Source organism: Polaribacter sp. Q13 (assembly GCF_016858305.2).
Taxonomy (GTDB): Bacteria; Bacteroidota; Bacteroidia; order Flavobacteriales; family Flavobacteriaceae; genus Polaribacter.
Genome location: NZ_CP074436.1, coordinates 1461790 through 1692475, shown reverse-complemented (window position 1 = coordinate 1692475; position 230686 = coordinate 1461790). Strand labels below are relative to the sequence as shown.

194 protein-coding genes and 2 tRNA genes (2 of these 196 running past the window's edge) are annotated in these 230686 nt (G+C 29.8%); 74 read left to right on the top strand and 122 right to left on the bottom strand.

The window, feature by feature from the left end; all coding sequences use genetic code 11:
• From JOP69_RS07050 to JOP69_RS07035, 4 genes are all read left to right on the top strand, one after another.
• On the top strand, positions 1-3988 hold the 3' portion of the coding sequence (locus JOP69_RS07050) for a translocation/assembly module TamB (protein ID WP_203395179.1). Its footprint begins 416 nt before the window's first position; 3988 of the gene's 4404 nt are visible here — the last part of the coding sequence; its start codon lies off the left edge, out of view; its stop codon occupies positions 3986-3988.
• A gap of 225 nt (positions 3989-4213) precedes the next feature.
• Positions 4214-5197, top strand: coding sequence for a 6-phosphofructokinase (gene pfkA / locus JOP69_RS07045; RefSeq protein ID WP_203395180.1), 984 nt, complete (start codon positions 4214-4216; stop codon positions 5195-5197).
• 24 nt (positions 5198-5221) lie between these two features.
• Entirely contained in the window at positions 5222-6223 is a 1002-nt protein-coding gene (gene gap / locus JOP69_RS07040; RefSeq protein WP_203395181.1) for a type I glyceraldehyde-3-phosphate dehydrogenase, read from the top strand.
• Between the two features lie 95 nt (positions 6224-6318).
• A complete protein-coding gene (locus tag JOP69_RS07035; RefSeq protein WP_203395182.1) occupies positions 6319-6681 on the top strand; it encodes a methylglyoxal synthase in 363 nt (120 codons plus the stop codon).
• On the opposite strand, the gene JOP69_RS07030 is transcribed toward JOP69_RS07035, so the two are convergent.
• Together JOP69_RS07030 and JOP69_RS07025 are read right to left on the bottom strand one after the other, a co-directional pair.
• On the bottom strand, positions 6674-7054 hold the full coding sequence (locus JOP69_RS07030; protein ID WP_203395183.1) for a RidA family protein: 381 nt from the start codon (positions 7052-7054) through the stop codon (positions 6674-6676). The two genes, JOP69_RS07035 and JOP69_RS07030, sit on opposite strands and share 8 nt — an antisense overlap.
• Before the next feature lie 248 nt (positions 7055-7302).
• Positions 7303-9963 (bottom strand): putative LPS assembly protein LptD, encoded by a 2661-nt coding sequence (locus tag JOP69_RS07025; protein ID WP_203394548.1) that lies wholly within the window; start codon positions 9961-9963, stop codon positions 7303-7305.
• Positions 9964-10134: 171 nt separating this feature from the next.
• On the opposite strand from JOP69_RS07025, the gene JOP69_RS07020 reads away from it, so the two are divergent.
• The 11 genes from JOP69_RS07020 to JOP69_RS06970 all read left to right on the top strand — a co-directional run bounded on the left by JOP69_RS07020 (position 10135) and on the right by JOP69_RS06970 (position 20654).
• Positions 10135-11148, top strand: coding sequence for an N-acetylmuramoyl-L-alanine amidase (locus tag JOP69_RS07020; protein WP_252191204.1), 1014 nt, complete (start codon positions 10135-10137; stop codon positions 11146-11148).
• Between the two features lie 54 nt (positions 11149-11202).
• Positions 11203-12174 (top strand): MlaD family protein, encoded by a 972-nt coding sequence (locus JOP69_RS07015; RefSeq protein ID WP_203394550.1) that lies wholly within the window; start codon positions 11203-11205, stop codon positions 12172-12174.
• 17 nt (positions 12175-12191) lie between these two features.
• Positions 12192-13508 (top strand): (Fe-S)-binding protein, encoded by a 1317-nt coding sequence (locus JOP69_RS07010; protein ID WP_203394551.1) that lies wholly within the window; start codon positions 12192-12194, stop codon positions 13506-13508.
• Between the two features lie 74 nt (positions 13509-13582).
• A complete protein-coding gene (locus tag JOP69_RS07005; protein WP_203394552.1) occupies positions 13583-14362 on the top strand; it encodes a (Fe-S)-binding protein in 780 nt (259 codons plus the stop codon).
• Positions 14363-14446: 84 nt separating this feature from the next.
• Complete coding sequence (gene menA, locus JOP69_RS07000; protein WP_203394553.1) at positions 14447-15355, top strand: 1,4-dihydroxy-2-naphthoate octaprenyltransferase; 909 nt, start codon at positions 14447-14449, stop codon at positions 15353-15355.
• 27 nt (positions 15356-15382) lie between these two features.
• Positions 15383-16060: a metal-dependent hydrolase gene (locus JOP69_RS06995; RefSeq protein ID WP_203394554.1), complete on the top strand. Its 678-nt coding sequence runs from the start codon at positions 15383-15385 to the stop codon at positions 16058-16060.
• A 1-nt stretch (position 16061) separates the two neighbouring features.
• A complete protein-coding gene (locus JOP69_RS06990) occupies positions 16062-16577 on the top strand; it encodes an SRPBCC family protein (protein WP_203394555.1) in 516 nt (171 codons plus the stop codon).
• A gap of 9 nt (positions 16578-16586) precedes the next feature.
• A complete protein-coding gene (locus JOP69_RS06985) occupies positions 16587-17624 on the top strand; it encodes an o-succinylbenzoate synthase (protein WP_203394556.1) in 1038 nt (345 codons plus the stop codon).
• A 2-nt stretch (positions 17625-17626) separates the two neighbouring features.
• Positions 17627-18592: a CPBP family intramembrane glutamic endopeptidase gene (locus JOP69_RS06980; RefSeq protein ID WP_203394557.1), complete on the top strand. Its 966-nt coding sequence runs from the start codon at positions 17627-17629 to the stop codon at positions 18590-18592.
• On the top strand, positions 18589-19683 hold the full coding sequence (locus JOP69_RS06975) for an AMP-binding protein (protein WP_252191203.1): 1095 nt from the start codon (positions 18589-18591) through the stop codon (positions 19681-19683). The genes JOP69_RS06980 and JOP69_RS06975 overlap by 4 nt, the downstream gene beginning before the upstream one ends.
• 482 nt (positions 19684-20165) lie before the next feature.
• A complete protein-coding gene (locus JOP69_RS06970) occupies positions 20166-20654 on the top strand; it encodes a thioredoxin family protein (protein WP_203394558.1) in 489 nt (162 codons plus the stop codon).
• A 433-nt stretch (positions 20655-21087) separates the two neighbouring features.
• On the opposite strand, the gene JOP69_RS06965 is transcribed toward JOP69_RS06970, so the two are convergent.
• The 6 genes from JOP69_RS06965 to JOP69_RS06940 form a co-directional block, all read right to left on the bottom strand.
• Positions 21088-22188 (bottom strand): OmpA family protein, encoded by a 1101-nt coding sequence (locus JOP69_RS06965; protein WP_203394559.1) that lies wholly within the window; start codon positions 22186-22188, stop codon positions 21088-21090.
• 121 nt (positions 22189-22309) lie between these two features.
• A complete protein-coding gene (locus tag JOP69_RS06960) occupies positions 22310-23206 on the bottom strand; it encodes a Ppx/GppA phosphatase family protein (RefSeq protein ID WP_203394560.1) in 897 nt (298 codons plus the stop codon).
• A 6-nt stretch (positions 23207-23212) separates the two neighbouring features.
• Complete coding sequence (locus tag JOP69_RS06955) at positions 23213-23701, bottom strand: histidine phosphatase family protein (RefSeq protein ID WP_203394561.1); 489 nt, start codon at positions 23699-23701, stop codon at positions 23213-23215.
• Between the two features lie 34 nt (positions 23702-23735).
• Positions 23736-24383 (bottom strand): pyridoxamine 5'-phosphate oxidase, encoded by a 648-nt coding sequence (gene pdxH, locus JOP69_RS06950; RefSeq protein WP_203394562.1) that lies wholly within the window; start codon positions 24381-24383, stop codon positions 23736-23738.
• A 68-nt stretch (positions 24384-24451) separates the two neighbouring features.
• Positions 24452-25639 carry an NAD(P)-dependent oxidoreductase gene (locus JOP69_RS06945; protein WP_203394563.1) on the bottom strand — a complete coding sequence of 396 codons (1188 nt, stop codon included), beginning with the start codon at positions 25637-25639 and terminating at the stop codon, positions 24452-24454.
• Between the two features lie 152 nt (positions 25640-25791).
• Positions 25792-27222 (bottom strand): sodium:solute symporter, encoded by a 1431-nt coding sequence (locus JOP69_RS06940; protein ID WP_203394564.1) that lies wholly within the window; start codon positions 27220-27222, stop codon positions 25792-25794.
• Between the two features lie 106 nt (positions 27223-27328).
• Between JOP69_RS06940 and recR the strand changes: the two genes are divergently transcribed.
• Complete coding sequence (gene recR, locus JOP69_RS06935; RefSeq protein ID WP_203394565.1) at positions 27329-27946, top strand: recombination mediator RecR; 618 nt, start codon at positions 27329-27331, stop codon at positions 27944-27946.
• Between the two features lie 66 nt (positions 27947-28012).
• Here the strand turns inward: recR and JOP69_RS06930 are convergent, their stop codons facing one another.
• The 5 genes from JOP69_RS06930 to JOP69_RS06910 all read right to left on the bottom strand — a co-directional run bounded on the left by JOP69_RS06930 (position 28013) and on the right by JOP69_RS06910 (position 31860).
• Positions 28013-28591: a CopD family protein gene (locus JOP69_RS06930; protein ID WP_203394566.1), complete on the bottom strand. Its 579-nt coding sequence runs from the start codon at positions 28589-28591 to the stop codon at positions 28013-28015.
• 173 nt (positions 28592-28764) lie between these two features.
• Positions 28765-29781, bottom strand: coding sequence for a ferrochelatase (hemH, locus tag JOP69_RS06925; RefSeq protein WP_203394567.1), 1017 nt, complete (start codon positions 29779-29781; stop codon positions 28765-28767).
• A 103-nt stretch (positions 29782-29884) separates the two neighbouring features.
• Positions 29885-30280: a VOC family protein gene (locus JOP69_RS06920; RefSeq protein WP_203394568.1), complete on the bottom strand. Its 396-nt coding sequence runs from the start codon at positions 30278-30280 to the stop codon at positions 29885-29887.
• 15 nt (positions 30281-30295) lie between these two features.
• Complete coding sequence (locus JOP69_RS06915) at positions 30296-30811, bottom strand: TrmH family RNA methyltransferase (protein ID WP_203394569.1); 516 nt, start codon at positions 30809-30811, stop codon at positions 30296-30298.
• Between the two features lie 161 nt (positions 30812-30972).
• Positions 30973-31860, bottom strand: coding sequence for a helix-turn-helix transcriptional regulator (locus JOP69_RS06910; RefSeq protein WP_203394570.1), 888 nt, complete (start codon positions 31858-31860; stop codon positions 30973-30975).
• Between the two features lie 204 nt (positions 31861-32064).
• Here JOP69_RS06910 and hemA point away from each other — a divergent pair, with 204 nt between their 5' ends.
• The 9 genes from hemA (at position 32065) to JOP69_RS06865 (ending at position 43103) form a co-directional block, all read left to right on the top strand.
• A complete protein-coding gene (gene hemA, locus JOP69_RS06905; protein WP_203394571.1) occupies positions 32065-33300 on the top strand; it encodes a glutamyl-tRNA reductase in 1236 nt (411 codons plus the stop codon).
• An 11-nt stretch (positions 33301-33311) separates the two neighbouring features.
• The gene (gene hemC, locus JOP69_RS06900) at positions 33312-34904 is read left to right on the top strand and encodes a hydroxymethylbilane synthase (RefSeq protein ID WP_203394572.1); all 1593 of its coding nucleotides are present in this window, start codon (positions 33312-33314) and stop codon (positions 34902-34904) included.
• A gap of 164 nt (positions 34905-35068) precedes the next feature.
• Positions 35069-36034 (top strand): porphobilinogen synthase, encoded by a 966-nt coding sequence (hemB, locus tag JOP69_RS06895; protein ID WP_203394573.1) that lies wholly within the window; start codon positions 35069-35071, stop codon positions 36032-36034.
• A gap of 86 nt (positions 36035-36120) precedes the next feature.
• A complete protein-coding gene (gene hemL, locus JOP69_RS06890; RefSeq protein ID WP_203394574.1) occupies positions 36121-37413 on the top strand; it encodes a glutamate-1-semialdehyde 2,1-aminomutase in 1293 nt (430 codons plus the stop codon).
• A gap of 156 nt (positions 37414-37569) precedes the next feature.
• Positions 37570-38598 carry a uroporphyrinogen decarboxylase gene (hemE, locus tag JOP69_RS06885; RefSeq protein ID WP_203394575.1) on the top strand — a complete coding sequence of 343 codons (1029 nt, stop codon included), beginning with the start codon at positions 37570-37572 and terminating at the stop codon, positions 38596-38598.
• A gap of 135 nt (positions 38599-38733) precedes the next feature.
• Positions 38734-39480 (top strand): EI24 domain-containing protein, encoded by a 747-nt coding sequence (locus JOP69_RS06880; protein ID WP_203394576.1) that lies wholly within the window; start codon positions 38734-38736, stop codon positions 39478-39480.
• Between the two features lie 47 nt (positions 39481-39527).
• Complete coding sequence (locus tag JOP69_RS06875; RefSeq protein WP_203394577.1) at positions 39528-40106, top strand: hypothetical protein; 579 nt, start codon at positions 39528-39530, stop codon at positions 40104-40106.
• Positions 40103-41005, top strand: a complete 903-nt coding sequence (gene hemF / locus JOP69_RS06870; protein ID WP_203394578.1) for an oxygen-dependent coproporphyrinogen oxidase — start codon at positions 40103-40105, stop codon at positions 41003-41005. Before JOP69_RS06875 ends, hemF begins: the two co-directional genes overlap by 4 nt.
• Positions 41006-41468: 463 nt before the next feature.
• Entirely contained in the window at positions 41469-43103 is a 1635-nt protein-coding gene (locus tag JOP69_RS06865) for a LuxR family transcriptional regulator (protein ID WP_203394579.1), read from the top strand.
• 535 nt (positions 43104-43638) lie between these two features.
• Here the strand turns inward: JOP69_RS06865 and JOP69_RS06860 are convergent.
• The 4 genes from JOP69_RS06860 to JOP69_RS06845 all read right to left on the bottom strand — a co-directional run bounded on the left by JOP69_RS06860 (position 43639) and on the right by JOP69_RS06845 (position 47386).
• Complete coding sequence (locus JOP69_RS06860; RefSeq protein WP_203394580.1) at positions 43639-46254, bottom strand: AsmA family protein; 2616 nt, start codon at positions 46252-46254, stop codon at positions 43639-43641.
• Between the two features lie 160 nt (positions 46255-46414).
• Positions 46415-46747 (bottom strand): CCC motif membrane protein, encoded by a 333-nt coding sequence (locus JOP69_RS06855; RefSeq protein ID WP_203394581.1) that lies wholly within the window; start codon positions 46745-46747, stop codon positions 46415-46417.
• A 10-nt stretch (positions 46748-46757) separates the two neighbouring features.
• Positions 46758-47057 (bottom strand): DUF2752 domain-containing protein, encoded by a 300-nt coding sequence (locus JOP69_RS06850; RefSeq protein WP_203394582.1) that lies wholly within the window; start codon positions 47055-47057, stop codon positions 46758-46760.
• A gap of 5 nt (positions 47058-47062) precedes the next feature.
• The gene (locus JOP69_RS06845) at positions 47063-47386 is read right to left on the bottom strand and encodes a YbaB/EbfC family nucleoid-associated protein (protein WP_203394583.1); all 324 of its coding nucleotides are present in this window, start codon (positions 47384-47386) and stop codon (positions 47063-47065) included.
• 139 nt (positions 47387-47525) lie between these two features.
• On the opposite strand from JOP69_RS06845, the gene JOP69_RS06840 reads away from it, so the two are divergent.
• The 3 genes from JOP69_RS06840 (at position 47526) to JOP69_RS06830 (ending at position 52123) form a co-directional block, all read left to right on the top strand.
• The gene (locus tag JOP69_RS06840; RefSeq protein WP_203394645.1) at positions 47526-49634 is read left to right on the top strand and encodes a S9 family peptidase; all 2109 of its coding nucleotides are present in this window, start codon (positions 47526-47528) and stop codon (positions 49632-49634) included.
• Positions 49635-49798: 164 nt separating this feature from the next.
• Positions 49799-50794, top strand: a complete 996-nt coding sequence (locus tag JOP69_RS06835; RefSeq protein WP_203394646.1) for a PLP-dependent cysteine synthase family protein — start codon at positions 49799-49801, stop codon at positions 50792-50794.
• A gap of 81 nt (positions 50795-50875) precedes the next feature.
• Positions 50876-52123, top strand: a complete 1248-nt coding sequence (locus tag JOP69_RS06830; protein ID WP_203394584.1) for an aminotransferase class I/II-fold pyridoxal phosphate-dependent enzyme — start codon at positions 50876-50878, stop codon at positions 52121-52123.
• Positions 52124-52350: 227 nt separating this feature from the next.
• Here JOP69_RS06830 and JOP69_RS06825 read toward each other — a convergent pair whose 3' ends face one another.
• The 3 genes from JOP69_RS06825 to JOP69_RS06815 form a co-directional block, all read right to left on the bottom strand.
• Positions 52351-53145: a carbonic anhydrase gene (locus tag JOP69_RS06825; RefSeq protein WP_203394585.1), complete on the bottom strand. Its 795-nt coding sequence runs from the start codon at positions 53143-53145 to the stop codon at positions 52351-52353.
• A 222-nt stretch (positions 53146-53367) separates the two neighbouring features.
• Positions 53368-55170 carry a DEAD/DEAH box helicase gene (locus JOP69_RS06820; protein WP_203394586.1) on the bottom strand — a complete coding sequence of 601 codons (1803 nt, stop codon included), beginning with the start codon at positions 55168-55170 and terminating at the stop codon, positions 53368-53370.
• Positions 55171-55299: 129 nt separating this feature from the next.
• Positions 55300-56694, bottom strand: coding sequence for a hypothetical protein (locus tag JOP69_RS06815; protein WP_203394587.1), 1395 nt, complete (start codon positions 56692-56694; stop codon positions 55300-55302).
• A 177-nt stretch (positions 56695-56871) separates the two neighbouring features.
• Here JOP69_RS06815 and JOP69_RS06810 point away from each other — a divergent pair, with 177 nt between their 5' ends.
• Positions 56872-58491, top strand: coding sequence for an ABC-F family ATP-binding cassette domain-containing protein (locus JOP69_RS06810; RefSeq protein WP_203394588.1), 1620 nt, complete (start codon positions 56872-56874; stop codon positions 58489-58491).
• A gap of 182 nt (positions 58492-58673) precedes the next feature.
• Here JOP69_RS06810 and JOP69_RS06805 read toward each other — a convergent pair whose 3' ends face one another.
• Positions 58674-59615, bottom strand: a complete 942-nt coding sequence (locus JOP69_RS06805) for a hydrogen peroxide-inducible genes activator (protein ID WP_203394589.1) — start codon at positions 59613-59615, stop codon at positions 58674-58676.
• A gap of 105 nt (positions 59616-59720) precedes the next feature.
• On the opposite strand from JOP69_RS06805, the gene JOP69_RS06800 reads away from it, so the two are divergent.
• Positions 59721-60194 carry a Dps family protein gene (locus JOP69_RS06800; RefSeq protein ID WP_203394590.1) on the top strand — a complete coding sequence of 158 codons (474 nt, stop codon included), beginning with the start codon at positions 59721-59723 and terminating at the stop codon, positions 60192-60194.
• Positions 60195-60320: 126 nt separating this feature from the next.
• Here JOP69_RS06800 and JOP69_RS18660 read toward each other — a convergent pair whose 3' ends face one another.
• The 3 genes from JOP69_RS18660 to JOP69_RS06785 all read right to left on the bottom strand — a co-directional run bounded on the left by JOP69_RS18660 (position 60321) and on the right by JOP69_RS06785 (position 63125).
• Positions 60321-60965, bottom strand: coding sequence for an acyloxyacyl hydrolase (locus JOP69_RS18660; RefSeq protein ID WP_252191202.1), 645 nt, complete (start codon positions 60963-60965; stop codon positions 60321-60323).
• A 35-nt stretch (positions 60966-61000) separates the two neighbouring features.
• Positions 61001-61888, bottom strand: a complete 888-nt coding sequence (locus JOP69_RS06790; RefSeq protein ID WP_203394591.1) for a 3-hydroxybutyryl-CoA dehydrogenase — start codon at positions 61886-61888, stop codon at positions 61001-61003.
• 277 nt (positions 61889-62165) lie between these two features.
• Positions 62166-63125 (bottom strand): Gfo/Idh/MocA family protein, encoded by a 960-nt coding sequence (locus JOP69_RS06785; protein ID WP_203394592.1) that lies wholly within the window; start codon positions 63123-63125, stop codon positions 62166-62168.
• Between the two features lie 211 nt (positions 63126-63336).
• On the opposite strand from JOP69_RS06785, the gene JOP69_RS06780 reads away from it, so the two are divergent.
• Positions 63337-63978, top strand: coding sequence for a protein-L-isoaspartate(D-aspartate) O-methyltransferase (locus JOP69_RS06780; RefSeq protein WP_203394593.1), 642 nt, complete (start codon positions 63337-63339; stop codon positions 63976-63978).
• A gap of 44 nt (positions 63979-64022) precedes the next feature.
• On the opposite strand, the gene JOP69_RS06775 is transcribed toward JOP69_RS06780, so the two are convergent.
• From JOP69_RS06775 to JOP69_RS06760, 4 genes are all read right to left on the bottom strand, one after another.
• On the bottom strand, positions 64023-65255 hold the full coding sequence (locus tag JOP69_RS06775) for an ATP-binding cassette domain-containing protein (protein ID WP_203394594.1): 1233 nt from the start codon (positions 65253-65255) through the stop codon (positions 64023-64025).
• 97 nt (positions 65256-65352) lie between these two features.
• Complete coding sequence (locus JOP69_RS06770; protein ID WP_203394595.1) at positions 65353-65781, bottom strand: DUF2147 domain-containing protein; 429 nt, start codon at positions 65779-65781, stop codon at positions 65353-65355.
• A 93-nt stretch (positions 65782-65874) separates the two neighbouring features.
• Positions 65875-66402 carry an HAD family hydrolase gene (locus tag JOP69_RS06765; RefSeq protein WP_203394596.1) on the bottom strand — a complete coding sequence of 176 codons (528 nt, stop codon included), beginning with the start codon at positions 66400-66402 and terminating at the stop codon, positions 65875-65877.
• 61 nt (positions 66403-66463) lie between these two features.
• Positions 66464-67162, bottom strand: a complete 699-nt coding sequence (locus tag JOP69_RS06760; RefSeq protein WP_203394597.1) for a Rossmann-like and DUF2520 domain-containing protein — start codon at positions 67160-67162, stop codon at positions 66464-66466.
• A gap of 72 nt (positions 67163-67234) precedes the next feature.
• On the opposite strand from JOP69_RS06760, the gene JOP69_RS06755 reads away from it, so the two are divergent.
• Positions 67235-68392: a PLP-dependent aspartate aminotransferase family protein gene (locus JOP69_RS06755; protein ID WP_203394598.1), complete on the top strand. Its 1158-nt coding sequence runs from the start codon at positions 67235-67237 to the stop codon at positions 68390-68392.
• A gap of 36 nt (positions 68393-68428) precedes the next feature.
• On the opposite strand, the gene pckA is transcribed toward JOP69_RS06755, so the two are convergent.
• Complete coding sequence (gene pckA / locus JOP69_RS06750; RefSeq protein WP_203394599.1) at positions 68429-70039, bottom strand: phosphoenolpyruvate carboxykinase (ATP); 1611 nt, start codon at positions 70037-70039, stop codon at positions 68429-68431.
• Between the two features lie 384 nt (positions 70040-70423).
• On the opposite strand from pckA, the gene bshB1 reads away from it, so the two are divergent.
• Complete coding sequence (bshB1, locus tag JOP69_RS06745; RefSeq protein WP_203394600.1) at positions 70424-71140, top strand: bacillithiol biosynthesis deacetylase BshB1; 717 nt, start codon at positions 70424-70426, stop codon at positions 71138-71140.
• A gap of 54 nt (positions 71141-71194) precedes the next feature.
• Positions 71195-71270, top strand: a tRNA-His gene (locus JOP69_RS06740).
• 663 nt (positions 71271-71933) lie between these two features.
• Here JOP69_RS06740 and JOP69_RS06735 read toward each other — a convergent pair.
• The 10 genes from JOP69_RS06735 to JOP69_RS06690 all read right to left on the bottom strand — a co-directional run bounded on the left by JOP69_RS06735 (position 71934) and on the right by JOP69_RS06690 (position 81656).
• A tRNA-Gly gene (locus tag JOP69_RS06735) sits at positions 71934-72006 on the bottom strand.
• A gap of 66 nt (positions 72007-72072) precedes the next feature.
• Entirely contained in the window at positions 72073-72519 is a 447-nt protein-coding gene (locus JOP69_RS06730) for a GNAT family N-acetyltransferase (protein WP_203394601.1), read from the bottom strand.
• A 200-nt stretch (positions 72520-72719) separates the two neighbouring features.
• Positions 72720-73361: an alpha/beta hydrolase gene (locus tag JOP69_RS06725; protein ID WP_203394602.1), complete on the bottom strand. Its 642-nt coding sequence runs from the start codon at positions 73359-73361 to the stop codon at positions 72720-72722.
• A 23-nt stretch (positions 73362-73384) separates the two neighbouring features.
• The gene (locus JOP69_RS06720; RefSeq protein WP_203394603.1) at positions 73385-73708 is read right to left on the bottom strand and encodes a hypothetical protein; all 324 of its coding nucleotides are present in this window, start codon (positions 73706-73708) and stop codon (positions 73385-73387) included.
• 2 nt (positions 73709-73710) lie between these two features.
• Positions 73711-74967, bottom strand: a complete 1257-nt coding sequence (locus tag JOP69_RS06715; RefSeq protein WP_203394604.1) for a dihydroorotase family protein — start codon at positions 74965-74967, stop codon at positions 73711-73713.
• Positions 74964-76913, bottom strand: a complete 1950-nt coding sequence (locus JOP69_RS06710) for a BatA domain-containing protein (protein WP_203394605.1) — start codon at positions 76911-76913, stop codon at positions 74964-74966. The genes JOP69_RS06715 and JOP69_RS06710 overlap by 4 nt, the downstream gene beginning before the upstream one ends.
• Before the next feature lie 119 nt (positions 76914-77032).
• The gene (locus JOP69_RS06705) at positions 77033-77797 is read right to left on the bottom strand and encodes a TIGR02757 family protein (protein ID WP_203394606.1); all 765 of its coding nucleotides are present in this window, start codon (positions 77795-77797) and stop codon (positions 77033-77035) included.
• Positions 77798-77799: 2 nt separating this feature from the next.
• Positions 77800-78345 carry a CPBP family intramembrane glutamic endopeptidase gene (locus JOP69_RS06700; RefSeq protein ID WP_203394607.1) on the bottom strand — a complete coding sequence of 182 codons (546 nt, stop codon included), beginning with the start codon at positions 78343-78345 and terminating at the stop codon, positions 77800-77802.
• A gap of 45 nt (positions 78346-78390) precedes the next feature.
• Entirely contained in the window at positions 78391-79053 is a 663-nt protein-coding gene (locus JOP69_RS06695; protein ID WP_203394608.1) for an ABC transporter ATP-binding protein, read from the bottom strand.
• A gap of 179 nt (positions 79054-79232) precedes the next feature.
• The gene (locus JOP69_RS06690) at positions 79233-81656 is read right to left on the bottom strand and encodes a DUF5916 domain-containing protein (RefSeq protein WP_203394609.1); all 2424 of its coding nucleotides are present in this window, start codon (positions 81654-81656) and stop codon (positions 79233-79235) included.
• 234 nt (positions 81657-81890) lie between these two features.
• On the opposite strand from JOP69_RS06690, the gene sucC reads away from it, so the two are divergent.
• Positions 81891-83093 carry an ADP-forming succinate--CoA ligase subunit beta gene (gene sucC / locus JOP69_RS06685; RefSeq protein ID WP_203394610.1) on the top strand — a complete coding sequence of 401 codons (1203 nt, stop codon included), beginning with the start codon at positions 81891-81893 and terminating at the stop codon, positions 83091-83093.
• Positions 83094-83185: 92 nt separating this feature from the next.
• Here the strand turns inward: sucC and arsB are convergent, their stop codons facing one another.
• The 4 genes from arsB to JOP69_RS06665 form a co-directional block, all read right to left on the bottom strand.
• Positions 83186-84232, bottom strand: a complete 1047-nt coding sequence (gene arsB / locus JOP69_RS06680; RefSeq protein ID WP_203394611.1) for an ACR3 family arsenite efflux transporter — start codon at positions 84230-84232, stop codon at positions 83186-83188.
• A gap of 2 nt (positions 84233-84234) precedes the next feature.
• Positions 84235-84867 (bottom strand): low molecular weight phosphatase family protein, encoded by a 633-nt coding sequence (locus JOP69_RS06675; RefSeq protein ID WP_203394612.1) that lies wholly within the window; start codon positions 84865-84867, stop codon positions 84235-84237.
• Positions 84868-85068: 201 nt separating this feature from the next.
• Complete coding sequence (locus tag JOP69_RS06670) at positions 85069-85536, bottom strand: DUF6428 family protein (protein WP_203394613.1); 468 nt, start codon at positions 85534-85536, stop codon at positions 85069-85071.
• 50 nt (positions 85537-85586) lie between these two features.
• On the bottom strand, positions 85587-85919 hold the full coding sequence (locus tag JOP69_RS06665; protein WP_203394614.1) for a helix-turn-helix transcriptional regulator: 333 nt from the start codon (positions 85917-85919) through the stop codon (positions 85587-85589).
• A gap of 192 nt (positions 85920-86111) precedes the next feature.
• Here JOP69_RS06665 and JOP69_RS06660 point away from each other — a divergent pair, with 192 nt between their 5' ends.
• Entirely contained in the window at positions 86112-86975 is an 864-nt protein-coding gene (locus JOP69_RS06660; RefSeq protein ID WP_203394615.1) for a hypothetical protein, read from the top strand.
• Between the two features lie 142 nt (positions 86976-87117).
• Here the strand turns inward: JOP69_RS06660 and JOP69_RS06655 are convergent, their stop codons facing one another.
• On the bottom strand, positions 87118-88116 hold the full coding sequence (locus tag JOP69_RS06655) for a YhdH/YhfP family quinone oxidoreductase (protein WP_203394616.1): 999 nt from the start codon (positions 88114-88116) through the stop codon (positions 87118-87120).
• Positions 88117-88256: 140 nt separating this feature from the next.
• Between JOP69_RS06655 and JOP69_RS06650 the strand changes: the two genes are divergently transcribed.
• Both JOP69_RS06650 and JOP69_RS06645 read left to right on the top strand, forming a co-directional pair.
• Positions 88257-88571, top strand: a complete 315-nt coding sequence (locus JOP69_RS06650) for a helix-turn-helix domain-containing protein (RefSeq protein WP_203394617.1) — start codon at positions 88257-88259, stop codon at positions 88569-88571.
• Positions 88572-88619: 48 nt separating this feature from the next.
• Positions 88620-89519: an EamA family transporter gene (locus JOP69_RS06645; protein WP_203394618.1), complete on the top strand. Its 900-nt coding sequence runs from the start codon at positions 88620-88622 to the stop codon at positions 89517-89519.
• A 49-nt stretch (positions 89520-89568) separates the two neighbouring features.
• Here JOP69_RS06645 and JOP69_RS06640 read toward each other — a convergent pair whose 3' ends face one another.
• From JOP69_RS06640 to JOP69_RS06625, 4 genes are all read right to left on the bottom strand, one after another.
• Complete coding sequence (locus JOP69_RS06640; protein WP_203394619.1) at positions 89569-90126, bottom strand: peptide-methionine (S)-S-oxide reductase; 558 nt, start codon at positions 90124-90126, stop codon at positions 89569-89571.
• Positions 90127-90238: 112 nt separating this feature from the next.
• Positions 90239-90721: a hypothetical protein gene (locus tag JOP69_RS06635; RefSeq protein WP_203394620.1), complete on the bottom strand. Its 483-nt coding sequence runs from the start codon at positions 90719-90721 to the stop codon at positions 90239-90241.
• Between the two features lie 21 nt (positions 90722-90742).
• Positions 90743-91240, bottom strand: coding sequence for a nuclear transport factor 2 family protein (locus JOP69_RS06630; protein ID WP_203394621.1), 498 nt, complete (start codon positions 91238-91240; stop codon positions 90743-90745).
• 73 nt (positions 91241-91313) lie between these two features.
• On the bottom strand, positions 91314-91892 hold the full coding sequence (locus JOP69_RS06625; RefSeq protein ID WP_203394622.1) for a Crp/Fnr family transcriptional regulator: 579 nt from the start codon (positions 91890-91892) through the stop codon (positions 91314-91316).
• Between the two features lie 500 nt (positions 91893-92392).
• On the opposite strand from JOP69_RS06625, the gene JOP69_RS06620 reads away from it, so the two are divergent.
• Both JOP69_RS06620 and JOP69_RS06615 read left to right on the top strand, forming a co-directional pair.
• Positions 92393-92758 carry a CidA/LrgA family protein gene (locus JOP69_RS06620; protein WP_203394623.1) on the top strand — a complete coding sequence of 122 codons (366 nt, stop codon included), beginning with the start codon at positions 92393-92395 and terminating at the stop codon, positions 92756-92758.
• The gene (locus tag JOP69_RS06615) at positions 92755-93450 is read left to right on the top strand and encodes an LrgB family protein (RefSeq protein WP_203394624.1); all 696 of its coding nucleotides are present in this window, start codon (positions 92755-92757) and stop codon (positions 93448-93450) included. The genes JOP69_RS06620 and JOP69_RS06615 overlap by 4 nt, the downstream gene beginning before the upstream one ends.
• Before the next feature lie 285 nt (positions 93451-93735).
• Here the strand turns inward: JOP69_RS06615 and JOP69_RS06610 are convergent, their stop codons facing one another.
• From JOP69_RS06610 to uvrB, 3 genes are read right to left on the bottom strand one after another with little or no spacing between them, the layout of a single operon-like run.
• Entirely contained in the window at positions 93736-94965 is a 1230-nt protein-coding gene (locus JOP69_RS06610) for a DUF5018 domain-containing protein (RefSeq protein WP_203394625.1), read from the bottom strand.
• 18 nt (positions 94966-94983) lie between these two features.
• Positions 94984-96345, bottom strand: coding sequence for a PQQ-binding-like beta-propeller repeat protein (locus JOP69_RS06605; protein WP_203394626.1), 1362 nt, complete (start codon positions 96343-96345; stop codon positions 94984-94986).
• Positions 96346-96376: 31 nt separating this feature from the next.
• Positions 96377-98365, bottom strand: a complete 1989-nt coding sequence (gene uvrB, locus JOP69_RS06600) for an excinuclease ABC subunit UvrB (RefSeq protein WP_203394627.1) — start codon at positions 98363-98365, stop codon at positions 96377-96379.
• A 276-nt stretch (positions 98366-98641) separates the two neighbouring features.
• On the opposite strand from uvrB, the gene JOP69_RS06595 reads away from it, so the two are divergent.
• The 16 genes from JOP69_RS06595 to JOP69_RS06520 all read left to right on the top strand — a co-directional run bounded on the left by JOP69_RS06595 (position 98642) and on the right by JOP69_RS06520 (position 115259).
• Positions 98642-99982 (top strand): microtubule-binding protein, encoded by a 1341-nt coding sequence (locus tag JOP69_RS06595; protein ID WP_203394628.1) that lies wholly within the window; start codon positions 98642-98644, stop codon positions 99980-99982.
• Positions 99983-100256: 274 nt separating this feature from the next.
• Positions 100257-101297: a hypothetical protein gene (locus JOP69_RS06590; protein ID WP_203394629.1), complete on the top strand. Its 1041-nt coding sequence runs from the start codon at positions 100257-100259 to the stop codon at positions 101295-101297.
• 147 nt (positions 101298-101444) lie between these two features.
• Positions 101445-103403: an AAA family ATPase gene (locus JOP69_RS06585; RefSeq protein WP_203394630.1), complete on the top strand. Its 1959-nt coding sequence runs from the start codon at positions 101445-101447 to the stop codon at positions 103401-103403.
• Positions 103396-103980: an NUDIX domain-containing protein gene (locus JOP69_RS06580; RefSeq protein WP_203394631.1), complete on the top strand. Its 585-nt coding sequence runs from the start codon at positions 103396-103398 to the stop codon at positions 103978-103980. Before JOP69_RS06585 ends, JOP69_RS06580 begins: the two co-directional genes overlap by 8 nt.
• A gap of 73 nt (positions 103981-104053) precedes the next feature.
• Positions 104054-105289: a DUF6638 family protein gene (locus JOP69_RS06575; RefSeq protein WP_203394632.1), complete on the top strand. Its 1236-nt coding sequence runs from the start codon at positions 104054-104056 to the stop codon at positions 105287-105289.
• A 91-nt stretch (positions 105290-105380) separates the two neighbouring features.
• A complete protein-coding gene (locus JOP69_RS06570; RefSeq protein ID WP_203394633.1) occupies positions 105381-105734 on the top strand; it encodes a four helix bundle protein in 354 nt (117 codons plus the stop codon).
• 83 nt (positions 105735-105817) lie between these two features.
• A complete protein-coding gene (locus tag JOP69_RS06565) occupies positions 105818-106330 on the top strand; it encodes a hypothetical protein (protein ID WP_203394634.1) in 513 nt (170 codons plus the stop codon).
• Positions 106331-106512: 182 nt separating this feature from the next.
• Positions 106513-108252: a hypothetical protein gene (locus tag JOP69_RS06560; protein WP_203394635.1), complete on the top strand. Its 1740-nt coding sequence runs from the start codon at positions 106513-106515 to the stop codon at positions 108250-108252.
• Positions 108253-108668: 416 nt separating this feature from the next.
• Positions 108669-109667: a lipoate--protein ligase gene (locus JOP69_RS06555; protein ID WP_203394636.1), complete on the top strand. Its 999-nt coding sequence runs from the start codon at positions 108669-108671 to the stop codon at positions 109665-109667.
• A gap of 125 nt (positions 109668-109792) precedes the next feature.
• Positions 109793-110158 (top strand): DoxX family protein, encoded by a 366-nt coding sequence (locus JOP69_RS06550; protein WP_203394637.1) that lies wholly within the window; start codon positions 109793-109795, stop codon positions 110156-110158.
• On the top strand, positions 110145-110540 hold the full coding sequence (locus JOP69_RS06545) for an OsmC family protein (RefSeq protein WP_203394638.1): 396 nt from the start codon (positions 110145-110147) through the stop codon (positions 110538-110540). The genes JOP69_RS06550 and JOP69_RS06545 overlap by 14 nt, the downstream gene beginning before the upstream one ends.
• Positions 110541-110552: 12 nt before the next feature.
• Complete coding sequence (locus JOP69_RS06540; protein ID WP_203394639.1) at positions 110553-111086, top strand: NADPH-dependent FMN reductase; 534 nt, start codon at positions 110553-110555, stop codon at positions 111084-111086.
• A gap of 3 nt (positions 111087-111089) precedes the next feature.
• Positions 111090-111338 carry a glutaredoxin domain-containing protein gene (locus tag JOP69_RS06535; RefSeq protein WP_203394640.1) on the top strand — a complete coding sequence of 83 codons (249 nt, stop codon included), beginning with the start codon at positions 111090-111092 and terminating at the stop codon, positions 111336-111338.
• A 348-nt stretch (positions 111339-111686) separates the two neighbouring features.
• Complete coding sequence (locus JOP69_RS06530; protein ID WP_203394641.1) at positions 111687-112124, top strand: MarR family winged helix-turn-helix transcriptional regulator; 438 nt, start codon at positions 111687-111689, stop codon at positions 112122-112124.
• 173 nt (positions 112125-112297) lie between these two features.
• Positions 112298-113005 (top strand): pirin family protein, encoded by a 708-nt coding sequence (locus tag JOP69_RS06525; protein WP_203394642.1) that lies wholly within the window; start codon positions 112298-112300, stop codon positions 113003-113005.
• Positions 113006-113591: 586 nt separating this feature from the next.
• Entirely contained in the window at positions 113592-115259 is a 1668-nt protein-coding gene (locus tag JOP69_RS06520; protein WP_203394643.1) for a hypothetical protein, read from the top strand.
• A 55-nt stretch (positions 115260-115314) separates the two neighbouring features.
• Here the strand turns inward: JOP69_RS06520 and JOP69_RS06515 are convergent, their stop codons facing one another.
• The 7 genes from JOP69_RS06515 to JOP69_RS06485 all read right to left on the bottom strand — a co-directional run bounded on the left by JOP69_RS06515 (position 115315) and on the right by JOP69_RS06485 (position 130533).
• Positions 115315-116511, bottom strand: a complete 1197-nt coding sequence (locus tag JOP69_RS06515; protein WP_215602636.1) for an IS256 family transposase — start codon at positions 116509-116511, stop codon at positions 115315-115317.
• A 190-nt stretch (positions 116512-116701) separates the two neighbouring features.
• Positions 116702-120070, bottom strand: a complete 3369-nt coding sequence (locus JOP69_RS06510; RefSeq protein ID WP_203395002.1) for a VCBS repeat-containing protein — start codon at positions 120068-120070, stop codon at positions 116702-116704.
• A 145-nt stretch (positions 120071-120215) separates the two neighbouring features.
• Entirely contained in the window at positions 120216-121727 is a 1512-nt protein-coding gene (locus JOP69_RS06505) for a RagB/SusD family nutrient uptake outer membrane protein (protein ID WP_203395003.1), read from the bottom strand.
• A gap of 21 nt (positions 121728-121748) precedes the next feature.
• On the bottom strand, positions 121749-124697 hold the full coding sequence (locus JOP69_RS06500; RefSeq protein ID WP_203395004.1) for a TonB-dependent receptor: 2949 nt from the start codon (positions 124695-124697) through the stop codon (positions 121749-121751).
• 608 nt (positions 124698-125305) lie between these two features.
• Positions 125306-126163, bottom strand: a complete 858-nt coding sequence (locus tag JOP69_RS06495; protein ID WP_203395005.1) for a DUF1080 domain-containing protein — start codon at positions 126161-126163, stop codon at positions 125306-125308.
• Positions 126164-126172: 9 nt separating this feature from the next.
• A complete protein-coding gene (locus tag JOP69_RS06490) occupies positions 126173-127129 on the bottom strand; it encodes a ThuA domain-containing protein (protein WP_203395006.1) in 957 nt (318 codons plus the stop codon).
• A gap of 179 nt (positions 127130-127308) precedes the next feature.
• Positions 127309-130533, bottom strand: a complete 3225-nt coding sequence (locus JOP69_RS06485) for a glycoside hydrolase family 2 TIM barrel-domain containing protein (RefSeq protein ID WP_203395007.1) — start codon at positions 130531-130533, stop codon at positions 127309-127311.
• Between the two features lie 592 nt (positions 130534-131125).
• Between JOP69_RS06485 and JOP69_RS06480 the strand changes: the two genes are divergently transcribed.
• From JOP69_RS06480 to JOP69_RS06470, 3 genes are read left to right on the top strand one after another with little or no spacing between them, the layout of a single operon-like run.
• Positions 131126-133669, top strand: a complete 2544-nt coding sequence (locus JOP69_RS06480; protein WP_203395008.1) for a glycoside hydrolase family 2 TIM barrel-domain containing protein — start codon at positions 131126-131128, stop codon at positions 133667-133669.
• Between the two features lie 2 nt (positions 133670-133671).
• The gene (locus JOP69_RS06475; protein WP_203395009.1) at positions 133672-134604 is read left to right on the top strand and encodes a family 16 glycosylhydrolase; all 933 of its coding nucleotides are present in this window, start codon (positions 133672-133674) and stop codon (positions 134602-134604) included.
• 47 nt (positions 134605-134651) lie between these two features.
• Positions 134652-135812 carry a glycosyl hydrolase gene (locus tag JOP69_RS06470; RefSeq protein ID WP_249989413.1) on the top strand — a complete coding sequence of 387 codons (1161 nt, stop codon included), beginning with the start codon at positions 134652-134654 and terminating at the stop codon, positions 135810-135812.
• Between the two features lie 1074 nt (positions 135813-136886).
• Here JOP69_RS06470 and JOP69_RS06465 read toward each other — a convergent pair.
• The 3 genes from JOP69_RS06465 to JOP69_RS06455 are packed head-to-tail and all read right to left on the bottom strand — an operon-like array spanning position 136887 to position 143556.
• On the bottom strand, positions 136887-138539 hold the full coding sequence (locus JOP69_RS06465; protein WP_203395011.1) for a hypothetical protein: 1653 nt from the start codon (positions 138537-138539) through the stop codon (positions 136887-136889).
• A gap of 52 nt (positions 138540-138591) precedes the next feature.
• Entirely contained in the window at positions 138592-140406 is a 1815-nt protein-coding gene (locus JOP69_RS06460; RefSeq protein ID WP_203395012.1) for a RagB/SusD family nutrient uptake outer membrane protein, read from the bottom strand.
• Positions 140407-140421: 15 nt separating this feature from the next.
• Entirely contained in the window at positions 140422-143556 is a 3135-nt protein-coding gene (locus tag JOP69_RS06455; RefSeq protein WP_203395013.1) for a TonB-dependent receptor, read from the bottom strand.
• Positions 143557-144333: 777 nt separating this feature from the next.
• On the opposite strand from JOP69_RS06455, the gene JOP69_RS06450 reads away from it, so the two are divergent.
• A complete protein-coding gene (locus JOP69_RS06450) occupies positions 144334-145857 on the top strand; it encodes an alpha-L-fucosidase (protein WP_203395014.1) in 1524 nt (507 codons plus the stop codon).
• A 440-nt stretch (positions 145858-146297) separates the two neighbouring features.
• On the opposite strand, the gene JOP69_RS06445 is transcribed toward JOP69_RS06450, so the two are convergent.
• Positions 146298-150518: a hybrid sensor histidine kinase/response regulator transcription factor gene (locus tag JOP69_RS06445; RefSeq protein WP_203395015.1), complete on the bottom strand. Its 4221-nt coding sequence runs from the start codon at positions 150516-150518 to the stop codon at positions 146298-146300.
• Between the two features lie 309 nt (positions 150519-150827).
• Between JOP69_RS06445 and JOP69_RS06440 the strand changes: the two genes are divergently transcribed.
• Positions 150828-153062, top strand: a complete 2235-nt coding sequence (locus JOP69_RS06440) for a c-type cytochrome (RefSeq protein WP_203395016.1) — start codon at positions 150828-150830, stop codon at positions 153060-153062.
• 292 nt (positions 153063-153354) lie between these two features.
• On the opposite strand, the gene JOP69_RS06435 is transcribed toward JOP69_RS06440, so the two are convergent.
• The 31 genes from JOP69_RS06435 to JOP69_RS06285 all read right to left on the bottom strand — a co-directional run bounded on the left by JOP69_RS06435 (position 153355) and on the right by JOP69_RS06285 (position 181040).
• Positions 153355-154203, bottom strand: a complete 849-nt coding sequence (locus JOP69_RS06435) for an IS3 family transposase (protein ID WP_252191227.1) — start codon at positions 154201-154203, stop codon at positions 153355-153357.
• Positions 154167-154607, bottom strand: a complete 441-nt coding sequence (locus tag JOP69_RS06430) for a helix-turn-helix domain-containing protein (protein ID WP_203395017.1) — start codon at positions 154605-154607, stop codon at positions 154167-154169. The genes JOP69_RS06435 and JOP69_RS06430 overlap by 37 nt, the downstream gene beginning before the upstream one ends.
• A gap of 221 nt (positions 154608-154828) precedes the next feature.
• Complete coding sequence (locus tag JOP69_RS06425; RefSeq protein ID WP_215602665.1) at positions 154829-155137, bottom strand: hypothetical protein; 309 nt, start codon at positions 155135-155137, stop codon at positions 154829-154831.
• A 260-nt stretch (positions 155138-155397) separates the two neighbouring features.
• Positions 155398-155997, bottom strand: a complete 600-nt coding sequence (locus JOP69_RS06420) for a hypothetical protein (RefSeq protein ID WP_203395240.1) — start codon at positions 155995-155997, stop codon at positions 155398-155400.
• Positions 155998-156166: 169 nt separating this feature from the next.
• Positions 156167-156763 carry a hypothetical protein gene (locus JOP69_RS06415; protein ID WP_203395241.1) on the bottom strand — a complete coding sequence of 199 codons (597 nt, stop codon included), beginning with the start codon at positions 156761-156763 and terminating at the stop codon, positions 156167-156169.
• Positions 156764-157151: 388 nt separating this feature from the next.
• The gene (locus JOP69_RS06410; protein ID WP_203395242.1) at positions 157152-157493 is read right to left on the bottom strand and encodes a hypothetical protein; all 342 of its coding nucleotides are present in this window, start codon (positions 157491-157493) and stop codon (positions 157152-157154) included.
• A 789-nt stretch (positions 157494-158282) separates the two neighbouring features.
• On the bottom strand, positions 158283-158777 hold the full coding sequence (locus JOP69_RS06405) for a hypothetical protein (protein WP_203395243.1): 495 nt from the start codon (positions 158775-158777) through the stop codon (positions 158283-158285).
• Positions 158778-159097: 320 nt separating this feature from the next.
• A complete protein-coding gene (locus JOP69_RS06400) occupies positions 159098-159586 on the bottom strand; it encodes a hypothetical protein (RefSeq protein ID WP_203395244.1) in 489 nt (162 codons plus the stop codon).
• Between the two features lie 704 nt (positions 159587-160290).
• Positions 160291-161493, bottom strand: coding sequence for a hypothetical protein (locus JOP69_RS06395; protein ID WP_203395245.1), 1203 nt, complete (start codon positions 161491-161493; stop codon positions 160291-160293).
• Between the two features lie 640 nt (positions 161494-162133).
• Entirely contained in the window at positions 162134-163141 is a 1008-nt protein-coding gene (locus JOP69_RS06390) for a hypothetical protein (protein WP_203395215.1), read from the bottom strand.
• A 152-nt stretch (positions 163142-163293) separates the two neighbouring features.
• Complete coding sequence (locus JOP69_RS06385; RefSeq protein ID WP_203395216.1) at positions 163294-163899, bottom strand: hypothetical protein; 606 nt, start codon at positions 163897-163899, stop codon at positions 163294-163296.
• A gap of 127 nt (positions 163900-164026) precedes the next feature.
• Positions 164027-165610, bottom strand: a complete 1584-nt coding sequence (locus JOP69_RS06380; RefSeq protein ID WP_203395217.1) for a hypothetical protein — start codon at positions 165608-165610, stop codon at positions 164027-164029.
• A gap of 150 nt (positions 165611-165760) precedes the next feature.
• Positions 165761-166504 (bottom strand): toxin-antitoxin system YwqK family antitoxin, encoded by a 744-nt coding sequence (locus JOP69_RS06375; protein WP_203395218.1) that lies wholly within the window; start codon positions 166502-166504, stop codon positions 165761-165763.
• Positions 166471-166719 carry a hypothetical protein gene (locus JOP69_RS06370; protein ID WP_203395219.1) on the bottom strand — a complete coding sequence of 83 codons (249 nt, stop codon included), beginning with the start codon at positions 166717-166719 and terminating at the stop codon, positions 166471-166473. Before JOP69_RS06370 ends, JOP69_RS06375 begins: the two co-directional genes overlap by 34 nt.
• 157 nt (positions 166720-166876) lie before the next feature.
• The gene (locus JOP69_RS06365; RefSeq protein ID WP_203395220.1) at positions 166877-167587 is read right to left on the bottom strand and encodes a hypothetical protein; all 711 of its coding nucleotides are present in this window, start codon (positions 167585-167587) and stop codon (positions 166877-166879) included.
• A 240-nt stretch (positions 167588-167827) separates the two neighbouring features.
• Positions 167828-168226: a hypothetical protein gene (locus tag JOP69_RS06360; RefSeq protein ID WP_203395221.1), complete on the bottom strand. Its 399-nt coding sequence runs from the start codon at positions 168224-168226 to the stop codon at positions 167828-167830.
• Between the two features lie 241 nt (positions 168227-168467).
• Entirely contained in the window at positions 168468-168671 is a 204-nt protein-coding gene (locus JOP69_RS06355; protein ID WP_203395222.1) for a hypothetical protein, read from the bottom strand.
• A gap of 32 nt (positions 168672-168703) precedes the next feature.
• Positions 168704-169285 carry a hypothetical protein gene (locus tag JOP69_RS06350; RefSeq protein WP_203395223.1) on the bottom strand — a complete coding sequence of 194 codons (582 nt, stop codon included), beginning with the start codon at positions 169283-169285 and terminating at the stop codon, positions 168704-168706.
• 395 nt (positions 169286-169680) lie between these two features.
• Positions 169681-170085: a hypothetical protein gene (locus tag JOP69_RS06345; RefSeq protein WP_203395224.1), complete on the bottom strand. Its 405-nt coding sequence runs from the start codon at positions 170083-170085 to the stop codon at positions 169681-169683.
• Positions 170075-170392 (bottom strand): hypothetical protein, encoded by a 318-nt coding sequence (locus tag JOP69_RS06340; protein WP_203395225.1) that lies wholly within the window; start codon positions 170390-170392, stop codon positions 170075-170077. The genes JOP69_RS06345 and JOP69_RS06340 overlap by 11 nt, the downstream gene beginning before the upstream one ends.
• Positions 170393-171255: 863 nt before the next feature.
• The gene (locus JOP69_RS06335; RefSeq protein WP_203395328.1) at positions 171256-171858 is read right to left on the bottom strand and encodes an outer membrane protein; all 603 of its coding nucleotides are present in this window, start codon (positions 171856-171858) and stop codon (positions 171256-171258) included.
• Between the two features lie 316 nt (positions 171859-172174).
• Positions 172175-172819, bottom strand: a complete 645-nt coding sequence (locus JOP69_RS06330) for a hypothetical protein (protein WP_215602673.1) — start codon at positions 172817-172819, stop codon at positions 172175-172177.
• A gap of 804 nt (positions 172820-173623) precedes the next feature.
• A complete protein-coding gene (locus JOP69_RS06325) occupies positions 173624-174502 on the bottom strand; it encodes a toxin-antitoxin system YwqK family antitoxin (RefSeq protein WP_203395304.1) in 879 nt (292 codons plus the stop codon).
• A 165-nt stretch (positions 174503-174667) separates the two neighbouring features.
• Positions 174668-175351, bottom strand: a complete 684-nt coding sequence (locus JOP69_RS06320) for a hypothetical protein (RefSeq protein WP_166386492.1) — start codon at positions 175349-175351, stop codon at positions 174668-174670.
• 147 nt (positions 175352-175498) lie between these two features.
• Positions 175499-176143 carry a hypothetical protein gene (locus JOP69_RS06315; RefSeq protein ID WP_215602671.1) on the bottom strand — a complete coding sequence of 215 codons (645 nt, stop codon included), beginning with the start codon at positions 176141-176143 and terminating at the stop codon, positions 175499-175501.
• Between the two features lie 142 nt (positions 176144-176285).
• Positions 176286-177362 (bottom strand): Fic family protein, encoded by a 1077-nt coding sequence (locus tag JOP69_RS06310; protein WP_203395259.1) that lies wholly within the window; start codon positions 177360-177362, stop codon positions 176286-176288.
• A 257-nt stretch (positions 177363-177619) separates the two neighbouring features.
• Complete coding sequence (locus JOP69_RS06305) at positions 177620-178258, bottom strand: hypothetical protein (protein WP_203395258.1); 639 nt, start codon at positions 178256-178258, stop codon at positions 177620-177622.
• Positions 178259-178406: 148 nt separating this feature from the next.
• On the bottom strand, positions 178407-179174 hold the full coding sequence (locus tag JOP69_RS06300) for a tetratricopeptide repeat protein (RefSeq protein ID WP_203395257.1): 768 nt from the start codon (positions 179172-179174) through the stop codon (positions 178407-178409).
• Positions 179158-179580 carry a hypothetical protein gene (locus tag JOP69_RS06295; protein ID WP_203395256.1) on the bottom strand — a complete coding sequence of 141 codons (423 nt, stop codon included), beginning with the start codon at positions 179578-179580 and terminating at the stop codon, positions 179158-179160. Before JOP69_RS06295 ends, JOP69_RS06300 begins: the two co-directional genes overlap by 17 nt.
• A gap of 150 nt (positions 179581-179730) precedes the next feature.
• Positions 179731-180219, bottom strand: a complete 489-nt coding sequence (locus JOP69_RS06290; RefSeq protein ID WP_203395255.1) for a hypothetical protein — start codon at positions 180217-180219, stop codon at positions 179731-179733.
• 146 nt (positions 180220-180365) lie between these two features.
• Positions 180366-181040 carry a leucine-rich repeat domain-containing protein gene (locus JOP69_RS06285; protein WP_215602669.1) on the bottom strand — a complete coding sequence of 225 codons (675 nt, stop codon included), beginning with the start codon at positions 181038-181040 and terminating at the stop codon, positions 180366-180368.
• Positions 181041-181200: 160 nt separating this feature from the next.
• Between JOP69_RS06285 and JOP69_RS06280 the strand changes: the two genes are divergently transcribed.
• Positions 181201-182363, top strand: a protein-coding gene (locus JOP69_RS06280; protein WP_203395325.1) for an IS3 family transposase whose coding sequence is annotated in 2 segments (ribosomal slippage) — positions 181201-181438 and positions 181438-182363 — 1164 coding nt in all. Because the reading frame shifts where the segments join, the coding sequence is not laid out codon by codon here.
• 23 nt (positions 182364-182386) lie between these two features.
• Here JOP69_RS06280 and JOP69_RS06275 read toward each other — a convergent pair.
• Positions 182387-184174, bottom strand: coding sequence for a hypothetical protein (locus JOP69_RS06275; RefSeq protein ID WP_203395300.1), 1788 nt, complete (start codon positions 184172-184174; stop codon positions 182387-182389).
• A 699-nt stretch (positions 184175-184873) separates the two neighbouring features.
• On the opposite strand from JOP69_RS06275, the gene JOP69_RS06270 reads away from it, so the two are divergent.
• Positions 184874-186036 (top strand): IS3 family transposase gene (locus JOP69_RS06270; RefSeq protein ID WP_203395325.1). Its coding sequence is split into 2 segments (ribosomal slippage): positions 184874-185111 and positions 185111-186036, totalling 1164 coding nucleotides; the frame shifts between segments, so codons are not numbered across the junction.
• On the opposite strand, the gene JOP69_RS06265 is transcribed toward JOP69_RS06270, so the two are convergent.
• From JOP69_RS06265 to JOP69_RS06220, 10 genes are all read right to left on the bottom strand, one after another.
• Complete coding sequence (locus JOP69_RS06265; RefSeq protein WP_203395090.1) at positions 185989-186540, bottom strand: hypothetical protein; 552 nt, start codon at positions 186538-186540, stop codon at positions 185989-185991. The two genes, JOP69_RS06270 and JOP69_RS06265, sit on opposite strands and share 48 nt — an antisense overlap.
• Positions 186533-186979 (bottom strand): hypothetical protein, encoded by a 447-nt coding sequence (locus JOP69_RS06260; protein ID WP_203395091.1) that lies wholly within the window; start codon positions 186977-186979, stop codon positions 186533-186535. Before JOP69_RS06260 ends, JOP69_RS06265 begins: the two co-directional genes overlap by 8 nt.
• A 7-nt stretch (positions 186980-186986) precedes the next feature.
• Positions 186987-187892 carry a DUF5655 domain-containing protein gene (locus tag JOP69_RS06255; RefSeq protein ID WP_203395092.1) on the bottom strand — a complete coding sequence of 302 codons (906 nt, stop codon included), beginning with the start codon at positions 187890-187892 and terminating at the stop codon, positions 186987-186989.
• A 78-nt stretch (positions 187893-187970) separates the two neighbouring features.
• Positions 187971-188504: a hypothetical protein gene (locus JOP69_RS06250; protein ID WP_203395093.1), complete on the bottom strand. Its 534-nt coding sequence runs from the start codon at positions 188502-188504 to the stop codon at positions 187971-187973.
• Positions 188505-188506: 2 nt separating this feature from the next.
• The gene (locus tag JOP69_RS06245) at positions 188507-189610 is read right to left on the bottom strand and encodes a hypothetical protein (RefSeq protein ID WP_203395094.1); all 1104 of its coding nucleotides are present in this window, start codon (positions 189608-189610) and stop codon (positions 188507-188509) included.
• Positions 189611-189620: 10 nt separating this feature from the next.
• A complete protein-coding gene (locus JOP69_RS06240; RefSeq protein ID WP_203395095.1) occupies positions 189621-190817 on the bottom strand; it encodes a GIY-YIG nuclease family protein in 1197 nt (398 codons plus the stop codon).
• Positions 190810-192753 carry a DEAD/DEAH box helicase gene (locus JOP69_RS06235; protein WP_203395096.1) on the bottom strand — a complete coding sequence of 648 codons (1944 nt, stop codon included), beginning with the start codon at positions 192751-192753 and terminating at the stop codon, positions 190810-190812. The genes JOP69_RS06240 and JOP69_RS06235 overlap by 8 nt, the downstream gene beginning before the upstream one ends.
• 1 nt (position 192754) lies before the next feature.
• The gene (locus tag JOP69_RS06230; RefSeq protein ID WP_203395097.1) at positions 192755-193753 is read right to left on the bottom strand and encodes a virulence RhuM family protein; all 999 of its coding nucleotides are present in this window, start codon (positions 193751-193753) and stop codon (positions 192755-192757) included.
• The gene (locus tag JOP69_RS06225; RefSeq protein ID WP_203395098.1) at positions 193753-196428 is read right to left on the bottom strand and encodes a DNA methyltransferase; all 2676 of its coding nucleotides are present in this window, start codon (positions 196426-196428) and stop codon (positions 193753-193755) included. The genes JOP69_RS06230 and JOP69_RS06225 overlap by 1 nt, the downstream gene beginning before the upstream one ends.
• Before the next feature lie 209 nt (positions 196429-196637).
• Positions 196638-196937 carry a helix-turn-helix domain-containing protein gene (locus JOP69_RS06220; RefSeq protein WP_203395099.1) on the bottom strand — a complete coding sequence of 100 codons (300 nt, stop codon included), beginning with the start codon at positions 196935-196937 and terminating at the stop codon, positions 196638-196640.
• 704 nt (positions 196938-197641) lie between these two features.
• Between JOP69_RS06220 and JOP69_RS06215 the strand changes: the two genes are divergently transcribed.
• The 10 genes from JOP69_RS06215 to JOP69_RS06170 all read left to right on the top strand — a co-directional run bounded on the left by JOP69_RS06215 (position 197642) and on the right by JOP69_RS06170 (position 212978).
• Positions 197642-198187 (top strand): RNA polymerase sigma factor, encoded by a 546-nt coding sequence (locus JOP69_RS06215; protein ID WP_203395100.1) that lies wholly within the window; start codon positions 197642-197644, stop codon positions 198185-198187.
• A gap of 147 nt (positions 198188-198334) precedes the next feature.
• The gene (locus JOP69_RS06210; RefSeq protein WP_203395101.1) at positions 198335-199453 is read left to right on the top strand and encodes a FecR family protein; all 1119 of its coding nucleotides are present in this window, start codon (positions 198335-198337) and stop codon (positions 199451-199453) included.
• Between the two features lie 36 nt (positions 199454-199489).
• Positions 199490-202858: a SusC/RagA family TonB-linked outer membrane protein gene (locus JOP69_RS06205; protein WP_203395102.1), complete on the top strand. Its 3369-nt coding sequence runs from the start codon at positions 199490-199492 to the stop codon at positions 202856-202858.
• An 11-nt stretch (positions 202859-202869) separates the two neighbouring features.
• Entirely contained in the window at positions 202870-204276 is a 1407-nt protein-coding gene (locus tag JOP69_RS06200) for a RagB/SusD family nutrient uptake outer membrane protein (protein WP_203395103.1), read from the top strand.
• A gap of 39 nt (positions 204277-204315) precedes the next feature.
• Positions 204316-204777: a hypothetical protein gene (locus JOP69_RS06195; protein WP_203395104.1), complete on the top strand. Its 462-nt coding sequence runs from the start codon at positions 204316-204318 to the stop codon at positions 204775-204777.
• Positions 204778-204780: 3 nt separating this feature from the next.
• Positions 204781-207570, top strand: coding sequence for a pitrilysin family protein (locus JOP69_RS06190; RefSeq protein ID WP_203395105.1), 2790 nt, complete (start codon positions 204781-204783; stop codon positions 207568-207570).
• Between the two features lie 26 nt (positions 207571-207596).
• Positions 207597-209057 (top strand): hypothetical protein, encoded by a 1461-nt coding sequence (locus tag JOP69_RS06185; RefSeq protein WP_203395106.1) that lies wholly within the window; start codon positions 207597-207599, stop codon positions 209055-209057.
• A 79-nt stretch (positions 209058-209136) separates the two neighbouring features.
• Positions 209137-210606 carry a calcineurin-like phosphoesterase C-terminal domain-containing protein gene (locus JOP69_RS06180; protein WP_203395107.1) on the top strand — a complete coding sequence of 490 codons (1470 nt, stop codon included), beginning with the start codon at positions 209137-209139 and terminating at the stop codon, positions 210604-210606.
• A 415-nt stretch (positions 210607-211021) separates the two neighbouring features.
• Positions 211022-211939 (top strand): helix-turn-helix transcriptional regulator, encoded by a 918-nt coding sequence (locus JOP69_RS06175; RefSeq protein ID WP_203395108.1) that lies wholly within the window; start codon positions 211022-211024, stop codon positions 211937-211939.
• Positions 211940-212147: 208 nt separating this feature from the next.
• Positions 212148-212978, top strand: a complete 831-nt coding sequence (locus JOP69_RS06170; RefSeq protein WP_203395109.1) for an RteC domain-containing protein — start codon at positions 212148-212150, stop codon at positions 212976-212978.
• Positions 212979-213288: 310 nt separating this feature from the next.
• On the opposite strand, the gene JOP69_RS06165 is transcribed toward JOP69_RS06170, so the two are convergent.
• The 3 genes from JOP69_RS06165 to JOP69_RS06155 form a co-directional block, all read right to left on the bottom strand.
• A protein-coding gene (locus JOP69_RS06165) for an IS3 family transposase (protein WP_203395325.1) occupies positions 213289-214451 on the bottom strand; the annotation gives its coding sequence in 2 pieces (ribosomal slippage) (positions 213289-214214 and positions 214214-214451; 1164 coding nt in all).
• 214 nt (positions 214452-214665) lie between these two features.
• On the bottom strand, positions 214666-215352 hold the full coding sequence (locus JOP69_RS06160; RefSeq protein ID WP_203395310.1) for a hypothetical protein: 687 nt from the start codon (positions 215350-215352) through the stop codon (positions 214666-214668).
• Positions 215353-215516: 164 nt separating this feature from the next.
• Entirely contained in the window at positions 215517-215900 is a 384-nt protein-coding gene (locus JOP69_RS06155) for a hypothetical protein (RefSeq protein ID WP_203395311.1), read from the bottom strand.
• 310 nt (positions 215901-216210) lie between these two features.
• On the opposite strand from JOP69_RS06155, the gene JOP69_RS06150 reads away from it, so the two are divergent.
• A protein-coding gene (locus tag JOP69_RS06150) for an IS3 family transposase (RefSeq protein WP_203395325.1) occupies positions 216211-217373 on the top strand; the annotation gives its coding sequence in 2 pieces (ribosomal slippage) (positions 216211-216448 and positions 216448-217373; 1164 coding nt in all).
• A 23-nt stretch (positions 217374-217396) separates the two neighbouring features.
• On the opposite strand, the gene JOP69_RS06145 is transcribed toward JOP69_RS06150, so the two are convergent.
• The 15 genes from JOP69_RS06145 to JOP69_RS06075 all read right to left on the bottom strand — a co-directional run.
• Positions 217397-217729: a hypothetical protein gene (locus tag JOP69_RS06145; protein WP_203395286.1), complete on the bottom strand. Its 333-nt coding sequence runs from the start codon at positions 217727-217729 to the stop codon at positions 217397-217399.
• A gap of 231 nt (positions 217730-217960) precedes the next feature.
• The gene (locus JOP69_RS06140; protein ID WP_203395287.1) at positions 217961-218623 is read right to left on the bottom strand and encodes a CPBP family intramembrane glutamic endopeptidase; all 663 of its coding nucleotides are present in this window, start codon (positions 218621-218623) and stop codon (positions 217961-217963) included.
• A 125-nt stretch (positions 218624-218748) separates the two neighbouring features.
• Complete coding sequence (locus JOP69_RS06135) at positions 218749-219585, bottom strand: LytTR family DNA-binding domain-containing protein (protein ID WP_203395288.1); 837 nt, start codon at positions 219583-219585, stop codon at positions 218749-218751.
• A gap of 796 nt (positions 219586-220381) precedes the next feature.
• Positions 220382-220813, bottom strand: coding sequence for a hypothetical protein (locus JOP69_RS06130; RefSeq protein WP_203395289.1), 432 nt, complete (start codon positions 220811-220813; stop codon positions 220382-220384).
• 228 nt (positions 220814-221041) lie between these two features.
• Positions 221042-221644: a Yip1 family protein gene (locus JOP69_RS06125; RefSeq protein WP_215602667.1), complete on the bottom strand. Its 603-nt coding sequence runs from the start codon at positions 221642-221644 to the stop codon at positions 221042-221044.
• 150 nt (positions 221645-221794) lie between these two features.
• Positions 221795-222313, bottom strand: coding sequence for a hypothetical protein (locus JOP69_RS06120; protein WP_203395329.1), 519 nt, complete (start codon positions 222311-222313; stop codon positions 221795-221797).
• Positions 222314-222505: 192 nt separating this feature from the next.
• Complete coding sequence (locus JOP69_RS06115; RefSeq protein ID WP_215602665.1) at positions 222506-222814, bottom strand: hypothetical protein; 309 nt, start codon at positions 222812-222814, stop codon at positions 222506-222508.
• A gap of 188 nt (positions 222815-223002) precedes the next feature.
• Entirely contained in the window at positions 223003-223584 is a 582-nt protein-coding gene (locus tag JOP69_RS06110; RefSeq protein ID WP_215602663.1) for a hypothetical protein, read from the bottom strand.
• A gap of 680 nt (positions 223585-224264) precedes the next feature.
• Positions 224265-224864, bottom strand: coding sequence for a hypothetical protein (locus tag JOP69_RS06105; protein ID WP_203395334.1), 600 nt, complete (start codon positions 224862-224864; stop codon positions 224265-224267).
• 244 nt (positions 224865-225108) lie between these two features.
• On the bottom strand, positions 225109-225768 hold the full coding sequence (locus tag JOP69_RS06100) for an ATP-binding cassette domain-containing protein (protein ID WP_203395321.1): 660 nt from the start codon (positions 225766-225768) through the stop codon (positions 225109-225111).
• Positions 225769-226895: 1127 nt separating this feature from the next.
• Entirely contained in the window at positions 226896-227339 is a 444-nt protein-coding gene (locus JOP69_RS06095) for a hypothetical protein (protein ID WP_203395281.1), read from the bottom strand.
• Positions 227340-227380: 41 nt separating this feature from the next.
• On the bottom strand, positions 227381-227842 hold the full coding sequence (locus JOP69_RS06090) for a putative phage abortive infection protein (RefSeq protein WP_203395280.1): 462 nt from the start codon (positions 227840-227842) through the stop codon (positions 227381-227383).
• Positions 227843-228206: 364 nt separating this feature from the next.
• A complete protein-coding gene (locus JOP69_RS06085; protein WP_203395279.1) occupies positions 228207-229373 on the bottom strand; it encodes a helix-turn-helix domain-containing protein in 1167 nt (388 codons plus the stop codon).
• A 182-nt stretch (positions 229374-229555) separates the two neighbouring features.
• On the bottom strand, positions 229556-230332 hold the full coding sequence (locus JOP69_RS06080) for a T9SS type A sorting domain-containing protein (protein ID WP_203395278.1): 777 nt from the start codon (positions 230330-230332) through the stop codon (positions 229556-229558).
• 177 nt (positions 230333-230509) lie between these two features.
• Positions 230510-230686 carry the 3' end of a hypothetical protein gene (locus JOP69_RS06075; protein WP_203395333.1) on the bottom strand. The gene runs 516 nt beyond the window's last position, so the window shows 177 of its 693 coding nt (coding positions 517-693); its start codon lies beyond the right edge, outside the window; it ends in the stop codon at positions 230510-230512.

Sequence of the window (230686 nt, the reverse complement as noted above, 5' to 3'; positions counted from 1 at the left end):
AAATTATAAATTAATCAACGAAAATAGTAACAATCCTATTTTATTTTCCGCAAGTAATGGAGGAGGGAATTTACAAGATTTATTGGTTTATGGGCCTGATTTTTCTTCAAAATTAAGAGGACTCTATTTTGTTGATAATAGAGATTTAGAGGTTACTAATTTAACAACAGATTTTTCGTATTCTAAAACCGCAATGCATTTTGTAAATACAACATTGCAAACTAGAAAATCCGATATTAATGCCAATATAGATTTTACGTATAAAAGAGAAGATTTAGTAGATTTTAATAATAAAGTAAATATAACTGCAACCTTTGCCAAGAGCAATATAGCTATACCCGATTTAAAAAAATATTATAATGAATTAAATGGCAATGATGACATTTCCTTTACAGGAGATTTTAAAGGGAAATTAAATAATTTTGCTTTAAACAAACTTCGATTAACCTCTAGAAAAGGAATTAGAGTAATTGGAAATTTAGGTTTTGTAAATGCCGTTAATTTTGAAAAGGGATTTATATTTAGAGGTGATTTAAGCGACTTAACGGCAACTTACAGCGAGTTAAAAAGTGTTTTACCTAATGTTTTAGGAAAAACATTGCCATCTGAATTTGCAAAATTTGGAAAATTTACAATAAAAGGAAAAATTAATGTAACCCGTAAAGAAATTAAAGCCAATCTAGATTTAAAATCTGAAATAGGAGGCGCTATAACAGACCTACAAATTTCTAATATAGATGATATCGATTATGCTGCCTATAGTGGAAAAGTAGCGTTACAGAAATTTAATATTGGTGAGTTATTCAATGATCCTTTATTTGGTGAGGTTTCTTTGAAAGGAGATGTAAAAGGTAGTGGTTTTAAATTAGAAAACATAAATACTTCTTTTGTTGGTACTATATCAGGACTTAACTTTAAAGGGTATAATTACAAAAATATTGAAGCTAATGGTCAATATCAAAATAATAAATTTGATGGAGATTTAAAAATTGATGATGCTAATTTTAAAATGAATTTTAATGGGTTGGCAGATTTATCAACCGAGATAAATAAGTTCGATTTTAAATCTAATATAGAGTATTTAAATTTAAAAGAAACAAATCTTTTTACAAGAGATAGCATTGCTATTTTAAAAGGAAATATTGAGTTAGATGTAGAAGGAAATACCTTTGATGATATTACGGGTAAAGCAACTTTTAAAAATATTTTATATACAAACCAAAAAGAAGAATTTAATTTTAAAGAATTTAATGTAACCTCCTCATTAAAGGATAGTATTAAAACAATAGAAGTAGCTTCTAAAGATATTGCAGAAGGATATCTATCAGGTAAATTTTCTTTTTCTGAATTGTTACCCGTTGCGCAAAATGCCTTAGGTAGTATTTATACAAACTATACACCTTATGCTGTAAAGCCTAATCAGTTTTTAGATTTTAATTTTACTATTTATAATCAAATTGTTACTGTTTTTTTTCCTGACATTTCTATTGATGACAATACCAAGATAAAAGGTAAAATTAAAGCGGATAAAAATCAATTAAGGTTAACGTTTTCTTCACCTAAAATTGAAGGCTATGGCAATGAAATTAAAGATATTTTATTAAGGACAGATAATCAAAACCCACTTTATAATTCGCATTTAACGGCATCAGAAGTAAATACAAAATATTATAATATATCAAAATTAAACCTGTTAAGTTTAAATCAAAATGACACCTTATATTTTAAATCTGTTTTTAAAGGAGGAGATTTAAAAAATGAAGACTTTAATCTCGATTTCTTCTACACATTTAATCCAGAGGGGAAATCTGTAGTTGGGTTTGAAAAATCTTCCTTTATTTTTAAAGAAAACACATGGAATATAGACCCGAACGAGCAGAATAAAAATAAAGTTACTTTTAATATAAAAGAAAATGATTTTGATTTTAGTCAGTTTAAATTAACATCAGGAGAGCAAGAAATTGAGTTTTCAGGTAGTTTAAAAGGAGAATCAGAAAAAATACTTTTAGCCGATTTTACCAAAGTAAAATTACAAAGTTTTTTACCTAAAATAGATAGTCTTGCTTTAAAAGGAGAGCTTTCTGGTCATCTAGATTTTGTGCAAAATAAAGGAATTTATAGTCCGGAAGCGTTACTTTCTATTCATGATTTTGAAGTAAATAATTTTAAGCAAGGAGATTTATCTTTAAATGTTAAAGGAGATAATTCATATAAAAAATATAACGTAGATTTATCTATAAAGAATAAAAAGGTAAAAAGCATTGCTGCTACAGGCTCTTTAGATTTTTCAGAAAAAAGACCTTTAATAGATTTAGATGTCTATTTAGAAGAATTTGGGTTGGATGCTTTTAGTCCACTTGGGCAAGATGTTTTATCCTCTATAAGAGGAACTGCAAATGGAGATTTTTCTCTACGAGGTTTTTTAGGGAACCCAGAAATGGAAGGTACTTTAACTCTTAAAAATGCAGGTTTAAAATTTCCGTATCTAAATGTAGATTATGATTTTGAAGGAGAGTCTATTATTAGTTTGCAAGATCAATCCTTTATTTTTGAAGGTATCTCTTTAATAGATACCAAACATAAAAGTAGCGGAAGATTGATTGGAGATATTACTCATTTAAATTTTAAAAAGTGGTTTTTAAATATAGAAATAGAAAGTGATAACTTATTAGTCTTAGATACCAAAAACACAGATGAAGCTTTATATTATGGTACGGCCTTTATAGATGGTACCGCTAATATTACAGGTTTAACAGATCAATTAACCATAGATATAAATGCTAAAACAATGCCCGGAACCGCTTTTGTTGTTCCTCTTAAAGATGTAGAAACGGTAGATAGTTATCGTTTAATTCATTTTAAATCGAAAGAAATAGCCGTTAAAGAAAAGCAAAAGGAAGTTGCTCTAGAGGCTATAAAAGGTTTGTCTTTAAATATAGATTTAGACGTAACAAAAGATGCAACTGCTCAGGTAGTTATAGATGAGGTAAATGGGAGCCAGTTAACAGGAAAAGGGAAAGGAAACCTTAGAATTGAGATAAATACTAGAGGGAAATTTAACATGTTTGGCGATTATATGATTGATAGTGGAGTTTACGATTTTAAATATGGGGGTATAGTAAATAAACCATTCTTAATTCAAAAAGGAGGTACGGTTTCTTGGAATGGAAATCCTTATGAAGCAAATTTAGATGTTACTGCAATTTATAAAGCAAAAGCAAACCCTGCTGTTTTGTTAGATAATTTTAACTCTAATAGAAAGATAGAGGTAGATTTAGTTACTAGAATTACAGGAGGATTATTTAGCTCTAAACAAGAGTTAGATATTCAATTATCAAATGTAGACCCTTCAATAGCTAGTGAGTTAGAATTTATATTAAATGATAACAATGTAAATGAGAAAACAACACAGTTTATATCCTTACTTGCGTTTGGTAGTTTTGCAAATCCAGATAAAGTAGATTTTAATGCAGGAGAAACCATTTCTAATACAGCTTCTAGTGCTGTAGCTGCAGCTTTTTCTAGTTTATTAAACAACCCTGATGGTAAATTTCAATTAGGAGTAGATTACCAGCAAGGAAATAGTGGAAGTGATATAGAGAGTCTAAATACAGATAACCAAGTAGATGTTTCGGTAAGTACACAATTAGGAGATAAAGTTATTATTAATGGAAAAGTAGGGGTGCCAGTTGGTACTCAAACTCAATCTAGCGTTGTTGGCGAAGTAAAAGTAGAAGTATTATTAAATAAAGAAGGCAACTTTAGAGGAGTAATTTTTAATAGACAAAACGAAATACAATATTCTACAGAAGAAGAAGGATATACACAAGGAGTAGGGCTTTCTTATCAAGTAAACTTTAATTCGCTTTCTGGCTTGTTAAGGAAAATTAGGGGTAAGAAGAGTGTAATAAGAAGAACACAGGCTCAAGTTAAGAAAGATTCAATATTTAAATTAAAGGATAATTTAATTAATTTTGAAGGAAATTAATAAATGTAGTATTTATCACTAAAAATGATTTTTATCATTTAATTTTCTTGTATGTGTTATTACTTTTGCAGCTTAAAAAAAAATAACAATATAATAATGTATTCCATTAAATTTAATCAAAAAAAATAGCTATTTTTCACCTATAATAACGAAAAATAGCCTAAAACGATTTCGTAGTTTTATTATTTTAAATGGTTATAAAGCAGTAAATTTACATCAGAATATATGAAGAAAATAAAAAAAATAGCCGTTATGACTTCTGGGGGAGATGCTCCTGGAATGAACGCCGCAATTAGAGCAGTAGTTAGGACTTGTGCCTATTATAGTTTAGGTTGTGTAGGAATATATAGAGGGTATGAAGGTTTAATTGAAGATGATCTTGTAGAATTAAATGCAAGAAGTGTTCATAATATAATAAACAAAGGAGGAACAATCTTAAAATCTGCAAGGTCTAAAGGATTTAGAACTAAAGAAGGAAGACAGAAAGCTTACGAGAATTTAGTAGAACGTGAGGTAGATGCATTGGTTGTAATTGGTGGTGATGGTTCTTTTACAGGAGCAGTATTATTTAATGAAGAATTTGATTTTCCTGTAATTGGTATTCCTGGTACTATTGATAATGATATTTTTGGTACATCACATACTTTAGGTTACGACACCGCTTTAAACACAGCTGTAGAAGCAATTGATAAAATTAGAGATACAGCATCTTCACATAACAGACTTTTCTTTGTTGAGGTTATGGGACGTGATGCAGGTTTTATTGCATTAAATGCAGGTGTTGGAGCAGGAGCAGAAGAAATCTTAATTCCTGAAGAAGATTTAGGATTAGATAGATTACTAGAGTCTTTAGAAAGAAGTAGAAGAGCAGGTAAATCATCTAGTATTGTTGTAGTAGCAGAAGGTGATAAATCAGGAAGAAACGTTTACGAATTAGCTAAATATGTAGAAGAAAATTTACCAGAATATGACGTTAGAGTTTCTATTCTTGGGCATATGCAAAGAGGTGGTTCTCCATCTTGCTTCGATAGAGTTTTAGCAAGTAGATTAGGTGTAAAAGCCGTAGAGTTACTATTAGACGGTAAAACAAATTTAATGGTAGGTTTAAAAGATAATAAAGTGATTAGTACCGATATTAGAGAAGCAATTTCTGGCGGTCACTCCATAAACTATGAGTTACTTAGAATTTCAGATATTATAACAACATAAAATAATTAATTAAAAACGATTAAAATGATTAAAATAGGAATTAACGGATTTGGAAGAATTGGAAGATTAGCATTCCGATCTACAGTAAATAGAAAAGACGTACAAGTAGTAGGTATTAATGATTTATTAGACGTAGATTATTTAGCTTACATGTTAAAATACGATTCTGTTCACGGAGCATTTGATGGAACTGTTGATGTAAAAGACGGTAAATTAATTGTAAACGGAAACGAAATTAGAATTACAGCAGAAAGAAACCCAGCAGATTTAAAATGGGATGAAATTGGAGCTGAATATGTAATTGAATCTACAGGATTTTTCTTAACAGAAGAAACTGCAGGAAAACACTTAGAAGCTGGAGCTAAAAAAGTAGTTTTATCTGCGCCATCTAAAGATCATACACCAATGTTTGTAATGGGTGTTAACAATACAGAATTAAAAGCAGATCAAAAGATTTTTTCTAATGCATCTTGTACTACAAACTGTTTGTCTCCTATTGCAAAAGTATTAAACGATAACTGGGGAATCTCAGAAGGTTTAATGACAACTGTACATGCTGCAACTGCAACTCAAAAAACTGTTGATGGTCCTTCTATGAAAGACTGGAGAGGTGGACGTTCTGCTATTGGTAACGTAATTCCTTCTTCAACTGGAGCTGCAAAAGCTGTTGGAAAAGTAATTCCTGCATTAAACGGAAAATTAACTGGTATGGCTTTTAGAGTTCCTACTATGGATGTTTCTGTTGTAGATTTAACTGTGAAGTTAGAAAAACCAGCTACATACGCAGAAATTTGTGCTGCAATGAAAGCTGCTTCAGAAAGTGATACAATGAAAGGTGTTTTAGGATACACTGAAGATATGGTAGTTTCTCAAGACTTTGTTGGAGATACTCGTACTTCTATCTTTGATGCTAAAGCTGGTATCGCATTAAACGATAACTTTGTAAAAGTTGTTTCTTGGTATGATAACGAAATGGGTTATTCAACTAAGATTGTAGACTTAATCGAATACGCTGCTTCTTTATAATATAAAGTAGTTTATACATAAATAAAAACCTGATAGAATTAATTTTCTATCAGGTTTTTTTATCTTTAGAAGATAATAAATTTAATACATATTTTATGGAAATAGCAATCATTGCTCATGATGGTATGAAAGCAGAAATGGTTCAATTTTTAAATGAACATAAAGAAGCTTTACTTCAAAAGAAAATTAATCTAGTTTCTACAGGAACAACTGGTACTAAAGCAGAGAAAGCTGGGTTTAAAGTAACTAAGTTTTTATCTGGGCCAATTGGAGGAGATGCTCAAATTGCTGCTAGAGTTGCAGAAGGTAAATGTAATATGGTGTTGTTTTTTAGAGATCCTCATGCAAAACATCCTCATGAACCAGATATTATGATGTTACTTAGAATTTGCGATGTACACAATGTGCCTTTAGCAACTAATCCTGCTACTGCAGATTTATTAATTAAAGCTATTTAATGGCAATTGCACTAATTTCTACATTTACAAATTTTGGTAAATTTGCTACTTCAACTGTTTCTCTTGCAGGAGCAGTTTCTTCATTAAAATAGTTTCCGTAAATAGCATTTATTTCTCCGAAATTATTCATGTCAGAAATAAAAATAGACGTTTTAATTACGTTTTCGAAAGTCATATCAGCGGCAGCTAAAACTTCTTTTAGATTTTCCATAACCTGCGTTGTTTCTTCTTTTATGGAAGATAAAACCAATTCTCCGTTTTCTGGATTGATGGCAATTTGACCAGAAGTATATAATGTGTTGCCACTTAATACAGCTTGATTATAAGGTCCTATTGGAGCTGGTGCTTTTGAAGTAGTTATTATTTTTTTCATGGTATTGTAATTTTTAAGTTTTTTTGAATTGTAATGTAACAAAGTTAATAAGTTTTAACGATTCTTATAACTTGACAGTTAAGATTTTTTAGTTTTGAATACTGAATACTGAATACTGAATACTGAATACTGAATACTGAATACTGAATACTGAATACTGAATACTGAATACTGAATACTGAATACTGAATACTGAATACTGAATACTGAATACTGAATACTGAATACTGAATACTGAATACTGAATACTAAAACAACCTTCTATCCGCTGGTTTAGTTTTATCCCATTTAAGATCAGATAGAACAGAAGATTTTACACCAATAAAAAACGTGTAAGAAGAATTTGTACCAAAAGGAACCCAATTAAAATTGAACTGCCAGCTATCTAAATCTCTAGTGAAATTAAATCTAGAAAACGTAAAAGCACCTCCTTTAACATCATAACCAGAAGAGTACCCCATTTTCCATTTTGGAGATAGTTCTAAATTACCACTAAACATAATACTGTGTACACCAATACTTCCGCCATCTATACCGTTATTAGTATAATTAGTAGAGTATGCTAAATTTATAGACCATGGTATATCTGCTCTATATAACTTAGCTTCTTTATTTTTATCTTCTTCATCTGTATTAATCGCATTTTTTTGTCCAAATCTATCTGTTGGGTTTATGTCTGCACCAATAACATCTACATTATTTTGCCCTCCGTTACCGTCTTGTTTCGATTTATCTTTTTTATCCTTATCAAAATCTGCACTAGAAATGGAATAATTTGCGGTTAAATTAGCGTTTGTTAACCTTAAAATATTTGCATTATATTCATTGATTCTTACTCCTGCGCTATTTACTTTATAAGGATCCATAGAACCACTTAAATTAACAGATAATTTATCTTTAAATAATCGTGTTCCTGCAGAAAAACTAACAGGAGACCATCGCAAGCTATCCGCAGCAATATTATAAGAACTACTAAAATTTAAATTATTTAAAATGGTAATTTTTTCATCTTCCTCGTCACTATCTGGGTCTTTTGGGGCTACTTTAGCTTCTAAAACATTATTCAAAGAAATTCCTATAGAATTACTTAAACCAGAAGAAGGAGCACCGTAAATGCCTTGATCATAAACTGTGTAGTCTAATAAATCTGTTGCATCTGCACTTTGTTGTACTTGTTTTATGTATTTGTCTTTAAAATCTGGTCTATAAGAATAAGAAATAGAAGGTCTAAAAGTGTGTCTAATTGTTTTTAATCTTCCTTTTTTAAAGTTAAAAGTACCGTAAATATTAGTAGATAAGCTAATACCAGCATTGTATTCTCTATAACTTTTAAAACCTCTAAGTGTATCGGTTACCACAACATTGTCTGTAACATCATAATCTTTTTGAATATAATCAAACTGCCAAGTTTCTTCATAATTTGCACTTGGTGATAATGTAAAATATTTAAACGCTTTTATATTTGTACTAGTACCTGTTTTATGTTGCATTCCAGATCTTGCGGTTTCAAACATTTTACTAGTAAAAAATTCATCATCTGTAGTATTAATTAAATACTGACCTTGCATGGTGTAAGTAAAACCCATTTTCTGAATAGGTGTTTTTTGAATACCTCCTTTGCCTGCAAATGGATAGATTCTACTCATATTTACAGTTAATGACGGTAAAGTCATTGTAATTGCTTCTGTATTTGTGTTTTGTTGATGACTGGCAGTAAGGTTCATGTTAAACGGTGTGCCAACAAATGTTTTACTGTAATTTATAGAAGAGTTAAAGGTGTTTGTTAAGGTCTGAGAAACGTTATATTGATTTTGAGATTCTCTAAAGAATTTACTACTTCCTAGGTTTACAGATGCAGAGAATCTAGAGTTAGGACTCGCTTTTGAATCTTGACTATGAGACCATCTAATATTAAAGTTGTTAGATTTACTATAATCATCAAAACCTCTAATGCCATCAATGTTATTTTCAAAATTTAAACTAAAAGAACCATTAAAACGGTATCTCTTTCTATAGTTAGACGATATTCTAGATCCCCAACTTCCGTTAGAATAGGCATCACCCAAAACCGTTAAATCCATATAATCGTTAATGGCAAAATAGTAACCACCATTTTGAAACCCAATACCTCTGTCACTACTACCTGTATCAAAAGACGGAATTAAAAACCCAGATACACTAGTTTCAGTGATTGGAAAATAGGCAAAAGGTAAAAAGATAGGCGTAGGTATGTCTGCCAAAACCAGGTTACTTGTACCCACAATAATTTTTTTTCCAGGCACTAATTTTGCTTTGTCTGTGGCAATATAATAATCTGGATTTTCTTTTTCTGAAGTAGTAAAACGTATGTTTCTTACATAAATAGTAGAATCATTTACCCGTTTGGTTTTTTCACCATAGGTAAACATTTCTCCTTGTTTGGTTTTTAAACCATAGATTAAAGCTCTTTTACTTTTAAAATTATAAATCATAGAATCTTGTTCAGACTCTTGAGATCCTTGTTTAAAAACTGGGCGTTGTACATAACCGGTACTATCTATAATTCCTTTTGCAAATAGTGTATTTTTTTTATAGTCTACAACAATGATACCCGCTTTTAAATCGATATCTGTATACGTAATGTTTGCTTCATTATAAAGAGTAACCGTTTTGTCTTTTGCATTTTGTATGGTGTAGTCTTTAGCAACATGTACAATAATATCTTCTATGGTTTCTTTTGGCTTCAAAGAATCTAAAGCTATAGTGTCTATTTTTTTTAAAAGTAAAGAATCTTTTTTACTCTTAAATAGAGAATCTTTCTTAACGTCAGTAATTTCTGTTTTATCTACAGAGGTTAGGTCTTGAGAAAAGCCTGTTTCTATAAAAAAAATACAGCAAAATAAAAGTATGTATGATAGGTTTGTTTGCAATGCTTTAAATGCTATTTTTGTATAAAGGTAAAAGTATGGCTCAATATTTGGAACACCAAATTTAAGGAAGCCAAAAATAGTTAAATTTTATTGATGCAAATTAAAGAAAATCACAAAATTAAGATGAAAGTAAGAAAACTTCTCTTTTTTCTCTTTGCGTTCTCATTATTGATGAATTCATCATTAATGTTTGCACAAAAAAAATATGTTATAGTTATAGATGCAGGTCATGGAGGTAAAGATCCTGGAAACCTAGGTAATGGGTACAAAGAGAAAAATATAGCTTTAAAAGTTGTTCTAAAAGTAGGCGCAAAGCTATCTGAAAAGAAAGATATAAAAGTACTTTATACTAGAAATAAGGATGTTTTTATAGATTTATGGAAAAGAGGAGATATAGCCAATCATGCAAAAGCAGACTTATTTATATCGATACATTGCGATTCTCATACATCAAATGCTTATGGAGCAGGTACTTTTGTTTTGGGGTTACGAGGTAATAAAAAGAATTTAGAAATTGCAAAGAGAGAAAATGCAGCTATATTTTTAGAAGATAATTATAAAGATAAGTATGTAGGTTTTGATTCAAATTCAGCAGAGTCTGTAATTGGATTATCTCTTTTACAAGAAGAAAACTTAGATAGAAGTTTGGCTATGGCCAGTTTAATTCAGTATAATTTGGCCTCAAAATTAAAAAGACATGATAGAAAAGTAAAGCAAGATAATTTTCAGGTTTTAAGAGAAACCATCATGCCAAGTGTATTGGTAGAATTAGGTTTTTTAACCAATAAAACAGAAGGAAGATTTTTAAATTCTAAAAGAGGGCAAGCACAAATGGGGAATTCTATTGCTGATGCTGTTTTAAATTACATTAATAATTTAAAAATAAACACAGTTGTTAATAATGTAGTAGATAAAAAGGATGTAGAAAATATTTTATTTAAAGTTCAAATTGCTTCCGGAAGAAATAAAATAGCAACCAAGTCATATAACTTTAAGGGCTTAAAAGATGTAGAGAGAATCTCTGTGGGGAGTTATTATAAATATTATTATGGAAATTCTTCTAACTATTCCAAAGTAAAAAAATCTTTAAAGCTTGCAAAATCTAAAGGGTATACATCTGCATTTATCGTTGCTTTTAAGAATGGAGAAAAGGTATCTGTACAAGATGCAGTTAAAATGCAATAGTTTTGGTGGTCTCAACCAAAAATTATTAGTAGTTTTGTTATTAAATTTTTATGGATGTCTAAAGAATTAAAAACAGGAATTGTAGCGGTTATTATTATATTCATATTTATTTGGGGATATAATTTTTTAAAAGGACAAAACTTGTTTGATGGAAATACCCGTTACTTTAAAGTAGAATACTCAAATATTGGAGGTTTAACAGAATCTAGTTTAGTAACTATTAATGGGTTAAAAGTGGGTAAAGTTGTTGATATTGCCTTTAATAAAGCAGCAGATAAGAAAGGGGAATTAATAGTTCGTTTTTCTATTGATAAAGATTTTCAGTTTTCTAAAAATAGTGTTGTAAAAATATATTCTCCAAGCCCATTAGGTGGGTCTAACTTGGCAATAATACCTCATTATGAAGGAGAAGATGCCGTCTCCGGAGATTATCTTAAAGGACAAATTGAATCTAGTTTATTTACTTCTATAGGAGAACGTTTAGATCCTATTCAAGCAAAATTAGAAGACGTAATGGTTAGCGCCGATTCTTTATTTAGAAATGTAAATAAAGTTTTAGATACAAACACACAACAGAGTTTAAAAAATTCTGTAACCAGTTTAGAAACTACTTTAAAAGAAGTTAAAAAAATGATGGTTTCTGTTAATGGGATGATAAACGCTACCTCTTCTGATTTAAAAGAAAGTGTAAAAAACACAAAAACAATTACGGCAAATTTTGCAAAAGTTTCTGATACTTTAGCAAAGGTAAATATTGGTGAAATAATGAAAAAAGCGGAAGTATCGCTTAATTCTGTAAATAAAATGTTAGAAGGTATTAATACCGGAAAAGGCACCATTGGTAAGTTAATAACCGATGAAACCATGTATACAAATTTAGAAAACGCTTCTAAAGAATTAGAAGAATTACTTAGAGAAATGAAGTTACATCCAAAAAGATTTGTACATTTTTCATTATTTGGTAAAAAAGCAAAAGCCTACACACCTAATAAAGACACCGAATTAGAAAAAGAAGCTAATAACTAATTTTATAAAAACTTAATATGCAATACTTGCCAAATATAATTTTTGCGTTAGCGTTAGCTTTCGGACTTGGTTTTTTTGTGATGAATATTCGCAAATTAATAAGAAATATCAACTTAGGTAAAGATGTTAATAGAAAAGATAAAAAACCAGAACGTTTAAAAAATATGATTAAGATTGCACTAGGGCAATCTAAAATGGTAAAAAGACCTCTTTCCGGATTTCTTCATATCATTGTTTATGTTGGTTTTATAATTATAAATATAGAAGTTTTAGAAATTATTATTGATGGATTATTTGGGTCACATAGAATTTTTCAAGAAGTTTTAGGTGATGGTTTTTACGCATTTTTAATTGGTTTTTTCGAAATTTTAGCGGCGCTAGTTTTTGTAGCAGTTGTAATTTTTTGGTTACGTAGAAATGTATCTAACATAAAACGTTTCTTAAGTAAAGAAATGAAAGGTTGGCCTAAAAAAGATGGAAATAACATTCTTTATTTTGAAATGGTGTTAATGACCTTGTTTTTGGTGATGAATGCCACTGATGTTCATTTTCAGCAAGCAGGTATAGGAAATCCAATAAGCCAATTTATTACACCATTATTTGATGGTTTTTCTGCAGAAGGATTGCATACCATAGAAAGAACTTGTTGGTGGATTCACATTTTAGGAATCTTAGTATTCTTAAACTACTTATATTATTCTAAGCATTTACATATACTATTAGCATTTCCTAATACGTATTTTGCAAATTTAAATGCAAAAGGACAGTTTACAAATTTAGATTCTGTTACTACTGAAGTAAAATTAATGATGGATCCGGATGCAGACCCTTATGCAGCACCACCAGAAGGAGAAGAAGAAGCTATTCCAGAAAAATTTGGAGCATCTGATGTTGCAGATTTAAGTTGGGTTCAGTTAATGAATGCTTATACATGTACCGAATGTGGTAGATGTACATCTGTTTGTCCTGCAAATCTTACAGGAAAAGAATTATCACCAAGAAAAATCATGATGGATACTCGTGATCGTTTAGAAGAAGTTGGTAGAAATATCGATGCTAATAAAGGTGTTTTTGTTGATGATGGTAAACAATTATTAAACGATTATATTTCTCCAGAAGAACTTTGGGCATGTACCAGTTGTAATGCTTGTGTAGAGGAATGTCCTGTAAATATCGATCCATTATCTATTATTATGGATATGAGACGATATTTAGTAATGGAAGAAAGTGCAGCGCCACAAGAGTTAAATATGATGATGACAAACATCGAAAATAACGGTGCGCCTTGGCAATACAATCAACAAGACAGATTAAACTGGGCAAACGAGGAGTAAAATAATTTTTCAATTAACAATTATCAATTACGAATTGTACTAATTCATAATTCATAATTTAAAATTTATAATTTATGATGGTACCAACAATGGCAGATATGATGGCTCAAGGTAAGCAACCAGAAGTGTTGTTTTGGGTTGGAGCAGCAGGAAGTTATGATGATAGAGCAAAAAAAATATCAAGAGCATTTGTAAAAATATTACATCAAGCTAAAGTAGATTTTGCAGTTTTAGGAACCGAAGAATCTTCTACTGGAGATGCAGCAAAAAGAGCAGGAAATGAATTCTTGTTTCAAATGCAAGCAATGATGAATATTGAAGTGTTAAATGGGTACGAAGTGAAAAAAATAGTCACTTGTGATCCGCATTCGTTTAATACATTAAAAAACGAATATCCTGGTTTAGGAGGTAAATATGAAGTTTTTCATCACACACAATTTATACAAAATTTAATTAAAGAAGGGCGTTTAAAGATTGACGACACTACTTTAAAAGGAAAAAGAGTAACCTTTCACGATCCTTGTTATTTAGGGAGAGCCAATGACGTTTATGAATCTCCTAGAGAATTAATAAAAAGATTAGGGGTTAATTTAACCGAAATGAAACGCAATAAATCTACCGCTTTATGTTGTGGTGCAGGAGGTGCACAAATGTTTAAAGACGCAGAAAAAGGGGACAAGGAGATTAATGTTTTAAGAACAGAAGATGCTTTAGAAACCAAACCAAATATTATAGCAACAGGTTGCCCATATTGCAATACCATGATGACAGATGGAATTAAATTTAAAGAAAAAGAAGCAGAAGTGGTTGTTAAAGATATTGCAGAGTTAATAGCAGAAGCTAATAAATTATAAAATAACCAACGTTTAAAAATATATTTATTATTCCCGCTTATGCGGGAATATCATTTTAAATAAGTCAGAATTTTTGTTCTAAAGATGATTAAAAACTACGTAAAAGCTGCTCGTTTAAGAACTTTACCTTTATCCGTTTCAGGAATTATTGTTGGAAGTTTTTTAGGAATTGATCAATTGAATAATCATATTTCAATTTTTGAATCTCCTATTTTTTGGTTGGCAATTTTAACAACAATTGGTTTTCAGGTATTATCAAACTTTGCAAACGATTATGGAGATGGCATAAAAGGTTCTGATAAAAATAGAACAGGAGAAGCACGTATGGTTTCATCAGGAGCAATTACGCCGAAACAAATGAAATTGGCTATGATAGTTACCACAATTATCACCTTAATAATAGCTTTATTATTGATTTATGTTTCTTTTGGAAAAGAAAATTTTTGGTATTCAATTTTATTTTTTGTTTTAGGTATTGCTTCAATTGCGGCAGCTATAAAATATACAGTAGGTAATTCAGCCTATGGTTATAGTGGTTTTGGAGATGTTTTTGTTTTTTTGTTTTTTGGTTTATTAAGCGTTGTGGGCAGTTATTTCTTGTATATAAAACAAATTGATTACGCTATTTTCTTGCCTGCAATTTCCGTTGGTTTGTTAAGTACAGCTGTTTTAAATCTAAATAATTTACGAGATAGGGAAGAGGATAAAAAGAATAATAAAAATACATTAGTAGTTAAATTAGGTAATGAAACGGCAAAAAAATACCATTATTTTTTAATTTTTGGAGCTTTAGCGATTGCTTGTTTCTATGTTTTTTTCGACTTTAAAACAATCTATCAATTTCTTTTTTTGGTGGCTTTCGTTCCATTAATTAAAAACGTAAAAACAGTAGCAAAAAATAAAATTCCTGCAGAATTAGACAGTGAACTTAAAAAAGTAGCATTAAGTACTTTTATGTTTGCCATACTTTTTGGAGTTGGTCAAATTTTGTAAATTAGAATTCAAATATAATTGTAAGATATGAAGATTAAATTTTTAGGACATTCTTGTTTTTCAATAGAAATAAACGGAATTAACATTTTAATAGATCCTTTTATTTCTGGAAACTCATTGGCATCTCAAATAGATATTTCTAGCTTAAAAGTAGATTTTATTTTGTTAACACATGCGCATCAAGATCATGTTTTAGATACGGAAGTAATTGCAGAAAGAACAAATGCAGTTATTGTTTCTAATTATGAAATAGCGATGTATTATGCAGCAAAAGATTTACAAGTACATGCATTAAATCACGGAGGAACTTTTATTACAGAAAACTTTTCGGCGAAATATGTAAATGCAATTCATACTTCTTCTTTTGCAGACGGCACTTATGGTGGTGTACCAGGAGGTTTTGTGATTACATCTAAAGATAAAAATTTATACGTTGCCGGAGATACAGCTGTAACTATGGATATGAAATTGATACCGATGTTTACCAAGCTAGATGCTGCTATTTTGCCAGTTGGAGATACCTTTACAATGGGAGTTGAAGATGCAATTATTGCAAGTGATTTAGTAGAATGTAATAAAGTAATTGCCTGTCATTTTAATACATTTCCACCAATAGAAATAGATGCTAACGATGCTAAGTCTAAATTTGCATCAAAAGGAAAAGAGTTAATCGTTTTAGAAATAGGAGAAAATATACATATATAAAATGAAAACAATTAAAATTATTTTAGGAATCATTTCTACGATTGTAGTCGCTTTTCTATTAACGGGTTTGTTTGTAAAAGAAACAACTTATACGGCTACAATTTCTGTAAATAAATCTGTTGAAGAGGTATTTAAAATTTTCAACAATTCAGAAGATATAAAAAATTGGATTCCAGAAGTACAGTCTTTCGAGGTAATGAATGACAACCCTGGAAAAACAGGAAGTATTTATAAAATTGTTGTTCTAAATCAAGGTCAAGAAATAACCATGACCGAAAAAGTAATGGCATACGTACCAAATGAAAAGGTAACCTTGTTTTTTGATGCAGAAGGAATGCTTAAAAAAGATGATTATACTTTTACTGAAGAAAACGGAGTTACAACCATAACTTTAAATGTGAGTTGCCAAAGTGAAACATATTTAATGGCATGTGTTTTTCCTTTTTTTAAAGGTACTTTTATAGAACAAGATCAATCGTATTTAAATAACTTTAAAGCGTTTGCAGAAAAACAATAATTCTTTCTTTTGATAAAAGCTAAATATAATAAATACATACTCAATTTTAAAAATCCAAGTGGAACATCTCGAGGGATTTTAAGAACCAAAGAAACTTGGTTTATCATTTTAGAAGAAAATGGTAAAACGGGTATTGGAGAAACAGGTTTGTTTAGAGGTTTAAGTATTGATGATGTTCCTAATTATAAAGAAAAACTTATTTGGGTTTGTAATAATATAGATAAAGGGCTTGAGTGGCTACTTTATGAACTCTTAGAATTTCCATCGATTCAATTTGGTTTAGAACAAGCTTTTTTATCGCTTAAAAGCGAGCATAAGTTTGAGCTATTTCCATCAGAATTTACCAAAGGAAAAGAAGCGATTTCTATAAATGGCTTAATTTGGATGGGAGAAAAAGAATTCATGAAAAAGCAAATTAAAGAAAAATTAGAAACTGGTTTTTCATGTATCAAGATGAAAATTGGTGCTATTGATTTTGATGCTGAAATTGAGTTGTTAAAATCCATTCGAAAAGAATTTTCTTCGAAAGAAATAGAATTACGAGTAGATGCAAACGGCGCTTTTAATCCTAAGAATGCTTTAGAAAAACTAAAACGTTTATCCGAATTAGAAATTCATTCTATAGAACAACCTATTAAGCAAGGTCAAATAGAAGAAATGGCTGCTTTATGTGAACAAACACCTTTACCAATTGCATTGGATGAAGAATTAATTGGGATGTTTTCATCCGAAGAAAAAAAACAATTGTTGCAGACAATAAAACCACAATACATTATCTTAAAACCAAGTCTAATTGGTGGTTTTGCAGGGAGTTTAGATTGGATTAAATTTGCTCAAGAAATAAATAGCGATTGGTGGATTACATCTGCCTTAGAAAGTAATATTGGGTTAAATGCGATTGCGCAATTTACACATACCTTAAAAAGTGATTTGCCACAAGGTTTGGGAACTGGTTGTTTATTTACAAATAATTTTACAAGTCCGTTAGTAGTTAAAAACGGAACATTACAATACAATCCAGCTCAAAACTGGAATTTTAATTTATAAACATGAATTACATACAACAAGCATATAAAGGTCGAAATGAGTGGTTTTATTGGGTATTAACCATCATGTTAGTATTTGCAGGATGGCAAATTATTGGCGTATTGCCTTTAATGGCATTAGCGATTATGCATTCTGCAAACATGGCGGAGTTTACAAAAGCAGCTCAAGATAATTTTATGACCTTAGGAATTGATAAAAATCTCTTCTTATTTTTTATGATTTTAATGTTCTTTTTTGGTTTAGTTAGCTTAATTGTTGGAGTTAAATATATCCATAAAAGAACGGTTACATCATTGGTTACCAGTAGAAAAAAAATAGATTGGAAACGTTTTTGGTTTAGTTTTATTTCTTGGGGAATTATCTCTACAGTAGTAATTATGGCTGGTATTTTTTTATCACCAGAAAACTATGTTTGGAATTTTAAACCTGTTCCGTTTTTTACATTATTAGCAGTTTCTTTTTTGTTTTTACCTTTTCAAACTTCGTTTGAAGAATTATTATTTAGAGGTTATTTTATGCAAGGTTTGGGTATTTTGGCTAAAAACAGATGGTTGCCTTTGGTATTAACATCTGTTTGTTTTGGTTTATTACATGGAGCAAATCCGGAGGTTGAAAAACTAGGTTATATTTCTATGGTTTTTTATATTGGTACAGGTTTCTTTTACGGAATTACCACTTTAATGGATGAAGGAACCGAATTATCGCTTGGTTTACATGCCATTAATAATATTGTAGCTGCATTTTTTGTAACCACCAATTGGACTGTTTTTCAAACGGATGCCTTATATGTAGATACTTCTGAGCCTTCTGTGGGTTGGGAAATGTTTTTCCCTGTTTTAGTTTTATATCCACTACTTTTATTTGTTTTTTCTAAAAAATATGGATGGAAAAATTGGATAGAGAAACTAACAGGAAAGATTAAAGAACCTGTAAATTTAAAAGAAAACTATAGAATTTTAGAAGATTGAAATTAGATAGATTTCATACAAGTTTTCAATTAAATGGAATTTCATTTGCTTCTGTAGAGGAAATGCTAACGTATACTGCTGGTTTTTCGGATGATATCCATCAATTTTTAGAAAATTGGTTTTCTAAGGATACTTTTATTATTGTTAAAACCTCCGGTTCTACAGGAGTTCCAAAAGAGATAAAGTTGCAAAAAAGTCAGATGATTAATTCTGCTTTAGCTACCGGAATGTTTTTTGATTTAAAAGAAAATACCATCGCTTTATTGTGTTTGCCAACAGAATATATAGCTGGTAAAATGATGTTGATAAGAGCCTTAGTTTTAGGTTGGCAATTAGATGTAGTAGCTCCAAATTCTTTTCCACTACGTGGGATAAAAAAGCAGTATGATTTTACAGCTATGGTTCCGTTACAGTTAGAAAATTCTTTAGCTGAGCTACCTCAAATTAAAAAATTAATTGTTGGTGGCGGTGTTGTTTCTAACCAATTACAAGCAAAAATTCAGACTTCTAGTTGTGCTGTTTTTGCTACTTATGGTATGACAGAAACCATAACGCATATTGCTGTTAAAAGGTTGAATAATCCTTTGTCAATTCAAGTAGATAGTGAACAGAAATCTTTTCAAAAAGAATTTTATCAAACATTACCCAATGTAGAAATCTATAAAGACGTTAGAAACTGTTTGGTAATTAAAGCTCCAAATGTTTCAAATGAAGTTATTTTTACAAATGATAGTATTGATTTAGTTTCTGATCATCAATTTGAGTGGTTAGGTCGTTTAGATAACGTAATAAATTCTGGAGGTGTAAAATTGCATCCGGAAATAATTGAAGAAAAATTATCGAAGATTATTTCAAATCGGTTTTTTGTTACAGGAATTACTGATGAGCAACTAGGGGAGAAGCTTGTTTTAGTTGTGGAGCAACCTTTCGCTTCAGTGGAATTTAAAAAGTCTCTAAAATTAGAAATAGCACAATTAAAATTACTTAAAAAATTTGAAGTTCCAAAAGATATTTATTTTGTGAATGAATTTATAGAAACGGATACCAAAAAAGTACAACGTAAAAAAACACTAGATTTATTAAAATATTAATCGATGTTTAGGCGGTAATCTTTATTTTCTTTTTTTGTTGTTTTATAGGGTGTTTATTGGATTTTATTTATTTTTTTATAAAAAAAATATATGTTTTAAGTTATCTATTTATTAGAATATAGTCAATAATGTTTATTATGTTAGTTTTTTAAGATAAGGTAAAGGCAGCCTTAATAATTAGTTAATGTTTTAGTTTAGTGGAGTTTATTCTTTAATATGTATTTAAACTATTGTATATTTGTTCTTATTCTGAAGATAATATGTAATAATTAAATTGGGGGATTGAATTTATTATATCCTAGGAATAACTATAGTCGTAATTTTTTAATTACGGCTTTTTGTTTTTGTAACCTTAATCTTTTGGATTTAGTTTTAGGTCTTAATAATTGAAAAGGTAGCGGGTTTCATTTAATTTATCTCAAGTTTTCTATAGAATTTTTTTTTTGGTATTATTTTTGATATTTTTGATGAAATTACCATTCATGAAAAATGTTATATTGGGTTTATCTATTTGTTTCTTTTCTGTAGCTAACATTGTTGCACAAGAACAAATTATAGAAGAACATAAAATTGAATTAGAAGAAACAATTTCTTTAAATTGGCAACCTACTTTTAAGGATGCTTTAAAGAAATCTAAAAACGAAAAGAAACCAGTACTTATTTATTTTACGGGTTCCGATTGGTGTGGACCTTGTAAGATATTAGATAAGAAACTTTTTCATACTCAAAAATTTAAGGATATAGCAGACAAAGATTTAATTTTATATGAAGCAGATAGTCCTAGAAATTTAGATTTAATTTCTTCTGATAAAATAGAAATAAATAATGATTTAAAAAGGAAGTTTCAAATAAGAACATTTCCAACATTAGTTTTTGTAAACCATAAAGGAAAAATAATTGGTTATAAAAAAGGATTAATTTTAACAGATTACTATTATCCTTTTATTCAATCAGTAATAGAAAATTATTAAATTAAACAACCGAGGCTAATAGCTTCGGTTTTTTTTGATTTAGGACTTTGTTCATCCCTAGTTTTATTCCATTTTCTTAGTGTGTATGTTGCTACAATTAAAATAGTGAAGATTGCATTGGAGTAATACAGTTATTCTATGTTTTTTTCTTATTGTTGGCAATTCTTCATTATTAATTAGAGAGCGTCTTAAAACTTGTATTTTACCTCTCTAATGCGCTATCATAAGTTACTTTGTTCTTTCTTGATCTATATAAAATTTTAGAAAGAGAAACTTGTGCTTATTTTTTTAAATAAGAAGTGTTTTTAAATTGTAGAGATGTTGTTTTATTAATGAATATTAAATAAACTAAAATAGCAGCAGTATTAAATAAAAAAAACCGAAGCTAATAGCTTCGGTTTTATATTAATGCTCTAATTACTTAGAGGTATAATTATTTTTCATTTACTACTCTAAAAGTAGTTCTTCTGTTAGCTCTGTGTTGTGCTTCTGTACAAGAAACTCCATCAGAACATCTGTTAGTTAATTTAGACTCTCCAAAACCGTTACCAGTTAATTTACTTGGGTTTACACCTTTAGAAATTAAATAGTTTGTAACCGCTTGAGCTCTTCTTTCAGATAAATTTTGGTTGCTTTCTTTTGTTCCTCTTGAATCTGTATGAGACTCTAAAGCTACAGATACACCAGTTTTTAATACAGGTAATAATCTAGTATCAATAATTCCTTTAGCAGCTGAAGTTAAAGTAGCGCTTCCTAAATTCCAGTTAATAGGTAAAATAGTGTTGTTAACTAATGAACATTCAACTACTTTCCAAGTTGTTAATCCACCTTTGTTAACTAAGATTTCTTTTGTTACAGTTTTGTATTTAGCAGCAACAGTAACTTCTTCTTGCCATGCATCTTTAACTAAAACTGTTTTATTGATACTTCCATAAACTGCAGGAATTTCAATAGATGAAGTTGTAGGTCCTTTAACCATTACTTTAGTAGTATATGTTTTATCATATCCAGGAACTTTATCAGATACTGTACTTGCGTCTCTGTCTAATGTAGTTAAAGGAATAGTAACATATTGTGCAGGAACTGGTTTATAACACCAGTATCTACAATCGTTAGGATCGCTAGATTCACAATCAGGAGCTTTTTCACTCATTTCCCAGTTAGCAGAAGCTGCTTTAGTCTCTATTGTTTGAGAATCTGGATTAAATGTTGCATTAATTACTCTTAATTTATTTGCATCTTCTTTAGCTCTATAGCTAACAGTTTTGTCTTCCCATACTGCAGGAACAATAGCTAAACGTTTTCCAGCTTCTTTAATTAAAACTCTTTCGGTTACTGTATTGTATTCTGCAGGATGCGTTACAATTTTTTTGTAAGCCGGAGCTATTTCAATAGTTACATCTTCGTTTTTCCATACTTCTGGAGTTTTACAACGTACGTAACATTTTCCTGGTTCTGGATTTGTTGGTAAGTCTTGAGCAAAAGCTGTTGCTCCAAACATTAATAGCGTAGCACTTAGTAAAATTTTTTTCATAATAAACTTGTTTTGATTTTTTAGTTCTCTTGTATGACCCCTGTTTTTTTAGTAAGTCACATAATTTGATAACAAAAATACAAAATATGTTAAAGAAATCTTAAAATAATATAAAAACTATTTATATTTTATTGTAAAAGAGGCTTTTAATAATACCATCTGATAGTCCAATTTTTGGAACATAAATTTTTCTTGCACCACTCCACTTCATAGCAGACAAGTAAATTTTGGTTGCTGGTATAATAACATCAGCTCTATCTGGGTTTAAACTTAACTCAGAAATACGTTCATCATAAGTCATTTGTTTTAAAAATTGATATTGAGCATTTAAATAAATATAAGAAATAGGTTTTCCTTCTGTACGTCCAGACATTTTAAATAACTTATTAATGTTACCTCCAGAACCAATTAAGGATACCTTTTTTAAATCTTTAGTATTTTTCTTTATCCATTTTTCTACATTGGCAAAAATCTCCTTGTTTACAGCTTTTTTGTTGCTTAGCAAACGTACTGTACCCATTTTAAAAGATTTTGAAGTAATAATTTTACCTTCAGAAAATATGGTAAATTCTGTACTACCACCACCAACATCAACATATACGTAAGAATTGCTTCCTTCTATTAATTGATTCAGATCTGTAGATGAAATAATAGCGGCTTCTTCTTTACCTCCAATAATATCAATTTTTACTCCTGTTTCTTTAAAAATTTTATCAACAACTTCTTTACCGTTTTCTGCTTCTCTCATAGCAGATGTTGCACAGGCTTTATATCTTTCTACACCATTTACATCCATTAATAATTTAAATGCTTCCATAGCATTTATCATTCTGGTTGTGTTTTTCTCACTGATAATTCCACCAACAAAAGCATCTGCACCTAAACGAATTGGCACACGTACTAAAGAAGATTTTTTAAACTGAGGCTCTTTGTCTTCAGATACTATAACATTGGATATTAACAATCTAATTGCATTTGAACCAATATCTATAGCACCATATTTTTTTATTTCTAACAAACTATTTTATTTATGGTTTTTAGGGAACTCTATCATAAACGTTTTCCCTTTTTTTAAGTTTTTCCAATGTTTATCTTCAAATTGAATGCCGACAACTCCACAAGTTGATACGTGAGAAATAGGTTTGTTACCAAACTTATTTACAAAGGTATTAATACCATGATCATGACTAAAAATAATAGCAGAATTAAAACCATCATCTAAAGCATTGACTGTTTTTACCAAATAACCATCACTAAAGCTATATAGCTGCCTTTTTACTTGTAGGTTAGATAAAGGAAATTCGAAATTTTCGCAAAAAATAATAGCTGTATGTAAGGCTCTGTTAGCACTACTAGATACAAAAACGTCTGGTCTTTTTATTTCTTTTGCTAAGAATTTAGACATTAAATGTGCGTCTTTTATTCCGCGTTTTTTTAGAGGCCTGTCAATATCTTCTATTCCTGAGTATTCCCAAGAAGATTTTGCATGTCTAACAATGTATAAAGTTTTCATTCAATTTTAATTGTTGAGTTGTAAATATAAAAATTTATGGCGCTAATCTTTCTTTTTTCCAAGAAAAATCTTCTTCTAACGTATATCTTATTCTATCGTGCATTCTATTGGGTCTCCCTTGCCAAAATTCTATAGAAATAGGTTTCACTAAATAGCCACCCCAATGCTTTGGTCTAACAATTTCTTCTCCCTCAAACTTTTTTTCAAAAGTTTTTAAAAGTGTATCTAATTCTTCTCTAGAAGAAACAATCTCACTTTGGTTAGATGCCCAAGCACCTAATTTACTTCCGTCTGGTCTCGATTCGAAATAACCATCAGATAAGTTTTTTGCTAAGATTTCTGCGTTTCCTTTAATAATAATTTGTTGTTCTAACCCAGGCCAAAAGAAAGATAAACAGATATTGTTGTTGGCGGCAATAGCTTTTCCTTTTTCTGAATTGTAATTGGTGTAAAAGATAAAACCTTCCCAAGTAAACTTCTTTAATAAAACGACTCTGCTTTTTGGGAAACCATCTAAACCAATTGATGAAACGGTCATAGCGTTACTTTCATCAACCATATTAGAGTTATCGGAATTGATAAACCAAGTTTGAAATAACTCCATGGGGTTATCTGGACAAGTGCTTTCTAAAAGTTCTTGCTTTTCGTAGGATTTTCTGTAATTACTTAAATCTTTTGACATTCTTCTGATTTCTATTAAGTAAAAATAGGGATTATTTTAAGAGTACAAACATTCTAAAACCCCCTTTTTTAATCAATTTCATTTAAATGTTTTGCTAAATAAACTCCAGAACTTGCACATGCTTGTATTAAATAGCCTCCAGTAGGTGCATCCCAATTTACCATTTCTCCAATACAGTATTGATTCGGAATTTTATCTAATTGAAAATGAGTGTCCATAGCATTTAAATCAATTCCGCCAACACTAGAAATAGCTGCGTTTAACTTTCCTAAACCTGTAATTTCTAAGGGGAAATTTTTAATATATGTTGATAAAATAATTGAATCTAAATAAGCTTCTTTAGAAAGATAAATTTTAAGTAAATCAATTTTAGAATTACTTAACTTTAATCCTTTTTTTAAAGTTTGTGTAGTATTTTTAAAGTTTGAATTTACCATTTTAGATGTAACCTGCTCTAAAGTGAAAGTGGGTTTAAAATCGATGTAAATTGTTGCTTTTTCTTCGGTTTTTAGTTGCGCTCTAATTTGCGGACTCAAAGCGTAAATAGCATTTCCTTCCAATCCGAATTTAGTAATTACAACTTCTCCTTTTTGTTTTTTATCTGCACAAGTAATGGCTATATTTTTTAATGGAGTTCCTTCGTTTTGGGTGATGAAATCTGGATTCCAATCAATTTTAAATGCACAATTTGAAGCTTCAAACGGAGCGGTATTTACACCTTTTTCTTGAAACGTTTCTAACCAGCTACCATCAGAGCCTGTAATTTTCCAACTTGCGCCTCCTAAAGAAAAAACGGTATAATCAGACGGAATAATTGCATTATTAATGATGAGATTATTTTCTGCATTCCAACCCGAAAAAGTATGTTCATATTTAAAAACGATTCCTTTTTCTTTTAAATGATTTAAAATAGTATTGATAACAGTGATTGGTTTTATGCCTTCTTCTGGATAAATCCTTTTACTACTACCAATATAGGTAGGGATTCCTATAGATTGTAGCCAATTTCTAAAATCATCATTGGTAAAACTTAATAAAGCATCTTTTAAAAAATTGGTAGGCGTATAACGTTCAATAAAATCTAGAATGGATTCTGAATGTGTAAGGTTAAAACCTCCTTTTCCTGCAACTAATAGTTTTCTACCCGCAGTTTTATTTTTTTCATAAATAGTAACCTCAAACTTTGTAGTATCTAAAAAAGCTGCTAAAAGTAGGGCGGAAGGTCCGGAGCCAATGATGGAAATTGATTTTTTCATGTTATTCATTTATAAAATGATATATGCTTGTTTTTTTAAGGTTTAAGTGGTTTTTTATTGAATTCGATAACTAAATTGATATCGAACGTTTTAATGTTTAATATCAAAATTTAGCGAAGTTATTCGAAAATAAGCTTAGAAACAAACCCTAATTACTTCTTCGCTAAATACAATCCAATAAAGGTTAAAAAGCCGTTTAAAACCAATACAAAAAAGCCAAAATCGAAACCAAGTTTTTCTTTCGAATAATAACTAATCATATAAGTAAGAACCGGAGCAATTAAACATATAGCAGGTACCAATTTATCTTTTACTTTTAATTTTGTAAACATTCCAAAAGCATATAAACCTAATAAAGGTCCGTATGTATAACCCGCAAATGTGAATATTTTTGCAATAACACTTGCATCCGCAATAAAATATTTAAAAACAAGGATCGTAGCTATCAATACCAAAGAGAAAATAATATGAATTTTCTTTCTAATTTTTTCTTGTTCGTTTTTATCTTTCTTTTTATCAATTTCTAAAATATCAATACTAAAAGAAGTGGTTAAAGAGGTTAAGGCAGAATCTGCACTAGAATAGGCCGCAGCAATTAAACCTAGTAAGAAGAAAAGGGCAGTAGCTAAACCTAAATTTCCTTGCGTTGCAATGATTGGGAAGAGTTGGTCTTTGTGAGCATCTATTCCGTTTTGTTGGGCATAATCGGTTAATAAAACACCCAATGCTAAAAAGAAAAAGTTGACGATTACCAACACAATGGTAAACCAAAACATGTTTTTTTGTGCGTCTTTTAAGTTTCTACAGGTTAGGTTTTTTTGCATCATATCTTGGTCTAAACCAGTCATAACAACAGCAATAAAAGCACCAGCTAAAAATTGTTTCCAGAAATAATTTCCGGCTTTTACATCTTCAAAAAAGAATGTTTTAGACAATTCGCTATCGGCAACGTAGGTAAAAAGGTTGTCAATTTTCATTTCGCTAGAAATGGTGTAAATACAAACACCTACAGCAATCAACATAAATAAGGTTTGTAAAGTATCTGTCCAAACAATTGTTTTTATGCCTCCTTTAAACGTGTACAGCCAAATTAATAGAATGGTGATGGAAACGGTTACCCAAAACGGAACTCCATAGGCGTCGAACAAGATTGCTTGTAAAACATTTGCTACTAAAAAAAGTCTGAATGCAGCACCTACTATTCTAGAAAGTAAAAAGAAACTTGCACCTGTTTTGTAAGAATAGTTACCAAAACGATCTTGTAAATAGGTGTAAATGGAGGTTAAATTTAGTTTGTAATAGAGTGGCAGTAATACCAAGCCAATAATTGCATATCCAACAACATACCCTAAAACCATTTGAAAATAGCTCATAGAGTCGGTTTCTATCCAACCAGGAACAGAAATAAAAGTAACTCCAGAAAGAGAAGCTCCAATCATACCAAAAGCTACTAAGTACCACGGTGAAGAATTGTTTGCTTTAAAAAAGGTTTTATTGTCGGCAGATTTTCCGGTGATGTAAGAAATGCCTATTAAAACAGTAAAATAAGCGACTATTAAAAGGAGTATATAAAGTGGTTGCATTTGGTAAATTACGAATTACGATTTAACAAATACGAAGATATACTTTTTTAAATTTTTAATGTATTATTTCGTAATTGATAATTGATAATTCGTAATTTTGCAAGCTATGGATTTTTCATCAAAACTTTTAGAAAATGCAGTAAATGAGGTGTCTCGTTTACCAGGAATTGGTAAGAGAACAGCATTGCGTTTGGTATTGCATTTATTAAAACAACCTTCTGATAATACTAAGTTTTTATCTGAGGCATTGTTACACTTAAGAAATGATGTAAAAACTTGTGAAAAATGTCATAATATTTCGGATACGGAATTGTGTGATATTTGCAATAACGTAAAAAGAAATCCAGAAATTGTTTGTGTGGTAGAAGATATTAGAGATGTAATGGCTATAGAAAGTACGTCTCAATTTAATGGATTGTACCATGTTTTAGGAGGTAAAATTTCTCCGATTGAAGGTATTGGTCCTCAGAATTTACAAATAGAAAGTTTAATTAGAAAAGTAGAAAGTGGCGAAGTAAAAGAATTGATTTTTGCGTTAAGTTCTACGATGGAAGGAGATACGACCAACTTCTATATTTTTAAACAAATAGAAAAATTTGAAATTACAACTTCTACAATTGCTCGTGGAATTTCTGTGGGTGACGAATTAGAGTATGCAGATGAGGTTACTTTAGGTAGATCTATTGTAAATAGAATTCCGTTTGAACAGAGTATAAGAAGTTAAATATTAGTATTCAGTTGGCAGTATGCAGTCAACAGTGTTGAACTGAGACTGCTAACTGAAGACTGCTTACTTTTTATCTTCCAAAACCTCTCTCTCAGCTTTTTCCCAAGATTTTTTGGCTCTAATTTTTTTGTAGAGTCTAATTCCTAACATTAATAATACTCCAAAAAGGATGATTCCTACAACGCCCCATATCCAATTAATGGCAGATTGTAGTGTAACTAAAAATACTACTGCAAATAGGATAATGGTTGCAACCTCGTTCCATATTCTAAGTTGAAAAGCAGTATATTTTATTACATCATTTTGTAATTGCTTGTAAATTCTCTGACAAGAATAATGGTAAAAGTATAGCGCTAAAACAAATGCTAATTTTACATGCATCCAAGGCATTTTTAAGAAATACGGATTTTGATACAACATCCAAAAAGCAAAAACACTTGCTAAAATTGCGGAAGGCCACGTAATCATGTACCACAATCTTTTACTCATTAATTTGTATTGAGTTTGTAAAATTTCTTTTGCAGGTTCTGGTTTTTTCTCTGCTTCTATATGATAGATGAATAAGCGAATAATGTAAAATAAGCCAGCAAACCAAGTTACTACAAAAATAATATGTAATGCTTTTACGTATAGAAAGTCCATAAAATGTATTTAGTTTTAATTGATGCTTTTAGTCTGCAAATATGTTTAGCCCTGATTGAAATGCCATCCTTTTTTTATTTTTCTTAAAAAAAGATACAATGGAAAGCAGGAAATAGCTTCTAATAATTTTGATAAATTTCAGTTGACGACTATAAACTGCAACTGAAAACTGTTTACTTATCTTTCCAGTTGTTAATCCATTTTACCATCACATCTACCCAATCATCATTATCATTCATACAAGGGATGTGTTTGTAATCTGTACCTCCAAATTTTAAGAATTCATCTTTTCCTTCCATGGCAATTTCCTCTAGCGTTTCTAAACAATCGGCTACAAATGCAGGGGTAATTACGGCAAGTTTCTTTTTACCTTCGGATGGGAATTTCTCTAATTCGAAATCTGTATAAGGTTTTAACCAAGGATCTTTTAATAAACGAGATTGAAAAGAATTGCTATACGTTCCTTCTTTTAAGTTTAAGGTTTTAGCAATTTCTTTAGTGGTTTCAAAACATTGATGTCTGTAACAGGTATGGTGTGCTACAGAATTACGCTCGCAACAAGAACCGTCTATTTTACAGTGGTTTTTAGTAACATCAGATTTTAGAATATGACGCTCTGGAATACCATGATATGAGAATAAAATATGATCATAATCAAACCCTTTTAAATGATTGGCAATGTTGTTACTCATTGCTTTTATATAATCTGGCTCGTTATAAAATGCTGGTAAAACGTCTAATTTTACTTGTGGATATTTCTTAGCGATAATTTGTTCTGCTTTTACAACTACAGTCTCGTAAGATGACATTGCGTAATGCGGATATAAGGGCGCTAAAAATATTTCTGTAACACCTTTATCTACCAATTCTTTTATTCCGTTTTCCATAGTCATAGAACCGTAACGCATTGCTAAAGCAACAGGTAAGTCTACCTTTTTTACAAGTTTATCTGTAAATCTTTGAGATATTACAACTAGGGGAGAACCTTCTTTCCACCAAATTTTTTTGTAAGCGGCACCAGACTTTTTAGGACGTGTATTTAAGATGATTCCGTTTATAAGTAGCCAACGTTTCCAATACGGAATGTCAATTACACGTTCATCCATTAAAAATTCACCTAAATATTTTTTTACATCTTTGGTGTCTGTAGAATCTGGAGATCCTAAATTGTTTAGTAATATTCCTTTCATTTAAAAAAGTTTCAAAGTTTCAAAGTTTCAAAGTTTTTAAGGTTGAAAAAATGGACTTTTGTTAATTTAATTATTTTTTGTTATTCTGAATTGGTTTCAGAATTTATGGTTTTGTTAATGTGTATTCAGTAATTTGTTTTTCAAATTTTTCGCTATCCTTAAAAGCACATAAATTCCCATCCGGATCTTGAAATTTGGCTATGGTTCCCCAAGAATGTTCTTTATAATCTACTTTTATATTATTTAAAATTAAATTATCTGCAACCTCTTTTACGTTAGATACATTTAATCTTAAACATGTTTTAAATCTTTCATTTTTTGTTTCAATGCCTTTGTATTCATCATCTAACTCTATCATTAGATAAGCATTTCCAAACTCAAAACAAGTCAAATTTTCACCTTCAAACATTTTTTGCAAATTTAAGATGTTCTCATAAAAATTTATACAAGATTTATAATTAATCGTATATAAAACGATGCCAGTTCTATCTAATTTCATTTTTTTGCTTACTGCTTACTGCTTACTGCTTACTGCCAACTGATTGGTTACTTCATACAGCGTAATTGCCAAACTATGTATAACATTCATGCTAGAATTTCTTCCATACATAGGTATTGCTACCGTTGCATCCACTAAATTAATGTTTTCAATACCATTTCTTTCACTTCCCAAAAGTAAAACGATTTTTTCAGAATTTTTAAAATTAAAATCTTGAATATCGATACTTTTATCAGTAATTTCTATTCCAATAATGGTATTTCCGTCTTGTTTTAAATCAGTTATAAGTTTGTCAAAATCGTTGTAAACTTCATGTTCTATTTGATTTACCGTATTTCTTGCCGTCTTTTTTACAATTCTGTTTTCTGTAGAAGGTGAGTTCTCATGAAAATAAATTTTTTGTACACCAAAACTTTCAGAAATTCGAAAACACATTCCTATGTTTTCTGGGGTTCTAATTGCATCGCAAACAATTGTTATAGGAAATTGCTTTTGATTGTTTTCTATGTCGTAATGTGTTAGTTGTTCCATTAGCTTCTTTTATTTTCCTCAGGGGAAAACTCATACTTAATTACTTCTTCTTTTATTATAAATTTTCTTCAAACTAAAATTAAAAATACTTTTAGTGCTCTTTTTACCATTCTATTTCCTTAACAGTTTCTTCCCTTTAGGAAGTTTAAGATGGGCTAAGGTTAGGATTGGTTTATACTTTGTGTATGTTTCTTTGGGGTTGTGCCAAATTTCTTTTTAAAAGCCGCAATAAAATGACTCGATGTACTGTAACCTACTTTTACACCAACTTCATTTACATTAAATTGATTGCTTTCTAATAATTTTCTAGCATATTCCATTTTATAATCTAGCAGAAAACTATAAACCGTATCTCCATAAATTTGTTTAAACCCTTCTTTTAATTTTTTAATATTTAAACCAATTTCGTTTGCTAATTCTTGTAAACTTGGTGGTTCTGCCATTCTAGCAATAATAATTTCTTTGGCGTTTCTAATTTTTAAGACGTTTTGTTCATCAACTAAAAAGGGACAAAATTCACCTTCAGGATTTTCTTCTTTTTGAAAATGAAGACTTAATAGTTCATATACTTTTCCTCTAACATACAAGTCTCTAATAGAACTGTTTGTTTTAGAATTGATAATTTGTTGTAGTACAATTGATACAGAATGTTTTATTTCTGTATCATCATAATATTTTTTGTTACTATTCTCATCACTTAAAAAAGGAATGTAACCGGATTCTTTAGAGAATAAAGCGTGAAATTTTTCAATAGAAATTAATAGTGAAACCAAGGTGGTTTTAGGTTGAATTTCTAAGTTGATAGGTAAAACACCTTGCGGATTGTATAATAAAATGGCTCTATTGTCTAATACATCAAACGAATACGTGCCATTATTAAATAAAAATTTAGATTTTCCTCTTAAACAAAAATGAATCTGTATAAAAGCGTTATTAATTTTGCGTTCAAAACTTTCAATTTTATTACTTTCGTTCTGAAAATGAAGCACATAAAAACCTTTTTCTAAAGTAATTTCTTCAAAAGTACTTTCTCCGACATTTTTGAACATAAGTTATCTTTTTAGTTTCAATTATTTTATTTAGAATGATTCTATATAAAAATAAGCAAAAACTCAATTCTTTAGCAAAAGTAATGCTTTTCAGATGTTTTATAAATAAAAATGAAGTAAAAAACATATAACGTTATAAAAAGTCCTTTAAGCGACATTTTTTTCTAATTGAAGTTTATACTTTTGTCCAACTTTAAGAATTATATGCAAGAGCACAGGCAAGAGCACTTTTATAATATTGGCGTTAGTTACAAAAAGGCGGATGCTAAAACGCGCGGAAAATTTTCTTTATCCAAAGAAAATCAAACCTCGTTGTTACAACTTTCTAAAGAGAGAGGCTATAAAGGGATCTTTATTATATCTACTTGTAATAGAACCGAGATTAGTGGTTTTGCAGAAAGACCTTGTCAATTAATAGAATTATTGTGTGAATTTTCTGAAGGAACCATTCAAGAATTTGCAAAAGTTTCTAATGTTTATAAAAACCAAGAAGCCATACAGCAATTATTTAGAATTGGTACCGGATTAGAAAGTCAGATTTTGGGAGACTACGAAATTGTAGGTCAATTAAGGCAATCTTTTAAATTAGCTCAAAAAAACAATACAACAAACGCATACATAGAAAGATTAATAAATAGTGTTTTACAGGCAAGTAAACGCGTAAAGAACGAAACAAGATTAAGTTCTGGTACTACTTCTGTTTCTTATGCGGCTGTGCAGTATATCATTAAAAATTTACCCGATTATAATTCTAAAAATATTTTAGTTTTTGGTTTGGGTAAAATGGGGAAACATACGTGTAAAAATTTAGCAGAATATACTAAAAATAAACAAATTTGTTTAATCAATAGAACTGAAGAAAAAGCTGCTGAATTTGTAAAAGAACATGCGGCTATTAGAAAGTCTTTGATAGAGAATTTATCAGAAGAAATAGAAAAAGCAGATGTTTTAATTGTTTCTACCGGTGCAGATAAGCCTACGATTACCAAAGAACACATTTCTAAAAATAAAGAGTTACTTATTTTAGATTTATCAATGCCAGAAAATGTAGCAAAAGAAGTTACGTATTTAGAAGGTATTTCTTTAGTAAATGTAGATGAGCTTTCTAAAATTACAGATGAAACTTTAGCGGTTCGTCAACAAGAAGTGCCGTATGCAGAAGCAATTATAGAAACGCATAAAGCAGAGTTTAATGAATGGTTAAATCATAGAAGATTTACACCTGCCATTGCTGCTTTAAAGAAATCATTAGAAAATATTACAAGCGACGAAATTAATTTTCAGAAGAAAAAAATTGCAGGTTTTGATGAAAATCAAGCCGAAATTTTAACGTCACGTTTTATTCAAAAAATAACTACCCAATTTGTGAAACATTTAAAAGATGAAGAAACATCTGTTTCGCAAAGCCTCCAAGTAATTAATAAGGTTTTTAAATCTTAATAAAAAACTCCATGCAGAAAATAATAAGAATAGGAACTCGCGATAGCCAATTGGCTCTTTGGCAAGCTAATAAAGTACGTAAAGAATTAACGGAATTAGGCTATGAGTCAGAGTTAGTACCAATAAAATCTTTGGGGGATATTGTTTTAGACAAACCTTTATATGAATTAGGTATTACCGGTGTTTTTACTAAAAATTTAGATGTTGCCATGTTAAATGGTGATATTGATATTGCTGTACATTCTTTAAAAGATGTTCCTACTGTTTTACCTGAAGGAATTATACAAGCTGCTGTTTTAAAACGTGCAGATTATATAGATTTGTTGGTTTTAAAAGATAACGAAGAGTTTTTTGGGCAACCAAATGGCGTTATTGCAACAGGAAGTCTACGTAGAAAAGCAATGTGGTTAGACCGTTATCCAACGCATAAAGTAGAAGATTTACGTGGAAATGTAAATACTCGTTTAGAAAAATTAGAGAATAGTGAAACTTGGAACGGAGCCATTTTTGCTGCCGCAGGATTAGAAAGATTAGGCTTAAGAGATGCAGAAGCAATTCCGTTAACATGGATGATTCCTGCACCCGCACAAGGAGCAATTATGGTTGCTTGTTTAGAAAAAGACGATTTTGTAAAAGATGCTTGTGAGCAATTAAACCACTACGAAACCAAGGTTTGTGTTGGAGTAGAAAGAGAGTTTTTAAAACTTTTAGAAGGAGGTTGTTCTGCACCAATAGGCGCTTTGGCTTATGTAGATGCAAGAACTGAAGAGGTTGTTTTTAAAGGTGTTTTATTAAAAAAAGACGGTACTAAAAAAATTACGGTTACTAAAAATGCAAAATTAGGAAGCCATCGTTATTTGGCTAAAGATTGTGCTGATTATGTAATTAATAAAGGTGGAAAAGAGTTAATGGCAGAAGATGCCGAAGAAGCTGTTGCACCATTACAAAATATCTATTCTACTAAAAAATTATCGGAACTACAGAAAGAAATTTTATCGGATACAATTGGTATAAAAGACAGCGATTTTATTAAAATTCGTTTTAATAGAATTCCACCAAAGGTGATGAAAAACGAAATTGAAAACGTTGTTATCACGAGTCAGAATGGAGTAGAAGCGCTTTTAAATTCTTTCACAAGAGATGAAATGAATTTTAAGAATATCTATTGTGTTGGTAGAAGAACAAAAAAACTAATTGAAAATAGAATTGGTAAAGTTGCTCATGCTGCTAAAAATGCTCAGAAATTGGCAGAATATTTAGCGGCTGAATTAGAAACTAAAAATGTAACTTATTTTTGTAGTAATGTAAGATTAGATGTTTTACCAGCTTCTTTACAAGCACGTGATATTACTGTAAATGAAGTTGAGGTTTATAAAACGATGTTAAGTTCAGAAAAAATAGATGATGAAGTTTCTGGCGTTTTATTTTATAGTCCGTCTGGTATAGAAAGTTATTTAGAAGAAAATAATCAGGATAGGGTTGCGTTCTGTATTGGAGAAACAACAGCAAAAGAAGCTAGAAAATATTTTGATAAAGTTGAAGTTGCAAACTTACCTAGTGTAGATAGTGTTCTAGAATTGGTGAATTTGTATTACTCAAGATAATTATTTGGACGTTTTAACAGGCTTTCATTGTATCTTTTTTCGAAAAAGAAAAAAGGTTAAGAATATCCGAAGATATTAGAACGGAGGAAACTCTTAACGCCAATAACAAGTTTACAAACATCCTGAAAGGTTTTTTGAAATCTTGAAGGAGAAAAAATAGAGGAATGTTTCGTACAAGAAGATTAAGAAAATCAGAAGGAATTAGAAGATTAGTTAGAGAAACTAAATTATCTGTAGATGATTTTATCTATCCACTTTTTATTGAAGAAGGAGAAAATATAGAAACAGAAATTGTTTCTATGCCAGGAATCAAACGTTTTTCTTTAGATCGGATTTCTAAAGAATTAGACGAAGTAGTTGAATTAAATATTCCTGCTGTTTTGTTATTCGGAATTCCATCTACAAAAGATGATGAAGGAACTGAAACTTGGAATGATAACGGAATTATGCAACAAGCAATTCGTTTTATCAAGAAAAATTACCCAAGCTTATATGTAATTACAGATGTTTGTTTTTGCGAATATACTTCTCACGGTCATTGTGGAATTATACATGATAATGATGTAGACAATGATGCTACGTTAGTCAATATTGCCAAACAAGTTATTTCGCATGCAAAAGCAGGTGTAGATATGGTTGCACCATCTGGTATGATGGATGGAACGATTGATATGATTCGTCAGTCTTTAGACAATACAGGTTTTGTAAACTTACCAATTATGGCATATTCTGTAAAATATGCATCTGCTTTTTACGGACCTTTTAGAGATGCAGCAGATTCTGCACCTACTTTTGGAGATAGAAGAACCTATCAAATGGATCCATCTAACAGAGATGAAGGAATGCGAGAAGCTACTTTTGATGATCAAGAAGGAGCTGATATTTTAATGGTGAAACCTGCATTATCATACTTAGACATCATTAGAGATTTAAAAAACAGTTTCGATCGTCCGATAGCATGTTATAATGTAAGTGGAGAATATGCAATGGTAAAAGCTGCTGCAGAAAAAGGTTGGATTGATGGCGAAAGAGTAATGATGGAAAGTTTACTGTCTATGAAAAGAGCAGGAGCAGACATTATTATTACGTATTTTGCAAAAGAAGCAGCGAGAGTATTATTAAAAAAATAGCCTTTCGGTTTTAGCTGTTAGCATTTTGCGAATAGCCAAAAGCCAAAAGCCAAAAGCCAAAAGCCAAAAGCCAAAAGCCAAAAAACATGGAATTCAAGAAATCAGAGAAATTATATAATAAAGGATTAAAACATCTTGTTGGAGCGGTAAATTCTCCAGTAAGAGCATTTTCATCTGTAGGTGGTAATCCGTTGTTTATTAAAAAAGCAAAAGGGAGTAAAATCACAGATGTAGATGGTAATAAATATGTAGATTTAGTACTTTCTTACGGACCAATGATTTTAGGTCACAGACATAAGAAAGTGCAAAAAGCAGTTGAAAAAGCTTTGAAAAAAGGATATTCTTTTGGAGCATCAACAGAAAACGAAATCAAATTAGCAAAAATAGTTTGTGATGCTTTTCCAGGAATGGATAAGGTTCGTTTTGTAAATTCTGGTACCGAAGCTGTTTTAAGCGGAATCCGTTTGGCAAGAGCATTTACCGGAAAAGATAAAATTATAAAATTTGCAGGTTGTTATCATGGGCATCAAGATGCTTTATTGGTTGCGGCAGGTTCTGGTTTAATTACTTTAAGTTTACCTGGCTCTAAAGGAGTGCCAGAAGGCGCTGTAAAAAACACCTTAATTTCTAATTATAATGATTTAGATAGTGTAAAAAAACACTTTGAAAATGACGATAATATTGCCGGTGTAATTATTGAACCAATTGCGGGCAATATGGGTGTTGTGGTTCCTGAAGATAATTTCTTAGTAGAATTAAAAAAATACTTAGAATCTAAAGGAGCATTATTAATTGTTGATGAGGTAATGACAGGTTTCCGTTCTAAATTTGGTGGAGCGCAAGAATTATTGGGTGTAGAAGCAGATATTACCTGTTTAGGTAAAGTTATCGGTGGAGGTTTCCCTGTAGGAGCATATGGAGCAAGAGAAGAAATTATGCAAGAAGTTGCACCTTTAGGCGGAATGTATCAGGCAGGAACTTTGTCTGGAAATCCAATTGCAATGGCAGGCGGAATTGCAACTTTAACAGAGTTAAAAAAGCAAAATCCATATAAACAATTTGAAGAAATTGGTAGTATACTAGAAGTAATTTTATTAGAAACAGCTAAAAAGTACAATGTTCCTTTAACAGTAAATAGGTTTGGTTCTATGTTAAGCCCTTTCTTTGTAAATAGCGAGGTGACTAACTTTGTAGAGGCACAATTATCTCATACAGATCAATTTGCTGTTTTCTTTTGGGAAATGATCAAAAACGGAGTTTTCTTACCGCCAAGTCAGTTTGAAGCATGGTTTTTATCATCAGCTTTATCAGACAAGGATATTAAAAAAATTAGTAAAGCAATTGATGCAGGAATGTTAGCTGTATCTAAAATGAAATAAAAAAACCGTCATTACCAAGAAGAAAGTCGAATTAATCTGTTGTTTATAACTCTAGATTGCTTCATTACATTCACAATGGCGTTTAACACAATCAAAAATAGCTAAAAGCCAAAGCCAAAAGCTAAAAGCGAATAGCGAATAGCAAAAAGCTACATAATGATAAAAAACGATTTATTTTTAAGAGCCTTAAAAGGAGAAACTGTAGACCGTCCGCCCGTTTGGATGATGCGTCAGGCAGGAAGATATTTACCAGAATTTCAAGAAATCAAGAAAAAGTATGATTTCTTTACACGTTGTCAAACTCCAGAGTTAGCATCAGAAATAACGGTGCAACCAATTCGTAGATTCGGAATGGACGCTGCAATTTTGTTTTCAGATATTTTGGTAATTCCACAAGCAATGAATATTCATGTGGAAATGAAACCAGATTTCGGACCTTATTTACCAAATCCTATTCGTACTCAAAAAGATTTAGATTCAGTAATTGTTCCAGATATTCAAGATACTTTAGGCTACGTAATGGAAGCTATTAAAGCAACCAAAGAAAAGCTAAATGATGAAGTGCCATTAATTGGTTTTGCAGGTTCACCTTGGACAATTCTTTGTTATTGTGTTCAAGGACAAGGTTCTAAAAACTTCGATAAAGCAAAAGAATTATGTTTTACAAACCCTGTGGTAGCACATTCTTTATTGCAAAAAATTACAGATACAACCATTGCATACTTAAAAGCAAAAGTTGAAGCAGGAGTAGATGCTGTTCAGGTTTTTGATTCTTGGGGAGGAATGTTGTCTCCGGTAGATTATCAAGAATTTTCTTGGCAATATATGCAGCAAATAATCGATGCTTTAAAAGAGAGTACTCCGGTAATTGCTTTTGGTAAAGGTTGTTGGTTTGCGTTAAATGAAATGTCTAAATCGGGCGCTGCTGCGTTGGGTGTAGATTGGACATGTTCTGCTAGAAATGCTCGTTATTTATCAGGAGGAAAAATTACGTTACAAGGTAATTTCGATCCTACAAGATTATTTTCTCCTCCGGCAGTCATCAAAAAAATGGTGCATGAAATGATTAATGAGTTTGGTAAAGACAGATTAGTTGTAAACCTTGGTCATGGTATTTTACCAAATATTCCGTTAGAAAATGCAAAAGCATTTATAGATGCGGTAAAAGAATATAAAGCTTCATAGAAAAATAATTTGGGCGTTACCACACAAAAAAGTGTGGTCGCGCTTGAAGTTTATATTGAGCGCAGTCGAAATATTGTATCTTTTTGCGAAAAGCAAAAAGGATGCCACTTCAATCGCTAACGCAAGCCAACGCAAATGATTAAAAATATACTTTCAGGAATAAAAGCCTACGTTGGTGCTTTTAGTTTAATCTCTAAACTAAAACTCTGGAAATATTTTTCCATTCCAATAATTATAAGTCTAGTAACAGCAACAATTATAGGTTTTACGTCCTACGGTTTGTCAGATAATATTGGGCACTTTATATCTAAAATTTGGATTTGGGATTGGGGAAAAGAAACATTTACAACCATAACCTCTGTAATCGGAGGGCTCTTTGTTTTGGTTATTGGGTTTTTATTGTACAAACATATTGTAATGGCTTTATCAGCGCCGTTTATGAGTCCTGTTTCAGAAAAAATAGAAATCCATATCAATGGAGATTTAAAACACAATCACAGAGAAACTACTTTTCAAGAACAATTAGTAAGAGGAATTAGAATTAGTTTTAGAAACATTGGTAAAGAATTATTGTTAACAATTCCGTTGTTATTATTAAGTTTTATACCTATTATAGGATTCGGTTTTACCGCTTTATTATTTTTGGTACAAGCTTATTACGCAGGTTTTGGTAATATGGATTATACCTTAGAAAGACATTTTAATTATAAAGACAGTGTTAATTTTGTTGGAAAAAAGAAAGGTTTTGCTATTGGAAATGGAATTGTTTTTATGCTGTGTTTGTTAATTCCTGTTTTAGGAATTATTCTAGTTTTTCCACTTTCTGTAACAGCGGCATCTGTAAAAACCGTAGCGTTATTAAATTCAGAAAATAGTAAGTGAATCTTTTAAAAAAATACGATAAACCTTTTGAGTATGCAGGCATAATAATGAAACTTATTATAGCGTACCAATTTTCTGTTATTTGGTTTCAGCCAGAAGTTTCAGATGTTTCTAAAATTTCTTCAATGGCTATTTTAATGGCTTTTGAGTTTGTTATGGTACATTCTGGAGTATTTATGGCAGTGATGCCTAAAAAGATTTCTTTGTTTATTTTAATTCCAATTTATGGTTTATTTGCTTGGGGATTTTCTTCAACAATGGAAAATAATGATATCATACTATTATACTTACTAGTTGTCCTAAATAGAATGCGCTTTGCGTTTTCAGATGTGAGTCTGGAAATTAGAGTAAGAGCTGTACTATTTTCTGTTTTGGCAGCAATTTTATATATTGTACTTATCATTATTACTCTCTTTTCAGATGGTGTTTTTGGAGAATTAGGACTAACACAAGAATTTTTAAAATCGTCGGGGTATTTTGATACTTTATCAGCAAGTGGAGAATTTGTAGAAAGACCTCATACAGCTATTAGTTTTGGGTTTTTTTATTACTGCTTTTTAGCTGTACTAGAAACGCTATTGCTAACCACTAAAACAATGAATATGACTAAAATTGCAATTAAATGAAAGATCAATTTTATAAATACATAGAAAACTTACAAGATCAAATTACTTCTAAATTAGCCGCAATAGATGGTGGTGCTAAATTTAAAGAAGATCTTTGGGAAAGAGAAGAAGGCGGTGGAGGTAGAACACGTGTTATAGAAAATGGATCGGTTTTTGAAAAAGGAGGTGTTAATATTTCGGCAGTTCATGGAGAGTTACCAGAAGCGTTAAGAAACCAGTTTAAAGTAAAAGAAGGAAACTTTTTTGCTTGTGGTTTAAGTTTGGTATTGCATCCAATAAATCCTTTTGTACCAACGGTGCATGCAAATTGGCGTTATTTTGAAATGTACGATGATGCAGGGAACATCGTAACCCAATGGTTTGGAGGCGGACAAGATTTAACTCCCTATTATTTATTTGACGAAGATGCTACACATTTTCATCAGGTTTGTAAAAACGCATGTGACAAACATGATTTAGGTTTTTATCCGAAGTTTAAAAAAGTTTGTGATGAATATTTTTGGAATGCTCACAGAAATGAAGCCCGTGGAATTGGGGGTTTATTTTTTGATTATCAAAAAGAAACAGCAGAGTTTTCTATAGAAGATAGATTCAACTTTGTAACAGAAGTAGGAAATAGTTTCTTAGACAGTTATGTACCAATTGTAGAAAAAAGAAAAGATATAGCTTTTACAAGAGCACAAAAAGATTGGCAAGAAGTGCGTAGAGGTCGCTATGTAGAATTTAATTTAGTACACGACAGAGGAACTCTTTTTGGTTTAAAAACAAATGGAAGAATAGAAAGTATTCTAATGAGTTTGCCACCAATTGTACAATGGAAATACAATCACCAACCCGATGAAAATTCTGAAGAAGAAAGACTTTTAAATGTTTTAAAGAATCCTAAGGATTGGGTTTAATAATCATAAAAAAAGCAGGAATCATATTCCTGCTTTTTTATATTAATTAATTCAAATGTTATATTTAGCTGTTTCTCATATACTTTTTGTTTTATGTTACAAATTTACGATAAAACTATATTTAGCAATATGACAATAATCATATTGTTTTGTTAATGTATGTTAAAATTAAATGTTTTTTGTAGTAGTATTTTTGTGATTATGATAATTTTTTAAAACAAGTGTTTTGTGGTTATCTATATTGGTTTTATAGGAGAGGATTTTGTGTGCTTCGAATATCAAAACAGCAGAATATTCTTTAGAAGATAGATTTTATTTTACTACAGATGAGAAAAGACTTCTTATTGTTTTTAAAAATACTAAAGATTGAGTTTTTTATTAACATTAGTTAGTGTATTTTGCTTTCGTTTTTATAAATTGATATCTAATATTTTTAAGGACGTACATAATAAAGATATAATAAATGTATTACAAAGTCATATTTACTTTTTTATTCTTTTTTAGTTTAAAAACAAACTCTCAGAATTTAGATTCTATTTTTATTTCAAAAAAAGAAATTGTAAAATCTATAAAAACGAATAAGGATAAAGTTCAGTTTTTATATGAATGTGGAGAGTATTTTTATTCTAAAAATGTTACTAAGTCAGAATATTTCTTCAAGGAAGCTTTACTTTTAGCTAAGGGTAGTAATAGTACTATGGAAGGTAGAACTTTATTTAAATTAGGGTTTATAGAAAAAAATAGAGGTAATTTAAGTACATGTCTTAGGTATTTTAATGAAGCAAAAGATATATTTGAAAATACTAATGATACTGAGCGTTTTGCTTCTATTCATTTTGATATAGGATATGTGTATCGATACAAAAATCAAATGGATAAAGAGTTTAGCTTTTACAAAAAAGGTTTAAAACTTAGTGTAGGAGAAGATGAGTTAGTATTAGGAAAAGGATATTTACATTTAGGAAATTACTATACTAGGCTTAAAAAATTAGATTCGTCAATTTATTTTTATAATAAATCTCTTGATATTTTTAAAAGATTAAATAGAGATGATAGGGTTTACAATGTGTATAATAATGTGTCTAATACGTATTACAAACAAGGTAAATATAAAAAAGTAATAGCTATTAGAACGTTAGTTTTAAAATTTGCAAAAAAAGAAGATAATAAACTACTTATAACAGTCAATTATCATAATCTAGCTGCTGCTTATAGTAAGTTGAACGAGTATGTAACTGCTGATAAATATTTAGACTCAGCTTTAATTGTTGCAAAAGAAAATAATTTTAAACTAAGATTATCAAAATCTTATAGTTCAATTGCTAAAGTTAACTTTATGCTTAAAAACTATGAGAAATCTTATAGGTATCTAGAAAAACATAAGGTTTATTCAGATTCTATTATTAAATCACAATTATCAAATACAATTAAAGAAGTAGAGCTTAAAAATAAGCTGAAATTAGAAAAGAAAAATTTACAAATATTAAATCAAGAACAAGTTTTTGAAAAGAGGTTGTACTTAATTATAATTGGTGTGTTTTTATTATTAGGTATTCCTCTGGTTATTTTATATCACAGAAATTCCGTTAATAAGAACCAAATAATCGAAGGGAATTTAGAGAAGGAGAAAATAAAAAAGGAAGTTTTACAGCAAAAGTTTAAACGATCAGAAGTTGAAATAAAAAGCTTAGTTGCAGATAATTCAATGAGGTTAGAATTTTTAAAACAACTTTTATTAAAGCTTAAAAACGAAAGGAAATCTTCGGCTTCAGTTGAAGTGAAAAATTATATTAAAGATTTATCTTTTAAAATTCAGCAACAAATTACAACAGATAGCAAATTAACTTTACTTAAAAATAAAATTGATGCTATTAATGATGGTTTTGATAATATGTTAATTACTACTTATAAGGAGCTTACTAAAACTGAAAGAGAAGTATGTTCTTTATTAAGGTTAAATTTATCTGTGAAAGAAATAGCAGCAATTAGAAATTCAAGTCCAGATGCCATAAAAGTGACACGCTATAGAATAAGAAAGAAGATGAATGTGCCTAAAGATACAGAATTAGAGGTGTTTATTAAAAAGTTAGAAATATAGTTTTTTATTTATAAATTACTCTATTATAGGTTTTTGTGTTTTTTATGTTACTTTTTGTTACCTTTTAAAAAGTATACTATTACTTTTTGTGACTCTTTTTTTTGTAGTAATTTTTATTTTAAAATTTACATTTGAATAGGTAATTAAATTATTCCCCCAATCCCCCAAAGGATTTAATTACTACTTTCAAAAACTTTAAAAAGCAGCTTGTTTATAAGCTGCTTTTTATTTTTTATCAACTTAATAAGTTTAAAGTGAGAAAAGATTAGAAAGAGGTAATGCAAGGTTTGCCTAATTACTGCCTTTCTTTGAATGATAATAATGTAGAATTTGATTGTGTTAAAAAAACGACTCTAAGAGAATAGATCAACCAAATTATAATAAGAAATAATTCCTTTTATAGTATCTTTTAGTAAAATATTAGATTGTTCTTTAATATAAAATCCTGTAATTTTTTTATTACTTGAATAAAAAATAAAGTAAAACTCAGGTTCATTAATGAACCTGAGTTTTTATAATTTACAAAGTGTGTAACTTAATTTTTCTTAACAGTATCTTTCTTTTTCTTACCAAATAAATCACCTAAAACATCTTTTACTTTATCGGTAACCTTATCTTTTGCAGTTTCTGTACTGGTAGAATCTTTTTTAGTATTCATTCCAATTAAATCTTTCAGTTTATCTTTTCCTTGATCTATTAATTGATTTTTTTGCTTTTCAATTAAATCTTTTACTAAGTTGGCTGTAGCGTCTTTAATATCAGAACTGAATTTTGGGCTATTAAAACTCCCCGTTAATGTTCCGTTTATCGGAATACTTTTAATACTTGAGGCATCTTTAGCTGTTAGTTTTGCTATTAAGTTGGTAACGTCAGAACCTAAGTATTTTACAGGCACATCAAATACAAGATTGTAATTCATAGATTGATCAAAACCATGTGTTCCGCCAATTTCTATATTAATATCGTTGTATTTTAATGGAATAGGTTTTACGGTAACTTTACCATCTTTAAAAGAAAAGTTTCCTTTTATTTTATCTAAATTTAATTTATCAACATCTAAAAAACTAACATTATTACTTAAAGCAGACAATACTTTAGAGTTACTTGTGTTTATTTTAGTATTTAATAACTGACCTAATAAATCTCCCGTAATCGTATTTAAATTGGGAGTCATATCATTATTTAGATTTCCAGAAACGGTAATGGTAGAGTTTATTTTACCTTCAATGGTTTTTGCTATTGGAGCAATGGCTTTTAACATGTCTAAACTTGTAAAAGAATCAGAAATATTTAATTCACTTAAGTTTAAATCCATTTTAAAGCTAGAAGTAGTTTCTTTGGTAGAAACGTTTCCGTTTAAACCAATATTACCTCCAAAAATATCAGATTTTAGGTTTTTTAAATCCACCATTTCATCATGAATTATTAATTGCCCAGAAACATTGGTTAGGTTTAAATTATCATACACTACTTTTTTAGCATTTGCAGTAAGTGTTACATCTAAAAAAGCAGGTATTTTTAAGGTTGATGTTGTTGCTGTTTTTTCTGATGTCTCTCCTTCTGTAATAAAATCTGCAACTTTTAAATTATTTGAATTTAAGGCAAAGTTTCCTTTTAAAACTTCATCCTTAAAAATAAATCCATAAAAATTATCTAGATTTCCATTAATTGCTAAATCAGAACTTCCTGTCTTTGCATTAAATTCGTTTAATTTTATAGTGTTTGTATTAAAATTGATAGATGTTTTATCAATATAAAAAGTATTGGCAACATCTTTACCATCGTATTTAAAATTACTAAGTGTTAAGTTTCCAGAATTTTTAATGTTTTGGTACGTTCCTTTATCAATAGAATTCATATCAAAGTTAGTAGAAATATTGGCATTTAAAATCCCTTCTAATTCTTGTTCTAAAGGAGCAGGATAAACTTTACCAATGTTTGCTAAATTAATAGTTCCTTTTGCTGTTATATTAATATACGGATTTGTAGTAATATTTTTGATGTTTCCGTTTGCTGCAAAAGTATCTTCATCAATTTTAAAGTTGAATTGATTTACTGCAACGTACGTATCTTTTATAAGTCCTGTTTTGTTAACTATTTTAGTGTCTATGTTTATATTGGTAACAGATTTAGGTAAATCTGCATATTTAAATAAGGCGTTTTTAGAGATGATTTCTATGTCAAAAGCAGGAATTGTCTTGTCTGAAAAGGTTCCTTTTACAACACCATTTACCTCAAAATTACCTTCCGTTTTAATAGATTCTAAATTACCAGCATATTGTTTTGGTAACAAGGCCAAAGCATTTTTAAAGGAAGAGGTAGGGGTTTTAAATTTTAGATCATACAATTGGTTTTCATCAACCAATTGAACAAAACCATCAAACTCTAAAGGTAATTGATTAATGTAACCTGTATTTTCTTTAAACGTGTATTTGCTGTTTTTTAAATCGATAGCAATTATAGCATCTAAAGACACTTTTACTTTACTTAAATAGTTGGTTTTGTCTAAATCTAAAGACACATAACCTGTTGTTTCAGTATCTAAATTAAACACCTCTTTAGCAAAATTTCCTTCTCCAGTATGGTAAATACTATCTAAACTCATTTTTGTGTTTGTACTTCTGTCTAAATAATTAAAATTGATGTCTTGCAATTCATAAGAGTCAATGTTTAAAGAAAAAGAACTGTCGCTACTTGCAGTTGTAATTTCTTTGGAAGGAATGGCAATATCAAAATTCCCATTTCCATTTTTATCAAATATAATATTGATATCACCTTCTTTAGATGTAATACTTTTAATAGCAAGTGTTTCGTTAGATTTTTTAAAAAGTTCTGTAATATTTAAAGCTAAGCTTAGTTCTTTTGCCTTAAATAAAGTATCACCCACAAAAGGAGCTTTGTTAGCAACTGCCAAATCATTAACGGTTAAACTTAAAGAGGGGAAGTTTTTAAACAAACTAAGGTCTGCATCTTTAAAAGTTACGGTAGCATTTATGTTGTTGTTAATGGTGTTGGTAACCATTACTACAATTTTATCTTTAAACAAAAAAGGGATTGAAATTGTGGCTATTATAAGCAGTAGCACAAAAATAGAAACCCATTTTAGAATTCTTTTTCCTATTGATTTCTTCTTTTTATCAGTATTTATCATCTTTTTTTTTCAGTTGAAAATTTGTCAGATGCAAAAATACAATTTAGGCGCTTGTAAATATGTTTAGACTACGTTAAATATATAAGAATGGTAGATAAAAAATAATACTGTAATTCTTATAAAGAATTACAGTATTATAAATACTATTTTCGATTTGGTTTTATTGACCAAATATTTCATTGACTCTTTTTTCTAACAAAGCAGGATCTTCTAAGGCTTCTACACCAATTTTGTAAAAGAACCAACCAATAAAAAGGATAAAAATAGCATTTAAAATAATACCAATAATTCCCATTATTTTGCCGGCGTTGGCATTATTTACACTATTGTAATTTTCTGGGTTTTCATTATATTCTTTTATAGCTTTGTTTCCTAATACTAGAGCAATAATACCCAAAGGTAATCCTATAATTCCGTAACAAATACAAGTTACTAAAGATAAAATACCAAGTACTAAAGACGTGGTAGCGTTTGGTAAGTTTTGTTTTTCCATATTTATTTTTTTAAAGTGTATATAAAGCTTTCATTTTTATGCAGTAACTTATTACAATAACAAGCACGTTTATGGTGGTAAATGATATTATAATTTTCTTGGTGTTTTTAAACTTTACTTTATAGTTGATTACTACAAAAGCCCCGAATAAAAGTAGGGTATAAATTGCAGGATACATTTTAAAAGCGGCGACAAAATCTCCATTTATAAGCAGTATAAAAGCTCGCTGAATTCCGCAACCTGGGCAATCTATACCAAAGAGCGATTTATTTAAACAAGGCAATAAGTAATCATTTGTGGTTAAAAGCATGTGTATTATTTAAACATATCCATTCCTGGTATGTTTGGCATACCGCTTTTAGCGGCAACCGCCATTTCTGCTTCGTTAATTTTAGTTGCTTTTTCTATGGCTTTGTTTAAAGCAAGAATTAAATAGTCTTCTAATTCTTCTGCATCAGCAAGTAAAGCATCATCAATAGAAATCGATTTTATTTCTCTATTTGCAGTTAATGTAATTTTTAGTTTGCCGTCTGCAGCTACTTCATCTACCAAAACAGAATTTAATCTTATTTTTGTTTCTTCTACTTTTTGCTGAGCTTCTTTCAGCTGATTCATCATTCCAGATAAGTCTCCTAACATTGTTTTTTATGATTAAAATTTAGTTCGTTACAAATTTAGTATTTTTAAAAGGAATTAAAATCATCTAAAAATGAGAAAAATAGTTATTCCTTTCTTTGTTTTAAGCCTTACATTTGCAACCGCTTGTAAAAATAAGAACATGAAAAGTACAGATGCAAAAACTCCTGTAGCAATTAAACAGCCTACAAAGTTAGAGAAACACGGAGATGTTAGAATAGATAATTATTTTTGGATGCGCTTGTCTGATGAGCAAAAAAATGCCATAGATAAAGACGAAGAAACTCAGAAGGTAGTAGATTACTTAGAGGAAGAAAACACCTATTATAAGAAGGTAACAGATTATACAAAGCCATTTCAAGAAGAATTATTCGAAGAAATGAAAGGTAGAATTAAGGAAGATGATTCTTCTGTGCCTTATAAAGACAATGGTTATTTTTATATAACGAGATATGAGATTGGTAATCAATACCCAATTTATAGCCGTAAAAAAGAAAACTTAGAAGCAGATGAAGAAGTGCTTTTTAATGTAAACGAAATGGCAAAAGATTTCGATTACTATCAATTAGGTGGTTTAAATATTTCTTCGGATAATAAATTGGCCGTTTTTGCTACAGATACAGTAAGTAGAAGACAGTATTTCTTAAGAATCAAAAATCTAGAAACAGGCAAAATTTATAAAGATATTATAGAAAATACAACAGGTGGTTCCGTTTGGGCAAACGATAATAAAACTATTTTCTATACCAAGAAAGATCCTGTAACTTTACGTAGTTCAAGTGTTTATAGACATGTTTTAGGTACGCCAACATCTGAAGATGTAGAAGTTTTTCATGAAGAAGATGATACATTTGGTACGTATGTAACGAAATCTAAATCAGATAAATATATTATTATAGGTTCTTACAATACTGTTTCTACAGAGGCACAATATTTAGATGCAGATAACCCAACGGGAGTATTTACAATGTTGCAACCTAGAGAAAGAGGTTTAGAATATAGTGTAGCACATTTTGGAGATTATTTTTATTTATTAACAAATAAAGATAATGCCATCAACTTTAAGTTGATGAAAACCCCAATTACAAATACAACTAAAGAGAATTGGGTAGATGTAATTCCGCATAGAGATGATACTTTACTAGAAGACTTTTCTATCTTTAAAGATTATTTAGTTTTAGAAGAGCGTACCAATGGTTTAAATAAAATACGTATTAAACGTTGGGATGAAACCAAAGATTACTATTTGCCTTTTAATGAAGAAACGTATTCTGTAGGCGTATATGCAAATCCAGATTTTGATACGGATGTAATTCGTTATTCTTACAATTCGTTTACAACACCAAGTTCTGTAATTGATTTTAATATGAAAGATCAATCTAAAGAAATTAAAAAAGAACAAGAAGTTTTAGGCGGAAAGTTTCACAAAGAAAACTACATCAGTAAACGTGTTTGGGCAAGTACAAGAGACGGAAAAAAAGTAGCAATTTCTTTGGTATATCATAAAGATACAGAGCTTAATTGTAATACTCCTGTATTGCAATATGCCTATGGTTCTTACGGATATACCATACCAGATAGCTTTTCTACCACACGTTTAAGTTTATTAGATAGAGGTTTCGTGTATGCATTAGCACACATTAGAGGAAGTGAGTATTTAGGAAGAGAATGGTATGAAGACGGTAAAATGTTGAATAAGAAAAATACCTTTAACGATTTTGTAGATTGTTCTCAGTATTTAATTGATAATAACTACACTTCACCAGAGCATTTATATGCAATGGGCGGTTCTGCAGGAGGTTTGTTAATGGGAGCAATTGTAAATATGAACCCAGAATTATATAACGGAATTATTGCATCGGTACCTTTTGTAGATGTTATTTCTACGATGCTAGATGATAGTATTCCGCTTACAACTGGAGAATATGACGAATGGGGAAATCCAAATGATAAAGAATATTACGATTATATAAAATCGTATTCACCTTATGATCAAGTTATGGCAAAAAACTATCCTAATATTTTGGTAACGACTGGTTTTCATGATTCTCAAGTGCAATATTGGGAACCTGCAAAATGGGTTGCAAAATTAAGAGAGTTGAAAACAGACAATAATTTATTATTGTTAGAAACTAATATGGAAGCAGGACATGGAGGTGCTTCTGGACGTTTTGATGCTTTAAAAGAAACAGCTAAAATGTACACCTTCTTTTTAGCCTTAGAGGATAAAATAGGAGCTAAAACAAATTAAGTCTTAAAAACAGTTTCAGTATTTAAGGATTAACCGTACTTTTGCAGCTAGAATCAAAGATAAAATAAGTGTCATTACGAGCGTAACGAAGCTATTTTTTAGTAAAAATGGCTAAAAACGTCACGTTGTCTCGTAATGACATTTACTTTGAGAATAGTGATAGAATGACGAGAAACAAAGGAATTACCAATTCAATATTAGATTTAGTAGGTGAAACCCCGCTAATTAAACTTCATAAGATTACTCAAAATCTACCAGGTGCTTATTTTGCTAAGTTCGAGGCTTTTAATCCAGGTCATTCTGCTAAAGATAGAATAGCAAAACATATTGTAGAAGATGCAGAAAAAAAAGGGATCCTTAAAAAGGGAGCTACTATTGTAGAAACAACTTCTGGTAATACTGGTTTTAGTTTGGCAATGATAAGTATTGTAAAAGGATATAAATGTATTTTAGCGGTAAGTGATAAATCTTCTAGAGATAAAATAGATTTACTAAAATCGATGGGAGCAGAGGTGCATATTTGTCCTGCAAACGTAGCGCCAGAAGACCCAAGATCTTATTATGAAGTAGCGAAAGCAATACATAGAAAAACAAAAAATTCTGTTTATATTAACCAGTATTTTAATGAGCTAAATATTGAAGCTCATTACAGAAGTACAGGACCTGAAATTTGGCAACAAACTGAAGGTAAAATAACTCATTTAGTGGTGGCTAGTGGTACAGGAGGAACTATTTCTGGTACCGGAAAATACCTAAAAGAACAAAATCCAAATATTAAAATTTTAGGAGTTGATGCTATTGGTTCTGTATTAAAAAAATACCACGAAACGAAAGAGCTAGATTTAGATGAGGTAAGTCCTTATAAAATTGAAGGATTGGGTAAAAATTTAATCCCGACGGCTACAGATTTTGATGTAATAGATATATATGAAAAAGTATCTGATAAAGAAGCGGCATTAGAAGCTAGGAATATTGTAAGGAAAGAAGGTATTTTTCCTGGATATACTAGCGGAGCAGTAATGCAGGCTACCAAACAATATGCAGCAAAAAATATGTTTACAGAAGATAGCATGGTCGTGCTAATTTTCGCAGACCATGGATCTCGTTATATGAATAAAATTTATAACGATGTGTGGATGAAAGAAAACAATTTTTTGTAAATAGAATAGACACGGACACATTTGATTAACTGCAAAAAAAGCAGTTTCTTTGCTGTTCGAATAACAATAATAAAATATCACATGACAAAAGATTTATTTGAAAGAATAGAAGCAGATAAAGGTCCCTTAGGTAAATGGGCAAAACAAGCAGAAGGCTATTATGTTTTTCCTAAATTAGAAGGACCTATTTCTAATAGAATGTCTTTTAATGGGAAGAAAGTTGTTACTTGGAGTATCAACGATTATTTAGGTTTAGCAAATCATCCAGAGGTTATAAAGGTAGATGGAGCTGCGGCAACAGAACACGGTATGGCGTATCCTATGGGGGCTAGAATGATGTCTGGGCATACAAAATTTCATGAACAATTAGAGCAAGAATGTGCTGCCTTTGTAGAAAAAGAAGCCGCTTATTTAGTGAATTTCGGATATCAAGGTATGGTATCTGCTATTGATGCTTTGGTAACAAAACACGATGTTATTGTTTACGATATGGATACGCATGCATGTATTATAGATGGTGTTCGTTTACATGCTGGTAAACGATTTGTGTATAAGCACAATGACATGGTAAGTTTTGAGAAAAACATTAAGCGTGCTCAAAGAATGGCAGAAAAAACAGGTGGAGGAATTCTTGTAATTTCAGAAGGTGTTTTTGGAATGCGTGGAGAACAAGGTCGTTTAAAAGAAATTATTGCATTTAAAAAAGAATATAATTTTAGATTATTAGTAGATGATGCACATGGTTTTGGTACCTTAGGTAAAGACGGTAAAGGAACAGGTGTAGAGCAAGGTGTACAAGATGAAATAGATGTGTATTTTGCTACATTTGCAAAATCTATGGCAGGTATTGGTGCTTTTTTTGCAGGGAATAAAGAAGTAATTCAGTATTTACAATATAATATGCGTTCTCAAATGTTTGCAAAATCATTACCAATGGCAATGGTTAAAGGTGCATTAAAACGTTTAGATATGTTACGTACAATGCCTGAGTTAAAAGAAGCATTGTGGAGAAATACAAATGCGTTACAATCGGGTTTACGTGCTGCAGGTTTCGATTTAGGAACTACACAAACATGTATTACTCCTGTATATTTAAAAGGAGAAATACCGGAAGCTATGGCAATGGTGAATGATTTACGTGAAAATCACGGAATTTTCTGTTCTATTGTAGTATATCCCGTAATACCAAAAGGATTAATCATATTAAGATTGATACCAACAACTACGCATACGCAAGAAGATATTGATGAGACTATTACTGCTTTTTCTGCAATTAGAGAAAAATTAGAAAACGGAACCTATAAAAAGATTGCAGCAGAAATGATGTAATTATTTTATATAGAGATTTAAATTTAAAACCGAGCTATTAGCTCGGTTTTTTGCGTTTACTAAGGTGTTATTACATCTTTTATTTTTTATTAGAGAGCTACAACTAATTTATAATATGCTCTTATAAAAAAAAGTCATTGCGAAGAAGTGTTTTGTAATCTCTATACTTTAAAGAATACTTTGTTTCTTGGCAATGACAATTTAAAATACTATGACTCTATATACTGTTACTTTTGTATATTTAAAGAAACAATCCTATCATTAAGAGGTTGTTCGTTTCTGTAATTGTCTTTAGGCATGTTGCTTTTTAATTTTAATACTTCATCTACAGAAATAATAATTGGGTCTTTAAATACAACCCAATTTACTCTTTCGGTACAAGGAGGTGTTGTTAAAGAGCCTCCGTAAGCGTAAAAATCATTGTTTTTAGGAAACAAAGTTGTTAAGTCTAAAGATTGGTCTATTTCTTTGGTTTTATTTTCTTCTATAGGTAAGAAGCTTTCAAAAAATTCAAATAACTGACTTTCCGCTCCTTCTTTGGCCAAAATACTCATTACGGTGTACGTATTAGATTTACTTTTATGAACTAAGTGAATTTCTAAAGGAAAACGTACTCCATTTAGGGTGTGTTCTGATGGTTCATGAAAATGGACTTGTGATAAAAAATAAGTATCTCCATGATATTGAATAGAATCTCCTGCTTCAAAATTAAACTGAATGGAATGTCCGTTATTGATAACTTGTTTTATTTTGGTAGTAGGCGAATATAAAATATCTAACGAATTTTCTTTCTGTTGTACAGGTTTCGTGTTAATATCTATAATGTTAATAGGAGATTGTTTTTTGCCATCACAATCTGAGTTTTTTTCTATTTCTGCCCAGTGCTCTGGTGAGGTTTCACCATTATAAGTCCAATGAGCATGGTTTTCTTCTTGGTGATTTTTTTTCTCTTTTTTATCTGAATTACAAGATGTAATAGTAACAAGAGTAAAAATTAGGAATGTAGCTATAAACTTTTTCATTTTTTTTATTGTTTTGTAATGATTGATTTCAACTACAAATGTAAGAGAAGAATGAAAAGCATTTCTATAACTTTGGTCATATTTTAAAAAAAATAAAGAAATCGGTTTCGTAATTATTAGGTTTAATTTATTCGTAAATATTAAAGACTACAGCTTAATTAGGATAAAAAAAAACCTCACCATTTTGCAATGATGAGGTTTTATATTTAATTTAGGTATTGATTAACGTTCTCTACGTCTTCTTCCGAATCCGCCAGATTTTCTGTCTCCACCACCTGTATTTCTATCTGCTCTATCAGAAGAGCTTCTATCTGATTTTCCTCTAGAAGAAGGGCTGTCAGAACTTCTACGTCTTCCAAAACCTCCATCTTTTTTACCGAAAGGTTTTTTACCACCTCTTCGTCCACCACCAGAACGTTCTTTTTTAGTAATCTCTATATTTACAGAGCGTCCATCAAAATCTGGTTGATTGCTAGCAAAAGCTTCTAATGTTTGGTCTTCGAAATTTTTATCAAGTTCAAAGAAAGAAAAAGTATCTAAGATATCTATAGAACCTATTTCTATTTTATCACCAATATTTTGGTCGTTAATTAAACCTATTAATTTACCTGGGTTTAAGTTGTCTTTTCTACCAATGTTGATAAAGAAACGGGTCATGTTTTCATTAACCGTTCTCGCTCTAGAATTTTCTCTAGAAGATAAATCATTTAAGTCTTTAGAGTTTTCGTAATACTTTAACATTGTATTAAATTCTAAAGAAACAAATTTTTTGATTAATTCTTCTCTATCTAATGATTCTAGTTTTTCATAAATACTTGGTAAAAATTCCTCCATTTCAGATTCATTTACTTCCGTATTTTGAACCTTATCAATTAAATTCATTAATTGATTCTGAACAATTTCTTTTCCAGAAGGAACTTTACCTTCTTCAAATTTCTTTTTAATTATTCTTTCAATCTGACGTAATTTCCCCTTTTCTTTTCCATTTACTAAAACAATAGAAATACCTTTATTACCAGCTCTACCAGTTCTACCACTTCTATGAGTATAGTTTTCTATTTGGTCTGGTAATTTATGGTTTATTACGTGCGTTAATTCCGTTACATCCAATCCACGAGCAGCAACATCTGTAGCTACTAATATTTGAATTGTTTTCTTACGGAATTTACCCATTACAGAATCTCTTTGCCCTTGAGATAAATCTCCATGCAAAGCATCTGCACTATAGCCATCTTTTATTAGGTTGTCTGCAACCTCTTGTGTTTCTCTGCGAGTTCTACAAAAGATAATTGCATAAATATCAGGGTTTAAATCTGCTATTCTTTTTAATGCAGGGTAACGAGTTCTTTCTGTAACTGAATAATATTCATGACTTACATTTTCTGAACCAGAATTTTTCTCACCAGAAGTGATTTCTACTGGTTTGGTCATGTAGTTTCTTGCAATAGACTCAACTTCTCTAGGAAAAGTTGCAGAAAACAATAAAGTTTGTTTTGTCTCTGGAGTAGCTTCTAAGACTTTATCTAATTCGTCTTTAAAACCCATGTTTAACATTTCATCTGCTTCGTCTAAGACTAACCATTGAACGTTTCCTAATTTTAAAGCTCTTCTGTTAATTAAATCTACAGTTCTACCTGGAGTTCCAACTACTATTTGTGCACCTCTTTTTAAAGATCTAATTTGATCTTCCATACTAGAACCACCATATACGGTAGCTACTTTTACATCTGGTAAATATTTACAAAAGTCCTTAATATTATTACCAATTTGAACTGCAAGTTCTCTTGTTGGTGATAAAATAATTGCTTGTACGTTTTTACTATTGGTATCTAAAAGCTCTAATATTGGCAAACTAAAAGCAGCAGTTTTACCTGTACCTGTTTGTGCAAATGCTTTTAAATCGTCTGTAGATGAAATAATTTGTGGAATTGCTTTTTCCTGAATTACGGTAGGTTTTTCGTAACCTAAATCCGTCAATGCTCTGTTAATCGGTTCTTTTAAACCTAATTCTAAAAATGTTGACATTACTGTGTTTTTTTGGATTCACAGAACGCCCACCTGCAAACCCGATTATAAATTCGACCTGATTATTAATGAGTTAGACTCAGAATAAAAATCGTGCAAATGTACAACTAATATTTTAATTAAGATGAATTATTTTGGAATACTTAATTGTTTTAAATCTGAATACAATTTTTTAGAAGAAATTGAAGCAAAACCGTTTGTTATTATTCCTTGTTTGTTAATAATAATAGATCTTGTCATTTTGCTTGTTAAGAAATTGTTTGCCTCGCTATTGGCAGTAATAAAATATTGACTTTTAATATCTAGGTGCTTTATTCTGTCATGCACGCTTCCATCAATTTTTATTTGAATAAATTGTACATCAGGAAATTGTCTTCTTAAATAATTAATTCTAGACGAGATATACATCGGTGTCGTATTCTCTGGATTCCAAAATAATAAAAAAGTGTTTTTATTTTTTATGAGTTTTTTTATAGAGTGTGTTCCGTTTGTTAAATCATTTATGGTAAAATCAACCATTTTTAGACCTTTATTTAGTACTTTACTATCTAAAAGTAATTGCCTAACGTGAGCCTTGTCTTTTGCACTTGTGCTTAAATTAAAATAAGTATCAAAAGCTTCTTTGTTTGCATTGCAGCTAGATTTTTCATAAAAATGACTGACAACTGTTTGCTTTAAAAAAGCATTTTTTGAGGCTTCAGATTTTATCTTATTTTTTATTGTTTTTAATAAATCTACTGTAAAACCTGACGAATACTCATTAGTCATTGGTTTATGTCCCAAAGAATAGGTGATATTGTATAGAAAATTCCTTACATATTTAGAGTAAGGTTGGTAGTACATTAAAGAGTCGTTATTTATATTTACAGACGCTCTATGCTTATAAAAAGTATTATTAATGGTACTAAATTCTGTTTTATGATTGTATTTTACATTGGCAATTGGGTATCTTTCTATTCTAGCAAAAATAGGGTAGGTAAGTGCCACTTTTAAAACGTTATTAAAACCTTTTGTTTCTTCTGTATGATCTTTTGTGTATTCTTTATAAGTTTTCTCTTTTAAAGAAAGTAAAGAATCTGTTTTTCTAAGAAATTGGTTAGGTGATAATTTGTTAAATTCATAAAACATTTTATTATCTTTTTCCTCTTCTAAAAAGCAGTCTATTAAAATATTATTTCTTTCGGCACCTTTTCCTGCAAAAACGATAGATTCATCAAAATCCCAAGTGTTTAAACGCAACATTAAACTATCTTTAGGTTCTAAGTATATATATTGGTTTTCATTTCCATGCGTAAAATAGTACAAACCTTCATTGGCGCTTTCTAATTTTCCTAAAAATTTATGGTCTTTACCTAAATACAATGTATCTATTACTTTATCCATAGCGAATAAAACAACATATTTAGATTTTGGGTTTATAATTTTACCGCCAAAATAAGTTGCTGTATTTTTAGAATTAGAACTACAGCCCACAAAAGCAGCAATCATAATTAATAAAATTAAATGAAGAAGATATTTAATCATACACATTAGGGGTCTTTACCTTATAACAAAGTTAGGTATTCATAGGAGCTATCGTTGTTAATTCATTGTTAAAATAGTTATAAAAACGGAAGTATAATTTATTGAAAACCGTTTGAAATGTGGGGGTAAAAGATAAATGAAATTTGTACTTTTGCAAAAATTAAAAAAATATAGAGTATGTTATCAGTTTCTAATTTATCTGTACAATTCGGAAAACGAATTTTGTTTGATGATGTTAATACAAAATTTCAAACAGGAAATTGTTATGGAATTATTGGTGCAAACGGAGCAGGAAAATCCACTTTCTTAAAAATTATTTCAGGTGTTCAAGAACCAACTTCTGGTCAGGTGCATTTAGAAAAAGGTAAAAGAATGTCTGTATTAACACAAGATCATTATGCTTTTGATGAATTCCCAGTATTAGAAACCGTAGTAATGGGTAACAAGGATCTTTTTAAAATTAAAAAGCAAATAGACGAGTTATATGCTGACTATACGGATGAAAACGCAGAAAAAATTGGTGAACTTCAAATAAAATTTGAAGAAATGAATGGTTGGAATGCAGATTCTGATGCTGCAGCAATGTTATCTAATTTAGGTATTTCTGAAGAGTTGCATTATTCATTAATGAAAGATTTAGATGGTAAACAAAAAGTACGTGTATTAATTGCACAAGCGCTTTTTGGAAATCCAGATGTATTAATAATGGATGAGCCTACCAACGATTTAGATTTTGAAACTATTGCTTGGTTAGAGAATTTTATTGCAAATTTTGATAACTGTGTTATTGTAGTATCGCATGATAGACACTTTTTAGATGCAGTTTGTACACATATTTCTGATATTGATTATAGTAAAATAAATAATTATTCGGGTAATTATACTTTCTGGTATGAGTCTAGCCAGTTAGCAACAAGACAAAGAGCACAACAAAATAAGAAAGCAGAAGAAAAGAAGAAGGAATTAGAAGAGTTTATCCGTCGTTTTTCTGCAAATATGGCTAAATCTAAACAAGCCACTTCTCGTAAAAAAATGATTGACAAGTTAAATGTTGAAGAAATTAAACCTTCTAGTAGACGTTACCCTGCTATTATTTTTGACAGAGATAGAGAAGCTGGTGATCAGATTTTAAATGTAGAAGAATTATCGAAAGAGTTTGAAGGAGAAAAATTATTTGATAATGTACATATCAATTTAAATAAAGGAGATAAAATTGCTGTTATTTCTAGAAACTCTAGAGCGGTAACTGCTTTTTATCAAATTATAACGAATAATGAAAAGGCCGACGCTGGTAAATTTGATTGGGGTGTTACAACTACACAATCATACTTACCGCTAGACAATTCTTCTTTTTTCCAAGATGGAGAATTAAATTTAGTAGATTGGTTAAGACAGTATGCACAAACAGAAGAAGAGCGTGAAGAAGTTTTTTTAAGAGGTTTCTTAGGGAAAATGATTTTTTCTGGAGAAGAAGCTTTAAAGAAAAGTAACGTGCTTTCTGGAGGAGAAAAGGTGCGTTGTATGTTGTCTAGAATGATGATGAAGAGAGGAAATGTATTAGTTTTAGATGAGCCAACAAATCACTTAGATCTAGAATCTATACAAGCTTTAAATAATTCATTAATCAATTTTAAAGGAACTATATTGTTTACAACGCATGATCATGAGTTTGCACAAACGGTTGCCAACAGAGTTATTGAGTTAACTCCAAAAGGAGTAATCGATAGATATACTACTTTTGATGATTATTTATCAGATCCAAAAATTAAGGAATTAAGAGATAAAATGTATTCTTAGTTTTTAAAGGACACGGATTTCACAAATATTCAAGACTTTAACAAAAAAAGACCCCACAAATTTTAAAAATTTGTGGGGTCTTTTTTTGTTCTTTAGATTAAATTTTTAAGAATATTGAATGCGATGAAAGAGTGTCTTTGATGCCATAAATATTATGTGTAATCTGTGAAACACGTGTCTTTTTATTTTTTCTGTAAAGGGCTAATAATTTTAACATCAGAAAAAGAAATAGCACCTCTAACAACACCATCTATCGTTTTCTTTAAGGCTTCAATCAATTGCATTTTTAATTGTGATTTATGATAAATTAAACTCACTTCTCTTGCTGGTGGAGGATTTGTAAATTCACGTAAATGGCTTTTATCGGCATCATTTAAATCTAAAGTATGTAAATAAGGTAGCAACGTCATTCCCAAACCTTCTTTAGACAGTTTAATTAAAGTATCAAAACTTCCACTTTCTAATTGAAACCCTTTTTTATTATCTACTTTACGAGTGCTACATAAATTAATTACGCTGTCTTTAAAACAATGCCCATCCTCTAATAACAGAATATCTTCCATTTCTAACTCCTCAGCAGTGATGGTTTTGTTTTTAGATAGTCTATGGTTTTGAGGAATTAAACCAACAAAAGGTTCATAATATAAAGGTCTTTCTTTTATCGCTTCATTTTCTAAAGGAGTTGCAGCAAGACCTGCATCTATATGACCGTCAGTTAATTTTCTTATAATTTCTTCGGTAGTTAATTCTTCGATAATTAACTTTACTTTCGGGTATTTTTTAGTGAAATTTTGTAGAAACATCGGTAATAAAGTGGGCATAATTGTCGGGATAATTCCTAATTTAAATTCACCTCCTATATATCCTTTTTGTTGATGAACAATGTCTAAAATTCTATTACTTTCATCTACGATAACTTTTGCTTGTTCTACTATTTTTTTTCCTACTTCTGTTAATTCAATTGGTTTTTTAGAACGGTTAAATATCTTAACACCTAATTCGTCTTCCAATTTTTGAATTTGCATACTCAATGTAGGTTGAGTAACAAAACTATGTTCTGCAGCTACCGTAAAATTCTGGTATTCTGCAACAGATAAAACGTATTTTAATTGGGTAATGGTCATTGTGTATCAAATTTTTTGATAAAGATATTAAAACTATCAATTATAATTATACTTTATGAGCTTAAATTTTTCTTAAATTTGTGTATCAATAAAAAATATTACAAAATGAACAAAACAATATTAGGATTAGACAAAAAAGAAACAGCTAATTTAGTCGATGAATTAAATGGTTTATTAGCAAATTTTCAAATTTATTATCAAAGTTTAAGAGGTTTACACTGGAATATTAAAGGGAAAAATTTTTTTCAATTACATGTTAAGTTTGAGGAGTTTTATACAGATTCTCAAGTAAAGATAGATGACATTGCAGAACGTATTTTAACATTACAAGGCAAGCCTTTGCATACTTTTACAGATTATATTAATTTAGCAATAGTACCTGTAGGAAAAAATATTTCTAATGATGTAGAAGCAGTGGAGTTGGTTGTAACCTCACTTTCTGAATTATTAAAAATTGAAAGAAGTATATTAGACTCTTCAGATGAAGCAAATGATGAAGGTACCAATTCTATGATGAGTGATTTTATTGCAGAGCAAGAAAAAACAATTTGGATGTTAAATTCTTGGTTAGGTAAATAATTAAAAAAAAATAGAAATGTATCACGCTGAACTTGGTTCAGCATCTTATTACTAAAATAATAAATTCCTATTAAGATCTTAAAATAAAATTTAGATCTAATAGGAATTTTATTTTAAATATAGTTTTTATTTAAGTAAATAATAAACGCCAATTTCTAAGCCAAGAAAACTATAACCATTATTGGGCGTTTTAGTATCAAAGTTAGAAACGTGTCCTATATTACTTCCTAAATACAGGGATGTCTTTTTAGTGGTTTTATAAGAAAACCCCAAAGATCCGTTTTCTATAAAAGTAAATCCTTTGGCTAATCGTTCTGTTCTAGTGTCTATAGTTGCTAACCCTAAACCAATGGTGGCTTTAAAGTCTAAGTTTTTAATAATTTCTCTCTTCAGAGCAAAACCTAGTTCAAAAGCATATAAATGCATGGTTTTAGGTGTTGTAAATTCTAATCTTAAATCTTGATAATTATTTTCTGAAGGCAAAACAAATTGCTCATTTAATAATTGGTGTTTTATAACCTGTATTTCTGGTTGAACGATAAGTTCTATATCAAAGGATTTCCATTTACCTAAGTCGTAAAAAGCTTGTAGTTTCAGTATGTTTGAGGAGTACTTGTAATCCTTATCTTCAAAAACAAAGTTTTTAGCATTTACATTATTGTAAAGAAAACCAACTTTTTTAATATTTAGAATCCCTTTTTTCTTTTCTTGAGCATTTAAAGTATAGGTGAGAGCTAAAATTAAAAAAAATAGAATTGGTTTTTTATACATTTATTTAGAAATTACTACTCTTAATTAAGAGCAGATTAAGAAAACATTTTAGCTACTTTTTCTGCCTTTCTACTTGTAGCATAATCATAAAATCCTTCGCCAGATTTTATACCTAATTTACCAGCCATAACCATGTTTACTAATAATGGACAAGGAGCATATTTAGGGTTTTTAAAACCATCGTATAAAACATTCATAATAGACAAACAAACATCTAAACCAATAAAATCTGCCAATTGTAAAGACCCCATTGGGTGTGCCATACCAAGTTTCATTACGGTATCTATTTCTTCTACACCAGCAACATTATTATACAAAGTTTCTATAGATTCGTTAATCATGGGCATTAAAATTCTGTTAGCCACAAAACCAGGATAATCATTTACTTCCACCGGAATTTTACCAACCTTTTTAGAAAGCGCAACAATGGTTTCCATTACCTCATTAGAAGTATTGTAACCTCTAATAATCTCTACTAATTTCATAATAGGTACTGGATTCATAAAATGCATTCCAATAACCTTATCGGGTCTACTAGTTGCAGCAGCAATTTGAGTTATAGAAATAGAAGAAGTATTGGTTGCTAAAACGGTGTTTTCATTACAAACTTTGTCTAATTCTTTAAAAATTTTCCCTTTTAAAACAGCGTTTTCGGTGGCAGCTTCCACAACTAAATGTGCGTCTTTAACCCCTTCCTTAATAGAGGTAAACGTGCTAATGTTATTTAAAGTCTTGGTTTTATCTGCTTCAGAAATTTTTTCTTTGGCCACCATTCTATCTAGATTTCTAGCAATGGTGTCCATTCCTTTTTCTAAAGAAGCTTCAGAAATGTCTATTAAACTTACCTTATAATTAAACTGAGCAAAGGTATGTGCAATTCCATTTCCCATGGTTCCAGCACCAATAATAGCTATATTTTTCATGTATTCTATTTTATTTGGGCGTTTTAACGGGCTTTCGCTACTCGCTTTTTTCGTACCTCAAAAGAGCTCAAACAAACCGCTCTATCCCTAACGCAATTATTTACAAACCTCACTATTTATTCAAAAAATATTCACTCTTTTAAAAGTAAAAATAAGTACCTTGTTCTTTTTAAATCGACAATCTAGCTCCAAAAGGAACAAGGTATGCTTCTTATATAAATATTTTTATATTAAGCCAAAATTGGATAGAATAAAACACTTGGTTATCACTCTTCGATTAAAAACAATCAATAATCATTTGTGCTACTTTTAGCGCTTCCGTACCTTGTCTTAAACTTACTACTGGAGATGTGTTGTTTTTAATTGAATGCGCAAAAGACTCTAATTCGTCTAAAATAGCATTGTTATTTTCTACTTCAGGATTTTCAAAGTAAATCTGTTTTTTAACACCTTCAGCATTTTGTAAAATCATTGCAAACTCATCAGGATTTGCAGGGACGTCTTTCATTCTAACAACTTCAGATTCCTTGCTTAAAAAATTAACAGAAATATAGGCATCCTTTTGAAAAAAGCGAGATTTACGCATGTTTTTCATAGAAATTCTACTAGCAGTTAAATTAGCGACACAACCGTTTTCAAACTCAATTCTTGCATTTGCAATATCAGGAGTATCAGAAATAACAGCAACACCACTTGCATGAACATTTTTAACTTGAGATTTTACAACAGAAAGAATAATATCAATATCATGAATCATCAAATCTAACACTACAGGTACATCTGTACCTCTTGGGTTAAATTCTGCCAAACGATGGCATTCGATAAACATTGGGTTTTCTATTTTATCTTTAACAGCTGTAAAAGCCGGGTTAAAGCGTTCTACATGCCCAACTTGTCCTAAAACATGAAATTGACTAGCCAATGTTTTTAAAGCTTCTGCTTCTAAAACGGTTTTAGTAATTGGTTTCTCAATAAAAATATGACGTCCTCTTTCGATGGCTAATTTAGCGCAATCAAAATGAGATAAAGTAGGTGTTACAATATCTATAACTTCAACAGCATGTATTAATTCCTTTACAGAATCAAAAGAGGTATAACCAAATTCTTCGGCAACATTTTTTGCGTTTTCCTTAGAGGGATCGTAAAAACCAACTAAGTTGTATTTGTCTGATTGTTGTAATAATCGTAAATGAATTTTTCCTAAGTGGCCAGCACCTAATACTCCTACTTTAAGCATATAAAATGTTTTAAGTCTTTCTGAACAAAGTAAAACAAACCTTTTAGTGAATCGGTTATTTTATGATTTCTTGCGTTGTAGCAGAAACGTTCATTATAAAGACATTAGTTTCGTTTTTCTGACTTTAAAAATCAGCCAAAAACAAAGATACAATTTTATGCTTATGTATATAGATTAATTACTATTTTTAGAGTCCAGAAATTTATAAAATTTGAAAGACACTTCTAAACACCAAGGACTTAGAAACCAGTTAGCTAAAGTATTAAAAGCAAAAGGGATTATCGATGAAAATGTATTGAATGCAGTACGTAGAATTCCGCGACACCTATTTATTGATAGTAGTTTTGAGTCTCATGCCTATCAAGACAAAGCTTTTCCTATTGCAGCAGATCAAACTATTTCTATGCCTTACACTGTGGCTTTTCAGTCTCAAACTTTAGAGGTAAAGCCTGGTGATAAAGTATTAGAAATTGGCACAGGTTCTGGGTATCAAACGGCTGTTTTATTAGAATTAAAGGCAGAAGTGTACTCGATAGAAAGACAACGAGAGTTGTTTAAAAAAACCTCTCTTTTTTTACCTAAACTGGGGTATAAACCCAAAAGATTTATTTTTGGAGATGGATATATAGGATTAAAAGAACAGGCACCTTTCGATAAAATTATCGTAACCGCTGGAGCTCCTTTTGTACCTAAACCGTTGTTATCTCAATTAAAAGTAGGAGGTAGGTTGTTGATTCCGGTTGGAGATAAAACACAAATAATGACGTTGTTTATTAGGAAATCTCCCACAGAGTTCGAGAAACATGAATTAGGAGATTTTGCTTTTGTGCCGATGTTAGAAGAAAAAAATTAGTATTTCAAGTTTCATAGGTTTAAGTTTTGTTTAAATCCTTATTTTTAGTGCTTGATGTTTCCAAGTGAACCTTTTTCTGTAGGTGTTAGTTCATAAATAAAATTAGGATTTAAGTTTTCTACTTCTCTGTGAGAAACAAAAAGGATAGTGGTGTCGCTTTCTTTTACAATTTTATTAATTAAAGCAACCACAATTGCAGTTCCTTGGTTGTCTAAATTAATGAGGGGTTCATCTAAAATTAATAATGGCGGATGCTTTATCATAGCTCTTGCTATTAAAACCAACCTTTGAGTTGCGGCAGTTAGGTCTTGAAAAGAAGTGTTACTTTTGCTTTTTAAATTTAATAATTCAAGCCAATCATCTGCTGTTTTAATTTGAAGGGTAGTTGGAGTTTGGTATAAGCCTACGCTATCATAAAAACCTGAAACCACCATTTGTGCAACCGTAATTCTTCGTTTAAATAATTCTAAAATAGCAGGACTAAAATACCCTATTTTCTCTTTTATTTCCCAAACACTTTCTCCAGATCCTTTTTTCTTACCAAACAAATAGACTTCTTGTCTAAAAGCTTTTACATTATTCCCGTAAATCATGGATAAAATAGTAGTTTTTCCAGAACCATTAGGACCAATTAAATGCCAAAATTCATTTTTATTGATCGTCCAATTAATGTTGTTTAAAATACATCTATCATCATATTCAACATTTACATTTTGTAAGGTTATAAGTTGGTTTGGTATATTTTTGTAGAATGTAATCGGTTTAGGAACTTCGCCTTTAAAATTAAAGTTAGTTTCTTTAAAAGTATATTTTTCTATAGGAACATTCTCAATAATCTCATCATTTTCAATTTCTAAAACATGTGTTATTATTGGCAAAATTTCTTCTTTTCTATTAAAAAGCTGAATTAAAATAATTTCTGAGGATAACGCAATAAGATCTTCTTTTAAATTAGAAACAGAAGCTATATCTAAGCTTTCAAACGGACTGTCTAAAATTAAAAAATCTGGTTTTTGTTGCAGTAAATAGTTGAGCAAAGCCTTTTTTTGCTCTCCACTAGACAAGGTTCTAATACTTCTATTTTCTTTGCTTGTTAAGGTTTGTGTGTTGTGTTTTGCTTCTTCGTCTATAAATCTATCTAAAATAGAATTTGAAAATAAAAGTCCTTTTTTGTTTTTTAAATTAGGGAAACTATGTATTCCTTTTAAAATGTTTTCTACCAAAGAACTTTTAGAAGAAAGACTTTTATTTTCAATTGTAAAATGGATATTCTCCATAGTGATTTCTTATTTTTTTACTAAAGTAACATGTATATAACTAAGTACTTTTAGTTTGTGCTTTTACTAAATGCAATATTTATATTAGATTGAAAAACTATTCAACTGCACGATACCAGTTTTGTGTGCGAAATAAAAAGGCAATATAACCTCGTACGTTCAACTTGTTAGCGTTGTCTTCATCTAACCAAATTTTACAGCCATATTCTTTTCCTTTTTGAGGGTCTAAAATTGTACCTCCTTTATATTCATCACCTTTCTTTTTCATGCCTTCAATAATTATCATACCTAAGATAAGCTTATCTTTCTTATCTCCCTCACATTTATCACAAACAGCATCTTGACGATCTTTATTAAGTACTTTAACAACTTTACCGTAAACTTTACCGTTTTCTTCATATAGGTTCACTATCGATTTAGTTTCGCCAGTTTCATCATCTACTGTTTTCCAATTTCCTAAAATTGATTGTGCATTTACTGTTACTGCAAGTATTAAAAGTGCGAATGTAAAAAGTGATTTTTTCATGTTTTTTTTTTGATTTATAAAGACATCGATAAGAGAGGTCTTAATTATTTAATTGGTTTTTAAAATATAATTTCAAATGAAGTGAATAAACATTTAATCATATTTAGCACTAAAGTTATTTTTCCATTTTCCTTGAACACGTAATATTTGTTCAATTACATCTCTTACGCAGCCTTCGCCACCTTTTTTATAAGAAATATATTTAGAGACACCTTGTATTTCTGGTGCTGCATCATTTGGGCAACAAGGCATTCCTACTAATTTCATTACAGGGTAATCTGGAATGTCATCTCCCATATACAACACATTTTCGGGCTTTAAATTGTATTTCTCTACCAATTCGTTGTATTGTTTAATTTTATCATGAGCGCCTAAATAGATGTCTTTTATTCCTAAGTTAGCCAAACGTGTTCTTACTCCTTCGTTTTTTCCTCCAGAAATAATACAAACATTTAAACCTTTATCAACGGCAGTTTTTAAAGCGTATCCATCTTTAATATTCATGTGTCTTACTAATTCTCCGTCAGGCATAATCGTAACCATTCCGTTGGTAAGTACACCATCTACATCAAAAATTAAGGTATTTATTTGTGGTAATAATTGTTTGTAACTAATTTCCATATTTATATTTTCTAAAACTTCTACACGTTGTTAGAAGTGGTATTGTTTGTTTAAAATAAATTTAATCAACCGAATTTTGAATTGATTTAGTTAAAAGTTGATAGATTTCTTGTTGATTTGTATCCAGCAAATCTAAATGATTTTTTATTGTTTTTTTATCTTTTCTTACCGCAGGTCCTGTTTGTGCTTTTTCTGGGGATAAAGATGCTATTTTAGAAGCAGTTTCTTTAATTAAAGGTAATAAAACTTCAAAAGGTACTTTATGTTCTATACAAATATCGTTCCCAATTTTATAAAGGTGGTTGGTAAAGTTGTTTACAAAGACGGCTGCAACATGCAATGCTTTTCTTTGTTCAGAATTTATAGTATAAATTTTTTGCCCTATTGCTTTTGCAACTTCACTAAGTAATTGTTGGTCTTTTTTAGTGGTAGCTTCTAAGCAAAAAGGAACTTCATTAAAATTGACGTCTTTTCCCTTTGAAAAAGTTTGTAACATGTAAAAAACTCCTTTGTTGTTTTTGTTTTTTAACTCGCTAATAGCACATCCACCGGAGGTGTGAACCACAAACTTGTTGTTAATTTTAGAAGAAACTTCAGCAATTGCATCATCTGAAACAGCAATAATTGTAAGATCTGCACTTGGAATTTTTTCTAAATTTCTAGAACTAATTTGTGTAATTGCAATACTATCAGCTTTTGAAAAAGCAGTATATAAATGCGTGGCAACATTTCCATTTCCAACAAGTAGTATTGATATCATAAAACGAAGATATTAATTTTTTTAGTGGATTGTACTAGGATTTATTAAATTAGCAAGCATAAAACGAAAGAAATGAAAGAATCGAAGAAATTTGGAATAAATACTACCTGCGTTCATGTTGGCGAAGTTAAAGACGAACAATATAAAGGAGCGGTTTCTCCTATTTATCCTTCAACTTCTTATGCTTTTGATGGCGTTGATGTGAAACGATATCCGCGTTATTTTAATACACCGAATCAAGAAATGTTGCACAAGAAGATTGCAGCTTTAGAGAAAACGGAAGATGCTTTAATTTTTGGTTCTGGCATGGCAGCTATTTCTGCCGCGTTATTTGCTTTTTTACAAAAAGGAGATCATGTAGTTGTGCAGCAAGTAATTTATGGCGGAACCTATAATTTTATTGTATCAGAATTTGATAAATATGGAATAGAATATTCATTTACAGAATCTGATAAAGTAGCAGATTTTAAACCTTTAATCAAAGAAAATACGAAGGTTTTATATATAGAAACACCTTCTAATCCGTTATTAGGTATTACGGATATGAAAGCAATTGCTACATTAGCTAAAGAAAACGGAATTTTAACCATGATAGACAATACGTTTGCATCGCCTATTAATCAGAATCCTATAGATTTCGGAATTGATATTATGTTGCATTCTGCCACTAAATATATGGGAGGACATTCAGATATTTCTGCAGGTGCCATTGCAGCAACTAAAGAACATATTGAGCAAATTTGGAAAACAGCGATTAATTTTGGAGGAAATTTGAGCGATCAAACCGTTTGGTTGTTAGAAAGAAGTTTAAAAACTTTGAATTTACGTGTAAAAGAACAAACTAAAAATGCGCAAAAAATGGCAGAATTTTTAGAAAGTAATTTAGATATTGATACCGTGTATTATCCTGGGTTAAAAAGTCATCCGCAGTATGCGTTGGCTAAGAAACAAATGAAAGGTTTTGGTGCAATGCTATCTTTTGAGTTATCAAAAGGAATTGATGCTATGAAATTTCAGAATCATTTACAATTGATAAAACCGGCTATGAGTTTAGCAGGTTTAGAAAGTACAACTGTTAGTCCAGCACAAACCACACACGCTTTATTAAGTGAGGAAGAACGATTGGCAAGAGGAATTAAGGATGGATTAATTCGTTTTTCTGTAGGTATTGAAGAATCAGAAGACTTAATTGAAGATATATTACAAGCAATAAAAAAAGCAAAGAGTTAAACTCTTTGCTTTTTAAAATGAAAATTTGTTAGAATTTTACATGTGATCTAATTGGTGGTGTTCGTCAATTAACGGTCCACCTTCAATGATTTGTTCTGATGCTTCATTCGCAAATTTCTCGAAGTTTAAGTGGAAGAAATGTGCTAAGTGAATTGCTTTACTAATATAAGCTCCTTTGTTTATCCAAGTATTCATTGGGTTTAACATTTCTGTAGGAACATTAGGACAATATTTTGGCATAAATAATCCGAAAATAGGGTGTTGTTCAAATTCGATATTATCTAAACTTCCTTTTAAGATTTCTCCAATCATTGCTCTTGTGTATTTTAATTTAATACGAGAACCAGTTCCGTAAGGACCTCCAGACCAACCTGTGTTAATCAACCAAACGTTTACACCTGCTTCAGTCATTTTTTTACTTAACATTTCAGCATATTTTGTTGGGTGTAATGGCATAAAAGGTTCACCAAAACAAGCAGAGAAAGATGGTACAGGCTCTGTAATTCCTGCTTCTGTTCCTGCTACTTTTGCAGTATATCCAGAGATAAAGTGGTATGCAGCTTGTCCAGGAGTTAATTTAGAAACCGGAGGCAATACACCAAAAGCATCAGCAGTTAAAAAGAAAATGTTTTTAGGGTTGTTTGCGTATGATGGTACTGCAATATTATCGATGTTATAAATTGGGTAACTTACACGTGTGTTTTGTGTAATAGAACCATCCATATAATCTACTTCTCCATCTTCTTTAAATACTACATTTTCTAATAAAGCACCTGGCTTAATAGCTCTAAAAATATCTGGTTCTTTTTCTTCTGATAAGTCAATTACTTTAGCATAACATCCACCTTCAAAGTTAAAAATGTTGTTGTCTTTAGTCCAACCATGTTCATCATCACCAATTAATTTTCTTGTAGGATCTGCAGATAAAGTTGTTTTTCCTGTTCCAGATAATCCGAAGAAAATTGCTGTATCTCCATCTTCACCAACATTTGCAGAACAGTGCATTGGTAAAACATCTTTTTCTACTGGTAAAATTAAATTTAATGCAGAAAATATACCTTTTTTAATTTCTCCTGTATAACCAGAACCACCAATTAAAGCAATTTTATCTGTAAAGTTAATGATAGAGAAATTTCCTTGACGGATTCCGTATGCTTTTGGGTCATCACAAATATAACCAGGAGCACATAATACTAACCAGTCTTCATCAAAATTAGCTAATTCTTCTTCAGTAGGTCTTAAGAACATATTAAATACAAAAGAAATAGACCATGGGTATTCTGCTACGGTTCTAATATTTGTTCTGTAAGTTGGGTCTGCACATACATAACCATCTTTAGCGTATATTTCTTTATTAGATAAATAATCTGTAACGTTCTTTTTTAATTTATCGAAATTTTCTTGAGAAACAGGTTTATTGGTTTTTCCCCACCAAACTTTGTCTGCTGTATAATCATCTTTAACTATAAATCTATCTTGAGGAGATCTACCAGTAAATTTACCAGTGTTTACAGCTAAAGTTCCATTTTTGGTTTCTCTACCCATACCTTTTTCAATAGTAATTTTTTGAAGTTCTTCAGTAGGTAAGTTCCAATTTACTGTTACGTTTTTTAATCCGTAGGTTTCCATGTTTCTGTTGGTTTCCATAATTTAATTATATAGTTATTAATTAATGATTATTATAATGGTCAAATATTTGACGTTTATATTATTGTTTTTTGATATTGTAAAATTACTCACATTATACAGGTTGATATATGACATATATCATACCCGTAACGAACAGTAAAATTTTATGATAATCCCAACAAAAAGAAGTCAATTTTATATAAAATTAAATACGAAAACGTAATAGAAATAATTTCTTATTATGTTTCTTTAAAAAATGATTATTTTTGATGATTCAATTTATGGTTTTATTAAAGAATAATTAGTAAAACGACGAATTTGTTGTCTTTTTTTAGGGCAATAGAATGGTTTTTATGATAAAAACTGATAAAAAAATAACATATATTAAATGCGTACATTATAATGAAACTAGATATTTTGGCTTTTGGAGCCCATCCAGATGATGTAGAATTAGGTTGTGGAGGCACAATTGCAAAGGAAATTTCCTTAGGAAAAAAGGTAGGTATTGTAGATTTAACGAGAGGCGAATTAGGTACTCGAGGTTCTGCTGATTTACGCGATATTGAAGCAGCGAATTCAGCTCAAATTTTAGGGGTTTCTGTAAGAGAAAATCTTCGATTTGCAGATGGCTTTTTTGTGAATGATAAAAAGCATCAATTAGAGGTCATAAAAATGATACGTAAGTATCAGCCAGAAATTGTGTTATGTAATGCTGTAGACGATCGGCATATTGATCATCCTAAAGGAAGTAGTCTTGTGTCTGATGCATGTTTTTTAAGTGGGTTATTAAAAATAGAGACAGAAGTAGAAGGGGAGTTACAAGAAAAGTGGAGACCAAAGTTGGTCTATCATTATATACAATGGAAAAATATAGTGCCAGACTTTGTAATTGATGTTACAGGATTTATGGATCTTAAAAAGAAATCGGTGTTAGCATACGCTTCCCAATTCTATGATCCTGCTAGTAATGAGCCAGAAACACCTATTACAAGTAAGAATTTTACAGATAGTGTAGATTATAGAGCAAAAGATTTAGGAAGATTGATTGGTGTAGCATCTGCAGAAGGCTTTACCACAGAGCGTTACGTGGCTGTAGAAAATTTAAGTAAATTAATTTAATATTTTCTTTTTTAGAAGCGGAAAAAAGTTTTATATTTGCACCCGCAATTATATGGTGGTTGTAGCTCAGTTGGTTAGAGTATCGGTTTGTGGTACCGAGTGTCGCGGGTTCGAGTCCCGTCTTCCACCCAAAAAACAAAGCTTCTTAGAGATAAGAAGCTTTTTTTGTTTCCATACTTTTTTAAATTAAGCATATTTTTAACGTGATTTATTTTTTTTGAGAATCGTGTAAATGTGATAAGCATTTAAGATAAATTAAATTGAAGAGCTTTAATAGTATTGTTTGAACCATGTCTTTACGTTATATGATATATTCAATTAATTTAGTCATTAGAAGTACAAACGCTTCTGTGGAATCTTTTAGAACGGAATTTAGAGGGGTTAGGAATATAGAAACTTTCCTTTTTATATTAACAAGTAGTTATGCGTAATTCTATAATATCACAACTTTTGGGTTTAATCTGTCTTTTAATAGGATTTATTCTTTTTGAGGATCGAGGATCGTGCAAGAGTGATGGGAAGGTAAGGTGAGCTTAATTAAGGGGTTTAATAGTCTTGTTAGGTTTATGCTTGTTCTATTATTAGAGTTAGAAGTACAAGTGTTTCTGCGGAATCTTTTAGAGTATAATTTAGAAGAGGTAAGGCCATGTGGTTTTTGCTTTTTTAGACTCTCAAATATTTATGCCTAATTTCTAAATCCCACAACTTTTGGACTTGATCCATGATTTCTTAGTATGGTTTTAAAACTTATGTAAAATAAAAAAGTCGCCTAAATATTTTTAGACGACTTTTGAGCGAAAGACCGGGTTCGAACCGGCGACATTCAGCTTGGAAGGCTGACGCTCTACCAACTGAGCTACTTTCGCATTATTGGTAAGCGGTTGCAAATATAATATGTTTTTTAATATCTGCAACCTTTTTTTGAAAAAAAATTAATAAAACTTTTTATCCTCTCTCAATACCTTTAAAAAATGAAAGCCATAAATATTATAACCTTCATTATAGTAGAATTTATGAGATTTAGGATTACTTGCATAGGTGTTTAATTCAATAGCTTCGCAACCTTTACTTTTAATATGATTGTCTATCCAGTTAAAAAATTGTTTACCAAGCCCTTGTCCTCTTATAGATTCATCAATAATTACATGATCGGGCTCTACAGATTTACCAATATAGTGTCTTGTGGAGTACCAGAGTCCTGATATTCCCACTAATTTTTCATCAATATATATCCCAACACATTCGTAATTTGTATTTTTAGATATTTCTAAAACTCTTTCTTTTAATAATTCTAAAGGAGTTTTTGAGTTTAATTTTGTTAAAAGCGGAATGATTGTCAAAATTTCTTCTGCTTCAATTACTTTTATTAATGTATTCATACCTTATAATTTAAAATAGGTGTACTTTTTTTGTATTACAAATTTAGGAATATAATATATTGTTGTCTATTCTTAAATTTGAGTTGTTTGCGAATAAAAAAATCTCAAACATTTGTTTGAGATTTTTATAATATAAATATCAAGCTTTGTTCTTTGTTTTTACTAGATTCTATATGGGTTTTTTTATGTTCTAAAACAATCTATAACCGTTCTTCAATCCATTTTTTAAAACTATGAAAATTTTGTGGCGCAACTCCATGACCAACTGGGTATTCAGAATAAACATTTTGTAATCCTAGATTATCTAAAAAAGGCTTTGTTTTTCTGGCCCATTCTACAGGTAGAACTTGGTCTACCGAACCATGAGAACAGTAGTAATCTGTTTTAATTTCTTTAGAAATAGATTCGGGTAATAATTCTGTATTAATATAACCACTTAAAGCAATTACATGCTGTACTTTATTTGGGTAGAAAAAACTTAAAGAATAACTTAATATGGAACCTTGACTAAAACCTAACAAAAAAGTTTTATTAGGGTCTGTATTAAATTTTGCTTTTATTTCATCAATAAAAATAGCTATTTTATCTATAGATTCTTTGGCTTGTTCTAAATCAGAAAATTTACCATTTAACTCATCAAAATTAATGGCATACCAAGCATAACTTCCAAAACCTAGGGTATTTGGTGCTTGTGCGCTAATAATTAAAAAATCATCTGGTAATTCTTCTGCAAAAGAAAATAAATCTTGCTCATTACTTCCGTAACCATGCAGTAAAATTAATAAAGGCGGGTTTTTAGTTGCTTTTTTTGGCTGTCTTACCAAGTACTCTAAATCGCTCATTTAAGCTTTGTTTTTTGTTGTGATTAAACGTTTTTAAACCATTCTTGAAATTGATCTCCAATAACAGGAACTGCCTTTTCTTCGCCTTTAATAGCTCCAATAATACCAATTATCCAAAGAACAAAAAGTGCTACTGCAATGATTAGACCTATTGTGCCGTTTATTGCGGTAATTGCGTATTGATTAATTAAACCTAAAAGAGCTAAGCCAATCATTTGTCTAATATGAAAACTAGCAAATGTGTTTTTTTTAGTATTGTTCATAAAATAAGCAACAATAGTTCCAATAAATGTAATGTAACTGATAATTGCGATTGTTTTTCCTTCGTTTACTGTTTGATTTTCCATAATTATTTTAGTATTAATTGATTGTTAGCGTAGATTCCGTAAGCTTTTCCATTTAATTTTTTATCTAAAAAAGCACTATTTTTTGATATTGATAAAATATCCTTTTTTGCAAAAGTGTAATTAAGTTCTGGGTTAAATAAAGTAATTTCTGCTTTAGAATTTTCTTTTATAGAGTGTTCTTTTATTCCAAAAATTGCTTTAGGTTTACTGGTAATATTGGCTATAAAGTCTTCTACCTCTAAAACGGAATTAAGAGCTCCAAAAGCACTTTCTAAGCCAATGGTTCCGTCTTTTGCTTCACTAAACTCTAGTTTTTTGTGTTCTATATCAATTGGGTTGTGATCCGACGTAATAATATCTATAACGCCAGATTTAATTCCTTTTAGTAAGCCTTTAATGTCTGCTTTTGTTCTTAAAGGAGGGTTTACCTTGTAGTTGCTGTCAAAACCTTGTAATTCATCGTCAGACAAAGTTAAATGATGCACAGAAACACTACAGGTAACTTGCAATCCTTTCTTTTTCGCTTCTTTAATAAGTTCAACAGATTTTGTTGTAGAAATGGTTGGAATATGTAATTTTCCGCCTGTATATTCTAATAAATATAAATCTCTTGCAATTTGTATGTGTTCTGCCAAAGCAGGAATTCCTTTCAATCCTAATTTAGTACTGTTAATGCCTTCGTTTGCAATTCCTTCTCCGGCAATGGAGTTGTTTTTAGGGAAACTGAAAACCAATCCATCAAAATTCTGAGCATACAAAAGTGCAATTTTCATTAAATTATCATTGGCAATTGGTTTGTTGTAATCAGCAAAAGCAATAGCACCAGATTGTTGCATGTCATATAATTCTGCCATGTCAATACCTTTGCTGTTTTGTGTTAGCGCAGCAATAGGGTATAGGTTGGTGGCGAATCCGTTTGCTTTATGTATTAAAAATTCAACGGCAGATTTATTGTCTATTACTGGGTTTGAGTTTGCATTTACTGCAACCGCCGTAAAACCACTTTTCGCGGCAACATTTAATCCGTTTTTAATATTTTCTCTTTCTTCAAAACCAGGTTCTCCAAAAGAAACACTTGTGTCAAACCAACCACAAGAAACGTGTAAATTATCTAGTGCTACCACTTGATAATCGTTTTCTATTTCTATGGAATTTTCAATTTTAATAATAATTCCGTTGGTAATTAAAATGTCTTTTTGATGATGATGATATGGGCTTGAAGAGTCTATAATCGTTGCCGATTTTAAAAGCGTGGTCATGGTTTATAGAATTTTAAAATCAAAATTTCTAAAAGCAAAGATACAATTGCCAACGATAAAAACCATTTCCAAAGCCAATGAACTTCATTTTTTTTGTTGATTTCTTTAAAAACACTAGCAATTGAAGTAGAAACGGTGATTCCTTTATTAATTTTTTTTAGTTCATCTAAATCCATAAAGTTTAATAAACTTTCTTCTTTAGTATAATTGTAACCTAATTTTTGAATGGTATCTGTGTCTTTTAGTACATTGTAAAAACCAGCTTTTAAAGGTTGCTCTTTAGTAGTGATGCTTACTTTGTTTTGAAATTTCTGTTGCAAAGGAATAAAAGAATTTTCTGAATTCGCAATTCTTAAAACTTTGTCTTTTTCGATAGATGTTTCTATGTCAATATTATTTTTAGAAGCAATTCTGTAGAATAATTTAGGGAGTTTAAAACTAAACTTTCCGAAGTTATAAAACACGGGAACAATTAAAGGAGAGTTTATGAAATTACTATTTTTTCTGTCTAAAGAACTTGCAATCCAATAGGTGTTATTTTCTTTGTTTTTAATTTGAGAAATAAAGGAAGTGCCGTTTTCAAATGAAACAATTGTACTTGCCTTTCTAGATAAAATAGGGAAGTAACTTTGTATGGTTGGGTATTGAAAATTAGTTACTTTTTTTGAAAAAACATTTTTAAAAAGAGGGTGTTTATAATTGATATTTGTAATCTTTAAAGTATCTGTTTTTTTAGGTTGAATTTTTCCAATGTTTAAATTTTGAAGCAAAGAATTGTAAGAGTTGATATTCATGTTTTCATTTGGGATGATCACAAGGCTTCCTCCGTTTTTAGAAAATTCTATAATTTTTTTTGATAAAATTTCAGAGATATTTTCTATTTCATTTAGTACAATTAATTGTTGTTTTAAGATGGAGTTGTAGTTGGTGTTTTGGACAGTGGATTGTGTGAAATTAAATTCATTTTCGGTGTAAATTTTAGTAAGAAAATCTGCCTTATTTCCTATGGATAAAACTTTGATTTTTTGATCGTTTTTTAAGGTGAAATAAAACACGTTATCAAAGGCGAAAGTATCGCTAATAGAGAGTTCGATTTTTCCGTTAAATGAAACCTGATTCTGAATTTTAAATTGTATTGTTTTTAAAGCGTCTTTTTTTAAAGAGGAGGAGAGCTTACTAATCAGTTTTGCATTGTTGTAAATTGCAATAGGAATATTTTCTTTTGCTTTTCCTTGGTTTTTTACAAGTACATTTAGCGTAAAGTTTGTAGTATTTATGTTGGTGATAAAAACACTATCTATAGAAATGTTATTTTTAATAGAAGGTTCTAGTTTTATAACAGAAAAAGGGGGTGTTACATTTGTAAACTCGTTTTTGTAAATATTCTGAAAATCAGATATTAGTATTATCTTATTTGAACTTTTGATTTTATCATTTTTTTGTGAGGTAAATTTAAGTAAAATCGTAGAAAGATCTACTTTATTTGGAGTTTCTTTAATTTGTAGCAAGACTTTTTTTAATTCTGCCTTGGTAATATTCTCGTAAAAACCTGAATTTGTCTGTAGCGAATATACGTCTTTTTCTGATACGTTTTCTATAAGTTCTTGTGCAGCAACTTGTAGTAAATTTCCTTTTTCTCCTTTTGTATTTGTGCTTAAAGAATTGTCTAAATAGATAAAATTATGTTGTTTTTGGTTGGATGTTTTATCACTTAAATAAGGTTGAGAGAAAGCTAATATTATCGCTGAAAAAAGAAGCATTCTTGTAGCTAATATGAGCCACTTTTTTATACGAGAACTTTTACGTGTTTGCTGTACTATTTTTTGTAAAAATGCAACGTTTGTAAAAGGAACTTTTACAAATTTTTGTAGTTGAAAAAGATGCACTATAATCGGAATAATTAGTAGTGCTAAAAAGTATAAAACAGCTGGGTTTTTAAATTGCATTTAGTATTTCTATGAGTTTCAAAAATAAGAAAAATTATACGATTTAGTTAAGATTTGTTACACAGAATTTTTCTTAAAGATTGTGCTTCGAAAAGTTGAAACATGAAATTAAAAGGCTTCTAGAATTTTTCAAAAACACCTAAACCGAACAATGCAAAATCATATTTTACCGGATCATTTGGATCTAGTTTTCGCAAGTTTGTATCTAATTCAGAAAGTGCTTTCCAATCGTTTTGTTTTCTTAAAAGTAGTTTTAATTTACGTGCAACATTTCCGGAATGGACATCTAACGGACACGATAAATTTGCTGGTTTGTGTGTGTGCCAAATTCCAAAATCTACACCAGAATTATCGTTTCTAACCATCCATCTTAAGAACATATTTATTCTTTTTGCCGCCGAATTTTTTAATGGATCAGAGATGTGTTTATGCGTTCTTAGTTGATGTGGAACTTCAAAAAACACTTGTTTTAGATGGTGAATTGCATTCTTGTAATCGGTCTGTTTTTTAGCTACCAATAACACATGTTCTAGTCCTTGGTGATGTGTGTAAATGTGTCTTAAAGACGTTATAAATTGTTGTAAATCGATTGCATTAAAAGTTCTGTGTACAAATCCTTCAAGAGATTTTAGATCAGTTTCTTGATGATTCATCACAAAATCAAAAGGAGCGTTATCAAAAAGATCCATCATTTTAATTGCATTTCGGATAATCATCGTTCTATTTCCCCAAGAAATAGTTGCCGTTAAAAAACCTGCAATTTCAATATCTTCTTTTTTTGTGAATAAATGAGGTATCTGAATTGGGTCAGATTCAATAAAATTGGGGTTGTTATATAGAACTACCTTCTCGTCTAAAAATTCTTTTAATTCAGATTTTTTCATACTTATTCAAATAAAAAACTCATTAAAAATAAAAAACCATTATAGCTTCCATGTAATAAAATAGACCATAATAGCCCAAATTTAACTCGAATATAGCCAAAATAACCACCAACGAGTAATTGAGGTAGGATTAAAAGAGGGGAGAGTAATAGTACGTTTGTGGTGATTTTAAAATTGCTAATATGTATAAAACCAAAAATTAGTGTAAAAATATAGAAGGCATATTTAAATGAATTTGGTTTTATAAAAATAGTAATTGGAGCTCTAAATAGTGTTTCTTCTATAATAGGAGCAACTACAGAACTCAATAATAAAACTTGAATAAAAGACATGTCTTTAAACATTTCTTCTATTTTATGAGTTTCAAAATCTACAAGTTGTAGCTCTTGAATTAAACTGAATAAAGGAGTTATTATAATGCTGGTTGCGATACTAATGATAAATAGGTGAAAGAAAATTTTAATACGATACCCATAATCCTTATTCGTATCTGCTCCTGGAACCGGATTTTTTATATAGGTAATTACATTATTAAATGTTTCTTTCATTAGTTAGCTTTATTCATAAGTAGCATAAAACTTATAAATGTTACGTTATTCTATAATTTTACCATCAATCATTGTTAGTTTTCTATCTGCCATATTTGCCAACTCTTCATTATGAGTAATAATTACAAAGGTTTGTCCAAATTCATCACGTAATTTAAAAAAAAGTTCGTGTAAGTTTTTAGCAGATTCGCTATCTAAATTTCCACTAGGTTCATCAGCTAAAATAACGGAAGGGTTGTTAATTAATGCTCTTGCAACAGCAACTCTTTGTTGTTCTCCTCCAGAAAGTTCATTCGGTTTGTGGCTTATTCTGTGTGATAAACCTAAAAATTCAAGTATTTCCTTCGCTCTTGTCTCTGTTTCTTGTTTTGTTTTCTTAGCGATAAACGCAGGAATACAAACATTTTCTAAAGCCGTAAATTCTGGTAACAATTGATGAAATTGAAAAATAAAGCCAATGTGTTTGTTTCTAAAAGCAGAGAGTTCTTTATCTGCCAAGTTTTTAAGTGAAACACTGTTTAGTTTTAATTCGTAGTTTTTTTCTTTTTGAGGTTTGTCTAAAGTGCCTAAAATTTGAAGCAAAGTTGTTTTTCCTGCACCCGAAGGACCAACAATGGCAACGATTTCTCCTTTTTTTATGTGCAAATCTACTCCTTTTAAAACTTCTACATCCCCATAATATTTGTGAATGTTTTTACCAATTATCATACTTAAAAACTTTGTAACGAATGTATAAAAAAGAAATCAGAAAAATATAAATCTTAATTTAAATTGAAGCCAATTAAATTGTTTGTTCTGCAAGGTGTTAAAAAGCTCTTGTAAGTATAGAAAGTGAGTGAAAAAAACCTACAAGGTTAGAAAAACCTTGCAGGAGGTGTAGGAGGTAGCTAAAATATATTTTTCAATTTATTGTAATCAATAAAATAAACAAGTCTTATAGAAAAAGTATGTCTTTGAGATTGATTGAATAAATTATCTATATTTTCCCTGAAATTTAAATTAGAGTTGGTGTCTTCATTAAAAATAGAATTTCTATAAAATGCAATTAATTGACTCCCGGGTGCAAATTGCCAGATATAATTTAAATCTAAATTCCAGCTATTAAAGTTTACATTATCTCCGGTGTATGTTGTGTTTGGGTCTAAATTTCCTTTTGAGTTTAAGTTGTGATATCCATTATAATCTACAGAGCCCCAGTAATGTCTAAAACTTAGAGATAAAGAAGAATTTGTACTAAAACTATATTTACCAGCAATGGTATTGATGTAGCTTTTACGATCTCTCATGCCGAAAATTATAGTTGTTCCCTCTTCATCTACAAAACCTTGGTCGTTATTTGTTTTGTTATACTCTAGTTCATATTGTAAAGAAAATTGATTGGTAAAACGATAACGAGGAGCAACACTAAAACCATAACCTAATTTGGGGTTTTTGCGATAGGCAGTATAATAGGCATCTGCATTTAATTCTAATTTCTTTTGTGAATTGGTAGAAATCCATCCGTTTATATTTCTACTTTCTGGTTGTAAAAAATAAATACCACTTGTGGTACCTTGTCTAGGTTCAAAGAAATCTTTTTCTTTTGAATTGTAATTTAAATTACCTCCAAAAGTAAATCGTTTTCTAGTTTGGGCACTTGCACCAAAACCTGCATTAAAACCTGTGTATACGCCAGAGAAATGTTGAAAATTAGCTTGGTTGTAAAAATTATAATTCACCCAATTGTAATTTTTGGTAGGCTGTAAAGTTTCCCAACCTGCGTTACCATAAATATCTTGTTGATTATTACTAAAAAGGATTCCTAAATCATTCGGATTAAAATCTTTGTTTTCAAAACTATAGCCTAATTCCCAATTCCAATGCCCCGAATTATATCCAAAGCTATTATCAAAAGTATAGCCGGTATTGGGGTTGTTAATATCATCAGAAATGTTACTCATTTTAACAGAGCCGTCGGCATTGTATTTACTGTCTTTGGTTTCTATATGCCAATCTAAAGCGGTTACATTGGCATCTCTAAACTTGCCATCTCTTGTAACATTTGTGTTGATTAAAGTTATGGTAGAGTTCTGATTAAATTGTTGATCTAGCACCAAAATGTTATAGTTGGTAAATGGTGCTATCACTTCTTTTCTTGTATTTCCGGTAGTATTATTTTTAATGGTTGCTGCTGTTTTTTCTGTAATGGCGTTAAAAAAGCCAATACCCAATCCGCCTTTGGTTCTTCCTGAAATTTTAACAGCGTTTAACATCGTTACTTTACCAGGATAATTTGTAATCTCTTCATCGGCAGATAAAGTGCTTTCTACATCAAATTGATCTATAGGAGAACTACCAATTCTTCTAGAATAAAAAAGATTTGCTTTGTTAAATAATTCTGTTCCTTCTGTAAAGAATTGTCTTTGTTCAGAAAACTGTTGCTCAAAAGGACCTAAATTTAGTTCTACATTGTCAAAACCAACCTGACTAAAATCTGGAATTAAAGTAGCATCTAGCGTAAAATTGTCTGTCAAACCATATTTAATATCCATTCCCATGCTCCAATCATACTTTGTGTGTCCTTCAAAAGTATTAGTTGTTGCAGAGGCATAAGGATATAAATTTAATCTTGTAGGTGGTTTAATGTCTCTAAAATTTTCAATTAAACCGTCGTATTGCGTCCACCTTCCAACTGAATTATCAATATGAGTCCAAGTATGTTGTGCGTTTAGTTTTTCTAACCTTCGGTGGAAATTAAATCCCCAAGACTGTACAGGTCTGTTTGCAAAACGAATTGCTCGGTAAGGGATTTTCATTTCTACTGCCCAACCTTTCTCATTAATTTTTGTGGCGCTTTCCCAAACCGCACTCCAGTTAAAATCTTCATTGCCATTAGACACTTTAGCATCTCCTTGATTTCCGGTAACTTGAACAAGAAATTCAAAAGGGTTTTGTCCATCATCATTAGGGTTTATCGTTACCAAGAAGAAGTCTGCAATACTAAAATTATCTCTTGTGGAAAACTCTTGCGGAATTCCTTCTGGGTCAGGATCATTCATTTGTGCCGAAATGTAAATGGCATCATCATCGTAAATAACTTTTACAGTCGTTTGATATTCTTCTGGAACAAGTGTGCCATTGTCAGGTCTTAAAACGACAAAGTCAGTTAAGATTTCAGCATTTTTCCATGCTTCATCATTTAAAATTCCATTAATTTTAGGTGCTTTTTTAACTCTTGTGGTTGTAATTGTTTTTCGATTCTCTTTATTCTGAGCAGATAGCTGAAGTAATGACAGCAATGCAATTACGAGTAAAATGGTTTTTTTAAACATATAATTTTTGGTTGATTATGTGTTAAGATTACAAACTGATTCTATTTTTTAATGAGAAAATCAAAGTGGGTTTTAACTATTTAAAAGACGCTTCATAATTTAGATTGTTACACTTTTAATTTTATTTTTTTATGAAATTAAGGCAAAATAGCATTGATAATTTTTTTTAATGAAAACTATGCATCTTTTTATATTTGAATTTGTATTTTTGAATCGATAATAAAATTTTTACAAATGAACTTACACGAATATCAAGGAAAAGAAATTTTGAGCAGTTTTGGCGTTAGAATTCAACGTGGAATTGTTGCAAGCAACCATAAAGAGGCTGTAGATGCAGCAAAACAATTAACTGCAGAAACTGGTACAGGATGGCACGTAATTAAAGCGCAAGTTCATGCAGGTGGGCGTGGAAAAGGTGGAGGAGTTAAGTTGGCTAAAAACTTAGCAGAGGTAGAAAGTATTGCCAATGACATTATTGGAATGATGCTAATTACGCCACAAACTTCTGCGGAAGGTAAAAAAGTAAACCAAGTTTTAATTTGTGAGGATGTATATTATCCTGGAGATTCTGAGCCAGATGAATACTATATGTCTGTTTTATTAAACAGAGCAACTGGTAAAAATATGATTATGTATTCTACAGAAGGTGGAATGGATATTGAAACTGTTGCAGAAGAAACTCCGCATTTAATCTTTACAGAAGAAATAGATCCTTTATTAGGAATTATGCCTTTTCAAGCACGTAAAGTTGCTTTTAACTTAGGCTTATCTGGTGTTGCTTTTAAAGAAATGACAAAATTTGTTACTAATTTATATAAAGCTTACATAGGTTCAGATTCTTCTATGTTTGAAATTAACCCGGTTTTAAAAACATCGGATTCTAAAATTATGGCAGTTGATGCTAAAGTTTCTTTAGATGAAAATGCATTATATAGACATAGAGATTATGCAGCAATGCGTGATTTACGTGAAGAAAATCCTATTGAAGTGGAAGCAAAAGCTGCTGGTTTAAACTATGTAGATTTAGATGGAAACGTTGGTTGTATGGTAAACGGAGCTGGTTTAGCAATGGGAACTATGGATTTAATTAAAGAATCTGGAGGAGAGCCTGCTAACTTTTTAGACGTTGGTGGTACTGCAGATGCAGCTAGAGTAGAAACTGCTTTTGGAATTATTTTAAAAGACCCAAATGTAAAAGCTATTTTAGTAAATATTTTTGGAGGTATTGTACGTTGTGATAGAGTTGCACAAGGTGTTGTAGATGCTTACAAAAGTATGGGAGACAAAATTAATGTACCTATTATTTGTAGATTACAAGGAACAAATGCTAAAGAAGCAAAAGAATTAATTGACAATTCTGGAATGGAAATTATTTCTGCTACAGAATTTCAAGAAGCTGCAGATAAAGTTGCTGAAGTTTTAGAAGCTGCGAAATAAGTAGTTTTAAATATATTGAAAACGCCTCATGAAAATGAGGCGTTTTTTTTATGAATGTATTTTTATTTGAATCAATTGATTTTATTATTTGGCTATCCTTCTGCTTTTAAATAGTATTTTTTTCGCAACCAAAAAGAAACGCGCACTAATAATATTAAAGCAGGTACTTCAACTAGTGGACCAATAACTCCTGCAAAAGCTTGTCCGGAGTTTAAACCGAAAACAGCAATGGCAACTGCTATCGCTAATTCAAAATTATTACCTGCTGCTGTAAATGCTACGGCTGCTGTTTTATCATATTCTGCCCCTGTAGCTTTTGTAAAGAAAAACCCAATGATAAACATTAAGGTAAAGTAAACTAATAATGGAACGGCTATAATTAAAACATCCATTGGTATTTCTACAATTAATTCTCCTTTTAAAGAGAACATTACTACAATGGTAAATAACAACGCAATTAATGTTAATGGAGAAATTGTAGGGATAAATTTGTTAGTGTACCAATCTTCTCCTTTTAATTTCACTAAAATAAGTCGACTTAAAATGCCCAGAACAAACGGAACTCCTAAGTAAATAGCCACACTCTCTGCAATCGTTGCTACAGAAATATCTACAATTGCACCTTCAAAACCAAAATAGGGTGGAAGCACGGTGATAAAAAGCCACGCATAAAAACTGTATGCAAAAACTTGAAATATACTGTTTAAAGCGACTAATCCAGCTCCGTATTCAGCACTTCCTTCAGCTAAATCATTCCACACCAAAACCATGGCAATACAACGCGCCAAACCAATTAAAATAAGTCCGACCATGTATTCTGGGTAGTCACGTAAAAATGTAATCGCCAATATGAACATTAATACAGGGCCAATAATCCAGTTTAGAATCAGTGAAATTGATAAGATTTTAGTGTTTCTAAAAACTTTAGGTAACAGAGCATAATTTACTTTCGCCAAAGGCGGATACATCATTAATATCAATCCAATGGCAATGGGAATATTGGTGGTTCCACTACTAAATGAATTGATAATATCTGGAAACGTTGGTATAAAATACCCTAAACTTACTCCAATCGCCATGGCAACAAATATCCATAAAGTTAAATAACTATCTAGAAAACTTAATTTTTTTGAAGCCATTTTTATAAATTTACTTGAGAGAAAACGTAAAATAATTCCGTTGCAATTTGCAAACTTCTTTCTTGGTATTTTTCTGCTTGTTGAGGTGTATTGTCAAATGCCTTTGGATCATCAAAAGTAATTGGAATACGTTTTTCTGCTCCTGCAATAAACGGACAACCGCCATCTGCTTGTGAGCAAGTCATAATTGCTGCAAACTCAGATTTCGGATTAAAATCGTCATCTAATTTTTTAGAAAACCCAATAATAGGATGTGTGTTCTCTCCGTATTTTATACTATAAATAGGGTTTTTACCCTCTGAAATTGTTTTAATCTGAAAACCTTGGTTTTTCAACGTTTCTGCAGCCATCGGGAAAAGAGCAGTAGCTTCTGTTCCTCCAGAATAACAAAATACATTTTTAACGTTAAAATAGCTAGCCATTGCTTGTGCCCAAACTTGTGATAAATGGCTTCTTCTAGAATTATGAGTGCAAATAAAATTGATTCTAATTTCTTGCTGATTAGAAACCTTATCTTGAATAAAATCTGCTAAAGGCTGTAAAACAGTTTTACGTTCTTCTGTAATCGAGGCAAAGTTTAAACCTTTAATTACGTTTTCTATTTCTGAAAATAGGGTAGTTTGTGTTGTGATCATTTTTTCTAAAAGTTGATTTTTTTATATTTTTGGTAAGCTTGTTAAGTTCTTTTATTAAACAATTGGAGTATTGTTTTATTCTGCGTAAATCTGTGAAATCTTTGGGGTAATATTGAATAGATTAATATTATTTCCCGCAGATTACGCAGATGTTCGCAGATTTTTTTGAGTATTATAATTAATAGAACCTCAGGTTCTATTTTAGCAACAACCGCCTCCAGGTGTACAAGTGTTTGCAACTGGTATGTCTGAAAATTGTAATTTTGGTTTTTCTTCCGGAATTCCGCAATTATCTTTAGCCAAACAATCTGTTTGTTTAGAAGTCAATAAGAAGTTTGTTCCATCAAAATCTAATCCGAATTTACCAATGGTTTCTGCTTGGTATTCTACTTCAATTTCTAAATTTCCGATGCCTAGAACCTTTTCAGAAAGTTCTATAATGTTTAATAATTTTTCAGGATGCAATCTGTGGTCATAGTCATCTGCGTTCCAAAGTTGGAAGTTTACTACTTCTTCGTTTCTAACGGTTCCGCCGCAATCAATAAATTTTTTGGTGATTTTACCAACTTCTGTTACATGAAAATGATTTGGTACTAATTCTCCGTTTGGTAATTGAAAACCAATTGTTTTTAAAGCTTTTAAAGCTACTTTTACTTCTGATAGTTTCATATTGTTATATTTGTTTATTGCAATTTTGCGATTAATATTTGTAAATTTTTTTAACAGCAATCTGTTTTTTGAGATAAATCTTGATCTAAAAACTCTGACATCACTGTTTTCATTGCTGTCCAGTTTTCTTTGTGAATACAGTAACAAACGCGAGTTCCTTCTACGTTTCCTTTTATCAACCCTAAATGTTTCAATTCTTTTAAATGTTGCGAAATTGTTGGTTGCGCCAATCCTATTTCGTTTACTAAATCTCCACAAACACAAGAGTTCAGTTTAAACAAATGTTGTAAAATAGTCACTCTTGCCGGATGACCAAAAACTTTTGCAAACAAGGCAATTTCATTTTGTTGATCGGTAAACATTTCAGTTTTTGCTAATCCCATTTTGTTTCTTTATTTATTCATTGCAATATTACGATTAATAATTAATCCACCAAAATTATTTTGTCAAAGTTATTGGAAAAACTATTTCTAGAAATTTCTTGAGTGGAAGGATTTGTTTTATTAGTCGGTTCAAACTATCTTTATGGAAGCAAATAAAATGATGAACATTTTAGAATTTATATTTAAATAATTATGAGTTTAAAAACAATATTAGGTATCCTATTTATAGCATTTTCTAGTTTGATTACAGCAACTGAACGTCCGTTTTTCGATAAAAATAAAGACCTTTTGATTGCTCAGTTTGATAGCAAACCAGATCCAGATGACATTCATGCGCAAGCAGCTTTAGGGAGTTTATTGTTGCATAAAGATCTTAAAGGCGTTAAATATTATGCCGTTGCCGGAGCTGTCGGAATTCAGAAAGGAAAATTTATTCCTTCAGATAAATTATTTAAGATGGTATTTGGTAGAAAATGGACAAATGCACATACAGACTGGGAGGGTTCTGTAAAAAAGATAACCAAAAAAGCGATTACAGTTTTAAATAAAGGAGGTAAAGTTTGGGTACAAGAAGCAGGACAATCAAATATTACGGCAGATTGGATTGCTGAAGTGCTTAAAACGGTTTCTGAAGAAATTGTAAAGGCGAATGTAATTGTGGTGCAGCATAGCAAATGGAATGAAGACCATACAGAAGCTTTGGATTTACAGTATGTAAAAGAGAAAGCGACTTATTTTGCTTTGGATGACGGAAACGCTGATAAAGAAGAAGCATGGGGAGATCGAGGCCCTTATAAAACTCCGGCGTATAGAGCTAAAGAAGCTAAATGGATAAAGTTAGCAAAAACATCACCTAACAAAAAAGCAAGAAAATTATGGGTAGAGGCGGATGCGATTATTACAAAAATGTTTCCTGATGGATTTCCGCATGAATGGTCTTACATTCATAATGACGGTGTCGATTATTCTGATTGCGTAGAAAATTGGTGGATTTTTAATTTAGGAGCAAAGGCTGATAGCAATTCTAAATTTTGGGATCGATATGTTTTAAATTAACAATATGTCTTTCGTGTATTATTTTAATAAACTTAGAATGCCTCACATTTAAGAGGCATTCTAAGTTCTACAAAATATAAAGGTTATAGTATTAAAGTAAATAACCTATTCTAAATTTTGCATTGGGGGAACTTTATATAATTTACAAATCTAAATTCACCAAGGTTCTTCCTTTCAGTTTTCCTTGCAACATTAAATCTATTTTATCACTTAATTCATCTAAAGAAATTTCTGCAGAAGCCTCGGTTAAACCGTCATTTTTCCACTCATTAGCTAGTTTGATCCATACTTTTTCTCTGTAGGACATTGGGTAATTCTGAGAATCAATACCTATCAATGTAATTCCTCTTAAAATAAAAGGAAATACAGTTAAATCAAGTTTTGGAGAAGCTACATTTCCGCAACAAGTTATCACGCCCATTGGCGCTGTTGCTTTAATAATGTTTTCAAGAATTACACCACCTACGGTATCAATTCCTCCTGCAAAAAGAGGTTTTAAAAGAGGTCTATTTGCCATTTCCTCAACATCTTTTCGCATCATAATTTCATCTGCACCTAGGTTCTTTAAAAAATCAATTTCAGATTCTTTTCCTGTAATGGCAATTGTTTTGTAACCTAGTTTTTTTAAGATAGCAATACTTGTAGATCCAACGCCACCTGTAGCACCTGAAACAACAATAGCACCATCTTCTGGTTTTACCAATGTCGTTAATTTTAATACAGACATACCTGCGGTTAAACCTGCAGTTCCAATAGTCATTGCTTCCTTCATAGAAAGATTTTTAGGTAACTTCACTACCCAATCTGCGGGCACTTTAACGTATTCCGCAAAGCCTCCGTCTGTATTCATTCCTAAATCGTAACTAGTGACAATAACATTGTCCGATTCTTTAAATTTAGTAGATTCTGAAGAAACTACTGTTCCGGCAGCATCAATTCCTGGGGTGTGCGGATAATTTCTAGTTACACCTTTATTTCCAATGCTAGACAAAGCATCTTTATAATTTAAAGAACTGTAGTGCACTTTTATTAAGACTTCGCCTTGTTCTAATGGTGTAAAGGCAATTTCTTTAACGGAAGAAATAAAGTTTCCATCTTTCTCTTCAACTCTAAAAGCTTTGTAATTCGATTGATTATCCATATTGTTCTTTTGTGTATTATTCTTATTTTTACATCAAAGTTCGCTTAAATTAAACTGATAAACAAGAACTTACAAATTGTATCCTAACGAACATTTTGTGCTGTTTTGTCTGTTTATAAAGCGTGTAAGCCTAAAAAAAAATGAAAAAAAGTTATTGCCCTATAGATACTTTTATAAATACCATTAAAGGAAAAAGAAAAGGTACCATTATTTTACATCTTTTTCAGGGTGATAAACGGTATAGTGAATTGGTTCGGCTTATGCCGGATATTAGCGAACGCATGATGTCTAAACAGTTAAAAGAGTTAGAGCATGATGGTTTAGTTATTAGAACGGTTTTTCCTGAAGTTCCGCCTAGAGTAGAGTATAGCTTAACACAATTAGGAATCGATATTCGTCCTGTTTTAAAAGGAATGTATAAAGGTGGTTTGCTGTTTGAAAAAAGTATTGAGTAGTTTAAAGTAATGTCTGATTAATTTATTGTTTATCTCGTTTTTTTTTATATGAAGTATTTATTTGGTGTTACTATGATTTGGGCTTTTTCGTTTAGCTTAATTGGTGTATATCTTTCAGGGTATGTAGATGCTTGGTTTTCTGTATTGATGCGTATAGGGATTGCTACCATCATATTTTTGCCTTTCTTAAGGCTGAAGAAAATTAAAGTAGACACAATTTTAAAACTTATCGCAATTGGATCGGTTCAATTAGGCTTGATGTATTGTTTTTACTTTCAATCGTTTCAATTTCTTACGGTGCCAGAAGTATTACTTTTTAGTGTGCTGACACCAATTTACATTACTTTATTAAATGATATTTTAAGTAAGCGGTTTCATAAAAGACATTTACTTACTGCTTTAATTGCTGTTTTAGGAGCAGCTTATATTCAATACTCAAGTATTAACGAAAATGTGTTTTTAGGTTTTATGATTACGCAGGGAGCTAATCTTTGCTTTGCTGTTGGTCAAGTTGCTTACAAGCATTTATTAAAAGCTACGTCTGAATTAGAAAGTACCCCAAAGCATACTATTTTTGGATTGTTTTTTATTGGTGCGTTTATAGTAGCGCTTATTGCTTTTTTCATTTTTGGTTCAACAGAAAAGTTGCCAACTACATTCGTTCAGTGGGGAATACTAATATATTTAGGAGCTGTGGCTTCTGGTGTAGGTTATTTTTTTTGGAACAAAGGTGTTGTCATGGTAAATGCAGGCTCGTTAGCAATTATGAATAATGCATTAGTTCCAATAGGTTTAATTGTCAATCTTGTTATTTGGAATAAAGAGGCAGATATTCAAAAGATTTTAATTGGTGGAAGTCTTATTTTCGCTTCTCTTGCGCTTAATGAATACCTCAATAAAAGAAATCGCTCTAAATCCTTATTAATTAAAAGTATAAAGGCTGATTAAGGTTCTCTTTTCTATACTTCGTTTAAATTACAGTATTGACGAACTCTAGCTAACTATTAGTTGCTATTTTTTTATACTTATGCAGTACCTCTAAAGGAATGTGGCAATAAGAATGGTCATTCGGATGCAAAGTTAATCTATCTTGATGTTCTTCATCACTCGGGATAAAATTTGTTAAAGGAAGCACTTCAAGAACTATTTTTTTTATGGATTTATTTTTATGGTTTAGTTTTTCTTCTACTTTTTGAATACATTTTTTTGCCTGTAACAAGTGACTTTGATTATCACTGTAAATCCCTGTGCGATATTTCTCTCCGACATCATTTCCTTGTTGGTTGATGCTATAAGGGTCAATAATTTCTATTAAGTGATGAATTAAATCTTCAACTGAAATAACCTTAGGATCAAAAACTGTTTTAACACATTCTGCAAAACCATCATAGGGTGTTTTGGTAGATTTGGTAATGCCATTAGCTCTTCCGGCTTGGGTTTCAAGTACACCAGGTATGTACTTTAAAAATTCTTGTACTCCCCAAAGGCAGCCGCCTGCAATGTATATCGTTTCTTCTGATGCTGTTTGTTCAGTTAAAGATTCTTTTTTTGTCATTTTTAATTACAAGGTGCTTCAGTAGGTGATTTAGTAAATAAAAACTGAATATAACTTTTTTGTAAATACTTGATTTTTAGTGATAAATAATATAAGGTCTTGTACTACCTTATTATTCTATGGTTGTTAATTCGTTCAAGTACTTTTTAGTATATATTTCTCCGAAATTATCAATTGTAATGGCAAGGGCCAAATGTAATATAAGTGCCATAAGAATTCCGAAAAGTACAGATTTTGGACTTAAAAATGACATTCCTAAAATAAGAACAACAATCAAAATTCCGTAGGTTAATTTTAGCCAAAAGAAGGACTTCATTGCTTTTTCGGTAGCTGTAGTTTCTATTTTTATAAAATCTGATGTATTGTTTTCATAAACCGAAATTTTATCATCAACTTTTTGCTGGTATTTAAGATACGTTGGAAACATTACCGCCATTTCTAAAATGCCAATTACAATCATAGTTGCAGCAAAACTATTATGATTAGAAAATAGTAGAAAAAGGATGCCCACTATAACGGAAACAACACCGATGATTCCTGCCGAAAGGTATAATGTTTTTTCGCTGTTTAAAAAATCAAGCATTATTTCCATCATTAGAGATTTTTTTTTCAAAATTTATATCTTTATTATTTGTTCTGCTTTCAGTAGGTAGTCCAAATATAAAGTTTTATTCATTTCTAACATATCCACAAACGCACCAACTTCAATCATTTCTAATAATGTAAGGTTGCATTTTTGAATTCTTGGATATTTTTCGCCATTGTCTACGCACTCAATTTCATAATGTCCTTTTGCATGTAAAACGATGTTTCCGTCTTGTACGTGTTGATAGATATAATTGAAACTTAATGAAGCTTTTTTATCATCAATTAGGTTAACAGTCATTTCAAAAGGTCGGTGAGAATGTCCCCATTCTTTATTTAGCTCATTAAAACTATTTTCGAAAGCTTCAATTCCAATAAGGTTTCCACTAGGGCTTAACCATTCAAATCCATCTTTATAAAGTAATTCATTTACCAAAGAAAAATTTGTGTTCTTGCTTTCATACAATGAAAAGAAATGGTGCATCATTGCCTTAATTCTATATATTCTCTGTAGTTCTATTGCTTCCATATATTTTTGTGTTTATTCATTTGCAAAGAAAACTATTTTTAAAGTTAACGGACTTGTCATTTGGCAATTAATACTATAAGGTTGAGGTTGATTTTCTTATTCTACTCAATGAAAAAGGAGTTATTCCTAAAAATGAAGCAATATGATTTAAGGGAACTCTCTGTAAAATTGAGGGATGGGTTTTTAAAAACTTTAAGTAAGATTCCTTTGCGTTAAGATTTAATAAACTTCTTTGAAAATTGATTTTATTTATTAATGTTTCATTAATTATTTTTTGAAAAGAATTTTCCCATTCTGGTATGGTATCACAAAATAAATCCCAAGATGCCCTTGAAAACTGAACAACCTCACAATTTGTTTCTGCTTGTATAGAACCAGAACTTACAGAAAATTCAAAAAAGCTAGTGATGTTACAAACAAAATCATGCTCTTTCATAAAGAAAGACGTTACTTCATTTCCTTTATTATCATAAAAACAAAATCGAAATACGCCATTTATTAGAAACGCTATTTGGTCACATTTATCTCCACTCTCAAGAAAAAAATCGGAAGCTTTATAGTTTTTTACTTCCGTGTTTTTAATTATGAATTCAGTATGTTCTTTAGATAATTTTATGTAATTATTAAGGTGTTTCACTAGGATCTCTTTCATATAAACCAACGAATCTTTGTAATGTGAATAGCTATAAATGAATATGAAACGTTTTATAGTTTTAAATTCACAGTTGGCTAAATTAGTTTTTTAGCGCCGAAAAATCAAGAGTTAAAATTCTTCTTTTTTTTTAATAGAAACCCACTAGTTCTATCTTTAAACAGAAATAGTTTAGGGGGACTGTGATAAACTTTGAATTTTTGACAAAGGTGTTTCTGTTTTTCTAATGACATATAACAGAAGGTTTATTAGAGGAGGATTATATGGTAAAAAAATGTTTCAGTTTTTTGAAGTTTAATTTAGAGGAATGGTTGTTTGGTTTTTCTTCAATAAGTTGTCAATTTTATATTAATGCCGTTAGTATTTTCTTAATCCTTAAATTCTATTAGTGAATCTTACTTTTTTATCTAAATATTATAGAAAATAATATTTTTGTTTAATGATAATTAATAGTTCTATATTCTTATAGAACATTACTTTTGTAGTAGAAAAATAATAGTATGATTAGACAATTATTCATAATACTGATGTGTCTTGCTCTAGGTGAGATTATAGTTTATTTCACTGGAATTAAAATCCCCTCAAGTATCATAGGGATGTTGTTATTAACAGCAGGACTTCATTTTAAAATCATTAAACTTAAATGGATACAGGAGGTTGCTGATTTTCTTTTAGATAACATGGTATTCTTTTTTATACCACCTGGCGTAGCTATTATGTGTTATTTAGATTTAATTTCAAAAGAATTAGTGCCAATACTAGCAGCAATTCTGGGGAGTACGGTTTTAGTTTTACTAAGCACTAGTTTTACACATCAAGTGTTGAGAAAAATAAAATTAAAGACACTAGCAAAAGACAAAAAATGAAACTGATTTCAGAACCTTATATGTTATTAACCATAACTGTAGGTATTTATTGGTTGACAAAATATCTTCAAAATAAAACCAACTCAGTTCTACTAAATCCTATATTAATAACAATAATTGTTGTAATTGGCATTTTAAAATTAGCAGGTATTTCTTATGAAACTTATCATGAGGCAGGTAAGTTTATTGAGTTTTTTCTAAAACCTTCAATTGTAGCATTAGGAGTACCGCTATATCTTCAAATAAGCAAAATTAAAAAACAAGTGATCCCTATTTTTATTTCACAATTAGTAGGCTCTATAGTAGGTATCATTTCGGGAGTTCTTATTGCTAAGTGGTTAGGAGCTTCAAATGATGTAATAATTTCGATAGCACCTAAGTCTGTTACGACTCCGCTTGCTATTGATATTTCCCAGTCAATAGGAGGAATTCCATCTCTTACTGCATCAATGGTTGTTATGGTAGGAATTTTTGGTTCAGTAGCAGGTTTTAAAATTTTACAACTATTTAAAGTAAGTAATCCAATGTCTAAAAGTCTTTCAATGGGTGCCGCAAGTCATGGGCTTGGAACGGCTCAGGCGATGGCTATAAGTCAACGATTTGGAGCATATTCAAGTATGGGACTTATTTTAAACGGATTGTTTACGGCTATATTTACTCCTATTATTTTAGCATTACTTGGCATTATATAAGAAAGTTGCTGTCTCTGAATAACGTTGTGATTTTTTTTACAATAATGTTTATACCAAATAAACATCAAAGTGACTGATTAAATTTATTTTTCCTTACTAATTCAATATGAAATAGAGTCGTAGCTAGGGTTATGATTAGATTTTCTATCTCTTATAAAAACAAATAAGTTTATCATCAAACATTTAAAATTCATTTGGTATTACTCTATAGTTTTATTTTGAGATTTAGTAAATCCAAAGACCTCAGTTTTATTTTTAAATTCTCGTATAATATTATTTGTGAATTTAATTGAATATAGTTGTAAAAGATTCACCTATTCTTCTTCCTGGTCCCCAAAAAGTAATGGTCTTGGGTGCTGCAGGATTTCCAAAGTATCCAGGAAATAAATAATAATAATCGAGTGTTAATGTTGCCTGAGTTTTATCACTGTTTACAGTGTAATCGTAGTTTGAAGAATTTTGAATTTGAAATATAGAGCCATTTGATGGTATAGCAATTGTTTCTGTAATATTTTCTCCAGTAATTTTTAAAATATCATTGAAAGAATAAGAATCTTGATTTAATGAAATGAATTTAGGAGCACCTTCTGCAAGTACATCTATAAAATGACTTGATTCTATACGTATTGAATTTGTTTGATATACTATTTTGTAACTATTGTAAGTTGGTATATTTTCTGTAATTACTGTACTTATATTATATTGAATAATATTTTCTTGAGAAGAATAGTTGTTTTGGATTAAAACATTCAGTTCATATTTATTATTACCATCATATAAATAGAGTTTTGCACCAGGTTTATCCATGTCTAAAAATTGACCTGAAATACGCAAATTGGCTCTAATATAGTAAAGGTGGGCTGATGAAGAGTTACTATTGTTGCTAATTTGGGGCATATTAGCAATGATTGTATATTCCGTTTTATCCCCGTTTTCTGCGGTAACGGTATAATTAACTGGTTCTTCAAAGTTTTGAGGAATTGTAATATCAGGAGAAATTGTAGCGTTTTCAGAAATTGATATTGTAGGTAATAGCGAACTTTTATCTAGTGTTCCCATATTAAAATCAATAATTTTTGTGTCTTTATTAATATTGGCATCAATAGTTTTATTATCAACAAGGACCGAAAAGGACAGTATTTCACTTTCTGAATTAAGTGGTCTATTGTTAACAATAACTCTATAAATATTAGGGTCTCCATTTTCTGCATATACGGTGTACGCTACTTCATTATTAAAATTTTGAGATTCGTTTACGCTAGGTGATATATTTGCGTTTTCAGAATAATCAATCGTAGGCTTTAAGGCAGAAATTTCTGCTCCAGCTAAACTAAATAGTATTGTTTTGTCTATTTGGTTTATAGTACCGTTTATAATTTCTCCGTTAATAGTAAGGTCAAATGAGTTAATGGTGTTCTGGTCGCTTAAAACAATTGGTAAATCGGGTTCAGCGTCTTTAGAACATGCTAAAAGAGCAGATACTATGTATACTAATATTGTAATTTTCTTAATCATTTTTATAGAATATTTGTGTTAATTTTTTAAGCCGTGAGACCCAGGGTAAATTACAGCATCACTGTTTCCAATAACAATTATTGGAGACTTTATAATAGGATTATCTGTTTGTAGTTTCCATTCTAAGCTACCATCAGTAGCATTAATTGCGTAGAAATTATTATCCCAATCGCCAATATAGACAGTATCTTCGAAAACAATAGGAGAAGTAGTCGTTTTAGAACTTAAATCATATTTCCATTTAAAACTGCCGTCTTCTGCATTTAAACAGACTAATTCTGCTGTTCCATTATTAGAAAATCCAATATAAATATTGTTATTATATATAAAAGGAGAAGTTTCTATTGTTCCTTCAGGTTTGTAGGTCCATTTAATACTTCCATTGTTTTCGTACAAAGCATAAAGAGTGCTATAGGTTCCGGTTATTATAGTGTTTTTAAATATTGTAGGTGCTGCAAAAAAGGAATTGTATCTCCCTACATCGATGGTCCATATTTTATCACCGTTATTTCTATTTAAGGCATAAAATACACCATAGGAATCCCCAATATAAATATTGTCGTTATTAATTAAAGGATTGGTTAAAAACTTATTGCTAGCGTTTAATCTTAAACTCCAATCTGTTCCTCCTGATACTTTATTAATAGCATATAAATGATCATTATTTCTACTACTTACAAAGACTCTTGTTTTATCGATAGATAGTGTTGCATAATAATTTAGAAAACTACGATCCCATAATTTTTCTTTTGATTCAATATTTACACAATAAAGTTTACTATCTGCATCGAAAGCATATACGTTGTTATTGTCTGTAATAATGTTTCTATATTCATTATAATTAGTACTCGGACTGCTTGTCCATTCAATTTCACCCGTAAGTATGTTCATGCCGTTAAGTCCATTTACACCTGAAAAAATCATGTCTTTATAAGCTGTATGAGCTTCAATGTACGAAGTGTTAGATTCCCATAAAGTCTTATCTGTAATTAAATCATATGCCATTAAGTTTTGAGAAGAATCTGAAAAAAGTAGGATTTTACTTTTAGGGCTTTCAAAAGTAAATTCTAATTCAGAAACTCCTCCGTTTTTATCTGTGGCAATGATTCTACCAGCATATTCATTGTTATACTCTAAAAGTGATGTGCTTATTGTTTGAGTCGTTTTTTCTACTAAAATAGAATTTATATATAAGCTATAGTGTATTAGATCATCATCTGCATCCAAAACAGTATTCCAATCTATAGTAACCGTTTTTCCTTCAAAAGTGATTTTTTTTAGTTTTATTTCTTCAGGTGCTGAATTTTGATGAGGAAGATTCTCATCGTTTGAGCATGCAAGTAATACTAATAATAATAGAACTGATATTGTTTTTTTCATAGTTATTTTTAAATATGTGTAGCAATAATAATTACAACTTCTCTCTCAAAACCGCAATTTCATCACGCAGTTTAGCGGCAACAATAAAATCTAGTTCTTTAGCGGCAGCTTCCATGTGTTTGCGTTTTTCTCTAATACGTTTTTCTATTTCCTCTTTTGGTAAATACTGTAAATCTTGTTCTGCGGCAACCTGTTTTGCATTGTCATAATGATAACTAGAAACAGCAGATTTAGACAAAGTATCATCAATTTTTTTGTTAATCTGAGTCGGAGTGATGCCGTGTTTGGTGTTGTAAGCAATTTGCTTTTCTCGTCTTCGGTCTGTTTCGTCAATGGTTTTTTGCATGCTGTTGGTCATTTTGTCAGCATATAAAATAGCCAAACCATTTACATTTCTTGCAGCTCTACCAACGGTTTGCGTAATAGAACGATGCGAGCGTAAAAAACCTTCCTTATCGGCATCTAGAATAGCGACTAAAGAAACTTCTGGTAAATCTAAACCTTCACGTAATAGGTTGACACCAATTAAAACATCAAACAAACCTTTACGTAAATCTTGCATAATTTCTACTCGTTCTAAAGTATCTACATCAGAATGAATGTAACGACAACGAATATCTACTCTTGCCAAATATTTGGTCAGTTCTTCTGCCATTCTTTTGGTTAAGGTAGTTACCAAAGTACGTTCGTCTTTTTCTACTCTTTGTTGAATTTCTTCAATTAAATCATCAATCTGATTTAAACTTGGTCTAATTTCAATTACCGGATCTAACAAACCTGTAGGTCTAATTACTTGCTCAACAAAAACACCTTCTGTTTTTTCGAGTTCGTAATCTGCAGGCGTTGCAGATACATAAATTACCTGATTCTGAATTTCTTCAAACTCCTCAAATTTTAATGGTCTATTGTCCATCGCCGCAGGCAAACGAAAACCATATTCTACTAAATTTTCTTTTCTACTTCTATCACCACCATACATAGCGTGCGTTTGCGGAATGGTAACATGGCTTTCATCAATGACCATTAAATAATCATCCGGAAAATAATCTAACAAACAGAACGGTCTTGTACCTGGTTCTCGTCCGTCTAAATAACGAGAATAATTCTCAATACCAGAACAATAGCCCAATTCACGAATCATTTCTAGGTCGAATTCTGTACGTTCTTTTAAACGTTTTGCTTCTAAATGCTTGCCTATTTCTTTAAAATAATCCACTTGCTTCATCATATCTTCCTGAATTTGATGAATGGCATTTTGTAACACATCCGGAGACGTTACAAACAAGTTTGCAGGATAAATAGTCAATTCTTGAAAACTTTCTAAAACGGTGTTGCTTTCTAAATCAAAGGATTCTATTTCTTCAATTTCATCACCAAAAAAATGCACTCTGTAGCCATTATCTCCGTAAGACGGATAAATAGTAACCACATCACCTTTTACTTTAAAGGTTCCACTTTTTATTTCGTGTTCGGTTCTAGAATACAAACTTTGTACTAATTGATGTAAGAATTTTGTTCTGGCAATTTGCTGATCTACATGAATAGGAATGACGTTTTTCTTAAATTCTACCGGATTTCCAATACCATACAAACAAGAAACCGAAGCAATTACAATAACATCTCGTCTACCAGAAAGTAGAGAAGAGGTGGTGCTTAAACGCAAGCGTTCTATATCATCATTAATAGATAAATCTTTTTCAATAAAAGTTCCTGTTACAGGAATGTAGGCTTCTGGTTGATAATAATCGTAGTAAGAAACAAAATATTCTACGGCGTTATTAGGGAAAAATTGTTTAAACTCAGAATACAACTGTGCCGCCAATGTTTTGTTGTGTGCTAAAATTAAGGTAGGTTTATCTACGTTTTTTATCACATTTGCAACGGTAAACGTCTTACCAGAACCGGTTACACCTAAAAGCGTTTGATATTTTTCGCCATCATTAATACTTGCCGTAAGTTCTTTTATAGCTTGTGGTTGATCTCCCGTAGGAGAAAATTCTGATACCAATTTAAATTCCATGTTGTAAAAATACGGATACTTTATAAAAAAGTGTTTTAATCTTCTTTAAATAGCTGCTTTTTATTCAAAAAAAGTAAGTGAATTGGTTGTGCTACATGTATATAAATAGCTTGTTTTATTGGGGGTTAGTCAGTTATGTTTAATAAATATTCAATTTATTGTAACAAATAAAGAATCTGAGCTACCTATATTTAGAGGTAATTTTGTTTTTATTTCAAAATTTTTAACGAAATTGCTTGTCTAATAAAATATTCAACTAAAAAAAATAAAAATACTATGTCTGATGATTTTGATTTACTAGAAACGAGTGCTAACAAAAAAACTGAAAAAGTAGATGTAAATTGGGGAAAAGCAATTGACACCATGAAATCTAAATTGGCGCAAGAAGACGATCCAGAATCTCGTCAGAAAATATTGAACGCAACCTTAGATGATGTTGTGCACATGGCAGAAAAAGACAGAAGTACGCTTTTAGATGCTATTAAAGATTTAACAGATTACCAAGATGAAGTTGGTATAATGTTCGAAAAATTTTCGGCCTTAAATCCATCAGAACAAAAAGTGATTGACGATGCTCAAAAAGGATTAGAAAGAGCAAGAATAGAATTAGAAGATGCCCAAAACAAAGCAGATACTTGGTGGAATAATCTTTGGGGAAGAAAATCGAAGATTAAAAAAGAAGAAATAGAATTTGCTGCAGCAGAAAAACTACGTGCAGGTGCAGATAATCAGGCAAAAGCATTGTTTCAGCAACGTATAGAAAGTGCCGATATTCAGACTTTGTTAAGCGAGCTTTCTTACAAATCACAAGCAGCAGTTACACGCCTTAAAAATAGAGAAGTAGAAATTAAAGAAGTAGAGGAGAAGTTAAAAGATGCCATTGTAGAGGCTTCTAAAAACCATACAAAAGCGTTAGCAAAAAAGAAAGAAGTAGAAGGTCAATTAGAAGAACAATATGCGCTGTTAAAACAATCTCGTCAAGAATTAGAAGAAATTGCAGACAAACAATCTACTGCTTATTCAGAAGCTATTGGTAAAATGACTACTATAGAGCAAAAAGTAGAAGAGTTAGAAGGACTTAAAAATGCTTATACAACCTTAGCTGCAAGTAAAGATAGTTTTGTGCACAAGCATAATTTAACTATTAAAGTATTGACTTCTTTACGTTCTAATTTACAAACACACAGAGCAAAATTAAAGTCGGATACTGAAGAAAGATTAAAGTATTACGATGGTTATGTGGTTGCGTTAAAAGCAAGAACAGATCAAGAATTTGCCGCAATTTTAGAGCATTTAGGTGTAAAAACAGATGAGCATATCGGAGAAACTTTAGCATCTATGCATTCTGCAAGTGCTAGAGCACGTCAAGAAATGATGGACAATATTCCGGTGCACGAAAAAGTGATGACTGGTGTTTATAGCTCTTACGCAGAGGCTTTGCATGAAATTAGAGAGAAAGATATCGACATCCAAAAGAACTTTGCAGACCGTTACGGAATAGACATGAAAGAAATTTTCGAAGACTATTACAAAGCAGATGCAACTGTACCAAAAGGTGATGATGCTCCGGCAGCAAAACCAAAAGCAGCTACTTCTAACGATGATTTGTTAAGTTAACGTCATTGCGAGGAAGAATGACGAAGCAATCTGTTTATTGATAAGCAGAATAATGATTTGGGCGTTTCCTTCTTTTGAGAAAAGCAAAAGAAGGTCAGGCTTTCCATTATATCTTTTTTCTGAAAAAGAAAAAAGGATGCCATTTCAATCCTTAACGCAGGCTAGTTTGTTAATTAAATTAAAATTTTAAAAATATAGTAAAAAGTTTACAGAAGTAGTTTACAGTTAGAAACAAACTGAAAACTGTAACTGAATACTGAAAACTAAAATAAGTATGATTACAACACCTTTAGATTCTGCACTTTTAGACTCGAAAGAACAATATGTTTTTTACCATAAAATGGTAGATTTTGTATTAAAAGAACTCATTGTAAGTGTACAACAAGAACAATTATGTACACACCAAGAGTTGTTACTTTTTAAGCAATATTCAGATTTACTTTTATATTCTATCGAAGCCATGCGTATTAAATATATGTACGACGAAGAAGATAATATGAAAGTCGATTTAACAGATTCCGGATTCCCAAATTATTTAGAATTCCGGTTTTTGTACAACGATTTAGAGTTGAAAAACGATTATGTCGATAATTTGAAGGATACAAAGATTCTAAAAGCAGAATTTTTAAATACACTTTTACAGAAAAAACAACCGATCAGAAGATTAGATTTGTTTAAAGCTTCTTCTATTGTTTATTATACATCCGTAGAAAAAAAATACATTTTCAACCGTTTTGTACAAGGTAAAATTACAACAGCAAAGGAAGGAGAAAATTATCAATATATGACTAGTTGGAGTTTCTACGATGTAAGTCATAACCGACCTTTTATATGTTATTTATACTTTGATTACGATGGTAAAATAAACAAAGAAAAAATTTACGAAGTATTAAAAGAAAGTGCCGATAGAGAAATGTCTTTAGATACAATGGCATATAATATTGATCGAAAATTACCGGATATTCAACCAAAGCATCTAAAAAGAATAGATTTAGGACCTTTTCATAATGTCTTTGCAAAAGACGAAAACGAAATTACACACACTATTTTAGGTGGAATTGCTAAGAAAGAAATTCCTTTAGAATCGTATGCTTTATCCTTAAAAATAGATGAGGTTTTTTCTGGCGATACGTTTACAGAAGGAAGTTTTTTCTCGAAGCAAACCATGCAGAAATGGAGTGAAGTTATTCAGCAAAAATACGTTTTAGCACCTCATCGAATAATTCAATTATTGTATAATCAGACACCAAGAACTTTAGATAAATTGGCAAAACCACCGATTGAGTTGGCGAGTTTAAAAATTAAGGTGAAATAGAGTTTGAAAATAAAAACAAGACCAAGACCTCACAGGTTTTTAAAACCTGTGAGGTCTGAAAAATGAAAATTAGAAATAGAAAAATAACCTGGTATAAGAAAAGCAGTGTTTACTGCCAACTGAATACTGCTTACCGAAGACTTAATCATGAATCATAATTCAACTTTTCCAATAAAACAAAATGAACTAGACATGCTCAGAGATGAAGCTTCTGGTTATTTAAAAAGTATTCAATGGGAACAAAGTGACAGAGCAAAGAATAAAGATAAAGACGCAAAAGACGAATCAATTTTATTGTATTTATCAAGAGCTAATTCTGGAAGTAATGTGGAGGTTACTTCAGTTTCTAAAACTATTTTAGCTCTAAAAAAGCGCTTATTACCAGATTCTATAGCAATACCTGTGTATTTGAATCAGACTTTGTATGCAGTGCAAGAAGGACTCACTTTAGGTATTTGGATTAAAGATAATTATTACGATTCATCTGGTTTATCATCTTTACATGAACGAAAATCTGCTTTAGATTCTCAAGGAAAAAGAGAATTTGAAAGTAAGATGCAAACAGCAACAGCTTTTCAATTATTTGCGACTTCTTATAAAATTTTACATGATTTAAAACCACATGCTTCAGATGATTTATCGGTAATGAAGCAAAAGTTTGCAGGTATTCCAGAAGTTTCGCTTTTATCACCTTTAAAAGGAATAGCGTGTTCTTTGTTTTATTTTGATAAATATTTAGGACATCCAGAGATTGTAAAATCGGACAAGGATGTGATTGATTTTACGGTGGTTTTTTACGAGGCTTTAATTGATGAAATTCAACTTAGAAAAAGCAGTTTAGAATACACAGAAACCATTATCGACAGAACGTATAAATTAGAAAATTCTGATTTTGCCGTTTCTGGTTGGGATAATGCATTTTCTGGAACTGCTAAAAGTATAGAGTTCAATAAAATTCAGTTCGAGCAAATTGTAGGGAATAAAGATGCCAAACATTTTGCACGTAGATTAACAGAAAGAATGCTGAGTTACGATTTTGAAGCAAAGAAGAATCCGTTTCAAGAATTAGGAGGTTTTATGCCTGTTTTTATGGGATATGGAATTCCAGGAACAGGAAAAAGTATGTTAATTGCAGCTATTGCAACCCGACTAAAAGAACATTCAGATAATTTAGACATTCCGTTTTTATTTCATCCAATGCCAGACACGTTAATTTCTACTTTTCAAGGAGGATCTGCAGAAAAAATGGTAGAATGGATGAAGCCAATGCAAGACCCAACAAAATTAATTTTTGCGCCGATTGATGATGCAGAAAACAATTTACAAGAAAGAACAACTCAAGGAGTTTCTGCTGGTGTAAAAGAAGTAATCGGTGTTTTCTTACGATACACAGAAGGCGCTTATGCTGTAAATTATGGAAATTCATCTATCGGATTATTTACTAATTTACCAGAAATGTTAGATAAGGCAGTTATTTCTCGTGTACAAGGAAGATTTAAAATTGATGGAGCAAGAACAGAACACGACTTTTTAGACCAAGATTATATTTGGTGGAAGAAATTTGAAAAAACAATGCCCGATTTTGTGAACATGCAAGACCCCTCTAATTATCAATTTTTAAAAGACCAAGGATTGACAAAAAGTATGGGGGAAATTTTGGGTTCTATAGAAAAACCATCTGAAGTAAGGGTTTTAGAAGCTTATGACAGAGCAGAGAAAAACCATAGATCTAATGAGCATTTATTCTTTGCTATTTTGTATAAAGAAATTCAGAAAATATTTCCGTTCTTTTCATCGAGAGATGTACGTAATATTCAATCTGCAATTTCATTGCGATTAACAGATTTTGATTTAGAACAAGATTGGTTCGAAAATCCTGAAATTTATTTCAAACAGAAATATGAAACCAAGTTTAATATGTTGCAAGAATTAATGAAAAGCAATATGAAAGGACTTAATTTTTCTGAAATAAGAAGACAAGAAGTGGTGCGTTATTTAGACAATGTTGCCACCATTGCAGATACAGATTTTAAGAGAAAAGTAGATTCGAGAGTCAACCAAATGAATATCGATTTGCAAGCAAGAAAAACTTTTGAGAATGAGTAACATCAGAATAAAAAATAGTAAAAAGACGTTATTATCAGATAATTATTACACGTTAAACAAATTTAATTTCGATTATCAAATGTCCGACGGAAGTTGGGTACATCAAATGAGAGAAGTCTATGAACGTGGACATGGAGCAGGGATTTTGTTGTACAATACCACCAAAAAAACAGTGGTTTTAATCAAACAATTCAGATTGCCTATTTATTTACATGATAACAAAGATGGGTTTTTAATTGAAATTCCTGCGGGTTTATTAGATTTAGACAATCCTGAACAATGTATCATAAGAGAAACAGAAGAAGAAGTTGGAATCCGTTTAAAATCTGTCATAAAAGTATATGAAGGCTATTCATCACCAGGCGTATTAACAGAAAAAATGCACTTTTTTGTGGGTGAATATACAGACGATATGAAAGTGAGTGAAGGTGGAGGTTTAGAAAGTGAAACCGAAGACATAGAAGTTTTAGAAATTCCGTTTACGGAAGCTGTAAGAATGCTAAATGAAGGAGAAATAGTAGATACAAGAACCATTGTTTTGTTGCAATATGCTATTATTCATAAATTGTTAGGATAATAAAAAGTAAAAAATTAAAATACTCCGTGTATCTCTGTGCTTTCTCAGTGAAACTCTGTGTAACAATTAAAAAATGCAAAAACTAATAAAAGCAAAATTATACAGAAGCGAATCTATTTCTGTTAGCGGAAAACTAGTAGAACGTTATAATAAATGTCTCGTAAAACTAGGTTTTACTGCTACTAAGTTAACTTCATTTACTATAGATGGAGTAGGTTGGAGTCCGGAAATAGCAGAAGAAAAAAAGGAACCTTTTTATTTAAATAATGGAGAATCTAATACGTATGCTATAATTATTACTCCAAAACAAAAAGGATTACCGGTGTATAATCCGTTTAATTCTTTTGATAGAGAATTGATGAAAACGGTGTTTAAAAAGCACGAGAAAACGATTAATGATATTACAAGAGATTCGGCTATTTGTGTAGAGTTTGATCAAAAAATAGATGTTTTTTATGAACCTTTAGATGTTTTAAGGTATAAAGACATTACCATTAAGTTTCATTTAATTGATAACTTAAGTAAAGCCAAGGAAGAACAATTAAAGTTAATAGCTTTATTTAATGCTGACAACAATTTTATTGATGAAGATATTCATAAAAAACTTTTAACATCAGCAAAAAAATATGGTGATTTAAGGGAACGAAATCTTAGTGTCGAAGAAATAACATTTACAACAGACTCTTTTTATACAAAAGCTTTTGGTGGCGTTTATTTATTAAGAGATTTAGTAACTTCTGTGCTTATTTTCGAAAATGAGGCAACGTACAAAGAAGCTATAAAAGATACTACGTATGATGTTTTAATGTATCATATCTCACACACAGAAATGATTGAGAAATTAATCAGTTATAATGTTTTAGAGTTAGATTTAACAGAAGAAACAACTAAGAAAAGACATAAAAGGATTCAGAAATATATGTTTTCATCTTATTTAAAAGATACAGCACATCCCATAAAAGATATTTTGCAAGAACCTATTTTATTTAAAAGCTATTTAAATAAAATTGATATTTCATCAAGAAAAAAAGTAATGGGATTAGAACGCTATTTAGAAAAACAGAAGATTTCAAAAAACACAAATCCGAAAGATATTATTGATGGAGAAATGTATATTGCGCTGCACAAACCGCATTCATCATTAAGACCTAATCATCAAGATTTAATTTGGTATTTATTGGTTAATATTGCGCCAAAAGACGTGTTATTTTTGTATTGGTATGATAAAGAACAGTTTTACGAAGTTTTTAAAACCTTAGAAGATGCTACACAAGATTGGGTAATAGAAACAGTTAAGAGTGGGTTTTAGGTTTGAAGAATGAAGCTTGAAGTGTGAAGAATGAAGAAAGTAGCATGAAGAAGAAAGTGATAATTTAGTATATTTATATAAAGAAAAGGAAATGAGTTTTAAATTTGAAAATTTAATTATTTGGCAAAAATCTATGGATTTAGGCGAAGAAATGAATTTGCTTGTAAAGAATTTTCCGAAAGAAGAAATTTATAATTTGTTTTCTCAATTACGAAGAGCAGCAGATTCTGTGGCTTTGAATACTTCAGAAGGTTCTATTTTACAATCAAATGCTGAATACAGAAAGTTTTTAGGATATTCAATTCGTTCTTTAGCAGAAGTAGTAACTTGCTTGCATAAAGCAATAAGAAGAAATTATCTACCAAAAAAAGATTTTGATAGATATTATAAAAATTGTTTCGATTTAATGAACATGACAATTGCATACAGAAATAAAATAAAATAAAAAATAATAATAATGAGTTGTGTTTTTAAGCATGAGTAAGAAACTTCATTCTTCAAACTTCCAACTTCCAACTTTTTAAAACCATGACATTAGAAATTATCATATTTATCGCAGCAATTTTATTTGGAGTTGTTATTTACTGGAGAGAATCTAGAACTAATAAAATCTATTTGTTTTTCAATAAGTTAATGAATTCAGAAGAATTACAAATGAAAGATACCGATACAAAAGGATTTGTGTTTCAACAAAATTTTGTTTTAAGATTTGTATATATCGCTGTTTTGTTTCTGATCGGAATTTTAATTGTGCAATTTTTAATTCCCATAAATTATGCAACAATTTCATTGTTTGCATCGATGATTGTCGGAACTTTGATAGGAACGTATATTGCAGGAGCCGTTTTTAAATCATCAGAAATTATAGAGGAGCAAACAGATTCTATAGAAGAAAAATTTAATGAAGTTGTAGAGAAAGGAAAAGATTTTATTGAAGATTTTAAAACAAAGGAGGCCAAAGAAGTAGAGGTAACAAAAGAAGCTCCTAAAGTAAACGAGAAAAGTGCAAGAGAACGATTGAAAGATAAAGGATTATTGTAAAGATTCGTCATTACGAGGAGTTTTTACGACGAAGTAATCTATAAATTGGTATTATAAATAAATAGATTGCCACGACTTTTTGTCAAAAATCTCGCAATGACAACAAAAAATTAATTAGAATAAAATAGTAAGTATGAGTAAGAAACTTCCAGCTTCAAACTTCATACTTTAAACGTGTAATTATGATTAAAAATTATTGGAGTAAAGGAGCAAAGCAAAAGAAAAGAGTCATTATCTTTTTTATAATACTATTGGGATTATTGTTCTTTTTTAGAGACGATTATCAACCAGGATTAATATTTGTCAGAAAATTTATTTTCATCATTTTATTATCTTTTGTAGTCTTGTTTTTAGGTTTACGAGGTTTTAGAAAATCTGTGGGTGTCGGAAAAAGAATCGGAATTTTATTTTTCTTATCCATCTTTTTCGGTATTCTATACTATGTAGGTTGGAACATGAAATTCTACGATTATATGAAAACCTACAACGTATTTAACGATTTAAATAAAATTGAAATTAACGATTTACCGCTAACACAAAACGAAAGAATTCAGCCGTTAAGAAACATTTTTTCTATGGCAAACGAGTCTGTTGGCGAAACCAAAGATGTTTCTTTGCCACATTTGGTAAGAGTTGATGGGAAGAACCAATGGACAATGGCCATACAGCCAACAGAAAAGTATTACTGGCAAGGATTAAAAGACAATACAGAAGAAATCTTTTCTGTGTCTAGTACCACACCTTTTCCTCGTTTTTCATCAGAAAACAGAATTCCGGTTACCTTTTCTATCGGAGAATCTTTAAAATTTAGTAGAAATACTTACAATGCCGTAGTGCAGCGTTTTAATCCTTGGATGTTGTTTAATTACGAACCAAGCGATACTTACTACATGAAAAATGATAAAGGCGCTTGGGTAGAAGTGGTTAGTTTAATTAAATGGAAAGGATTCTTTTTTCCATATCCTACTTTTGGTGGCGTAATGGTCATAGACAACGGAGAACACGATATGGCCGATTATTTAGAAAGAATTACCATTGGTAAAGGAACTTATATTTCGCCAGATGAAACCAAAAATTATGCCTATTTAACCAAACAAAACACATTAGCAGAACGCGTATCTCGTTTACAAGCAGAAAGTTTAAAGTTTTTAGCAGGATTTTCGGATCCATTACCTTGGAACATGGAAAGTGCTGTTAAAATTCCAACAGCACCAAAAGATCAAAACGCACAACCTTATGTTACCGATTTCGATTTTTCAGATGCCAAAACGCCAGCTTATAGTGGTTTGTATCACTGGTTTGGTTTAGAGCCTGTGGGTAAAGAAAGAACCAGTTTAAGTTACAGTGTTTTTATTCCGGCAGATGGTACAGACAAGTTGTATTATTATGATCATGCATCAAAAAAACAAGGATATGCAGGGGTTTCTGCAATGCCTTTAAAGGTAAAAGAATCTAAAAAAGAGTACGATTGGAGCTCAAATACTCCCGTAGAATTTAGACCTTATATTAAAAATATTGCAGGTAGAAAACGCATGTTTTTCTTAGGTACGGTTTCTACAATTAGCGACGATAATCCAGAACAATTCGATGGTTCTGCAACACCAGATTTAGCTTTGGTAGATAGTGAATACAGAGACGTAGTTTGGATAAACGCTAAAAAACCAAGTACTTGGAATGAAGAGGTTTACAACCAATTAAATGAAGCGTGGAGAACTAGCGAAGGAAAAAATCTATATTTCGAAAAAGAGAAATCTATTTTAGAGCAGAATAAACAAGTTCTAGATTCTATTAAATTAATTTCTAACCTAGATAAAAATCAGCAAATTTTAGACTCTATTAAGTTAATCTCAGCAAAAGATAAAAAACGATTAGAAATAGAAAAACTTCAAAAGAAAATAGATTCTATAAAGAATAATCAATAGTTTTTGTAGCTATTTCCCGCTTTCATTACTCGCTTTTTTTGTTGAAAAAACAAAAAAGAGCTCAAACATACCATTCAATCGGGGCTAAACATATTTGCCAACTTATATAAAAAATAGACAATGTTTTTTTTATATAAGTTGGCTTTTTTCTGATTCTGAAATACGATTTTTCTGTATTATTTAGGGTTTAAAATACGTAAAACAGTTTTAGAAAATCTTTATATTTGTTATACCAAATGAATTTTAAAATAATTGATGATAAATTTGAATTATTTTTTCTTAATATGAAATAGAAAATCTAATCATAGCCTTAGTTATAGTTCTATTTTATATTAAAATATTAAGGAAAAAGCAACGAATTTAATCGATCATTTTGATGTTTATTTGGTATTATTCCTAATAAATAGACAAATTCTATGATTTTTATTGATAATGAGGGTTGTACAGATCCTAAACTAAACTTAGCATTAGAAGAATATGCGTTAAGAAACTTTGATGCTTCAACAGATTATTTATTGTTTTATATTAATGCACCTTCCATTATTATTGGTCGTAATCAAAATACTTTAGAAGAAATTAACCAAGAATATATCGATAAAAACGATATAAAAGTAGTTCGACGTATTTCTGGAGGAGGAGCTGTCTATCATGATTTAGGAAATTTAAACTTCAGTTTTATTACCAATCACGACGGAAAAAGTATTAGTAATTTTAAAAAGTTTACAGAACCTGTAATTCGTGTTTTAAATGAATTGGGTGTACATGCCGAGTTAAAAGGTAGAAATGATATTCTAGTTGATGAAAAGAAAATTTCTGGAACAGCTCAATTTTCTACAGGAAAACGAATGATTAGTCATGGTACTTTATTGTTCGATACAGATATGAGCGAAGTAGGGAAAGCACTTCAAGTAAAAATGAGTAAAATTCAATCTAAAGGACATAAATCGGTTAGAAGTCGTGTTGCAAATATTAGTAAATTTTTAAAAGAACCTATTACAATGGATCATTTTAAAAAGCAATTACTAACAGGTTTGTATGAAGCTAAAGAAGATTTTGAAATTCATAAATTAACCGAAGCAGAGTGGAAAGCTGTAAAAGAATTAAAAGCAGCAAAATATGATTTGTGGGATTGGAATTTTGGAAACTCACCAAAGTTTAATATACAACGCAATAAACGCTTTCCAATAGGAGAGATAGATGTGCGTATTTTTGTTGAAAAAGGACATATTTCTGACTTTAAAATTTTTGGAGATTTCTTTGGTAGACACCCCGTTGTTAATCTTGAAAACTTGTTAATAGGTGTTCCTTATGATAAAAATGAAATCACTAAGAAGTTACATGAGGTAACTATTTCAGATTATTTTGGGAAATTAGAAAATTCAGAATTTATAGACCTTGTATATGGCAATGATTAATTTTTTTTAAATTAATTGGTTCATAAGTGCTGTAGTTTTATTTAAAAATACTTCCTTGGATTTATTTTCCTTGGAAAATAAAAGTAATTATTGTAATTTTGTCGAGAATTTAAAAACCATTTAAGATGAAGACGACAAAAATTATATATTATATCTCCACAGCATTATTAACATTAATTATGCTTTTTTCTGCCGGAATGTATATTTTTAATCATGAAGCAGTAGCAGGTATGTTCACCAATTTTGGGTATCCAACATATATAATTTACCCTTATGCAGCGGCAAAACTTTTAGGTTTAGTGGCTTTATGGTTTTTATCAAATAAAACGATAAAAGAATGGGCCTATGCAGGTTTTTTCTTCGCATTTATTTTTGCATTTTTTGCGCATGTAATGATAGGAGATGGAGAACAAGGAGCTTCTATTGCAGCTATGGTCTTTTTAATTACGTCTTATATTACGCATAAAAAAATAACCAATGTCAGAAGTTAAAAAGGCCGAAGTAGTTTTAACAAACAAGAATTTTCTTGCGGAAGCAAAAATTAGAAACCACTTTCTTACAATGGATCAATCTGTTGAAGCAGGTGGAGGTGATAGTGGTGCAACTCCTGTAGAATATTTATTAACCGCAATTGGCGGTTGCGTTTCAATGACTTTAAGAACGTATGCAGAAAGAAGAGGTTGGGATATTGGAGAAATAACGGTTAACGTTTCTGAGCTTAAAGATGAAAACGGACCTTATTTAACGGAAGAAATATCCTTTGAAAAAGAAATTACAGAAGAACAAAGAAAAAAATTATTAGTCTTTGCAGGCAAATGTCCTGTTGCAAGAATGATAAAAGGAGAAACGAGAATAGTTAGCCGTATTCAGTAAAAAAATAAAAATATGAAGAAAATATTAGCATTTGCAGGAAGTACAAGTTCTACTTCTATCAATAAAAAATTAGCAACATTTGCTGCAGAAAACTTAGAAAATACTTCTTTTGATGTCATCGATTTAAGAGATTATACATTGCCGATTTTTAGTGAGGATGAAGAAAAAAACGGTTTTTCAGAAGATGCAGTTAAGTTTAGTGCATTGTTAAATAATTACGATGGCTTTATACTTTCTTTGGCAGAACATAATGGAAGTTATACAGCAGCTTTTAAAAATATTTTCGATTGGAGTTCTAGAATCGAAGCAAAAGTATTTAGAGATAAGCCCGTATTATTAATGGCAACTTCACCAGGAGCAAGAGGAGGACAATCTGTATTAGAAACAGCTCTTTCTAGATTTTCGTGGCAAGGTGCAAAAGAATTAATCCCTTTCTCGTTACCTAGTTTTTACGATAATTTTAAAGAAGGTACAATTGTAAATGCCGAATTATTAGCAGGCTTAAAAGAGCAAGTAACTCAATTTGAAAACGCTGTAAATCAATAAAGAATGAAAATAATTTTATACGGAAGAGCAGGACACGCTTATACAGTAGCATTTAAAAATTTTCTAAATTCAACCGATGTTCCTTATATCTATAAAGACATTTCTAAAGATGCAGAAGCAAGAGAACATAGTAAAGAATTGTATGATGGCGTTGCAAAATATCCAACGTTGTTTGTAGACGATAAAGTGTATTTAACACCTACCACAGAAGAGTTTAATAAAATAATGCAAGATTTAAGTTTAAGAGCGTAAGTTTTTATTTTGGAGACAAGAGGCAAGAGACAAGACTTAGGACTAAAAAATGACTTATGACATAAGACTAAATCTATGTTGCTATGTGTTTATTTTTTTAAGTTTTAGAAACAAGAAACAAGAAACAAGAAACAAGAAACAAAGATTTAGACGTAAGACGTATGACTAAAAAAAAGAAGAATAAATGTTGTTATTAAAAGTGCCTTTTTTAATTTTCGAATACTGAATACTGAATACTGAATACTGAATACTGAATACTGAATACTGAATACTGAATACTGAATACTGAATACTGAATACTGAATACTGAATACTGAATACTGAATACTGAATACTGAATACTGAGACATGGGAGACATTTCTAAAGACATAAAATCGAAATTTGAAAGTAATAAGTTAAAGGCTTTAATCAATATTAAATACACTGCAAATTGGTTAAGTAGCAAAGAGAATGAGTTTTTTAAACCTTTCGGAATTTCGCCACAGCAATACAATATTTTAAGAATTTTACGTGGAGCAAAAGATAGAATTAAGGTTCAACTTGTAAAAGAAAGAATGATAGAAAGAGCTCCAAATGCCACCCGTTTAATGGATAAATTATGCGATAAAAATTTAATAGAAAGAGAACGTTGTGACGAAGATAGAAGAGTCGTTTTTGTTAAAATAAGCAAAGAAGGGTTAATCTTATTGTCAAGTATAGATGAGAACAATAACCTGTCATTTTTAGAAAATATTACAGAAGAAGAAGCCGCTGTTTTAAGTAATCTGTTAGATAAAATAAGGTAGAAATATTTGGGCGTTACCCTAAAAAGGGGCGGGCTTTCGGCAGTCGCTATTTTCTGAAAAAGAAAATGAGCTCCAACAAATGCCTCAATCCCTAACGCAAAAGAGAGTCTATAAACGAAAAGAATACCTTATAAACGCAAGTATATTTAGAAGCGTAATTTAAAAATATCATTATGAAAAAAATAATTCACAAATCAGCAACAAGAGGTTTTGCCAATCATGGTTGGCTAAAATCACATCATACTTTTAGTTTTGCTAGTTATCAGAATTTAGAAAGAATGAATTTTGGAATGTTACGTGTTTTAAATGATGATGTTGTACAACCAAAAATGGGCTTTGGAACACACCCGCATAAAAATATGGAAATCATCTCTATTCCAATTTCAGGAGCCTTATCTCACAAAGACAGTATGGAAAACAAACGGTCCATTGAAGTAGGAGAAGTACAGGTAATGAGTGCGGGCACGGGTATTACACACTCAGAATTTAATGACAGTAAAATGGCTGCCGTTAATTTTTTGCAACTTTGGGTTATTCCAGAGACAGAAAATGTAACACCTTATTACAATCAAAAAATGTTTGAGGCTGCAGGACGAAAAAATAAATTTCAAGTATTAGTTTCTCCAAAAAGCAAGCAAATAGAAGGTTCTTTACCTATAAATCAACAAGGTTATATTTCTATGATTGATTTGGACAAAGAATTTAAGACAACCTATGAGTTAAAAAATGGAGCTTATTTTTTCTTAATAGACGGAGAAGTTTCAATAGACAATGAACTTCTAGAAAAAAGAGATGCGATTGGGATAACTGGTACAAACCAAGTTTCTATAACAGCTACGAAACAAAGTAAATTATTGGTTATTGATGTTCCTATGTCTTAAAGCAAACTTAATGATAAGTTTAGAAGTCAGTATTTAAGTTCATCTCTTTAACATCTACAAATATGGTATTATTATGAATATATTTAAAGATTAAAACCTTTTAGAGTTTGCTAATCGATTTAAAATGGATGAAGATGGTAAGAAATATTGTGCAGATATTAAAAAGAAAGATGGTTTTAAAAGAGTAAAATAAAGTCATAATTAGGCTCAAATAAAAAAGATTTTTCACATACTTGTAATATTTTTTCTCATCAGAAATTATTAATGTCAAACACACTTTTTTAAATCAATATAAAATAAATATGGCAAAAAGAATGTTGATGGATACAGATATTGGTCTGTAAGATAAATTTGCTTTGTTTGTGTTTATGAATCTATTCTTTTTTTGACAGATAGTAAAAAAAAAAGACAAATAATAGACCTTCGTTTTCTAAAACAAAAACACGTAATAAGTAAATAATTATTATAAAGATAATACGGTGTTAAAAAGTTAGTGTGTATAAACTAGGTATTACTTTTTCTAATAATTTACTTTTTATAAAAAAAATATTATACCTTCAATTCCGTTAAAAATTAATGACAATTTATGATTAAAACAATTGATTTTCTTAATTACTTACCTTTAAAAAAAGTGCTTTTAAACCTTTTTTTATTATTGATTTTTTGGTCGCCTAATTTAATTTCTCAGAATTTAGGTGCAGGAGAAGCTTTTAATAAAGGTCTAGAAATGAGGTTTCAGAATCCAGATAGTTCAATTGCTTTATTTAAGTACAGTTATAAAAAATATATTAAATTAAAAGATACCGTTAATGCTACCTATAGTTTATTAGAAAAAGCATATGTTTTTGAAAATACAGCAAAATATGCAAGTTCTTATGATGCTTTATGGACAGCTTTAATTTTGAATGATAAAAGGGAAGACGATAAACTAAAGTCTATAATTTATATTCGATTAGGTAGAATATATAGTTATAATAAGCGAGAGAAAAATGCTTTTAAGTACTTAAAAAAATCTTTAGATTTACAAAAGAGAAGAGTAAATAAACTACAACTTAAAAAAGGGGAATTAGTACCTTATTATTATGCTTTAGTAAAAACAAATAGAGAGCTAGAACACACAAAATTGGCGAGTACTTATCTAGATAGTTGCTATATGTTTTTCTCTAAAGAAACCAAAATTTTACCTTTGACGCACTTAGAATATAGAGGTAAGGCATATTTAGATTTTGAAAAAGCAATTTTATTAAGTCAAAAAAATAAGAACAAAGAAGCGATTAAAATTATGGATGATATTTATCCATGGTTTTTAAAAAATCAACCAACATATCTTGTTTTATTTTACACCTATTTAGGAGATATGAATCTTGCTTTGTTAAATGTTAAAAAGAGTGAAGAGTTTTATAGAAAAGCGATTAAAGTTTCTAATGATAATAAGAGTCATGTAGATTTTACTCCTTTAATTTATGAAAAACTTACAAAGCTTTACTTGCAAAAAAAGGACTATAAAAATGCATTTGAAAGTTTAAATATGGCAAAAAAATTAGATGCCTTATTTTTTGATGGAAGAAGTTCTATAAATCAATCTTTATTAGAAATTAAAGACAATTATCGTTTAAAAAAAGAAAAGCAAAAAAAGTTAATACAAGAGCAACGTTTAAAGCAGCTTAAACAAGAAGATAAAATTATTAGACTTCAAAGAATTATACTAATAGGGTCTATTATATTTTTACTTTTTTTAGGCTATTTCTTTTTTAAATATTTAAGAGAAAAACATAGTATCGAAAAAGAGTTGATAAGAAAAACAAAAGAATTAGAAATTGAAAAGACAAAAGAACTTTTAGCATTAAAAAATAAAGAGCTAGCGGCTTCTGCCTTACAGTTAATAGAAAAAGACGAATTTTTAAAAGAATTAAAAACTAGAATAAGAGAAGGTGGAGATAAAGTTAAAGTGCATGAAATAAATAAAGTTTTACGAACTGTTTCTGTGAATAATAATAAAAATTGGGAAGAGTTTAAAATGCGTTTTATAGATGTAAATAAAGAGTTTTACGATATTATTTTCAAGAAGTTTCCAAAACTAAGTCAAGGAGATCAAAAGATATGTGCCTTAATTAAATTAAATTTTTCTAGTAAAGATATGGCTCGTTTGCTTGGTATTTCTGTAGAATCGGTACATACCGTTAGGCATAGGATTCGTAAAAAAATGAGTCTCGAAAGAAATGTTAACTTAGAAGATTATATCAATTCGTTGTAGTTTATTGACACTATCCTAAAATCTGTGTAAGTTAAAAAACTCAGGGTTAAATTATTTATAGTTTAATCCTGTTTTCAAATATAGCTAAAAATTGATTAAGTATAACTCCCCAATTTCTAATTGGCATTGTCCACTTTTTAGTACTTTCTCTCAGTGCTAAAAAAACAGATTTCATGACAGCTTCATCGGTTGGGAACGAGAGTTTGTTTTTAGTATATTTTCTAATTTTCCCGTTGAGATTTTCTATAAGATTTGTGGTATAAATTATAGTTCTTATTTCTATAGGGAAATCAAAGAAAACGGTAAGTTCATCCCAGTTATTTTCCCAACTTTTAATCGCATAAGAATATTTAGAATCCCATTTATCTTTAAAATCTTTTAAGGATGCCTTTGCTGCTTCTTTTGTCGGTGCAGTATAGATTTGTTTCATGTCTCTGGTAAACTCTTTTTTATCTTTCCAAACAACGTAACGACAGGAGTTTCTAATCTGATGCACCACACATATTTGAGTAACAGAATTAGGGAAAACAGTTTTAATTGTATCTGTAAATCCATTTAAATTATCGGTTGCTGTGATTAAGATATCTTGTGTTCCTCTAGCTCTAATGTCGGTTAAAACACTCATCCAAAAAGCGGAAGATTCATTTTTACCTAACCATAAACCAAGTACTTCTTTTTTTCCATCAGTTCTCAAACCTACCGCGATGTAAATGGTTTTGTTGATGACTTTAGAGTTTTCTCTAACTTTAAAAACGATTCCATCCATCCAAACTATAAGATAGGTTGCTTCTAAAGGTCTATTTTTCCAAGCTATAATATCATTGGTGATACTATCGGTAATTCTTGATATAGTGCTTGTGGAGATATTAAAATCGTAGAGTTCTCGTATTTGTTCTTCTATATCGCTATTACTCATCCCTTTTGCATAAAGGGAAATTATAATGTTTTCTATACCTTCTGTGGTACTTTCTCTTTTCTTAACAATCATTGGGTTAAAAGAACTTTCACGGTCTCTTGGAACGTTTATTTCTGTCTCCCCTAAAGTTGTTTTTAGTTTCTTTTTGGTATACCCATTTCGAAGATTAGTTGATTTACTTTTTTGATGCTTTCCATAGTCTAAATGAGCATCTAACTCTCCTTCAAGTATTTTTTCTATGCCTCGCTTATGAAGCTGTTCTAAAAAATTAGTAAGTTCTGATCCGCTTTTAAATTGCTTTAAAAAATCTTCGTTTAAAATGTCTTCTGGTTTCATAAATATGTAAAATTTAAAATTAATAAAAAAATCTCAGGTTAATTAATTAACCTGAGATTTTAAAACTTACACACTTTATGAGACAGTGCCAGTTTATTTAAAGAATTAACTAAAAAAGGTAATTTAAATTACCTTTTTTAGTGTGTTATTAATACTGTAATATATGCTATTTTAAATATGGTTGTACTTTTTATTTTTTAGAATCACTCTTTATAGCATATAAATTATGCGTGCTATTATTGTTTATTACTAGTAATTTTTTTCCTTTTTTAGTTTTTAGAATTAACATATTTCTTACATCTTTATCCGCAAATAAACCTGTAGAAATATTAGGTACGTATTTATAGGTCTCTTTTTTATCGCCTAGTAATAAAACACCTGTTCCTGCATCTGCTCTGGTAGTTTCTACTTCAGACATGTAATTATTTCCTGCTAGAATTAAGTCATTAATATTGTCTCCATTTACATCTTCAGAAATAATACTATTTATAAGAGATTTTTGAACATGATTAGAAAATGGCTCAAATTTAAATTTACCTGTTCCATCATTTTTAAAAATACCAGATTTAAATTGATTTACCTGATAGTGTAAAGCACTTTTAATTCGTGAGCCTAAAATTCCTTCTAAATCACTATTGGCAAATTCATTGTAAGATTTTATTTTATTTTTTAAATGCGGTAATTGTTGTGCTGTACATCCTTTACCACGAACAGGAACTTGTTTGTTATTATAGTATTTTGCTAAAAAAATATCTTGAACACCATTAAAATCAAAATCGTTTGTATAAATATGAAATGGTTTTTCTTTAGATGCATGAAACTTATAGTTTGTACCTAAATTCCCTGCAATAATGTCTTTATTTCCATCATTATCAACATCAGAAACTAAAATTTTATTCCACCAACCTTTGGCATCTTTTAATGCTGGATACTCGTTGCTTTTTATAAGTTTGCCATTTTTATTGATGAAAACTTCAATGCCCATCCATTCTCCAGTAACAATTAAGTCCACTTGATTATCATTATTTATATCTGTCCAAACGGCATCTGTAACCATACCAATAAACTCTAAATCTGGTGCGAGACTTGACGTTTCAATAGAAAATTTACCATCATTATTTACCAAAAGAAAACTTTTTGGAGCAAACGGATATTTTTCAGGAATTACTCTTCCTCCAACAAAAAGATCTTGGTCACCATCATTGTCATAATCATTAGCGATAACAATAGAACCTGCGGAAATCATGTCTGGTAAGGCTGTTGTAGATTTGCTGAATTTTCCTTTTCCGTTATTAATATATAATCTATCTAATAACATTTTTGGCAAACGAGCAAATTCATAACTACCACTTACTACATATAAATCTAGGTCTCCATCACCGTCTGCATCAAAAAATGTAGCACCAACATCTTCTTGGTTTTGATCTTTAATAAAATCAGGAATATTAGCAGTTTTAAAGCTTCCGTTTGCGGTACTTAATAATAATTTCCCTGCTTGTTTTCTTCCTCCACCAATAAAAACATCATCAAAACCATCATTATTAATATCCACTTTAGCTACAGCTGGTCCTGTTTGAGATAATTTGTGTGGTAATAATACTTGCTTGTGATAATCATTAAAATAAGGATCGTTGTGAGCATACTTAAATTTTTCTTCTGAAAATAAAGTAGGTGATTTTGTTTCTTTTGATTCGACAGTATTTGTAGCGTTTGAATACTCTAAAATAATAGCTGTATTTATAGTAGGGTTCTGTATTTCTTGGCGTTTACCATCTTGCCAAACTACTTCTGCTTTTTTAATTTTAGTATCTTTCTGTACACCAAAATGTAATTTATTAGAAACGGCAGATAAAAAACCACGGGTATTAATTAGTTGCCTAGTTTGTATAGCTCCATCATTCATATATAAATTAACAATTGTACCAACTCCAAATTTATTATTGTTTGGCCCTTTGATAGAAAATTGTAAAAAGTTACCACTTTCTATTTCACGAGCATTGTTTTTTAAGATAGTTGCAGGTTCGTTAATATTGTTTATAATAAGGTCTAAATCACCATCATTGTCTAAATCTGCGTATGCAGCTCCATTAGAAAAAGTTGGTTTTCCGTTACTCCATTCTTCAGATGTGTTTTTAAAGGTGAGGTCTCTATTATTTTTGAAGAAATAGTTGGTTAGTTTTTGTTGTGGCAGCATTTTAGCATATTCAAAGAAATCTTCTTTGGTAGGTTTTCTTCCTTTAGCTCGTAAAGCAGCTAAAATTTTATTGTTAGAATCTCTATCAATTACATCTCTAAAAACGCCATTTGTTACAAAAATATCATTGTGGCCATCTAAATCGAAATCAGCTGATAATAAAGACCAACTCCAATCGGTATCTCCAATTCCTGCCATTTTGCTGATTTCACTAAATGTACCATTGCCATTATTAACCTGTAACATATTGTGCATGTATTGGTAATGATATCCAGACTTTGTCATAGATTCAAAATTTTCAATAGAAGTCATACCCATTGTAGTTTTAGAACGAATATAATCTTCCGGATTCATGTCTAAAGTCATTAAATCTAAAAGACCATCGTTATTAATATCCGCTATATCTCCGCCCATGGTATTAAAAGCCATGTGCTTCATTACTTTGTCTCTACCTTCAGAAAAGGTGCCGTTTCCATTGTTTAGATATACGTAATCTGGTATGTTAAAATCGTTATTCACATAAATATCTAAAAAACCATCATTATTTAAATCGGCAACTTGCGGGTTTAAACCAAACCCAGTTTCTGGTAAGATTCCAGATTTTATAGAAACATCGGTAAAATGACCAGTACCATCATTATTATATAAACGATCGCTTCCTTTTAGAGCGATGGTTTTTGGATCTTTTTGTAAAGCTAAAAGATCTATAACATCTGTTTGACTTCTATTAATAATATCTCCTGCATTAGAAACAAAAACATCTAAATCGTTGTCATTATCATAATCAAAGAAGATGGCATTTATGGTTCTGTTTTCATCATCTAAACCCAATTCTTTTGCTTTCTCTGTAAAGGTTAAATCGCCATTATTAATATATAACATGTTTGCAAATTGATGGTTTTCATCAATCCAACCACCTCTAGATAGATAGATGTCTAGATAACCGTCATTATTAACATCAGCTATAGTTACACCAGTATCAAATCCTGTTCTTTTAATAATTCCGGCTTTTTTTGAAATGTCTTCAAATTTAAAATCGCCTTTATTTATATATAATTTATTGTCTGATGTATTTGACGAAAAGAAAATATCTACTAATCCGTCGTTATTAAAATCTGCTGTAGCAACACCAGCACCTATATACATGTAGTTGTATTGAAAATAATTGGCATCTGGACTCTCTATTAATGAGTTTTGAAAATCGATTCCAGAATCTTTGGATAATACTTCTGTAAATAGTTTTTTTTCTATTTTTTCTGACGTCGTTTTTTTTTGTTTTTCTTCACAAGAAATCAATAAAAAGAGTATTGATATAAATAAAGATTTAACTAAAATAGAGTTGTTTGATAAATGAATTTTTGACATTGTTTTTCAGTATAATTAGTACAATATAAAATTACGTAAAAACTCTTATTATTAAAGATGAAAATAGATGAATAAAAGTTTTTTACATTAAAAACGGTAAGACATAAAGTGTATCTTACCGTTTAACTCTAGAATTATTTTAAATTTAATTTCCTAAATTTGGATTCAATTCAATCTCAATTTGAGGAATTGGAGCGTAATAATTATCCGAAGATAATGAACCTAATACAGGGTTTGCTATTGGAATATTTGTATCTAATGGAGTACGGGCTTCATCACTTAATGCTTCCGCAACTTTTTCCATTCTTACTAAATCATTATAGCGTAAAAATTCTCCTGCAAATTCCCATTTTCTTTCTGTAAAGGCTAATTCGGCTAAATCACCCGAAGTAATATCTACACTTGGGTCTGGTGTATTAAATGGATTTCCGGCAGCTCTTCTTCGTATTTTATTTAAAGCTTCCCAGGCGTCTGTGCTATTTGTTCCAGCTCTTCCAGATGCTTCAGCGTAGTTTAATAAAACTTCAGCATAACGCATATAAAAATCGTTTCTATCTGTAGACCATTGACTTGGAAGGTCTCCAATAGGGCCAACAACTTTTGTAAATATAGGTTGCACTTGGTCTTTAAAGTTTTTCCAATCTAAATCTGTTCTGTAAGTAGCTTCTTTTCTTGGACCTTCTGGGAAATCTTCAAAGAAACGAACTTCAGCAAAAACTTCATTCCAACCACCTTGTACATCAGAAGGGTATCCTAAAATACCATATTTTCTATTACCCAAGCCAGCAGGATTATTGTAGGCTATTGTCCATACAGATTCTTCGTTAAATCTATTTTCAACTTCCCATAAATCATTTAAATCACTTAATAATTCAAAACCATGCGCAGCGTGATTGTCTATTACTTTTTTAGAAATATTAGCGGCATCTGTATATTTAGAGTTGTCTTTTACAGGGAAACCAGCCCAATTCATATATAAACGAGATAACATTGCTTCTGCACTTCCTTTGTTAGGACGCGGTGCTCCTGGTAATACATCAGGATAAATAACAGGAAGTAAACTTTCTGCTAGTAATAAATCAGCTTCAATTTGTTCGTAAACCTCTATTTGTGTTGCTAATTTTATATCAAAATCTGGAGTAGAGCTTAAAGGTAAAGGGATTCTACCGTGAATTCTAGACATGTGTAAGAAAAGTGTTCCTCTTAAAAAATGAGATTCTCCTAAAAGAGTATTGTAACCATCTTTATCTGCAACTTCTAATCCTTGAGCACTTTCTATAACCGCATTTACTGCACGAATCATAGAATAAACATCTTTCCAGTTACTTAATGACCTTGGATTGTCTCCAGCAACATTCATTTGATCATATTCTCTAAATGGTGCTTTATTTAAAGCTTTGTGTGTGGTAATATCATCTCCAGCCCAACCAAAAACATTAAAGGTAGTCCATTGTGCTGCAGTACGTAATTTTCCATAAACACCTGTTACACCTAGATTAAAATCTTCTAAGGATGAAAATTGCCCCGGAGCTAATTGCGATTTAGTAGGATTTTCATCTAAGTTAACACAGTTTTGTAACGAAACGGCAATCACTAATAATATTATAGTGATGCTGCTACTGCTTAAATATTTTATAAATTTATTTTTTGTATACATAGTTTTATCAGTTTTTATTTATTAAAAGTTCAATTTAAAACCTAATGAAAAAGTTCTAGGATTTGGATACGCTCCGGCATCAATACCAGCGGCTACATCTCCATTACCTCTAGATTCTGGATCTGCAGCAGCAGAAGTAAGTTCTGGATCATAACCTTGGTAATCTGTAATTAAAAATAAATTTTGACCACTAGCATATAATCTCAAAGAATCAAAATAGCTGCTATCACTTACTGTATATCCTATAGCTAAGTTTTGTAATCTAATAAAACTTCCGTCTTCTACAAACCTAGTAGAACCAATAATAGTTTGTCCACCGGCAGGAATATCTGTTTCGTTTGTTGGTGTCCATTGATTTAATTGATCTGGAGATAAAAAACTTTTTGCAGGACCATTAATAGTACCACGCATTGTATTATAAACATCAAAACCATGAACTCCTTGTACCAATACATTTACATCCCATTTCTTATAGGTGAATGTATTACTGAAACCCCAAAATGTTGTAGGAGTTCCATTACCTATTGCTTGGTAAAGAATCTCTCCATTATCATCTCTTAAATATTTTGGATCTCCAGGAGCTCTACCATATACTGCAGCTTCGGTTGTTTCTGCTGTTTTCCATGTACCTAAAAAAGTAGCCCCTAAAAATTGACCTAGTGGTTCTCCTTTTTCAATGATATTCCAATAAGATTGTGTACCGTCTGTTGCTTCAAAAGAACCTTGTAAAGAATTTACACCTCCTAAATCAACAACTTTGTTTTTAACAAATGAGAAATTAAAATTAGAGTCCCAATTAAAATTATCAGTTCTAATAACACTACCTCCTAAAGAGAGGTCTACACCATAGTTTTCAACTTCTCCAATATTCTGAGTTATGACACCACCACCGTTTGTACCAGGTACAGGAACATCTAATAAAAGATCTGTAGTGTTTTTTTTGTAAGCATCAAGTGTTAAGTTTGCTCTTCCATTTAAAAAAGCAAAATCTAATCCGATATTGGTTTGTGTCGTAGTTTCCCAAGTTAAATCTTCATTTCCATAACCAGCTGGTATCGCTCCAGGTTGTGGTGTTCCTCCTGTAAAAGGATAAGAAGCATTGGTTCCGCCAATTTGAGAACTAGGATATGTTACATATGGAGTTACGTTTTGGTTACCTACTTGTCCCCAACCACCTCTAATAGCAAAATCAGTAAGAAACTCATTATTGCTAATAAAGTTCATTTTTTTGAAGCTATATTTTAAAGCAACAGAAGGAAAATACCCCGTATTTTGATTACTTCTAAATCTAGAAGATTGATCCATTCTTACTGTGGCAGTTACAAATAAATTCTCATCGTACACATAGGCAGCTCTAGCCATAAGAGATTGGATGCTAGACTTATTATATGCATTTGTAGCGCTAAAAGCACTACCTAATTCTGCTAGATAATAGTTTCCTGAAATAATATAGTCTTTAGATGAATACCCATTTTGACTGTATTCGTTTTGAGAAAACTCGAATAATCCAGTAGCAGAAATATTGTGCTTGCCGTAAGTATTTGCCCAATTTACAACATTACTAACTTGATAGCTATTCGTTTTTGTACCATTGTAAGTTGCATCTGGTAAAGTGGTACTAACAACATAATTTTGTTGCGTAGTGTTTATGGAATTAGTACCTACTACTAGTGAATAAGTTAATTTGTCTGTAATGCTGTATGATGCATTAAAATTAAGGTCAACTCTTTCTTTAACATTCTGTAAATTTGATTCTTTCATGTCTGCTATAGGGTTGTATGTTCCACTAGCCACACCGTATAAAGAGTATAGGTTGTATTCTCCATTATCATTATAAATTGGTGTTGTTGGGTCCCAAGTAGTTGCTTGAAATATCTTACGTCCTTCAAATAAATTAAATTGATCTAAATTGTTTTTAGTTTTTGCTCTTAATAAAGATACATTTAAACCAATTTTTAGTTTATCATTAATTTGTGCGTTTACATTAGAACGAAGAGAATATTTTTCATAGGCAGTTTCTATTGCCATACCTTCTTGGTTTACATAGTTTCCAGAAAGGAAATAATTAATTTTACCATCTTCAGAACCTCCGCTAGCAGAGAGTTGAACGTTTTGAGTAAACCCTTGTTGACCCAATAATTCTTTTTGATAATTTGTGCCACCATTTGCTTCAAAATCTGCTATTTGCTGATCTGTGTATATAGCAGGAGAATTTACTCTAGCTCTACTAGCGTTTTCTATTCTTGCAAAATCTGCAGCTCCTAGAGTAGGTAAATATTTAGGAACATTATCAAAAGAAACAAAATAATCTACATTTATTTTCCCCTTTCCTTTTCCTTTTTTGGTAGTAACTAAAATAACACCATTAGATCCTCTAGAACCATAAATAGCCGTTGCAGAAGCATCTTTTAATACATCCATAGATGAAATATCATTAGGGTTAATAGTACTTAAATCACCACCAATAACACCGTCAATTACAATTAAAGGACTATTGTTACCCGTAATTGAGTTAACACCTCTAATACGTACTTTAATTTCACCTCCAGGTTGCCCAGAACTTCTTGTAACTTTTACCCCAGAAGCTCTACCTTGTAAGGCATCTTCTACACGGGTAACAGGTTGTTTTTCGAATGACTTAGCTGTTACTTGAGAAACAGAACCAACTACATCACTTTTTCTAGCCGTTCCATATCCAATTACTACAATTTCGTCTAATTGACTTGCGTCTTCAGACAGTTTTACATTAATAGTTGTTTGTGTTCCAATAGTAATACTCTGTGGAGCATATCCTAAATATGAAAAAATTATAATGTCTCCGCTAGAAGCTAAAATGGTGTATTTACCATCAAAATCTGTAGTAGTACCAGAATTAGATCCTTTTTTAAGAATGCTGACACCGGGAAGTGGGATGTTGTTTTGGTCATTTACAATCCCAGTAATTGTTTTTTGGGAGTATGAATTTTGCATACTTACTAGTGTTAGTATAAAGGCCAACGCTAAACTCCTGCTTAATAGTTTAGTAATTTTATTTTTCATAAATAAATAGGTTGTTAATTGTTAATTGTTTTTCTGTTCTAGGTAATTTGTTCTAATGAATTTGGTTACTAAGGTTTGTGTTTTGTCATGGATAAAGTTTGGTGTTTATTAAATTAATATAATTTACATACTTTAATTGTCATATTGTAAATAGTATCTATATAATTTACAAATATGACAAATCAAATATAGCTTTTAATTTAGAAGAGGAATATTTGTGTACTTGACAAAAACTTGACAAGGTTAAAGTTGTTTTTTTAATTCGTTGATTTGTAATTGTTTAGGCATTATGTATGTTTGTTTAAATAGATTTTATATTTTGATTAGGAATTATTTTAATCGATCTATTGAGTAGAACAAATACCCTTTTTAAGGAAGTTTATAAGGTGAATTTACCTTATAAAATCTGAATAGGGTATAAGTAGTACATAAAAAAAAGCCTCTGAGAATAAACTCAAAGGCCTTAATTATTATGCTAATTTTATATTGACACTTTCCTAGAAAGTATTTAGGTGAAATTTTATGGATTATTTTTCTCTTTAAAATCCAGCTGCTTTTCTAATTTTTTTAGGAAACTTTTTTATTGGTCGTATAAAAACCTCTTTTACATAGGCTTCAGCTCCTTCAGATTGAATTTGAATCTGGCCAGAGGTTAGTTTATTTCCATTTTTATCTTTTGCATCTGTTAAGGCTAATACCACCTCTCCGTTTACAACATGAATAGCCGTATCATCTAATACATATAAATCTATTCTTGTCCATTCTCCATGAGGACTTTCCGTATCAATAGACCTTTTTGCTCTTTTAGAAATAGTCTTACTTTTAGGATCCCAACGATTATTTGTTTGAGGAACTTTAGCTTCTGTACCTGCTAAAATATATAAATCTCCAAAATCTTCTTCTTGAATTTGTAATTCCAAACAACTTTTCCAAACATTCCAAAAAGCGCCATGTTCTCCATGACAATGGTATAATAGACCATTATCTCGTTTTGCATTTAAACGAGGAGCCCACTTTTTTTCACCCCATTTAAACAGCATTGTTAAATGATAATTGCTATATGATTTCTTACTTGTTAAACCCGCGTAAGCTTCACCAGATATTTTCATAACAAGTGCATCGTTTGCTTCTTCAGAAACTTTAAATATACCTAAAGGATCTCCCAAACCGATAGCTTCAACAGGTTTTCCGTCTGCAGGTACCACGTATGTGTCTGGTATGTTTTTTAATGATTTATCAGGTACCCCTGTCCAAACTTCCCATTTAGTTAAATTTTTATCTAACATCGTTTCCCATTTAGAAGAAGAAACCATTTTAGACGGACCTGTTTTTAATTTCTGACTGTTTGCTGAAAAAGCAACACATACACCGAGTAATATTGTAGTAATAGTTTTCATTGTAATTAGTTATTTTTTTAGTTCAAATTTTCTTTTTGATGATTTTGTTGCAGTCGGGAAATCTGTAGGGATTTCTTGGGTAACCTTTCCGGTTGCTGCCCATTCTACACCTCTTAAAAAAGAAACTTGAAAACCTACACTTTCAAAAGATAATTGATCATGTCCTAAAGTTGTATGAAAAATTTTCCCTTTTCCGTATTCTAAAGCCATTAATATAGGCTCATGTCTATCTGTAGGTGCTTTACCAGAAGCATCTTTTCCGGTAGCTAAAATCACCATGTTTTCTGCAGGACCACGTAATTTTGAATAACATTCATCTTTTGTTGTTAACCAAACTTTAGGCATTCCTTTTGTTATTGGATGATCTGTAACTCGTATGGTTATAGGGAATTCATTTTTTGGTCCGTGAGCGCCACTTCCGCCTGCAGAAGTGTCTCTAACCAATTCGCCTTCATTGGTATAATACACATAAGGTCCATCTTTTTCGCTACGATTTCCCCATCCGCCTAAACCAATCATTTGGTTGTAAGCATTCCATTCAGGAAAAGAATTATCGGCAGCATGTACAGAAACAAATCCACCACCTTTTTTCATGTATTTCTCGAAGTTTTTCTGAGTTTTTTCTGACCAACTAGCAGCTTTCCAACCAAAGTTGGATACAATTACATCGTATTTTTTAAATTTCGGACAAAAATCTGGGTCTGTCTTTGGGGTTTTAGAAATCGTACGTTCTCCAACACCAGCAAGTGGTAAATATTCTTTTTTACCTTCAGATTTCCAAATATAATTAGAGCGTGCAATGTCTACAGTAAACAAACCAGAATCTTCTAAATATTGTTTCATCATAATTGTAGACATTGGCCAAACACCATGATTATTTTGTCCGTCTATAATCAATACTTTAATTTTAGCATGTATACTTATTGAAAACAAGATACAAATAGATAACACTATAATTTTTTTCATATTCTAATAATTTTGTTCTTAAAAAAGTGAATTTACTATTTTCCTTTCCAAATTAGGTTCAATTTATTTCATAACGGTATTTTAAACATAAAAAGAGAATTAGTACACTATTTATTGGTAATAATTCTCTTTTAGTACATTTTATAATTCACCTTGTGTGTTTATTACGGTGTACATTGTTAGTCTAAAGGTTGTATAGAAAAACCATACTCGTACTTTTTTGGTTTTACAAGATATTCTGCATGTGGTTCTGCTCTATGAGACCAGGTATTATCGCCACCAACACCCATTTGAATAAGGTCTACATTTACCGTTAATTCCTTTCTGTCTATTAGTTCGTTGGTGTGTGTTGCTTCTTCTATGTTTTTTGTGGAGTATTGTAATACACTAAAATTTAATGGCTGATTTCCTGAAATATGGATTCCTTTTTTAGCAGCGTTTTCTAAAGAAAACCATTTTGTACCCATATGATTCCCATATTCTTGCGGAACAACATAATCATAATTCATGGTAGTAGCATTTGCCTTATAAAGTCCGAAGAATGCACCAGTTTCTCTATCTTGATAATTGGCTTGTGGTCCTTTACCTAAATACGTTACATTTTTATATTGATTAGAAATATCAAATTGCATTCCTATTTTAGGAATATTTGGTGCAGATGCATCAATATCCGCTTCATAGGCAACTTGTAGTTTTCCATCACCAAAAAAGGTGTATTGTAAACTAATTGCTGTTTTGGGGTTTTTAATATAACCGCGTACGTTTATAATTACCTCTCCGTTTTTAGCGGTTTTTGTTGTAATGTTTTCAACTATAAAATGATCAGCAGCCGTTAGCCAATCTCTTTCATTTGTTTGTTTTTTTGCTCTTCTGTAAGCAGCATCATTTTCAGTTTCTGGTCTCCAGAAATTCAATTTTAAAGGCGATTTTAAAAGAGCCGTACCTTTAAAACTATAATCGGTGATATAACCAGAATTTTTATCAACTGTAAAAGAACTTTTTGTATTTTTTATATTGATGTTTTTAGCTGATTCTGTTACAAGTAGTGCTTTATGTTTTTTTGATTTTGTTACTTTTTCTTTCGCTTCATTATTGATGTTAAATTGCTCTTCAAAAACAACAAAGCCTTTATCCGCATAAAAAGTAGAATTCTTTAATTTTCCTTTAAAAGTGATATAATAGGTACGACCAGCTTTAAATTTTACTTTTTTAAGGTTGATGTTTATTTTACGAGTAGCCTTTGGTTTGGTTGCAATGCTTTCTATAGAACCCGATAAAATAGATTTTCCATTTTCTTCTAATTGCCAAACAATATCATAAGTAGCAAGATCTAAAACTTGATGTCTATTTAAAATTTCAAATGCACCTTTAGAGGCATCAATAGCTTTTATAACCACTGGCTGGTTTACTTTTTTACATTCGTAAATTTCTGGTTTTGGTGTTCTATCTGCGGCAATAATTCCGTTTATACAAAAGCTACCATCATTTGGTGTGTCTCCAAAATCGCCTCCATACGCTAGAAATTCTTTTCCATTTTTATCTTTTTTTACAATTCCTTGATCTATCCAATCCCAAATGTAACCACCTAAAGCTCTATCATTATTATGAATAACATCCCAATATTCTTTCATATTCCCAACAGAATTTCCCATTGCATGGGCGTATTCACACATAATTACGGGTCTTTTGTCAAAACTGGTGTTATCAATAAGTGCTTTGTATTCAAATGGCTGTGGATACATTCTGCTCAACATATCTACCCATTTAGGATCTGTAGGATTCCCTTTACTAAGTTTAGCAAATTTGTTTTTGTAACGAGCATCTGTTGCATCACCTTGTGCACCTTCATAATGTATATATCTTGTAGGATCCATTTCTTTTATCCAACCCGCCATTGCTGCGTGGTTTGGTCCCATTCCAGATTCATTACCCAAACTCCAAAATACAATACTCGGGTGATTCTTATCACGTTCAACCATTCTAATTCCACGTTCTAAAAACGTTTTTCCCCAAGATGGTTCGTTAGATAATTTACCTCTAACTCCATGTGTTTCTATATTTGCCTCGTCCATAACATACAAGCCATATTTATCGCATAATTCATAGAAATATGGATCATTAGGGTAGTGAGAAGTTCTAACAGCATTAAAATTAAACTGTTTTAACAATTTAACATCTTCTTCCATATCTGCTCTAGAAACTACTTTTCCGTTATTTTGGTTGTGGTCATGTCTGTTAACACCAATCATTTTAACAGGATCTCCGTTCACTAAAAATCGGCCTCTTTCATCAATTTTAAGGGTTCTGAAACCTACTTTGGTGCTTGTAAATTGTATGTTTTTCCCGGTATCATCTTTTAAGGTAAATAATAAGGTATACAAATACGGCGTTTCTGAAGTCCATTTGTTTGGAGAGGCTACTGGTATTTCTATCATTTCGAATGGAACATTATCGCGCTGCGGATAAAATTCTCCAAAAAACTTTTTAAGTTCTATGGTGTTTTCTTTCCCGACAGGTTTTCCTTCAGCATTTAATAATTTACTAGTAAGCGTCCAATTATCTACAGTTGTATGTAGTGGATCTGTACCAAAATGGCCAATTTTTTCTATGTATTTATTTTTGATGTTGGCAATAAACTCAGGTCTAATTTGTAAAGTACCGTCTTTGTAATTGTTATCAAGTTTTGTTCTTACTGTAAAATCAGACAATCTTACTTTAGGCACTGCTTGTATATACACATCTCGTTCTATACCGCTCATTCTCCAATGATCTTGAGCTTCTAGGTAACTACCGTCACTCCATCTAAAAACTTTTACAGCAATTTTATTCGCTCCTTTTTTAATGTGTTTTGTAATATTAAATTCAGATGGAAGTCTGGTGTCTTCAGAATACCCTACAAATTCACCATTTATCCAAACATAAAAAGCAGACGATACGCCACCAAAATGAAGAATAATATCTTTTTCATCCCAATTTTCATCAACCGTAAACGATTTTATATAATGACCAACTGGGTTATCATGATGATTTATAAAAGGAAAATCACTAAAAAAAGGATAGGTTGCATTGGTATAAATTGGTGTTCCGTAACCACGCATTTCCCAATTAGAAGGAACGTCTATGTTTTTCCATTTTGAAGCATTAAAACTTACACCTTCAAAATTTTCAATACTTTCAGATGGTTTTGCTACCCAGTTAAATTTCCAATCGCCATTTAAGCTTTTAAAATACTCAGATTTTTCTCTTACATTTTTAATCGCTAAATCTTCATTTTCATAAGAGTAAAATGTAGCATGTGCTTCTAGTCTATTAATTTGATTCACATTTTGGTTTTCCCAATCATTTTGTTGGGCAAATAGGAACGTAGAAATAAAAAATAGGGTTAACGTTAAAATGTTCTTCATAATTAGAATACTTAAAATTTGTGTTAGAATTTTAACAAATATCCAATATATAAATGATAGGTATAATTACAAATGGGTGTTTGAGTATAACAGATGTTTTAAATGATGGTTATTGAAGATATTTTAGTCCTAAAATAAATAAGTGACTGCGTATGGATTTCTGAAATTTAGAGATAAGGAAATTATCAACTGAATAAGTTTAAGTTGTTTTAGAACCTTTTAAAACAAGCATGATTTTATAGTATATAGCTTATGAAAACCATTTGTTCTATATTTTTAGACATCACTTATTAAATGAAGTATATCATCAATTTATATTTACACCATTAATTAAGAAAAAAGCAATATCGATTTGAAAACTCACCTAATCAATTGTCTTAGAGAATTAAAAGAGGGTACTATTAGGCAATCAATACATGTAAAAAGGTAAAGCTTGGTTTTTTGAATATGGATATTAATTACCTTATTTCTGTTTAGTTTGATAATCAATAATTAGCAAATGTGTAAATTTTTAGTCAAGTTGATAAAAACTGTTGTTAAGAACTATTGTACTAGTTTTAACTCAAAAATTAATTATAAAAGTGTATTTAAAATGAGAAAGTGTTTTCAATTATTATTTATAGTAAGTTTCTTTTTCTATAATTGTGATAGAGATTTGGTGAAAGATGAAATTCATGAAACGGATTTTAACTTAAATTGGTCTTTTTATTTATCACAAGAAAATAAAGAGATAGCTACGGTTTTAGAAAAAGACTATAAAGCAGTAAATCTTCCTCATGATTGGGTTGTAGAACAATCTTTTGATTCTACTATGGTTAAGGATGCTTTTGCAACCGGCTATTTAAAAGGTAAAGGCTATGGTTTTTATAAAAAAACGTTTGATGTTTCTTCTAACGAAAACCAAGAAACCTATATTCTTTTTGATGGTGTTTATAACAATTCTGAAACTTATATAAATGGTAAAAAGTTAGGTGTTCATCCATATGGATATTCTCCTTTTTACTACAATTTATCGCCTTATTTAAATAAAAATGGCAAAAACAATGTTATTACGGTTAAAGTTGATCATTCACGTTTTGCAGATAGCAGATGGTATACCGGTGCAGGAATTTATAGAAATGTAAAATTAATTACTGTAAATAAATTGCACATTCCTATTTGGGGAACTTTTATAACGACACCAAAAGTATCCAAAGAAAATGCTACTGTTTCATTAAAAATAAATATTGAAAATAATTTTTCTTCGGATGAAATAGCAACAATAAAAACAGTACTTATTGATGCAAATAATAAGCAAGTTGCAGAAGAAGTTTCTCAAATTGAAATTCCAAAAAATTCATCAAAAGAAATTATACAGAATATTAAGGTTTTAAACCCTGTATTATGGAACATAGAAAATCCTCATTTGTATAAAGCAATTACATCGGTAGAAAAAGACGGAAAATCGATTCAAAATTATACAACTTCATTCGGAATTAGAACCATAAAGTTTGATGCTGATAAAGGCTTCTTTCTTAATGGAATTAACTTGAAGATAAAGGGTGTTTGTTTACATCACGATGGTGGTTTGGTAGGTACAGCAGTACCAAAAGGTGTTTGGAAAAGACGTTTGCAAATTTTAAAAGATGGTGGTGCAAATGCCATTCGTATTTCTCACAATCCTGCATCTACAGAGTTTTTAGACTTATGTGATGAAATGGGCTTTTTAGTACAAGATGAGTTTTTTGATGAATGGGACAATCCTAAAGACAAACGTTTTAATCAGAATGAATCTAAAAGCACAGACTATATTACAAGAGGTTATGGTGAGCATTTTCAGGAATGGGCACAAAAAGATTTAAGAAATGTTATGTTAAGTCATAGAAATCATCCATCTATTTTTCAATGGAGTATTGGTAATGAAATTGAATGGACATATCCTAGAAACGCAAAAGCTACCGGTTTCTTTAATAATATGAGCTGGAGCGGAAATTACTTTTGGTCAGAACCACCTTATTCTATAGAAGAAATAAAGCATCAATTAGCAACGCTACCAACAGAGAAATATGATATTGGTAAAACAGCTCAGAAACTGTCTAAATGGACCAAAGAATTAGATACAACAAGACCTGTTACGGCTAATTTAATTTTACCATCTGCAAGTCATTTATCTGGGTATACAGATGCATTAGACGTTGTTGGGTATAGTTATAGACGGGTTCTGTATGATTACGGACATAAAAATTATCCTGATAAACCTATTATGGGAACAGAAAATTTAGCGCAATACCACGAATGGAAATCTATTATGGAGCGTCCTTTTATTTCTGGAACGTTTTTATGGACAGGAATTGATTATATGGGAGAAATTAGAGATCCTTGGCCTGTTAGAGTGCAACCTTCTGGAATGTTAAATTCAGCAGGATTTACAAAAGGTTCTTATCATATGATGAAAACTCTTTGGAACTATGAACCACATATCCATATTGCAACTCAAAATATCCAAAAATCTTTGAATAAAATTGATAAAAAAGGGAATATTGTTGCGAAAGACTCAGAAAAATGGAAACATGCATTGTGGGAATGGCAAGACGTAAACGAACATTGGAATTACAAAAAAGACGAAATGATTTCTGTGGAAATTTATTCTAATTGTAATGAAATTGAATTGTTTTTAAATGATACATCTCAAGGAAAGAAAAAATTATCTGATTTTGAAGACCATATTTATAAATGGGGAATTCCGTTTGCTAAAGGTAAATTGGTTGCCAAAGGAATAAAGAACGGTAAAGAAATTTCAGAAGAAATTATAACGGCTAAACAAGCAACTAAAATTACACTATCATCAGAAGAAAAAAATATAAAAGCAAATAATTATGATGTTGCACATGTTGTACTTCAATTAACAGATAATGCAGGGAATCCTGTGAAAACGGATAATAGAAACATCACTTTTAAAATTGAAGGGGAAGCAAAATTACTAGGTATTGATAATGGATGGAAAAAAAGTGTAGAGAAATTTCAGTCTAATATTGGTACAACTTATAACGGAAGAACTCTTTTAATAATTCAGGCAAAAGATAAAAGTAGCGAAGTAAAAATTACTGCGTCTGCAGAAGGAATACAATCGGAAACAATAATAATAAACATTCAATAAATATGAAATTTAAAACATCAATAAAAGGATTTTCATTTATTTTATTTCACTTAATAACAGTCTCTTGTGCATCTTCTCAAGATGCGGGATTAGATGTAGAGTTGGATGTGAAAGTTGATAAAATAAAAAACATTTTAGATAATAATCGTCCAGAATCCAATGAATATTGGGAATATTTAAAAGATTTTTCAGATGAATTTAATTATGTAGGAAAAAACACAGACTTTCAAAGTAAATGGAAGGACACTTATTTTAATGGATGGAAAGGACCTGGATTGACAGAGTGGACTACAAATAATTCTGATATTAAAGATGGTAATTTAGTAATAAGTGCATCACGAAAACCGGGAACCAACAAAGTGTATTGTGGTGTAATTTCATCAAAAAAACAAATTATATACCCCATATATACAGAAGTTAGAGCCAAAATAGCGAATCAAGTTTTATCCTCTAACTTTTGGTTTTTAAGTGATGATGACAAACGTGAATTAGATATTTTAGAATGTTACGGTGGAGACAGAGAGGATGAAAAATGGTTTGCATCCAATGCTTCTTCTAATACACATGTTTTTGTTAGAAACGAACAAACCAATACAATTATAAAAGATATAAATAAACAAGATCATCATAATAATGAAGAAGGAAAACCTTGGAGAGAAGAGTTTCATACCTACGGTGCTTTTTGGAAAGATGCCAACACTATTGATATCTATTATGATGGAAAATTAGTAAGTGAAATAAGAAAAGAACAGATTCAAGATCCAGAAAATCTAGGCTTGGATAGAGAAATGTTTCTAATCATAGATTTAGAAGACCATGATTGGAGATCAAGTCAAAATCCACCAATTACACCTACAGATGCTGAACTTTCAGACCAATCTAAAAATAAATATTTAGTAGATTACGTAAGAACATTTAGACCAATTATAAAATAATATAAAACATGAAATTAAGAATTTATTTAGCTTGCTCAATTATAATAATGAGTATAATTAGTTGTAAAAACGAAACAAAATCAATTTCCAATTCGCAAGAAATTGAAATTACAGATGCGCAACAAGATTTTTTAGGAATTACAAATAAGAAAAAATTAAGTGCAGCCTCTAAAAGAGCTTTAAAATGGCCAACAGATTTGGGTAATGAATGGTTTTTTGAGTATTCTGTGTATGATTTAAAAGGAGATTTAGCCTATGAAGAAGGTGTTGTCAGAAGAGATCCAAGTGCCTTAATTAAGTACGATGGTAAGTATTATGTTTGGTATTCTAGAAGTGTTGGGCCTTCGCAAGGTTTTGGTGGCGATGTTGTAAAAGACAAAGTTTTCCCTTGGGATAGATGTGATATTTGGTACGCAACTTCTACAGATGGTTTAACTTGGAAAGAAGAAGGATTAGCAGTGGCTAGGGGAGAAGCGGGAGAATATGATGATAGATCTGTGTTTACTGTAGAAATTATGGAAACTGGTGGGAAGTACTATTTATGTTATCAAACCGTAAAGAATCCTTATAGTGTAAGAGTTAAAAATCAAGTAGGTTTGGCTTGGTCTAACTCACCAAATGGACCTTGGGTTAAAAGTAAAGAACCAATTTTAAGTCCGGCAGATAACGGAGTTTGGAAAGGTGAAAAACAAGATCGTTTTGCAGTAGAAAAGAAAGGAGATTTTGACAGTCATAAAGTACATGATCCTTGCATTATTCCTTTTAATAATAAATTCTATTTGTATTATAAAGGTGAACAAATGGGAGAAGCAATTACATTTGGAGGTAGACAAATAAGACATGGTGTTGCTATAGCAGATAATCCTGAAGGACCTTATGTAAAATCTGAATACAATCCTATTTCTAACAGTGGACACGAAATCTGCGTATGGCCTTATAATGGCGGAATTGCAGCTTTAATTACAACAGATGGTCCAGAAAAAAATACTGTACAATGGTCTCCAGACGGAATAAATTTTGATATAAAATCAGTTATAAAAGGAGCACCACATGCTATTGGATTAGATAGAACTGCAGATAATGAGAAAGAACCTACACAAATTTTACGTTGGGGATTAACGCATGAATATATGAATTCTGATTATCAATATATACGTGGTTTTAAAACATGGAGAATGGCACAGCATAAGGCAAAAGGAGTAAAGTAGTCTAGTAATTACTGCAAGGAGTTTATTTTTAACTCTGTAGAAATATGTTTTATATAAAATAAGATATATTTCTACAGAGTTTTATTATTTTATAACATTATTGTCAGATAAAAGACCTCGTTGCTTTTATAATCAAGACTTGATTCTAATTAACTGACAAACAGGAGTAACTTAAATCAAAAATACAACTCATTTAACTCTCTTTTATTAATTATAATAGTAAGGTGTCATTTTCAAAAACTCTTGAAACCTGATACTTTATTAATGTTTCTAAAACCATAACGACTTTTAATTGGACACCAATGATTATAAAAGTATAATAATTTCAGAAATGTCTTTTAAGAAAGGAGAGGAGTTCTTATAACGTTAATTGATGCTCTAAAAAAAACGTTAACAATAGAAAATATTTAAGCATTTTAGAGTAGTAAATTATTGATGGTTTTTAATAAACAGTAAGTTTTTAAGACAACGTACTCATTAATAATCCATTTTTTTTAATAAAATTCCCATTTTTATTTCTTTACATTAGGGACTTTACAGCGTTACTTACAATAATGTTTAAATAGTACCAGAACGCTATGATTGGAGAGAAAATCAACGTGCTAAAAGAAGCAATGGGAGATACTTTTGAGCTTTATATGGTATCCAAAGATCAAGATGCACGTGTTGGGCACATATCAATAAGATTCTAAGTTTTTTTGGATACAAAATGCACATTGCAATGACGAGGAGTGAATTATTACCAGCGCAATTGTAACTTTGGGAAAAAAAGGAGAATGACCTCTATTACAAGCGTTAATTGAAGACGCTATAAAAAATTGATGTGTAGTCGGTAATGAAGCCTACTCAGGAAAAAATAATTTAATCTATGCTATTTATTTAAATATGATTTTTTAAGTCGGTGCAAGCTCTTTAAAAATACTGTAAAAACAAAAAAAGCTTGTAACAGAATTATTAATTAATCCGTTACAAGCTTTCTTTTTAAATGCTAAAAAAGCATCTTGTCTAAATTAGCTCTAGTTTTCAGTACTCTCGAGTAAACAAAAGAACTTTTAACTAAATTATTACATGGTGTTATGGTCTTTTCTCGTTAGATACAACAACTATATCATCAATATAGAAGTCTGCATAAGCACCCCAAGCAGACAATATGCTAAATTTACCATAATGTGTGGGTAATGCGGTAAATTCAAGTTCACCTTCTTTCCATCTATCTACATTTTCAGCAACTCCAGCAGCAGGATTAAAAGTAAGTTGGTTTGCACCTGCTAAATTTGAAAAACGGAATAAAAAATTAGGAGAACCTAATCTTGCAAAATATTTAAATTTTACTATATACTTTCCTCCTGGAGTTAAGTTTGCTTCAATAACGGACTCTGCTCTTACATTATTTTGTATTGTACCAGCTTTAGTTCTATTAAGAGCTAAATTTATAACGTTACCTGTTGGGCTAACAGCTGTTGCAGTACCAACTGGTGGAGCAACAATAAGCACTTCGGTAATTGCTTCAATTGATTCATTAAGGAAAGGTTTAGTCCAATCCACTCCTAAAGTATTTTCAAACTTTCCAATTGAAAGGAAATACTCCTCAGAAAATGTTTTAACAACCTCATCTGTAAACACTACTGGTTCTCTAGTATCTGTAGATGTAATTCCACTTCCTGGTAACAATGACACCGTAATTACATCGTCTTGATAGATTTGATCTTCCAAGTTAATGAGTAAAAAAGTAGCGTCTGTAGGGTCAACGGAAACGGAAGCGATATTAAACAATACGTCATTTACTTTTACTTCAAAGAAAGAGTTTTTATCAACAAAATCAACAAACTCACCATTAAAAGGAATTCTAATAGTTTCATCTTCTAGCTCTGCAATTGTGTTTGCTAGAACAAAAGGCTGTGATGATGGAATTACTTTAAAAGGAGTTGTTAAAACGTATTTTGTAGAAGCTCCTGGTATATTTTGACCTGTTCTATTAGCAGTTAAACTTGCTGTGAAATCACCTAACTTTTTAAATACAATATCAGCAACTTCTGCACTGCTTGAAGCAACTACATCAGTTTCTGAAGCAACCGCTCCAGGAGCCAATGTTTTTCTGATAGACCAATATCTACCATTTGGTTCTCCAATGGTTGTTTTGTCGATAAACTGAACTTTGTCACCTGCCTCTACATAAATAGTATCTGTAGTTGTATGATCTACAGTAGCACCAAATTGTTTTACTTCAACTTCTGGTACAATTTTGTCGTATACCTTTACTACAATTGTAGTATCAAGTACCCAAAGATCACCTTCCTTTACTGCTGCCTTAATATAGTCATCGCGCAGAAAACTATTTCCTCTAAAGGCTACAGAATCTTTAAATACATTGTGTAGTCTTACCTTTTGATATCCAGGATTATTAAACAAAACATGTACTGTTTTATCTTCAGTAATTGTATCTCCATCATAAATAATAAATTCATTAAAAATTGAATCTCTACTACTAATTGGACCTTCTAGGAAATTATTTCCTTTATTAATACTCCAGTTGTGTTCTATATATCCTTGAGATAAATCTGCGAATGATAAGTAATTAGAAATATTTAATTCCAATGTGTCGCTTTGTTGCCCTGCGCCTGTATAGAATCCAAAATCTGAGAATGAATTTGGCGCATCATATTCGTCATCTTTGCAACCAATTAAGACTGCTAAAAATACGAACGCTATTATAAATTTATTTTTCATGTTTTTCATTTTATTTAAATATAAAAATTATTTTAAACAAATCTTTATAAGATTAGTTTTCACCAATTACTGGATTCGTAATTGCCTCGCTATTTGGTATTTTCCAGTAAGCGTGTTCGCTTTCAACATAATTTGCAGCTGCTTCTTGGTATTCATTCCAACCATCATCAGCAGTAGGGTCACTTGGGTCTACACCTACAACAATTGATCCCCAACGTGTAGCAGTTGTTCCGTCTTCTTTCGTATATGGATAATCAATTGCTGTATATCTTTTTGCAGCAAGTTCCATAAAACGTTGTTTTTTAATTCCCCATCTTCTTAAGTCTGTATTTCTTGTAGCTCCATGGCCTTCACACGATAATTCTAATGGGTATTCTTTAAATCTTAAGTGATCCATTAAGCTTGTAGCATCGTATGAGATATCATCATGGTCATTTGCAGGGTATTCTCCCGTTCCTGAAAGTCCTAATAATTGAACACCAGAACGTCTTCTAACTTTGTTAATATACATCATAGCTTCATCAACATCACCCATTTCTATCAAACACTCTGCGTATTGTAAGTATATTTCTGCCAATCTTATTAAACGTTGGTTTACACCACTTCTAACTTTACCTGGTGATAGGGCTTTTTCACTTTCAACACCTAAATCCCAATTGGTCTGTTTTCTCCAATAACATGTCATTCTAACGTTAAAGGAAGCAGCTTCTGCAGTAGTTTTATACCCATAGTATTCTAAATCTGGATCGTCTACAATTGCTACAGAATAAGAAGTTCTTAAACTAAATTTTCTAAAACGCTCTGTACCATCTTCTTCAATAATTTTATTTCTAGGATCTGAATAGTCTAACGGATCATTTCTGTATTCTAAAATTAACCAGTTAGCGGCAACACCACCAAACCATCCTCCGATACCAGTAAGTTGCTGTTGAAGCGAAGAAGCTCCTGTGTCTCTCCAATCCCATTGGTTTAATTCACTTTTATAATCTGTAGAACGTACAATTTCTAATATAGATTCTTCATTTAACTCATCCATCGTAGTAAAGTTACTACCAATATTAGGTGTTAAAGCGTAGCCATAATTATTTATTACGTTTTTAAAATATTCTGCTGCTGTTGTGAAATCGTTATCAGCTAAGTAAGATTGTCCTAAAACGGCTTCTGCAGCTCCGGCTGTAACGCGTCCTTTTTCTCTAGCTTCCCAAACTGCAGGTAATTTAGTTTTTGCATATTCTAAATCTGCACGGTAAAAATCTTTTACGTCTTGAGCAGGACTTACATCTCTGTAAAAACCATCTTCTCCACCTGGAACTTTTTCCCAAATTACAACTTTACCATTGTTAAAAGTTGTACTTAATATAAAGTAAGAAAAACCTCTTAAAAATCTAGCTTGTGCGCCAATTACTTCAGCTTCATCTTCATCATTTTGACTGTTAAAAGTTCCTTTTAATCTGTCAACCGCTTCAATAACTTGGTTGGCTCTAAAAATGGTTGTATATAATTGAGACCATTTATCACCAGGGCTTTTAGAAGCTTCGTTAAAATTTTGTAAATAAAATTCATTTGTGTTAAAAGGTCTTTGGTATCCAGATCCCCAAGCTAAATCACTTCTAACTAATTCGTCTAATAATTTATAATTATTGTCACTTCCATACGATTTGTAGGTTGCCACCAAACCGGTGTTTAAATCTCCTACAGTTTTCCAAAAACTATCTGTAGATAATTCATTTGGATTTGTTTGATCCAGAAAATCATCTGAGCAACTAACAATTGCTAAAGTAAATAACAATATTAAAGTTAGTTTGCCTATTCTTGTATTTTTCATGTTTAAATATTTTTTTTGAATTTTTGTGTCTAATACGTTCATAATAAAGTTTTTAGATTAAAATTCTAGTTGAATACCCGCTCTTACTTGAGAACTTACCGGATATGTACCTTTGTCTATACCTCTTGTACTTAATCCGTTGTTTCCTACCTCAGGATCGTACCCTGTATACTTGGTCCATGTTACTAAATTTTGACCAGCTACGTATACTCTTAATTTAGTCATCCCCATTTTTTCGACTAATGTTTTAGGTAAAGTATACCCTAAAGATATATTACGTAATCTAATGTATGTGCCGTCTTCTAACCAAAAGTCACTAAATCCTCTTACGTTATCATGTGTTGTACCTCCTCTGTACACAGGAATTTCTGATGTTGGATTTTGAGCAGACCATTGGTAAATTTGATCTTGGTGGTTACCGTATTGGTATGCAAACGCTTTACTACCATTCATTATTTCTCCTCCAAATGCACCATAAAATTGTGCAGAAATATCAAAGTTTTTGTAATAAGCAGAGGTGTTAAAACCAATTTCAAACTCAGGAGTACCACTACCAGAATATTGTCTGTCATTAATGTCAATAACTCCATCACCTGCATCTGGGATTCCATCATTATTAGTATCAACTGTTAGCGCATCTACCAATTTTAAATCTCCAATTTTTGCAGTACTTGTTGGTAATCCGCCTAAGTAAGTTGCTAGTTCTTCTTCAGATTGAATAACTCCATCTGTTTTTATTAAGAAAAATGCACCACCTTCATAACCTTCTGCTAATACAGAAACATAGTCTCTATCATTATCAGAACCGGCAATATTACTATCATTAAAGTAAATAATTTTATTTGCACCAGTCATTTTGGTTACTTTGTTCGTGTTTTTAGTGAAATTTATACCAGCGTTCCAACTTACTTTTCCTCTGCTTTTATAGTTTAAAGCAAATTCAACACCGTTGTTTTCCATATCACCAACATTTAATACTACTGAAGAATCATTTCCAGAACCAGCACCAACGGTAGGTGGTAAGAACACAGGGAATAACATGTCTTTTTTGTTTGTTTGGTAATAATCCCCAGTAAACGTTAATTTATTTTGTAAAAATGACATATCAAAACCAATATTTTTTGAAATAGAAGTTTCCCAAGATACTAATTCATTTGCATAGCCTTGTTGTATGGCTCCTAATTGTAAATTTTGATCAGCATCATTACCAAAAACATAGTCATTTTGTAAAGTTATGGTTGGTGAATATGAATAATCTGCAATACCTTGGTTACCTGTAGTACCATAACTAGCTCTTATTTTTAAGCTTCTGATAGTATTTTTAATAGGTTTCCAAAAGTTTTCATCAGAAACATTCCAACCTGCAGAAAATGAAGGGAAAACACCCCAAGGTTGACTTTTAAATCTTGAAGATCCATCTCTACGAACACTAGCACTAAATAAATATTTTCCTTTATAGTTATATTGTAAACGAGCTAACATACCAATAAGTGTATTTTCTCTATCTTGATTCCATTGTCCGGTTCCTGAACCAGCAAGTGAATCTCCGGTAGCACCATTTAATACAGTAACTTCATTACTATTGATGTCAAATTTTTGTGCATAAAATGACGTGTAGTTATATCTTTCAGCAGAATAAACACCCACAAAGTTAAAATTGTGTTTTCCAAAAGATTTTTTATAGTTTATAATATTTTCCCAAGAAAATCTTTTTGAAGTTGAGCTAAAATTATAAATTTTAGATTGTTCACCTGGTAATGGTTCTCCTTCCCAATCATAAGCAATAAATTCAGGATTAATAACTCTTCTGGTAGCATTTTCCCATCCTGCAGCTAATCTTGAAGTAAATTTTAAATTTTTATTAAAATTGTATGCAATACTAATATTACCATCAAAATATTGTCTTTCTTCATTATCCTCTTGTAATAATTTTCTACCTAAATAAGATAAGTTATTAGCGCTGCTTCCGTCTCCAGCATCACCAATTGATTCTAAGTTATCTTCCAAATCTACTTGTAATGCTTGGTATCTATATGCATCTCTTAAAATTCCCCAAGGTCCATTTTGTTTATCTTCAACTCTAAAAGATAATCCACTAGTAACATTCCAATTTCCTTTTTTCAATTGAGAATTTGTTCTAACGTTAAATCTTTCGTATGAAGAGTTAATTACAGTACCATCTTGAGAGAAAAAGTTCCCAACAATATTGTATGTTAAACCATTCTGACCACCAGATAATGTTAAACTATAGTTTTCTATTGGAGCAGCATCATTAGTAACATAATTTATTAAATTAGTGTTATTGGTTAACTGTGTAGGGTTTTGTTCAGCACTGTGCCAAGTATTTCCGTATACATTTCCGTTAACAGCCCAAGATTGTAAGAAGTGAGAATACAATCTGTCGTTTGCATCCATAATATATGTACTTGAAGTAATATTTTGTACACCATAGTAAGATTCTGCTCTAATTTTCATAGTACCTTCTTTCCCTTTTTTAGTGGTAATTAAAATTACACCGGCAGCACCACGAGTACCATAAATTGCAGCAGAAGCGGCATCTTTTAGTACATCTATACTTTCTACCTCACTTGTACTTAATTTAGGATCGCCTTCAAAAGGAATACCATCTACAACATATAAAGGTTTGTTACCACCATTAATAGACGTTAAACCACGAATCATTACGTTTGCCTCAGATCCAGGAGCACCATCACTGGCAACAACCGTTACCCCAGCAATTTGTCCTTGAAGAGCAGAACTTAAATCGGATGTTGCAGTTTTCATAATCTCATCAGATTTAATTTGAGAAACAGCACCTGTTAGTTCCTTTTTCTTTTGAGTACCATAACCCACTACTACAATTTCATCTAGTACTGAGGTATCATTTTTTAAGGTTACATTAATTTTAGATTTGGATCCTACTATTATTGATTGTGTAGCATATCCCATATAACTGAAAACTAACATGTCTGTTGGAGCTGCAACAATCTTATAATTACCATCAAAATCTGTAGTTGTACCATTACTGGTTCCCTTAATGACTATAGATACGCCAGGTAGAAGTTCTCCTTCACCAGTAACGGAACCTTTAACCGTTATTTTTTGGGCTTGTGAAAAACTAAAACTTAACGTACAGATAAAAACTGCAAGAAAGGTCTTAGATTTTTCATTCAAGAATTCTTTTAATTTCATAATTTTAGTTATTTAAATTTAGATACTACAATTTTATGATAATTATTTGTTAAAAAAGAGTACAGATGTTTAATTGTAGGCATCATATCGTGAATTGTAATAATAATTAGGTTTGAAATATGTAATCAAATATTTTAGTACAATTAAGTTGTGTTTGATTCATAAAATGTAAGTTAATTTGTCTTAAAAGATTTATGTTTTTTTAGATAAGAAGCTATATTTAGTAAGGTTTACTGCTGTGTTCTGTAAAATAAAGAGAGATTTTTAGAACTTGATTTTCAATCAAACAAATGTTATTAAGTTGGTCGTTAATAGTACCTATATTTGAACGTATTTTGAGTGAATCTTTATCATACATAGTCCTCAAATGAATTCTTTATGATTTTTATTTTGAATGATTAAAAGAAGTAGAATCTATTGTAATAATCCGTTTGTGAAAACCAAATTTTATATGCTTTTTCATGTGAAAAAAACTACCTATTTTGGAAATGAGTAGAGGATAAGAGAACCGAAGTTGATTCTAATAATTTTGATATTTAAATTCATTCTTTTTTATTAGAATAAAAATATTTTGTTGATGTAAATGTGTTTAAAATCAAGGGAAAAAATATTTAATTTACTTCTTTAAATTCTGATGGTCATTTAAGTTTTTTAATACTAAACAAAGAAAAAAAAAGACAATTAACCATCTGTTCTGTAAAATAAATCATTTAATCATAAAAAATAATCTAAAAATAACATTCTTTGCAGTATTGATTAATTATAAAATAAATCCGAATGAACCTTAAAATTTACATCCTAATTTTATTTGTATGTACTGTCTTAACTTCGTGTAAAACAGAAAAAAAAGAAATTGTTGCTAAGACAGCAACCACAAAAGAATTATATGAACCTAATTGGGAATCTATAAAAAAACATTATAAAGATCCGGCATGGTTTAATAATAAGAAATTCGGGATTTTTATTCATTGGGGAGCATATTCTGTTCCTGCTTTTGGTTCTGAATGGTATCCTAGAAATATGTATATGGATACAGCTCAATTTACAGCGCAATTAAAATTACAGAAAAAAGGGCCTTCTAGAGAGTTTACACATCATCAAAAAACTTTTGGAGATCAAAAATCATTTGGATATAAAGATTTTATACCAATGTTTAAAGGTGAAAAATTTAATGCCGCAGAATGGATCGATTTATTTAAAAAAGCAGGTGCTAAATATGTGGTTCCTGTTGCAGATCATCATGATGGTTTTGCCATGTATAAATCAAACACAACACGTTGGAATGCTTTTAATATGGGGCCTAAAAAAGATATTTTAGGAGAGTTGATGAAAGAAGGTCGTGCTAAAGGAATGATTATGGGAGCTTCTTCTCACTATGCTTTTAACTGGTCTTTCTACAATAAAAAAGATCATTTTGATACTACAGATCCTGCGTATGCAGATTTATATTCGGCAAAAGGGAAAGACATTAATGAGCCAGTTTCTGCAGCTTTTAAAGAATTATGGTGGAAAAGAACAAAAGATTTAATTGATAATTATCAACCAGATATTCTTTGGTTTGATTTTATGCTAGACACCCCAGAATGGAGAGAATACCGTCCTAAATTAGCAGCATATTACTATAATAAAGGAATAGAATGGGGGAAAGAGGTTGTATTACAAGATAAAAATTTCTATGAAGAGGCGTTCCCTGCGGGAACTGTTGTGTACGATTTGGAGAGAGGTAAATTACCAGGAATAAGAAAATTACCTTGGCAAACGGATACTTCTGTTGGTAAAAACTCATGGTCTTATGTTACTAATTGGAAATCTAAAACAGCAAATTCTTTAATAGATGATTTAATTGATATTGTTTCTAAAAACGGAAATTTACTTTTAAATGTTGGACCGAAATCAGATGGAACAATTCCTGAAGATCAAAAAGAAATCTTGTTACAAATGGGAGCTTGGTTAGACATGAATGGAGAAGCTATTTATGATACAAAATACTGGAGAACTTTTGGCGAAGGGCCAACGAAAGTTGGTACTGGTCACCATTCAGAAGGAAAAAACAAAGCTTTTACAGGTCAGGATATTCGATTTACACAAAAAGAGGGTAAAATCTTTGCGATTATGATGGAATGGCCAAAAAATGTGGACGTTTTAATAAAGTCGATTACAAAAGACGATAAAATATCAAAAGTAAAAATGTTAGGTTCTGATGCCAAATTAAAATGGTCTCAAAGTGATAAAGGTTTGTTGGTTACAATGCCGAAAGAAAAACCAGGAAACTTTGCATTTGTATTGGAGTTAACACTGTAAAATATTGTTTGAATTGGGTTTGATTGGAAAAGGAGCTTATCTATTGTTAGATATGCTCCTTTTTAGTTTTATAGAGATAAATGAAAATACCAAAAGGAAACAATTATAAAAAGAATTTAATGTATTAACCTAATCTAAAAAACCTTGTTTCCTTTTCCTTTTAACTGCATGTAATAACGCATATAAAATAAATTTGGTTAATGAATGTATAAGTTTATGGTTGTCTTCATTCATTACTAAAGGCTAGCAATAGATACTTAGATTCCTTCTAATTGTTGCTAATAGATTTTATAATGGGTACTAATTAAGATTATCTGTTAGAGTAAAAGCTAGAGCGATTATAAGGTAAAACAGATTCAAATTACTCTTTGCAAAAATGCAAATCACATTTTCACTTTCAAATCTAGAGATCTTAATTATCTACTCTCTTTAAAAAACAATTACGCTTTCTTTATTGGTTTTCTAACATAATCACTAGGTTTTACACCAAACTGTTTCTTAAAGCATTTAGCAAAGTAAGAAGCTGTGTTAAAACCAGTCATGTACATAATTTCCTTTACAGATAAATCAGTAGATTCAAAAAGTTGTACAGCCCTTTTTAATCGAATACTTCGTATAAATTCACTAGAAGATAATCCTGTGATTTCTTTAAATTTTAGATACAGATTACTTCTACTATGCCCCATTTCTTTTACAAGCATTTCTACACTAAAATCAGTATTCATCATGTGTTTTTCTACAATTTCTATGGCTTGTTGTAAAAAACGTTCATCAGATGATGTTACCGTAACTTCTTTTGGCTGTAATGTTATTTCTTGATTAAAACGGACTCTTAAATTTTTTCTTTGTTGAAGAATATTTTTTAATTTTAAGTTTAATAATTCAATATCAAAAGGTTTTCTAATATAATCATCTGCACCTAGTTTTACACCTTCTAATTCACTTTCTTGTGATAGTTTAGCCGTTAATATTAAAACAGGAATATGACTTGTTGTTTTGGTTGTTTTAATTTTTTTACACAACTGTAATCCGTCCATTATAGGCATGGCTAAATCGGTAACAATAATATTTGGCGTTATTTTTTTTGCTATTTCAAATCCTTCCTGACCATTTTCTGCTTCAAAGATGGTGTAGTCATCTCCTAAGGCTTGTTTTATAAATGTTCTAATATCCTTATTGTCATCTACCACTAGCAATACAGGAGATTTAGATCTGTCTTTAGAAATACTTTCATCAGTTGTTTCATCATCTAAATCTATTGCAAAAGATTCATTTTCCGAAGATCTTCTTACATAATCTAGATCGGTACTTTCTTTACAACTTATTTCAGGCAGGTTTTCGTATTCCTCTTTATTAGCGGGGATTTTAACTGTGAATAATGCTCCTTGACCAGGTTCGCTAGATACTTTAATTGTACCTTGATGCAATTCTATCAAACTTTTTGTAAAAGACAATCCAATACCAATCCCTTCTGGATTATTGTTCTTATTAGCATCTTTTTTAGTATTAAATCTTTCAAAAATAGCTTCTAATTTGTTACTAGGTATTCCAATTCCAGAATCCTTTACTTCAATAATAATATACTCTTTATTTACGATACCATTGGCGACTTTTTCGTTGGTTATATTCACATCTATAGTTCCATTTTTGGGAGTGAACTTAAAAGCATTGGAGAGTAGGTTATTGATTGTTTTCTCAAGAGCTTCGTGATCAAACCAAGATTTTAATAACGGATCTGTCGTATTAAAACTTAGTTTAATATGTTTCTTGTGAGATAAAAATTGAAAGGGCTCTGCCACTTCTTTTATAAAAGCAGAAATATTACTATTACGCATCACCAATCGCATTTTACCTTGATTTATTTTTCTGAAATCTAATAGTTGGTTTACCAAACTAAGTAAGTAGTTGGCATTTTTTCTCATAAGACCAAATTGTTCTTGGGCTACCTCTGGCTTTACAGCTGCACCTTTTTTCTGTAAATACTCTAAAGGACCTTTTATTAAAGTAATTGGTGTTCTTAATTCGTGAGATATGTTTGTAAAGAATTCTAATTTTATATGTTGTAATTCCTCTTCTTTTTGTTTCTCTAAATTAGCTAATTCTAAATCATGTTTTTTTCTGGCTTTCGTTACAGTATTGCGCCAAAAGCCAAAGAATATGGCTAGAATTAAAAAGAAATATAGAAAATAGGCTAGTGTAGTTTTCCAAAACGGAGGTGTTATATTAATATGTAATTTGGTTTCGCTATTTTCCCAAATACCATCATTATTAGATGCTTTTAATAGTAAAGTATAATCACCAGGAGCCATATTTGTATAGGTTGCAAAACGTTTAGTTGCGTTTGTATACACCCAGTCTTTATCAAAACCTTCTAATTTGTAAGCAAATTTATTTTTATTAGGAGCGGAATAGTGAATGGCTGCAAATTCAAACGAGAAACTATTTTCGTCATATTTTAAATTAATTTCGGACGTTTCATTAATAGGTTCTTTTAAAATGATGTGCCCATTAATTTCTTCGCCCCTTTTAATTGGTTTATTTGAAATAGAAAAACTGGTAATTACAGATTTTGCTTTGTACGGATTGTCTTTAATATCTTCTGGATAAAAAGCATTGAACCCGTTTATACCGCCAAAAAGCATTTCGCCATCTCTACGTTTTAAACTTGCTAATTCTTGAAATTCGTTATCTTGTAAACCATCATTAACATCATAATTTTTAAAGGTGTTGTTTTCTGGGTTAAATTTTGAAAGCCCTTTGTTTGTAGATATCCATAAATTATTTTCAGCGTCTTCTAAAATTGCTTTAATTACATTGTTTGGCAGTCCATCTCTTTCTGTGTATGTTTTAAATGTAACCGTATTATCCTTTTCATTGGTTTCCATTTTATTTAATCCGCCACCAAAAGTTCCTACCCATAAATCACCTTTTTTACTTTCATATAAGGCTAAAATATAGTTGTGAGAAATACTATTTTTATCCTTAGGATCATTTTTATAAACTTCAAATTTTGGATTATTTTTTTCTATTTCAGTAGGTTTTAATTTACATAATCCATTTGAAGTAGCAAACCAGATATTATGATCACTATCTTCATAGATATTTCTTATAATATTGCTAGAAAGGCCAGTATTATTTGTACTCCTATAAGACAAAACATCTTTGGTGTATGCTCCTGTTTTTTTGTTTAGAAGCCATCTGTGTACACCACCACTATAGGTACCAATCCATATGTTTTTATTACTATCTTCAAGTATAGAAAATACACTATAACTTATTTCAGGTATCGGTTTTATATCGCTTTCTTGTATGTTTTTTAGGTTATCGAGGTCTATTTCATACAAACCGGGTGTATCTTCTGCACCTACAAAAAGGCTGTTTCTATGTGTAATTTCTGCAATAGCAAATGGTTTTTTAATTTTTTGTAGATTTGTAAAATTTGCATAACTACCATTATCATTCTCCTTAAAAAGGATATTAAGACCGCCGCCTTCTGTACCTATCCATAAATTATTACTACTGTCTTCAAAAATAGATCTAATTTTGTCATAACTAAGACTTTTAGTATCTAAGGTTTTTTTAATATGTTTAAATTGTTTTCTTTCAGGATCCATTTTGTTAACACCACCACCATTTGTACCTATCCAAAGAATGCCTGTGTTATCAATATAAATTGTTTTTACAATATTTTTGCTAATACTTTTGGTGTCTTTAGGATCATAAACAAAACGTTTGGTTAGTGAAATATCTTTCGTGTTTTTTTTATTCTCAAAATATAAGAGTCCGTTATTTGTACCTGCCCATAAATTATCATTTTTATCAACTTTAAGACCGTTAAAAAAACCATTTTGTAGTTTATAAACCTTATTTTTATTAAAGTTAGCCTTAAAAACATGCAAACCATTACCAGTACCTATAAATAAATTTCCCTTACTATCTTCTGCTATACAATTTACTGGAGAATTCACTAAATTAATACGATTATTTACCGACCTAAAATAAAATTCTCCGTTTTTAGCTCTAGTTCGTTTAAACAAGCCTTTAGTACTGCCTATCCATATTTGATCTTGACTATCTTCAAAAATGGAATAAATTTTGTTTGTAGCGAGGCTATTCGATATTTTGTTATCACCTAACTTATAGTGCTTAAATTTTAAAGAATCTAGAGGTTGTTTTAAATCTACCAAATCAAGTCCATCAGCAGTACCTACCCAAAGTTGGTCTTTTTTATCCTTATAAATACTAATTACATGGTTATTAGTAATACTGTTTTTATTATTTTCATCATGAATAAAATGTGTAAACCCTCCTGTAGATTTGTTATAGTAGTTTAGACCACTACCAGTTGTTCCAATCCATAAATTTCCTTTTTCATCACCTGTAACTGCATAAATAAGATTACTACCTATACTGTTTTTTAGGTTGGCGTCTGGTTTGTATATGGTAAACTCATAACCATTATATTTATTTAAACCATCGTGTGTGGCAAACCACATAAAACCTTTAGGGTCTTGATAAATAGAATTAACATCTCCTTGAGACAATCCTTTGTCTGTAGAAATATGATCGAAATAAAAAGAATTCTGGCTTATTGTAGTTTGATAAACCCCCAGTAGAAGTATCAGAATTATTTTTTTTATAAAGAAAATATTTGAGTGCATACTAAAACTAAATTTAGAAAAAAGTTATTGTTGTTAATTAGGTGAATTTAAAGAATAAGAAGCTTATTTCCTAAGAAAAAGCCATAAGTACTTTAGATAAAACCATATGTTTATAAGCTTTAGTTGTTATTTGTAATTTAATTAGAGCTTATTTTTTGTTGTATATTGTTGGTAATTAAGGTGTTAATCCATATTTAGTAGCCTGCTTTAAAAAAAGAAAAGTTGTCTTGCTTATAGTAACTGTGTTAACTTTTAAATCAATATTACTTATCTTCGTTTTTCTTTAAAAAAATTTCTAAACTATCTAAGGTGAAAAGTATAATTAAAATTTCTACATTCCTGTTTTTATTCTGTTTAATAGCATGTAATAATAAACAATTTGATGAACCCAAAGTATCTTTGGATAGCTATAAAGTAGAGAACGGTTTTAAGTTAGAAGTGGTTACATCAGAACCATTTATTGAAGCTCCTGTTACTATGGATTTTGATAACAAAGGACGTATGTGGGTAGTAGAAATGCGTGGTTATATGCAAAATTTAGAAGGCACGGGAGAGGATATGCCTAATGGTAGAATTACTATTTTACAAGATTTAGACAATGATGGCGTTACAGATCATGCAAAAGTATTTTTAGACAGTTTGATAGTACCAAGAGCAATTGCTCATGTTTACGGCGGACTTTTATATGCAGAACCACCTAATTTGTGGTTTGTAGATATTGAAAATGATAAGCCAGTAAATAAAACCTTGGTAGATGGGCAGTACACTCACGGTGGTAATATAGAGCATCAACCAAACGGATTGATGATGCATTTAGATAATTGGATTTATAATGCAAAGTCTAATTTTAGATATCAAAAACGTGGTGATAAATGGATAAAAGAAAGAACTTTTTTTAGAGGACAATGGGGTATTTCTAAAGACAACTTTGGTAGGTTGTATTACAATAACAATTCAATTCAGCTTAAAGGAGATCTTGTATTGCCTAATACAAATTCTAAAAACGAATTTTTAGATACTAAAGCATCTTTAGGTAAAAAACTAACACCAACTCAACGTGTTTATCCTTTGCATGCAACATCTGTAAATCGTGGGTATATAAAAGGGAGGTTAGATAAAGATAGTTTGCTTATTAATATAACTTCTGCTTGTGGTCCTGTTATTTATAGAGGAAATAAATTTCCATCAACATATTTAGAAAATGGTTTTGTTTGTGCTCCGGAAGCAAATCTTATCAAAAGAAATGTTCTTTCTTTTAATTCTTATGATATTTCTGCAACACAAGCAATAGAGAAAAAAGAATTTATCGCATCTACAGATGAAGGATTTAGACCTGTAAATTTATTTAATGGTCCGGACGGAAACCTGTATATTGTAGACATGCATCGTGGAATTTTGCAAGACAAAGCTTTTTTAACCCCGTATTTAAAAAATCATTACGCTAAGAAAAAGTTAGATACAATTATTGGGATGGGGAGAATTTTAAAGGTGTCATCAGAAAATACAATTAGCAATTTAATTCCAGATTTCAATAATTTAAATAACAGTGAGTTAATAGCATTATTTCTGCATCCAAACGGATGGCATAGAGATAGAGCACAACAAATTTTAGTAAAAAAACACGATCAATCTGCTATTCCGTTGTTAAAAGACTTTTTGATCAGTTCAGGTAATTCTATAGCAAAATTGCATGCACTTCATACTTTAAATGGTCTTGAAGCTCTAAATTTTTCATACTTAAATAATATTTTGGTTACTTCAACAGAAAAGGATTTAATTGTTCATTCGTTAGTTTTAATTGAAAATTTTGCTTCTGAAGAATACATCCCTACATTTTTAAAAACAATTGAGTTATTAAGTGAAAAAAATAATTCTTTAATTGATTTGTATCTTACTAATTCTTTAGGTAATTGGACATTAATTAATAAGGATTCCTTTTTTCCGATGTTAGAAACCTTGTCTATTAAATATAAAGAAAATAGAGTTTTTTTAGAAGGAATAATAAGTAGTTTAAGAACAAATGAAATCAGTTTTCTAAAATTCTTAAACAAAAAGAATGAACATCTAGTTTTAAAGGAATTAATAACTGCTACGATTGATAATAAAACGAACCAGGGTAAAAAGAAAAATAAAAAACTAAAAAAGAGTTTAGAAAAATCTATTAAAGCAGGGCAAAAGATTTTTGATAACATTTGCGCTACTTGTCACGGACAAAACGGACAAGGAATAGATAATTTAGCACCTCCTTTGCAAAAATCAGAATATATCTCAGAATCCGCAGAAAGACTTGCTTTGGTTCTTTTACATGGTTTATCAGGACCTATTCATGTTAATGGTAAATTATATGAATTGAGCGCAACAATGCCAGGTTTAAATAATAATCCTGATTATTCTGATAAAGACATACAAAATCTAATTCAGTATCTACAAAGTGATTTTTCTTCTATTCGTAAAAATATAAGTACTTCTCAAATTAAATCTTTGAGAAGTAAAACACCAAAAATGGGTGTTTTTACAGAGGCGGAATTATTACTTATAAAATAGTGTATTGTCCTGATATAGATTGACCTTTTTTAGGTTAATTTATACCGTTTAAACTATTTTTTTAGCCGTTTAGAAGGTGAAAAATATTTTGAACTATGTTTATTTTTAAATTGTAAGTTCAGTCAAATTTACATTATTTTTTCGATAGGATTTGTATTTGATGTTTGGATTTAAATGCTCGGTTTTTGTATTGTCCTGATATAGGTAGACCTTTTTTCAGGTTAATTTATACCGTTCAAACTATTTTTTTAGCCGTTTAGAAGGCAAAAAATATTTTGAACTATGTTTGTTTTTAAATTGTAAGTTCAGTCAAATTTACATTATTTTTTCGATAGGATTTGTATTTGATATTTGGATTTAAATGTACTTCGGCTGGTTTTCTTAATTCTAGGCTAAAATGTGTTCTTAAATTGTTGTAAATATATACAGCTTGTTTAGCTGATTTTTGAGCAATAAGAGTGTTTTTAAGACAGTTTCTAAGTCCATATTCATATTTTAAAGTTCTATTGATTCTCTCAGCAATAGCGTTTTCATATGGGTCATATTGCTCTGTCATACTCATTGTAATTCCATTATTTTCGGCAAACTGGGTATATTCTGGACAACAGTATTGCATCCCTCTATCAGAATGGTGAATCAACTTTTTCGATGGATATTTTCTATTTTTTAAAGCCATTTTTAAAGCATCTTTACAGAGTGATACTCTCATATGGTCATCTAATTTATATCCCATAATTTTCTTAGAGTATGCGTCGGTTACAATTGCTAAATAGTTGTGTCCTATTTCTGTTTTAATGTATGTAATATCACTTACCCAAAGTTGTTCGGATCTAGTAGGTATTTTGTTTTGAATCAGGTTTTTATATTTTTTAAATAGATGATTAGAGTTTGTGGTAGTTATGTAGTTTTTGAGTTTAGGTACGAGCAAATTATGCAGTCTTAATACATCAAAAAATTTATCTCTACCGATTTTAATTCTTTGTTCTATCAACTGATTTTTAAGTTCTTTATAGAGTTTTTTACCTCCAGTCCTGGAGCTTACTTTTTTACGATATTCTTTGACCATCGTAATTATTTTAGTGTCGTTTATAGCTTTGCATTGTTTTACTTTTTCTCTTTTGTAGAAGGCTTGTTTACTAATCCCAAAACATTGATAGAGCCATTTTCTTTTAAAATGTTTTTCTTCTTTAGTTCTATCTCTTTTGCTAATGTTTTGGGTAGCGACTTTTTTGACAAATCGACGCCAGTAATGATTTCCATATCTGCAATAATATCTTGCTGAAAGTCCTTTACAAACTCCAGTTCTTCAATACGTTCCTTTAGTTTTTTAATTTCATCTAATTTACTCATACCTGTTTTTTGTTGGACTAAAGTACTATATTTTTTGATCCAATACCCAATTGTCGTCCTTGGAACCTCATATTTTTTGGAAGCAAAGTTAGTGGAAATCTGACCATTTTGAATTTGGTCAACGACAGATAATTTGAGTTCAAGTGTTACTTTTTGGTAGCTTTTTTTTCGCCAGTGTTCTTTTTGTGTTTTCATAAGTGACTATAATTAAATGTTTAATTTTTAGTCAACCTATTTCAGGACGCTTCAGTTCTTAAATGTTTGCCAACGTGTTTGTGTATGATTAGTTGCGTGGTTAAGCAACTAATTTAGCAAACTTTTACGAACCTGAGAATATTCCGAAGGAATATTCCAGATGAGCACTTACAAAGCAATTAATTATACACGGTGTTGTGTGTAGTTTTTTTTCAAATCACTTATTCTAATAATTGAAGAAATTCACTCGGAACATCTAATAATTCTTGATAACACCAACTATTTGGGCAATCATCATTTAATTCCGAATGTTCAGCAATTCTTATTGTTATTGCATCAGCACTTTGGTCCGTAGCAGAGTAAACTTCTCCGATTTCGAAAGTTCGCTCAGATATTCCAACTACACCACCGACAGTTACAGTAGTCGAATACTCCGCTATAAATTCATATTCATTATTTTCAATTTCATCATCAGAACTGCAAGAAATTATTCCTAAAGTCAAAATAAATAAGTAAATCAAATTTTTCATAATATTGTTTTTTTATTAGATGTTCAAATTCCGATTTGGTTGCGTGTAAATTACACACAACGTTGTTGTATAAGCTTTGTTGCGTTGTTTAAGCAGTGAATTTACTAAATAAAACACGAACGGCGAAATTCCGGAGGAATTTCCTAAGTGAGCTAAAACCAGCAATAAAGTTTATACGGTGTTGTAATTTCGTTGCGAAACATTTGAGTAAGCACATTTTGTTTACGAATTTATTATTTCGTTATTTGATTGAATTCCGTTTATTTTATTTTATGATAGTAGCATTGATAATTAAATGATTTAGAATCTCCGAAAATAAATAATATTAATCCAGAATGATGATGAGCAATTTCAGCAACCAAATTCATATTTAAATCTCTTGTCATTCTTATTTTATTGATTTCAATACCTCCAAACAAATAAGGAATTCCAGAAATTATAGTTTTCTTATTCTTTAAAAAAACATATCCTCCTTTAAGTTCATATTCTATATTGAGTTCATTAAAAGTAATTCCATTATTTAGATATTTTATTTCAATGTTCAAACTATCAATGATGTTTATTTTAAATGAATAATTATCTATTTTATCTTCCTTTATTTTTTCCTTTTTTCTGTTTTCGTTTATAATTTCATAAAAATTATTAAAACTTTTATTAGTTCTGTTATATGTAGAATCTTTTGTTTTAGCAACGATTGAATATTCTCCATTTAGTTCACTAACATTTTTGAAAGTTAAATAATCAGGAGTTAAAAATGTAGGATTTTGAAATTGATATGAAAAAGATGCACAGCTAATAAAAGATAGTATTGTTATAATACAAATAAATAATTTTAAGAATAGATTTCCTTTTATTTTCATTTTTCGTGAGCAATGAATTACAACGTTGTTGTATAAGCTTTGTTGCGTTGTTTAAACAGTGAATTTACTAAATAAAACACGAACGGCGAAATTCCGGAGGAATTTCCCAAGTGAGCCAAAACCAGCAATAAAGTTTATACGGTGTTACAAATAGTACTTTTTTCACTCGTTAATTTTCTATATCACAGTTTTTATTATAGTATTCAATTATCTCAATTAAATTCGTATGTTTTAATTCTTTTGTTTTTATCTTTTTTATTAATTCTGGACAATCTTCAAACAAGTAATAGTATTTACTTTTAATTTTGGTTCCAAGTTTTATTGTTTTGTTGTCTTTCTCAATATAATATAAATTTCCTGATGAAACAGGTAGCCCCATTCCCATAGCAGAACCTGCATTTGAAACAAATACGCTATATAAATTTATTTTCCCTGAACGAACTATTTTCATTCTAATTTTTTGGTCAGTTTTTATTTTTCTACCAGGTCCGAACCTTTGTTTATTCTTAAATTTACTTTCAATTTTTTTAAATCTATATTTAGTTTCAATTCCATCTTCAGTAATATTATAACCAATTAATTGTCTGTCATTTAGTTTTTTAACCGAAGAACTGTCATTTTCTTTATATTTGATTCCATCAAGTGTTCTAACTTTAATTAATCCTTTTATTTCAGTTGAATCTGTTAAAAAAATTATTCCTTTTTTATATTGAGCACTCGAAAGTAAAAAAGAAAATATTGCAATAAAAGTAAGAGTTCTTCTCATCGTTTATGTATTATTTGTAACGTGTTTGTGTAATGAAAGTTGCGATTTTTGTGAACGGCTATTTTCCGCAGGAAAATTGTTGTTTGCAAAAATGCAACTGCTTTTAGTTAAGCACTAATTTAGCAATTTTTAATACACGGTGTTGCAAGTAGTAGTTTTTTTTCACAATTCTGATTTCATATTTTCCAATTTCACTTTTTTCTGCATTTTCCTTAATTATTATATTCCTCTTTTTTTGAAATACAATTCAAATTTTTCGTGCTCGTGATTATTCCGCAAAACTGCTCAATTCCGAACGTTGCTCAATTCCGAACGTTGCTCAATTCCGAAATATTGGAAATTCCGAAATTTGATAAAATTATTGATTCGCGAGAGAGTGAACCAAAAGTTAAAATAACATTCCAAATGGTAACATAATGACATAATACAAAATGTAAATGCGTGTTAAGTAATCAAAATTCAAGATTTCAGATTTATTTAAAAAAGTATTCTTTTTCTGTTCTATTTCAAACCAGATATATAAAATTATTCCCGAAACAAATATTCCTAAACTCATTGATATTCCTAAACCAAATAACAACTCAAAAAATGACATTTCCACATTATTTTGAAAATTAAAATTCAGGTTATAAATAACGTAGAATAAAAATATTCCAACTATAGAGAATATTTTAATTTTCCTGTTTTCAAGTTTTTGCCAAATTATATTTTCCGAAAAAATATTTTTCATTTATTCATCATATTTTCAGATTTCGAGTGATTTCCGCTATTACTTGCAACGTTGTTGTGTTATGGAAAGTTGCGATTTTTATGAACGGCTATTTTCCGCAGGAAAATTGAAGTGAGTAAAAATGCAACTGCCTTCGGTTAAGCTAAAAATAAGCAATTTTTTATACACGGTGTTACCAAAAGTAGTTTTTTTAATTTTCCACTTTTCCTTATTATTTTCTGAATTCAGCGTTCGAGTGAAAATTCCGCCAACAATTTTTATTTTTTTTTGATTTTCAATAAATTCTCAGCCTTTCTAAATTTTCACTTTAAGATAATTTCGCACAGTTTTTACTCCACATTTTGCTTAATTCCGCTATTTTGGTTTTTCGCGTTTGAGTGTTTTCTCACGTGCTAAATTCCGACAACAATTTTATTTCAATAAATTCTCAGCCTTTCTGAATTTTCGGTTTAGAGATAATTCCGCACAGATTTTATTCCGCATTTTACTCAATTCCGAAATGCTCAGTTTTTATTTTTTTAAACTTTCTAAATTCTATAAAAAACAAACAAAATTCTTTCAGAATTTTCCAATCTTCAGAGAGTGTTTCATTTTTAAAATTCAAGAGTTTTATTTGTTTATTTTTTCAGAATTTTGAGTGATCTGAACTATTTTTGGTAACGTGTTTGTACAAGATTTGTTGCGGCGGTTAAGCAGCTAATTTACTAAATAATAACAGACAAAGAAAGTACGCGAGTACTTTCGTAAGTGAGCCAGAAATAAAGCAATTAATTTTGTACGGTGTTGGCATTAGTATTTTTTTTCAATTTCAATAATTTTCTCAATGTTTTTAATCGATGATTTTTTATTAAATATGAATTGTTCATATATAGAAACTAAAATAACAGGAACTTTAATATTTCGTGTGTCAATTAGATTGCAGTTTTTCGGGATAATTAATTCCTTTAAATCGTCTATTTCAGGAGTTAGTTTATTTATTTCTAAAAATTCTTTTTTTTGTAATTCAGATTTTATAGGCGAAGATAAATATTCAAAACCTTCCATTTCTCCAGCATATTTTACAATTTTTCTATCTACATCTAATTGTATTAAATGTATTCCTCCATAATCGTGAGAATTTCCTAAAACAAAACCTCCGTTTTCACCATTAAAAACAATTTTTAAATCATCAAGTTTATGAACTTCTTCAAACGACAAAATAAATTCTCTTTTAAGAAAATTAAATTCCCATTTTCCAATTTCAAGTTTTTCGCAAAGCTTGTAAAACTTTTCCCCAATTATCATAAATCATTTATTAAAGGTGGTGTAACTCGAGGTCGTCGCTTATATTAATGCCAACGTTGTTGTGTATTGAAAGTTGCGCCTAAAATGAACGGCTATTTTCCGAAGGAAAATAGAAGTTTATAAAAAAGCAACTACTTTTAGTTAAGCACTAATTTAGCAATTTTTAATACACGGTGTTGGCAAATGCGTGTTTTTTTATTTCTCTCGTTTTTTGTGACTTATAATTTCAATATATAGTTTTTATTTTTTGAGATAAAATTCAAGAGTTATAGTTTTGCTCTTTTTTAATTTGATTAAATTATATAAAAAAAGCATTTATTCTATTTTGGTCGTTTTGCTTCGTCATAACCTAATTTAATCATTTGTGTAAATGCCATTGGATGAGTAACACAATCATAAGATAATTTCTCATATTTTTCAGATAATTCTTTTATAAAAAATCTTTCACTTCCTTTTCTAATCCACCATTTGAGTGATTTAGTTATATTGGGTTTTCCATAATCTTCTGTATATCTAAATGAAGGTGTTTCAAAGTTTTTCTCTATTTCGATATTTCCTATTTTATTCCAGTTTGAAAATTTAATACCAATTTTAATCATTGTATAGCTATAAAAAACTATCTCTGATTTTATAATATTATTAATGTTTATACTATTTTCTATATTTGTTTCAAACTTAAAAACTCTGACCAAATCACCTCCCAAAATTTCTTTATCTGAATAAATAAACTGTAGGAATTTTTTCTTACCTATTTCTTCTATGGGAATTTCAAATATATCTCCTGAGTTAATTTTTCGTTGTTTAGCCATTTAATTCAAATTTTCAATTAGATTTTTTTTCACAATTTTAAGCGAAAAATTTATTTAAAGAACTAAGTGTTTTCTTGCGATTATTAGTAGTTTTTGCCAACGTGTTTGTGTAATGAAAGTTGCGATTTTTGTGAACGGCTATTTTCCGCAGGAAAATTGAAGTGAATAAAAATGCAACTGCTTTTGGTTAAGCTAAAAATAAGCAATTTTTAATACACGGTGTTGCAAGTAGTAGCTTTTTTTTCACAATTTTGGTTTTATATTTTCCAATTTAACTATTTTCTGTAATTTCCGATATTTCATATTTTTGAATTACAACTCAAATTTTTCGTGCTCGTGATTATTCCGTAAAACTGCTCAATTCCGCACGAAGCTCAATTCCGCAAACTTGCTTAATTCCGAATGTTGCTCAATTCCACAATATTGGAAATTCCGCATTTTGATAAATTTTTTGACTCGCGAGAGAGTGTTCCATTTTTTCGAAATTTCTCAGAACTTTAGAAGCTCAAATTTCAAGAGTTTTGAACCGCAATTTATTCAGCCCGAGTGGTTTCCGCTATTACTTGCAACGTTGTTGTATATGGTTTGTTGCGTGTTTCAAGCAACTAATTTAGTAAATAATTACCGACCAAGAAAGTCCGCGAGGACTTTCGTAAGTGGGCGAGAAGCCAGCAATAAATTATATACGGTGTTGCCCACCGTTATTATTCCAATTTTAGAAATTTTTCGGTGTATGTTTTTGGTTCTCCTTCTTTCAAAATTAAGTCTCCTACGACATAATCAAGTAAAATTCCAGGAAACAAATAAATGTTACTTGATATTTCAGATGGCAGTGATGCCTTTTGGTGATTATTCAAAATGCTGTTATGATACCATTTTAAAGGGATTTGATTGTTTATTATCCCTTCCCATTCAATTCTTCCGTAATAATTTGAAAGTGTAAATTTCTCAATTTTATATGTTTTCATATGGGTCAATCCCATTTCCTTAATCTGAGCCGTATCTTTTATCTTAAAGTTAACTTCTCTCTTTATAGCCTTAAAATAATCCAACCAAGTTAAAGCAATCTCTTGATTTCGCTTAAATTTCAGATTCGGTTGGGTTGTTTTAATATGTTTAATATTATCATTCAATATTTCTATATAAAGCTCATTGTCATCAGTTGTGCCAGTTGATTCTTTTTCCGTTATCGTTTCTTGTACTCCGAATGTTGTTTTTATTTCATCATCAATTACCGATACAAATCTTAATGATGGTATTATTTCTTTGTTTTTTAATGGATTTACAAGCCCATAGTACTCAGCATAAATTGGATCTTTCTGTGAAAATCTACTATTGCTGTATGGGTCAATATTAATTCTAACAAAAGCGAAATAAAATAAATTTAAAACTAGGTAGGAAACCAATGTAATTTTTAATGCTTTTAAGTTCTTTTTTTCAATCGCAAAACCAAACACGAAAATCAGATACAATCCAGAAATTCCTGAAAGTAAATCGGATATGTATTTATAGGTATAGTCTTCTGAATTTAAAAATAAGGTGTAGGTAACGATGATTAAAGGAAGTAGTACAAACTGAAAACCGAGAACATAAATAAATATTTTCCCTAAGTAATCTTTTTTACCTAAAACTCTAGTAGAAATAAAGAAGAGGATTATTATTGGAATTGCCGAGAATAAATTTATCAAAGCAGGTTTTATCCAATCTGATATACTTGTTCCAATTGAAAGAAAAATAAATGAACCTGTATAAATAGTAAAGTGAAAAAGGAATTGTCTAAATTGTTCATCTTGTTCCTTATTGCTGATTTTTTCAACAATTTTTCTGGGCTTAATAATAAAAAGTAAAAAATCACTTATCCAATCAGAAATTTCTTCGCTTTTAAAATTTTTAAAGAAATCTATCATATTAATTCAGTTCGTTTTTTTTTAATGGTGGGCAACGTTGTTGTGTAATGAAAGTTGCGATTTTTGTGAACGGCTATTTTCCGTAGGAAAATTGAAGTGAATAAAAATGCAACTGCTTTTGGTTAAGCTAAAAATAAGCAATTTTTAATACACGGTGTTGCAAGTAGTAGCTTTTTTTTCACAATTTTGGTTTTATATTTTCCAATTTAACTATTTTCTGTAATTTCCGATATTTCATATTTTTGAATTACAACTCAAATTTTTCGTGCTCGTGATTATTCCGTAAAACTGCTCAATTCCGCACGAAGCTCAATTCCGCAAACTTGCTTAATTCCGAATGTTGCTCAATTCCACAATATTGGAAATTCCGCATTTTGATAAATTTTTTGACTCGCGAGAGAGTGTTCCATTTTTTCGAAATTTCTCAGAACTTTAGAAGCTCAAATTTCAAGAGTTTTGAACCGCAATTTATTCAGCCCGAGTGGTTTCCGCTATTACTTGCAACGTTGTTGTATATGGTTTGTTGCGCGTTTCAAGCAACTAATTTAGTAAATAATTACCGACCAAGAAAGTCCGCGAGGACTTTCGTAAGTAGGCAAGAAGCCAGCAATAAATTATATACGGTGTTGGCAATAGTTTTTTATTTAAAGTTCAGTCTTATTCCTTGACATTCGTTGTTTACTATTAGTGAATTATTTGACCACAAACTTTTCTTGTTTTCTGCGAAAAATTTATAATTACCTCTCGGTAAATAAAATTTGACAACGCTTTCCTTTGTTTGACAATCTGGAATTTCATTCCAATAACTTTTTAAGAATCCACCATAATATACAGTTTGGTCGCTTTCGAGTGTAATCGAAATTTGTCCTCCATTATTACTTTCTGTAACATAGAAAAACACAACGTTTGGGTATTCGTAATATGGTTTGTAATTCAGTGGTTTAGAGTCATAAAAACTCATAATTCCATATTGTTCACTTATTGTATTGTCAGGAAAAATCATTTTAAATTTATAATTGCTACTAACTTTGTCAAAATCATAAATGTCATATACTAAATGATTTGAACCAATGTATTTTACAACTTTTCCGTTTTCCAATAGAACTTCTCTTTTGAAGATTATTTCCTCATATTCATTGTTAATTTCAACTGATGAGTAAACAGTTGCGTAATACCAACCATTTGAGAAATTTTCAATATTCAATTCTTGTTTATTCTTAATCTCCTTTCTGTTTTTTTTGGTTTGTTTGCGAAGGCTTTTTTTGAATTTCTTATCTTTTTTCTTTGCGTTTTTTACGTGTTTATATACTTTTTGATTTACCCAATAATTTTGTTTCCCATAATTTTTTATTGGTTCTGTTTTTTTATAAATTTTTTTACTTCTTTTTCTGTTTGACGAAATGTATGAGTAGGCATAATTGTCATCTCTTGGTATCCATCCAGATTCCCCTGTGTATGGATTTGTATTTCCAATTGTCGAGAAGTTATCATTATTAGTCGAGTTAGGTGCAGTTCGGTAATATGGTTTGACAATAGTTCCATCACTTCGTTCATATCCTTGAACATAGACGTGATTCGGATTTTCTTGTGAATAGATATTCCAGAAAATTCCGATTAAAAAATATATTATTAAAAATGCTCTGTTCATAAATTATTGCCAACGTTGTTGTATAAGCTTTGTTGCGTTGATTAAGCAGTGAATTTAGTAAATAAAACACGAACGGCGAAATTCCGGAGGAATTTCCCAAGTGAGCAAAAACCAGCAATAAAGTTTATACGGTGTTGGCAACTGTTTTTTATTTATTCAAATTTCATTTCAAAAATCAGATAATGTTTTATTCCATATTTTTCTCCCCATTTCAAAACATCTCCATTATTAATTCCACCAACAAAAGTCCGAAAAGTTCCATCATATTCATACATTAAGGCATTTGATAATAAATAAAATTTTTTCCCAAATGATATTTTTTCTTTGTTTGAGTCAATTAAATCCGTAAAATGGTAATCATTTGAATTTGTAGCTTTAAAATTTTTCGTGATTTTCATTCGTGGTGTTTTAAAAACCATTTTCAAATTTTTCTTTTTCGAGAGTTTCGATATTACACTAATTTCTAAAATCGTGTCATTTATTTTTTTCCAGTCTTCAAATGGAAAAGTTTCAGAATTTAAGATTTCACTTTCAGATTTCACTTTTCCTTTCCAAATTTCTTTAACTGTCAATTCGTATTTCTTACCAATTAATTTCTCTCCGCAAAATTTTATTTTTAAATAATTAATGTTCTCAAAGTCTAAAAGTTCTTGAATGTCAGAATTAATTGAAACTTTTTCCATAGTTATATTTATTTCTTTAGTTTGACTAAATGTAATTGAAGTCAATAAAAATATAAAATATAGAATGTTTTTCATTTTTCGTTTTTAATTGTTGCCAACGTTGTTGTGTATGGTTAGTGGCGTGTTTTAAGCACTAAAGTTAGCAAATAAAACATAGATAGAAAGTCCGCGAGGACTTTCGTAAATTGGCTAAAACCAGCCATTAATTATACACGGTGTTGGCAGGCGTAATTATTTGTTTATCAACTCGTTTTCCATTTTTGTCAAATGCATATAAATATATTTCGCCACTTTTTTTTATGGGCAAATTATACTTTTCACCACTTTTTAAAATGGTAGAAAAATAAGGAACTTTTTTATGGTAATCGTATTTGTTTGAGATTTCGTTTCCATAGAATAAAGCTACTTGAACATCACTTTTCATTTTGTTTTGGTATGAAAATGTCGATGGGTTATCTTTGTTTTTGATATTTTCATTGTTTAACACTAAATAATCAACTGACTTTAATTTGTCGCTATCGAAGAATTTACTGTTTATAATACCAAGGTTATTATTTATTTCTTTTCTGTAAGAATTTAAGTGTGTCTGACTAATTGTAAGTGGGTCAATATTATATTTCTCTTTAAATATAGTTGCCATCCATTTTTTTCCTTTCTTAGTTGGTTTTTCAAGAATATGGTCTATTCCTGCAAGTACCAAAACTTTATTGTTAGGGTTTAATTTAAATGTTTTATTGAATATGTTTTCAGCTTGTCCAATTTCTCTGTTTTTATTGTTATCTGTATTTTCATAAGCTATGAATTGATAACCTAATTCCTTTGCTTTTCTTATAAGGTTGCTATAATTCTGTTCGCTTGTATAAAACCCAGTTTCTAAAGTTGGGTATGAATTTTCTAGATTTAGTAGACTGTCTTGTTTAGTATCTAAAGCTTCTAATGCTAAATACGAAAATCCTATTTCTCGTAATCTTACTAATAAATCAGAAATCAATAACCTATGATTGGGATAAAAATGGTTTTCATTAATCATCACGATTTTATGATTTTTAGCCTCTTTAATAATTGTATCAAGAACCTTTGAACCAGTTTCTAAATTCTCTTTTATTATTTTAGAAATCGTATCGTTTGGCTTAAACCTAGATTCAAGTTTGTCTAAATAGTTTTCATAAAATTTGTTCTCTCCTAGGAATGATGAATAGGTTAATTCCATTTGTAGTTTTGCCCATTCCTCTTGTTTGTCATAAGTTGGGAATTCGCTAATTTCATTTAATATAGCAAAGTACTTATTAGAATTTTGATGTTTTTTTACAATATCCATAACTGTACTAATCTCTTTTCTATAACTTTTACCAACTTCTAAACTTTTGAACATATTTTTTAAATCAATTTCTAAAGTTCTGTTAGGGTTTTCGGTTAGTGGATTTCCAATAAATTGTATTGTTTGGTTATTAATTAAAGTATCGAAAACAATTATTTTTTTTGGGTAATTATGTTTGTGGTTTTTTGATACTGTAACAAAATATTCATAAGGAGGTTCATTCGTTCTACCGTAAACGAGAACACTATCTTTTAATTTGAAGTTTGAATTGCGAATTATTTTTTTTAATTTCTTTTTCTCAGTTGTATATGTTATATCAGCTGGGGTTTTAAAATATAGCTGTAAAGAGTCATTCACAATGTGAATACTAAAGTTTCTTATATAATTATTTTGCTCAAAATGTTCACTTATTTTCGGTGAGCATCCGCAGAATATTAATAATATCGATATTAATGTAAGTTTCTTCATTTTTATGACTGCCAACGTTTTTGTATATGGTTTGTTGCGTGTTTCAAGCACCTAATTTAGTAAATAATTACCGACCAAGAAAGTCCGCGAGGACTTTCGTAAGTAGGCGAGAAGCCAGCAATAAATTATATACGGTGTTGTAAGTAGTTTTTATTCGGATTCTTTTTTATAAATCAAAACGTAATTTTTTTCATATTCGATTTTCATTATTGTATCTGTTAATGAAATTATTTTACTTGTAGAAGAATCAAGATAATTTCCTTTTTCATCTTCTTTCCATTTTTTACCCATAGCTTTTTGAGCTATAGCAATAAATTTTGCTTGTTCAGAATTTTTAGGAATAACCATTTCAAATTTAATTTCATCTTTTTTTAGCATTTCCCAATTCCCGTAATCTGTATTTTCTTCCGTGAATTTTTTCTCGTAAGTACCATCATTTTTAATAATAATATTTGGCCCACTTGCAACAATTTTCATTTCTTTTCCATTTGGGTATTTACGAATAACGTGTTTAATAGATTTATTTTCTTTGTCAGTAGATTTTATATAATTCCATTTCCCAATTATTAATTTATTAAAGGCTTTATTTTCTAATTTTTTAGAAAAATCCTTTTCGTGAATTAATTCTCCTTTTTCATTCCACCAAAACCATTTTCCAATATTAGTTTCGCTTAATAATTTTCCTTCAGACTCTTTTTGTCCGTTATTAAAGTACCAAGTCCATTTCCCATTAGAAGTTCCATTTTTATAAAAACCTCTCTTTTTTAATTTTCCGTTTTCATACCACCAAGTAAATTTTCCTTCTTCTTTATTGTCTTTGTATATTCCTTCTCTCAGTTTATTACCATTAGAAAACCAAGCTATCCAATTACCATTTTTTTTTCCTTTAACCATTTTTTCATTTCACCGTTCAATTCTCCATCAGTGAATTCTGTAAATGTTTCTTTTTTGTTTTCAGAATAGAAGGTATAAGATTCTCCAGTAAAAGGAATCTCTTTTCCTATTTCATAATATTTACCATTACGATTTTCTAATTCAATCTTTTTAACCTGTGCTTGACTTGCTAATGTTATAAAAATTAAAATAACGTTTGTCAATATTTTCTTCATTTTCTATTGTTCTGGTAAATTACTTACAACGGTTTTTGGTATGTTTTGTAGCGTGTTTTAAGCAACTAATTTAGTAAATATTTACCGACCAAGAAAATCCGAGAGGATTTTCGTAAGTGTGCTAAAACCAAGCTATAAAATATACCAGTTGTTGTATTTAGTTATTTTTAGATTCTAACTTTTTTATCAATTTATTTATTGTTTTATCATCCATTCGAAGAGCCAACTTGTCACTTAACCTTTCAATACGGTTATTGTCAAATTCATATAAATCTTTTTCTATTTTATCAGAAAGTGATTGAATAAATTTTAGACTGCTTTCTTCGACTCTTTCATAAAAGTTCAATAAATCTGTATAACTCAAGCTCTTTTTGTTTTGAAACTCTCTTATATTCTTTGTTTTGTTGTCAAGAAGATTAAATGAGTGTTTAATTGCATTATTAAGATTTCTTAAGTCTCTTATTTCTGTATAATTCGTTAATTTTTTCGGGTTTATCTTTTTAGAATTTAGAAAGTTCTCAATGTTTTCCCAACGAAATAATTCTCTTTTGTTGATTTCGGAAGGATACGATGCTTTTAATAACCATTTTAAATGTGTTTCAAAATGTTTATATCCATAAATAATTTTCATTTCGGAAACTGCGTAAAGTTCTTTTCCAAGAAAATAAACATCCATATGTTTCATATAACCAGGCTCTTTTTCATCCGTTTCAATTTGGGAGTTGAGTTCTTTTAATTTCTCCTCAAGTTCTTTAATTAAATTATTTGAAACGTAATCATAATGATTATTTTCAATGTTCAAAAAGAAAGTTTGAAGTCCAATCTTTCTTTGTTCTCTTATATCTCTATATGTTTCTTGGGTTTTCAATTTTTCGGATAATTAAATACAACGGTTTTTTATAAGATTTGTGCGACTGGAAAATCGGAGATTTTTCGGTTGTACCAAATCGTTTGTTGATTGCTTGTCAGTTCGTTATTTAGTTTAAAAGTAAGCTTAAATTTTATGAGGTGTTGCCTTTTAGCCACTTTTTCATTTTTTAATTCGAATCAGTATTTCAGAGTTATATTCTTCATTCCTCGGAGTAGTTTCTCCTATTTTTCCGTTTTATTAGTTTTTTAATCCTTTTATTATTGATAAAATTGCAAGAGCTAATAATATTATTAAAGAAATGAAATCACTCTGATTATATTCTCCAATGAAATAAATATCATCATGATTTTGATTGGTCAAAACAGCTACTGTTTCCTTTCCAGAAACTAAATGACAATATTTATTACCAGCTCTTTTTATATAAGTGTTTCCATTATACTCTAGGGTGCAATATCCACTTCTCGTTGTAATAGTAGAACAATCCTCAGGTGCTTCTAATATAATTGCCTCTACTTTTAAATCAAGCTCACTAACTTTTTTTTTCTTAAATGTTTCAATTACTCCAATTATTGAAAACACAAGAATTATCAATCCTAAAATTGATAATAATCTATTCCAATTAAAATTTTTGAACATAATTTTTTAATTAAGTAGAATTTGTTTTTTCATTGAAATCTATAATCCGTGGTTAAAGGCAACGTTGTTGTATAAGCTTTGTTGCGTTGTTTAAGCAGTGAATTTAGTAAATAAAACACGAACGGCGAAATTCCGGAGGAATTTCCCAAGTGAGCTAAAACCAGCAATAAAGTTTATACGGTGTTACCCAACGTTTTTACTTTCAACTTTACTATATTTCTAAATTTGTTATTTATAACTTTTAAATCAGACCTCCTTGGTTTAGTAATATAAATTTCTGTTTACTTTTTGATTCACTTGTTGGAAAAGTTATTTTGTGCTGTTCGACCTTAATATTTGTAAAATATACAGATACATCATCGTTTTCGGTATTATTATTTAACAGAACAATTAAATCTTTCGGCATTTTTTCTAATTCTCTTATTAATTCTTTTACTGTAGTCATATTTTTATTTTATAATTTTAATGAAATTTATACTAAAACCCATTTTGAGCTTTCTTTTTTTGCTCTTTTTTCTTTTGTAATACACCACTTTCTTTCAGAGTTTCATTGGTATAGGTTATAGAACAATAAATACCTTCTCCAAAAAAAAAATTCAAACTTATAGAAGAGTTTTTAGGTTCCCAGTAGTATGCATCACCCGAGCCAATTCCATAATCACTTGCATAACGATTAGTTATTTCCCTTGTCGGTTTTCCGAATGCCATATTCAGCATATCATAGATCTCTGTGTTTGAAGGCATATAAACTTTAATTTCGTAAATAGTATCATTTATTGTTTTTACATATATTGAACTAATAGTAATATCAACGATTTTTTTCAAATCTCCTGTAGCGTAAACATAATCAAATACTTCTCTAATATGATAGTCTGGATTGTTTTTAGGCGTATTCTTAACGAAATCATAATAGCCATCTGTTACATAATCATAGATATTAGAGTTTAATTTAATTTTCTTGAAGCCGTTATTTTCAACTAATCGATTTATGTCTTGTGAAAAAAGTACTGTTGTTAAAAGAAGAAACGTAGTAACAAGAATTAGTTTAGTTTTTTTCATAATTTTCAATATGTTTTAATTTTTAAAATGCAATTTGATGAAATTTTTATAGTTGAATTATAAAAACTTATATCAGCACAATATTGTCCATTCCTCTATTTGTTTTTTTATAATCAGAATTGTATTCAAACTTTGTATTTCTATTAATTGCTTAAGATTTTCCTTTCTTTTACAACTTAAAAGTAAAATAATTTATAAAATTATGATTATTGTTCTGGTTATTTTCCAAATGTTGGGTAACGTTTTTGTATAAGCTTTGTTGCGTTGTTTAAGCAGTGAATTTAGTAAATAAAACACGAACGGCGAAATTCCGGAGGAATTTCCCAAGTGAGCCAAAACTAGCAATAAAGTTTATACGGTGTTGTAATTAGTGCTTTTTTCATTTCCTAATTATCTTAAATTTTTTCCCATTTTACTTTTTCAATATTTATATTTTTCGAAAGAAGTAGTTTTTCAAATTTTGCAGAATTAAATTTTTCATAAGTTTCTTCTCCAATCTTAATTATAAAGTAATTATTCGTTTTATTTTTTCCGATAATAAATTCTTTATTAATAACAGAATATTCAGTAATTCCTTCTGGCGTTATTCCAATATAACTTTCATATTTTTTTTTATAAATTGAAATGTTTGCTTGGGATTTAATATCTGTCGCAATTATGTAATAATCGTCTATAATTTTTTCATTCGTGTTGTGATTAAAATTTCCCAAACAGGAACTAACCAAAATAATAATTAGTGAAAACATTAAAGTTCTCTTAAAGTTAGAAAAATATATTTTGTTTATAATTTTAATGTTCATTCTTTTTCTGTTTTCTAAAGAAAATTCTCATACTATCTTTAACTAAAATCATATTCTTCTCGTTTATTTCTTCTAATTTATAAATTCCGCTATCTCCATATTCTTTCTCCGATTCAATATTCAAGGTTTTATTTATTGAATCAAATTTCCAAATTCCTTTTTTGATTTCTGATTCTCCAATTTTTCCTCCTTTTAAAGTTCCGTTTTCTGAAAATTCAATCCATTTTTCACTCGATTTTTTTATTTCTCCATTTGGTTTTTCAAATTTTTCTACAAACCATTTTCCTTCAATTCTTTCATTTTTCACGCACGAAATAAAAATTATTGTAAGAAAAATAAATAAGTAAATTTTTATTGATTTAATTTCCAAAGTTTCGTTTTTTGCATTAATTACAACGTTGTTGTGTTATGGAAAGTTGCGATTTAAGTGAACGGCTATTTTCCGCAGGAAAATTGTTGTTTACAAAAAAGCAACTACTTTTACTAAAGCTAAAAATAGCAATTTTTTATACATAGTGTTGCTTAAAGTTGTTTTTTATTTTCTAATTCTAATCGTTTTTTCAAAATTCAGAATTCTAGTAAAAATCCTTTTACTTTTTTAAATTCCATAGTTTACTCAAATTTTGTTTTCAGCATTTGAGTGATTTCTCAGAAGCTTAATTGAAGTAACAATTTTAATTATTTTATTCAAATTTCCAAATTTTAGTTTTTCAGCGCATGAGAAGTTTTTCACACATTCAATTGAGACAACAATTTTGATGTTTTTCGGTTTTCAGAAAATACTTTCTTGTTATTTTTCTCAACCATTTAACTACTCAAAGCTTATTTTTTTGATGTTTTCAATTTTAAAATAAATACCTAAAATTCCTTCAGAATTTTCCATTAACGAGAGAGTGTCTAACTATTTGAATTTCTAGATTTTTATTTATTATTTCCTAAGCTGATTGAGATTTCTTAGCAATTTTTAGCAACGTTGTTGTGTAAGAGAAGTTGCGTGTTTCAAGAACTAAAGTTAGTAAATAAAACACAAACCACGAAAATCCGCGAGGATTTTCGTGAGTTAGCTAAAACCAGCAATTTTTTTTACACGGTGTTGTGTGCAGTTTTTTTATTTCATTTTTTTATTATTCCTACATTTAAATAGAATTTATAAAAAAAATCTCTTTATTACTATAAATAAATGCTAAAACCTGCTCCAAACATAAATCCATTATAAGTTGTTTCAAAATTAGATTGATTGTTCGTACTTTTACGATGATTATAACTGATAATTGGCTCTATTGATATGTGTTCATTCAGAAATATAGCATATCCCAATCCTAACTGATAACTAAAAAAAGAATTTTTATTTTTAAAACCGTTACTTTCACTATTATTTGTTCCAAAACCTAATGATGCTTGCCCAAAAATACCATTGACTAAATAATATCTTAATAAAGGTCCAGCTGAAATTGATGTACTATTATTTGAAGATTTAGTACCATTACTATCTGTGAATTCACTATTTGAATAACCAAAGGAAGTCTCTAATCCTAAAGCAAATCTATCAGCTACAAAGTATGCTACTTTGGGGCTAATTCCGATATTATACCAATTATTTTTTGTTGAATTAAATCCAGCTTGTTCATTTTTCGAATTATTAGTTGAAAAAGAAACAGTTCCATCAACAATATAATTTCCTTTATCTGTTGGTGTAGTTTTTGTTTTCTCCTTTTGAGCAAATAGAGTAAAACTTGAGTAAATCATAATACTCATAAATAATAATTTTTTCATAATTGTATGTTTTAAGATTGTTTTCAATGCAACAATAAATATGCCAAAAATGTAAATTCAAATATTTTATCTTTTTTCGATTTTTTTTAATTCTGAGTAACGTTTTTTTAATTCATTAATTACTTAAATTTTTGTAAAACGTTTCCTCAAAGTAATTATTTTTTTTTGGGAAATGAGTGGAATTGCACACAACGTTGTTGTGTTATGGAAAGTTGCGTTTTAAATGAACGGCTATTTTCCGCAGGAAAATAGGAGTTTATAAAAATGCAACTAACTTAGGTTAAGTACTAAATTAAGCAATTTTTTATACACGGTGTTAGGCACTTTTATTTTTTGTTGAAGAAGCTAATTTAATTCCCAATTCACAAAGGTTTTTAGCTTCTTTTAGTTCAAATACATTTCTTATACGAAAAAGATATTTTCTATTTGAAAATTCCATTTCAACATTTTTATATTCAGATATAGAATTTATAATATTTTCATTTATTGATTTTAAAAACTTATCCTTTTCCGAAACAACTAAGTAATAATTTTTGTTAAACTTGTCAAATCCATTTATATCAAGTTCAACAGGAGAAAAATATTCGCTTATTTTGTCGCCAATACTTTCAGGTCTTAAGAAACCTTTTCCAAAATCTTTTTCAGTCCTTAAAAAACCAAATAAATATTTATGAGATTCTGTAGCTGTTCTTCCTCCATATTTGTTTACAATTTCATATGAATTATTGTATTCAACAACAGAAAGAGTAAACTGATTATTATCTTTTTTTATCTCATAAGACTGAAGGATTTTCAAAAAGTTTCCTTTATTCATAATTTCAAAACTTGCAAGAGATGGTTTTCTAATTTTTGAAATATTAAATTCAGAAGAAATCTGAGAGAATATTCTCTTGATTTTAATCCATTCAATTCTTTCATTTTCAAAAAGACTCTCAAAGTTTTTAGGTAAAGCAAATGCCATATTTTGGTTTTTAATTGTGCCTAACGTTGTTTTGTATGGAAAGTTGCGTTTTAAGTCGACGGCTATTTTCCGCAGGAAAATAGGAGTTGACAAAAATGCAACAACCTTTGATTAAGCCAAATTTAGCAATTTTTTATACAAGGTGTTGTAAAATGCGTGTTTAATTTCCACTTTATAAGTTATAAAATTCCTATTTCTTTTTTCTCCTTTTTAGAGTTTCTGAGGAAATTCCGTAATTTTGATTTTTCAGCGTTTTCATAAGTTTTTAATTCAGAACACGAGTAAACTTTTATTTTACTCTTAGAAATCTCTCAGCCTTTCTAAATTTGTCTTTAAAAACGAATTTCTCCGACTTTTACACAACACTTTGTCAATTCAGCGATTTTAGTTTCAAACAGTAATGAAGTTTCAAGTTTTCAGATATTTTCAAACAAGCTAAATTCCGCAAACTTTTTCCTTTTTTTTGCGTTTTAAAACTCCGAACGAAAAGAATTATTTTTTTTCTTAAAATTCTAAAAACCTTCTATTTTTTTCAAAATTTTGATTCGCGAGAGAGTGTTCCAAAAAACTAATTTTTCAAACGTTTTATTTCGCTTTTTTGAGTTTTCAGACTTTAAAGCTAAATGTATTTTTAAATATCTGTTGTTCTTAAATTATACTTTCAGCCAGTTTTTTACAACGTTGTTGTGTATGATTAGTGGCGTGTTTAAGCACCTAATTTAGTAAATAAAAACTGAATAGAAAATCCGCGAGGATTTTCGTAAGTAAGCTAAAACTAGCCATTAATTATACACGGTGTTGTGGTTAGTTTTTAATTTTCTCAAATTCATCTTTTGAAATATTAATTCCATTATTTACATATAGAATATCATAAATAGAATTATCATCTGTGTTATATCTTGTCCAGATTAATAAATTATTTTTAAAATGCTCCTTTTCCCAAATAAGAAATCTTTTATTTTCAGTAAGTATATATCTTTTTTCCTTATTAGTTAGTTTTCCTTTTTCATATAACATATCCATTTCGACCTGTCCATTATCGAAGTAGGTTAGGTATTCTCCGTGAAGTAAATTATTTTTATAATGTCTAACAAAGCTAATATTCCCATTTATACTGTATCCTATTTCTTTTCCGTTTTTCTCTCCTTTTACATAATCTGTAACTAGAGAGATAGACTCTTTTTCATTAGTATAAAACAAAGTTTCTTTTCCATTTTTTAAACCGTTTGCATACTCTGTTTTCCTCAATAATCTACCGTCTTTTTCTTGATAATTTTCATAAGTTCCTTGTATTTTTTGTTTCTTATTGAAATGTTTTCGTTCAGATAGTTTTCCATTGGGAAAATATTGCTCCATTATACCGCAAGGTTTTCCATTACAGTATTTTGTTTTTGAGGTTATTTGATTGTTCGAAAATTTAGTAATCAAACCATTTTTTAATCCATTTGAAAATTCTCCAAGAATCTGATAATGATACTTTTTAAATTTTCCACCAGTAGTAATAAATAATTTGTAGAAACCATCTAAAGGATTACCATTTTTTAATGAATATATGTAAGGTTTCTCAACTTCACTATTTGAATACTCTATCGATATTGATTCATTTGTCAATATTGTCGGATTTTCTTGTGAACAACTTATTTGAGTTATAAAGAATAATAATATAAAAGCAGTATTTTTCATTCAGATTTCAGTTCGTAAATTAACCACAACGTTGTTGTATATGGTTTGTTGTGTGTTTCAAGCAACTAATTTAATAAATAATTACCGACCAAGAAAGTCCGCGAGGACTTTCGTAAATAGGCGAGAAGCCAGCAATAAATTATATACGGTGTTAGGGTACGTTATTTATGAAATCCAAGTTCCTTCAATTTTTTCAATTCTCCATTTATCAGATACTTTTTTAATAAATATTCTAAAACCATTTCCATTTAATATTCCAAAAGTAGTTCCGCTTTCAATAACTCCATTTTTTTTATTACGGTCAAAATAGATTCGGGAAAAAGATATTACTGCTCCAAGATGAAAAGGGTATTCAGTTCTCCAAATTTTTCGACCTTTTGGAAATTCTGAATAGTATTTAAATATAAACTTTTCATTATTCTTGAATTTAGATAAATTAATCTTGTATTCGATTTTTTTTTCTAGAGAATCATTTTTGAATTTCAAATTTTCAAAATTCTTACCTAATTTTTCAAAACTATCTTGACCTAATGTGAAAATTGTGTCAACTATTGCTATTACAATTCTGGAAGTATCTTTTTCAATCTCAATTTTCCTTTTTTTAAAGTCAGCTAAATATTTTTTATGTGTTTTAAGATTCTCTTTTTTTTGACTTTCACTTATTGTAATTCCATTTGGAAGAGGAGCAAGTGTCAAAGGTGGTTGAAGTGTTCTGAAATCATAAAATGTAGAATCTATTAGTTCTAAAAATATTTCATTAAAAACTTTTTTTTCAAATTCTAATTCATTTTTTTGTGAATTACAACCTAAAATAATTGATAATAGAAAAATTATTATTAATCTGTTCATTTCGTTTTTATGTGCCCTAACGTTGTTGTATAAGCTTTGTTGCGTTGTTTAAGCAGTGAATTTAGTAAATAAAATACGAACGGCGAAATTCCGGAGGAATTTCCCAAGTGAGCCAAAACCAGCAATAAAGTTTATACGGTGTTGCCATTAGTTTTTTTTATAAATTAATGATGATTCTCCGAATTTTAGTTCTATTGTTTTCCTCTTTATTTTTATTATTTCATATTCAAGAATAATACCTTGTATAATTTCTTTTCTTTCAGAATGTGCTTTTAAGGTTACTTCTATTTCATAATTCTTATTCGGAATAATATTTAATGGGTAACTTTCAGTGGCCATTGATGAAAGCTGAATAAAGTAATAAGATTCGGAAAAAGGAATTTTAATTTCAGTATTTCCATTTGAATCTGAAACACCCAAGTTTTCGGTTCTATTTCTAAAATAAGAACTTGGAAAAGGATTTTCATATTCATCTAATACTTTTATTTTAATAGTTATACTATCTTTTTTGTTAGGTGTAGTTTTAATGATTTTATGCGAACTTGAATAATATTTAGAATTAAATTCAGTATTTTGATCTTTAAATTTTAAGTAAAGTTTTTTGTCTTTTATTTCATAATGACCATTTCCAAATGATTCACTTACACAACCTCCAGTAAAATATTGAAAAGTGTTGTTTTTTTTGAAAATTATAGTTCTATAATCATCTCCATTTCCGTTTGAATATTCTCCTTTTATTTGAGAATTAATATTAAAACTAAATATAAAAAATAATAGAAGGATTTTTTTCATTTCGTAAATTAATGGCAACGTGGTTGTGTATTGAAAGTTGCGGTTTTATGAACGACTATTTTCCGAAAGAAAACAGAAGTGAATAAAAAAGCAACTACTTTTATTAAGCACTAATTTAGCAATTTTTACTACACGTTGTTGGCTAAAGTACTTTTTTTGTTAAAATCGTATATAATTTTTCATTGATATAGTAATTTCCAGTTCCTAGTTTTTGTTTTGTTAGAATTCCATCTTTCGCTAATCTATTTAAATAATTAGCAGCTGTAATTCTTGATACTCCTAAATCTCTTTCTATAAACTCAATTTTTGTGTATGGATGTTGAAATAGGTTATTCAATAAATCTTGACTATAAAATTTATAATTATCTCTAATTAAGTGTTTATATTCAAGCATTAATTTCTGAATATCTTTTATTAGAATTATAGTTTGTTTAGAAGTTTGCTCGACTGCTTTGATAATATAGATTAACCAATTTTCCCAATTGTCAGTAATTCTAACTTCTTGTAATAATTCATAATATTTAGCTTTATTTTCAATAATAAAACTACTCAAATATAGAATTGGTAAATCAAGTAAATCTTTCATTACTAAATAAAGCACATTAATAATTCTTCCTGTCCTACCATTACCGTCATAAAAAGGGTGGATACTTTCAAATTGATAATGTATAATAGCCATTTTTACTATTGGGTCAAAGTCAGATAAAGTATCGTCGTTAATAAATTGTTCTAAATTAGACATTAAATTTTTTATAGTTTCAAGGTCTTGTGGCGGAGTATAAACTGTTTCTCCAGTTTTAGCATTTTTTAATGCAGTTCCAGGAACTTTTCTAAAACCTGCATTATTTTTTTCTAATTCAGATTGTATTTGGATAATGTCATTATTTGTTAAAATATTTCTTTTTGAAATTAATGAATACCCAATTTTTAATGCAGAAATATAATTTTGAACTTCTTTGGCATCTAACGATTTTACTCCATCTAAATTTAGTTCAGCTTTATAAAGATCATCGTGTGTTGTGATGATGTTTTCAATTTCAGAACTATCTTTTGCTTCTTGTAACCCTAATGTATTAATTAGGATATTTTCATTTGGAATACTAGATACTAAACCTTTTAATTCAGCTAATGCTCTATGAGCTTCATTTAATTTTTTAAGAACATTTTTTGTTTCAATGTCTTTTTTTAAAGGAAGTTTTTCAAGTTTAAAGTCATTCATAATGATAAGAAATTCTATTTTTCTTAACAAAGGTAATTTATAATGATAAGAAAATGGACTTTTCTTTACATAATAATTTTAAATGATAAGTTATTTTAGTTTTCTTTACATTGTATTTTTCGAGCTCACTGAGGTATTTTTGCCAACGTTGTTGTATAAGCTTTGTTGCGTTGTTTAAGCAGTGAATTTAGTAAATAAAACACGAACGGCGAAATTCCGAAGGAATTTCCCAAGTGAGCTAAAACCAGCAATAAAGTTTATACGGTGTTGGCATTAGTTTTTTTACTTTCAGAATATTTACTTTCAATTTCATTTTTCCAATTTTCATAGCTAATTTTATTCATTCCTTTATTTAAAATCAGATTAGAATTCTTTTTCAGTTTTGTAATTATTGACTTATGATTTGGTTTTTCTTTGGTAAAGTTCCATTCAGTTTTTAATCTGCCATATTCCCAAAAATTATATTCATCTTTTATTGAGTTTTGTAACTTATTAAGATCGTAATTATTCATGAGTTTTCCATTTATTCTTGGGTCAAAAAGTATAATTCCATAAACACAAGGAAATCCTTTTTCATTTCTCCAATTGTAGCCAACAATTACTGTAAACCCATTAATTTTTCCAATTAAATAATCTTTTTTGTGTTTAAAACCAATTTTCATTAATTCCGTAAAAGGATATTTTTTTAATTCATTTACTCTCTTTTTTGGACCAAAATAAACATCATAAATATAATAAAGTGTTCCTAAAAATATAGAAACTCCAAATATTAAGTAAGTAATATTTATAATTCCATTTATATTAAATTTTCCTGATATTATAAACGAAAAAAGAAACACCAATAACATTGATGAAAATGAAATTATTGCTTTTCTGTAATATTCAAATATTTTCATTTTTTAATTAATGCCAACGTTGATGTATAAGCTTTGTTGCGTTGTTTAAGCAGTGAATTTAGTAAATAAAACACGAACGGCGAAATTCCGGAGGAATTTCCCAAGTGAGCTATAAACAGCAATAAAGTTTATACGGTGTTGTAAATAGTTATTTTTCTAATTGTTCTTTAAATTCTAATATTTCAGACAAATAAATTTCATTTAAAAATTCATTGTAAGCATCATCTCTTTTATAATCTATGTTTTTTTCAGCTTCTAAAATATTTTCTTTAGCTTTCTCAATATTTCCAAGTTTGTAATATGCTTTAGAAATTCCAAAAGATGATTCAGTCGTATATTCTGATTGTGCTAAAGCTCTTTCAAATTCTGAAATAGCTTTTTCATAATTACCGAGTTTATATTCACAAAGTCCGAGATAAACAAAAGTGTGAATATCTACCCAATCTTCTTTATTATGTTTAACATTTAGATTGAATGATTCAATTGCTTTTTGATAATCTTTTTTTCCAAAATAGCATTCTCCTCTCAAAAAGTCAATGTTTTCTCCCCAAGGCGCATCTACAAATTTAGGTGTTAAACTATCAAGTCTATCAAAATCTGCCAAAGCTTTATCAAAATCTCTAATTTTCCTTAATCTGATCCAACCTCGATAACCTAAATGCATTTCTGGCTCAAGTTCAACTGCTTTATTTAAATATGTAAACCCTTTTTCAAAATCTCCTGCCTTATTTAAGTGAACTGAATATTCCATATATTCTTCACTATTTTTGGATTCAAAATTCTCTATTTTTTCAGATAATTCTTTTGTTGTCTGAATTCTATCTTTATTCCAGAAATAAAGGTAAATACTGAAACCAATTCCAATAATTATGATGAAACCAAATACAATTCCTAATATTTTAAAAAATTTCTTCAATTTTTCCGTCTTTAATTTTTAACCTTATTAAATTGTAAGTTTTATAATCTTTGTCTCTTTTCCAGTCTTTAATTTTAATAGCAATTTGTTCAATTTTTTTGGCTAATTTTCCATTGTTAAATTCTGTTTTTTCATAATTCTCGTCAATTTGAAATGTTTCTATGTCGCAGAATTTTCCAGTTTTAGTAATGTTTAATCTTAAAGTTATAAAACCATTTTTTGGTGTAATTTCAGTTTCTGAATTTTGAATATTCTTAAAAGCTTTTCTTAAACTTGGTTTTTCTCCTTCAATTCTGCTATTTACTCCATTCCACCAATATGGAATTGTTCTTTCATTACACTCATTGTTTTCTTGTGAAAATCCAAAAAGTGATAATATTGTTATAAAAGCGAAAAGTTTCTTCATAATTATTTACAACGTTTATGTGTATGGAAAGTTGCGTGCTTGTGTGCGAGGATTTTCCGAAGGAAAATCAGAAGCTAGCAAGCAAAGCAACTGACATTGGTTAAGCTAAAAATAGCAATTTTTTATACACGGTGTTGTAAAACGTTTTTTTTATTCAGTTAGTTTTTCAATTATATTATCTAAAATTTTTGAATCCGATTGATTTTTTAAATAAACAAAATTCGGCGCCATTACATTACCAATTCCTAAAATGCCGTATTCAGGATTGAACAAAATTGGTCCAGTTCCGTCGGTTTCTGGTTCTTGCATTTCGTAATTCACGAATTCAGTTTTGGAAAGCGAAAATCCTTTAAAATTCTCGCTATTTTTTGGAATGTATTTCCACATTGCAAATTTTAATATTTTAGTTTTCGGAATGTAAAATACATCCATATTTTTACTTTCGTCAGTCAGATTTTGATATTTGTATTTGGTTATAGTATCTCTAATTTCAATTGTCAGTTTGTAGTTTTCTGTTCGTTTTAGAGAATCAAAGTCGAACACATAAAGAGTTCTGTTTTCAGTTATAATTCCTTTTTTTGAATTGGAACAAGAAACTGAAAACAGTACAATAATTAGTATTTGGAACGCTTTTTTCAAATGTTTTACAACGTTGTTGTGTAAGGAAAGTTGCGTGTTTCTAAGCAATAAAGTTACTAAATAAAACACGAACCAAGAAAATCCGCGAGGATTTTCGTAAGTAGGCTAAAACCAGCAATTTTTTTTACACGGTGTTAGGTGCAGTTTTAATTCTTATCTAAAAACATAATTTCAGGCATCACACTTTCAATAGAATCTATATTCTCAATTTTTTTCTTACTTAATCTTATATGGTCTAAATATTTAAGGTTATTAATTTCAAAAGGGATTTGTTTAATATTACTCCTATACATCCAAAACCTTTTTAGGTTTTCCATTTGAACAATACAAGAAGGAAATTCTTTTATTGGATTGTCACTAATATCTAACACTGTCAGATTTTTTAGTTTACCAAGTTCTTGAGGAAGTGTTTTAATATTATTATGCCCAAGTGATAATTCCCATAAACTTTCAATATTCCCTATTTCTTTTGGAATAGATTTTAAATTACAGTTTCCAACTTTTAGTGTTCTCAAATTTTTTAAATTCCCTAATGAAGAAGGTAATTCTTCCAATTTACTTGAATTAGCAATTATTGATTTTAATTTCTTACAGTTTTCGATTTCTTTTGGAAGAGATTTTATTGTTGAACCAGAAATAATTAAAACTTCTAAATTTTTTAATTTCCCTATTTCAGGTGGAATTGAATCAATTCTTTTTCTTCTTAAATTAAGTTTATAAACATTTTCAGGGTTTTTTAAAGCATTAACTAAAGAAAATTCCTCTCTTAAGCCGTTCGTAGAAATAGTGTCTTTCCATTCCTTCTCAGCTACTGAAATCAAATAATTATGCAAGAAGTAAGATACCTTTGAATCAATGCTGTCCAATTCTAAATAGGTTATATTTTTTTCGTTTGTAAATCGATGTCCAGAAATTTGTTTTCTGGAGTGTCTACATTTGATGTGACGATTTTTATGAGGTTATAAATTTTATATTTGACTTATGGTAAAAAAGTATGACAATGAATTTAAAGTTATGATTGTAGAACTGTTAAATTCGGGCATTAAGACAAAACAAGTTAGTGAGGATTATGGTTTAAGCTTGAGTATGGTTGGGCGTTGGAAACGCGAATACAAGTTACAATCGGGTGATTTCTCAAAAAAAAAGGAGTTATCTATTGAAGCTCAAGAACTCAAGGCTCTAAAGAAAGAGTTAAAGAATGTAACCATGGAGCGTGACATCTTAAAAAAGGCGGTGAGCATCTTCTCCAAGAGCGACCTATAAGGTATCAATTCATTTTAGAAAACATTGATATATATCCAGTTGAGAAGATGTGTAAATCTATGAAGCTTAGTAAAAATGCTTATTATCATTGGTTTAAAAACAAAGATGTTATATTTTTAAAAACACCTAAAATACATTTAAAAGAAAGGATTAAAATTATTTTTAAAGAAAGTAAAGAAATATATGGTAGTTGTAGGATTCAAAAAAAGTTAGAACGAGAAGGCTTAATTTATTCTCGCTCTTATATCGGACTACTAATGAAAGAAATGGGCTTAAGGAGTGTTTTAAAAAGAAAATTTGTAATTACAACAGATTCTAATCACCAATATTTAATTGCAGAAAACATGTTAAATAGAGAGTTCTCTAGTCTTAAATTAGGAGAAAAATGGGTGTCTGATATTACTTATATTCGAGTTAATGATGATTGGAATTATTTAACAACCATCATAGATCTTGCAGATAGAAAGGTTGTTGGATGGTCTTTAAGTGAAGATATGACGACTCAAAATACGGTAATGAAAGCTTGGATTGATGCTCGTAAAACAAGAAATATTAGTAATAGTCTAATTTTTCATTCGGATAGAGGTGTACAATATGCGTCAAACAAAATAACCAACATTTGTGATTTTAATCTTAAAATAACCCAAAGTATGAGTAGAAAAGGTAATTGTTGGGACAATGCGGTAGCTGAAAGCTTCTTTAAGACAATAAAGTACGAATGGTTATATCGATTTAAATTTACGTCCTACAATCAACTATATGACTCTATAGAAGACTATATTTATTGGTATAATACCCAAAGATTACATTCTAGTTTAGGATATCTCTCACCGCTAGAAATGGAAATAAAATTGAGAGGAATTATTAAAAAAGTAGCTTAAGAAAATAGTCACAAATTTATTAGCTACTCCACAGGGAATAATACTATATCTGAATTTTCTTTTCTAGCTTGATTTAAAATTAGTGCTAAACGCTGATACCTTTCAATTGATAAATTCGGTTCATTCCTAACACCTTTGACAATGTTACTCTCTGTGACTTCTGTATTAGCAAATGAAATACTCGGTTCCTTAATTTTATCTTTAGAATTTACTCGAAATTCTTTAATTTGATTTTGGTTATCTAAATTATCGTTTCGATTTACTAAATTAAAAAAACTTGATTTTAATTTCTTGTCGCTTAAAATATAATGAGGTAAATGATTTGAATTACCATTTAAGTAAATATCAAAAGCATAATCTAAATAGTACTCTTCTGTTGAAGTTTTTTCTTTAGTTAATTGATCTTTCTCTTTTTTTATTATCGGACCTAAAATATCTGTCAAGTGGTATCCATTCTCTTCTTTGCATTTTGATTTATTGAATTTTGACAACTCTGAAAAAGTAGAAGCAAAGCAACATTCCCAAAACTTTATAGGTCTTGGAGAGTTTTTAATAAGCTCATCATCCAATTCATAAGACTCAATATCAAATTGAAGCTTTAGTAAATTGCTATATCCTTTTTTAGAGTCTTTGGTGTAATTTAATAATGGTGTTGAAACATATTGATGCCTAATCATATTCGTTTCTCTAAATCTATTTTGCCAAACTGAATTTGATTTTGTTATCTCAGTATCATTCATAAAGTATACTAGTAGTGAATTAGATAGTTCACTAGTTTTAAAATCAAAATGGCGCTCAATGTCTTTGCTTTGGTTCAAAAACATTGGATTTAAAGAAATAGTTAATTCGTGAGCACAATCTAAATACTCAGCCATTGATTTTTGAACAATTCTATATTCTACTTTTGTGTTTTCAATAAACTCAATATCTTTTTTACCAATATTATCTATTTGCTCCGCACAATGGATATAAAAATCTATGTATGATTTAGGTTCTTTGTTGACTAAAAAATAGGTAAAAACTCTTTCCCATAAGCGATAAAATTCCAAACAAGTAGAGCCTTTGAAAAATTTAAGAACTTGATTTTTTTCTTTTTCAGAAATATTGCGTTCGTGATTTAAAGAACTGAATATTTGATTAGAAAGAAATAAAGTTAAGCCATATCTGTTTTCTTTATAATCTTGTAGGGTTTTAATTTTTCCTTCTGTTCCATTATAATCTAAATGATATGCGCTTTTTTCAAACTCTCCTAAAGAATTGTCGTGATTTGGTAAATCTCTAAATTCACTAGTTCTCTCTTCTAATTCTTTTTTTAATTTATTTATTACCATATCTGATTCTTCCGAATCAAAGTAGTAAAGAAGTGTTTTTTCACTTTGACAGAATAATGATTTCTTACCATTTATTTTAAAAACCCTTCCTTTAGAATTACTTGAGTCTTTAGAAAAAGGAGAATCAACAAGGTTGATTAATGGACTTAGGTTAGATATAATATATTTTTCAATTTCATTAAGAGTTTCTTCTTCGAAGGTGATTTTATAATGAATACCATTTTTCCTTTTAATTCTCTTTTTGTATTCAGAAAATGAGAATTTAAAATCTTCATTTTCTTCTTCATTACTTGAATTTGGATTAGGGTCAGCAAGAACTAATAAAATATCATCAACATATCTTCCGTAATATGCAGGTTTGTATTTTTCTACAATTCTTTTATCAAAATCTTTTAGATAGTCATTTGCAAGAACGAAAGAAGATAAAAGACCAATAGGTAATATAAACTCTAATAGTTCATTATTATCATTACGTTTCAACTCATTCGAGAAATCATATGGTTGCTCATATTGTTCCGTTATTTTATCCGTATAAATATGATGAATTTTTAAAAAGAGCTTGTTTAGATTATTATAAGCTATTTTATAATGAGTTCTATCCTCACTATGAATTAATTTGTTTGGTATTCTAACAGAATGAAAATAATCTTTAACATCTAAATTGAGAAAAAGTACATCTCTTTCATTTTTTATTAATTCTTGAGCAACACTTACAGAATCGTCTCTCCATTTTTGATATTGTTTGAAATATGGTTTAAATAGGCCAGAACCGTGGACAATATTTTTCTTATCCTTACTTAGTAATAATCTATTTCCAATACAGTTACTTCCAAGTTTGGAGTCAATTTGAACACCATCTTTTATTGTCCAAAGAACAGATAATAAATGTATCTCAATTGGAGCGTCTATAAAAGCTGTAAGCCTTTTAATTGGGTATTCCTTCTCAACCCTTTGATTTGTAATGAAGTTATCTGCTTTTTCGGTTTTCTCATACTTTTTTGGATAGATATTTGCATCAATCTTATTTAGAAAATAATCAAAAAAATCTGTAGAACTATGATAGTTGTTTAATTCATTTGTGAAAATTTGTAATTTACTCTCAACTGACTGAGGAACACCATGGAGTGTCTACATTTGATGTGACGATTTTTATGAGGTTATAAATTTTATATTTGACTTATGGTAAAAAAGTATGACAATGAATTTAAAGTTATGATTGTAGAACTGTTAAATTCGGGCATTAAGACAAAACAAGTTAGTGAGGATTATGGTTTAAGCTTGAGTATGGTTGGGCGTTGGAAACGCGAATACAAGTTACAATCGGGTGATTTCTCAAAAAAAAAGGAGTTATCTATTGAAGCTCAAGAACTCAAGGCTCTAAAGAAAGAGTTAAAGAATGTAACCATGGAGCGTGACATCTTAAAAAAGGCGGTGAGCATCTTCTCCAAGAGCGACCTATAAGGTATCAATTCATTTTAGAAAACATTGATATATATCCAGTTGAGAAGATGTGTAAATCTATGAAGCTTAGTAAAAATGCTTATTATCATTGGTTTAAAAACAAAGATGTTATATTTTTAAAAACACCTAAAATACATTTAAAAGAAAGGATTAAAATTATTTTTAAAGAAAGTAAAGAAATATATGGTAGTTGTAGGATTCAAAAAAAGTTAGAACGAGAAGGCTTAATTTATTCTCGCTCTTATATCGGACTACTAATGAAAGAAATGGGCTTAAGGAGTGTTTTAAAAAGAAAATTTGTAATTACAACAGATTCTAATCACCAATATTTAATTGCAGAAAACATGTTAAATAGAGAGTTCTCTAGTCTTAAATTAGGAGAAAAATGGGTGTCTGATATTACTTATATTCGAGTTAATGATGATTGGAATTATTTAACAACCATCATAGATCTTGCAGATAGAAAGGTTGTTGGATGGTCTTTAAGTGAAGATATGACGACTCAAAATACGGTAATGAAAGCTTGGATTGATGCTCGTAAAACAAGAAATATTAGTAATAGTCTAATTTTTCATTCGGATAGAGGTGTACAATATGCGTCAAACAAAATAACCAACATTTGTGATTTTAATCTTAAAATAACCCAAAGTATGAGTAGAAAAGGTAATTGTTGGGACAATGCGGTAGCTGAAAGCTTCTTTAAGACAATAAAGTACGAATGGTTATATCGATTTAAATTTACGTCCTACAATCAACTATATGACTCTATAGAAGACTATATTTATTGGTATAATACCCAAAGATTACATTCTAGTTTAGGATATCTCTCACCGCTAGAAATGGAAATAAAATTGAGAGGAATTATTAAAAAAGTAGCTTAAGAAAATAGTCACAAATTTATTAGCTACTCCATAAGAAAATGTCCTTTTTGTATCGTAGTATTCTGTGGAATATTTACAACTATTTGATTCTATAACAACTATATCAGGATTTGTAAACAACTCTTCATCCTGTGAAGATTGAACGGCTAAATTGTGTTGTATTTCAAATTCATACTCTATATCATTTACAATTTTAGATACTTTAAAAAATGAATAATTTGATTGAATACCAGAAGTAGAACATTTGTAACGATACCTTTTTTTTGCTTGAAGATTTGCTATAGTTACTTTATACCCATTTCTTTCATAGTATTTTACAATATAATTAAAACAACTCATTTCAAAGTAATCACTCATACGTTTAGCTTGAGTATGAACTGTTGATTTAAATTTATTAATATAAGTTACTATTTCTTTTTCGAGTAAATGAGCTTCTTTAAAAGGTGACCGTTTCTTTATTACTTTATTTTTTTCAGTATTATCCTCTTCTTTATTTTTAACCATAATACTCCGCTTTTTTCAGATTTACTAAATACAATAAAAAATCTTTAGTGACTGAATAATTAGTTAAACCATTAGACAAACCGTAATTATCAAGGATATTATTATAGTTGATTATTACACCTAATAATTTGTTTTTTTCATCACCTGTTAATTTATAAGCACCTATTTGGATTGTTTCTGATTCTGAATAAGAACTAACTGTGCTATAAAATTTAACACCAGCTTGAAGATTAGAAATTACTCTTTTATCAAAAATAGATAGTGCCAATAATAACTCTACAGTTTTCATAGAGTCCTTTAATATTTCATATCTTTTTGATTCTGTAATAATAAAAACAGCTTCCCTTAAGCGAGATTCATATTCTTTATAAATTTGATTTGCTAATTTATATGGTAAACCATATGTAAAAATATTTATAATAGGTGTTTCTTTAGCCATAATTAATCTAAATGGCTTGTTTTATTAAGTATAGAATATACTCTAAATTATCATTATTTGTTATTACCAATTCATAATCTCCATTTCCCCAATGACCTGTATTTGATACATCACGCATTATGTTTTTAGGGTCTTCAAGTTTGCCTTTAGGTAAATTAATGAATAGTTTTATTCCTTTTTTTAGTGTTACAATATCAGCTATATTTTTATCCTTTTTAAATGCTATATATAATTTTTTAGGGTCTAACTCTATATTATCAGCTAAGTTTAAAATAGCTTCTTTGTAAGTTTCGTAGAGCTCTTTAACTTTATCTGGATAACTATCTAAATGAAATTCTTCTGTATATACTTTTATCTCTTTTGTAACTGCTTCTAATTGTGTATTGCTTGATGTTATCGGTTTTATACTTTCTGCAGATTTACTTTTCTTTATTTGATTTACACTTATTAAATTATTTTCATAACGTTTTACTTCCCATAATTCAATAGCTATATCTTTGAAATTTGTTGCTGTTCTTTGGTTTTCTGTAAAACTTGTAGATACAAATACTACCCTTGTTTGACTCCAATCTACATCTGTACGCTTTAAATTTTGTTTTAATGTTTCGTTATATTCAACAATAAAATCTGCTTTATTTTCAAGCATTAAACTTAAATATGTAAATCCCTGATCTACTACACTAATATTTTTACTTCGTTTATATTCTATAATTATAAATGCATTGGATTGTTTATCATACGCTAAAGTATCTATGCGTTTGTTTTTGATAGAGAACTCAGATTTCACTAATTGCAAATCCATTAACTCATTTAAATTACTTTCAAAAAGTGATTGTATTTCTCTTTCTAATTTAAATGGCTTCTCTTTTAAAATACTAATTGTTTCTTTTGATTTTAAGTTATATAAATGCATAGTTAATATTTTATTTGTTTTTCAAAATCATTACATAGTTAATTCAAAAAACAGATGTTTTAACCTTGGTAAATAGTATTATTTTTTCCCTTTACCTAAATGGTACACTAAAAACAAACACACAAAAGATATGAATGCAAGTGCATAAAGTGTAAAATTAGATTTAGCATATTTAATTGCAGAAAATAACCATAGACTAATCCAAGATAAAAACACAAAAAAACTAACTGTTATATTTATTCTTGATACCGAAAAATTACCTGCATTGAAAAATTCACTTTCAACTTCTGGATGAATATTATATAAAGATAAATTAAGACTGTCTTCTAATTTTTTTATTACATTTTCCCAATGTTCCTGCCACCTTTTACTGCCTCTATTTACAAGATACCAAGCATAAGAGAATATACAACCAATTGTACATACTATTAAAACATACTCAATTGCAAAATTATTCTCTTTACTAAAAGCTATTAATGTTGCAAAAAAACCAGCATAAATTACTGCAAGAAAACCCCAAAAGTATTGTGCTCTTTTCCAATAGTGACTTATTTCAAAATCTCGAAGTTCATAAGCTCTATTTAATTGGTGTTTTAATTTAGTATCATCCATAATTAAAGTTTTTTTTTAAGAGTAACATCTATTAACTCTTTAAATTCTATAATACTTTTTAAGTTTTTACTATCTGGCATATAATAAGAATCACAATTTTTTCTTACATCTTTACCATAGTTTTGAGCAAAAACCTCTAATTGTCCAATTTTAATAATCACCCTACCTATATCCTCCGTAAGCTTAACTATTTCATCGAACTCATAGGTAACTTTTTCTTTTTGAAGAGACAACAATTCATCAAATAAAGGCTGAAAATAAGTTATTTTCAAAACTGTTAAATCCGAATCAATTGCCTTATTATTTATACTGTTATTTATGTCCTTAATGTAATTTCTATAATCCAACCAGAAACCATCTAATGCTTTAAAATAAGGAGAATCGATAAGATTATAAGAAGACATAGGGTGGTATGTAGTAATATATTTATTCCTTATCGTATGAAGGTCTTCTAAAGCAGATTGAGTATATTTTTGTATCTTATATTTTAATTTAACCTTTTTACCCATTTGAGAAGTATAATTATCTCTTAAATGCGGTGTCATTTTAAAATAAAAATCCAAATTTTTATAAAAATCGAGGAATTTATTTTCCCAATCATTTTCTTTATTCAGGAAATGACGAAATGATTTATAAACAGCCATATAATCCATTTCTATTATCCTATTGAAATTATTACTTACAGTAAAATAAGTTGTGTTTGACAAAGTAGGGTTCTTTAACTCATTTTCGTAAAACGTTTTTAACTCTTGACCTTGACCTTTAATATCACCTATAATCGAACCTAAAAAACTACTAATTAACTTTAATAAATCTTTTTTTTCTTCTATTTTTTCTTTCTCTATAGCCTCTTTTTCTAGTTGTATTTGTTCTTTTTGCTCTAACACTTGATAAACAACAAACAAAATTGATAAAAAAGCTAAAACACCCCCTATTAATGAACCATAAGCAGATATAATTTTATCTTTCCCATTAAAATCAATGCTAAACCATTTCCAATTATCTGTTTCATAAATCGCATCTAAAGTTAAAAATGATATAATAAGAGCAGTAATTATAGATATTATAGTTATAAATACTTTATATGTTTTTATTTTCTTTATCATCTTATAATATTTATTTTCTTACAACTATCATATTAACAGCATCATACTTATAATCCATTATCTTTTCTGTAATAATTAATGCAATTACTTGTTCTATTGCTTCTAAAGGCACTACAAACCATTCACGAGGTGTATGTCTTTTCCCTTTTTTATCAAATACATCAACCTCTAAACAAGAACTACCAAAAAAATTATGGATAAGTTTTTCAAATTTTTGAGCATTCATATTATAGCATTTCCAAGATGATTCTATTGAAACAGAAGCCATTAAATATGTTACTTCATTTTCAGCATTTTTAATCCTTTGTTCAACTGGTGTTGTTGAATAACCAATTTTATATAAATTCTCAATAGTTGTTATTTCTTCTTTTTTGCTTTCAGATTTTAAGACATAAATATAACCAGCTTCTTTATCCTTTTCTGTAATATCGCTAAATTTTTCTATAAACTCTTCTGAAATACTATCCATATTTTCAGTAACAACGCTTCCGTTAGCGTATAAGTTTTTTTCTACAGAACGTTTTAAAATATTAGATTCAGTACCATTTTCAAAAATGCACCTCGTTCTTCCATCTTCTCTAACCCTTGTTCCATCTTCTTTGTAATGTTCTTTTCGAGTATAATCAATACTTTCTAAAAAGAATAAAACACCATTATGCACATAATATCCTCCTACTCTTAAATTAGCTTCTTTAAAATCGACTAATTTACGTTTCCCTAAACTTAAATCTCTTTGCACTTCTTTTAATAAATGTTCATATTTATCAAAATATTTACACGCAACTCTTTTACCTATAGATTCTGCTTCTGCTCTTTTAAAATCTTTTGGTGTGTGTTTAAAATCAAATAAACCTTCGGCATCATCACTAAAAATATCTAAAGAATCATCATTAAAAATATCATCAATAGAGTTAATTTCTTTTTGTTTAGTAGGTAATAAGTCGTATTTATCTTGTGGTTCTAAAGCTAAACTTTTCTCTCTATTTTCCCTCAAGCCTTTTAAGGTTGAATACAATTGATACTCAGAAATATTCGTTATGTCTGGTTTTGGCTCTCTTTTGTTTTTATCAAAAAAATCATTTATTGCATCAAAAGAAGCCGCTAATCTTTCATCAGAAGTACGAACCGCAGTTCTTACAGGTTTTACAACCAATAAACCTAACGGATCGTCTCCAAATATTTCGTCTAAAATACTTTCCTTATCCATTGTTTTGTGCTGCTCTTTTTTGTTTTTCTGCTTTTAAATAAATAATACATTCTGCCATTCTTTTTTCTGAACCTATTACAGAATTTATATTTGGCTGACGATTATGCGTTTTTACAAACTCTTGTATTTTGGGCCATAATATTTTTGCCTCTTCAAAATCCATTTTTATACGAGTAGCCTCAATAGTGTCTTGTATTATTTTTAAAACTTTAGAGGATACAGATTTAGACAATACTTCAAATGCTTCTTGAAACGGATTTACACTATCTATTAAATCAATATTAAGATCATCTATATCTACAAATGAACCTGCCATTCTTATAAATCTTTTATCTGCTACTTCTTTAATCGTTCCGTTTTTAATGACTGAATCTGCCACCACATGCTGACGAACTTCTTCTACTTGATCATCAGTAAGGTCTGGATACTTCATCCTTATCACCTTTGGTATTAATGACTTATTTATTACCTTAGGGTCTAAAGATTCATCTGGCATTGCCTTTAGCATTTCCTTATCTTGAAATATATCTGCTTTTAAATCGGTTAAATCTGCTTCAATAATATCTTTTACACGTTGTGAAGAAGGTTCTTTTAAACCTCTAATTTTTATTTCTCCAGGTTTAGCCTTTGTATCATCATCTGCATGTTTGGTTTTAAATGTCCAATTTGGCGCTAAAACCTGCTCCATTAATAAAGAAGCTGTAATAGCCTTTAACATATTGTTTACAGAAAGCTTTACTTCATCATCTTGTGCATCTGGTTGTGCTATTAGATTGGTAAACTGTGCGTGTGTTTTATTATTACTATCTCTTGTTGCTCTACCAATAATTTGAATTACTTCTGTTAGAGAACCTCTATAACCTACAGTAAGCGCATGTTCGCAATATGGCCAATCAAAACCTTCTTTTGCCATTCCTAAAGCTATAATAATGTCTATATCATCTAAAGCATCACTTACACGTAAGTAGTTTTGTATTTTCTCTCTTTCTTTTGAAGTATCATCTACTAAATCTGCAATTTTTAATATTTTACCATCAGACTTTCTTTTTACAAAAATAACACCTGTTTCTGTATCTTGTTTTACAACATCGCCAATAGCATCAATTATAAAATTAACTTCGTTTTCTTTGTCTTTGGTAGATTCACCCGAGTTTACATTTGGTATGTGTAGTATTGTTTTTTTATCTGTGTCTAATACTTCCATAATAGCAGAAGTATATTTACCTTGATAAAAATGATACCCAATACCTAATGTTTTTAGATAATTATAACCATTTAATTGTTCGTAATAATTGTAAGTGACCTTGGTGAATTTAGCTTCATCTTCGGGCATTAAAATTGGTACAGAATCTCCTCTAAAGTAAGAACCAGTCATGGCAACAATGTGTGCCGTAGATTTATTGATGATGCTTTTTAAAATCTCACCTAACTTATTATCTGCGGAAACAGAAACATGATGAAATTCATCTATTGCCAATAAGGTATTATTAAACTTAGTTTCACCTAACCCTTCACAAGCAAAGCGCAATGTAGCGTGTGTACATATTAAAATCTGCTCGTCATTATTCATAAAATTATGAAAAGCAGTTACTTTACTTTTACTGCCATCGCTACCCGGAGTACATAAATTAAACTCGTCTTTTGGCGACCAATTTGAGAAAAAACCATAGGTTTTTAAATCTGTTGTAGCAAACGAGCTACCAATAGAACGCTCTGGCACAGCAACAATTACTTTTTTAATGCCTTGATTAATTAACTTATCTAAACCCAAAAACATTAAAGCTCTTGATTTACCTGATGCAGGTGGCGATTTTAGCAACATATACTGCGCATCTCGATACTCGAAAGCACGTTCTTGCATTTCTCGCATTCCGTATGCATTGGTACTTTTACTATTACCTGTTTGGTGGTATGTTACGTTTACTAAATTTGGCATTTTATTTTTTATTTTTCAATAATTTTTCTATTTCCTCTAATTCTAAGGCATCTTCTTTTTTAGCTTCATCCAGCTTTCTTTGTGTATCAAACTTTGTGTACATCTCTTTTACTATACCTTCCATTTGTTTATGAGAAACTGTACCTAAACCTTTTAAAACTTCTTTATCATTAAATTCTAATACACGGTCTACATTTTCTTTCCAAAAATTCATGGTAATATCCATTCTATTTTTGGCACGAAGTTCTGCGGTTTCTAAAAAGATAACCACCAATCTATTTAAAGAATCTAATTCATCTTCATTTAAATAGTTTTTAGCAATAAATATATCTTGTTTTCTTACTTGGTTTCCTTTCCAAGTAGTTAAAGCCATATTCAATTCTTTTGGGTTCGCACGTGCTACTATTAATTCTGCTGCTGTTTTATGAGTAACTGCAAAAAGTAATTTGTTTTGTGTTTGTGCAAAAAACATTTGTGTTGCTTTGTCTGTAGTATCATAATCACTACTTAACGCAAATAGGTCTTTTATTTTTTGATAAAATCTTTTTTCTGATGCACGTACGTTTCTGATACGTGCTAATAATTCATCAAAATAATCGGGTCTGCCATCTGGATTTACTAAACGCTCATCGTCCATAACAAATCCCTTAATTATATATTCTTTTAGATTTTGGTTTGCCCAAATTCTAAATTGTGTACCTCGTTTGCTTCTCACTCTAAAACCGATTGCTAAAATCATGTCTAAAGCATAAAAAGTAACGTTATATTCTTTGCCGTCTGAAGCAGTTGTTAAGTAATCCTTAATAACTGAATTAGGTGTTAATTCTTTTTCTTTCAGTATATTAGATATATGCATACTGATATTTGGTACAGAGGTGTCAAAAAGTGCTGCAAGCTGACTTTGGTTCATCCAAACATTGCCGTCTTTAGTGTATAAACGTACCGCAGCTTTACCATCTTGGGTATTGTAAATAATGATGTTTTGTTGGCTGTTTTCCATTAGGCATTTTTGGTTTTACGTGTTTTTTTCTCTTTGGCAAAAAGGGTTTCTTTCTCCTTCTCCTCTTGAATCATTTTTTCATAGAGCTTAAACAAGTATTCTAAACGTTCTTCATCACTCGTAAAAGGTGTGCTTCTATAACAACGCTCTACAGCCAAATCATTTAAACGATGCGCTTCTTTTAAGCCCGCTGGCATTTTATCTGGATCGTATAATTGTGCCAATGTTTTTTCTGAATGTTTAGAACGTTCATCTAAAATAGCCAACGTACATTGGGTGAGTTCTTCTTTGCGTTGTTTTGAAATAGCTGGAATAGGAAAAGTATGATAAGAGAAAAAAGATGAATATCTATAGTCCGATTTCAAACGACCAGCAGTTATTCTTACCCAAACCATGTGAAGTCGTGAATTTATTAAACTAAAAACAGATGCATCAGAATCATAAATAACTTGAGCAGAATCGGCAATAACAATATCATTATCAATAAACCCCATAGGAATATATGGTCTTCGAATGGAAGAAACTCGTGGAACTAAAATCTGAGAAATTAAAGGTTCATTTGTAAACTCAAATCTATGAGGCACATTTGCTTTATTTTTTGCATTGTTTCCTCCATTTAATCGACAAATTTTAACTTTATCAAGACGTTCCTTAATTAAAGGAATACTATTTGCTAGAGATAATTGTTCATCAGATATCCAAAGACACCACCGTTCCTTACCTCTGATATATTCACTTGACCCAATAAATTTCCTTATAAGGATTTTGCTTTCTGGTGATTCTGTTAACAAGGTTTTTACCTCATTTTCATCTAAAATTAAATTACCTCCATCAAGTGGCTTATTTCCAGAAGTCATTTTTGATATACTAGAAAGCGGCTTGGTTCTTTTATTTACTATAGTATTAGTACCATTCGCTAAATAAGCATTTATATTTTTCACTAAAGTTTTCACTCCATCTGTATAAATAAATTTAGGCTTATTATTTATTCGACGTAAACCTATAATTGAACAAATAACACCAGCATTACTTTTTGCACTATTTGACCATTTAAAATCTTTATGAACAAAAAATATTTCCAAGCCCAAATTAAAAATTAGAGGCCAAGTCATCTCTACCTGTGTACCTTGACATACTGAATTTGTAGAAACAAAAGCAAACTTTTCTTTATTATTCACATAAGCTGCTGCTTTAAAAAACCAACATGAAATATAGTCTTGTTTTTTATAGTTATTTGAGTCTTTAAACACAAACTTCATATCCGATTTTTGTTCTGCATTCTGCATACTCGAACCCAAATAAGGCGGATTTCCTAAAATATAAATTTCATCATTTTCATTTTTAGGACACACTATTTCCCAATCTAAACGAGTTGCATTTCCTTGTACAATATTTCCTGCTTGGGTTAATGGTAACGCAGGGTTTGTTCGTCCGAATTCTTTAAAAAAGGCAACATTCATTTGGTGTTCTACCAACCACAAAGCTAGAATGGCAATTTCGTGAGCAAAATCGTCTAACTCAATTCCGTAAAACTGAGATAAGGAAATTTCTGATAATGCCATAGTGCCTAATTCTTTAAAAACTTGCATTTCTAAAGTCCGTAGTTCTTTGTAAGCAATAATTAAAAAGTTACCAGACCCACAGGCAGGATCAAATATTTTTATGTTTTTTAATCGAAATAAAAGTTCGTTTAGTTTTTTAGAATTTCCTTTTGCATCGTCAAACGCTTCTTTTAAATCGTTTAAAAATAAAGGTTCTATCACCTTCATAATATTAGGTACAGACGTATAATGTTGCCCCAAACTACCACGTTGGTCTACAGAAATTACCGCCTGAAACATAGACCCAAAAATATCTGGATTTATGTTAGACCAATCTTGTCTTCCGCTTTCTATTAATACTTTTCGAGATTTATTAGAAAAGGTAGGTACCTTTATTTTAGTGCTAAATAAGCTACCATTTACATACGGAAACGCATTTAAAAATGTGGGTAAATTTTCTCTTTGATGATTGGGGATGTCTAGTACTTTAAAAAGATTTTCTAAGAAGCTATCTAAATCGCTACCATCTGTTTGCGTATGTGATTCTATAGAATTTGTAAACTGACTGTCTGTAAAAATATTGGTATCTTCTGCAAAAAAGCAAAACAATAAACGTGATAAGAATACATTTAACTCGTGTATAAATGCTGGCGAATTGTCTGGATTGTCTTTTTTAATTTCATCGAACAAGCGCGCCATTTTAACGGCTGCTTTAACATCTGCTAGGTTTTCTTCTTGGTGTTGTGCTTTTTCCATTCCTGCCCAAGGCAAAAAGAAATCGTAATTCTTTGGTAAGTCCTTTAAAGGTATATCTAAGCTTCCTCCTGTTTTGGTATCGATAGCTAAAAATGTTTTATTATCTGTAACAATTACAAACCTTTGTTGGTGTTTTATTTCTTTAACTATTTGAGTAATTGCTAAATGTAAATCCTCTTTTAATTCTTCTTTAAAAAACAACTTTTTCTTTAAAGATACTTCGCCATCTTTTTTAGATAAATTGGCTATTCCTTTTTTAAGTCTTGTAATTGTTGCTTTAGGTAAATTGTAAACTAATAATAAATCGTAAATAAATGTTTGCTTATTAAAATTCGCTATAAGCTTTTGAAGTTTCTTTTCTATTTGAGATGCGTTCATTTAATTTTTCATAATAATGAACTATAAAAATAGATATATATATTGACTTTACATTACGGATTACCACATTTACTTTTAGCACTGTTTTAAAGTATATTACAAGTTGTAATACATTAGTTATTTTTTCAGTAGGTTATTATATTTTTTATCTTATTTCTAGTCTAAAACACACAAACGCCTAACTATTAATACCTCATAAAAAAACAAATTTAATACTGTTTTTTATTTATTGTCTGTTGTTCTAATACATCTAGAATATCCTGTTTCTTAAAGAATTTTTTATTTCCCATTCTAATAGGATTTATTAAACCAATTCTAGACCACGCATCGATAGTAACCAAACTTACCCTTAATAAATCAGCGACTTCTTTCCTCTTTAATAATTGAACATTTCTTGACTTTGATAAATCTTTTAAATACACTTCTATTTTTAATAAAAGCTTATCTGCAATCTTATCTGATAATTCTTCAATAGTTACTTCTGTAATTTGAACTGTTTTTGTAATCATAATTTTATAGTTTTTAATATTTTTAAAAAAATAAGAAAAAACTATTAAGTAAAACATTTTGAAAACATTTAAAGCGGCAACTTCGGTTGTCGCTTTCTTTTTTGTATCATAATTATTCTTATATTTGAACATAAATTTATTATAAATCAGAGTACACGTTTCGGTACACGATTTAGTTAAAATAAGGTATAATAGCGTAAAAAATCGGGGATTTTGTAAAATTCATAACCCTGAGGTCACGGGTTCAAATCCCGTTCTCGCTACAAGTATAGTAAGGAAAGTCAAGATTTATATCTTGACTTTTTTTGTTTAGGTACAACATAGGTACAACAAATTGATTTTTTTTATTCTTTACCCCAAAACAATACATATCATCTTAAAAATTATTAATTGGTGTAATAAGAATTTGAATCAGTTTGTCTTTGTCTCAATTTTCTTCTAAAAAAAAATATACCTTATTTTAATACCTCTGTAAACATTTAATATAACAGCCTAGGTTCTCTCTTCTTTATTCCATTTTTTAGTTATTAGAAAATAATAGACGATACTCTTCAATATTTACAAGTAAACTTATTGAAATTTATAATATACTACCTATATTTATTTTTTTTTAGAAAAAAGCACAACAACTTTAATAATGGTTGTTTAATCGTAAAGAAATGTTGATTTTCTAGTGAAAACAAAAAATGATAAGTTTTTAATTTATGGATAACATAGAGACTATATATAAATTACATGTAGATGATTTATACTCATATGGAATACATCTTGGATTTGATGGTGGTTTAGTTATGGATGCCATTCATAATATTTTTCAAAAAATCCTGCTTAATAAAAAATTAAATTACACCACAAACACCAAAGCTTATTTACTAAAAAGTTTGAGAAATGAACTTTTTAATGAATACAGAAGATCAAATAAGTTTTTAGCCTACGAAAATGAGGCAGAGGACCTAAACTTTAGGTTAGATATAAATGTAGAAGATTTAATATTAGAGAAAGAATCTAAAAAATATTTAAAAAATAAAATTGAAAAGGTTCTAGAAAAACTAACATCTAGACAGCGAGAAATTATATATTTCAGATACACTCAAAATTATAGTTACAAGCAAATTTCAGAGATTCTTGGAATTACTATTCCTGCTTGCAGAAACCTCATATTAAAAGCATTAAAGGAATTACGAAAAAACGATGCAGGTAATTTTTATCTTTTTTTAAACTACACTTCCTCTAAATTACAAGATAATTAATATTATTTTTTTTCAAACCTTTTTTCAAGAACACTACCTTTAACATAATATTAACATTTAAGTAGGTGATGAAATAACATCACATCCGTGTAGTATATGTAGTCTTTACTTAAAAGAATAAAGACATAAATAAATTATTAAAATTAAATGACTGTAAAAGATTTTTTAGAAAATGAAAAATTTATACTCTTTATGCTTTTTAAAGATACTGAGTCTATAAAACATTGGGATTTACACTTGAGTAAACACCCAGAAGACAAAATTCATTTTCAAAATGCTGAACAAGCATTTAAAAAAATAAAACTGAATCCTTCGTATTTACAAAAGAGTGATAAAGAAGCATTGCATAAACGTATTTTTGAAGCTACTCAAAAAAGTAAAATAATCAAAATAAATAGAAAACGTAATTTTTACTCAGCAATAGCTGCATGTGCTTTAATCTTGATTTTAATAAAAGTTTACAACACAACACCCACAGATTTAGAAGTTCCTAAAATTCTTGTAGAAAAATCCTTAGCAAAAACAGAAATAGAGTTAATAGCCAGCGGAAAAACATTCACGCTTTCAAATAAAAAAACATTAACGGTAAGTAAAGAAGGAACAATTAATGCTGAGGGAAAGAGCTTAAAAGGAAGTGATTCTACTACCTATAATATTTTAAAAGTTCCTTTTGGAAAAAGAACTGAATTAGTTTTAGCTGATGGTTCTAAATTATGGGTTAACTCTGGTTCTACGGTGAAATTTCCTTCAAAATTCAATAAAAATAAAAGAGAGATTTATTTAGAGGGTGAAATTTATATTGAAGTAGCAAAGAATAAGCTAAAACCTTTTAATGTTAAAACATCAAACTTTGATGTAAATGTTTACGGAACTACTTTCGATGTTAAAGCATATAAAGATAATGAGGAACAAAGAGTTGTTTTAGTAGAAGGATCTGTTGGTGTTTCTACAATAGACAATATGAAAGCAAAAATGCTTCCTAGTGAATCATTAGATATAACAGCATCAAAACTAATTAAGACAAATGTAGATACAGAAATTTATACCTCTTGGAAAAATGGGTTTTTAATATTTGATGACAAACCATTAGAAGAAATTTTAATAGAATTATCTAGGTACTACAATGTAACTTTTTCAGACACAAAAAAAGAGCTAATCAATAAGAAATGTACAGGTAAAATCTATTTATCATCTAATTTAGAAGATGTATTAGAAACACTATCAACATTGTCTAACAGTTCTTTTAAAATACAGAATAACATTTAATAAATCATATTTAAGTTTAATAAGAAATATTTTAGAATGAAAAAAACTCTTTTAATCAAGCATAACAATATAGTATTAGTAAATAAAAAGCTGCTATACCTGCTACCTTTTCTAATATTTATAAACCTAGCTAGTTCATATGCCGCTACAGAAAATTTTCAAGTAGAAAAATTAACTTTAAATCTAAAAAACATTTCTATTAAAAAAATAATTAAGGAGATAGAAAGTAAATCAAGTTTTGTTTTCATTCAATCTGGTTTAAAAAAAGATGAATTAAATAAAAAAGTAAGTTTAAATGTTGTAGATAAAACGATTACAGACTTATGTGAATCTATACTAACGGATACTAATATAAAGTATAAAATTATTAATAAACAAGTTGTTTTATACCATGTAGAAAAAAAGGAAAATATGATTAGTAGATTTTTCCAAGAATTATTTAGTATTTCCGGAACTATTATAGATGAAACTGGAGCACCAATTAGCGGAGTTACTATTGTTTTGAAAAAAGATCCTAGTATATGGACCGTTACAGATTTTGATGGAAAATATAAACTGAGTGAAATACCAAACGGAAGTACTATTAAAGTCTTAAGTATGGGGTTTTTAGATCAAGAAATAGTTATTACTAGTTCTGGAGTAAAAAACTTAGTTTTAAAAGAAGATATAGAATCTCTTGATGAAGTTATTGTAACAAGTAATTATGGTACAGCTCAAAAGAAATCTAACTTAGTGTCTAGCGCTTATCAAATAAAAGCAGAAGATATTGTTAATTTACCGCAACAACGTGTAGATAAATTACTAGAAGGTGTAATTCCTGGATTAGAAGTAAACTCACAAAGTAATGATGCTACAAGTGCTAGACCGAGATACTCGACAACTATTCGTGGTGAAGCTTCATTATCGGCATCCAACGAGCCTTTATGGATTGTTGATGGTATTCCGATTAATACGGGGAACAAAACAAACCTAATTTTAGGCATACAAACAAGTGTTAGCCCATTATCTTTTTTAAACCCTGATGATATTGAGTCTATGACGGTTTTAAAAGATGCTTCGGCAACCACTATTTATGGAGCAGATGGAGCCAATGGCGTTATTTTAATTATTACAAAAAAAGGTAAAGCCAATAAAACGCAATTAAATTTGTCTTTAAAATCTGGAGTGTCATTTATTAATAACAATACTCGATTTAAAACGCTTAATGCTAATCAATATTCAACATTAGCAAAAGAAGCGTATTCAAATTTAGAAAATAGTGATATGGCTTATTTTCCTTTCACTGATAGTGATAATAATTATTATTCTACAACAGATACAGATTGGTATGATGAGTTTTTCCGTATGGGATCCACTTCTCAAATAAATTTATCGGCATCAGGTGGTAACGAAAAAGCTACGTACCGTATTTCTGGTTCTTATTTTGAAAATAAGATGGTTTTAAAAGGAAACTCCCAGCAAAGGATGTCTATAAATTCTAATAATAGTGTTAATATATCTGATAAATTAACATTGGATTTAAACTTAGTAGGGTCTTATAATACCAATACTATTTTTTCTCCTAGTAGTGATTATTATAGTTTTTCTCCATTAATATCACCTTATAACGACGATGGCTCGTTTAGACAATATTACAGAATTATTGAAGGAAGTAATCCTGATGGATCACCAAGGTTTGTAGAAAAACGTTTTTTTAATAGTATTGCAGAACGGGAACAAAATGATAATGGACAAAAAGCCTTTTCATTTAAAGGGGCTGTACAGTTGCATTATAGGATTAATAATGATTTCACTTTTAGTTCGCAGTTTGGATTAGACTATAATAATTATGTAGAAAAAATCTATTATTCCATGAAAAACTGGTCGGGTAATGATTTATCTGGTTCTGCAAATGGTTATGCAACTTCAGCAACAGCAAACTTTTTAAACTGGAATACCATTCATAGATTAAACTTTGATAAACAAATTGGATTGCATCACATATCTGGTGTTGCAGGTATAGAATTGGGAGCAAATAAATCTACTACCATTAGTGCTTGGGGATCTGGTTTTGCCAACGATCATATTCGGTTAGTAACTTATGCATCATTCTCAGATGGTTCCAGTAGTGAAAGCGAAACCACTAAAGCTTCTTTTTTAGGACAGATTGCTTATAATTATGATGGTCGTTATAATTTAACATTAAACGGAAGGAATGATGGGAACTCTAATTTTGGTAAAAACGTACAACGTGCTACTTTTTTATCGGCAGGAGCATCATGGAATATACATAAAGAAAGCTTTTTCAAGAGTGATTTAATAAATATTTTAAGCATTAAAGGAAGTTATGGAACAAATGGAAATTCTCGATTTGGAACTCAAGATCCAGAAGGCGTATATGCTATAAACGATAATTTTCAATATGGTGATGCTTTAGGGGCAGGAATATCAACAGGTGCTAATCCAGATTTAAGTTGGGAAACAACATATATGGCAAACCTAGGGGTAAGAATTGCATTATTTAATAAACGATTAGATATTTCTACTGAAGTATACAGAAATAAAACAACCAATCTTATTAGCAAATTAGATGCTTCCAGAACAACCGGAGTAACTACTATAGTTAGAAATGTTGGCGAAATTGAAAATAAGGGTATTGAAGTAACGATTGAATCGGATAATATTAAAACTAAAAACTTTAGTTGGAAAACACGATTATTAGCGTCTCACAACCGAAATAAGTTATTAGCATTATATAATGATTTACCAAAAAATTTAGGGAATCAAAGATTACAAGTCGGTAAAAGTACAAATACATTTTTTTTAGTGAGATGGGCAGGCGTTGACCCTAGAGACGGTTACCCAATGTGGTATGATGCCGAAGGAAATATTACAAAAGAGTATAGTGTTGATAATCGTGTAGCAGAGAAATCATCAAACCCAGATGTTTTTGGAAGTATGACCAATATGTTTTCATTTAAAAATAGATTCAATTTAAGTATAACCACAGGATATACTATTGGAGGTTATAGTTTTAGCACTTTCGCAAGAGATGTTAATTCCGATGGTTTAAATATTATTGATGAAAACCAGTCGGTTAATCAATTAGATCGTTGGCAAGCCGAAGGGGATTTAGCTTTGGCACCAAAACCAATTTGGGGTGTTAGCACGGGTTCGGTAAGAAATTCTACAAGATTTTTATACAATAAAACAAGTGTAAAAATTCAAAATATATCATTTAGCTATTTACTTGATGATAAAATCACCAATTCGTTAGGCTTACAATCCGTTGGTTTCTCCTTATTAGGAAATAACTTACTGGTATGGACACCTTATGATAAACCGAATAGAAATTCATATAAAAATAATATTGGAGGATATCCTTTAGAAACAGAAATTTCTTTAGGCTTAAACGTAACATTTTAAATAGAAAAAACATGAAATATATAAAAACATGCCTTGTAATATTCAGTTTTGTTTTACTTAATAACTGCGATAATTTTTTAGAAGTAGACCAAATAGGAAAATCTGCAATTCCAGTTTTCTTTTCGGATATGGATGGTTTTCGTGCCGCTCTTCCCGGAGCTTATAGTACAGTTTATGAGTATTATGGGGAAGAATTTGTGTTGTATCCAGATGTAGCCGCCGATATGTTGCAAGTGAACACAGTAGGAGATAATTCTATGATATCTCAATATAATTATAATTCAAACCCTCAGGAAGAAATTACTGCTGTTGGTGGTATTTGGACAGGTGCATTGGAGGCTTTAGTAAATGTTAACAATATTCTTGAATACGCACAGGGAGTACTTGTTGAGTATCCTGAAAGTGAAGATGAAATGGCTATTATTAAAGCACAGGCTTTGTTTTTAAGAGCTTTAATTCATTTCGATTTAGTTCGTATTTATGCACAGCCCTTCAACTTTACTGCCGATGCCAGTCATATAGGAATTCCTGTACTATTAAAAACACCGAGTTCGGATGATAATGTTGCAAGAAATACAGTTGCCGAAGTTTATGCGCAAGTAATAAAAGACTTAAAAGAAGCGGAAGCTCTTTTTGGAACCGATACGAGTATCGAGTCTAGTTATTTCGCATCAAAAAAAGCAGTACATGGCTTATTGGCTCGGGTTTATTTGTATATGGAAAACTGGACGGAGGCCGTTAACTATTCCACTTTAGCTATTAATAGTACACCCTTATCAGAAGGTGACGATTATTTAGATCTATTTCTAGCTGTTCAAGATAAAGATGAGTCGCTTTTCAAATTAAACGGAAAATTAAAAACACCGGAATTAATTGATTTTTACAATCTAGATAGTCCGTTAGGCTATGCCGGAAATAAATTGATGACTCTTTTAAAAGAAAACCCAGAAGATCTTCGATTACAATTATTAGACGATAGCACTTTAGGAACTTTGAAATACATAAAAAAGGATATTTCAATTGCCGATAGGTATTATAATATTATTGTTTTAAGAACTTCCGAAATGTATTTGATAAGAGCCGAGGCTAATAATAATTTAAACAATATGGAAGCTGCAATTGCAGATATTAAAACACTGCAAGCAAGAAACTACCAAAAAGATATAAGTGAAATTTCAATTTTAGAAAACACAAAAGAAACTGTATCTACTTTAATTGATAATGAGCGTGCTAAAGAATTAAGTTTTGAAGGGCATCGATTATACGATTTAACCCGAACAAAGCAAGATATGGTTCGTGATGTTACGACAACATCTAGCGTGAAAGAAGTACTGTATCCGAGCTCTTTATTTGTTTTACCTATTCCGCAGAAAGAAATGGACGTGAATACCGGTATGATACAAAACGAAGATTATTAATCAATTTAGGATAACACTTTTATTTAAAATATTTAAAAAATGAAAAAAATAATACTGCCATTATTGGCTATAATCCTGACGCTTACGTCTTGTAATAAAGAGGAAATAGAGGTGTATGATGAGCCTTTTGTTCATATAAACTTTAATAATATTTCTACCTCGAACATCAATTCGAATCGAAGAGATATTGTGTCATACTATGTCTATTTAAGCACCAAGCCTCTTGCTAAGGATCTGCTTTTAGATTATTCTATTATTATAGGCGATGGTTTACAAGAAGGTGTGGATTTTAAAATTATAACTACGGAATATCCTTTAGTATTTCCAATAGGTATCTATAGACGACCTATTCAAATACAATGGTTAGACCATGTTTTAGATGCAGAAAAAGACAATACGCTTACCATAAAGTTAAATTCTAATAACTTAGGTATAACAGTTGGTTTTCCAGGGCCAGACGCAAATCAAAGTAAATTAATATTACAAAAAGTAAACAGCTAGTTGATGAGAATATTTATATATTTAACGGTATTTTTTATTACAATTTCAGGGTTTTCTCAAAACTTGGTTCAAGACCCTGCGCTTATAAAAAAGGAACTTAAAAATGGGCTAACTTATTATATTTATCCTACTGATAAAGTGGAAGGTCAGGGATATTTTAGGTTGTTTGTTAAAGTCGGTTCTTTGCAAGAAACGGAAAACCAACGCGGTTTAGCTCATTTCCTAGAGCACATGGCTTTTAATGGTATTGAACATTTTAAGGCGAATGAATTAATAGAGTTCCTAGAAAATAAAGGTTCGAAATTTGGGCATGATTTAAATGCGCATACCTCTTTTGAGGAAACTATTTATAAATTGAAAATTCCAACAAAAGAATCTACTGTGGTAGATTCCACACTAACCATTATGTCCGACTGGGTAAATGGTATGTTATTGGATCCTATTGAGGTTGAAAAGGAACGTGGCGTGGTATTATCAGAATGGCTTTCAAAACAGTCTCCTCAAAACCAAAGTGGTCAAGTTTTTCTAAACACGTTGCTTAATAATTCAATATATAATGATCGTGCTGTTATAGGAGATACTACGAGTTTAAAACACTTTAAATTAGAAGCCTTAAAAGCATTTTATAATAAATGGTACGACCCTTCTTTAATTGCTGTTGCCGTTGCCGGAGATGTTGATGCTGAAGAAATTGAAAAGGCTATTATACAAAAGTTTTCCGGAATACCTTCAAAATTCCCTACCACTACTTTAGGTGAAATCCCAAATTATAAAAAAGATAGCTTGATTATTTACAGTGATAAATGGATAAAAAAAACAGAATTAAATTACATCCAGTTACAAGACGTTTTTAAAGATGTTAAAACAGAATTGAGTTATAACGATTATTTAACCCGTAATGTGCTTAATAAATTAATGTCGGCACGGTTAGGTAAATTATCGTTTAAGGATGCTAAATATAAAAATGCGAGCATCAATATTAGTAATTATTTAAAATCGAAAGGAGTATTATTGGCAACAGTTAATCTAAAAACTGAATCTGTTTTAGAGGGAATCGGTGCCTTTAATACACATTTTAATCAAATGTTTCAATATGGATTTACAGCATTAGAAATTGAAAAAGTTAAAAAAACGATGCTCAGTTCCTTTTCTAGAAATTTAAAGGAAGATAAACCAATTTCGGCTGCTGGAATGGTTGATCAGATGTATGAAGATTTTTTTAATGGAAATATGATTATTGACTTGAAAGATGAATATAAATTGATTGAGAATTACTTTTCTAAAATAGATTCTATTCAAATTTTAGAGGCACTTAAGAACAATAAAAATGATAGTCCATTCCAATATTTACTTACCACTAATGATGAAGAGTTAAAAAAACTTACGAACAAAAAAGAGCTTTTTTCAACCATAGAAAAGTTTAAAACTCTAAAAACAGAGGCTTACCAAAATAATTTTGATGTTCCAGAAAAATTATTAAATAATACGCCAAAGCTTGGTATTATTGAGCGTATTGTGGCATTACCAGAAATAGATGCTCAAGAAATACATTTTAGTAATGGCGCTACTGTTGTGTATAAAAAATCGAATGCAAGTGCAGATCATGTATTGTTGGCAGGTTTTAGAAAAGGTGGTTTTTATGCCCTGGATAGTACCAATTATTTAAATGCGCAATACAGTGCTCCAACGATTTCAATGACTGGTTATGGCGATTTTACACGAGAAGCGTTAAGTCATTTTTTAGCTGGTAACAGTGCTAAAATTCAATTGTTAATAGATAAAACACGTTCTGGCTTTTTTGGTAGTTCAAATGGTAAAGATGCCAAAACCCTTTTTGAATTGTTTTATTTAAAAGCAACACAACCTCGAGTAGATAGTTTACTTTTTAAACAACTGAAAGATGCATCTATCAATAATATTTCGGATAAACCTAAATCAGATAAAGAAAAGTTTCAAGAAGAATTTAAATATATAATACGAGGAAAAGATTATACAACCGCTCCTAATACAAAAGAAGCAATGGAACAAGGCTTGACTTCTCAGGCTTTAATTCCTATTTATAACACTTTCTTTGGAGGAATAAACAATTATGTGGTAACCATTATTTCGGATAAGGACTTAGAGGTTATTTTGCCTTTTATAAAAACTTATATCGGAGGGATGCCTAAAGGTGATTTTGACAATAGTTTTAAATACAAACCGCTTCCTATTAAAAAGAAGGCCGTCAATTTTATCAAGTATGGTGGAGATTCTCCAAAAGCTATTTTTTCATTAATATTTCAACAAGATAAAAAGTTAAAAGACCTTCCTAGTTTAGAAATACAAAATGAAATTTTAGAATCTGTTTTAAAATTAGAACTAAACAAACGTTTACGAGAAGAAATGGGCGTTGTTTACGGTGTTAGTGTGTCTGTAAGTGCAACAAAACACCCAGTTTCTTTAAGTAGACAAACCATAGCTTTAGTCTGTAAACCTTCGGATGTAGACCGCATCTCTATAGAAATTAAATCCATACTAAATGGTATCATTTCTGGAGATATTGATTTTCAATCCGATTTGGAAAAAGTAAAAACCAACTTGATTACTACGTTCAACGTAAGTAAACAAAAGAATTCTTTTTGGACAAAAAGCATCCGAGATTATTATTTTAACCAATATAGAAATTGGGATTTTGTCACCGATTATGAAGCTTTAGTTCATAACGTTTCAATTAAAGATTTACAAAAACTAACCAAAAAGTATTTTATAAAAACACCGCAAATCAAAGCGATATTATTACCGAAGAAAAATTAATTATAACCATTTAAATTTTTAATATTATGAAAAAAACAATCAAATTTTTAATTGCTTTAACAGCAATATTTTCACTTACAATTAGCTGTAGTTCAGATGATCCTGCAGAAGAAATAATACCAGCAGAAGTTGGCTTAACTAGTTACGGTTTTTATGCAGAAGACAATGCAGATAATCTATTTATAGATTATATTGTAAATGATTTATCAACTACAAACATAAATATTTCATTGCCAAGTGAAACAGATTTAACATCATTAGTTGCACGTTTTACAACTACCGATGGAGACGTTGTAAAAGTTGGAGCTGTAAATCAAACAAGTGGAACAACAGCTAACAATTTTTCCGCATCTGTAGAATATTTAGTTTCAGAAGAAACTACTAATAAAATTTACACAGTAACAGTAGGTAAATTAGCTAGTTCAGTTTGGAGTTTATTATCAACATATAATGAAGATGCTATTACAGAAATTGCATTACAAATAGACCCAACAACATCTACACCTTATGTTGCTTATATTAGTGATAGAGATTCTAGTAGCGATCAAAAAATGAACTTAATTAGTTTTGATGGAACTTCATGGAATAGAACAGGTGGTACTGATTTTAGTTCTAATAGAGCAAGGTCTGTAAACTTAAAGTTTGGTTCTACAGGTACACCTTACATTAGCTTTTTAGACGACGGAGATGTTAGAGCAGCTTCAATTATGTCTTATGAAAATAGCACCTGGAGTTATGTTGGAGGTGAAGCTTATTCTGTAGTAAGAGCAAGTTCTTCTAATACTGTTGCTATTACAAGTGACAATAGTATATATGGTTTTTATACTAATGATGTTAGCAGAGATGATAATAAAAGAAGTGTTTTTTCTAAATCTTATACAAATGGAACTTGGTCTGATTTTAGTATTACTGGAAGATCTGGTGCAGCTTTAGTTATAAAATCGAAAACGGTTAATGATGTGGTTTATCTTGCTGTATTAAATTTTGGGGATTTACAATCGGTATCCGTTTATAAATATGAGAACGGTGCATGGACAACCCTAGCAGATGCTATGAAAGAAAGCTTAGAGAATACAATTTCTTACCGTAATTTAGCTCTTGATGTTGATCAAAATGGAAATGTATTCTTAGCATACGCTGAAGATAATGGTAATGATACGGATTACCAATTGCGTGTTAAAAAATATGATGCAGCTGGAGCAATTTGGAGTACACAAGGTGATTTAATTGTAACATCAAACATTAGAGATTTTGATATTGCTGTTGATAAATATGGAACACCAATGTTCTTTTATCAAAATGATTTAGAAGCGCCTGTATTTTTACCGTTTGATAACGATATTAATAACTGGGGAACACCAGTTGTATTTGCAGATACAGAAGCTAGTGACTTAAAAATTGAAGTAGCTCCAACAGGAGTGTCTTACGCTTCTTATTTAGCTAACGATGTATTAAATTTATATAAATTTGATTCTCCTGAGAATTAAATTTAAAAATTATTTCTATTACCAAAACAAAAAAGCGGAGCTAATAACTTCGCTTATTTATTTTTACATAACTATGAAAATGACTAATATAAAATTTGTAACTATTTATTTTCTATTCATCAGTTTTTTATCGAATGCTCAAACAAATGATACTTGGGTAAACGGCACTATTACTGTTAAAAATAAAAGGTTAAAACAGGTAATGGTATCTAATGGAGATACTATTGTTATGACAAATAAAAAAGGAAAATATAAAATACCTGTAAAAGAAGGACAAGTTCTTTTTCCTATTTTACCATCTGGTTACACATATTCTAATAGAAAAAAATGGTGGTTTAATATACCTGAACATTTAGAATTAAATTCAACGATTGAAGTAGAGTTTAAACTACAAAAAATTAAAGAGAAAAAAAACTTTACGTTTTTAGCCATTGGAGACATTCAAGTTGGAGACGATAATGAATTATTACAAGCAACTCAATCTGTAATGACGGAGTTGTTAAACAGAAAAGATTACGATTTTAGTATTTATTTAGGAGATTTGGTTAACGATTCTCCAGAACTGTTTACCCCTTTAAAAAAATTAATAGATGATATAGAACAACCTTCTTGGGTTGTTTATGGTAATCACGATAGAAACTTTAAAGCAAGTAAAGAAAATCAATCTAATTTTTTTAGAGAAAATTTCGGATCTGAAACCTATGCTTTTTTTAAAAATGATATTTTATTTGTATCATTAAATAGTATTACTCCCGAAGGTAAATATGGCTATAAAGGAATTTATCAAGAGAATCAAATTAAGTTTTTATCAGAACTTTTAGCTTCGGTAAAACTAGAGCAACCTATAGTAATAAGTCAACACATTCCGCTTGTAGGAATGAAAAATAAACAAGAACTTTTAAATATATTAAATCCGTTTAAAAAAGTTTTAGTTTTATCTGGACATACACACACTGTATTTCAAAATGAAATAAAAATGTCTTCAGGTAATACAATTCACGAATTAACTGCAGGTGCCGTTTGCGGAAACTGGTGGACAGGTCAAAAAAATTGGGAAGGAATTCCATTATCTTTAATGAGTTGTGGAACACCAAAAGGATATTTTCAAATTAATTTTAATAACGGTAATTATAAAATAAAATATAAAGGAGTTAATTTACCTAGTAATAAACAGTTTAGCATTTGGTTAGGAGATTATAATTCTGAACCATTATCATCTTTATCAACAAATAATGAATTTTACGTGAATGTTTTTTCGGGTTCAGAAAACACAAATGTATCTATAGAATTGGATGATAAAAATACTATTAGTTTAAAAAAAGAAAGAATAACAGACCCTTATGTTAACTATATAAAGCGTTCTCAGAAAGAAGGTAAAAGTCCAGATAAAAACAGTAAAAAATCACCTTATTTAAGAACAAAATCTAGACATATCTGGAAAGGAGTTTTTCCAAATATTTTAAAAAAAGGGTATCATAAAGTAAAAATAGTAGTTGAAGATCCAAATTTTATAACTATTGAAGAGTATTTTTGGATATTAAAAAAGTAAAACAGTTTTTCTTTATATTGAATCAAAAATAGATTTTAAAGAGATAATGCGGATCAAGTCCAAAAGTTCTGAGATTATAGAATTACGTATAAATATTTGTAATTCTATGTTTCTCTACTCTATATTGTGCTATAAAAACTTACTTTTCAATATTATTTTGTATTGTCATTGATAAACTCTATATTTATAAGGTAAAAATAAACTCCTAACACTTATTCTTCAAGCTCTTACAATTTGTAAAACTATTGAAGAAATAGATCCTCCCCAAAAAAACTGAAACAAATATTAATATTATCCATTTCCTTAAAATGCAAATATTAGTTTTGAATATAAAATTGAAAGTCTATTAAAAAAATAATAGAACAATAGGATCTGAAGATTTAAAGTTGCTTATAAAGAAAATCAAAAAAAACTAATGTTTGGAACTTCAATACATTGGACAACATTCTTCAATCTATTAATAGATACAATCATCGTTTTGTATTCACTTTACGTATCCTTCAAGAAAAAGTACAGTAACTTAAATCGTTTTATTTATCTTGGTTTTTCATTTATCACCTATAATATTACTGGAGGTTTTCTTCCCATAAATAATTTCCCAGGCCCCATAATTATTCAATACATCATTACTTATAGCGTAGCAATTTTCTTATGCTTATATATCATTTATTACCTTTACAAAGAGTACGACATTGTCGTATTGAAATACAACTTAACACTAAGAAAAGTAGTATTAATTACAATTTTTGGATTCATTCTGTTATTTTTATTCCCTTATTTTATTAGCGGCTCTTTGAATATTTCAAGGTATCTTTTTACAATTCCAATTTCTATTTTTGCTTTTGTATTTCTCATTATTTTCTATCGAAACATTTCTAAACCTTCCAACTCTAATACTTTTATTTTAAGAAGAAATAAACTTTCTACGTTAAGTCTTGCATGTATTGCCTTACTGCCTATTTTCACAATCATCGGAGATTACCAATGGATAACATTTACGTTAATGAATACTGCCTTTTATGCCATAACGATTATGGAAATAGATCGGTATTTATTTTTTATTAAAAACAATACCAGAATGTTTGAAATCTTTGCTCTAAAGAAAAAACAACGGGATGATTTCGTAAAACAAAAAATAATATATGAAGATTTAACGAGAAGGGAAATTGAAATTACGTTATCTATTCTGAGTGAATTAAATTATAAAAACATTGCTAAAGAGTTGTTTATCGCAGAAAGTACGGTATCAAAACATGCTTCCAATATTTTTAAAAAAACTGGTGTAAAAAACAGAAGTGAATTCTTAAAACGTTTTTTAAATAAGCAGAAATAACTACTTATACTATTAGTATTTTTTATTGTCAAAAGATGAAATCTGTATAAAAACACGGAATATTCCGTAAAGATATACGGATAGAAAACCTAGACTATCTCTATAATAATGCTATTTTAGAGTTCTATTTATAAGATTGTAAATACATGTAAAACTATTTCCATTTCAATTTTTCATATCATCATTTCCAAACATAAAAAAGACTATTATGAATTCATTATCACCAACATCTAATTTTATAAAGGAATTGAATGAAATAAAAATTCAAAATTCAGACATCTTACAAAGAGCTCTTTGTTCTATCAAAATTTGTAGTAATTTATTAAGTTTTTATAAAAAGAAAATACTCGTTAAAAAATTTCAAACAATACAAGAAGAAATAGAGTTCTTTAAAAAGACTAAGCAAATCCCTCTTATTCAACTTATTTACTTTTCAGAAATTCGGTCTTTTGAAATTCAATTTCCTAAAGCTGATAAGAGCGAACAATTAAAATTTATAAAGAAGAAAATTAGTCAACTTAACCAATTCTTTCTTTTCAATCTTGATTTTGGCCGTTATGTGGATTCCGGTGCCACTCATTTTGACAAAGAATATTACACCAGAGAATACCTGGGAAAATGTCATATTACCACCTCAAATTTTTATTTTCAAGATCCTGATTTTTGCACACCAAGAGATATGCTTTTAGGTAAATATAAGGCGTACGATTCTTTAGTTACTTATCTCGATAAGAAAAAATATATCATTAAAAATAATCTAAATGAAACTCATGCTATTATAAAAGCTAAAATACATTGGCCATTTAATAACACAAATTATGTAGAATTACTTTATGCACTATACGTAAAAGGTTTAGGTAGAGAAAATAATATGACTATTATAAAAGTATCAGAACATCTTCAGCAAGTATTTGATATTACACCTAAAGATATCTACAAAACCTATCAGGATATCAAAAACCGGAAGAATAGTAGGACATTATTTCTTGATGAACTCTCAACAGGAATAATATCTGAAATGAATAAAAGTGAAGAATAAGTGTATCTATATTACTAAATTCCAACCTCTAAAAAAGAACGTTATACGGTCGACCTAGGGTCATCTCCTTTTTCCACCACTTTTCATTTTAGTTGTACTCTTTTGGTAGTGAAAATTAAAATAACAACACTCAAATATACCCAAAACACCTCAAATTTCAAAATGTTAAATTTTAACCGTATACGGTCTTCATGGAGAAGGAAATCCAATAAAACTGCACAATTTTGTAGAACGAAAGTTAAATCAAGTCAGGGACTGCCAAATTCATGGATAGCAGTCTGGAGTAGCTAATAAATTTGTGACTATTTTCTTAAGCTACTTTTTTAATAATTCCTCTCAATTTTATTTCCATTTCTAGCGGTGAGAGATATCCTAAACTAGAATGTAATCTTTGGGTATTATACCAATAAATATAGTCTTCTATAGAGTCATATAGTTGATTGTAGGACGTAAATTTAAATCGATATAACCATTCGTACTTTATTGTCTTAAAGAAGCTTTCAGCTACCGCATTGTCCCAACAATTACCTTTTCTACTCATACTTTGGGTTATTTTAAGATTAAAATCACAAATGTTGGTTATTTTGTTTGACGCATATTGTACACCTCTATCCGAATGAAAAATTAGACTATTACTAATATTTCTTGTTTTACGAGCATCAATCCAAGCTTTCATTACCGTATTTTGAGTCGTCATATCTTCACTTAAAGACCATCCAACAACCTTTCTATCTGCAAGATCTATGATGGTTGTTAAATAATTCCAATCATCATTAACTCGAATATAAGTAATATCAGACACCCATTTTTCTCCTAATTTAAGACTAGAGAACTCTCTATTTAACATGTTTTCTGCAATTAAATATTGGTGATTAGAATCTGTTGTAATTACAAATTTTCTTTTTAAAACACTCCTTAAGCCCATTTCTTTCATTAGTAGTCCGATATAAGAGCGAGAATAAATTAAGCCTTCTCGTTCTAACTTTTTTTGAATCCTACAACTACCATATATTTCTTTACTTTCTTTAAAAATAATTTTAATCCTTTCTTTTAAATGTATTTTAGGTGTTTTTAAAAATATAACATCTTTGTTTTTAAACCAATGATAATAAGCATTTTTACTAAGCTTCATAGATTTACACATCTTCTCAACTGGATATATATCAATGTTTTCTAAAATGAATTGATACCTTATAGGTCGCTCTTGGAGAAGATGCTCACCGCCTTTTTTAAGATGTCACGCTCCATGGTTACATTCTTTAACTCTTTCTTTAGAGCCTTGAGTTCTTGAGCTTCAATAGATAACTCCTTTTTTTTTGAGAAATCACCCGATTGTAACTTGTATTCGCGTTTCCAACGCCCAACCATACTCAAGCTTAAACCATAATCCTCACTAACTTGTTTTGTCTTAATGCCCGAATTTAACAGTTCTACAATCATAACTTTAAATTCATTGTCATACTTTTTTACCATAAGTCAAATATAAAATTTATAACCTCATAAAAATCGTCACATCAAATGTAGACACTCCAGTACTAAAAAGTGGACAATGCCAATTAGAAATTGGGGAGTTATACTTAATCAATTTTTAGCTATATTTGAAAACAGGATTAAACTATAAATAATTTAACCCTGAGTTTTTTAACTTACACAGATTTTAGGATAGTGTCGTTTTAGGCAACGTTTTTTATACATATTCTAAATTATATATATCAATTCCTTCATTTACGGTATAATTAATTAACCTATTTCTTAACGATAAATTCATTTTATATTCTAGAACGTTGTTGTCAAAATCACGTTTTAACCATAAAAGTTGAGATTTTATAAGTCTATCTATAGGTTTCCAATCAAATCCTTTAGAAGTAAAGAGTTCCACAATTTCTTGTTTTGATTTTAGATTTGCAATAGCTAATAAATGATTAAATTCCCTCTTATCAGATTTGTAAAACAATTTCCTTATTTCTTCCTCATTATTAGAGCCTTTTAATAATTCATTTTTTGAAGATTTGTCGTCTTCTAGTCTTTGATTAAATAAATTATGGATATCTTTTAATAATTCTCTTCTTTTTATTTCCTGCGATTTTTCATAAATATAAAACTCAGTTTCAAGTTTTCTTTTGAATAAATTCAAACATCTTGTTAATTCAAATCTACTCTCTATTTTTACTAATGATTCTTTATAAATACCATTATTAAATTTTACGGTGCATAATTGAGAAAGTTGCTCGTTCAAAGAATAATTGTTTTTTTGGTCATAAGTTTTGTTATTGATAAACCAAAACGTTCTAATTTTATTAACTATTTTTTCATCTTTAGTTTTTATGTCTAAAGTTAACCTCGTATTAAAATTTAAATTCTTTCTAAAGCTCATTTTGTATTACTTTCTTACTTGGATTCAATGTTGTATAACGGTTTTTGTTGTGTTTTGTTTAAGCACTAAATTTAGTAAATAATTACTGATCTGGAAAGTCCGCGAAGACTTTCGCAGGTAGGCGAGAACCAGCAATAAATTATATACGGTGTTAGCAACAGTTTTTATTGTTTCCGTGTTGAATTAATTATAGATGTTAATAATGTTGCTGTATATGTAATTCCAATTATTCCTTCAGATAACATCAGTGTTGTTTCTAGTAATGTTCTAGTTTCATTATTTTCTAAAAAACCAATAGTTAAAAATGTAAATCCTGAATTAAATATTGCATTTTCAAAATTTAGATTAAATAACCCCATATATATAAACGCAAAAATAAAAATAAAAACAATCATCCATAAAACAACAAAGAAAGGTTTATAGAAATAACCAAATATAAAAGCAATGCCGTAAGATGTTGCTTTCGTTATTTCATAATTAATTTTACTATTTGATTTGATAGATTTAGCAGATTTTAAAACAAAAATATGATATATTTCTGAAACCATTTTTTTAGTTTGGTCTGCACTTTTAATGAATCTTGAGTAATCAGATATAGCTAATTTTTCGGTATCAAAATTTACTATGCTATGTGTGAAAAAATAAAGTTTATATTTCTCAATTTTAGTTTGACTAATTGAAATATCCTCACACTTATAATGTTCAATATTAAGTAAGTTAATGTCTGTATTGTAAATATCTGTATTAGTACTTTTACCTGATAAAAATAACTCGTTCAATTTACAACTGTCAATTGATATGGAGTGTCTACATTTGATGTGACGATTTTTATGAGGTTATAAATTTTATATTTGACTTATGGTAAAAAAGTATGACAATGAATTTAAAGTTATGATTGTAGAACTGTTAAATTCGGGCATTAAGACAAAACAAGTTAGTGAGGATTATGGTTTAAGCTTGAGTATGGTTGGGCGTTGGAAACGCGAATACAAGTTACAATCGGGTGATTTCTCAAAAAAAAAGGAGTTATCTATTGAAGCTCAAGAACTCAAGGCTCTAAAGAAAGAGTTAAAGAATGTAACCATGGAGCGTGACATCTTAAAAAAGGCGGTGAGCATCTTCTCCAAGAGCGACCTATAAGGTATCAATTCATTTTAGAAAACATTGATATATATCCAGTTGAGAAGATGTGTAAATCTATGAAGCTTAGTAAAAATGCTTATTATCATTGGTTTAAAAACAAAGATGTTATATTTTTAAAAACACCTAAAATACATTTAAAAGAAAGGATTAAAATTATTTTTAAAGAAAGTAAAGAAATATATGGTAGTTGTAGGATTCAAAAAAAGTTAGAACGAGAAGGCTTAATTTATTCTCGCTCTTATATCGGACTACTAATGAAAGAAATGGGCTTAAGGAGTGTTTTAAAAAGAAAATTTGTAATTACAACAGATTCTAATCACCAATATTTAATTGCAGAAAACATGTTAAATAGAGAGTTCTCTAGTCTTAAATTAGGAGAAAAATGGGTGTCTGATATTACTTATATTCGAGTTAATGATGATTGGAATTATTTAACAACCATCATAGATCTTGCAGATAGAAAGGTTGTTGGATGGTCTTTAAGTGAAGATATGACGACTCAAAATACGGTAATGAAAGCTTGGATTGATGCTCGTAAAACAAGAAATATTAGTAATAGTCTAATTTTTCATTCGGATAGAGGTGTACAATATGCGTCAAACAAAATAACCAACATTTGTGATTTTAATCTTAAAATAACCCAAAGTATGAGTAGAAAAGGTAATTGTTGGGACAATGCGGTAGCTGAAAGCTTCTTTAAGACAATAAAGTACGAATGGTTATATCGATTTAAATTTACGTCCTACAATCAACTATATGACTCTATAGAAGACTATATTTATTGGTATAATACCCAAAGATTACATTCTAGTTTAGGATATCTCTCACCGCTAGAAATGGAAATAAAATTGAGAGGAATTATTAAAAAAGTAGCTTAAGAAAATAGTCACAAATTTATTAGCTACTCCAATATTTCATTTTTATTGTCGTGAGTTATTAAAGAAAATGTTTGTTTTATTTTGCTTTTAAATATAAATAATTTATAATTTTTGTCAATTTTACCTCTTCTAATATTCAATCCTTTTTCAAATTCACAGTTCTTAATAGAAATCTCAATCATTGAATCCGTTAAGCATAATGATATTTGTTCTTTAAAGATTTTGTTCTCTAATTCGATTTTACCGTTAATAGGAAAAATTCGTCTGTAGTCATCCGTTAAATAATCAATTGAGTTATTTTTTGAAGATGAAATCACTCGCTCGTCTTTTTCTTCTTGAGATATTTTTTTCTTCATCTATTTGGTTATTGTTGCCTAACGTTTTTGTATATGGTTTGTTGCGTGTTTCAAGCAACTAATTTAGTAAATAATTACCAACCAAGAAAGTCCGCGAGGACTTTCGTAAGTAGGCAAGAAGCCAGCAATAAATTATATACGGTGTTGTGCTTTCGTTATTTTAAGCAACTTATTTTTTTAACAATACTTACATTGATTAAGTAAAAATCTTAGCGGTACTTCTAGTTATCGTTAAGCCAAACCAAAGTAAAAACTCAAAATACCCAGTGTGTTAAAAAAACCATGTATCATAATCAAAAACCACAAATCATATTTGCGAATGTAGAATATTATAGATAAGAGTGCTCCGATAATTACTACGACTAGTTGCCCAGTAATTCCTTGCTGCATGTGCATGTAACCGAAAAAACCACAAATTATTAGAATATTTATAGCAAGACTGATTTTACTGTCTCCAAAGAATTTGACGAACTGTCGCATAAGATAACCTCTAAAAATAATTTCTTCTCCAAATCCAGCAGTAACCCACACTATCAATAACCAGATGATTGTGTTTCCAAGGTTTCCTTTCAATTGGCTCATGCTTGAATAATCAATAGTAACTCCTGTTAGTATCTCGATTCCAGGAACGACTGCAAAAACATAAAAAATAAAGAGGCCTAGTGCAACTAATGGAGCATATACAAGGAGATTTTTTGCATTGAATTTTTCACGTTTAAAACCAAGCATTGAAAATGGTTTTCCTTTGTACTCTATATAATTAGCTATAATAATGATAATAGAGATAATTATATTTTCAAAAGGTGTTCTAGTGATTGGCCCAAAGTACATGAAACAAATAAATGCTAGGGTAAATAATGGTATTAATGTATTTCGTAATGTAATTTTGTTCATTGTTATTTGATTTTAAATTCAAAGCGAAATAATGAACAAAACTTCTGAAAAACCCTTTAAATACTCTTTCTTTTACTGAATAGTCCCAAATTAATATCTGAATAGTCGTTAGTTTTTTTAATTTTTTATTGAAACCAATCCATAAATTCTTTTCGTTTATAACGACTGATGTTGATTTTGGCAATCGTATCATTTTCAATAGAAGTTTTTAACCTAATTCGTAATTTGCCATTTTCAATCTTTTCAACATGGTCTACCGCATCTTTATGAATGATAATTTGACGATTGGCTCTAAAAAACAATTGGTCGTTTATTTTTTCATCGAGTTCATTCAATGTAAAATCTGTGGTGATTGTGGTGCCATCATTTTGAACAGTATATACAATTTTGTTTTCGCTATAGAAACATGCAATTTTTTCGTAGGTAAGTTTGGTTATTTTCGCACCACTTTCAATAGTAATTTCATAACCTTTTATAGATAGCTTATATAAATTGTAGATGTCTAGGGAATATGCTAGTCCTATGAGAATAAAACTTAACAACAAGGTAATTAGCAATCCAATTAATAAATAATAGAATTCTGTTTCTCCACCAGCAATTATATTTAAGGCAATACCTAACGGAATATACATAACGGTAATATACCCAAGAGTAGTAACCATATACCATGAGATAGAGGCGATTTCTACTTTTTTAGAGAAATACTTTTTCTTGTAAAATTTGAAATTAAGCTCTGCTATGATTCCAATAAGAATACACAAAGCAATAGTGGATAGAAAACCTTCTATTGGAAATCTATACGATTTACCATCTGGAAAACTCTCAGGAGTTGATAAATGATTTACAACTAAAGAGAAAATTATAAAAACAATTAATTTCTGAACCCAACTCCAAAGAGAACTATGATTAAATTTAAGCGATACTGTTTTTAATGCATTCTTGGTAGGCTGTTTAATAGTCATAAGTTAGTAACTCTTTTTTGTAAGATTCAAACGTGAAAAATAATTTCTTCAAAAATAGGTTTAATATATTTTTCAATTTTACTCCAAGAAGTAAGTTTTGTCTAATTTTTCTAAAGAGTTTCATTATTGGTTAGCGGTTTATGGTAATGAAGCACAACGTTTATGTATAGGAATAGTTGCGGTTTTGTCAGCGAGTAATTTCCGTAGGAAATTCCGAAGTTGATAAAAATGCAACTGCCTTTGATAAAGCCAAATTTAGCAATTATTTTTATACGCTGTTGTAATTTTGTTGCGAAACATTTGAGTAAACACGTTTTGCTTACGTTTCAACTTTTCAGAATTTGAGTGATTTCCAACATTTTAACTTTAAAAAACTTTTTTCTTAAAAAAAAATCGAACAAATTCCGTTTTTTTGTTTTCAGCTTGAGTGAAGTCAAACGTTTTGATTCCGCCAAGATTTTCAATTCCGTTTGATTGGTAATTCGCGAGAGAGTGTTCCGCAAAGTCCAGTTTTTACAAACGTACTAAAACTCCAAACTTGAGTAAATTCTGCATAGATTTTTATTTCAAAATTTGAGTGATTTCAAGTTTTAATTCACGTATTTAATTTGCTTTTTTCGAGCGTTTCGATTTTCCTGAGCAATGAATTACAACGTTGTTGTGTTATGGAAAGTTGCGATTTTTGTGAACGGCTATTTTCCGCAGGAAAATTGTTGTTTGCAAAAATGCAACTGCCTTTAAATTAAGCTAAAATTAAGCAATTTTTTATACACGGTGTTGCAAGTAGTAGTTTTTTTCAATCTATTGTTCCACACAAAAAAGGTTCAGGTTCAGGGAAATTCAATTTTTTAATAAACTCTCCTAAATTTTTGCGATTAACGTATTCAGTTTCTCCATATTTCAGGAAAATAGTTTTTTTCAAATTATTCTTTAAAATGAGTTTTTGCTTATGTACTTTACATTTAATTCCGTAAACTTTTATATTAATTTTATTATGCTTTATTTTCCTTTTTTTAAGATAGAAATATTGATTTCCGGAAAAGTCTGAAATTCCGACATCAATTCTCTCATTTCCAGAAAATATTTCAATTATTGATCCTGGTAAAAGTTCCTTAGTCTCTTCTTGAACAAATTTAAATTCTACTTTATATTTATCTTCGAAGGAAGTATTTTGACCATAAGTAGAAATTCCAACTATTAAAAATAAAATGTAAATTATGTTTTTCATATTTTTTTTATCTGCTTTTTTCCGCTTTCTAAATTTAGAATTTTAAATCAAATTTTTTCAGTTTGAGTGATTTCCGCTATTACTTGCAACGTTGTTGTATAAGCTTTGTTGCGTTGTTTAAGCAGTGAATTTAGTAAATAAAACACGAACGGCGAAATTCCGGAGGAATTTCCTAAGTGAGCTAAAACCAGCAATAAAGTTTATACGGTGTTAGCCACAGTATTTTTTTCATAAGTGTGGAAATATTAAATAATAATAAATAATTCCAAATATTCCAGCTCCCGTTATATAATTCAAAATTGTTTTCAAACTATTCAATTCTTGCGCAACTTTCAGCCCTTTAAAAATTAAAATTAATTGCCAAATTCCTAAAATTGCTTGAGCAAGAGAAAAAATTCCGACTAATAAAGCTAAAATAATAGCAACAATTGATTCAATTTCCGTTGTCAAAACTCGCGCCATTAAAATATTTACAATTATAAAATATACAGAAAAAGTTGATGGTAAATAAGACCAACTCAAAACATTATATATTTTTTTCAAGTCATTTTTTCCGCCAAATATTTTTCCAGTTTGTTTAATAAAAAATCCAATACTAAAATTTGAAATAACTCCATATATAATGCCAAAGATTAACATCATAATAATTGAGATTATAGTTTCTTTAAAAGATTCAATTTTTATTAAACCTTTAGATTTCATTAAGTAGTATGAAAAGACAATACCGTTAGAACTGAAAAATAAAAAAACTTTAAACCAACTAATTTTTTCAGAAAGAATTAATTCAAAAGTTTTTGTAGGTTTTTTCCATAAGGATTTTAGTTTCGTCATATTGTGGCTAACGTTGTTGTGTAATGAAAGTTGCGATTTTTGTGAACGGCTATTTTCCGCAGGAAAATTGTTGTTTGCAAAAATGCAACTGCTTTTAATTAAGCTCTAATTTAGCATTTTTTTTTACACGGTGTTGTAGGTAGGCTTTTTTCATATTTCACTTTTATGTTTTTCAGCATATTTTCTATATAAATCTCCTATTGAACCATCTGGGTAACTTGAAAAATCACTATCTAATTTGATCATTATATTTTCGGAGTTTTCAGTTGAACTTTCAAAAAACCAACTACCATTTTTGGGAAGTAATTCAATCGCTTTTTTTATAATTTCAGCGGATTTAATTGCTCCAATTTCATTTAATGATTTAATTATTTGTTCGTTCTGTTCAGGAAACCATTCTTGCAGAAAAGTAAGTATACTGTCCGCTTGACCAGCATTTTCCAAATTCATACATAAAAATAAATTTAGTTCAACTTCATTTAGAGAATTAGGTTCTTTTTCGTTTCTTTTTTCAAGGATTTCATACAATGCAATTGAAAAGTCAGAATTATCTTTTAAAGAAAATAGACTTTCGATATCTTCATTTTCAACAATTTTATCTCTTATAATTAATTCATTTTTTATTTCCTCTGTCATCCAAGAAAGTCCAGTATAAGAATCTTTTTTCATAGTTCGAATTTCATTGATTTATTTTGGTTTTTAGCTTACCTACAACGTTGTTGTGTATGATTAGTTGCGTTGTTTAAGCAGTGAATTTACTAAATAAAACACGAACGGCGAAATTCCGAAGGAATTTCCCAAGTGAGCTAAAAGTAGCAATTAATTATACACGGTGTTGTGTGTAGTTTTTTTTCAAATCACTTATTCTAATAATTGAAGAAATTCACTCGGAACATCTAATAATTCTTGATAACACCAACTATTTGGGCAATCATCATTTAATTCCGAATGTTCAGCAATTCTTATTGTTATTGCATCAGCACTTTGGTCCGTAGCAGAGTAAACTTCTCCGATTTCGAAAGTTCGCTCAGATATTCCAACTACACCACCGACAGTTACAGTAGTCGAATACTCCGCTATAAATTCATATTCATTATTTTCAATTTCATCATCAGAACTGCAAGAAATTATTCCTAAAGTCAAAATAAATAAGTAAATCAAATTTTTCATAATATTGTTTTTTTATTAGATGTTCAAATTCCGATTTGGTTGCGTGTAAATTACACACAACGTTGTTGTATAAGCTTTGTTGCGTTGTTTAAGCAGTGAATTTAGTAAATAAAACACGAACGGCGAAATTCCGGAGGAATTTCCTAAGTGAGCTAAAAACCAGCAATAAAGTTTATACGGTGTTAGCTTTAGTTTTTATTTAGGTATTTTTCTTTTGTTCCTTGTACTAAGCCATTTATTTGTTCATTATTAAGAGCAAAACAAGGCGTGTATTCAAAACCATATTCTTCAATTGCATCTTTAGGAATCATTATTGCACCTTTTCCTTCTCCATATTTATTAATGATATCTCGTTTAATTAAAGGAGGGAAATTCTCAGAATAGTATACTGTTCTAAAAATAGAAATATCTAAGATGTATTGACCAAATTCAATCCAACAATGTCCTTTCCAAAGTGTTTCCTTTGTATTTGTTGTTTTTATTGAAATTGGTTTTTCACAGTTAAAAACTCTAGAGCCTTTATAATCTAAATGACCTGTCATTATAGCTATAGGGATTTTAGAATGGTCGACAATCACAGCTCCTAATAGAGAACTTAAATTAGCACAGTTATATGCGTCAGGAGGAATAATAGTTAAGACCTCTTTCATGCATGTTTTTAAAAAAGTAATATCATCATTATTTAATTCGTAATTAAAAAATAATTCAATTTCTTTGGTAGAAAAAATCTCATTTAAAGATTCGGCTAAGTTTGAATTTCTATTGTGCATTTTTTTGTAATTAAAGCTAACGTTGTTGTGTAATGAAAGTTGCGATTTTTGTGAACGGCTATTTTCCGCAGGAAAATTGTTGTTTGCAAAAATGCAACTGCTTTTAGTTAAGCACTAATTTAGCAATTTTTAATACACGGTGTTGCAAGTAGTAGTTTTTTTTTCACAATTCGGGTTTCATATTTTCCAATTTCACTTTTTTCTGCATTTTCCTTAATTATTATATTCCTCTCTTTTTGGAATACAATTCAAATTTTTCGTGCTCGTGATTATTCCGCAAAACTGCTCAATTCCGAACGAAACTCAATTCCGCAATTTTGGAAACCTTTTTTCCTGTTTTGAGTAAGAGAGAAAATTCCGCAAACTTGCTTAATTCCGAACTTTGCTAAATTCCACAATATTGGAGATTCCGCAATTTGATGAAATTTTTGATTCGCGAGTGATTGTTCAGCAATTTTCAGTTTTCTCGCACTTTAAAAACTCAAAAAATGAAGAATTTCGAACCACAATTTTATTCAGCCTGAGTTTTTTCCGCTATTACTTGCAACGTTGTTGTATAAGCTTTGTTGCGTTTTTTAAGCAGTGAATTTACTAAATAAAACACGAACGGCGAAATTCCGGAGGAATTTCCCAAGTGAGCTAAAACCAGCAATAAAGTTTATACGGTGTTGTAAAACGTTTTATTTTATTCCGAATGGTTTTGATTTTAGTTCTTTCAACCAGTTTTCTCCATATTTATCTGTCAAATATTTTAAAATTCTCTGATTATTTTCTCTTGCTTTTTTCATTGAAATTGGGTCGATTACACAATTTTCCTTTATTAATCCAATTCCGTATTTTTTCTTAAATTCTAAATATTCAATTGGTATTGAGTTGTCTATTCCGTGCATTATAAAATTCACATTTTCGTCTGAAATTCTATTTTCAATCTCTTCATTTGTAACGTCAGTTTCCAAATTCGCGGAGTAATATTTTGACATTAGTTTAATTGTAATTACATTTTTTTTATTAGTAATTCTTCTTGGGTAAGAAATAAAAGCAATAAAGTCTTCTGTAATAAACCTAAACAGATACTTTCCTTTTTTTGGTAATGTTATTTTGAAGTTTTCAATATTTGCTATTTCAATTTTTTCATTAGTTTCATTTATGTAGAATTCTCCTGAAATTGATTCTTTAGTTGTTAAATTCTCAAATACAACTTCGGCTATTATTTCTTTATCTGTTGCATTTGAAACAGCAAAATTTAAAGTTAAAATCAAAGTAAATAGTATGTTTTTCATTGTTTTCGTTTTTCAAATATTCAAATTTGGTTTGTATTAATCAAATCATATTTAGTTAACTATACTTTTCGGTGAGTAAAGCTGTCTCTTGGTTTAGACAAATGTTTTACAACGTTGTTGTATATGGTTTGTTGCGTGTTTCAAGCAACTAATTTAGTAAATAATTACCGACCAAGAAAGTCCGCGAGGACTTTCGTAAGTAGGCGAGAAGCAAGCAATAAATTATATACGGTGTTAGCTACAGTTATTTTCTCAAGTAGCCTAACCTAATTAAATCAGATTTTTCTTTTGTTAAGTAAACCTTTTTATTAGCTACCAAGTAAATTTCATCACTTATATCCTTGATATGTTCATATAAATGGTCTGAAATTAATATTCCTTTTTTTTCTTTAGATTGAATAATTAAATTCTTAATTTTTTGAACGTGAACAGGCATAATTTGAGAAAAAGGCTCATCAAGTATTGCAAATTTTGATTCCGATTTTAAAATGAGATATGTTTCAATAATTCTTCTTTCTCCTCCAGATAATGTTCCTAAACAATTTTTTGATATGTTTTTAAATTCTGGGAAAGATTCTGCAAAATCAAAAAAATCTAATTTAAAAAAATTGAATACTGTTTTTATTTTCAGTTTTTTTGGAATAAAATTGTTTTGTGATAAATATAAAATATCTTTATTTGAAGGATTTTTATTGAAAAAAGAAACTTCGTTAATTCGTAAGGATTTTTCTCTTGGTTTGAGAGTTCCCATAATTATTTTGAACAAAGAAGATTTTCCAGCACCATTTCTTCCTAATACAGCTGTAATAGTTCCTGTTTCAAGTTTCAAATAGACATTATTTAATATTTGATTATTTTTAACTTCAAATAAAACACTATCGATTTCTAATTTATTTTTTCTCATTTAAGTTAATATTATCATTATAAAATAAATCATAAAGTCAAAACTAATAGTTGAAATCCATAAGTATTTTTCAGATAAACCAAGGTTTTTGTAAAAAATAAATTCGTCTTTATATGAGTCATTTATAAAATAGTAGATAATTCCTAATGTAATTATTTTAAAGAATATTAGTATCGAAATTATTAATCCATTTCTTTCCCAAAGATTTATTAAATAACATAAAAATCCAGATATTATGATACTTGCTAATGCAAATGACTTATAAAAATAAAATATTAAATGTATCTTTTTCACTATTCTGTTTTTTTATTTATTGTCAAACTCTTATCTTTTCTAAAAGTAATTGTTTTTTGGAAATGAGTGGAATTGTAGCTAACGTTGTTGTGTTATGGAAAGTTGCGATTTTTATGAACGGCTATTTTCCGCAGGAAAATTGAAGTGAGTAAAAATGCAACTGCCTTCGGTTAAGCTAAAAATAAGCAATTTTTTATACACGGTGTTACCAAAAGTAGTTTTTTTAATTTTCCAATTTTCCTTATTATTTTCTGAATTCAGCGTTCGAGTGAAAATTCCGCCAATATTTTATATTTTTTTGATTTTCAATAAATTTTCAACCTTTCTAAATTTTTACTTTAAGATAATTTCACACAGTTTTTACTCCACATTTTGCTTAATTCCGCTTTTTTGGTTTTTCACCGTTTGAGTGTTTTCTCACGTGTTTAATTCTTACAATAATTTTATTTCAATAAATTCTCAGCCTTTCTGAATTTTCGTTTTAGAGATAATTCCGCAATGCTCAGTTTTTATTTTTTTAAACTTTCTAAATTCTATAAAAAACAAACAAAATTCTTTCAGAATTTTCCAGTCTTCAGAGAGTGTTTCGCAATTTATATTCCTTTTTTTGGATTTTAAAAGCTATTTTCAATTCAGCATTTGAGTGATTGAGCTATTTTTGGTAACGTTGTTGTATATGGTTTGTTGCGTGTTTCAAGCACCTAATTTAGTAAATAATTACCGACCAAGAAAGTCCGCGAGGACTTTCGTAAGTAGGCGAGAAGCCAGCAATAAATTATATACGGTGTTAGCAAACGTTTTATTATATTCTTGTTCATATTTCAAATTATGTATTAAACGCCTAAAAATGTCAAAGTAAAATACTCATCATCTAAAGCGTCAATAGAAATGATTGGTTTTGTATTATTCCAAGTTCTACCTGACCAAAAATTATTTATTGCAATATTGTCGATTTCATCTTCAGTTAATTTTCCTGAATTAGTAAAATCATTTCCATACATTTTGATTAATTTATTGACAAAATTCTTTAATTCATCGTAATCAGTATTATTTATATCACTTCTCAAGAAAACATTTTTACTTCCATCTGTAAATTCATACATTTCAATTTTAGTAAATAAATTAAATTGTAATTTTTCCAACTTTTTAATATAAATTTTATATTCAGTTCCTCCGTTATTTTTGTCAGAGCATAAATATTCAAATTTGTCAATATTTAAATCTAATTCTTTATGTAATTCAGTTTGTTTTTTTATTTTTCTATTAAATAGTCCCATTTTTTTGTTTTTAATAGCCGCTAAAAATTATTGATAAATCGTTATTTATAGTCAAAGTTTAGTATTAAATCTGTTGTTTTATTTTTCAAGACACTTAAATTCCAATCATATTCTAATTTCTCTAAATTTTTAATAAAAAATTTTTCGTCATTGGTAAGAGAATTTATAATTAAGTCAATATATTTTTTCTTCTGTACTGGATTAATGTTATCATTCTCTATCCACTCAAATAAAGTGTTTAGAGTTCTAAAATAATATTCAAAACTTAAGTTGTTAAAATCTACTGTCTTATTATATGCTAATGAAAATGCACATCCTTTTTCTTTATGCCTTTGAAACATTCTGCGACTTTCTAAAAAAAATCTTGAACCAAATACCCATTCTTTTTCATTTCCTGATTTTATCCAAAATTTCATTTGCTCAAAACGATATTGGTTAAAAGTTTTAAGCAATTCAAAAAAGTAATTATTAAATTTATTTAATTCGATAGAATCTAAATTCAACTTTTCAACCATTTTTTGACTTAAATATGTTCTGAAAACAAAGGTTAGTGTTAATGGAAGTGTTAAAGAAGCAGAAACGCCTCCAATGAAACCTCCGAATTGACTCCAACTATTATTGTCAACTATTATTTTTGAATCAAAAAAAAAGTATAAATAAACAAACCAGGGAAGTGTCGTAAGAATTACAATTAATATGTATACGGAATTTTTTTTCATAATGTTTGCTAACGTTGTTGTATATGGTTTGTTGCGTGTTTTAAGCAACTAATTTAGTAAATAATTACCGACCAAGAAAGTTCGCGAGGACTTTCGTAAGTAGGCGAGAAGCCAGCAATAAATTATATACGGTGTTGGCAACTGGCTTTTATGTAATTTTAATGCTTTCTGAAAATCCAAATGATTGCCATAAAATATCAAAATTCGGTTTTATTAAACTATATATATCAGATTCATAATTTGGAACTAATATTAAAGGAAAAACAATTTCATTTTGTTTAAAGCTTCTGTAAAATTGACTATTTCCATTTATCATTAATTTATCCAAAACATTATGAAAACTAAAAGAAATTAAAAAAGGTGGTTCTACTTGTAATTGATTTAAAACTAATAAGGCTTCTTTTATACAGCGAATTGTCTCTTGTATCATTAAAACTCCATTAAATCCAAGTTTTCCAGCTTGAGTTTGATGGAATAATTCAGAAGTATAAACCTCATATATTCCATTGCGAAATATTTGATTGTAAGATGAAACTTCTTGTCTATCTGCTGTTGTTCCAAAAGTTGCATATCCATCAATGTTATACATCTTATCCCAACCTCTTTCATTAAAAGGTCTCATATCAAGAATATTATTCTTTGCTGTTTGTGTGAAGTCTATTATATTATAATCTAAAAAACCAAATGGAATAATATGAATAAAATAAGAGTTGTCGACTTTTAGGTTTGGTAAACTTTCTTTATTTAAGACACTTTTTATTCTTTCTTTTCTGAATGAATTAGCTTTTTCTTTAAGTATTTGGTTTTGCATAAACATATTGTTTAGTTCGTAAACATCTACAGCAAATTTTCCGCTGTTTCTTCTTTTAAAGAATTTATTTGTTTGATTATATGTAACCATTGCAGGTAAACCTAAACCTTTCGGTATTCCAATAATTAATACGTTGAGTGCATCAATTTTTAATTCTTTTATTATTAAAGACGAAATACTCGGTTCTGTACAATTCTTAACAATATCTTCTATTTGTTGGGTTAACTTGTCAGAGTTTTCAATTTCTATTCCAGTAACTTTAGAAGGTTTTCCAGTATTTTGGTTATTCTCGTCTTTTTTTTCCTCAATACCAAATATTAAACATCCACCATCAGTGTTATACATTGCGGTAATGTCAAACAAAAACTCCTTTTTATCTTTGTCCTTTGCAAAATTTAAATCTCGTTTATAGTCAAGGCTTTTATTTTCTTGAATTTGATTTTCAATTAGTCTTTTTATGTCTGCTTCAACAATGTTGTCAGCTTTAATTCCTAAAATGTACATTCGATTTGTATTGAGTTTTTAGCTTGTTGCCAACGTTGTTGTGTAAAGAAAGTTGCGATTTTTGTGAACGGCTATTTTCCGAAGGAAAATTGAAGTTTGCAAAAATGCAACTGCTTTTAGTTAAGCACTAATTTAGCAATTTTTTTTACACGGTGTTAGGCACTGGCTTTTTATTCTTACTTCTATTTTTTTATAATTTTGAAATTATGAATTTTGTTGTTTTCGTATGTTAAATTTATAAAATATATTCCTGCTGAATATTTTGATAAATCAATTTCAAATTCTTTCTCGACAAGTTCATTTGATTCAATCTTTAAACCATTTATATTAAAAATTCTAATTTTAAATTCGGCATTCTTATTTGATGAAATTTTAAACTTATTGTTTGAAAGTGTAAGAATTTTAAATGTTTCTTCAGATTCATAATTTTTAATTCCTAAAACTACAGTTGAACAATTCTGATTTGTTTCCCAAGAGTTTTTAAAGTTTTCATAATTTGCCTGTTCTTCCACATAAGGATAACTTACATTTCCAGATATAAGTCCAGAAATTATTCCATTTTCAACTTTTAAATTCGGAGTATAACCAAAAAAATCTGGTCTTCTATATTCTCCAATAACTTCCCAATCGTTTTTTTTCTCTACTATTTTTGGAAGTATAATGATCAAAGTTTCATTTAATTCGCCTAACTCAGATGCTGTCATTGACCAATTTCCATTACAGTCAAAATCAACTCCATTCCAAATTCTAATAATAGTCTTATTTTCTTGTCCTTTCAGAATGTCAATTATTTCAAAATCAATTCCATTATTGTCAATAGAAACTATTTTTCCAAACACAATTAAATTTTCTGAATAAGTTTCACTTGTCTCACAAAATGAAATTGGTGTATAACTACAAGCTAAAAGTTTTATTGTAAATGCAAAATTTACAATAAAAAGTAAAATTATTTTTTTCATAATTCCTTCTTTTTTTCGAGTTAGATTTGTGCTTGTGCCTAACGTTGTTGTATAAGCTTTGTTGCGTTGTTTAAGCAGTGAATTTAGTAAATAAAACACGAACGGCGAAATTCCGAAGGAATTTCCCAAGTGAGCCAAAACCAGCAATAAAGTTTATACGGTGTTGGCAACTGACATTTATTCTATTTCTGTTTCAAAATATTTTTCCTGAATAAGTTCTTTTAATAAAACAGCCAATCTTTCATTCAGTTTTGCAATTTCTAATATTCCAAAAACTCCTTTTCTTTCTGCGATTCCTTTTTCAATTAAATCATCTATTCCAAAATTAGCTTTAAATTTTATTTCAAATGAACG

Coding starts and splice junctions, on each gene's coding strand:
- JOP69_RS06915 (WP_203394569.1), bottom strand. CDS start 30,811: ATGGAACAACTAACACATTACGACATAGAAAACAATCAAAAGCAATTT.
- JOP69_RS06990 (WP_203394555.1), top strand. CDS start 16,062: ATGAAAACAATTAAAATTATTTTAGGAATCATTTCTACGATTGTAGTC.
- JOP69_RS06085 (WP_203395279.1), bottom strand. CDS start 229,373: ATGTACATTTTAGGAATTAAAGCTGACAACATTGTTGAAGCAGACATA.
- JOP69_RS06445 (WP_203395015.1), bottom strand. CDS start 150,518: ATGCACTCAAATATTTTCTTTATAAAAAAAATAATTCTGATACTTCTA.
- JOP69_RS06585 (WP_203394630.1), top strand. CDS start 101,445: ATGAATCATAATTCAACTTTTCCAATAAAACAAAATGAACTAGACATG.
- JOP69_RS06260 (WP_203395091.1), bottom strand. CDS start 186,979: ATGGCTAAAGAAACACCTATTATAAATATTTTTACATATGGTTTACCA.
- arsB (WP_203394611.1), bottom strand. CDS start 84,232: ATGGCTTCAAAAAAATTAAGTTTTCTAGATAGTTATTTAACTTTATGG.
- JOP69_RS06405 (WP_203395243.1), bottom strand. CDS start 158,777: ATGATAATTGGGGAAAAGTTTTACAAGCTTTGCGAAAAACTTGAAATT.
- JOP69_RS06970 (WP_203394558.1), top strand. CDS start 20,166: ATGAAAAATGTTATATTGGGTTTATCTATTTGTTTCTTTTCTGTAGCT.
- JOP69_RS06195 (WP_203395104.1), top strand. CDS start 204,316: ATGAAAAAAATAATACTGCCATTATTGGCTATAATCCTGACGCTTACG.
- hemH (WP_203394567.1), bottom strand. CDS start 29,781: ATGAAAGGAATATTACTAAACAATTTAGGATCTCCAGATTCTACAGAC.
- JOP69_RS06215 (WP_203395100.1), top strand. CDS start 197,642: ATGGATAACATAGAGACTATATATAAATTACATGTAGATGATTTATAC.
- JOP69_RS06865 (WP_203394579.1), top strand. CDS start 41,469: ATGTATTACAAAGTCATATTTACTTTTTTATTCTTTTTTAGTTTAAAA.
- JOP69_RS06190 (WP_203395105.1), top strand. CDS start 204,781: ATGAGAATATTTATATATTTAACGGTATTTTTTATTACAATTTCAGGG.
- JOP69_RS06250 (WP_203395093.1), bottom strand. CDS start 188,504: ATGGATGATACTAAATTAAAACACCAATTAAATAGAGCTTATGAACTT.
- JOP69_RS06910 (WP_203394570.1), bottom strand. CDS start 31,860: ATGTTCAAAAATGTCGGAGAAAGTACTTTTGAAGAAATTACTTTAGAA.
- JOP69_RS06560 (WP_203394635.1), top strand. CDS start 106,513: ATGATTAAAAATTATTGGAGTAAAGGAGCAAAGCAAAAGAAAAGAGTC.
- JOP69_RS06570 (WP_203394633.1), top strand. CDS start 105,381: ATGAGTTTTAAATTTGAAAATTTAATTATTTGGCAAAAATCTATGGAT.
- JOP69_RS06665 (WP_203394614.1), bottom strand. CDS start 85,919: ATGGGATTAGCAAAAACTGAAATGTTTACCGATCAACAAAATGAAATT.
- JOP69_RS06640 (WP_203394619.1), bottom strand. CDS start 90,126: ATGACAAAAAAAGAATCTTTAACTGAACAAACAGCATCAGAAGAAACG.
- JOP69_RS06305 (WP_203395258.1), bottom strand. CDS start 178,258: ATGAAAATATTTGAATATTACAGAAAAGCAATAATTTCATTTTCATCA.
- JOP69_RS06100 (WP_203395321.1), bottom strand. CDS start 225,768: ATGAGAAAAAATAAATTAGAAATCGATAGTGTTTTATTTGAAGTTAAA.
- JOP69_RS06415 (WP_203395241.1), bottom strand. CDS start 156,763: ATGAGAAGAACTCTTACTTTTATTGCAATATTTTCTTTTTTACTTTCG.
- JOP69_RS06345 (WP_203395224.1), bottom strand. CDS start 170,085: ATGAACATTAAAATTATAAACAAAATATATTTTTCTAACTTTAAGAGA.
- JOP69_RS06355 (WP_203395222.1), bottom strand. CDS start 168,671: ATGACTACAGTAAAAGAATTAATAAGAGAATTAGAAAAAATGCCGAAA.
- JOP69_RS06120 (WP_203395329.1), bottom strand. CDS start 222,313: ATGAAAAAAGATTCTTATACTGGACTTTCTTGGATGACAGAGGAAATA.
- JOP69_RS06350 (WP_203395223.1), bottom strand. CDS start 169,285: ATGAAAAAAACTAAACTAATTCTTGTTACTACGTTTCTTCTTTTAACA.
- JOP69_RS06920 (WP_203394568.1), bottom strand. CDS start 30,280: ATGAAATTAGATAGAACTGGCATCGTTTTATATACGATTAATTATAAA.
- JOP69_RS06400 (WP_203395244.1), bottom strand. CDS start 159,586: ATGGCTAAACAACGAAAAATTAACTCAGGAGATATATTTGAAATTCCC.
- JOP69_RS06995 (WP_203394554.1), top strand. CDS start 15,383: ATGAAGATTAAATTTTTAGGACATTCTTGTTTTTCAATAGAAATAAAC.
- JOP69_RS06660 (WP_203394615.1), top strand. CDS start 86,112: ATGAGTTTAAAAACAATATTAGGTATCCTATTTATAGCATTTTCTAGT.
- JOP69_RS06485 (WP_203395007.1), bottom strand. CDS start 130,533: ATGAAGAACATTTTAACGTTAACCCTATTTTTTATTTCTACGTTCCTA.
- JOP69_RS06395 (WP_203395245.1), bottom strand. CDS start 161,493: ATGATAGATTTCTTTAAAAATTTTAAAAGCGAAGAAATTTCTGATTGG.
- JOP69_RS07035 (WP_203395182.1), top strand. CDS start 6,319: ATGGAAATAGCAATCATTGCTCATGATGGTATGAAAGCAGAAATGGTT.
- JOP69_RS06800 (WP_203394590.1), top strand. CDS start 59,721: ATGAACAAAACAATATTAGGATTAGACAAAAAAGAAACAGCTAATTTA.
- JOP69_RS06625 (WP_203394622.1), bottom strand. CDS start 91,892: ATGAAAGAGATCCTAGTGAAACACCTTAATAATTACATAAAATTATCT.
- sucC (WP_203394610.1), top strand. CDS start 81,891: ATGAACTTACACGAATATCAAGGAAAAGAAATTTTGAGCAGTTTTGGC.
- JOP69_RS06720 (WP_203394603.1), bottom strand. CDS start 73,708: ATGGAAAATCAAACAGTAAACGAAGGAAAAACAATCGCAATTATCAGT.
- JOP69_RS06945 (WP_203394563.1), bottom strand. CDS start 25,639: ATGAAAAAATCAATTTCCATCATTGGCTCCGGACCTTCCGCCCTACTT.
- JOP69_RS06555 (WP_203394636.1), top strand. CDS start 108,669: ATGATTTTTATTGATAATGAGGGTTGTACAGATCCTAAACTAAACTTA.
- pfkA (WP_203395180.1), top strand. CDS start 4,214: ATGAAGAAAATAAAAAAAATAGCCGTTATGACTTCTGGGGGAGATGCT.
- JOP69_RS07005 (WP_203394552.1), top strand. CDS start 13,583: ATGATGGTACCAACAATGGCAGATATGATGGCTCAAGGTAAGCAACCA.
- JOP69_RS06170 (WP_203395109.1), top strand. CDS start 212,148: ATGAATTCATTATCACCAACATCTAATTTTATAAAGGAATTGAATGAA.
- JOP69_RS06265 (WP_203395090.1), bottom strand. CDS start 186,540: ATGGTTAAAAATAAAGAAGAGGATAATACTGAAAAAAATAAAGTAATA.
- JOP69_RS06700 (WP_203394607.1), bottom strand. CDS start 78,345: ATGAAAGAAACATTTAATAATGTAATTACCTATATAAAAAATCCGGTT.
- JOP69_RS06730 (WP_203394601.1), bottom strand. CDS start 72,519: ATGAATACATTAATAAAAGTAATTGAAGCAGAAGAAATTTTGACAATC.
- JOP69_RS06380 (WP_203395217.1), bottom strand. CDS start 165,610: ATGAAGAAACTTACATTAATATCGATATTATTAATATTCTGCGGATGC.
- JOP69_RS06785 (WP_203394592.1), bottom strand. CDS start 63,125: ATGCTTAAAGTAGGAGTATTAGGTGCTGGCCACTTAGGAAAAATTCAT.
- JOP69_RS07015 (WP_203394550.1), top strand. CDS start 11,203: ATGTCTAAAGAATTAAAAACAGGAATTGTAGCGGTTATTATTATATTC.
- JOP69_RS06825 (WP_203394585.1), bottom strand. CDS start 53,145: ATGAAAAAGTTTATAGCTACATTCCTAATTTTTACTCTTGTTACTATT.
- JOP69_RS06500 (WP_203395004.1), bottom strand. CDS start 124,697: ATGCAAAATTCATACTCCCAAAAAACAATTACTGGGATTGTAAATGAC.
- hemB (WP_203394573.1), top strand. CDS start 35,069: ATGTTTCGTACAAGAAGATTAAGAAAATCAGAAGGAATTAGAAGATTA.
- JOP69_RS06235 (WP_203395096.1), bottom strand. CDS start 192,753: ATGCCAAATTTAGTAAACGTAACATACCACCAAACAGGTAATAGTAAA.
- JOP69_RS06510 (WP_203395002.1), bottom strand. CDS start 120,070: ATGTCAAAAATTCATTTATCAAACAACTCTATTTTAGTTAAATCTTTA.
- hemC (WP_203394572.1), top strand. CDS start 33,312: ATGCAGAAAATAATAAGAATAGGAACTCGCGATAGCCAATTGGCTCTT.
- JOP69_RS06175 (WP_203395108.1), top strand. CDS start 211,022: ATGTTTGGAACTTCAATACATTGGACAACATTCTTCAATCTATTAATA.
- JOP69_RS06670 (WP_203394613.1), bottom strand. CDS start 85,536: ATGAAACTATCAGAAGTAAAAGTAGCTTTAAAAGCTTTAAAAACAATT.
- JOP69_RS06715 (WP_203394604.1), bottom strand. CDS start 74,967: ATGACCACGCTTTTAAAATCGGCAACGATTATAGACTCTTCAAGCCCA.
- JOP69_RS06105 (WP_203395334.1), bottom strand. CDS start 224,864: ATGAAAAACATACTATTTACTTTGATTTTAACTTTAAATTTTGCTGTT.
- JOP69_RS06765 (WP_203394596.1), bottom strand. CDS start 66,402: ATGGAAATTAGTTACAAACAATTATTACCACAAATAAATACCTTAATT.
- JOP69_RS06200 (WP_203395103.1), top strand. CDS start 202,870: ATGAAATATATAAAAACATGCCTTGTAATATTCAGTTTTGTTTTACTT.
- JOP69_RS06940 (WP_203394564.1), bottom strand. CDS start 27,222: ATGCAACCACTTTATATACTCCTTTTAATAGTCGCTTATTTTACTGTT.
- JOP69_RS06675 (WP_203394612.1), bottom strand. CDS start 84,867: ATGATCACAACACAAACTACCCTATTTTCAGAAATAGAAAACGTAATT.
- JOP69_RS07030 (WP_203395183.1), bottom strand. CDS start 7,054: ATGAAAAAAATAATAACTACTTCAAAAGCACCAGCTCCAATAGGACCT.
- JOP69_RS06430 (WP_203395017.1), bottom strand. CDS start 154,607: ATGAAAACACAAAAAGAACACTGGCGAAAAAAAAGCTACCAAAAAGTA.
- JOP69_RS06850 (WP_203394582.1), bottom strand. CDS start 47,057: ATGCTTTTAACCACAAATGATTACTTATTGCCTTGTTTAAATAAATCG.
- JOP69_RS06605 (WP_203394626.1), bottom strand. CDS start 96,345: ATGAAAAAAACAATATCAGTTCTATTATTATTAGTATTACTTGCATGC.
- JOP69_RS06965 (WP_203394559.1), bottom strand. CDS start 22,188: ATGAAAAAAATTTTACTAAGTGCTACGCTATTAATGTTTGGAGCAACA.
- JOP69_RS06255 (WP_203395092.1), bottom strand. CDS start 187,892: ATGCATTTATATAACTTAAAATCAAAAGAAACAATTAGTATTTTAAAA.
- JOP69_RS06420 (WP_203395240.1), bottom strand. CDS start 155,997: ATGAAAATAAAAGGAAATCTATTCTTAAAATTATTTATTTGTATTATA.
- JOP69_RS06370 (WP_203395219.1), bottom strand. CDS start 166,719: ATGAAGAAAATATTGACAAACGTTATTTTAATTTTTATAACATTAGCA.
- JOP69_RS06210 (WP_203395101.1), top strand. CDS start 198,335: ATGACTGTAAAAGATTTTTTAGAAAATGAAAAATTTATACTCTTTATG.
- JOP69_RS06115 (WP_215602665.1), bottom strand. CDS start 222,814: ATGAAAAATTTGATTTACTTATTTATTTTGACTTTAGGAATAATTTCT.
- pdxH (WP_203394562.1), bottom strand. CDS start 24,383: ATGTCAAAAGATTTAAGTAATTACAGAAAATCCTACGAAAAGCAAGAA.
- JOP69_RS06630 (WP_203394621.1), bottom strand. CDS start 91,240: ATGGAAGCAATAGAACTACAGAGAATATATAGAATTAAGGCAATGATG.
- JOP69_RS06515 (WP_215602636.1), bottom strand. CDS start 116,511: ATGAAACCAGAAGACATTTTAAACGAAGATTTTTTAAAGCAATTTAAA.
- JOP69_RS06310 (WP_203395259.1), bottom strand. CDS start 177,362: ATGAATGACTTTAAACTTGAAAAACTTCCTTTAAAAAAAGACATTGAA.
- JOP69_RS06140 (WP_203395287.1), bottom strand. CDS start 218,623: ATGAACAAAATTACATTACGAAATACATTAATACCATTATTTACCCTA.
- gap (WP_203395181.1), top strand. CDS start 5,222: ATGATTAAAATAGGAATTAACGGATTTGGAAGAATTGGAAGATTAGCA.
- JOP69_RS06690 (WP_203394609.1), bottom strand. CDS start 81,656: ATGTTTAAAAAAACCATTTTACTCGTAATTGCATTGCTGTCATTACTT.
- JOP69_RS06220 (WP_203395099.1), bottom strand. CDS start 196,937: ATGATTACAAAAACAGTTCAAATTACAGAAGTAACTATTGAAGAATTA.
- JOP69_RS06710 (WP_203394605.1), bottom strand. CDS start 76,913: ATGCAATTTAAAAACCCAGCTGTTTTATACTTTTTAGCACTACTAATT.
- JOP69_RS06185 (WP_203395106.1), top strand. CDS start 207,597: ATGAAAAAAACAATCAAATTTTTAATTGCTTTAACAGCAATATTTTCA.
- JOP69_RS06480 (WP_203395008.1), top strand. CDS start 131,126: ATGAGAAAGTGTTTTCAATTATTATTTATAGTAAGTTTCTTTTTCTAT.
- JOP69_RS06320 (WP_166386492.1), bottom strand. CDS start 175,351: ATGAACAGATTAATAATAATTTTTCTATTATCAATTATTTTAGGTTGT.
- JOP69_RS06815 (WP_203394587.1), bottom strand. CDS start 56,694: ATGATTAAATATCTTCTTCATTTAATTTTATTAATTATGATTGCTGCT.
- JOP69_RS06595 (WP_203394628.1), top strand. CDS start 98,642: ATGTCTGATGATTTTGATTTACTAGAAACGAGTGCTAACAAAAAAACT.
- JOP69_RS06980 (WP_203394557.1), top strand. CDS start 17,627: ATGAATTACATACAACAAGCATATAAAGGTCGAAATGAGTGGTTTTAT.
- JOP69_RS06840 (WP_203394645.1), top strand. CDS start 47,526: ATGAAAAGTACAGATGCAAAAACTCCTGTAGCAATTAAACAGCCTACA.
- JOP69_RS06475 (WP_203395009.1), top strand. CDS start 133,672: ATGAAATTTAAAACATCAATAAAAGGATTTTCATTTATTTTATTTCAC.
- JOP69_RS06465 (WP_203395011.1), bottom strand. CDS start 138,539: ATGAAAAATAAATTTATAATAGCGTTCGTATTTTTAGCAGTCTTAATT.
- JOP69_RS06330 (WP_215602673.1), bottom strand. CDS start 172,819: ATGGCATTTGCTTTACCTAAAAACTTTGAGAGTCTTTTTGAAAATGAA.
- JOP69_RS06725 (WP_203394602.1), bottom strand. CDS start 73,361: ATGAGCGATTTAGAGTACTTGGTAAGACAGCCAAAAAAAGCAACTAAA.
- JOP69_RS06575 (WP_203394632.1), top strand. CDS start 104,054: ATGCAAAAACTAATAAAAGCAAAATTATACAGAAGCGAATCTATTTCT.
- JOP69_RS18660 (WP_252191202.1), bottom strand. CDS start 60,965: ATGTATAAAAAACCAATTCTATTTTTTTTAATTTTAGCTCTCACCTAT.
- hemE (WP_203394575.1), top strand. CDS start 37,570: ATGATAAAAAACGATTTATTTTTAAGAGCCTTAAAAGGAGAAACTGTA.
- JOP69_RS07020 (WP_252191204.1), top strand. CDS start 10,135: ATGAATTCATCATTAATGTTTGCACAAAAAAAATATGTTATAGTTATA.
- JOP69_RS06155 (WP_203395311.1), bottom strand. CDS start 215,900: ATGGTTTCAGAAATATATCATATTTTTGTTTTAAAATCTGCTAAATCT.
- JOP69_RS06180 (WP_203395107.1), top strand. CDS start 209,137: ATGACTAATATAAAATTTGTAACTATTTATTTTCTATTCATCAGTTTT.
- JOP69_RS06580 (WP_203394631.1), top strand. CDS start 103,396: ATGAGTAACATCAGAATAAAAAATAGTAAAAAGACGTTATTATCAGAT.
- JOP69_RS06145 (WP_203395286.1), bottom strand. CDS start 217,729: ATGAAGAAAAAAATATCTCAAGAAGAAAAAGACGAGCGAGTGATTTCA.
- JOP69_RS06645 (WP_203394618.1), top strand. CDS start 88,620: ATGAAGTATTTATTTGGTGTTACTATGATTTGGGCTTTTTCGTTTAGC.
- hemL (WP_203394574.1), top strand. CDS start 36,121: ATGGAATTCAAGAAATCAGAGAAATTATATAATAAAGGATTAAAACAT.
- menA (WP_203394553.1), top strand. CDS start 14,447: ATGATTAAAAACTACGTAAAAGCTGCTCGTTTAAGAACTTTACCTTTA.
- JOP69_RS06790 (WP_203394591.1), bottom strand. CDS start 61,888: ATGAAAAATATAGCTATTATTGGTGCTGGAACCATGGGAAATGGAATT.
- JOP69_RS06225 (WP_203395098.1), bottom strand. CDS start 196,428: ATGAACGCATCTCAAATAGAAAAGAAACTTCAAAAGCTTATAGCGAAT.
- recR (WP_203394565.1), top strand. CDS start 27,329: ATGGATTTTTCATCAAAACTTTTAGAAAATGCAGTAAATGAGGTGTCT.
- JOP69_RS06655 (WP_203394616.1), bottom strand. CDS start 88,116: ATGGATAATCAATCGAATTACAAAGCTTTTAGAGTTGAAGAGAAAGAT.
- JOP69_RS06495 (WP_203395005.1), bottom strand. CDS start 126,163: ATGAAAACTATTACTACAATATTACTCGGTGTATGTGTTGCTTTTTCA.
- JOP69_RS06820 (WP_203394586.1), bottom strand. CDS start 55,170: ATGTCAACATTTTTAGAATTAGGTTTAAAAGAACCGATTAACAGAGCA.
- JOP69_RS06545 (WP_203394638.1), top strand. CDS start 110,145: ATGTCAGAAGTTAAAAAGGCCGAAGTAGTTTTAACAAACAAGAATTTT.
- JOP69_RS06760 (WP_203394597.1), bottom strand. CDS start 67,162: ATGATATCAATACTACTTGTTGGAAATGGAAATGTTGCCACGCATTTA.
- JOP69_RS06375 (WP_203395218.1), bottom strand. CDS start 166,504: ATGGTTAAAGGAAAAAAAAATGGTAATTGGATAGCTTGGTTTTCTAAT.
- JOP69_RS06835 (WP_203394646.1), top strand. CDS start 49,799: ATGACGAGAAACAAAGGAATTACCAATTCAATATTAGATTTAGTAGGT.
- JOP69_RS06470 (WP_249989413.1), top strand. CDS start 134,652: ATGAGTATAATTAGTTGTAAAAACGAAACAAAATCAATTTCCAATTCG.
- JOP69_RS06590 (WP_203394629.1), top strand. CDS start 100,257: ATGATTACAACACCTTTAGATTCTGCACTTTTAGACTCGAAAGAACAA.
- JOP69_RS06325 (WP_203395304.1), bottom strand. CDS start 174,502: ATGAAAAATACTGCTTTTATATTATTATTCTTTATAACTCAAATAAGT.
- JOP69_RS06360 (WP_203395221.1), bottom strand. CDS start 168,226: ATGTTCAAAAATTTTAATTGGAATAGATTATTATCAATTTTAGGATTG.
- JOP69_RS06335 (WP_203395328.1), bottom strand. CDS start 171,858: ATGAAAAAATTATTATTTATGAGTATTATGATTTACTCAAGTTTTACT.
- JOP69_RS06525 (WP_203394642.1), top strand. CDS start 112,298: ATGAAAAAAATAATTCACAAATCAGCAACAAGAGGTTTTGCCAATCAT.
- JOP69_RS06385 (WP_203395216.1), bottom strand. CDS start 163,899: ATGAAAAACATTCTATATTTTATATTTTTATTGACTTCAATTACATTT.
- JOP69_RS06565 (WP_203394634.1), top strand. CDS start 105,818: ATGACATTAGAAATTATCATATTTATCGCAGCAATTTTATTTGGAGTT.
- hemF (WP_203394578.1), top strand. CDS start 40,103: ATGAAAGATCAATTTTATAAATACATAGAAAACTTACAAGATCAAATT.
- uvrB (WP_203394627.1), bottom strand. CDS start 98,365: ATGGAATTTAAATTGGTATCAGAATTTTCTCCTACGGGAGATCAACCA.
- pckA (WP_203394599.1), bottom strand. CDS start 70,039: ATGGAAACCAACAGAAACATGGAAACCTACGGATTAAAAAACGTAACA.
- JOP69_RS06770 (WP_203394595.1), bottom strand. CDS start 65,781: ATGAAAAAATCACTTTTTACATTCGCACTTTTAATACTTGCAGTAACA.
- JOP69_RS06410 (WP_203395242.1), bottom strand. CDS start 157,493: ATGAAAAATATTTTTTCGGAAAATATAATTTGGCAAAAACTTGAAAAC.
- JOP69_RS06245 (WP_203395094.1), bottom strand. CDS start 189,610: ATGATAAAGAAAATAAAAACATATAAAGTATTTATAACTATAATATCT.
- JOP69_RS06080 (WP_203395278.1), bottom strand. CDS start 230,332: ATGAAAAAAATAATTTTACTTTTTATTGTAAATTTTGCATTTACAATA.
- JOP69_RS06490 (WP_203395006.1), bottom strand. CDS start 127,129: ATGAAAAAAATTATAGTGTTATCTATTTGTATCTTGTTTTCAATAAGT.
- JOP69_RS06830 (WP_203394584.1), top strand. CDS start 50,876: ATGACAAAAGATTTATTTGAAAGAATAGAAGCAGATAAAGGTCCCTTA.
- JOP69_RS06230 (WP_203395097.1), bottom strand. CDS start 193,753: ATGGAAAACAGCCAACAAAACATCATTATTTACAATACCCAAGATGGT.
- JOP69_RS06930 (WP_203394566.1), bottom strand. CDS start 28,591: ATGGACTTTCTATACGTAAAAGCATTACATATTATTTTTGTAGTAACT.
- JOP69_RS06425 (WP_215602665.1), bottom strand. CDS start 155,137: ATGAAAAATTTGATTTACTTATTTATTTTGACTTTAGGAATAATTTCT.
- JOP69_RS06650 (WP_203394617.1), top strand. CDS start 88,257: ATGAAAAAAAGTTATTGCCCTATAGATACTTTTATAAATACCATTAAA.
- JOP69_RS06810 (WP_203394588.1), top strand. CDS start 56,872: ATGTTATCAGTTTCTAATTTATCTGTACAATTCGGAAAACGAATTTTG.
- JOP69_RS06130 (WP_203395289.1), bottom strand. CDS start 220,813: ATGAAAAACATAATTTACATTTTATTTTTAATAGTTGGAATTTCTACT.
- JOP69_RS06520 (WP_203394643.1), top strand. CDS start 113,592: ATGATTAAAACAATTGATTTTCTTAATTACTTACCTTTAAAAAAAGTG.
- JOP69_RS06955 (WP_203394561.1), bottom strand. CDS start 23,701: ATGAAAACTTTATACATTGTTAGACATGCAAAATCTTCTTGGGAATAC.
- JOP69_RS06205 (WP_203395102.1), top strand. CDS start 199,490: ATGAAAAAAACTCTTTTAATCAAGCATAACAATATAGTATTAGTAAAT.
- hemA (WP_203394571.1), top strand. CDS start 32,065: ATGCAAGAGCACAGGCAAGAGCACTTTTATAATATTGGCGTTAGTTAC.
- JOP69_RS06610 (WP_203394625.1), bottom strand. CDS start 94,965: ATGATTAAGAAAATTACAATATTAGTATACATAGTATCTGCTCTTTTA.
- JOP69_RS06775 (WP_203394594.1), bottom strand. CDS start 65,255: ATGGAGAATATCCATTTTACAATTGAAAATAAAAGTCTTTCTTCTAAA.
- JOP69_RS06635 (WP_203394620.1), bottom strand. CDS start 90,721: ATGATGGAAATAATGCTTGATTTTTTAAACAGCGAAAAAACATTATAC.
- JOP69_RS06550 (WP_203394637.1), top strand. CDS start 109,793: ATGAAGACGACAAAAATTATATATTATATCTCCACAGCATTATTAACA.
- JOP69_RS06880 (WP_203394576.1), top strand. CDS start 38,734: ATGATTAAAAATATACTTTCAGGAATAAAAGCCTACGTTGGTGCTTTT.
- JOP69_RS06845 (WP_203394583.1), bottom strand. CDS start 47,386: ATGTTAGGAGACTTATCTGGAATGATGAATCAGCTGAAAGAAGCTCAG.
- JOP69_RS06860 (WP_203394580.1), bottom strand. CDS start 46,254: ATGATAAATACTGATAAAAAGAAGAAATCAATAGGAAAAAGAATTCTA.
- JOP69_RS06160 (WP_203395310.1), bottom strand. CDS start 215,352: ATGAGCTTTAGAAAGAATTTAAATTTTAATACGAGGTTAACTTTAGAC.
- JOP69_RS06755 (WP_203394598.1), top strand. CDS start 67,235: ATGAAAGAATCGAAGAAATTTGGAATAAATACTACCTGCGTTCATGTT.
- JOP69_RS06805 (WP_203394589.1), bottom strand. CDS start 59,615: ATGACCATTACCCAATTAAAATACGTTTTATCTGTTGCAGAATACCAG.
- JOP69_RS06875 (WP_203394577.1), top strand. CDS start 39,528: ATGAAACTTATTATAGCGTACCAATTTTCTGTTATTTGGTTTCAGCCA.
- bshB1 (WP_203394600.1), top strand. CDS start 70,424: ATGAAACTAGATATTTTGGCTTTTGGAGCCCATCCAGATGATGTAGAA.
- JOP69_RS06110 (WP_215602663.1), bottom strand. CDS start 223,584: ATGCACAATAGAAATTCAAACTTAGCCGAATCTTTAAATGAGATTTTT.
- JOP69_RS06505 (WP_203395003.1), bottom strand. CDS start 121,727: ATGTATACAAAAAATAAATTTATAAAATATTTAAGCAGTAGCAGCATC.
- JOP69_RS06135 (WP_203395288.1), bottom strand. CDS start 219,585: ATGACTATTAAACAGCCTACCAAGAATGCATTAAAAACAGTATCGCTT.
- JOP69_RS06390 (WP_203395215.1), bottom strand. CDS start 163,141: ATGAACAGAGCATTTTTAATAATATATTTTTTAATCGGAATTTTCTGG.
- JOP69_RS06095 (WP_203395281.1), bottom strand. CDS start 227,339: ATGGGACTATTTAATAGAAAAATAAAAAAACAAACTGAATTACATAAA.
- JOP69_RS06615 (WP_203394624.1), top strand. CDS start 92,755: ATGAAACTGATTTCAGAACCTTATATGTTATTAACCATAACTGTAGGT.
- JOP69_RS06240 (WP_203395095.1), bottom strand. CDS start 190,817: ATGGATAAGGAAAGTATTTTAGACGAAATATTTGGAGACGATCCGTTA.
- JOP69_RS06695 (WP_203394608.1), bottom strand. CDS start 79,053: ATGATAATTGGTAAAAACATTCACAAATATTATGGGGATGTAGAAGTT.
- JOP69_RS06315 (WP_215602671.1), bottom strand. CDS start 176,143: ATGAAAAAAATCCTTCTATTATTTTTTATATTTAGTTTTAATATTAAT.
- JOP69_RS06450 (WP_203395014.1), top strand. CDS start 144,334: ATGAACCTTAAAATTTACATCCTAATTTTATTTGTATGTACTGTCTTA.
- JOP69_RS06620 (WP_203394623.1), top strand. CDS start 92,393: ATGATTAGACAATTATTCATAATACTGATGTGTCTTGCTCTAGGTGAG.
- JOP69_RS06535 (WP_203394640.1), top strand. CDS start 111,090: ATGAAAATAATTTTATACGGAAGAGCAGGACACGCTTATACAGTAGCA.
- JOP69_RS06125 (WP_215602667.1), bottom strand. CDS start 221,644: ATGACGAAACTAAAATCCTTATGGAAAAAACCTACAAAAACTTTTGAA.
- JOP69_RS06540 (WP_203394639.1), top strand. CDS start 110,553: ATGAAGAAAATATTAGCATTTGCAGGAAGTACAAGTTCTACTTCTATC.
- JOP69_RS06295 (WP_203395256.1), bottom strand. CDS start 179,580: ATGAAGAAACTTTTCGCTTTTATAACAATATTATCACTTTTTGGATTT.
- JOP69_RS07010 (WP_203394551.1), top strand. CDS start 12,192: ATGCAATACTTGCCAAATATAATTTTTGCGTTAGCGTTAGCTTTCGGA.
- JOP69_RS06455 (WP_203395013.1), bottom strand. CDS start 143,556: ATGAAATTAAAAGAATTCTTGAATGAAAAATCTAAGACCTTTCTTGCA.
- JOP69_RS06530 (WP_203394641.1), top strand. CDS start 111,687: ATGGGAGACATTTCTAAAGACATAAAATCGAAATTTGAAAGTAATAAG.
- JOP69_RS06855 (WP_203394581.1), bottom strand. CDS start 46,747: ATGGAAAAACAAAACTTACCAAACGCTACCACGTCTTTAGTACTTGGT.
- JOP69_RS06460 (WP_203395012.1), bottom strand. CDS start 140,406: ATGAACGTATTAGACACAAAAATTCAAAAAAAATATTTAAACATGAAA.
- JOP69_RS06705 (WP_203394606.1), bottom strand. CDS start 77,797: ATGAAAAAATCTGAATTAAAAGAATTTTTAGACGAGAAGGTAGTTCTA.